Consider the following 227,612-nt stretch of genomic DNA (forward strand, 5'->3'; position numbering starts at 1 on the left):
CGGCGAACCCGGTTGCCGGCGGGCAGACGGTGTCCCGTAGACCGATCCCGAAATGGGCCGGCGCCGTCGCACGCCGCGCGAAGCTCACCGCGTCGACGTAGGACAGGGTGCGCCGCACCGCGTCCTCGGCCTCCCGGTGCACGGCCAGGTAGCGGGCGATCTCCCCGTACGGAGCGGCGTCGCTGAGCTGGACGGCCCGTTGCATGTCGCAGAGGAACGGGGCGGTGGTCAGCACCGCGCTGAGGTCGTCGACGAGGCCGGCCACGGCCAGGGCGAGACCGCCGCCCTGGCTGTTGCCGACCACGGTGACCCGGTCTCCGTCGACCCCCGGCAGCGCGCGGACCGCCTCGACCGCCCTGACCGCGTCGGTGATCAGACGGCGGTAGTGGTAGTCGCGCGGGTCGAGAATCCCCCAGGTGGCCGGCCAGGGGCCGCCGGGCGCGCCGTGCGGGTCGGCGGTGTCCCCGGCGCCGTACTGCCCCGCCTGGCCCCGGTTGTCCATCAGCAGGTGCGCGTACCCGGCCACCGGCCAGGTCAGCCGCTCATGTGGCAGACCACGGCCACGGCCGTAGCCGGCGTACTCGACCACGGCGGGCAGCGGCTCTCGAACACCCGTCGGGCGCGTGTACCAGGCTCGGACGGGGTCACCGCCGAATCCCGCGAACGTGACGTCCCAGGAGTCGAGTAGCCGCAGGTCGGTGGGCTCCGGACGAACGTCGACGAGCACCGGCCGGGCGGCCGCCTCGGCGAGGGTGTCGCGCCAGAACTGGTCGAAGTCGTCGGGCTCGACGATCTCGGGCGTGTACCGCTGGAGTTCGTCGAGAGTGGAGTCGGAGTGGGGCAAGGGTCCTCGCAGCAGCCGGGGTCAGTGCGGATGGGCGGGGGGTGCGGTGCTCTCCCGGACGACCAGCTCGGTCACCAGGTCGATCCGGCTGGTCGCCGGCTCGTTGCCCCGGGTCAGGTCGAGCAGCATCTGGGTCGCGATGCCAGCCATGTCGCGCAACGGCTGGTTGATCGTGGTGAGGGCGGGGTCGGTCCACGCGGAGACCGGCAGATTGTCGTACCCGATCACCGAAAGGTCCTCGGGCACACGGAGGCCGCACTGGCGGGCGGCCCGGAGCACCCCCATGGCCTGGATGTCGGAACCGGCGAAGATCGCCGTGGGCCGGTCCGGTCGGCGTAGCAGTTGCAGCCCGTGGGCGTGCCCGGCGGTCGCGGAGAAGCTGCCGTAGCGGATCAGCTCGCGGTCGACCGCGAGCCCGACCTCCTCGTGGGCCGACTGGAAACCGGCGGCCCGGGCCCGGCTGCAGAGCACGTCGGGCGGCCCGGAGATGACGGCGATCCGCTGGTGCCCCAACTCCAGGAGGTGCCGGGCGGCGAGCAGGCCGCCGTTCCAGTTGTTCGATCCGACGGTGGGCACGGAGGCGGAGGTCGCGCTGTCGGTGTCGACGACGACGAACGGGATGCCCTGACGCCGCAGGTGCTGTTGCTGGGCCTCGGCCAGGTGGGAGAGAACGAACACCACGCCCAGCGGGCGGTCGGCGAGTGTCGCGTCCAGCCATCGTGGCGGCGGGTGGTGCGCGCCGCCGAGCTGGGCGACGGACAGCCCGACGCCGGCGGCGCTGGTGACCGCCTCGACGCCCCGCAGGATCTCCATCGCCCAGCCGGTGTCGAACTCGTGGAACACGAGATCGATCCGCCCTCCGCTGGTCGAGGTCCGCCGGGTGCGGCGCTGGTACTGGTGGCGGTCGAGGCTCGCCTCCACTCGGGCTCTGGTGTCGGGGGCGACGTCGCCACGCCCGTTGAGGACCTTGGACACGGTCGCGACCGAAACACCGACATCGTTCGCGATGGTCGCGATGGTGGTGGAGGCGGGTGGGCCGAGCGGGCGGAGCTCTGTCATCGCAGCCTCACACAGCATCCGAAAGTTTCGGAAGACCCTAACACGGTTGGCCGGTCACGCCAGTCGATGCGCCGGCCCGCCTGATCCTGGGCCATTTCGAGCCCCGTGAGCACCGGTATGCCAGTGCGGAGTCACCGACCGCAGAGGTCGGTCGCCGGAGGTCGAGATGAGACTCTTGACACACATCGATGGGGGGCTCTAGGTTGCCGAAAAGGTTGCGCCGGTTTCCGGAAAGTTTCGGATCGTGAACATCCGCCACGGAACTGGTTCCACGAGGGCGCGGGATGTGGCCGGAGCTAAGGGGTCTTGGCATGAGCAGTCAGTTACCCGTGGACAGTGGCGGCGCGCCGTGGCGTGATCCGCGGCTGTCGCCGACCGAGCGGGCCGAGGCGCTCCTGCCGTTGATGTCGCTGGAGGAGAAGGTCGCTCAGCTCGTCGGAGTCTGGGTCGGTGCCGAGACCTCCGGCGAGGGCGTCGCGCCGCACCAGAGCGACATGATCGACAATGTCGCCCCGTGGAGCAGCCTCATCCAGCACGGGCTGGGCCAGCTCACCCGCCCGTTCGGCACCGCGCCGGTCGACCCGGTGCTCGGCGCCCGGTCACTGGCCGCCTCGCAGGCGCAGATCGTGGCCGCGAACCGGTTCGGCATTCCGGCACAGGTGCACGAGGAATGCCTGACCGGGTTCGCGGCGTGGCGGGCCACCGTCTACCCGACCCCGCTGAGCTGGGGCGCCTCGTTCGACCCCGAACTGGTCGAGGCGATGGCGGGCCGGATCGGGCGCTCGATGCGGGCCGCCGGTGTGCACCAGGGGCTCGCCCCGGTCCTGGATGTCACCCGCGACTACCGCTGGGGTCGCACCGAGGAGACGATCGGCGAGGACCCCTACCTGGTGGGGACGACCGGTGCCGCGTACGTGCGGGGCCTGGAGAGGGCCGGCGTGGTGGCCACCCTGAAACACCTCGCCGGTTACTCCGCCTCCCGCGGCGGACGCAACCTCGCGCCGGTGCCGATGGGTCGTCGGGAGCTGGCCGACATCATCCTGCCGCCCTTCGAGATGGCCCTGCGCCACGGTGGCGCCCGCTCGGTGATGAACTCATACGCCGAGATCGACGGCCTGCCCGTCGCCGCCGACCAGGAGCTGTTGACCGGGCTGCTGCGCGACGAGTGGGGTTTCACCGGCACCGTGGTGGCGGACTACTTCTCCGTACGCTTCCTGCAGACCCTGCACGGCGTCGCCGATCGCCCCGGCGACGCCGCCCGGCTCGCCCTGCGGGCCGGGATCGACGTCGAGCTGCCCACCGTGGACGCCTTTGGCGCTCCGCTGGTGGAGGCGGTTCGCCGCGGCGAGATCGACGAGGCCCTGATCGACCGTGCGCTGCGTCGGGTGCTGATCCAGAAGGTAGAGCTGGGCCTGCTCGACGAGGACTGGCAGGAACTGTCCGACGATGGGGCCGACCTGCGCTTCGACGACGAGATCAGCCGGGACGTCGCCGTACGCCTGGCCCGGGAATCCGTCGTCCTGTTGCGCAACACCGGCGTCCTGCCGCTGCCGGTCGGCGGTCGGGTCGCCCTGGTCGGCCCGGTCGCCGACGACCCGATGGCCATGCTCGGTTGCTACTCGTTCCCCAACCACGTCGGCGTCCACCACAGCGAGTTCGGGCTCGGCGTGGACATCCCCTCGCTGCGCGACGAGCTGGCCCGGCGTGTTCCCCTGCTCAGCCACGAGGTCGGCTGCGGCATCACCGGCGAGGACACCTCGGGTATCCCGGCCGCGGTCGCCGCGGTCGCCGCCGCCGACGTGTGCGTGCTCGCCGTCGGCGACCGCGCGGGGATGTTCGGCCGGGGCACCTCCGGCGAGGGCTGCGACGCCGCCGACCTGCAACTGCCCGGCGTGCAGGCCGAACTCGTCCGGGCTGTCCTCGCCACCGGCACCCCGGTCGTCCTGGTGCTGATGACCGGTCGCCCCTACGCGCTCGGCCCGGAGTTCGACGCCGCGGCAGCGGTGGTGCAGGCGTTCTTCCTCGGCCAACTCGGTGGGCAGGCGCTCGCCGAGGTGCTCACCGGCGCGGTGAACCCGTCCGGGCGGTTGCCGGTCAGCGTCCCTCGTGACGCCGGCGGAATGCCGAGTACCTACCTGTCACCGCCGCTCGGTCACCGCAACAGGGTCTCCTCGGTCGACCCGACCCCGGCGTACCCGTTCGGCCACGGGCTGAGCTACACCACCTTCGAGTGGTCCGACGCCACGGTTGTCGAGCCGGCGGACGAGGCGCAGGATGCGCCGGCGGCCTGGCCCGTCGACGGCGAGGTGCGGGTGCGCATCACCGTCGCCAACACCGGTGACCGGGCCGGCACCGAGGTGGTGCAGCTCTACCTGCACGACCCGGTCGCGCAGATCACCCGTCCGGTGGTCCGGCTGGTCGGCTACACCCGGCTGCCGTTGGAGCCCGGTGAGGTGGCGCACGTGACGTTCGACGTGCCGGCCGACGTCGCGTCGTTCACCGGGCTGTCCGGCCGGCGCATCGTCGAGCCCGGCGACGTCGAGCTGCGGTTCGGCCGGTCGAGCGGCGACACGGCGGCATCCCTCCCGCTGCGGTTGACCGGCGCCGAGCGCCAGGTCGGCCACCAGCGGGATCTGCTCACGTCGGTGCGGATCGAGCCCCTCGTGGCCGTTCCACACTCCGCATAGGAGGCCGAGGATGACATCCGAGCTGTTGCGGCCACCGCCGCCGGCACCACCCCGTCCTCCGGCGGAGGAACCCGGCCCCGAACCGCGAGCACCACGCGGCCGCCGAAGCTGGCGGCAGGCGCTGCGCCGGGACTGGCAGCTCTACTCCCTCGCCGTCCTGCCACTGCTGTTCTTCCTGATCTTCCGGTACCTGCCGATGATCGGGAACGTCATCGCGTTCCGACGGTTCAAGCCGGGCGGCAGCATCTTCGGCGAGTACTGGGTCGGGCTGCGGTACTTCCGGATGTTCTTCACCGACCCGACGTTCTGGGAGGTCTTCACCAACACGCTGGTGCTCGGGGCGTTGACCCTGCTGTTCTGCTTCCCATTGCCGATCGTGCTGGCGCTGCTCCTCAACGAGGTGCGTGCCCGCCGGTTCAAGCGGTTCGTCCAGTCGGTGTCGTACCTGCCGCACTTCCTGTCGATCGTGATCGTCGCGGCGATGGTCATGCAGTTCACCTCGGTCGACGGCACCGCCAACCAACTCGTGCGGCTGTTCGGCGGCGACCCGGTGGCGTTCCTGCAACAACCGGAGTGGTTCCGCACCATCTACGTCTCGTCCGAGGTGTGGCAGACCGTCGGCTGGGGCACGATCCTCTACCTCGCCGCCCTCACCACCATCGACGAAGACCTGTACGAGGCGGCCCGGATCGACGGCGCCAGCCGGCTGCGGCAGACCTGGCACGTGACGTTGCCCGGGATCCGGCCGACGATGGTGACCCTGCTGATCCTCAACATCGGCAGCTTCATGGCGGTCGGGTTCGAGAAGATCCTGCTGCTCTACAACCCGCTGACGTACCCGACCGCGGACGTGATCTCCACCTACCTGTTCCGGATGGGCTTCCAGTCCAGCAACTTCAGCTACGCCGCTGCCATCGGTCTCTTCGAGGCGGTGATCGGGCTGATCCTGGTCCTGTCGGCGAACCTCATCTCCCGTCGCACGGTAGGGACGAGCCTGTGGTGACCCTCGGCACGAAGAGAGACGCCCCGAAGACGCGCGGGCCGGTGGACAGCCGGGGCTACCGGATCTTCCGGATCGTCAACACGGTCGTCCTGATCGGCGTCGTGATCGTGACGCTGTACCCGTTCCTCAACATCGTGGCCCGCTCGCTCAGCGACGAGGCGTACATCATCGCGGGGAAGGTGAGCCTCGTCCCGCGCGGGTTCGACGTGACCGCGTACAAGCTGGTGATGTCCGACGCGATGTTCTGGACGAACTACCGCAACACGGTGGTGTACACGGTGGTGGCCACGCTCATCTCGATCGTGCTGACCACGTGTTACGCGTACGTGCTGTCGAAGCCGCAGCTCAAGGGGCGGGGCGTCCTCGTCGGGGTCGCGCTGTTCACCATGTTCTTCTCCGGCGGTCTGATTCCCAACTACGTGCTGGTCACCAGCCTGGGGATGAAGAACACCATCTGGGCCGTGGTGATCCCCAACGCCATCAGCGTGTTCAACCTGCTGGTCATGAAGGCCTTCTTCGAGAGCCTGCCGACCGAGTTGGAGGAGGCGGCAGCGGTCGACGGGCTGAACACGTACGGCATTCTGCTGCGCATCGTGCTGCCGTTGTCGAAGGCGATCATCGCCACGATGGTGCTCTTCTACGCGGTCTCCTTCTGGAACTCGTGGTTCACCGCGTTCCTCTACTTCGACCGGCAGGACCTGCTCCCGGTCACCGTGTACCTGCGCAACCTCATCGCGGGCGCCACCAGCGCCGAGTCGGCCGCCGCCGACGCCGACAAGGTCCAGGCAGCGGCCACCCTCCAGGCCGTGACGATCGTGCTCACCACCCTGCCCATCCTGGCGGTCTACCCCTTCGTCCAGCGGTACTTCGTCTCCGGCGTGCTGCTCGGAGCGGTCAAGGGGTGAACGCCCGCCGACCCGCACCGTCCCCCACCCCACCCCACCCACCACCGAAAGGACGAGCCATGCTCCACAAGACGTGGCGCCGCGTGGCGACAGCCACCGCGGGTCTGCTCGCGCTCACCCTTACCGCAGCCTGTTCCGAGGACCCCGGCGAGTCGACGGACCTCTCGGAGAACCGGGCCGGCGCGATGGCCGACTACGGCGTCGGCGACCAGTTCAAGGCCACCGAGGCGCTGTCCTTCTCCACCCTCTACAACAACCACACGTTCTACCCGCTCAAGGAGGACTGGCTGTTCTGGTCGGAACTCACCAAGCGGACGAACGTCACCATCGAGCCGGTCGCCGTTCCGCTGAGCGACTACGAGCAGAAGCGCAGCCTGCTGATCGGCGCCGGGGACGCCCCACTGATCATTCCGAAGACGTACCACCCGCAGGAGAACGCGTTCGTCTCCTCCGGGGCGATCCTCCCGGTGAGCGACTACCTGGATCTGATGCCCAACTTCAAGGACAAGATCACCAAGTGGAACCTCAAGCCGGAGATCGACAACCTGCGGCAGTCCGACGGTAAGTTCTACCTGCTGCCCGGCGTCCACGAGAAGCCCACGCAGGAGTACACGGTGCTGGTGCGCACCGACATCCTCCAGGAGCTGAACCTGTCGGTCCCGAAGACCTGGGACGAGCTGTACACCGTGCTCAAGGCGATGAAGGCGAAGTACCCGAACGTCTACCCGTACTCCGACCTGTTCAGTAAGCCCACGCCGACCGGCGCCCTGCTGAACATCCTCGGTGCGTCGTTCGGCACTCAGGCGGGGTGGGACTACCAGCACGCCACCTGGGACCCGGCGGCGAAGAAGTTCACCTACACCGGCGCGTCCGAGCAGTACAAGCAGATGCTCACGTACCTGCACAAGCTCGTCGCCGAGGGCCTGCTCGACCCGGAGAGCCTCACCCAGACCGACGACCAGGCGCGCCAGAAGCTCGCCAACGGCAAGTCCTTCGTGGTCACTGGCAACGCGCAGACCCTGGTCAACAACCACCGCCCCGACCTGGCGAAAACCCTGCCGAACGCGAAGATGGCCAAGATTCCGCTGCCGATCGGCCCGGCCGGTGAGATCAATCCCTTTCCCCGGCTGGAGAACGGCATCATGATCTCCACGAAGGCCCGGGAGAGCAAGAACTTCGTGGCCATGATGCAGTTCATCGACTGGTTGTGGTATTCCGACGCCGGCATGGAGTTCGCCCGCTGGGGCGTCGAGGGCACCACCTTCACCAAGGACGCGTCCGGCAAGCGCTCGGTCACCGCCGACGTCGACTTCCTGGGGATCAACCCGAAGGGCACCAAGCACCTGCAGAAGGACTTCGGCTTCCACAACGGCGTCTTCGCCTACGGCGGCACCCCCGACCTGGTCCGAGGGTTCTTCTCCCCGGAGGAACTGGAGTTCCAGAAGGTGATGGACGCCCGCCCGCCGAGGCTGGTGTCTCCGCCCTACCCGTTCACCGATGAGGAGCGCGAGCAGGTGTCGCTCTGGGAGACCCCGCTGAAGGACTTCGTCTCCCAGAACACGCTGAAGTTCGCCCTCGGTCAGCGGCCCCTCACCGAGTGGGACGCGTACGTGGCCGAGCTGAAGGCCAAGAACTCCGAGCAGTACATCGACATGGTCAACAAGGCGTACGAACGGTTCCAGAAGAACAACGGCTGATCAGCGGGAAGTCCGGTCGGGCCGCCAGCGCGGCCCGGCCGGGCCTCCCGGCGACCTCCGGCCGCCCCTCCCGGTCGCCGCCGGCCGGGTCGAGGTGGACATCACTCTCGTCCGGCACGAGGTCACCCTCCTCGAGCTGAGCCCGGTGGTGGACGAGACGCCGCCGTGGTGGGACGCCGACCGCCTGCTCGGCCTGCCGGCCGAGAACGACCGGAAGGAGCAACCGTGAGCGCCGCACACGCCTGGCGACAGTTCGGCGACGGGCCACTGTCGCGGGCCGCCTCCCGGGTCTACATCCTGCTCGTGGTCGAGCTGCTGCTCCTGCTGACCACCCTGCCGGGCCTGCTCCCGATGCTGCTGCTGGGCCGCGACCCCAGCAACCTGCCGCTGGTCGCCGTCCTGCTGGTGCCGGTCGGCCCGGCGATCTCCGCCGCCCTGTACGCGCTGCGCCACCAGCGTCCCGACCTGACCGACCTGCGGCCCGCCGCCACGTTCTGGCGCGGGTACCGGGCCAACCTGTCCGGCGTGCTGCGCGTCTGGGTGCCGACGCTGCTGTGGCTGACCGTGCTCGCCGTGAATCTCGCCTACCTGGGGGCGGTTGGCCTTTCGGGTTGGTGGGCGGTGCCGCTGGTCCTGATCGGACTGGGGGTGACAATCTGCGCGGCCAATGCGCTGGTGATCACCTCGCTCTTCGACTTCCGTACCCGGGACGTGCTCCGGCTGGCCGTGCACTTCCTCGTGCGTACCCCCGGTGTCACCGTCGGCAACGCTCTGCTGCTGGCCGCGGCGGCCGGGATCACCGCGGTCTTCTCCGAGGCGGTGCTGGCGATGCTCGGCTCGGTCGCGGTCCTGGCGTTCCTCCGCATCAGTGACCCGATGGTCCACCTGGTCGAAAAGGAGTTCACCGGATGAGCCTGCCCGTCAGCGCCAAGGTGCCCTTCGGGGGCGACTACAACCCGGAACAGTGGCCCGAGGACGTGTGGAAGCAGGATCACCGTCTCTTCGACACCACCCGCAACTCCTTCGGCGGCGGGTACGGCTGGTACGTCGCCGCTGGTCTGGACCAGGCCGGGGTTTCCTGGGTGGTCCGGCAGCTGTTCCTGCTCAACCACCGCGCCGAGCCGGTCGAGGTGACCGCCCGCACCCCGGGCGTCGACCTGCTCACCGGTGACCGGACGGAGACCGGTACTTCGCTGCGCCTGCCGGCGTACGGCGTCGTCGTGCTGCGGGAGGACGGATGAACGCCGAGGATTCGGTGGACCTGGAGCAACTGGTGTTCGTCGAGGAGCCGGTGGACACCGACGAGACGCGCGTGCACGCGGCCTGGCTGCCACCGGAGGCGTTCCGGGCGCTCGGCGCGCGTCGCGTCCTCGTGCACGGTGACGGGTTGCTCGTCGACACCGTCCTCGACGAGGTCACGCGTGCCTGCGTGCGCTACGGCGGGCGGGTGTGGCATTCCCCCTCCTGGGACGTGGACGCCGACCTGGTGTTCGCCCTGCGCCGGGCGGCGAAGCTGTCCAGCCCGAGCGTGGAGGCGGCACGGGCCGCGGGGGAGGCGGCGCTGACCCAGGTCGGGGACGGCGAGACGCTCGGCGACGAGGGGTTCCTGCTGACCCGCGCGGACGACGTGACCGTGGTGTTGGCCGAGGAGCCCGCCGGCCTGTTGTACGGGCTCTTCCACCTGGTCCGGCTCGGTGCGGCGGCCTTCGACCCGGCTCGTCCACCGGACCGGCAGCGGCCCGTGGTGCGCCGGCGGATGCTGGACCACTGGGACAACGTGGCCGTGCACCCGGTGATGGGCCAGGTCGAACGGGGGTACGCGGGCGGCTCGATCTTCTGGCGAGACGGCCGGCCGCGTGGCGACCTGGCCCGGATCCGGGAGTACGGGCGGCTGTTGGCCGCGAGCGGCGTGAACGCGATCTCGGTGAATAACGTCAATGTGGCGCGGACGGAGGCGCTGCTGCTCACCGACCGGCTCGGCGACGTGGCCGAGATCGCGGACGTGCTGCGCCCGTACGGCATCCGGGTGCACCTGTCGGTCACGTTCGCCGCGCCGGTGGTCCTCGGTGGCCTGCCCACCGCGGACCCGGCGGACGAGGCGGTGCGGGCCTGGTGGGCAGCGACCACCCGGGACGTGTACGAGCGCATCCCGGACTTCGGTGGCTATGTGGTGAAGGCCGACTCGGAGGGGCAGCCCGGCCCGTTCACCTACGGGCGTGACCACGCCGACGGGGCGAACGTACTGGCGGAGGCACTCGCCCCGTACGGGGGAGTGGTGCACTGGCGGGCGTTCGTCTACAACCATCACCAGGACTGGCGGGACCGCTCCACCGACCGGGCGCGCGCCGCGTACGACCACTTCGCCCCGCTGGACGGGCGGTTCCGCAGCAACGTGGTCGTGCAGGTGAAGTTCGGTCCGGTGGACTTCCAGGTGCGTGAGCCGATCTCCCCGGTGCTCGCCGCGATGCCGGCCACCCGGTTGGCGGTGGAGGTGCAGGTCACCCAGGAGTACACCGGCCAGCAGCGACACGTCTGCCACCTCGGCCCGTGGTGGAGTGAGGTGCTGCGGTTCGCACCCTGGGGGCCGGACGGGCGGTCGGTGGCCGACGTGGCGGCGGGGGAGGCGGGCGCGGGCGGTGGCCTGGTCGGGGTCGCCAACGTGGGCGACGACCTCTTCTGGACCGGGCACCCGTTGGCGCAGGCCAACCTGTACACGTTCGGGCGGCTCGCCTGGGATCCCCGGCTGGACCCGCGGACGATCCTCGACGAGTGGGTCGGGCTGACCTTCCCGCCATCGGCGATCGCCGACGCGGAGCTGGTGGGCCGGACGCTGCACGAGATCATGGACGACTCCTGGCGTACCTACGAGCGGTACACCGCCCCGCTGGGCGTCGGCTTCATGGTTCATCCCGGCGACCACTACGGGCCCGACGTCGACGGGTACGAGTACACGCGGTGGGGCACCTACCACTTCGCCGACCGCGACGGGGTGGGCGTGGACCGCAGCCGCGCGTCGGGCACCGGCTTCGCCGGCCAGTACCCGCCGTACTGGGCCGAGGTGTACGAATCGCCCGAGACCTGCCCCGACGAGCTGCTGCTCTTCTTCCACCATGTGCCGTACGGGCACGTGTTGCGGAGCGGGTCGACCGTCATCCAGCACATCTACGACACCCACTTCGCGGGCGTCGAGGAGGTGACAGCGATGCGGCGGCGCTGGCAGACGCTGAACGGAATGATCGACCCAGCCGTGTACGAACGGGTGGCCGAACGCCTCGACGAGCAGGTGCGGTGTGCCACCGAGTGGCGGGACCAGATCAACACGTACTTCTTCCGCAAGTCCGGGGTGCCGGACGCGCGGGGGCGGCGCATCTACTGATCGGGAACGTGGGGATGCCCGGCCAACTGGCCGGGCCTCGCCACGTTCCGAGAACGTCCCGGTAATAACCCAAGACCCGTCGCCGGGAACCATGTCCGCCGATGCCGGCTAGTGCGCTGGTGACCGCCGAATCCGTTGCGGCGAAAGGTTTCCGGAAGTATTGACAATCGAGTTTGCTCGATTGAAGCTGACATGGTCACGCGAGCCGCGGTCAAGGTCGGGCGAAGGGCAGTCCTCGACTAAGTCCCCTTCCACGCGCCTTTTTCCGAGGGATCGCGAATGATGACACCGAAGACAAGAATGCTTGGCGTCGTGATGGCGGTCGTGACGCTGGCCGCCGCCGCGCTGACGTTCGCCACCCCCGCGTCGGCGGCGACGCTCACGCAGGTGACCAACTTCGGCACCAACCCCACCAATCTCCAGATGCACCTGTACGTCCCGGACCGGGTGGCGTCCCGACCGGCGATCCTGCTGGCGATGCACTACTGCACCGGCTCGGGCCCGGCGTTCCACTCGGGCACGCAGTACGCGTCCCTCGCCGATCGGCACGGCTTCATCGTGATCTACCCGTCGGCAACCCGCAGCAGCCGGTGCTGGGACGTGTACTCGCCGCAGGCACTGCGCCGAGGCGGTGGTAGTGACCCGGTCGGGCTCATGTCGATGGTCGACCACGTGCGGCAGCGGTACGCCGCCGACCCGGCGCGGATCTTCGCCACCGGGACCTCCTCCGGGGCGATGATGACCAACGTCATGCTGGGCGTCTACCCGGACGTGTTCGCGGCGGGTGCGTCCTTCGCCGGGGTGCCGTTCGCGTGCTTCGCCACCGGCGGCACCTCGGAGTGGAACAGCGAGTGCGCGAACGGGCAACTCATCAGGACTCCGCAGCAGTGGGGGGACCTGGTCCGTGAGGCGTACCCGGGCTACGCCGGACAGCGGCCACGGATGCAGATCTGGCACGGCACCAACGACGAGACGCTGCGCTACCCGAACTTCGGCGAGCAGGTCAAGCAGTGGACCAACGTGCACGGGCTGGGCCAGACCCCGACATACACCGACTCTCCGCAGTCGGGTTACACCCGCACCCGGTACGGCAGCGGCGGCTCGATGGCACCGGTCGAGGCGATCAGCATGCAGGGTGTCTCGCACAACCTGCCGGTCGACGCCGCGCAGGTGATCCGCTTCTTCGGGCTGGACGGCACCACACCGCCCCCGACGACTCCACCCCCGACTACCCCGCCCCCGACCGAGGGTGGGTGCCGCGTCGGGTACACGGTCAACGCCTGGAGCACCGGACTCACCGCGAGCGTGACCATCACCAACACCGGTTCCGCCGCCGTGAACGGATGGGCGTTGACCTTCACGCTGCCCTCCGGACAGCGCATCACCAACGGCTGGAACGCCCAGTACGCCCCGGCGAGCGGTGCGGTGACCGCCCGCAACGTCTCCTACAACGCCGCCATCGCGCCGAACGCGTCGGTCGGCATCGGTTTCCAGGCCACCCATGAGGGCGGCACCGGCAAACCCTCGTCGTTCGCCCTGAACGGTTCCGCCTGCTCGGTGTCCTGACGTCCGCTCCCACCACCACAGAAGGAGTAGCACGATGAGAAACACGAAATGGAAGGCGGCAACGAGAGCCGCCATCGCGCTCACCGGCGCGGGCGCTCTCGCCGCCGGAATGGCGCTGTTCCTGACGGCACCCGCCGCCGCCGGCACGACACTGGGCGCGTCGGCCGCTGAGAAGGGCCGGTATTTCGGTACGGCGGTGGCGGCGAACAAGTTGAGCGACAGCGCGTACACCACGATCCTCAACCGTGAGTTCAACTCGGTGACGCCCGAGAACGAGATGAAGATCGACGCCACCGAGCCGCAGCAGGGCCAGTTCAGTTACGGCGCGGCGGATCAGATCGTCAACCACGCGCGCAGCCGCGGCATGAGCGTCCGCGGCCACACTCTGGCATGGCACTCGCAGCAGCCCGGCTGGATGCAGAACATGAGCGGCAGCGCGTTGCGGCAGGCGATGCTCAACCATGTCACGCAGGTGGCCACGCATTTCCGTGGTCAGGTGGTGGCGTGGGATGTGGTGAACGAGGCGTTCGCGGATGGCAGTACGGGTGCGCGTCGTGACTCGAACCTGCAGCGGACGGGTAACGACTGGATCGAGGCGGCGTTCCGGGCCGCGGATGCCGCCGACCCGGGCGCGAAGCTCTGCTACAACGACTACAACACCGACGACTGGACGCACGCGAAGACCCAGGCCGTGTACAACATGGTCCGCGACTTCAAGGCTCGTGGCGTGCCGATCGACTGCGTCGGGCTGCAGTCGCACTTCAACAACAATTCGCCGTACCCGAGCAACTACCGCACGACGCTGTCCAGCTTCGCGGCACTCGGCGTGGACGTGCAGATCACCGAGCTGGACATCGAGGGCGCCTCGGCGGCCACCTACCGCAGTGTGGTGGAGGACTGTCTGGCGGTGGCCCGGTGCAACGGGATCACGGTGTGGGGCATCCGGGACAGTGACTCGTGGCGGGCCTCGCAGACGCCGTTGCTGTTCACCAGCGGTGGCGCCAAGAAGCCGGCCTACGACGCCGTGCTCGCCGCACTGAACAACGGCACCACCCCGCCGACGACGCCCCCGCCCACCACCCCTCCGCCGACGACTCCGCCGCCCACGACCCCTCCGCCCACGACTCCGCCTCCGGGGCCGGGCGGTTGCACCGCGACGGTGTCGGTGAACCAGTGGACGGGTGGCTTCGTGGCCACGGTGCGAGTGACGGCCGGCTCGTCGGCCATCAACGGCTGGACGGTGACGATCGCGTTGCCGTCGGGCGCGACGGTCACCAACGCCTGGAGCGCCAACCGCAGTGGTAACACCGGCACGACGAACTGGACGAACGTCGCCTACAACGGCCAGGTCGGTGCCGGACAGTCCACCGAGTACGGCTTCCAGGCCAATGGCACCGCCGGCAGCCTGAGCCCGACCTGCGCGGCAGGCTGACGAAAGATCGGCCGGTGCGGAGGGAAACCCGAACCCCTCCGCACCGGCCACCCCACCCCCACCCCTGCCCCCACCTCCCGGCCCACCCCCGAGCGGGTGATCAAGAGGTTTGCGTCACGACACGCCGTGCGCGATGACGCGAACCTCTTGATCACCGGGGCCGACGCGGCCGACGCGGCCGACGGGGTCGACGGGGTCGACGGGGGACCGGTGGGGGTGGGGAGGCATCAGGTTTTGCAGATCTTCTTGTCTGGCTGGATGTCCAGCTTGTTGAACACGTTGTCGACGTTGCCGATGCCGGCCTTCGCCTCAATCGAACCGGCGTTGACCAGATCCAGGAAGGCGTTGATCGCCTTCACCAGGCCGGCGGGAATGGTGTAGCCGACGCCGTAGTCCAGGTACAGACCGAGCTGGGTGCTGCGGCACAGCGCGATCGGTGCTCCCAGGGCGGAGCCGAGGAGCAACAGTGCCACGGCGAGCAGCGCGGTCACCGGCCGGCGACGTCGCGACCCGGGTGCCATCACGTCGCCTCCCTCGCCGCTCAGAGGTGGCCGGCGGCCGTACGGGCCGCGGCTTCCAGGCTTCCCACAAGCCTGGTCAGTCGCCGGAGAAGCCCCAGAAGTAGACCTCCTCTGGCTCGCCCTGCGCGTCGTGCAGGACGGCGCAGCGGCCGAACCAGCTGCGCACGGCGAGCCCTCGGAGCGCGCCGAGGTGCTCCCGGGTGAGCCGTTCGGTGCCGGTCAGGCTCAGCGCTTCGGCGGCGCTCACCGGGTCGACGGTGCCGAAGTCGGGCGTCTCGCCGTCGTTAAGGACGCGGTAGACGTCGAGGATGGAGTGGGTGCCGCACTCCTGCACCGCCTCGTCGTCGAAGAGCTGAGCCATCGTGGCGGGGCGGTCGGGGTAGTCGCTGGCCGAGTTGGGCACCGCGTCGCTGCGAGCCCACCAGTAGTCACCCTCGGCGAAGACTCTGTCCCGTAGGGCGTCCAACGCCTCGTCCAGGTCTGGCTGGTACGCGACGAAGTAGCTCCATCCGGATGCGCCCACGACTGCCTCTTCCTCCCACATGTCACCAGTGCCGGCACCGTAGCGGCGACCACCGACAGTCGGGGGAACGGCTGCTAGCCGTCGATGCGGGTGATGTTGCGGATCTTGTTGGACGCGTCCAGAGCCGCCACCTTGTATGCCTCGGCGAGCGTCGGATAGTTGAACACCGCGTCGACCAGGTAGTCGATCGTGCCGCCACAACCGATCACGGCCTGCCCGATGTGGACGATCTCGGTGGCGGCGGTGCCGAATACGTGCACGCCGAGCAGGCGGCCGTCATCGGGGGAGACGAGCAGTTTCAGCATGCCGTACGAGTCGCCCACGATCTGGCCGCGGGCCAACTCCCGGTAGCGGGCGATGCCCACCTCGAACGGTGTCGAGGTGTCGGTGAGCTGCGCCTCGGTCTGCCCGACGAAACTGATCTCCGGGATCGTGTAGATGCCGATGGGCTGCAGCCCGTGCATCTCGCGGATCGGTTCGCCGCAGGCGTGTTGCGCGGCCAGGCGGCCCTGCTCCATCGAGGTGGACGCGAGCGCGGGGAAGCCGATCACGTCACCGACCGCGTAGATGTTGTCCACCGTGGTGCGATAGTGGCCGTCCACCTTGATCCGACCGCGCCGGTCCGCCTCCAGCCCCGCCGCATCGAGTGCCAGGTCGTCGGTCTGGCCCTGCCGACCGGCCGAGTACATCACCGTGTCCGCGACGATCTTCTTGCCGCTCTTGAGGATGCACAGCGCCGCCGTCTGGTGCTTTTCCACGGCGGCGACCTCCTCTCCGAAGCGGAACGCCACGGACAGATCGCGCAGGTGGTACTTGAGCGACTCGACGACCTCCTCGTCGCAGAAGTCGAGCATCCGGTCGCGGCGCTCCACCACGGTGACCTTGGTGCCGAGCGCGGCGAACATGGAGGCGTACTCCATGCCGATCACGCCGGCGCCGACCACCACCATGCTGCGGGGTACGGCCTGGAGGTTGATGACGCCGTCGGAGTCCACGATCGTCCGGTCGTCGAAGTCGACGCTGTCCGGGCGGGCCGGACGGGTGCCCGCCGCGATGATGACCTTGTCGAAGGTCACTCTGGACTCGCGGCCCGAGCCACCGTCGACCCAGATCGAGTGCGCGTCCGCGAAACGCCCGGTGCCGGTGATCATCGCGACCCGGTTGCGGGCCAGTTGATTGCGGATGACGTCGGTCTGGCGGGTGATCACGTGCTGGGTCCGGGCGGCCAGGTCGCTGACCGTGATCTCTTCCTTCACCCGGTAGCTGCTGCCGTAGAGGTCCCGCTGGCTCAGCCCGGTCAGATAGAGAACGGCCTCGCGCAGCGTCTTGGAGGGGACGGTGCCGGTGTTGATGCAGACCCCACCGATCATGTCGCGGCGATCCACGATGCCGACCCGCCTGCCGAGCTTGGCGGCGGCGATCGCGGCCTTCTGACCACTGGGTCCGGAACCCAGCACCACCAGGTCGTAGTCATACACAACCGTTAGCGTCGCAAGATGTCGTGGCGCGCGCCAGACCCCCGACGCGAGCGTTACTCGTCTGCCACCACACACGTGCCGCCGTTGAGCGTGACCTCCTCGGGCAGTTGCGTGCCGGTGGCGACGAATCCCAGCGACACGGTGCCGCCGGGTGCGATCAGCGCGTTGTAGCTGGCGTCGCGTACCCGCAGGAAGCTGTTGCTGGGGCGGTCGACGACCTTCGCGCCCCAGAGGCCGTGCAGCTGCTGGCTGGCCCAGAACCTCCACGTCATCGTCCAGCCGTCAACCGCCGCCGAGCCGGTGTTTTCGACGACGAGGTGCGCCACGAAGCCGTCCGACCACTGCCGTACGACGGACCGGACCGCGCAGGTCGGTGGCGGCGGCAGGGTGGTCACGGTGACCGGTTCGGACAGCGGCGACAGGTGGCCGGCCTCGTCCCGGGCCTGCACCACGAGGGTGTACGTCGTGTCGGGTGTCAACCCGCTGATCTGGGTGGTGTTTCGCCCAGGCGGGTACTGGTAGACCTCGCTGACCCGGGTGAGGGTGGCGTCGGCGTTGACCCGGAACACCTCGTACCGGTCGAGCGCGACGTTCTCGGTCGAGTGGGCCCACCGCAGCCACACCAGCGTGGCGGCGACGTCGTACGCCACCGGTCGGCCCGGCGCGCTCGGCGGTTGGTCGTCTCCCGGCGGCATGGTCAGCCGCAGGGTCGGGTTCGACACTGAGCTGTTGCCGGCCGCGTCCAGAGCCCACACCGAGAAGGTGTACGTGCGCGAGGGCCGCAGGTCGGTGATCCGGATGCTGTTGGTGTCGGTCGAGTACTGGGCGCCGAAATCCTCGAATTGCGCGCCGACCGGGTAGCGGACCACGCCCACGTTGTCGGTCGAGGCCGCCCAGGTCAGCTCGACCCAGGTGGTGTCGACGGCGACGACCGTGATCGGGCCGGGTGTGGTGGGGCGCTCGGTGTCCTCTGCGGCGTACGCCGGGGTCGCGCCCGCCGCGACCAGGGCCACCGCCAGCGCAGAGGCGGCCAGCGCGGCGGCCTTCGACCGGAATCCTCGACTTCGACGATCACGCACGATGATCCCTCGCCTCCGGTGGCCTGTCGCATCCAGTACATCCATATCCGTCAATTTTAGGTCAGTGCGGTTCAGCCCGTTGCCCCCCACGGATCCGGACGCCGACATCGGCACAGGAAATTCGCCCACGCCAGGTGGATGGTGTGCCGGTCGCCGCCTTTGGAGCTGAATCGTTTACGACATCACCGGCCGGGCGGCGACGGCGTGGCCCCGGTGAGCGAGCGCCAGTCGTGCGGCTGATTCGTCTACGACATCAGCTCCAGAGGCACCACGCCCAAGCCCATCCGACGGCCGGGCCATCGCCCGCGTCAGCCCGACCTAGCCGATGAGGCGGCGTTCCCAGGCCCAGGCCGCGATCTCGACCCGGTTGCGGGCCTTGAGCTTCATCTGCACGCTGGCGAGGTGGGTCTTGACCGTGCCGACGGCGATGAAGAGTTGGGCGGCGATCTCGGCGTTGGTCAGGCCCCGGGCGACGAGCTTCACGACGTCGAGTTCACGCGGCGACAGCCCGGCGTCGTCCCGCGCCGGAGCGGGTGGGCTGAGGTGCTCCAACAGCCGTACCGTGATGGACGGGCTGATCAGCGCGTCACCGGAGACGGCCGCGCGGACCGCCTCCACCAGCAGCGCCGGGCCGGAGTCCTTGAGCAGGAAACCGCAGGCGCCGTTGGCGAGGGCGGTGTGCACGTACTCGTCGAGGTCGAAGGTCGTCACCACGACCACCCGGATCGGGTCGGCGACGCCCGGCCCGGCGAGCAGCCGCAGCGCTTCGAGGCCGTCGAGGCGGGGCATCCGGATGTCCAGCAGCACCACGTCCGGGTGCAGTCGCCGGGCCAACTCGACGGCGACGACCCCGTCGGCGGCCTCGCCGACCACCTCCATGTCCGACTGCGCCTCAATGATCATGCCGAAGCCGGTCCGGACCATCGCCTGGTCGTCGGCGATCAGCACCCGGATCATCGGCCCACCGCCGTGCGCAGCGGGAACGCCGCGTCGAGCACCCAGCCACCGGCGACGCCGGGCCCGGCGGTGATCGTGCCGCCGAGGGCGCGTACCCGCTCGTTGAGGCCGATCAGGCCGAAGCCGTGCCCCCGGGCCGGCGCGGTGCGCGGAGACGCGCCGTCGTCGGCCACCCGGACCAGTAACCAGTCCGGGGTACGGCGCACCGCCACGTTCACGGACCGGGCGTCCGGTGCGTGCTGACGGGTGTTGGTCAGCCCTTCCATCACCACCCGGTACGCCGAGGTCGAGACCTCCACCGGCAGCCCTTCCAGGTCGCCGTCGACGTGCAGCCGCGCCGGCGCGCTCGCCGCGCCGTTGAACCCCGTGAGCAGCGGCGCCAGGTCGGTCACACCGGCCAGCGGGGCCAGCGGCGCGTCCGGCGGGGCGTCCGGGTTGCGCAGGACCCCCACCATCCGTCGCATCGAGGCCATCGTTTCCGCACCGGCCCGCTCGATCTGTTCCAGGGCGGCAATCACCCGTTGCGGGTCCTGCTCGGCGACGAACCGGGCACCCTGCGCCTGCACCACGATGCCGGTGACATGGTGGGCGATGAAGTCGTGCAGGTCACGGGCGAACTCGGTGCGCTGCTCGGCCCGGACCAGCGCGATCGCCCGTTCCCGGCCGGCGGCGATGATCCGCAGGTAGAGGCCCACCCCGGCGGCGCCGGCCGCGGCGAGCGCCTGGAGCAGACCGAAGATCACGAGCAGGCTGTCGGTGCCGGTGCGCAGCGGCAACGCGGCGACGGCGAGCCCGAGGGCCACCGCCGCCCACGGGGCGAGCCGGGGCGCGCCCCAGCGGGTCACCACGAAGACCACCCCGAGCAGTCCGGCCGACTCGGCGAGGCCCCAACTGCCGCCGAGCAGGTAGCTGCCGTTGGTGGCGACCCGGATCGCCGCGGTCACGGCAAGCGAGGTGGTGGCGAGCACCAACGCGGCCGCCGGCAGCCAACGGGAACCCAGCCGGTGCACCGGCAGCCAGAGCGGCACCGTCGCCACCGCCAGCCCCATCCGCACCAGCACGAGCAGGAGGGCAGCCGGGCTCATCCCCACGGACGTGCTGAACCGCAGGTCGAACAGAGCGAGCAGACCAATGGCCATCAGGCCGGCGGCCTGGGCCAGGCGTACCCACCAGCGTCGAAGATCCGGCGTGCTCATGGTGACCCAGCGTAGCCAGCGGGGCGGAGGTGGCGGATCGGCCGAAAGACAGACCCGGCACCGGCGATACCGGGCTCCGGGCCGATGCGTCCACCCGTCGGTGGCGGCGAGGCTTTCCGGGTCAGCACGCAGCCACTGGAGGAACGATGACAACCCACGCCCCGCCGGAGACCAGCCATGCCGCGGTCGCCGCGGTCGACCTGGTGAAGGTGTACGGCAGCGGGGACACCGCGGTCCGTGCCCTGGACGGGGTCTCGGTCGGCTTCGGCCGGGCCGAGTTCACCGCGATCATGGGCTCGTCCGGGTCCGGCAAGTCGACCCTGATGCACTGCCTCGCCGGCCTCGACACGGCCACCTCCGGCCGGGTCCTGCTCGGCGGGACGGAGCTGACCGGCCAGTCGGACCGGACGCTGACCCGGGTACGCCGGGACCGGATCGGGTTCGTCTTCCAGTCCTTCAACCTGCTGCCCCAGCTCACCGCCGCGCAGAACATCACCCTGCCGCTGGACCTCGCCGGCCGCCAGCCCGACGCCGCTCTCCTCGCGCACCTGGTCGACGTGCTGGGGCTCGGCCAGCGGCTGGGTCACCGGCCCAGCGAACTCTCCGGCGGTCAGCAGCAGCGGGTCGCGCTGGCCCGGGCACTGGTGGCGCAGCCCGAGGTGGTCTTCGCTGACGAGCCGACCGGCAACCTCGACTCCCGTTCCGGCGCGGAGGTGCTCACCATCCTGCGCGACTCGGTACGCGACCTCGGCCAGACCGTCGTCATGGTCACCCACGACCCGATCGCCGCCGCGTACGCCGACCGGGTGGTGCTGCTCGCCGACGGCCGGGTCGCCGGTGAGATCGACAAGCCGGACCAGGTGTCGGTCACCGACGCGCTGCGCGATCTGGCGGCGCGCGCATGAGGGCGACCGTGCTGCGTACCCAGACGACCGCCGCGGCCCGGCGGCCCGGCCGGCTGATCCTCACCGGTCTGGCGATCCTGGTCGCGTCCTTCGTCGTCTTCGGCACCGTGCTGGTGCAGCAGATCACCGAACGGACCGTGCGCGACACCCTCAGTGGCACCCCGGCCGCCACCGACCTGGTGATCGGCAGCCCCGAGCAGCCGCCACCCACCATGACGGAGGTGCAGCGCGTCCGCGCCGTGCCCGGTGTGGCCGAGGCGGTGGGCCGGATGACGATCGGGGTCTCCCTCGGTGAGGGGTACCTCAACCTGCAGGCCGATCCCGGCACCGGTCCGCTCACCACGGTGCGGGTGATTGAGGGCAGCTACCCGGACGGCCCCGGCGAGATCGCGATCACCCCACGCACCGCCGAGCGGCTCGGGCTCTCGGTCGGCACAACGACCAACGGCACGGGCGGCGAACTCACCACACCCACCCGGCTGACCGTGACCGGCGTGGTCGAGACCACCGCCGACGCCGGCTTCGACGCGTACGCCCCGGACAGCATCGTGATGTCCTGGGCGCACCTGACGGCCGTCGAGCGCGTCGATGTGCGGGCAACCCCCGGCGAGTCGCTGGAGGCCGTCCGCCAACGGGTGACCGCGGCGTTCCCGGCCGGCCAGTCGATCCGCTCCGGCGCCGAGGTGCGCCAGGCGGAGGCCAACGCGGCAGCCGAGCAGGTCGGGAAACTCTTCATCCTGGTGGGCATCTTCGTCTCGATCGCGGTCGTCGCGGCAGCGCTGGTGGTCACCTCGACCTTCCGCATCGTCTTCGCCCAGCGGATGCGGCAGCTCGCGCTGCTGCGGGCGGTCGGCGCGAATCGTGGCACCCTGGTCGGGGCGTTGACCGCCGAGGGAGCCCTGACCGGGCTGGTCGCCGGCGTCGTCGGGGTCGCCGTCGCCCTCGCCCTCGGGTACGCGCTGCCGGCGATCCTGCGCGCCACCGGGCACGCGGTCTCGTCGCCGGGCCTGCCACTGGCGGCAGCGGTCGCGGTGGTGATCGGTGCCGTCGTGATCACCGTGCTGGCCGTTCTGGCGCCGGCACTCTCGGCCGCCCGGGTGTCCCCGCTGGAGGCACTGCGGACGGCGAGCACCACCGCCGGTCGGCGCGGCATCGGGATCCTGCGGCTGGTGTTCGGGCTGTTCCTGGTCGCTGGCGCGGTCCTGGCCGCTGTCGCGACGATCAGCCAGTTGCCGAAGCCGGAGCAACAGTCGTACGACCCGACAGGTCCACTGCTCCTGCTGGTCGGGTCCGGCGCACTGGCGTTCTTCGCGCTGGTGGCCCTCGGGCCGCTGCTGGTGCGTCCCCTACTGGCCGTGGTGGGTTGGCCGCTACGCCAGCTCGGGCCGCTCGGCCGGATGTCGGTCGGCGGGATCGGTGGGTCGCCGCGCCGGGCCGCCGCGGTCTCGGTCGTGGTAGCGCTCGGCGTGACCCTGATTTCCGGGGTGGTCATTGGCGGCGCGTCGCTGCAGATCATGGCCGACCGCGAGTTGGCGCTCTCGGCGCCGACCGACTTCGAGGTCACCAGCAACGGCGGGACGCTTCCCGCCGCCGTGGTGACCCGGGCCGAGGCGGCGCGCGGCGCGCTGGCCCGGGTGGTGCCGTACCGGCGGATCGACGACGTCACGTTGATGCGCGGTGCCGACAAGCTCGGCGACGTCGAGCCCGGTTACCCGACGAACGACCTGGACCTGGCGGCGTTGCCGAGCACCGGCGATCTGGACACGGCACAGGGCTCGCTGGCCGACCGTGGCCCCGGCCGAATCGTGCTGAACAGCTGGGTTGCCCGGGACACCGGTCTGCGGGCCGGCGACACCGTCACGGTCGCCGTCGCTGCGCGCAGGCTCGACGTGCGGGTGGCGGCGGTCCTGCCCGGTGACGGCCCGCTGCACGCGGGCATCCTCATCGACCGGACCGACCTGGACCGGCTCGGCGTGCCGGCGGCGTACACCGGTCTGCTGGCCGACGCGGCCGGTTCCGGCGAGGACGGCCGCACCGCCGGCGTGCGGGCGCTGCGGCAGGCGATCGGCGGCAGCGACGGGGTGGGCCTCGCGGTGCTCGCCGACGAACGGGACCGCAACGACGCGTTGGTGAGCACCCTGGTCTGGGTCGCGGTCGGCCTGGTCAGCCTGACCGTGCTGATCGCGGTCGTCGGCGTGGGCTCCACGACCGCACTCTCGGTGGTGGAGCGGGTACGCGAGTCCGGGTTGCTCCGGGCGATCGGCCTGTCCCGGGCCGGCCTGCGCACCATGCTGACCGCCGAGTCCGGCCTCTACGGGGTGATCGGGGCGACGATCGGCCTGCTGCTCGGCGTGCCGTACGCCTGGTTGGCGGTCCAGAGCCTCGGGATCAACGCACCGCTGACCGTGCCGGTGCTGCCGCTGGTCGGGCTCTTCGTGGCGCTGGTCGTGCTGACCGCGCTGGCCGGGGTGCTGCCGGCCCGGCGGGCGTCGCGGGTCAGCCCGGTGGTGGCCCTGGGAGTCGATGGCTGAGCGTTGCGGCGGGTCGGTGTCGGGGCTTCTCGGCGCCGACCCGCCGGGACGCGCTCAGTTGGGGTTGCTGGCGTGGGTCAGCGTCTCCCAGGCGACGAAGAGGTTGTTGCTTCCGGCCGGACGTTGTTGCAGCGTGAGGGTCTGGGTGTTGGTCATGACGTTGCCCAACCGGGTGCTCATCGCGTTGAAGCCGACCTCGGTGATCGGGCCCAGTCCGCGGGTGACGCTGCCGCCGCAGAGCCAGGAGGGCGGCGCCTCGCCGAGCTGGTAGCGCGAGTGGAGGCCGAGCGCCTGCCGCAACCGCTCACCGACCTGGGGGTACAGGTCCCGTCCCTGGATGCGGGAGGTCTCCGCGACATGTGAGATGGCGGAGATCCCGTACCCGGTGTGCACGAAGTCGCGGCAGGTCTCCTGGGCGAGGCCCGCGACGAAGGTGGACTGGCCGTGCCAGTACCCGATGATCTCCGCACTGGTGTCCAGGCCGCTGCCGGGCATCGTGTACGGCAGGGTGCCGTCGCTGGGCAGGTAGACGAAGGCCCGGGTACGGTTGAGGAAGCGGGCGACCGCCGCGTCGTAGACGGCCCGGTCCTCCAGGAACACCGAGATGCCGACCGTCGCCTCCATCATGGTCAGTTCCCAGTTGCCGTTGCTGTTCGAGCCGTTGCGGACCATCGGCAGGTAGACGGTGCGCAGCATGGTGGCGAACCGGTTGGCGTTGGGCCAGCTCGTGTACGTGTACTTGATGATCTCGGCGGCCCGGGGCCAGACCGAGGCGGCCCAGCCGGTCTGCAGCGGGGCGTTGCTGCCGGTGTGCGTGGTGATCGTGGCCGACCACGCGTCCATGATCTGGATCGACTTCTGCGCGTACCGGGCGTCTCCGGTGAGGTACCAGGCGAGCGCGTCGGTGTACGCGGCGATCGCGTCCTCACGCTCGTCGGTGCAGCCGTTGTTGGGGTTGGAGTAGGAGCCGCACTCCACCACGGCGCGCGGTGCGGGGGTTCGCGAGAGGGAGGCGTACCGGCTGCTCATCATCTGGTTGTAGGCCGACGCCCACGGCTGTGCTCCGGCCTGCACCCGGCCGCGGACGAAGTCGAGCTGACCCCGGCTGACCAACACGCCGGGGTGTGTGAAGCCGCCCGACGGTGGCGGGGTGCCACCGCCGGTGGGCAACGTCCAGGCTTGGTTGGCGGTGCCGGTGCAGCTCCAGATCTGTAGCGGGGTGCCGTCGGCGGAGCTGGGGCCGGTTGCGTCGAGGCACTTGCCGGAGGCCGGGTTGACGAGTTGCCCGGCGCTGGACGACCACTGCTGCGCTCCGGTGCCGTTGCAGTCGTAGATCTGCGCTCGGGCTCCGTTCGCGGTGCTGCCGGCGGCGATGTCGAGGCATTTGCCGAGCGCCCTGATCGTGCCGTCGTCGGCCACCGTCCACTGCTGGGCGGCGGAGCCGTTGCAGGTGTAGAGCTGGACCGGCGTGTTGTTGGCCGGGTTCGCGGCGGCCACGTCGACGCACTTGCCGCCGTACCCCGTGATGGCGCCGGTCGCGGCCGCCGTGGCGGGCGAGGCGCCGACCGCCTGGCTTGTCGGTACGGCGAGCACGGCCGCAGCGAGCGCGGCGGTCAACCGGATGCGGGGCCGGCGGGGGACGGCCCCGGCCAATCGTCGCGCCATTTCTGGTCCTTCCGGGGCAGGTCCGACTGTAAAGTCTGTTAATCATTACAGGGACACGCATCGATATCAATGTCCCGGCCGCCGAGGATCACCTGTGGACCGATCGCCCCCACGGCCGTCGTCGGCTGGCCGACGTCGACCGTGGGGGCCTCGCGTGCCCTGGTCGACCGCCGGCCACCGTTGAGGTCACCGCGGTCGCCCGGGTCCGCCGGCTACGGCTTGACCGGCCGGCGCAGGACCATCTTCGACGTGTCGACCAGCCCGAGCCCGGCGATGCCGACGATCGGCAGGACGGTCAGCTGCCACAGTCCGGCGCCGTCCCAGCCGAGCCCGGCCACCAGCCGCGCGAAGAGCAGCCCGGAGAAGGCCGCGGCCACGTAGTAGGAGAGCATGAAGAGGCCCGCGCCCCGCCCGACGTGTTCGGGTCGGACGGCTCGCTGCATGGCCGTCGTGCAGTTGGTGAAGAGGAAGCCGCTGGCGAAGGTGCCCATCAGGAAGGCGAGCACGTACTGGGCCGGTGCCGAGGTGGCGACCTGATAGGTGACGTACGCGGTGGCGGACGTGGCCACGAATGCGAAGGCGAGCAGGTACCGCTGGTTGACCCGGTCGCCCAGCCAGCCGGCGGGCAGGGCCATCATCGCGCCGAAGCCTGAGATGGACACGGCAAGCGCCGCCTGCTGCGGGCTGAACCCGAGCTGCTCGCGCAGGAACGTGGGGTACAGGCCGAGGAAACCGTAGAACACCAGCCCGGACACCGCGCAGGCGATGCCCAGACCCAGGGTGTTGCGGTTGTACGGACTGTCGGGCACGTGGTCGAAGCTGCCCTGCGGCCCGGCGTTGGCACCCGTGACCGCCTCGGTCAGTCGCTTGTTGACGATGACGGCGATGAGCAGGCACATCACCAGGCCCGCCGCGGCGAAGGCGAAGAACGGCGCCCGCCAGTTGTCCCACGCGGTGGCGAGTCTCGTCCCCACGAGAGGGCCGAGGAAGATGCCAGCGCCGAACGCGACGCCCACCACGCCGGCGGCGACCGCCCGGCGGTGGAAGAAGAACGCGCCGATGACGGCGTACAGCGCGGTGGCCTGTACGCCCTCACCGACGCCGGAGATCAGGCGGTACACGCTCATGTCGACGAAGCCGGAGGCGAGCGGGATCGCCAGCGTCCCGATCGAGTAGACCAGGACGCTGATCAGGATGATGGTCTTGCGGGAGACCCGGTCGACCAGGTACCCCGCGGGCAGCCCGGCCAGGGCGAGGCCGAGCGTGAAGCCGGTCGCGAGCAGTCCACCCTGATCCAGGGAGAAACCGAACTCGCTGCGGATCTCGGGCAGCAGCGGGTAGAAGATCTGCCGGTCCATCGCGTTGAGCATGTACGAGGCGCACAGCACCGCGAAACCGACGGCGATCGACGCCCGCGTCAGCTCCGTGGTCGTTCGGGTGGACGGGGGCTCGGTTGGTTCCTTCAGTGTTTCGGTCATGGTGGTGTCTCCCCTTCAGGTGACGGCGACGGCGCCGTCCCGCAGTGAGGGTCCGGTGGGGGTGGGGCGGCGGAATACCTCGCGCTTCCAACCCGGACGCTTGTCCGTATGGCGATCGGAAGAACGTTGGCGTAACGATGGAGCCTCTCCCTGAGGCTGTCAAGGGGCAGCTTTTGACGTGCCCGTTACGCGGATTTCACAGTTGTCCGGCATGCGGACGAGGGCTCGGCCGGGGCGGTGCTCGACATGCCGGATGGGGTCGTGGACGGATGTCCGGGCTGCCGACAGGACCGGTGGATGGGCGGGACTCCGGCGTGCTCTGCGCCGCGCCGATCCGGTGAGGGCTCGGTCCCGGCGACGTTTCCGGAAGGCGGACCGCCGATCTCGACTAGCTGTCCGTACAGCGGACAGTGCCGGGAACGACGACGGCTCCCGGCGCGGGTGCGCCGGGAGCCGTCGTGCGTCAGCGGGTTACCGCAGGCCGGGCACGTCGATCACGATCAGCTCCGTGTCGTCCGCGCGCCCCGGGATGCGACCGTCGTTGCCCGGGAAGTTGTTGTCGTTGGCGACGAGCACCCGGTCACCGCCCAGCGGCAGCACCGACTCGACCGACTGCAGCGGGAACGAGAAGAGCGGGCCCACGCCGTACTCACCCGGGCGGGCCGGGGTGGAGACGCCCGTCGGGTCGGCGATGTGCATCAGGTCCACCACGGTGCGCCGCGGCAGGTAGCCGTCCGCGCCCACCTCGTCCAGATCGGTCACGACCAAACGCTTGACCAGCGACTGCTGGCCCATGCCGTTGTCGCGCTCGATCAGCAGCAACCGCCGGCCGTCGAGTACCGCCGCGTCTCCGACCAGCAGTGACGGGTCGTCCACCCGGAAGGACCAGGTGCGGTTGGTGTACCGGTTGTGCCGCACGTCGAACTCGTAGACGACCCGGCGCCGCTGGTCCGGGTCGTTGACCTGGGCGCCTTCGAGGATCGGGTAGAGGGTCCAGCCGTCCTCGCTGGCCGCCATCGCCTCGAAGCCGTTGCTGGCGCGCAGGGTCGGGGTCTCGCCCGGGGCGAGATCCGGCGACTGCGGGGACTTGGTCCCGTCCGGCAGCGGAATCGGCGCCTGCAGCACCTTCCCGGTCTTGTCGGTGCGGATCAGGTACGGGCCGAACTCGTCACCGATCCACAGGTTGCCGCGTGCGTCGCGGGCCAGCGACTCGATGTCGAAGTCCGCGCCGGTCAGCAGACGATCCCGGGTGTTGCCGTTGACGATCGGGAACGGCACCTTGTGGTCCGGGTCGCGGAAGCTGATGTGCCCCCGAATGGTGACGTCGTGGCTACGGTAGCTGGGCTCGATCTCGTACGCCCGCAGCAGGAAGTCGGCCGAGTTGGTCTTCGCGCCGAAGCCGTTGTCCGGCATGGCGAGCAGCCGCTTGCCGGAGCGGTCACCCGGCTGGGCCGGGATCACCGCCGAGAAGCCGGGGACGGGCTGGCCGGGGAAGGGCGCGGTGATCCCGTTGACCGGGTTGGTGGAGAGCTGGGTGCCGGAGATCGGGCCCGGCTGGTACGCGGTCGCCGACAGCAGCGCCCGGTCCCGCAGCGTTACCTGGGGCCGCAGCTTCACCGACAGCGAGTACACCCGGGTGGTCTGGGTGGCGCTGCCGTTGTCGTCGGAGATGAGGTACAGCTCGCGGCGACCGCCCGGCAGGCTGCCGCCGAGCGCGGCACCCTCGATGTTGTCCAGCAGCGGGTTGGGCTGCGGCTGCTTGGTGGTCGCGCCGGACGGCGGGCAGTTGACGATGTCGACCAGCAGCTCCTTGCCGAGCCACGACCGCGGGTCGGTCGCCGTCGACAGGGAGGGCACGGCGGAGACGTCCGGCGCGCCGGTCGCGGAGACCCGGTACACCCGGACGGTGTTGCCCACCCCGCTGGTGAAGCCGCGCTCCAGAGCGAGCAGTTGGTCGTCGCCGAGCGCGATCAGCTCGACCAGGCTGAGGTTGGGGTCGGTGCGGTACGCGTACTGGACGGTCGGGGCGTACCCGCCGCCCTCGCGACCGTCGTACCGGATGATCCGGTTCCGACCGCGGCCCTCGGCGTCGCTGCCGTCCGCGGCGAGCGGACCCTCCATGCCGGCGTAGAGCACCCGGTGGTCCGGGGTGGTCGCGAGCGCCTCGAAGGTCTGGTTGACCGCGGCCTCGCCGGCCGGGGTGACCTGGAACCGAGCGGGCACCGGCAGCGAGGCGATCTCGCGGCCGTCGGAGAGCCGGAACCGGCGGATCGACGGCTCCCGCTCCGAGCTGGCCAGGACGGTGGCCCCGCCGCGCTCGGCGACGAGGCCCTCACCGTCGAAGTCCGCCCCGGTGTACGGCGTGCCATCCGGGCGGGTGAGCGTGGTGACGTCGCGGACACCCACGTCCACTCCGCGTCGGTCGGTGTCCAGGCCCAGCTCGTAGACCCGGGCGGGAGTGGTGCCGATGTTGTCCACCAGCGCGAGAGCGCGTCCCGGCCGGGTGAACGCCAGCGCGGACAGTCCGGCGACCGGGCTGCCCCGGAAGGTGGTCTTGTCGAGGGCGTCGGTGAAGCCGAGCAGCGACGCGTCCGGCGCACAGCTCGCCCCCGTGTTCGGGTGCCCCGGGGTCTGGTGCGCCGGCGCGCCGAGTGCCGGCGCCGCCGCGAGCAGCGAGATCGCCGCCGCGGCCGACGCGACAGCCCGGGCCCTTCTGGAAGTGGTACGCACATTGCCTCCAGCATCAAGTCGGCGGTCGGTACCGCCGGGCCGATGCAAGCCCCCGCCGCTCACCACAGTGGAACCCCCACCGGAACGTCGCCTGAACAGCCAGTGCACGATCCTGTTCCCCTGCACCGCTACGGGTGCATGGTGGTTCCCTTGAGCACCTTGTCCACCACGTTGCGTGGGGCGTGCAGCGCCAAGCCCACCAGGTCGAGCTTCTCCCGACCGACCGCCTGAACAGCGGCGCGGTTGTCCCGGTCGTTGCCGGTGGCGAACAGCTCAGACGTGAAGATCGACAGTCGTACCCCACGGTTGAGTGCGCGCGAGTGCGCGCCGACCAGCGCCGCCCGATCACCGGCGAAGACCAGCACCGGCTGGCCGAACATCGGTAGGTACCGGGTGCCGTCCGCGTCGCGGTACTCCTCGCCGAGCAACTCCGGCTCGGCGTTCGCGATGCCGCTGACCAGGAAGGCGGTGACGTTCAGCCGCTGCCAGCTCGCCAGGTCGTCGCGGAGCAGCACGGCGATCTTGGTGGGAAATCGGATGGGTTCGGTCATGGCGTCGAGCCTGCCCGCCCCGGCGCCGGCTGGTCTTGTACGTTCTTAGCGTGGCCACCCGTCCGGCGGGCTCGCACGTCAGCGCGTGGCGACCCGCGGTAGCCGGGGTCGTCGAGGTCTTCCACGCCCATTTCGTGGATCACGCTTATCCGCCGCACATTCACGACGTCTGGACGCTGCTGATCGTCGACGACGGCGCGGTCCGCTTCGACCTCGACCGGCACCGGCACGGCGCGCTGCGCACGTCGGTCACCCTGCTGCCGCCGTACGTGTCGCACGACGGCCGTTCCGCCACACCGGACGGCTTCCGCAAGCGGGTCCTGTACCTCGACACCTCGGCGCTCGGTGTCGAGCTGGTCGGCCGCGCGGTCGACGAGCCGGCCGTGGCCGATCCGCATCTGCGGGACCGGGTCCACCACCTGCACCAGGCGCTCGCCGCACCCGGAGACGAGTTCGAGGCCGAGAGTCGGCTCGCGCTCATCCTGGACCGGCTGCGCCAGCAGCTGCGCCAGCGTGGCCCGGCCACCGTCCAACCGGCCGCACGCGGCCTCGCGGTCCGCCTGCGGGAGCTGCTGGACGCCCGGACCATCGAGGGCGTCACGCTGCGCGAGGCCGCCGAGCTGCTGCACGCCCACCCGACCCACCTGGTCCGGACGTTCACCCACGCGCACGGGCTGCCGCCACACTCGTACCTGACCGGTCGCCGGGTTGAACTGGCGCGTCGCCTGCTCCTCACCGGGCAGCGGCCCGCCGCGGCCGCCGCAGCGGCCGGCTTCTTCGACCAGGCGCACCTGACCCGCCACTTCCGGCGGTACCTGGGCGTCAGCCCGGCCCGCTACCTCGGCGCGTCCAACGCCGGGATCAGACCCGCTGGCCGCCGATGACGGAGAGCAGCCGCAGCTTCTCGTCGCTCTCCGACCCGGCGCGGAACGCGCTCACGTGGAAGTCGTGCTCGCGCGTTCATGTCACGTTCCGGCGGGGGTTCCGGCGGGGCGGGCTGCGGCCGTCAGGCTGGAATGCGCGCCAAGCGCCCAGCGCGACGACGACCGCCCGCTTCCCCCCCCCTCGAAGGAAAACCGTGGACCTGAATCTCATGATCTTTATTGGTGGTGCAGTCGTGTTCGGCGGCGGTGTTGCCTACCTGGTTCTGCTGCGTGAGCGCGGCGCACAACGGGCTGCTCTGGCCGCTGTTGGCGTGGCGGCTGCCCTCGCCGCGAGCTTCCTGCTCATGCTCCTGCTCGCCAGGCTCGCGTTGCCCGCAGCGCTGGTGTTCGTCGCCCTCTTCAGCGGCGCTGTCACCTACTCTGTCTTCCGGCGCGAGCTCGGTGCCCGGTGGGCGGCCCTGCTCGCCACGAGCGCGACGATTGTGATCACCGCGAGTGCCCTGTTCGTGGTCTACCTCGCCGTGATCGCCTTCATCGTCGCCATCGGCGTGTACCTCCTGCTGCGTATCCGACTTCGGCTCGCCCCAGCGCTGGTCCTGATGGGCGGCACGCTCGGCGGTCTGCTGGCGGCCTCCGCCGGAGCCTTCTGGATCAGCCTGACCTACATGTGACGGCGCGTCCGGTCCGGCTCTGCGTCATCTCGGGTCGGTCCGGACCGACCTGCTGGCGTTCCTGCGGAGCTGAACAGGTCAGGCGAGCTGGCCACCGATGACCGAGAGCAGCCGCAGCTTCTCGTCGCTCTCCGACCCGGGCACGGCGGTGAAGACCAGCAGCGTCTGCGACTGGTCGGGATCCACCAGCGTCTGGCAGTGCAGCTCCAGCGCTCCGACCTCCGGGTGGAGGAAGTGCTTCGGCGGGCAGTAGCCGCCCGGCACCGGGTGCTCCCGCCACAGCTCCGCGAACTCCGGGCTGGTGGCCAGCAGGTCGTCGACGATCGCCGCGGCCCGCGATCCCCGGCCGTCTCGGGTGTACGACGCGTGCAGGTGCGCCACGAGCAGGCGGCTCTGCGTCTGGTGGTGCTCCGCCGGGTGCAGCTGCCGTGCCTTCGGGTCGGTGAACCAGCGGTGGTGCGCGCTGCGGGCCAGCCCGGTGTGCCGGGTCTCGTCGCCGAGCAGGGCGATGGCCGGCGCGGTCTGCGCCAGGGTCTCGCCGAGGTGGTTGACCACCTGGGCGGGGGTGTCGTGCATCCGGTCGAGGATCCGCATCATCCCCGGGTTGACGTGGTCGGCCCGGATCGTGCGGTGGGGGACGGCGTGACCGGCGAGTTGGAACAGGTGGTCCCGTTCGGCCAGGGAGAGTCGCAGGCCGCGGGCCAGGGCGGCGAGCATCTGCTCCGAGGGGTGCGGCCCTCGCTGCTGCTCCAACCGGCTGTAGTAGTCGGTGGACATTCCGCTCAACGTGGCAACTTCCTCGCGGCGCAGCCCACCGGTGCGTCGGCGCTGCCCGCGGGGCAACCCCACATCCTCGGGCTGGAGGGCCTCCCGTCGCGTACGCAGGAAGCTGGCGAGTTGGGCGCGGTCCACGCTGACTCCTCGATCGGTGGGGTGCCGGCGGTCAACCGGCACATGCATTGCAACAGGTGGGCATGGGCGCGCTGTTCCACTCGGGCGCCCGCCAGCGGGGGTGGGGCGGGGCGGTACCCCCACCCGATCCTTTGCTCTGCTTCACTCCACGCAACACCTGACGTCCGATAACCGGACATCAGGTGTTGCGTCCGTTGAAGCAGAGCAAAGGGCGCGGTGAGGGACGGGACACGACGCCCCGGCCTGATGGTGACGCCCCCGGCACTGATGGCGGCGGCCCCGGCCCGGCGGCGCGGACCGGGGCCGTGGACCGGGGCCGTCCGGTGCGGTCAGCGCTGGATGGACTTGGTCTCCAGGAACTCCTCCAGGCCGAAGCGGCCGAACTCGCGGCCGTTGCCGGACTGCTTGTAGCCGCCGAACGGGGCGAGCGGGTTCCAGTGGCCGGCGTTCACGTCGACCTGGCCCACGCGCAGCCGCCGGGCGACCGCCAGCGCGTGTTCCGGCTCGCCGAAGACGCCGCTGGTCAGGCCGTACAGCGTGCCGTTGGCGATGGCCACGGCCTCCTCCTCGTCGGCGTACGGGATGATCGTCAGCACCGGGCCGAAGATCTCCTCCTGGGCGATCGGCGAGGTCGGATCCACGTCGGCGAAGATCGTCGGCTGGACGTACGCGCCGGTCGTCAGGCCCTCGGGCCGGTCCGGGCCGCCGAACACGAGCCGGGCGCCATCGGTGATGCCCCGCTGGATGTACCCGACGACCTTCTGCCGGTGGGCCTCGGACGCCATCGGGCCGATCCGGGTGGCCTCGTCGGTCGGGTCGCCGACGGTGTACTGCTTCGCCGCCTCGACGGCCAGCGCGACGACCTCGTCCTGGCGGGAGGCGGGCACCAGCATCCGCGGCCATGCGCCGCAGACCTGGCCGCCGTTGCTGAACGACATCATCAGCCCCCGGTTGACCGCCTCGGGCAGGTCGGCGTCGTCCAGGATGATGTTCGCGCCCTTGCCGCCCAGCTCCAGCGCGACCCGCTTGACGGTCTGCGCGGCCACCTCGCCGATGCGCTTGCCGGCCCGGGTGGAGCCGGTGAAGGAGATCATGTCGATGTCCGGGTGGGCGGAGATGGCCTCGCCGACGACCGCGCCGGTGCCGTACACCACGTTGAGCACGCCCGCCGGCACGCCTGCCTCGGCGGCGACCTCGGCGAGGATGCGCGCGGTCAGCGGGGCGTTCTCGGACGGCTTGAAGACCATCGTGTTGCCGGCGAGCAGCGCCGGCGCCAGCTTGGAGACGATCTGCTGCAACGGGAAGTTCCAGGGGGTGATCGCGCCGACGACGCCGATCGGCTCGCGGACGATCAGGGAGTTGCCGACCTCCTCGGTCCAGGGGAAGTCGTCTGCCAGCCCGGCGACCGACTCGACCACCGCGGCCGGGAAGGCGACCTGGGCGGTGCGGGACATGCCGATCGGAGAGCCCATCTCGGCGGTGATCGCCTGGGCGATCTCCTCCTGCCGGGCGCCGAGGCCGGCACCGAGGCGACGCAGCACGTCGGCCCGGTGCTGGGGCGTGGTCGCTGCCCAGGCGGGAAAGGCCGCCCGGGCGGCGACGACGGCCCGATCGACGTCAGCGGCAGTGCCGGCCGGGGTCTCGGCGACGACCTCGCCGGTGGCCGGGTTCACGACGGAAAGGGTGCCGGCAGTGCCGGCGACGGTCTCGCCACCGATCCAGTGGCCGGTGACGGTGTGCGTGGAAGGTGTCATGGACCGACCGTCGCACCGGCCCGGAACCCCAACCAGGTGCGGTTTATCCAGGGCTTCGCGATCCCTGGCTGGGGGTCCGGCCCGGTCAGAGCGCCAGCACGATACGACCGGCGGCGGTGCCGGCGTCCTGCCGGGCCCAGGCGTCCGCGACCGAGTCGAACGGCACGATCTCGTGGTCGACGGTGAGCCGGCCGGCCGCCGCGTGCTCGGCCACGACGGCGATCGCCGCCGCCCGCTGCGCGGTCGACAGCCCGTTGTTGGTGTAGCCGATCATCCGCAGCGAGCCGCTGCGCAGCACGGCGGACTCGATAGGCGCGGTCGCGCCCGCGGCGCTGCCCAGGTTGACCAGGCGGCCACCCGGGCGCAGCACCCGCAGCGCGGCAGCGGCCGGGACACCGAAGACCGGGTCGAGAACGAGGTCGACCGGCCCGTCGGCCGCGTCGCGCAGCCGGTCGGCCATCGACGCGACATCGTCGTCGGGGAGCAGCGGGATGGCGACCGCGGCGCCGAGCTCCTCGGCGCGGGCCCGCGCCGCGGCCGAGCGGGCCACGGCGACGACCCGGCGCGCGCCGCCGAGCAGGGCCAGCTGGACCGCCGCCTGCCCGACCACACCCCCGGCGCCGAGCACGACGACCTGCTCGCCGGCCGTCAGGCCGCCGCCGTGGGTCAGGGCGGCGTGCGCGGCGACCGCGGAGAGGCCCAGGGCCGCGAGCAGGGTCAGCGGTACGCCGGGCGGCAGCGCCACCACGTCGACGGTGGGCACCGCGACCATGGTCGCCATGCTGCCGTCGAGGCCGGGTTTCATCCCGGCCGACGTGCCGAACCAGACTCCGGTGCCGTCGGCGAGCCGACCGACACCCTGGACGCCCGGAACGTACGGGGTGGTCGGCGTACCGAAGTAGCTGGTACCGCTCGCGCAGAGCACGTCCAGCGGGGTGATCGGCACGGCCTCGACGGTGACCGCCACCTCGCCGTCGGCCGGCACGGGGGCCGGCCGTTCGGCGATCGTCGGTGGGGTGCCGCAGGCGCTGAGCAGGGCAGCGCGGATCACGTCGCGATGTCCGGGTACGGCATCGAGAAGTGGGCCAGCCGCGCGCCGTAGGACTTCTGGTACTCCAGCGGTTCGGTGTTGTCCCGCTCGAAGAGGGCGATGAAGAGGGTCAGGGTGAGGAACGGGTGCGCCCCCAACTCGAACAGCTTCACGTGGTCGTGGGTGGCCAGCGCCTCCCGCTCCACGTCGTCGAGGCGCAGCCAGGTGCTCGCCTCGCCGGTGTGGCAGTTCAGCACCGTGTTGGCGCACTCGGCCTCCCACCAGGCGACCAGCTCGCGTGGCTCGCTGCGGTAGCGCTCGACCAGCTCGGGGTCCCGGTCGACCATGAAGAGGAACTTGTTCAGCAGGTACTTGCTCATGCCGCCGGCGCTCCGTTCGGGTACCAGGTGAAGTAGGCCTCCATGGTGTGGAACAGATCGAGGGTGTCGACGTAGTCAGCCTTGGCGCCGGCCCCGGCCACCCCCATCATGAGCATGAAGTCCATGAAGCCGTGGGTGGCGTTGCCGGGCGAGTGCAGGCTGTCCAACGTGACCTCGCGCAGGCACCCGTCCAGGTCGCCGTTGGCGATCCACTCGACGGCCCGCTGGTCGAACTCCGGGTCCGGGCCGTGCGGGCCGAACTGCCGGGGGCCGCCCAGCTCCAGCGAGAGGTGGCCGGTGCCGATGACAGCCACCCGCAGGTGCGACGGCCACGACTCGACGATCTCCCGGACGGCCTGACCGAGCTGGACGAAGCGCTTCGGCTGTGGCAGCGGCGGCGCGAAGATGTTCGTGTAGATCGGCACGATCGGCAGGTCGGCCTCGGGTCGCAGCGTGATGATCGGGCAGGTGATGCTGTGGTCGATCCGCAGCTCGTTGCTGAACGCCAGGTCGAAACCGGCGTCGAGCCCGGCCCGCAGGATGTGCCCGGACAGGTCCTCCTGGCCCTTGAGCAGCATCCGGGGCAGCCCGAACTCGCGCTCCTCGTTGTACCAGTTGGCGTCGTACGTGGGTGCCTTGCCGACCAGGAACTGCGGCATGTTGTCCAGCCAGAGCTGGTGGAAGTGGTCGGAGCCGACCATCACCAGCACGTCGGGCCTGGCCCGGGTCAACGTCTCCCGGAAGGCCAGGATCTTGCTGGTCCACTCGTCGGCGAACGGTGGCCGATCCTCGCCGGTGGCCGTGCTGGCCCGGTAGTAGAAGGGGTGGTGGGTGGAGGCGATGACCGCGACGACGGTGGCCATTCCGCTCCTTTCGCTGCAGTGGAGGGGTCTCAGGGCTCGTAGACGGCGTTGCGGTCCACGGTGCGGTAGATGTCCATGCCGAGCGGCCGGCGACGCTCCTCGGCGAGGTGCCCGAGCAGCCCCGCCGCGCGGGCCAGCAGGGCGAAGCCGCGCAGCATGTCGACGGGAAGCCCGAGGTCGGCGAGCGCCGCGCCGCAGACCCCGGCGCCGTTGAGGGGCAGGGTTCGGCCGAGCACCTGCGGGTGCACACGTCCGATCGCCTCGAACAGCCGCAGGTGCGGGCCGTGCAGGCCCTCCTCGGTGGCGATGCGGATCAGCACGGGTGTGCGCGGGTCCTGCTCCTTGTGCACCGGGTGCCCGAGCCCGGGGACCAGCCGGCGCTCCTTCTTGGCCCGCGTGACCGCATCGAGCGCCACGGTGTCGTAGTCGGTCACCTCGCCGGCCTGGGCGAGGGTGTCGGCGAGGAAGCGTCCACAGTCCTCGGTGACGCCGAGGAAGCGGGAGCCACCGCCGAGCAGGCCGGCGGCGAGCGCGCCCTGCAACGACTCGGGCGCGGAGAGGTAGGTCAGCCGGGCCGCGATCGCCGTCGGGGTGAAGCCGTGGTCGGCGAGCGCCACCAGCACCGCCTCGAAGACCCGCACCTCGCCCTGGGTGGGACGGCGGCCGGCGACCAGCCAGTACGCCAGCTCGCCGAAGCCGACCTTGCCCATCAGCTCGCCGGCCAGGTCCTGCCCGAGCAGGGAGATGGTCGTGGGGTCGGACGTGCCGATCCCGGTCGGGAAGCTCAGCTCTTCAGCCACGCGCGGATCTCCTCGCCGTGTTCGTCGAGCCCGGGCGGCGGCAGCTCGTACCGGGCCGGGGTGTCGGAGAAGGTGATGGGGTTGCGGACGCCGGGCACGTCACCGACGGCGACGACCGGGTCGAGCCCCAACTCCTCGGCGAGCGCCACGCCGCCGTCGATGGTGTTGATCGGCGCGCACGGGACGCCTGCGGCGAGCAGGTCGCGAAACCACTCGTCCTTGGTCCGCTTGGCGAGTCGTTCGACCAGCAGGGGCCGTAGCTCCTCGCGGTTGGCCGTACGGTCCTGGTTGCGTCCGAAGCGTGGGTCGTCGGGCAGGCCGGGCAGGTCGAGCACCTGACAGAGCTTACGGAACTGCCCGTCGTTACCGGCGATGACGATCAGCTCGCCGTCCGCGGTGGGCAGTGGCTCGTACGGGAAGAGGCTGGGATGCGCGTTGCCCATCCGGAACGGGACGGTGTCACCGGCGACGTAGCCGCTGGAGTGGTTGACCAGCCCGGACAGCGCCGAGCTGAGCAGGTTGACCTCGACGTGCTGACCCTTGCCGGTCGCGCCCCGGTGGTGCAGCGCGGCGAGGATGCCGATGCTCGCGTGCAGCCCGGCCATCACGTCGAAGACGGAGATGCCGGCCCGGTACGGAGGGCCGTCGGGGTCGCCGGTGAGGCTCATGAGGCCCGAGATCGCCTGCACCATCAGGTCGTAGCCGGGGAAGTCCCGGCCGGCGCCGGTGCCGAAACCGCTGATGCTCGCGTACACGATCTTCTCGTTGCTCGCGGCGACGGTGTCGTAGTCGAGGTCGAACCGGGCGAGACCGCCGGGCCGGAAGTTCTCGATCATCACGTCGGCGCGGCGGGCCAGCTCCTGCGCGGCCACCAGGTCGTCCGGCTTCCTGAGGTCCAGGGCGACCGACCGCTTGTTGCGGTTGATGCCGAGGTAGTACGTCGAGACGCCGTCGCGGGTGGGGGGCATCCAGGTGCGGGTGTCGTCGCCACCGGGACTCTCCACTTTGATCACCTGTGCGCCCAGGTCTGCCAGGAGCATCGTCGCGTACGGCCCGGCGAGGATCCGGGAGAAGTCCGCGACGAGCAGGCCAGCCAGCGGCCCTGTCGAATGCTGCACCATGTTTCCGCCCGTTCTACGGACGCCTGTCCGCCGAGACAGCTTGCGTCACCGAACGGTGCCTGTCAACGGCGGTTCATCGAGCGGAAACATGCCCTTGACACGACTCGTGACCGGGACCACACTTGCGCCACTCGGGCTGGCCGCACAGCGGACACCGGTCCGGACCCCTCGTACCCGAAAGGAATGGGTGGCGATGAGCGCAACCGACCGGCCGGTGGTGTTCCGTAACGGCCTGGTTCTCACCATGGACGACGCACGCACGGTGCTGCCCGGCGCCGACGTGCTGGTCATCGGCGACCGGATCGCGGAGGTCGGTGTCGGCCTCACCGCACCGGACGACGCGCTGGAGATCGATGCCACCGACGGCATCCTCATGCCGGGAATGGTCGACACCCACCGACACATGTGGCAGACCGCGATGCGCGGGTACGGCGCCGACTGGACCCTGACGCAGTACTTCGTCTGGTACTACCTCGAATCCGGCAAACTGTTCCGACCCGAGGACGTGTACGCGGGCAACCTGCTCGGCGCCATCGAGGCGATCGACGCGGGAGTCACCACCACCGTCGACTGGTCGCACGGCCTGCAGACGCCCGAGCACGCCGACGCGGCCGTGGACGCCCTCGAAGCGGTCAACGGACGGTTCGTGCTCGCCTACGGCAACATCCAGCAGGGGCCCTGGGAATGGGCCACCTCGCCGGAGTTCCGCGCCTTCCACCGCCGCCGCATCGACGGTGGCAAACTGGCCGGCTTCCAGATGGCGTTCGACGTCACCGGCGATCCCGCCTTCCCGGAGCGGGCCGCGTTCGAGGTGGCCCGGGAGTTGGGCGCCGCGGTGACCACGCACGCCGGCGTGTGGGGCGCCACCAACGACGACGGCATCCGGCTGATGCACGAGAACGGGTTCATGAACCCCTCGACCGTCTACGTGCACGCGGCGACGCTCACCCACGACTCGTACAACCGGATCGCCGCGACCGGCGGCTCCGTCTCCGTCTCGACCGAGAGTGAGCAGAGCGCCGGGCAGGGCTACCCGCCCACCTGGCAGCTGCGCCACCACGACATCCCGGTGTCGCTGTCGATGGACACCAGCGTGTGGTGGAGTGGCGACCTCTTCTCCGCGATGCGGACCACGCTCGGCGCCGACCGCTCCCGAGAGCACCTGGAGGCGCACGCCAAGCAGGAGACCATCACCCACTGTCACCTGCGTGCCGAGCAGGTCGTCGAGTGGGCCACCCGAGGCGGAGCCCGCGCGCTCGGCATGGACGCCACGATCGGCGCCCTCACCCCCGGCCGGCAGGCCGACGTCGTCCTGATCAAGAACGACGCCTCGCCGGTGATGTTCCCGATCCTGAACCCGCACGGTCACGTCGTCTTCCAGGCCCAGCGTGGCGACGTGCACACCGTCCTGGTGGGTGGCCGGGTCGTCAAGCGGGACGGCCGCCTCGTCGGCGTCGACCTCGCCGCCGCGCGGGCCAAGGTGGCGTCGACCATCGCCCACCTCCGCGAGACGATGGGGGAGGAGGCGTGGCAGCGGGGCATGAACCCGGACATCCCCGAGACCGCGATCCTGGAGAACCCGTACCAGTACACCGAGTGGGACGCCGGCTCGGCGCAATGGAAGCATTAGGACATGAGTGACAGCGGAAGGGGCGCCGGGCCCGACTTCATCGAGGCTCTCGCCCGTGGTCTCGACGTCCTGCGCTCCTTCCGTCCGGCCTGCCCGTCGATGACGCTCAGCGAGATCGCCGCCGCCACCGGCCTCGCCCGACCCACGGTCCGGCGCATCCTGATCACGCTCGAGGCGTTGGGCTACGTCCGCGCGGTCGGCCGTGGCCACACCCTCACCCCGCGCGTGCTGGAACTGGGGATGGCGTACGTCAACGCGCTGAACATGTGGGACGTGGCCCGGCCGCACATGGAGAAACTGGTCGCGCAGACCAACGAGTCGACCTCGATGGCCCAGCTCGACGGCAGCGACATCGTCTACGTCGCCCGCGTGGCCGTCCCGAAGATCGTCACGCTCGGGGTCACCATCGGCACCCGCTTCCCGGCTCCCGCGACGTCGATGGGCAAGGTGCTGCTCGCGGCGCTGCCTCAGGAGACCCTCGCCACCGTGCTCGCCGAGCCCACCCGCTCCGGCATCACGCCGCGCTGGCAGCCCTCGCCAGGCGAACTGGACGCCGTGCTGCGCGAGGTCCGGGCGAAGGGCTGGGCGCTCGCCGACCAGGACCTGGCCCCGGGCATCCGGTCCGTCGCCACCGGCGTACGCGACGGCGACGGCCGGGTCGTCGCCGCCATCAACGTGACCGTGCACGCCGCCGAGACCTCGCTGGAGACCCTGCGGGAGGAGCACCTCCCGCGGTTGCTGCGCGCGGCGGCCGACATCGGGCACGACTGGGCGCTGACCGCCGCCGTGCCGGTCGTCACCGGCTGATCGACACCCCGACGTCCGGCTCCAATCGGAGAGCCGATCGGACGCGCTGCCCAGGTGACCGTTAATCCGGCGGCGAACCGTCACATCCGCCCGATAGTCTTCCTCCGCGCGTCGTCGTCCTGGTACGACGCGCCCCGCGCCGGGTCGGCGCGGCGCCGAGGCCAAGGTGTGGGCCCCGATGCTGGTCGGCGGCGCACTGGTGGTGGCGTGCGTGCTCTACTCGTTCAAGCCCCGGCACCCATTGCTCGACCTGCGGCTGTTCCGCAACCGCAGCCTGACCATCGCGTCGGTGACGATGTTCGTGTTCATCATCGCGTTCATGGGCGCCGGTCTGCTGTTCCCGAGCTACTTCCTGCAGGTGCGCGGCGAGACGACGCTGGCCGCCGGTCTGCTGATGGCCCACAGGGCATCGGGGCGATGATCACCATGCCGATCGCCGGCACTGGCCGACCGGGTGCCGATCGGGCGTACCGTCCCGTTCGCGCTGGGGCTCATCGTTGTCGGGTTCTTCGGCTTCACCCAGGTTGACCCGCAGACCTCGTACTGGCTGCTCGGTGGGTCGCTGTTCGTGATGGGCCTGGGCATGGGCGGCACGATGATGCCGATCATGACGTCGGCGCTGCGGACGTTGCAGGCCCAGGAGGTGGCGCGCGGCTCCACGCTGGTCAACATCCTCCAGCAGATCGGCGGCTTGGTCGGCGCCGCCGTGATGTCGGTGATCCTCACCAACGAGCTGAACGGCTCCCGGCCGATCCCCGGCCTGGTGGACGAGAGCGGCAAGCCGGTCACCGAGGCCGGGCTGGCCATCGCCTCCCAGCAGCGGCCGGAGCTGCTTCAGCAGATGCCGGTGGACCCGTCGCTCATCGAGCGCGGGCTCGACTTCGCCGCCAAGTCGTTCGCGACCACGTTCTGGGTCGCGTTCGCGCTGGTCGTGCTCACGTTCATCCCGGCCGCACTGCTGCCGCGCCGACGTCAGCTGGCGCAGCTCGACGACCCGCAGGGCGAGCAGGTCAGGACGCCCGTCGCCATCCACTGACCGACCCCGCCGCGCTCAGCACCCGGTGAGGTGCTGAGCGCGGCGGGCACGGCGTCAGCGCAACGGACCGTCGCCGGGCCCGTCCGGGTCCTCGACCAGGTGGATCGCCGCTTCCTCCGCGCTGGCGGCACCCGCGTCGATGCCGGCGTCCCACGCCACCGACTCGGCCTCGTCGTCCTCGCGGACGCCTTCGTCGTAGGCGACGAGCCGGCCGGCACGGGTCTCCGACTCGTACCCCCGGCGGGTCAGCTCGTCCTCGTCGTCGCCATCCTCGGCGTATGGGTCGACATCCGGCACCTCCTGGGCGAGGTGCTGCTCCAGGGACTCGCCCGCTCGTTCCTCGGCCGGCGTGGTGCCGAACCGGTTGGCGGCCGTCCAGTGGTCCTCGGCGATGATGCCGGTGTCGAGGGGGTCGCCGACGCGATCGTCGTCGAGGGTGTCGGAGGCGTCCAGGACCCCGTCGTCCTCGGCCACGTTCCACTCGTCGACGGAATCCATCCGTTCGGTCTGGCTCACGGTGGTCTCCTCCTCGTCACACATCAGCGATGGACCAAGCCTATGACTGTCCAACGCCACCGCACCCCGAGGGCTGCCCGCTGTGACGAACGGACCTCGGGGCGCGGCGCGACGGGTCAGCGCCGCAGCAGCTCCACCACGGCCTGGGTGAACTCTTCCGGCTGCTCGATGTGCCCGAAGTGCCCGCTGTTCTCCAGCAGCACCAGGCGCGAGTCCTTGAGGCCCGCGTGCAACTGCTCGGCCCAGCGAGGCCCGCAGATGAAGTCGTACGCCCCGACGATCACCACGACGGGCACCACGATCTCACCCAGTTGGTCGCGTACGTCGAAGGGCGTGGGGTCCTGTGCGCCCGCCGGTGCCGACCAGATCCGTACGGCCTCCTGGAACGGGGCGAACTCGTCCTGTCGACCCCAGAAGTCCGCGAAGTACACCGGAAGGGCGGCGCGCAGGGCGGTCCCCAACGACTCGTCGTCCGTCGCGCTGCCGATCTGCCCGAATGCGGCCGGGACCGCGGCTGCCTCCGGCCGGTCCGGGTGCCGCTGCGGGTACGCGGCGAGACCGGCCATCGCCTCGCCCCAGAACTCGGCGCCGGTAACGGGTGAGGTGTCGTACAGGGCGAGACCGGCGACCCGGTCCGGGTGCGTCAGCGCGTACCGCTGGACGACGAAACCGCCGTGCGAGTGACCGAGGAGATGCACCCGGGGCTCCCCGAGGTGCGCGACGACGGCGTCGAGAAACCGGACGTACGTGTCGAGACGGTAGTCGCCGGGGTTGTCGAGCTGCCCCGACGCGCCCGTGCCCACCGGCTCGACGTACACCATCGTGAAGTGCTGCTCAAGGCCCGGCGTCCGCAGGTAGGACCACTCGATGCCGGGGCCGCCGGAGTGCGCCACGCACACCGGGCCGGTGCCGGCGACGTGGTAGGCCTGCCGCACGCCATCGACGGTGAACGTGTGGGTGCCCGGTGCGAGGGCGCTGACGTCGTGGCTGGTGGAACCCATGAACTGTCTCCCGATCCGAGAGCCGCCCGGCGCGTGCCGACACGGCGACTGGTGCATGACGCGAACCAGATGCGCGGGTCGAGGGAAAAGTTCGCTCGATCGGGAGAGTTTTTCTCAGACCGGCGCCGGCTGGCGGATCTCCCGCGCCGGGACGGGGTGGAAGAGGGTGAGTTGGCGCACCCGGCCCTCGCGCAGCACCTGCAACCACAGCGCCGCGGGCGGGCAGTGCTCCGGGTCGTCGGGCGGGCTGATCAGGTCGGTCTCCCAGATCAGCACGTCGCCGCTGGCCACGACGTTGCGCAGCCGCTGGCGTACCCCGGCCGTGAGGTCGCAGGTCATGCCCTCGATCGCCAGGTCACGGCCGCCGCGTCTGCCACCGGGCACGATCATCTCGGCGTCCGGCCACCAGCTCTCGTGGACCACCCGGTCGAAGTCGCCGCCCATGGCCGAGGCGATCATGTCGCGGCCCTCGCGCCACCGGGAGTCGTTCGACGCGGCGACATCGGCGTGCGCCGTGGTCGCCGCCGTTCGCAGGCCGCCGGCGAGCGCCCGGCGGGCGTGGCTGAGGCGGCTGCGGACGGTGCCGACCGGCACGCCGCACACGGCCGCGATCTGCTCGTACGACGAGGCGTCGCTGAAATACCGCAGCAGGGTGACGAGCCGGTCAGGTTCGGACAATTGCCCGATGGCGTGCCACACCCAGTCGCGCATCGCGCCCCGGTCCAGTGCCTCCTCAGGAGTGGGTGTGTCGGCGGAGCGGGCGAACCACTCCGGCTCGGCGACCGGGACCGGCCGGGGTCCGCGCAGCGTCATCCGACTGTTGTTGCGGACGATGGCACGCAGCCACGGGCCGACGGCGGCCGGCTCGCGGACCTCGCCGATGCGACGCAACGCCACCACCATCGCGTCCTGAACCGCGTCCTCGGCGTCCGGTCCGTAACCGAGGACGCTCAACGCGACGGCCCGCATACCGGCCTCGTGGCGGGCCAGCAGCGCCCCGAGCGCAGCCGCGTCGCCCGCCTGCGCGAGCATGACCAGCTCCGCGTCGCTCTGCGTCACGCCCAGTTCCTCCCCGAAACGCCAATTTTGACCGCTTGTGCTCCACCAAGCGTACGGCGGGCCGGCGGGCCGATGCCCCGGGCCGGTCGGTCGTCCTACCCTGCGGATGGGCTGGCGGCGCGGGTGGCCCGGATGCCGAGCTGCCGTAGGTGTGCGATCAACTCCGGCGGCTCGTGCACCTCCACGTCGCAACCGAGGGTCAGCAGGCGCCACGCCAGCCACTCCAGCGTGTCGGCGTTGCTGCGCAGCCGACACGAGGTCGCGTCGATCGGCTCCAGATCGACGCCGGCGCCACCGAGCGGGCCCGCCATCCGCTCGACCGGTGCGTACAGCGTCACCACCGCCCGGTAGACGGGCGTCAGCTCAAGCAGCTTCTCCGTCATGAACGAGGCGGCGTCCGACGCCGGCAGTTGCCGGGCGGCGACCCGGGTCCGGGTGGGCCGCAGGTCGGTGATCCGGTCGACCCGGAAGATTCGCCAGTCGTCGCGGCCGTTGTCGTAGCCCACCAGATACCAGCGCCGGCCCGCCGACACCAGCTTGTACGGCTCAACGCGCCGTTCGGTGTCCACACCGTCGCGACGGCGGTAGGTGAACCGCAGTTGCTCCCGGTTATTGATGGCGGCGGCCAGCGCGCTCAGGTGCGCCGGGTCGACCGTCGGTCGGTCCCAGGTGAGCAGCGCTTCGGTGGCCGCCCCCAACGCGCTGACGCGGTGACGCAGCCGGGACGGCAGCACCTGTTCGAGCTTCGCCAGCGCCCGTACCGAGGCTTCCTCGATGCCGGCCACCGCGTGACCGGCGGCGGTGCGCAGGCCGACCGCGATCGCCACCGCCTCGTCGTCGTCGAGCAACAGCGGCGGCATCGCCGTGCCGGCGACCAGGCGGTATCCGCCGATCGCGCCCATCGTCGCCTGCACCGGGTAGCCGAGGTCGCGCAGTCGCTCCACGTCGCGGCGGATGGTGCGCAGGCTGACGCCGAGTCGGGTGGCCAGTTCGCTGCCGGGCCACTCGCGGGGCGTCTGCAACAGCGACAGCAGGCCCAGCAGGCGGGCGGGGGTGTCGGACACGCCTCCACAATGCCAGCGATGTGTGCCAGAACCTGACCTATATCGGTCGTAGCGTTTCCGGCATGACGCCATTTCGCATCGACATCCCACAGTCGGACCTCGACGACCTGCGTGACCGGCTCACCCGAACCCGGTGGCCCCGCTCGTTGCCCGGTACCGGCTGGAGTCGTGGGGTACCGGTGGACTACCTCCGCGAACTGACCGAGTACTGGGCGGACGGTTACGACTGGCGGGCGCACGAGGCGCGGCTGAACGACCTTCCCCAGTTCGTCACCGAGATCGACGGCTTGGACGTGCACCTGCTGCACGTCCGCTCGCCGGAGCCGGACGCGCTGCCGCTGCTGCTGACGCACGGCTGGCCGAACTCCGTGGTCGAGTTCACCGAGCTGATCGGCCCACTGGCCGACCCACGCGCCCACGGCGCGGATTCCACACAGGCGTTTCACCTGGTGGTGCCGTCGGTGCCCGGCTACGGTTTCTCGCAGGCGCCGCCGGCCGGGTTCACGATCGACCGGCTTGCCCGGATGTGGGCCGACCTGATGGCCCGCCTCGGCTACCACCGCTACGGCACCCAGGGCGGCGACCTCGGTGCGTACGTCGCGCCGCGGGTGGCGGCGGTGGCGCCGGAGCAGGTGGTCGGCGTGCACATCGACGGTGGGTTCGGCTTCCCGACCGCCGCCGACGTGCCGGACATGAGCGAGGCGGAACGCGCCGAGTGGGAGCAGATGCAGCAGTGGATGAGCGGTGGCGTGGACCATCACGCCCTGCTGCGAGTAGCGCCGCAGACCCTCTCGTACGCGTGGAACGACTCGCCGGTCGGGTTGCTGGCCTGGATGATGCAGAAGTTCAAGGAGTTCACCATGACGGTGCCGACGCCGGAGCAGGCCATCGACCGGGACCACCTGCTCACCAACGTGAGCCTCTACTGGTTCACCGGCACGTCGGGATCGTCGTCGTGGCCCATGTACGAGCGACTCACCGTCGCCGACGATGGCGGTTTCGCCTGGCCCACGGGCCAGCGTCGGGTGCCGTCCGGTGTGTACGGCGGCGGGTCCGCGCTGATGCGCCGCCTCGCCGAGCGCGACAACACCATCGTCCACTGGCCGCAGGGCAACCCGGGCAGCCACTTCGTGGCGATGGACGAGCCGCTGGCGCACGCGGCGGACATCCGTACGTTCTTCGCGGGCCTGCGATGACCGAGCTGAGCTGGGCGCAGGTGTCCGCCCGACGGCTTCGGCGGCACCGGCTCTTCCCGTCGGCGCCGGACGCGGCGCCGGACGCCGGACGCGTCGCCGACGTGGTGTCGGCGATCTGCGGCGCGCACGCCCAGATCGCGTCGGCCGCCGAGCTGTCCGTCGGGCTGCGGGTGCCGGGCGCGACCCGTGCCCTGGTGCGCCGGGCACTGTGGACGGACCGCACCCTGGTCAAGACCCGTGGGCCACGTGGGACCGTGCACCTGCTCGCGGCGGCGGACCTGCCGATGTGGACCGGCGCGCTGACCGCGTTGCCGGGGCCGTCGTGGGAGCGGAGTGTGGTGCTGCTGACGCCCCGGCAGACCGAGCAGGTCCTCGCGGCCATCGCCGACGCGGTTGCCGAGGCCGACCTGACCACCGCCGAGCTGACCGAGGAGATCATCGCCCGTACCGGCCCGTGGGCGGGCGACCTGGTCATGGAGGCGTTCCAGGGCAGATGGCCCCGGTGGGTCGCCGCGATGACCGCCGCCACGCGGGGCGGGGTGATCTGCTTCGGCCCGAACCGGGGCCGCGCCACCACCTACACGAGCCCGGCGCGTTGGCTACCGGGGTTCACGCCGATGGCCGGCCGCGTCGCGCTGGCCGAACTCGTCCGGCGTTACCTGTTCGCGTACGGGCCGGCCACCCCGGCGCCGTTCGCCCAGTGGCTCGCGGTGCCGGTGGGATGGGCGACGTGGCTGTTCGACTCGGCGGACCTGGCCGAGGTGACGGTGGAGGGCACGCGGGCGTGGGTGTCCGCCGGCGACACCGACTTCCCGGCCGACCGGCCGTCCGGGTTGCGGTTACTGCCCTACTTCGACGCGTACGCGGTCGGCTGCCACCCGCGTGAGCGCCTCTATCCCGGCATCGCGGCCGAGCGGGCGCTGGCCCATGGGCAGGCCGGTAACTATCCGGTGCTGCTGGTGGACGGGGTGGTCGCCGGGGTGTGGCACCAACGCCGAGCCGGCCCCAGGATCCACGTCACGGTCGAGCCGTTGCGGGCGCTCGGCACCGGTCGTCAGCGGGCGTTGGAGGAGGAGGTCGAGCGGGTCGGCCAGATCCTGGAAGGGACAACCTCGCTGACCATCGGCACGGTGAGTGTCGGTCCGCACGCTTGAGGCCACTGCTGCCGATCGCCTGCGCCAGGATGAGGGCGTGCACATCGAACCGGTCGACCACGCGCCCCGGCAGGCGTTCCCCTGGGCGATCCTGCGGCAGCGCTGGGAGGACCTCACCTTCCTGCACTGGGCCGTCGCTCCGGACCTCGTCGCACCGCTGCTGCCCGCCGGCACTCGTCCGGACACGGTGGACGGCGTCAGCTACGTCGGCCTGATCGGCTTCCGGATGGTCGGGCTCGGCTTCGGCCGGGGCCCGGGAGTGCCGTACTTCGGCACGTTCTGGGAGACCAACGTCCGGCTCTACTCGGTCGACGACACGGGCCGGCGCGCGGTGGTGTTCCGGTCACTCGACGCGTCGCGCCTGGTGCCGGTGCTGGTCGCCCGGGTGACGCTGCGGTTGCCGTACCTCTGGTCGTCGATGCGGTTGGACCGCGACGGTGACCTCCGCACCTACCGGTGCCGGCGCCGCTGGCCCGGCCCGGCGGGTACGACGAGTCGGATGGTGGTGCGGGTGGGGGAGCGGATCGCCGACCCGACCCCCCTTGAGCACTTCGTCACCGCCCGCTGGGGGCTGCACACCCGGGCGTACGGGCGCACGCTGCACCTGCCGAACTGGCACCCACGCTGGCCGCTGCACCGGGCCGAGCTGCTGCACCTGGACGACGAGTTGGTCGCCGCCGCCGGGCTGCCGGCACCGGTCGGGCCGCCGGTCAGCGTGCTCTATTCCCCCGGTGTCGGGGTGCGCTTCGGCCCGCCAGTGCCGGTGCGCCGGCCCGGCTGACCGTGCCGGTGCGCCGGCCCGGCTGACCGGGAACGGCCGGGTGACCGCTCCCGGTCGGTGCGGCGTCAGTAGCGGCTGCCCTCCGGCGCGGGCAGGGCGTCGAGGTCGGCCAGGGCCTCGGCGTCGAGCCGGACGTCGCCGGCCGCGCAGTTGTCCACCAGGTACTTCGGGGTCTTGGTGCCGGGGATCGGAATGACCTGGTCGCCCTGGGCGACCACCCACGCGAGCGCGACCTGCGCGGGGCTGACCCCGGCCCGGTCGGCGATCTCCCGGACCCGGGCGGCGATGGCGAGGTTGGCGCGCAGCGCGTCCTGCTGGAAACGCGGCAGGCCACGGCGGAAATCGTCGGCGGGCAGGTCGTCGAACGAGGCGAACCGACCGGCGAGGAAACCGCGGCCGAGCGGGGAGAACGGCAGGAAGGCGATGCCCCGCGCGACGCAGTACGGCAGCACCTCGGCCAGCGGGTCGCGGGTCCACAGCGACAGCTCGGACTGCACCGACGCCACCGGGTGCACCGCCTGGGCCCGCTCGATCTGGGCCACCGTCACCTCGGACAGGCCGATCTGTCGCGCCTTGCCCGCCGCCACGAGCTCCGCCATCGCACCCCAGGACTCCTCGATGGGGACCTGCGGGTCGACGCGGTGCAGCTGGTAGAGATCGACGTGGTCGGTGCCGAGCCGGCGCAGGCTGTCGTCGATCGCCGCGCGGATGTGCTCCGGGCGCCCGTTGTTGCCGATCTTCGGTGAGTTGCCGGGGCCGCCGGTGGGGGAGGTGACCACCAGGCCGGCCTTCGTCGCCAGGACGGCCCGCTCCCGGTGACCGTTGGCGAGTGCCCGGCCGACCAGTTCCTCGTTGGTGTACGGCCCGTACACGTCCGACGTGTCGATCAGCGTGGCGCCCAGGTCCAGTGCCTGTCGGATGACCGAGATCGAGGTGGCGTCGTCGCGGGGGCCGGTGATGTCGTATCCGTGGCTCATGCCCATGCACCCGAGGCCGATGACGCCGACCTCGGGACCTGTGCTGCCCAGCGTGGTGGTTCGCATGCGTCCTACGCTACGACCGGTTCAGACGTCCCGCGCGGCCGGGCAGGCACACGGCGTCAAGGTCCGGTAGGCCGTCGGGGCGGTCGGACCGACCGCCCCGACGTTCGGCTTCGGCCGCTGGCCCTCAGGCCTTCGGCTGAGTGAAGCGGATGCTGTTGCCGAAGGGGTCGCGCAGGCCGCAGTCGATTCCGTACGGCCGCTCGGTGGGGTCTTCGGTGAACTCGACACCCCGACCCAGCAGCGTCTCGTAGGTCTTGCGGCAGTCGTCCGTGGCGAAGATGAGCGAGCCACCCATCGCACCCTTGGAGACCAGGGCGCGTACCTCCTGTGCGGTCTCCTCGGACATCGCCGGCGGGCCGGGCTTCTCCAGCAGGATCTGGCGATCCGGTTCGCCGGGAACGTTGACGGTCAGCCAACGCATGAAGCCCATGTCGACGTCGGCATTGACTTCGAGGCCGAGCTTGCCGACGTAGAAGTCAAGGGCCTCGTCCTGGTCGAGGACGTAGATCTGCGAGTGCGTGATGGAAGTGAACATGCACGTCACGCTATGGGTGACGCGGGCAGGGACGCTTCTCCAAAACTGCTCGGTGACCACGGTCACCGAGGCGGACTCGTCGGCGCGGGGCGGAAAGATTTCCGGCGGACGTGTCGAGGACGGCGCTGCCGGGTTCGACCATGGGGTGAGGGCCGGACACGCCGGCCCCACCGGCGGGCAGGAAGTGGATCGATGACGAAGGTGACGACCGGGGCGACGATGTCGTTGGATGGCTACATCGCGGACGCGTCCCACGGTGGCTTCGAGTACCTCTTCCGGTGGTACACCAACGGCGACGTGGAGACGCCGACGGCGGATCCCGGAATGACCCTGCGGACCTCTGCCGCGAGTGCCCGGCACCTGCGCGATCTCAACGAGCGGACCGGCGCGCTGGTCGTCGGCCGGCGGCTCTTCGACATGACCAACGGCTGGGGCGGCCGGCATCCGATGGATGTGCCTGTCGTGGTGGTCACGCACCGCGTGCCGGACGGATGGGAGCCGGCGAACGACTCGTTCGTCTTCGTCACCGACGGCATCGAGAGCGCCATCGCCCGGGCGAAGGCGCTCGCTGGCGACAAGGAGGTTGGCGTCAACGGCGGCACGATCGCGGCCCAGGTCATCCAGGCCGGTCTTCTCGACGAGGTGCACGTCGACCTCGTCCCGGTCCTGCTCGGAGACGGCATCCCGCTCTTCGCCGACCTGACGATCGCGCCGATTCAGCTGGACGGGCCGATCAGCGTCGTCGAGGGCGACGGGGTCACCCACCTGGCCTACCGGGTACGCGCGGAGGCCTGACCGCCTCGGGGCCGGCCGAGCCGGGCCGGCCCCGGTCCAGCGGGCCACGCGTAGGCCCCAGCGAACCCGTCGTCCGGTGGTCGACTGTTCGTTGGGGTCCTGCCGATTCCTCCCGACCAGCGGGAATCCGGCTGCCTCGCCTTGTTGGAAACTATCTGATGATCGATATTGTGCGCGCAGGCGCCCCGCCTCAGTCGGCACCCCGACTTGGTCACAGGACGTGGACGTCGCGGCGGCCAGCCCGGTCGCCGGCGCCAACCTGATGTACACGCTGCACTTCTACTCGCGCACGCACGGGGCGTCGCTGCGCGCCAAGGGTGACGCCGCGATCCGCGCCGGTCTGGCGCTGTTCGTCACCGAGTGGGGCGCCAGCAACGCCGACGGCGGCCTCGACGGTCGGGCCTGCCTGCCCGAGGCGCAGTCCTGGATCGACTGGATGAAGTCCAACGGCATCTCCTGGACGGCGTGGAAGCTCGACGTCGGCACCGACACCACCAACCTGCTCAGCCCCGGAGCGCCGGTGACCGGCGGCTGGACCAACTACCTGCACGGCCACGCGCCGTTCGTGGTGGCGAACATGAGATGACCGAGAGCGACCGCGCTGACCCGTGATCGACTCGAGGTCGGCGATGTCGGGGTGTCCAGGCCGGTGGGACACCCCGACATCGCCGGCAGAACGGCGCGTCACCTTAACGCACCCGAAACGCGCCCGGTACCAACCCTGGGAACGCTCGTCGGACAGTCGAGACCACCGACACGCGAAGCGGGGTGACCATGGCCGACAACACCCCGAACGCGCCGACGTTCGACGGGCCGATGGGCCGGTCCGGCAATGGCCGGACGCTGCCCACGCCCCGCCCCAACCCGCTCGCGTCGTTGGACGACGGCGACCCGGCGGACCTGGCCACGATCGGGGTGGAGGAGGAGTTCCACGTCGTCGACCTGCACACCCGGGAGCTGGTGCCCCGGGCCGGGGAGCTGCTCGATCGGCTGCCGGCCGACTCGTTCACCGCCGAGCTGCACCGCAGCGTGGTGGAGACCAACACCGCCGTCTGCCGAACCCTCGACGAGATCCGCACCGAGCTGACCCGGCTGCGCCAGGCGGCCGTGCAGGTCGCCGACCGGGCCGGGCTGGGCATCGTGGCGGCCGGTACGGTGCCCCTGCGCGCCGACGGCGACCCGAGCGTCACCCCGACCTCCCGTTATCGGCGGATGCTCGACGAGTATCAGATGCTCGCCCGGGAGCAGTTGATCTGCGGTGCCCAGGTGCACGTCGGAGTGTCCGACCGGGACCTGGCAGTGGCCGTCACCCGCCGGGTCCAGCCCTGGCTGCCGGTACTGCTCGCCCTCTCCACCAGCTCGCCGTACTGGATGGGTCAGGACAGCGGTTATGCCAGCGTCCGCTCGTTGGTCTGGCAGCGCTGGCCCACCGCGGGTGACCCGGGCGAGGTGACCAGCGCGGCGGACCACCAGGCGCTGGTCGCCGAGCTGATCTCCTCCGGCACGATCACCGACCCCGCCATGATCTACTTCGATGTCCGACCATCGGCCCACGTGCCCACGGTGGAGCTGCGGATCACCGACGCCAACGCCGACGTCGAGACCATCGTCCTGCTCACCGGCCTGTTCCGGGCGCTCGTGCGGCGGGAGGTCGCCGCCCTGCGCGCCGGCGTGGAGCGCACGGCCGTACGGCCACCGGTGCTGCGCGCCGCCGTGTGGCGGGCGGCCCGCTCGGGGCTGGAAGGGGACCTGCTCGACCTGCCCCGGTCGGCTCGGCCGGTGCCGGCCGCCGAGGCGGTCCGCCGCCTGGTGACCGACCTGCGCCCGCAGTTGGAGGCGACCGGCGACGGGGAGCAGGTCCGCGAGCTGACGCGGTACGTGCTGGAGCGCGGCAGCTCCGCGGCGCGGCAGCGGCGGGCGTACGAGCGTCGTGGCCGGCTTGCCGACGTGGTCGATCTGCTGCTCGACGAGACCCGGGGCCGGGTGCGGGGGCCGCTGCCCGGTGCGCCGACACCGCCGGCGCTGCCCACCTACGCCGACGCGGGCGACGAGGTCTTCGGCCCGGCCGGGCCGGAGCCGGCGTACGGCCCCGTGCTGGCGGCCCTGCGTCAACTCGGCGCCGGCGCCCTCCGTCAGCGCGAGCACGACCGGGACGAGGAGCAGCGCGCCCGAGGGGTGACCTTCAGCGTGGCCGGTGAGGCGAGCACCCGACTCTTCCCGGTCGACCTGGTGCCCCGCGTGGTGCCCGCCGCCGACTGGCGGACCCTGCGCGCCGGTCTGGTGCAACGCGCCCGCGCCCTCGACGCGTTCCTGCGGGACGTCTACGGCGACCGAACCGTGGTGGCCGACGGCGTGGTGCCGGCGTGGGTGGTGGAGTCGTCACCCGGGCTGCGCCCGACCGGGGCGCTGATGGGCCGGCGGGGCACCCGCGTCCAGGTGTCCGGAACCGACCTCGTCCGGGACCCGGACGGCGGCTGGTACGTCCTGGAGGACAACCTGCGGGTGCCCTCGGGAATCGGCTACGCGGTGCAGAACCGGCGGCTGACCCAGGCGGTGCTGCCGGAGTTGCCGGTGCCGGAGGATCTGCTCCCCGCCGACGAGACCCCGGCGATGCTGTACCGGACGTTGGTCGCCGCCGCGCCCGCCGCCGCCGACGACCCGGCCGTGGTGGTACTCAGCGGCGGCCCGGGTGATCCCGCGTGGTTCGAGCACCGGCTGCTCGCCGACGAGATGGGTGTGCCGCTGACCGAGACCAGCGACCTGCTGGTGGAGGAGGGTCGGGTCCGGCTGGTGCGCGAGGGCTGTCGCAGCGAGATCGACGTGATCTACCTGCGGATGGACGAGGAGGCGCTGCTGCACGCGCCGGGTGCCGACGGGGTGCCGCTGGGCTGGCCGCTGCTCGCCGCGGTGCACGCCGGGCGGCTCACGCTCGCCAACGCGTTGGGCAACGGCGTCGGCGACGACAAGGCGCTGTACGCGTACGTGCCCCGACTGATCCAGTACTACCTGGGCGAGAAGTCGCTGCTGGGGGACGTGCCGACGTACCTGTGTGGGCTGCCCGAGCAGCGGGCCGAGGTGCTGGGCCGGCTCGACGAGTTGGTGCTCAAGCCGGTCGACGGGTACGGCGGCGACCGGGTGGTGATCGGCCCCCGGGCCGAGGCGGAGGAGCTGGACGCCGTCCGGGAGCAGATCCTCGCCGCGCCGCACCGGTGGATCGCCCAGGAGATGATCTCGCTGACCACCCACCCCGTCTTCGACGGGACGGCGCTCGCCCCCCGCCACGTCGACCTGCGCGCCTTCGTCTTCCTCGGCGAGACCGCCGAGGTGGCACCGGTGGCGCTGACCCGGGTGGCCCCGGCCGGCAGCATGATCGTCAACTCGTCGCGAGGCGGTGGGTCGAAGGACACCTGGCTGCTCGGCGGAGCCGAGCCGCCGAGCGGCGCGACCGCGACCACCGTCAGCTGAGGCGTTATCCTGCGCCGGTGGAGGTCACGGCGCAGGGCGAGCGGCTGGCCGCCGACCTGGGTCGCTGGGTGGGCGACCTGACCTTCGTCGACCTAGACACCGACGAGGTCACCGCGCGGGTCATCGACTCGGTGGTGCGGTGGGCCGAGGCCCAGGGCTGGCGGGTCTACCGGCGCGCACCCAGCGTGCTGCCGTTGCCACCGCCGCTGGAGCAGCGGCACTCGGTCCTCGACGTGGCGTGTGCCCGCCCGGACGGCCCGCCGGTGGTGGTGGAGGTCGACCACACCGACCGGGCCCGTACGGTGCAGAAGCTCCGCGCGGAGGCGGACGCCGGCCGGATCCCGATCTGGGTGCGATGGGGCGTCGGGCGTTTCACCGCGCCGCCACCGCCGGTGCGGATGGTGACCGTCGAGGTGACCCGGCGTCCCGGGCCGGCGGGGCGCGGGCGCCTGCACAGCCGTACCGGTGAACGCCCCGCGCCGGCCCATTCGTCCGGTGGCGGCACGGTGGCCACGCAGGCGCTGCCCATCCCGCTGACCGACCCGCTTTCGGGCCCGGGCAAGGGCACCTGAAGCGAATCGTAAGCGGGGGCCGGCAGAGTTCTGGGTGTCACCGGAGAACACGACCGACACCCAGGAGATTCCGATGCGCAAGCTCATCAACTCGACCTACATCACCCTCGACGGCGTCATCGAGAACCCCATGTGGACCTCGCCGTACTTCGACGACGAGGCCGCCAGCCTCGCCGGGGCGCAGACCGAGGAGGCCGACGCGATGCTGATGGGCCGGGCCACCTACGACGGCATGTCCGCCGCCTGGCCGAACATGGACGAGAGCGACCCGACCACGGGCGCCGCCTACTTCAACAACGTCAAGAAGTACGTCGCCTCGACCACCCTGACCGACCCCACCTGGAACAACACGGAGGTGCTCCAGGGTGATCTGGTCGAGGCGGTCACCGCGCTCAAGGCCCAGGAGGGCAAGAACATCATCCAGTACGGCTTCGGCTCGGTGACCGCGCAGCTCATCCGGGCCGGGCTGGTGGACGAGGTCCGCTTCTGGATCCACCCGGTACTGGAGGGCGGTCCCAGCCTCACCGCGCCGTTGACGGACGTCAAGGCGTCGTTCGACCTGGTCGACACCCGGGTGCACAAGAGCGGCGTGATCGTCGCCTCGTACCGGCCGAAGACGACGGCCTGACCAGCAGGTCAGAGCTGAGCCCGGGCCTCGCTCGGGCTCAGCTTCGCGCCCTCGGCGACCAGCGCGTCGAACCGCTCCGGCCCGAGTTGGGCCCGCAGGCGTTCGGTCACCCGGTCGATGTCGTCGCGTTCGGCCGGCGCGGCGGGGGCCCGCGCGGCGAGCCGGGCGGCGGCCGCGGCGCCCAGCAGCCGGGCGGCGACCTCGGGGGAGCGCGTCGCCGCCGCCATCCCCTCCAGGGGGCCGACCGCGTCTCGCATCGTCGTCATCGCCTCGGCGACCTCGAACGCCTCGATGTGCAGGGCCAGCGCGGCGTCCGGGTCGCCGCCCTGCTCGACCGCGTAGCCCAGCTCCACCAGGATCATCGGCAGGTAGAGCGCGGGCTGGCTCTCGCCCCGGCCCAGATCGGCGAGACGGGTGAGGTGGGTGACGGCCAGATCGAGCTTGCCGTCGCGGCGGGCGGCCAGCCCGAGGCTCATCTCCGCGAAGACCAGCGCACCGGGCGAGCCCTGCTCCACCGCCAGGCCGTACGCGCGTTCGGCCAGTTCCCGACCCTGGGCGTAGTCGCGGGTCTGCACGGCGAGCCAGGCCAGCCAGGACAACTCGGCGCAGACCTGCGGCCACAGCGCCAGTTCCTCGGCCCAGCGCAGCCCCTCCCGGTGCAGCGCGGCGGCGCGCTCGTGCTCGCCGCGCATGTCGGCCAGGCCACCCACCCACTCGGTCGCCCGGAGCCGGCCCCACCGGTCGCCGATGTCGGCGAACAGCGCGGCGCTGCGGGTCGCGGTGCGCTCCAGGACGGTCTGGTCACCGCCGGCGTGTGCGATGTGGGCCAGGGAGGTGAGCACCGCGGCCTCGGTCCACGTGTCGACGGGGGCGGTGGTCAGCAGCTCCGACGCCAGGGCCAGGTCGCCGTGCTCGATCACCGCGTTGGCCGCGAACCAGGCGGCGTGGCCGTTCGGGTCGGCGGCCACCGCGGCGCGTACGTCGTCCGGTGCGATCGCCTCGCCCTGCGACAGGGCGAAGCCGACCCGCCAGGGGGCCGCGCGGGTCTCCTGCTCCGGGGCACCGGGCACGGCCAGGGCTCGCCGTGCCTCGGTGAGCCGGCCGCGCAGGTGCCAGTACCAGCTCAGGGCGACCGCCAAGCGCAGCCCGCCACCGTGCACCAGCGCCGATCGCAGGTTCGCCGTCTCGGCGTCCAGCAGCGCCAGCCACCGCTGCTGGTCGGCCCCGCGCAGCCCGGGGTCGGCGCGTTCGGCCAGCTCGGTGTAGTAGGCGGCGTGCCGCACGCGCACCTCGTCGCCGTCGGTCAGGCGGTCCAGGCAGAACGCCACGACCGATTCGAACAGCCGGTAGCGCGGGCCGGCACCGGAGTCGTCGAGCACCACCAGCGACCTGTCCACCAGCCGCGCGAGGGTGTCCAGATCGGTCTGACAGACCTGCTCGGCGGCCTCCGGGGTGCAGCCGTCCCGGAACACCGCCAGTCGGGCCAGCACTGTCCGGTCAGCCTCGTCCAGGAGATCCCAACTCCAGCCGATCACCGCGGTCAGTGTCCGCTGCCGCGGCGGCACGTCCCGCTGCGCGGTGCTGAGCAGCTGGAACCGGTCGTCGAGGCGGTCCACCACCCCCCGCAGGCCCAGCGCGCGCACCCGGGTCGCGGCCAGCTCCAACGCCAGCGGCAGGCCGTCGAGGCGGCGGCAGAGCTGGGCCACCGCGGGTGCGGTCCGCCCGTCGAGCCGGAAACCGCGCTGCTGCGCGGCGGCGCGGGCGGCGAACAACCGGGCCGCCGCCGAGCGCTGGACCGTGTCCAGGTCACCGTCGTCCGGCACGGGCAGTGGGGGTACCTCCCAGAGCAGTTCACCGGTCAACCCGAGCGGCTCCCTGCTGGTGGCCAGCACGCTCACCCCCGGCACGTCGCGCAGCAGCCGGGCGACCAGCTCGGCGACCGGCTCGACCAGGTGTTCGCAGTTGTCCAGCACGAGCAGCAGACGCCGGTGGCGCAGGGCCGTGACCACCCGGTCGGCGGGGGACAGGCTCGTGCCGGCGGCCTCGTGGGCGCCCAGCGCTGCGAGGACCTGCTCGGCGACGCGTGTGTCGCCGACCGGCAGCGAGGCCAGCTCGACCAGCTGGACGCCGTCCGGAAAGGACTGGGCGCGGGCCGTCTCGGTGGCCAACCGGGTCTTGCCGACGCCACCGGGCCCAACCAGCGTGACCAGCCGCTGCCGGGGCAGCAGAGCCCGCAGCTCGGCCAGCGCCTCGGCCCGCCCGACCAGCTCGTCGAGCTGGGCCGGCAGACTGTTGCGGATGATCGCGGCCGTGGGCGGCGCGCTCAGGCCGGCGTCCTGTTCGAGGATCCTGCGGTGCAGCGCGACCAGCTCCGGGCCCGGGTCGAGGCCCAACTCCTCGGCGAGTCGGTCACGCAGCTCGGCGTAGCTGTCCAACGCCTCGGACTGGCGGCCGGCCGCGTACAGCGCGCGTAGCTGCACCGCCCGCAGGCCCTCGCGCAGCGGATGCCGGGCAACCAGTTCAGCCAGGTCGGCGGCGACCAGGTCGTGCTCACCCCGGGCCAGCCGGGCCTCGGCCAGCCGCTCGTGTACGGCGAGGCGCTGCTCGCCGAGGCGGGTCGCCTCCGCGCGGACGAACTCGGCGTCAGCCACGTCGGCGTACGCCTCGCCGCGCCACAACGCGAGGGCCTCGGTCAGCCGCTCGACGTCGGTGCTCCGGGCCAGTTCGTCGAACCGGTCGGCGTCGACCGCGTCGGCCCGCAGCAGGTAGCCGGGTGGCCGGGACTCGACCAGGTCGCGGGCACCGGGCTCGGCGTCGTTGAGTGCCTTGCGCAACTGGGACACCCGCACCTGGAGGGCTCCGGCGGGGTTGGCGGGGGCGTCCTCGCCCCACAGGTCGTCGATGAGGCGGTCCGCCGAGACCACCTGGTTGCGGTTGGTCAGCAGGTCGGCCAGCAACGCCCGCACCTTTGTGCCGGGCACCACCACCGGCTCGCCGGCGTCCGTGGTGACGGCGAGCGGCCCGAGCACCCCGAACTGCACGGCGGTCATCCTAACCGCGGAGAGGCGACCCCACCTCCGCGGCAGATGCGGGTGCCCGTGGTGTTTCAGGTGGCCGCCGAGGTGTCGTTGTCGTAGTGATCTCGGCGTGGTGGTCGACCGCCCAGGCGGCCAGCGCGGAGAGCGGCTCCAGAAGGCTGACGCCGAGAGGCGTCAGCCGGTACTCGACACTCGGCGGCACCGTCGGAAACACTTCGCGTTCGACCAGGCGGTCGCTCTCCAACGTGCGCAGCGTCCGGGTGAGCATGCGCGGGCTGATGCCCTCCACTGCCCGATGCAACTCGTTGAACCGGTACGGGCGCCGGCCGAGCAGGGTGATCAGCAGCAGCGTCCACTTGTCGCCCACCCGCCGCAGCACGTCGGTCACCGGGCAGCGCTCGTACTCGCCGATCGGAACGGGATGTGGCAACCGGTGGTTGTTCAGCGAGGCACGCACACCGGTGTTCCCTGTGGTCACGAATGTGCCTTCTTTCGCTCTGCTGGTCGTCTGGCCAGGATGAGCACGTCAGTAGAGAACGGTAACGGAGGGCGCCATGGGTGTCGTGGTGGTCAGCGGCGGCACGAATGGGATGGGACGTGCGGTGGCCCTCGGGCAGGCTGAACGCGGCAAGCGGGTCCTCGTGCTCGGTCGCAACCGCGAACGCGGTGAGGCGCTGGCCGACGGCGCAGTCGCATTCCTTCCCGCCGATCTGTCCAGCATCGCCGAAACTCGTCAGGTCATTGAGCACATCCTCAGCGAGTACCAGGTCGTGGACGCCCTGGCGCTGTTCGCGAATGCCGTGGCGCCGCGCCGCATCGTGACCGACGAGGGGTTGGAGCGCACGTTCGCGCTGTACTACCTCAGTCGGTATCTGCTCAGCTTCGGCCTGCGTCCGGCCCTGGAACGAGCTACCGCGCCGGTGATCGTGAACGTCGCCGGCGTCGGAGTCACCAAGGGCGGTGTGCGGTGGGCCGACCCTCAACTGGCCTCGGGCTACTCGATGGTCACCGCACAGTTGCAGGCCGGTCGAGCCAACGACCTGCTCGGCGTGGGCTTCGCCCAGCAGGCCGAAGGCCGTACCCGATACGTGCTCTACCATCCCGGTTTCACCAGGAGCGGCGACCGTAGCCCGCTTCCGTTGGTGCTGCGCGGGCTGCTGGCGGCCGTGTCGGTGGCGGCCCGACCCGTCGCGGACGCGGTGGCACCCATCCACCAGTTCCTGGACACGCCGCCAGCCGAGCCGCTGACCGCCGTTGACCGGAACAAGCGCCTTCCGCTCAGTCTCCCCACCCTCGACCAGCGGAACGCCGAGCGGTTGATGGCCCTCACCGAAGAGCTGCTGACCTGAAGCTCGCCCCCTGCCCGCCCAGCGCGAAGTTCGCCCTCCGCGGTCATGGCGTGCGGCTGATTTACCGGGTAGAAACATGTCGACCCCTTCATTCCGGCCAACCCCGGCCGCAGGGGTCAGAGAGCGCTCTCACCGCCCCAGCTGCGCCGGGAGCACGTCCGGGCAGCGGAGAGGACGAAACGCATGACAAGCCCATCCCGACGGGTACGCCGAAGGTCCCGTCGTACCCTCCTCCTTGCCCTTCTGGTGGCCACCTCCGTCACGATGACCAGCACCGCGGCCACCGCCGGCCGCCCGAGCTCCGGCGCACCCGACTTCGGTCCCAACGTGACGATCTTCGACCCGGGCACGCCGGTCAGCGAGATCCAGCAGACCCTCGACGCGGCGCACGCCCGGCAGGTCGACAACGAGATGGGCACCGAGCGGCACGCCTACCTGTTCAAGCCGGGCACGTACGGCACGACCGAGCGGCCGTTGCAGGCCAAGGTCGGCTACTACACCGAGGTGTCCGGTCTGGGCGCCTCGCCCACCGACGTCACCGTCAACGGCAAGCTCGAGGTCTACAACCGCTGCCTGGCCGACGGCGGCACCGGCAACTGCCTCGCGCTGGTCAACTTCTGGCGCACCCTGTCCAACCTGTCGCTCACCATCAACGCGGCAGGCCAGGACGGCTGCCGGTCCTCGGCGAACTTCTGGGCGGTGTCCCAGGCCGTGTCGATGCGCCGGCTGAACATCGGCGGCGGCGGTCTGTCGCTGATGGACTACTGCACCGCCGGCCCGCAGTACGCCAGCGGAGGCTTCATCGCCGACTCGCGGCTGCCGGCCACCACCAACGGCTCCCAGCAGCAGTGGCTGACCCGCAACAGCGAGATCGGAGGCTGGTCCAACGCGGTGTGGAACCAGGTCTTCGCGGGGGTCGAGGGCGCGCCGGACGACGCCGCATTCCCCGACCCGCCGTACACCACCCTGGAGACCACTCCGCTCAGCCGGGAGAAGCCGTACCTCTTCGTCGACGGTAAGGGCGGCTACCACGTGCGCGTGCCCGCCGCGCAGCGCGAGAGCCGGGGTGTCACCTGGGCCGACGGCATGACGCCGGGGCGGACCATTCCGATCCGCGACTTCTTCATCGCCAAGCCGTCGGACCCGGTGCACGTCATCAACGGTCAGCTCGCGCGCGGCAAGCACCTGCTGCTCACCCCCGGCACGTACGACATCGCACGCAGCATCGAGGTCCGGCGTCCGGGCACTGTCGTGCTCGGCATCGGGCACGCCACGCTCACCGCGGTGAACGGCGCCATCCCGTTGGACGTCGCCGGCGTCCCCGGGGTGATCGTCGCCGGCGTCACGATCGACGCCGGCAGCGTCGAGTCGCCGGTGCTGCTGCGGGTGGGGCGACAGCACGGCCACAACGCCAGCAGCCCGACCAACCCGACCACACTGTCCGACGTGTACTTCCGGGTCGGTGGCCCGCACATCGGCCGGACGAACACCGCGCTGGAGGTCAACAGCGACAACGTGCTCATCGACCACACGTGGGTGTGGCGCGGTGACCACGGTGTCGAGGGCTTCACCGAGGGCGTCAACGGTGACACCGACCGCTGGCGCACCAACACGGGTCGCTACGGCGCGGTCATCAACGGCGACCACGTGACCGCGACCGGCCTGTTCGTCGAGCACTTCCAGCGCTACAACACGGTCTGGAACGGCGAGCACGGCACCACGATCCTGTACCAGAACGAACTGCCGTACGACCCGCCGACGCAGGCCGACTGGATGAACGGCGCGGTCGAGGGATGGGCCGGGTATAAAGTCGGCGACCGGGTGCGTCACCACACCCTGTACGGCGGCGGGGTGTACGTCTTCAACCAGAACAACCCGTCGATCCACACCGAGAACGGCTTCGAGGTCCCGAACAGGCCGGGCGTGACGCTGCACCACGTCATGACCGTCAACCTCAGCGCGGGCACGATCGACCACGTGGTCAACGGCGTCGGCGACGCGGCCGACATGACCAGGGTCGGCGCTCCGGTCTATCTCACGCAGTACCCGACTCCCTAGCGATCTCGGGCGTACCGACGGGGCCGGAGCCGGCGTGGCTCCGGCCCCGTCGGCACGCCAGGGCGACCGGAGAATCCGCGTCAGTGGTCTTGAACTCCTATCGTGCCGGTAGGAAAATAGGCGAATGCCGGTTGGTCCGTTCCTCACCTCCCGTCGGGTCGTGGACCTGATGCGGGTCGCCTCCGAACTCTGTCCGGGCTAACCGCGACCGACCTGGGCGTCGTTACCACCCGCGTCCTCATTCGGCCAGCTGCCGGATCACCCGCCGCCTCGTGGCCATCTGGCCCCGGCGGCTTCCCCCGCGTTCCTCGAGGCCCTCGCCTGTGCGCGCCCCACCCCTCAACCGATCCGGCGCGGCCGGATCGGTTGCATCCCTGGGAGGTATGTCATGACCACCGATTCGTCACCGTCCACTCCACCGACAGCCGGGGAGTCGCGGCTCGCCTTCAACGAGGACTGGGTGGCGACCATCCTCGGTCTGGCCCTCCTCGCTCTGGTCCTGCTCGGTGCCATCCCCGCCGGGCTGGTGCCCTGATGACCACCGACGCCACCCGTACCGGCGATGAGCCCCGCACGGCCGACGTCCCCGGCGCTGCGCCCGGAGACGTCGTCGAGCCCGCCGATGGTGGGCCGCCGACCACCGTCGACCCCGCCGAGCCGACCGGCACGGCACGTGGCGCGTTCTGGGCCTGGACCGCACTCGGCCTGGTGATCGTGGTCGGTCTCGCCGCGCTCACCCGCTACCTGGAGCAGAACGTCCCCGAGTGGGCGGAGGGCACCGCCGCCGAGGACTTCGGGGCGGCGATCGAGTACCCGGTCTACGCCATCCTGCTCGGCCTGTTGGGCAACGTCGCCGTCACGCTGCTCGGGTGGCGGGACCGGATCGCCGCGGCCTTCCGGACCGAGTTCTTCATCAAGACCGGCCTGGTGCTGCTTGGCGCGTCGATCAACCTTGCCGTCATCGCCAGTGCCGCCGGGCCGGCGATCGCCCAGGCGGTCCTGCTGATCAGCGGGGTCTTCCTGTTCACCTGGTGGTTGGCCGGCAGGTTCGGCCTCGACGACAAGCTGCGGGCGCTGCTGGCCTCGGCGGTGTCGATCTGCGGGGTCAGCGCGGCGATCGCCGCCGCGGGCGCGGTGCGGGCGCGCCGCGAGCAGTTGGCCTACACGGCGAGCCTGGTCATCATCTTCGCCCTGCCGTCCATCTTCATCCTGCCCTGGCTCGCCGACGTGTTCGGGCTCTCCGACGCGGTCGCTGGCGCCTGGATCGGCGGCAACATCGACACCACCGCCGCGGTCACCGCCGCGGGGGCGCTCGCCGGTGAGGAGGCGCTCCAGATCGCCAGCATCGTCAAGGTCACCCAGAATGCCCTGATGGGTGTGGTCGCGGTCGCCCTCACCGCGTACTTCACGCTGCGTGTGGAGCGACAGCCCGGCGCGGCGCGGCCGGGCCTCGGGGAGTTGTGGCGGCGGTTCCCCAAGTTCGTCCTGGGGTTCATCGCCGCATCCGTCATCGCGACCTGGTACCTGGACGCGGCGGGCGCGGACGGCAAGGCCACCATCGCCATCGTCAACGACCTGCGCGTCTGGTTCCTGATCCTGGCCTTCGTCAGCATCGGCCTGGAGGTCCGGGTCGCGTCGCTGCGGGAGGCCGGTTGGCGACCGGTGGCGGTGTTCGCCAGCGCCACCGTGTTCAACCTGGCGCTGGCGCTGGGCCTGGCGTCGCTGCTGTTCCGCGATTTCGCGGCCTGACCGGCGGGCTGGGGACCGTACTTCAATGATGTGCCACACCGTGTGGAGAGGGTCAGGGCCGAGGGTCCGGACCCTCTCCACACTGGTTCAGCTCAAAGGGCGCGTGTCACGCGTCGAGCGCCGCGCGGGACCGGCGGAAGATCAGCCGTGCCGTTGTACCGGCGATGACCAGGGCGAGGCCGGTTCCGAGGAACCACCACAGGTCGCCAGCGCTGCCACCGGTGACGGGCAGGGTCGGGCTGTCCGTGGGGGCCGGCTGGGTCGGGTCGTCGGTGGGGGCCACTGTGGGCTGGGTCGGTGCCGGTGTGGGCTGCGTCGGTGTGGCGGTCGGCGTCGCCTGCAGCGGGCGTTCGCAGCGGGCCTCGGCCAGGATGACGGAGCCGACGGGGATGTCGAGCAGCGGTCCGCCCACGATGGTGCCGGTGAGCCTCAGGGTGGCCTGGACAGCGATGGCCGTGGCGCCGTCGGCGGTGGTCGTCTCCACGTTGGTGAGCGTGACGTTCAAGCTGGCGCCCGTCAGGCCGGCGACCGTGACGGCGGCGCTGGCGGTGACGCCCGGGGTGTTCGGCAGCAGCTCGACCGGCTCGCCGAACAATTCCAGCCCGACAAAGGTGGTGTCCGCGCTTTGGGCGCCGACCTGGGGGCAGGCCACCGCCGCGGTGATCACCTCGGCGTCGATCACCGACGTGCCGAGTACGCCGAGTGCGAGGTCGGCGATTTCGGCGCTGGCGGAGGACGCCGTGGCACCGCGAGTGGCACTGACCTCGACCACGGTGCCGGAGGCGGTGACGCCCACAGCACCGGGGATGGTGATCGCCAGGGCGGTGTCGCTGTCCGTGCCACCGCCCGCCGGGGCCGTGGCGGTGCCAATGACGGCACCAGCGGTGATGACCGGAACGCCAAGCACTGACGCGGACAGGTCCACCACAACTCCCCGGGCGCTCGCGTCGCCAGGTGCTGCGTGAGCGGGAGCTGTTCCGGACAGGACCATCACTCCCACGGCCGCCACCGCGATTGCTCCGGTAGCCGAAAGTCGCTGGGAAACTCTCACGTTGTCGCCTCTGATCAGTCAGTCCTTCCCGACCGTCGAGAAGGCGGTTCCGAGGCTATGTCCGATAAGGCGGCATTGTGCAGTATTGGGGGAATTCGACTGCTTGAATGGCGCTCGCGAATCGTCTTTCACTTCCTCGTCTCCTTCCGACATGTTGACGAAAAATTTCATCGATCAGTCTCACTATTGCGGCGTGGTGTTCACTGCTGCCACGATGACCGTCAATGCCTTCCGTCCCGAAGGAGTGGTCGTCATGGCGGTGTCCCGCCGCAGGTTCGTCACGTCGGTGATGGCGGGGTCCGCCCTCGCCGCCGCCTCCACCACCGAGTTGCTCACCACCCTGGCCAGCCCCGCGCACGCCGCCAGTCCCCCCGGGGACGTGGTCGGCAAGGTGACGGTCGGCTACCAGGGCTGGTTCAGCGCCCCCGGCGACGGGGCGCCGATCGGCGGGTGGTGGCACTGGAGCCGTGACCGGTTCCAGCCGCCGTCGCCCGCCAACACCACGATCGTGTCCTGGCCGGACATGCGCGAGTACACGCGCAGCTATCCGACCGCCTACCCCAACCTCGGCAACGGCACGCCCGCCACCCTCTTCTCCTCGTACGACCAGCAGACGGTGGACACCCACTTCCGGTGGATGCAGGAGTACGGCTGCGACACCGCCGCCCTGCAGCGGTTCAACCCGATGGGCGACGAGGGCCCGACCCGCGACGCGATGGCACAGAAGGTCCGCTCCGCCGCCGAGCGCTACGGCCGCAAGTTCTACATCATGTACGACGTCACCGACTGGTTGACCTTCCAGTCGGAGATCAAGACCGACTGGACGACGAAGATGTCGGCGCACGTCGCGTCCTCCGCGTACGCCCGGCAGAACGGCAAGCCGGTCGTCTGCATCTGGGGCTTCGGCTTCAGCGAACCCAGCCGGCCCTTCACCCCGGGGCCCTGCCTGGAGGTCATCAACTGGTTCAAGGCACAGGGCTGCTACGTCATCGGTGGTGTGCCCACCTGGTGGCGGCAGGGCATCGAGGACTCCCGCCCCGGCTTCCTCGACGTCTACCACGCGTTCAACATGATCTCGCCGTGGATGGTCTACCGGACCACCACCCTGGAGGGGCTCGACTCGTACTACAACAACGTCAACATCGGGGACATGGCCGACTGCGTGGCGCACGGCATCGACTACCAGCCCTGCGTGATGCCCGGTGACCTCGCCGGGGGTCACCGCCGGCACGGCGACTTCTACTGGCGGCACATCTACAACATGGTCCGGCTCGGCTCCCAGGGCCTGTACGTGTCCATGTTCGACGAGTACAACGAGGGCAACCAGATCGCCAAGACCTCCGAGACCCAGGCGACAACCCCGGCCGGCGCCAACATCCGGGCACTGGACGAGGACGGCGTGGCCTGCTCCTCCGACTACTACCTGCGGATCACCGCCGACGGCGGCCGGATGCTCAAGGGGCAGCTCGCGCTCACGCCGGTCCGTCCCACGCCCCCGATGGTCGGCGAGCCTCCGCCGACCGGCGGCGACCTCGCGGCGGGCAAGCCGACCTCGGCGAGCAGCCAGGGCACCGGGTTCCCGGCCGGGAACGCGGTGGACACGAACGTCGGCAGCTACTGGGAGAGCGCGAACGGCGCGTTCCCGCAGTGGTGGCAGGTCGACCTCGGCTCCAGCCACCCGGTCAACCGACTCGTGCTGCGGCTACCTGCCGGCTGGGGGGCCCGCACCCAGACCATCACCGTGCAGGGCAGCGTCGACGGCGCCTCCTTCACCACCATCACCCCGGCCGCCGGGTTCGCCTTCGACCCGGCGACCGGCAACACCGTCACCCGCACGCTGCCGACCACCACGGCCCGCCACATCCGTCTGAGCATCGGCGGCAACACCGGCTGGCCGGCCGCCCAACTCGCCCAGGTCCAGGTGTACGCCGGGACCACCGTCCCGGACAACCCGCCGACCGCGCCGAGCGGGCTCACGGTGACCGGCCGAACGGCGACCAGTGTGTCGCTGGCGTGGACGGCCTCCACCGACGACATCGGGGTGACCGGTTACCAGGTGCGCCAGGGCGGCACGGTCGTCGCCACCGTCGCGGGCACCACGACGACCGTCAGTGGGCTCAGCCCGTCCACCGCGTACAGCTTCACGGTCACCGCGCGAGACGCCGCGGGCAACACCTCCGCCGCGTCCAACACGGTCACGGTGACCACGGACGCCCCGGCCAACGCGGATCTCGCCCGGGGCCGACCCACCACGGCGAGCAGCCACACGCAGAGCTACGCGTCGGGCAACGTGGTCGACGGTGACCCCAACAGCTACTGGGAGAGCGCCAACAACGCGTTCCCGCAGTGGGTCCAGGTCGACCTCGGCGCGTCCCGCACCGTCGGGCGGGTGGTGCTCAGACTGCCCCCGGCCACGGCCTGGGCCACCCGGACGCAGACCCTCGCGGTGCAGGGCAGCGCCGACGGGGGCAGCTTCGGCACGCTGGTCACGTCGGCGGGGCGCACCTTCGACCCGGCCACCGGTAACCAGGTGGCGATCACCTTCACCGCCGCGCAGACCCGCTACCTGCGGATCTCCGTCACCGGCAACACCGGCTGGCCGGCTGGGCAACTGTCGGCGCTGGAGGTCTACCAGAGCTGACCCGCGACCGGGCGGCCGCCGGGGGACCGGTGGCCGCCCCGCCCGCGGCTCGCCGCCGCCGGGAAGGGCTGCGAGATCTCCAGAAGGAGCATGACGACCGTACGAAGGTGTTGCTCACGGCCTGGCCGAGCGACCATTCCAGCATTCGGTCATCGCCTCCCGATTGTTGGGAAAAGGGCGATGATCGACTCCGTTTTGGCGACATCGGGGTGTCCAAGCCGATGGAACACCCCGATATCGCCAAACCCGTGTTGATCTCGGTGGACACCGTGATCACCGAGGTCGCCCGGGGTCACCCGCCGCCGGCCCGTGTGGCGCGACTGGCGACGTCGGTCGGCCTCATCCGCTGACCGTCGGCGGCTAACCGGAGAGCCGGCTGTCAGCCATCCGGCGTACGTCATCGGCGGGGTGGACGGTGCGGATCGGGCGGGGCACCGGCCCACGCCGCTGCCACTCGCGCGGGTAGCCGAGGGAGACCTCCTCGAAACGCACCCCGTCGTGGAACGTGGTGCGGGGGATGTGCAGGTGCCCGTACACCACGGTGGCCGCCCCGAAGCGCAGGTGCCAGTCGCGGGTGCGGACGGTGCCGCACCACTGGGCGAACAGCGGGTACCGCAGGATGTCGGTGGGCGCCCGCACCAGCGGGTAGTGGTTGACCAGCACGGTCGGCAGCGAAGGGTCGCGCTCGTCCAGCCGGCGTTCGGTCTCAGCGACCCGGGCGGCGCACCACGCCTCCCGGCTCGGATGCGGGTCGGGGTGCAGCAGCATCTCGTCCGTGCACACCACACCGGCCTCGTACGCCAGGTCCAACGACTCCTGCCGGGTGCGCGCCTCGGGCACCCGGAACGTGTAGTCGTAGAGCACGAAGAGCGGGGCGATCGTCGCCGGCCCGCCGTCCCCGTCCCACACCGGGTACGGATCCTCCGGGGTGACGACCCCCAACCGCCGGCACAGCCGGACCAACTCGCGGTAACGCTCCTCGCCGCGCAGCCGCACCGGGTCGCCGGGCGGCGTCCACAGCTCGTGGTTGCCCGGCGCCCAGACAACCCGCGCGAACCGACTGCTCAGCAGCCGGAGCGCCCACTCGATGTCGGCGTACCGGTCGGCCACGTCGCCGGCGACGAGCAGCCAGTCGCCGTCGTTCTCCGGACGCAGTCCTTCGACGAACGAGCGGTTCTCCGGGTGACCGACGTGCAGGTCGCTGACGGCCCGCAACCGAGGTGGGGAATTCACGCCCCGAGGTTAGGCCGGCACGGGCAGGTCGGGGAACCCCTGTTCCTGCCGTTTCCGGACGATCTGACGGCCGGCATATCCGTCGACTGGGTGGGAAAGCGCTGGCGTCCGACAGCCCGATACCGGAGCAGGAGACGAACATGCCTTTCATCACCGTGGGGACGGAAAACTCCGCGCCCATCGACCTGTACTACGAGGATCACGGATCCGGTAAGCCGGTGGTGCTGATCCACGGATTCCCGTTCAACGGGGCGACCTGGGAGAAGTCGACCACCGCGCTGCTGAACGCCGGATACCGGACGATCACCTACGACCGGCGCGGTTTCGGTAACTCGGCCCAACCGGCTTTCGGATACGACTACAACACGTTCGCCGCGGACCTCGACGTGCTGATGACCGAGCTGGACCTGAACGACGTGACTCTGATCGGTCACTCGATGGGCACCGGCGAGGTGATCCGCTACCTGGGCAACTACGGCTCGCGGCGGGTGAGCCGGGCCGTGGTGGTCAGCCCGCTGCAACCCATGCTGGCCAAGGCCAAGGACAACCCGGAGGGCGTCGACACGAGCCTCTTCAAGGGTTTCCAGCAGGCGATCATCAAGGACCGCTTCGCCTACCTGACCCAGTTCTGCGACGCGTTCTTCAACTACAGCGAGAACAAGGGCAAGCTGGTCAGCGAGGAGGCGTACCGGGCGCACTGGCAGATCGGTGCGATGGCCTCCGCCAAGGGCACCCATGACAGCGTGGACGCCTGGCAGGAGGACTTCCGTCCCGACCTGCCGAAGATCGACGTGCCGTTGCTGATCGTGCAGGGCGACAAGGACAACGTGTTGCCCTACCCGGTGACCGGCCAGCGGCTCGCGCCGATGATGCCGACCGCCCAACTCGTCACGCTCAAGGGCGCGCCGCACGGTCTCCCGTGGACCAACGCCGACGACATCAACAAGGCGATAATGGACTTCATGAAGCAGCCGGCGAAGGCTCGCGCCTGACCCGTACCGGTAGCCGATCGGACACCAGTGCCGCGAGGACGCTACGACACCCGGCCCCTGCGGGGCCGGGTGTCGTGGGTGGTCAGGGCCGGCGGGCCACCACCGCGCCGTTGGCACCGGGAGCGTCGAACGGCACGGTGCGGACGTCCACGAACCCGACGTCGGTGAGCCAGGCGGCGTACTCGGCGCCCGAGTAGTTCCGGCCTCCCTCGGTCTCGACCAGCATGTTCATGCCCATTAGCGCCGCCTCCGGCGGCCCGGTGCGCTCATCGTTGAGCAGCAGCTCGCAGACGACGATCGCCCCACCCGGCGGCAGCGCCGCGTGGCAGCGGGCCAGTAGGGCCCGGTTCGTGGGCTCGTCCCAGTCGTGCAGGATCATGCTGAGCAGGATGACGTCGTGCCCGTCCGGCAGCGCCGGGTCGACGAGGAAGTCACCCCCGACCGTGCCGATCCGCCCGGTCATCCCGGCCTCCGCGATCCGCTCCTCGGCCCGTACACAGACATGCGGGAGGTCCAGGACGGTCGCCCGCAGGTCGGGCAGGCGACGGCAGAACTCGATCGGGAACGCGCCCGCCCCGCCGCCCACGTCGAGCAGGCGCCGATGTGCGGAGAAGTCGTACGCGTCGGCCAACGCGCTGGCCGTGAAGCTGGACGTGGAGTACATGGCGTCCCAGAACTGGGCAAGCATCTCCGGATCGGTGGTGTCGAACATCGACTGTTGGGCCTGCGGGTCCCAGGTCAGTGGCCGGTCGGTGCGCAGAGCCTCGCCGATGCGGTGCCACGGCAGGTAGGTGCGCAGGTCGGAGTAGCGGACCTGGGCCCCGAAGTAGTACGGGCCTCCCTCGACCAGGAAATGCTCGGCCAGCTCGGAGTTGCGGTACCCGTCACCGGCCTTCTCCAGCAGGCCGAGCGAGGCGCTCGCGGACAGCAGCAGGTCCGCCGGGCGATCGGCCAGGCCGAACTCGACGGCGGCCTGCTCGACCGTGAGCGTTCGGCCTCCGGCGAGGCGGGTGAACAGGCCGAGCTCGACGCCGACCGCGAGGGTCTTGAACCCCCACACGCCGGCCACCAGGCGCATGAGGGGAGTCGGGGTGATCATGGCGACATGAGATCACAGATACCGTCCCTCCACTATGGTCGCGACCGGTGATCACGCCCGGATCAGCGTCACCAGCCCGGCCGCGACCAGCACGCCGGCCCAGAGGGGCAAGCGGGTCATCGGGTCTCCGCTCGTCAGGTGGTGGGAACGCCGAGTCGGTCGAGGAGGTGCCGGCGCAGCGCGCCGAAGGCCGGGTCGTCCGGTGTGCGGGTGGGGGCCAGGTCGACCGGCAGGTCCGCGGCGATGCGGCCCGCGTCGAGGAGCAGGATCCGATCGGCGAGCAGCAGCGCCTCCTCCACGTCGTGGGTGACCAGCAACGCGGCGAAGCCGTGCTCGGCGCGTAGCCGACGCAGCAGGACCTGCATTCGCAGTCGGGTCAGCGCGTCCAGGGCGCCGAACGGCTCGTCGAGCAGCAGCAGGTCCGGCTCGCGGACCAGGGCTCGCGCGACGGCCACCCGTTGCGCCTGACCGCCGGACAGCTCGGCCGGCCAGGCGCGGTGGCGGTCGGCGAGCCCGACCTCGGCCAGTGCGCGCTGGATCCGCCGGTCGGTGTCCGCTCCGGACAGCCCGAGCCCGACGTTGGGCGCCACCCGCTTCCAGGGCAGCAACCGGTGCTCCTGAAAAACCACGGCGGCGGTGCCGTGCACGACGATCTCACCGCTGGCCTCGCCGTCCAGCCCGGCGAGAATCCGCAGGAGGGTGCTCTTGCCGGAACCGCTGCCGCCCAGCAGGGCGACCACCTCGCCCCGCGCGATGGTCAGGTCGACCCCGGCCAGCACGACCGTCGGCCCGAACGCCCGGTGCACCGCGTGGGCGGTCAGCACCGGCGTCGTGCCGGTCACGTGGCCCGCAGTCCGCGACGCCATGTCAACATCCTCCTCTCCAGGACGCGCAGTGCAAGGTCGGACAGCAGCCCGAGCAGCGCGTAGACGAGCAGGCCGAGCACCACCACGTCGGTCTGGCTGAACTCCCGTGCCTCCATCATCAGAAAGCCGATCCCGGTCTGGGCGTTGACCTGCTCGCCGACGACCAGGCTGAGCCAGGCCGCGCCGATCGCCAGTCGGAGGCCGAGGAAGAGTGCGGGCAGCGCGCCGGGCAGCACCACGTGACGCAGTCGGGCTGCCTGCCCCAACCCGCAGGTGCGGGCCGCTTCCACGAGCCGTTCGTCGATGTCCCGGATGCCGGCGTAGGTGTTGAAGTAGATCGGAAAGAACGCACCCAGAGCCACCAGGCTGATCTTGAGCGATTCGCCGATGCCGACCCAGATGATCAGCAACGGGACCAGGCCCAGGTGCGGCAGCATCCGGGCCATCTGCACCGGGGGGTCGACCAGGTCGTCGCCGAGCCGCAGCAGCCCCGCGACTGTGCCCAGGATCAGCGCCAGGAGACCACCGATCAGCAGTCCGGCTGCGGCGCGGGTGAGGGAGTCCAGCAGATGGATGGCGAGCGTCCCGTCACGGGCCAGCCGCCAGCCCGCGGCGAGCACGTCGCTGGGTGCGGGCAGCTTCTCCGGCGGCAGCAGCCCGGTGCGGGCGGCCAGTTCCCAACCCAGCACCAGGGCGACCGGGCTGGCCAGCCGTCGCCACCGCCTCGCCGGCCGCCGGGATCGGGGTGCGACCGGCGTGGGCGCCGAGACCTCGGCGGGCGCCTCGGTGAGCGTCGTACGGCTCACTGGAAGACCTCACTGAACCGGTCGTCGATGCGGGAGCGGATGTCGACCGGGCCCGGAATGAGGTCCAGGGCGATGAAGCTGTCGGTGATCGCCTGGAGTTCGTCGCCGACGGCGGGGGTGACCGGGGCGAGTGGCTTGGCGCTGCGGGCCAGGGCGCGACCGGTGACGTCCTGCGGGATCTTCAGCTCCGGCGCGAGCGTGCTGGCCCGCTCCTCCGGGTGGGCGATGCCCCAGTCGGTCACCTCGCGGTACCGCTGGAGGAACGCCCGGATCTCGTCCGGTCGCTGGGCAACGGCGTCGGGAGCGGCCAGGACGTACTCGCGGTTGCTGGCCAGGCCCGTGGCGTCGGCGAGCACCTGGACCCCCGGCTGCTCGGCCAGGGCGAAGTACGGGTCCCAGATCACCCAGGCGTCCACCTGCCCGCTGTCGAACGCGGGCCGCCCCTCGGCGGGCTTGAGGTACTTGACCTGGATGTCCCTCAGGGTCATCTGGTTCGCTTCGAGCAGCCGGACCAGCAGCCAGTGCACGTTGGAGCCCTTGTTGAGGGCGATCGTCCTGCCCTTCAGGTCGGCGAAGCTGCGATAGCCGCGGTCGGCCCGGACCAGCACGGCCTCACCCTGCGGGATCGGCGCCGAGGTCCCGATGATGGAGAACGGGATCTTCCCGGCCGCGGCGAAGACGGGTGGCGCTTCGCCGACCTGTCCGATGTCGATGGACCCCGCCTTGAGCGCCTCGGTGAGCGCCGGACCGCTCTCGAACAGCGACCACTCGATGCCCGGCGTCGCACCGCGTGCCTTGACCAGGCTCAGGCCACCGAAGCGCTGGTAGCCGACCCGGAGCGTCTTCGCGTCGCCACCGGCGTCGGCGGGCCCGCCGCACGCGCTCAACCCGGCCGTGGCGAGCAGTGCCACGGTGGTGAGCGCGGCCGTCAGCAGGCGGCGATGCGGGGGACGGCTCGTCGGCGGGATACGCATGGCGGCTCCTCGGGTTGGGCATGCGGGTCGGGGCGCATCGACGGATGTCGGCACCGCAGACGGTAGCCTACTAACCCGATAGGTTTTATGGGTAGGCTGTCGGCGGGATCGTCCCACCCCTCAGGAGGTGCCCGCTCGCCGCGCGCACCGCTGCCGCACCCCGCCCCCGCACTCGAGGAAAGAGCCGAGATGAGCCTCACCTTCCACTGGTTCCTGCCCACCAACGGCGACAGCCGCGACGTCGTCGGCGGCGGACACGGCGTACCGACCGGGGCTGCCGGAGGCGCCCGCCCGGCCAGCGTGGCCTACCTGGGGCAGATCGCCCGCACGGCGGAGCAACTCGGGTTCGTCGGCGCGCTCACCCCGACGGGCGCCTGGTGCGAGGACGCCTGGCTGAGCACGGCGATGCTCACCGAGGTGACCGAGCGCCTCAAGTTCCTGGTCGCCTTCCGGCCGGGACTGCTGGCACCCACGCTGGCCGCCCAGATGGCCTCGACCTTCCAGCGGCTGTCCCGGGGCCGACTGCTGCTGAACGTGGTCACCGGCGGCGAGTCGCAGGAGCAGCGGGCCTACGGCGACTTTCTGGACAAGGACGCCCGGTACGCCCGGTGCGACGAGTTCCTGCACGTGGTGCGTGCGCTGTGGCGGGGAGAGACGGTCGACCACGCCGGCACCCACGTACGCGTCGAGCAGGCGCGGCTGCACCGCCTGCCCGACCCGGTTCCGCCGGTCTACTTCGGCGGCTCCTCCTCTGCCGCCCTGCCGGTGGCGGTGCGGCACAGCGACGTCTACCTCACCTGGGGGGAGCCACCGGCCCTGGTCGCCGCCAAACTGGAGCGAGTCCGGGCGCTGGCTGCCGCCGCCGGGCGCGAGTTGCGCTTCGGCATCCGGTTGCACGTGATCGTCCGGGACACCGCCGAGCAGGCCTGGGCGCAGGCCCAGCGTCTGCTCGACGGGATCTCCGAGGCCGACATCCGGTCGGTGCAGGAAGGTCTACGCCGCAGCGAGTCCGAGGGGCAGCGCCGGATGCTCGACCTGCACGGCGGATCCCGTGACGGCCTGGAGGTCGCACCCAACCTGTGGGCCGGGGTCGGACTGGTCCGCGGCGGTGCCGGCACCGCGCTCGTGGGCAGCCACACCGAGGTCGCCGACCGGATCGCCGAGTATCACGCGCTCGGCATCGACGAGTTCATCCTCTCCGGCTATCCGCACCTGGAGGAGGCGTACTGGTTCGGAGAGGGCGTGCTGCCGATCCTGCGTGACCGAGGGCTGTGGCGGCACCCCGACAGCGAGGGGCGGCCGACGGCACACGTCGACATCCCCTTCGCCGGGCGGCCGGCACCGGTTCCCGCCGTCCGCTGACCGGGGCGCCCCCGACGATCGGGTACCGCGACTAGCTGGGGCGGTCGGCCGGGCGACGGCTGAGCCGCCGCGCCGAGAGGCTCACCACCGTGCTGCCGACCGCCACCCCGAGCAGCACCAGGAAGGCTCCGACCAGCCACAACCCGCTGTCGTCGGTGGACGCCGCCTGCCAGGTCCAGGCCGCCGTGAAGGCCACCGTCATCACCGGCGCCACCAGCCACGGGCTGAGTCGCGTACCGGCGAGCGCGGCCAGCAGTACGAGCGTCAGCACGCAGCCGACCACCTGCCACGGCTCGTACGGCCCGCTGGTCGCGCCGGTCTCCGGGTCGACCTGGTGCTCGGTGTCCCGGCCCAGCCAGAGCAACCACACCCCGACCGTTGCCGCCGCCAGGAACAGAGCACCGAGCAGTGCGCGCCTACCCCTCGTCGCCGTCATGCGGCGATCATGCCCCGCGCGGAACGGAAGCGGAATGAGCACCGGTACCCAGATGCGGGCCGGGGCGGCATGCTCACCCGTGGCCAGGGTGTCTTTTCGGCCTCGGCGGCTACGCGATGGCCATGCACCTCAAGCTCGCCGACGCGGCCCGGGTGGGATGCCCGACGTCGAGCAGCACCTGGTCTGAGCGGCCCTGGCCGTGTGAGGTGCCGGCTTCGGCTCAGGGTTGTACGCGGGTGAGGAAGTCGCGGACCAGCCGTACCACCTCGTCGAGGTGCGTCTCGAGCAGCCAGTGCCCGCCGTCGAGCAGGTGCAGGTCGGCGTCGGGGAGGTCGCGCAGATAGGCGCGGGCGGCGCCCTCCGGCATGTACCCGTCGTGCGGTCCCCACACGATCAGGGTGGGCGGCCGGTGGGTCCGCAGGTACTCCTGCTGCCGGGGGAACCAGGCGACGGTGCTGCCCTGGTCGCTGAGGAGCCGTAGCCAGGCGTCGCGCCGCCGTGGATCCGCGACCAGCGCGCCGGAGAGTCGCCACAGGTCGGGGCTCACCCGGTCGGTCAGCCGGTCCGGCAGCTCACCCAGGAACTCGCGCCGGAAGCCCTCCTCGCTGATCGCGGCGGCCAACCGCGCCCGCCCCTCGTCGGTCGGGTCGCGCCAGTACTCCTTCAGCGGTTCGTACTTGGGTCCGTGCTGGTCGGGGTAGATGTCGCCGTTCTGGATGACGAGACCGGCGACCCGCTGCGGCGCGGCCATCGCCAGGCGCAAGCCGAACTGGCTGCCGTAGTCCTGGAGGTAGATCACGTAGCGGGTCAGCCCCAGCGTCTCCACGAAGCGCTGGAGCAGGCCCGTGTGGGCGTCGAAGGTGTACGCGTACCGGCCGGGATCGGGCAGGTCGCTGTAGCCGAAGCCGGGGTAGTCGGGCGCGATGGCACGCCAGCGGTCGGCCAGCGCGGGCAGCAGGTGACGGAACTGGAACGACGACGACGGGTAGCCGTGTGGCAGCAGCACCACCGGGGCGTCGGCGGGGCCGGCCTCCCGGTAGAAGATCGTGATGCCGTCGACCTCGACCGTCCGGTGCCGTACAGCGATGTCCGCCATAGCCTCTCCTGACCGGTCACGGGGTGGCGTGGACCCCTCGACGGTGCCAGAACCCGAGCCGTCGCGGTGCGGCATTGCCGCTGCCGGTCAGGTTTGCGGCGCGGGTCCGGTCGAGTCGCGGACGACCAGCAGGTGCCCGGTGGCGCGACGGCGCGGACGCGTCGAGCGTGGCTTGAGCGCGAGGGTGAGCGCGGTGCGGCCCATCTCGGTCATCGGCAGCCGGATGGTGGTGAGGCTGGGTGCGAGGTCGGCCGCCACCGAGACGTCGTCGAAGCCGACGACGGACATCCGCGCGGGCACCGGCACGTGGCGGGACCGCAGCGTCGACAGCACGCCCATCGCCATCGCGTCGTTGAGCGCGACGATCGCGGTCGTGTCCGGATGCTCGTTGAGAATCTGCTCGGTGGCCGCCCGCCCACCGCCGCGCGTGAAGTCGCTGTGCACGACGGTGAGGTCGGTGGCGGACAGCCCGCGGTGCCGCAGTGCCGACGACACACCCGCCAGCCGGTCGGCGACCGTGGTGAGACCTGCGCTGCCCGCGGCGACCGCGATCCGCCGGTGGCCGAGATCCATCAGGTGCTGGGCGAGCGCGTGGCCGCCGGCCTCGTTGTCGGGCAGGACGGCGTCGATGCCGAGCGCGTGCCGTCCGATGGCCGCGGCCCGCCCGCCGTGGTCCTGGAATGTGGCCAGCTCGGCACGGGCTGCCGCCTCCACCTGTGGGTCGTCGTAGCCCGAACCGCTGATCAGGACGATGCCGACCCGCTGGGCGATCAGATGCCGCAGCTGTTGCAGCTCGTAGCCCGGGTCGCGGCCGGACTGGCAGATCTGCACCAGCAGCCCCTGTTCGGCGGCGAGCTGGATGACTCCGGCGGCGATCTCGGAGAAGTAGGGGTCGTCGACCTGATGGACGATCAGCCCCACCGTGGAGCTGGCCCCGCTGGCCAGGGTGCGGGCGTACGGGTTGGCGACGTATCCCAGCTCGCGGGCGATCTGCCGGATCCGGTCGGCGACCTCGGCGCTGACCCCCTCACGTCCGGCGAGGGCTCGGGAGGCGGTCGCCAGCGAGACGGCGGCCTGTTCGGCCACGTCCACGAGGCGCGGCCGCTGGCTGGCCCTGGGCATCCGCAACTCCCCGGAAACATCTATGTCACCTGATCTATTGCCAGTGACGTTCATCGAAGCCTAGGGTACGTAAGCGCTTACGTAAGCGCTTACGTGACCGGCACCGACGTGCCGCGAAACGAGGTGAACGCCATGTCCAGGGCCCGACGAGCCGCCGTCTCCCTCGTGGTGGTCGGCGCGCTGATCGGCGCCGGGTCGCCAGCGGCGCAGGCGGATCGGAACCGTGGGCACGATGTCCACCCCGCCCTGCGCGCGCACCTGGTCGCCGCGTACGACTTCGACCATCCGGTGCCGGGCGACCCCGCGCTCGAACGCGATCAGGGCCGCTCCGGCACCGAGATCGAGCTGGTCAACGGCGGTGCGGCCATGCGCGTGCCGGACCACGCGTACCGGGGCAGCGGCAACGCGGTGCAGACCCGGCAGGTCGATCCGACGGTCGCCGGCAACGACGACTGGAAGGCCGGCACCTGGTCGGCCAGCGGGGTCCGGACGCTGCGCGCCTTCAGCGCCACCGGGGGCGCCACCGTGATGGGCTGGTTCAAGCTGAACATGGACAGCCCGCTGCCCAACTCCACCACCGCCGACCCCGACGACCGGTACAACGCGATCGGTCTGGCCGGGGTGCTGACCGGCGACTCCGACGGCCACGGCGTCCGGGCACTGCTCGAGCTGATCGACGTCAACGGGGAGCTGCGCCTTGTCGCGCTCGGCCGGCGGCTCGACGGCGGCGACTCGCAGACCTTCGCCGCCCAGCGGGACTGGCGGGAGCTGCTGCCGGCGGGGGAGTGGGTGCACCTGACCGCCACCTTCGACTTCGGCACCGGCGCCCTCGCCCTCTACCGCAACGGTGTGCCGGTGGACGGCTTCTACACCCGCACCGACGACCCGTGGCTGGTGTCGGGGCCCGGCCCGCACCTGACCACGGCCTCCGACCCCCGGGGCATCAAGATCGGCGGGAGCTTCCCCCAGGACACGCTGGAGCGCAACCCGTGTGACTGCCGCATGGACGGCCTGATGTTCCTCGACAGCGTGGTCTCCGCGAGCGACGTACGGAGGCAGTACCGCCACCTGGCCCGCTGACCACCCTCGGCACCGTCCCACCGAGAAGGAGACAAGCGTGCTCACCCTCCACCGCCGCGCCCGCGGGATCCGCGGACCCGCGCTGACGGCCGGCCTCACCGCCCTCGTGCTGGTCCTGTCCACCCTGCTCGCGACGCCCGCCCGGGCCGCCGACGCGGTCGACGACCCGATCCCCGAGATGCCCGTCCAGTCCCGACTCGGGCTGGTCCTCAGCGAGTACGCCAGCTTCCCGCAGTCGTACCCCACCCCGGCCCCGACCGATGCGCGGCTCATGCGTACCGCGCGGATCAACACCATCATGGAGCTGCCCGACGGCTCCGGCCGACGCGCGGTGCCGGACCTGAACGGCAACCTCTACCTGGTCGAGGGCGGCATGCCGCACGTCTACCTCGACGTGGCGGCGACGTTCGCGCCACAGTTCTTCTCCGGCCGAGGTCTCGGGCAGGGCTTCGGGTACGTCGCCTTCCACCCGGAGTTCGGCGCGAACGGCCGGTTCTACACCATCCACACCGAGTTGGCGTCGACGACGACCAGCACACCGGACTACACCCAGCCCAACGCGCTCTTCCACGGTGTCATCACCGAGTGGACGGCGACCGACCCGGCCGCCGACACGTTCGCCGGTACGCGGCGCGAGGTCCTGCGCATCGGTTTCGGCGGCCAGGTGCACGGCATCCAGGAGATCAACTTCAACCCCACGGCCAAGCGCCACGACCGCGACTACGGCCTGCTGTACCTCGCGGTCGGCGACGGCGGCCAGGGCGCGCGCAACACCGACCCGCAGAACCTGGCCCTGCCACACGGCAAGCTGCTGCGCATCGACCCCCGGGGCACCAACTCGGCCAACGGGCGCTACGGCATCCCACCCAGCAACCCGTTCGTCGGTCAGACCGGCGCGCTCGGCGAGATCTACGCCGTCGGCTTCCGTGACCCGCACCGGTTCAGCTGGGACCGGGCAACCGGCCGGATGTACCTGGGGCACATCGGCGAGCACGCCGTCGAGGCGATCTACGAGGTCCGCGCCGGTGACAACTTCGGCTGGAGCGAACGCGAGGGATCCTTCGTCTTCGACAAGGCGGCGACGGACCCCTGCGACCGGCTGCGTCCGCTGCCCGCCGACGACGACCGGTACGGCTACACGTACCCCGTCGCCGCGTACGACCACGATCCCGCCGCGGACTGGAACTGCACCGCCGACGTCGGCGTCGCGGTGGCCGGCGGGTTCGTCTACCGCGGACGCGCCCTGCCCGCGCTGCGCGGCATGTACGTCTTCGGCGACCTGGTCGACGGCCGGGTGCTCTACACCGAGGCGAACGAGATGCGTCGTGGCCACGGCCTGGCCCCGATCCACCAGCTCGCGCTCTTCGACGCCGCAGGCGCTTCGGTGCGGATGCGGGACCTCTCCGGGCCTGGCGCTCCCGGCGACCCCAACCGGGTGGATCTGCGCTTCGGCACCGACGCCGCCGGTGAGCTCTACCTGGTCGCCAAGGCCAACGGGAAGGTCTGGAAGGTCACCGGCACGAGGGAGTTCGCCAGCGGCGACGTCGGGGACACCACCCTGCGCCGCACCGCCGGGGCGTCGAACTGGGCGCCGGTGATTCCGGCGAAGTGGCAGTTCACCCACGACCAGGTCATCCTCGCCGAGGCCGGAAGCAGCCGACCGGGTCCCCGCCGTCCGTTCGAGTACGCCGTGCTGACCGCCGGTCCGACGTGGTCGTCGGCCGAGATCGAGGCGCGGGTACGGCTCGACACCCCCGTCGAGGTGACCAACCGTGACGTGATCATCGTCTTCGGCTGGCGTTCGGACACGGAGTTCTACTACGCCCACCTCTCCACCGACAACACGATCTATCCGCACAACGGGATCTTCAAGGTCGACAACGCCGATCGGGAGCGCATCGACCACCAGTGGAACGGCCGGTCCCGCGGTGCCAACCCGGCGATCACCGATGCCAACTGGCATCGGGTCCGGGTGGTGCACCTGCCGGCCACCGGCGAGATCGCGGTCTACGTCGACGGGCACCGGGACCCGCTGATGACCGCGAAGGACACCACGTTCGGATCCGGGCGGGTGGGCTTCGGCTCGTTCGACAATGTGGGCCGCCTGCGGAACCTGACCGTGACCGGCACGCCGGCCTGAGCGCCGTCACGGTGGGGACGGCGGCACGACGGTCGCCGTCCCCACCGTGACCCGCGCCGCGACCCGGCGGCCCGGTCGGCCGACCGGGCCCGGAGGGGCCCGTCCGGTTCGTAGAATTCCTGCCATGCCGGAGATCGTCGAGTTGCTGGCCTCGCCCGTGCACCGCTTCCTGGGCCGGCCTGCCGACGGCCCGGCGCCGGCCCCGCCCGGTGAGCTGGTCGACGTGATCCGGATCCGGGCCGGCCTCGGCATCGTCGGCGACCGGTACTTCGGCCAGCAGGCGCACCGTGACGCCAGCGTCACCGTCATCGCCCAGGAGTCGTTGCCGGTCGGCATCGGCCTGGCGGAGGTCCGGCGCAACATCCTCACCACCGGGATCGCCGTGGACGACCTCATCGGCAGAGTGCTGGTCCTGGACTCCGGAGACGGCCCGGTCAGCCTGCGGGTCAACCGGGCGGCCCGGCCCTGCGCCTGGATGGACGTCACCGTCGGCCCCGGGGCGTGGAAGGCGTTGCGCACCACGGGTGGCATCCGCTGCACGCCACTCAACGACGGCACCCTGCGCGTCGGCCCGATCGACGCCGTCGTGAGCTGAGGAAACGACTCGACGGTAACGTCCCGAGGCAGGCATGGTGTGCACCGGACACCGCCCGGTTCGGCGGCCAACAGCGCGCGGGGGAGGCGGCGATGGAGCATGCGCTGACGGATCAGCTGGTCGACGACCGGACGATCCTGCAGGTGGTCGTGGGCTCCCGCGCGTTCGGGTTGTCCAGTGCGGCCTCGGACACCGACCGCCGCGGGGTGTACGCCCTGCCGGCCTCGGCGTTCTGGGGCCTGCGGAAACCCGCGTGGCATCACGACGGGCCGCTGCCCGAGCAGGTGCGGTGGGAGGTGGAACGGGTCTGCGTGCTCGGTTTGGCGGCGAACCCCACGGTCCTGGAGGTGCTGCACTCTCCGCTGGTCGAGACGTGCACTCCGCTGGGCGCGGAACTCCGGGCGCTGACGCCGGCCTTCCTGTCCCGGCGGGTCGCCGACACCTACCTGCGGTACGCCACCGCCCAGTTCGGCAAGGCCGAGCGCGGGATCGCCCGCTCCGGCGTTCCGGTGTGGCGGCACGTGATGCACCTGGTTCGGCTACTGACCGCCGGGGGTGACCTGGTCCGCACCGGCCGCCTGGTGCTGGACGTGGGTGCCGATCGGGACCGTCTGCTGGCGGTCAAGGCGGGTGAGGTGCCCTGGGACGAGGTCGTCGCCTGGCGCGACCGGCTGGTGAGCCGGATGACGGCGGACCTCGCCACCAGCCCGTTGCCCGACCGGCCCGACGAGGCGAGAGTCGAGCAGTGGCTGATCTCGGTTCGGGACCGCTCCGTGCGGTGCTCGGCGTGACCGCCTGGGAGGCGGCGGGCCTGCCGGCCCGTGTCGACCTGACGGGAATCGTCGCCGAGCAGCCGTACCCGCTGGTGTTCGCCACGGTCTCCGGTGCCCACCTGTACGGTTTCCCGTCCACCGACTCGGACGTGGACCTGCGCGGCACGCATCTGCTCCCGATGGAGGACGTGATCGGGTTGGGGCAGCCGGCCGAGACCCACACGGTCACGACCGACCGCGACGGTGTGGAGCTGGACCTGGTCACGCACGACCTGCGCAAGTTCGTGCGGCTGATGCTGCGGCGGAACGGCTACGTGCTCGAACAGCTGCTGTCACCGCTGGTGGTGCACACCACCGCGGTGCACGCGGCGCTGGTCGAGACGGCGCCGCTGGTGCTGACCCGGCACCATGCTCACCACTACCGCGGCTTCGCCGCCACCCAGCGCCGGCTGTTCGGCTCGACCGGCGAACTCAAACCGTTGCTGTACACCTTCCGGGCGCTGCTCACCGGCGTCCACCTGATGCGTACCGGTCGGATGCTGGCGCACCTGCCGAGCCTGCTGAACGCCGAACCGGCGCCGGCGTACCTGCCCGACCTGATCGCCGCGAAGCGGGCCGCCGAACACGGCGGGCTGGGCGATCTCGTCGCCGGCTCGGTTCTCGACCGTGACCTCGCCGAGTTGGCGTCACGACTCGACCAGGCGCAGCACGACACCCGGCTGCCCGAGCAACCCGCCGGATTGGCGCAGCTCAACGACCTGGTGGTGGCGGCCCGGCTGGCGGATTCGGTGAGGTGACGCCCACGTACGCCGGTGCGTGGTAGAACCTACACGCGCGTGCGCAGGTCACCGGCCAGTCCCAGGCCTCGCCGGACGGGACCTTCCGAACAGAGGTGGTGGATTGATCCCCGAGCTGCGGCAGCTCATTCAGGAGCTGAGGGCTGAGCTGGCCGATCAGCCGGCGAGCCTGGCGTACGCCGAGTTCGGCGATGGCGCGGCCATCGACGCCGTACCGGCGGGTCTTCCGGCCGACCTGCGGGACCTCCTGCTGGTTGCCGACGGGCTGCGCGCCGGCCGGGTCGAGCTGGCGTCCACGTCGACTCTCGCCGGGATCCAGTACCACCTCGACTACGCGCCGGACTTCTCGTCCATCCCGGAGGACCGGGCCGGCTGGCTGGTGGTCGGCACCCGCAGCGACGAGCCGCTCTTCATGGACCGTGGCACGGGTGCCGTCTGGTACTTCCCACCGAACGGCACGGAGTGGTTCATGTCCGACGCGTTCGAGGAGCTCGCCCCCGACATCGGATCCTTCGTGGACTACTACCTGCTCGGCCCGGGCTATGCCGAGCTGACCCCCGCGGACGACCGGTGGTTCGCGTTCCTCGATGAGCAGGGCCTGCTCGACGAGGACGACGAGCGCTGACCTGAGCCGGCCGCGACGGCGATCGCCCGGTGGGCCGGTCAGACCGGGCTGATGTGTGCGGCGAGGACCCGCCAGCCGTGCAGGTCGTCGTGGACCCAGGTACGGGTGTAGCGCAGGCGCGCCGCGAACGGTGCCCCCTCCAACACGCCGGCCACCCGGCCCAGGAAGAACGTCACTCCGGTCGCCCCGACGACGAGCAGGTCCAGCTCCTCCTCGACCAGCTCCTCCAGCACCGAGCGGCGGTCCCGGTGTGCGGCCAGATCATCCTGCTTGGTGTGCGGACGGCCGTCCGGGCCGATGGCGACCAACTGGTCGACGAGCAACTGGTCGAGGGCGGCGACGTCGCCGGCCCGCTGGGCGGCCTGCAGGGTGCGCTCGGCATCGAGCAGCTCTGCCTCGCGTTCGCTGTCCGGCATCGTGCCGTCCTCCCGATCGGCTCCGGCCCGGTGTCATCGTCCGCCCGGGCTGTCCGCATTGTGGCAGCCAACGCGGCCCGAGCGGGTGTGGATCGCCGCCTGGTTCACAGGCTCAGGCGGATCCGCACGGCGGTCCCCTCGGGGCCGGTGAGCACACCGACCTCGTCGCAGACTCGTTCCACGATCGCCAGCCCTCGACCCCGCACCGCGTCGGCGGGCGGCATGTCCCGGCCGAACGCCCGCGTCGGCCCCTGGTCGATGACGTCACAGAACAGCTGGCCCGGCTCCGCCCAGAGCCGGACCCGGCCGCCGCCGGTGGTGTGCTGCAACGTGTTGGTGGCCAACTCGCTGACCGCCAGCATCAGCAGCTCCACCCGCCGGGGCGGCAGGCCCCGGGCCAGCGCCGCTGCGCTGACGAACGCGCGTAGCGCTCGCACGTCGGTCGCCACCTGGTACGCCATGGTGTCCGCGCCGTAGGCGGGGACACTCCGCTCGGCCACGGTCTCCCGTCGCTCGGCCGCCACCAGTCCGCCGGTTGCGGGTCGCCGGTCAGCGTCACCACGATCCGCCCGGGTGCCGTGGACGTGTGCCTCGGAGTGCGCCATCGGGCAGCAGCAACCCTTCTCGTAGCGACGGCTGGTGTTGCCACATCATGTCACCCGCTGGCCCCGTGACCGTCTCGTCCGTTCGGCGGTCCATCGGTGCGGGCCGGCCCGACCGCCCGTCGGCGTCGTTCAGCACCGGAGCCGGTCAGAGGGCCTCGTCGAAGGCGATGGACTCGCTCAACTCCCGCCACCGCGCGTCGGACGCGGCGAGGGCCTCGGCGGCTGCCTGGGCGGCGGCCACGGCGTCGGCCCCGAGCAGCAACCGCGCGGGCGGGTCGTCGACCCTGGTGATCCGGATGATCGCCTGGGCGGCCCGGACCGGGTCGCCCGGCTGGCTGCCACTGGCCTCGCGCAGGCGCTGCACGGCCGGGTCGATGACCGGCCGGTACGGCTCGCTGATCGGCAGCATGCTCATCGACGCGCCGGCCCAGTCGGTGCGCAGCCCGCCCGGCTCGATCGAGGTGATCCGGATTCCGAACGCCGCGACCTCCCGGGCGAGCACCCCGGAGAAGCCGCTGACCGCCCACTTGGCGGCCTGGTACGCGCCCAGACCGGTGCTGGCGACCCGGCTGCCGACGCTGGAGATCTGGACGATGTGCCCGCGCCCCTGCTTGCGCATCACCGGCAGAGCGGCGCGGGACAGGTGGACCACCCCGTAGAAGTTCGCCTCGATCTGAGCCCGGAAGTCGTCCTCCGGCATGTCCTCGATCGCCGCGACATCGGCGTACCCGGCGTTGTTGACCAGGATGTCCAGACTTCCGAAGGTGTCCACCGCGGTGCGCACGGCGGCACGGGCGGCAGCGGGGTCGGTGACGTCGAGGGCCACCGCCCGGACCTGCTCACCGTGCCGGCCGACGAGGTCGTCGAGCTGGGCCGGGTCGCGGGCGGTGGCGATCAGGCGGTCGCCGTCGGCAAGCACGGCCTCGGCGAGGGCTCGGCCGAGACCGCGGGAACAGCCGGTGATGAGCCAGGCCCGCGGCACGTGGTCTCCTCCGTGTCGATGCGTCAGCCCGGTGCTAGGGGCGGATGTCCAGAGCACCGATCAGATCGTCGCGCAGCGTGAACCGGTACCGCAGCTCGATGGGGCTGCCGGGAAAATCGCCGGACACCCGGGTGAGGGCCAGGTACGAGTCGCCCGCCTGCGGTGTGACACGTACCGGCTCGGCGGTGTACGAGTAGGCGTCCATCGTCTTCTGTCGCCAGGCGCGGATCGCGGCCCGCCCGTCGTACATCCGGTCCTCGTCGGCGACGCTCGCGGTGTCCGCGAAGCAGGCGACGAAGGCATCGAGGTCGCGGTCGTTGACGGCCCGGAAGTACCGGTCGATCACGTCGGGTAGGTCGACCGCCATCTGCTCCTCCTGCGGCACGGGCCGCCGTCGGGCGGCCGCCGGGTTCCCGGTCCGACCTCACCGTACGAGAAGGGGGCGGCACCGCGCGGAGCAACCAACAGAACCAGCCCGCTCCGGCTCCCGGGTTTGCCGCCGGTGGACCCGGGTAGCCACGCGTCTCCGGGACGAAGGGCGGGGGCATGGCCGAGCTGACGTTCGTCGACAAGGTTGCGGCGCGGGCGGGCGTCCCGCCCGAGCAGGCGCGCCCACTGACCGAGGCCGTTCTGCGGACTCTCACCGAGCGGCTCAGCGGCGGTGAGGCGGGCGCGTTGGCCCCCCACCTGGCCGACGAGCTGAGTCCACTGCTGGTGAAGGCCGCCGAGCCGCCGGAAGCGTTCGGCTACGACGAGTTCCTGCGCCGGGTGGCGGACCGCGCCGGGATCGATCGGCCCGCCGCCGAGCGGGGCACCCGGGCCGTACTCCAGACGATGCACCGGGTGGTGGGGCACCGTGAGTTCGAGGACGCCCTGTCCCAGCTCCCGATGGACCTGCGGGCGCTGGCCCTGCCACTGCCGCAGGGCCCCTGACCGGCCGTGGGGCGGGGCCGGACCGGCTGACCGGTCCGGCCCCGCCCGTCGTCAGACGGCGTTGACCACCCACTTCTGGTGGGCGCCACCGGAGTTGGTGCCGATCTGGATCTGGGTGCCGTTGGCGGTGCCGCCGGCCGCCGCTTCCAGGACCTTGCCCGACTGCGGGTTGCGCAGCGACCCGTCGGACTGCGGCTGCCACACCTGCGAGCCGGTGCCGTTGCAGGTCCAGAGCTGCACCTTCGTGCCGTCGGCGGTGCCCGCGTTGTCCACGTCCAGGCACTTGCCCAGAGCGCGGTAGGTGTCGCCGACCCGGCTCCACGACTGCGCGGCGGTGCTGTTGCAGGTCCAGAGTTGCACCTTCGTGCCGTCGGCGGTGCCCGCGTTGTCGACGTCCAGGCACTTGCCGCCGACGCCGGTGATGCTGCCCGGGGTGCCGCCGGCGCTCGCGTACGCCTCCAGTTCGTAGATGCGGGCGGCCGCGTCGCTCGTGCTGGTTGGCGCGGTGATCGCCAACCGCACGTGGCGGGTGCCCGGAGCGACGACGTCGTGTGTGGTGGTGCTCGCCGTGTTGCCGGTCACCGTGGCGCGGGTGGTCCAGGTCGTGCCGTCGGCGCTGGACGCGATCGTGAAGTCCCGGGTGTTCCAGGCGGTGTCCTCACCGCCAGCGCCGGCGTGCTTGACCACCACCCGGTTCACCGTGTGGCTGGCCCCCAGGTCCACCTGGAGGTACTTGGTGGTGCCCTTCGAGCACCACTTGTCGCTGTTGCCGCCGGCCACGCTGCCGTTGACGGCCTTCGCCGGGCCCTCGGTCGCCGAGCAGAAGCTGTCCGCGACGGCCTGCTTGTTGAGCGCCAGGTTGGTCCCGCCGCTCGGCGGTGGGGTGACGCCCGGAATGGCGTTGAGCGTGTACCACGCCTCGGTGCTCCAGAGCGACTGGCCGCTGGTGGACGTGAACGGGCGAGGCGAGCGTAGGTGGACCACCCGCCCGGCCTTGCGACCGTCGACGGCGAGGGTGACCTTCTTTCCGTCCGCCGAGAGGGTGGCCGAGCTGACGGTCAGTGTCTCCTCGTCAATCTTCGGGCCACCGTAGTTGGGGGTCGCCTCGTACCGCCACTGCTTGACCTTGTAGTGCGCGGCCAGGTCGGTGGCGGTCTCCGTCGAGACGGGCTGGGTGTACTCCACCTCGAAACCGGCCGTGGTCGCCCGCATGGCGAGCATCTCGAACGCGGTCGTGCTGTTCGGGGTGAGCTTCTGCAGGCCGTACGACAGTTTGCCGGTCTGGCCCCAGTTGCCGCCCGCGCCGAGCCCGCCGACGTAGATCGCGCCGTCCGGGCCGACGTTGACCTCGGAGACGCCCGCCTCCAGGCCCTGGGTGAGCCGGAACAGAGCACCCTGGTACTCGCCGTTGACCTTCTCCACCGAGGCCCGTTGCAGGCCACCGTACGTGACGTCGCCGATGACGAACTGGCCGGCGTATCGACCGCTGGTGAGGTACAGCGGTGTGCTGGGCGAGTTGGCGATCTCGTTCTGCGGCATCCAGAGCACCGGGGGAGTGACCGGGTTCGCGTCGAACGGGCCGGCCGGGTTCGTGAAGTGGTTGAAGAACCGGCCCTGCTTGACGTGCAGCAGCTTCGACGAGGGCAGCCAGCCGCCCTGGTTGTCGGTGACGAAGATGCCGCCCTCCGGGCCCCAGCCGATGCCGTGCGGGGTGCGCAGGCCGCCGGCGACGTAACTGACCGCGCCGGTGTCCTTGTTGATCTTCAGGGTGGTACCCCGGTTGTCGGCGGGCTGCGGGTTGGTGGTCGCGCCGCCGGAGTTGATCGACACTGACAGGTTCAGGTAGAAGAACCCGTCCTGGTAGAGCAGACCGAACGCGAACTCGTGGAAGTTCCCGCCGTACGGCCAGGTCGCGACCGTCTGGAGCTGGTCGGCCACCTCGTCGCCGGTGCTGTCCACCAGCCGGGTCAGCCGCTGCTTCTCCGAGACGTAGACCACTCCGTCGACGACCTTGAGTCCCATTGGCTCCTTGAGCCCTCCAGCGATCTTCTTGGTGGTGACGTTGCCCGGCGCGGTCGCGCCGCCGGTGTTGTTCATGATCCACACCTCGCCGTCCTGGGAGGTGCCGGACTGGTCGCTGCCGCCCCAGGTCGAGATGACCAGCCGGCCGTCGGGCAGCCAGTCCATCCCGGTGACCTTCGGCTGGAAGCCGGTGGGCCGCAGGTTGGTCAGCGTGTAGCCGGGGTGCACGCTGGTCAGCGGTAGGCCGTCGCCGGGGGAGTCGGTGATCCCCTCGCACTCCTTGCGGCCCGGCGCGGTCACCCGGACCACACCGGCGTCGGTGCTCAGCGCCGAGTTCGGTACGACCACGAAGGACGACGAGCCGGGCGTCTTCCACTCCAGGGTGATCTGCTGCCCACCGTCGCGCTCGAAGTGGTCGATGCGCAGCGGGTGCAGCCCGGCGGTGAGGGTGACGGTGCCCTCCTTGGGCGGGGTCGCGCCGTGCAGACCGTCGTGGTTGATCACCACCGCGTTGTCGATCGACAGCTTGGAGCCGTCGTCGCTGCTGAGTCGGAACGTGTAGCTGCCGGCCTGGGTGGTGGTGATGTTGCCGAGCACCTGCGAGACGAAGTAGTTGTCGAACCCGAAGTCGGCGGGCGACGTCCAGTTGATCGTGGACATCAGCCTGTCCACGTTCGGGGTCTGCGCGGGCTTGAGCGTGCAGATCTCGGAGAGCGGCACCTGCACGTCGAAGACGCGCAGCGTCACGCCCGGTTCCTGCGCGGGCGCGGCGGTGGCCGGGTCGGCCCAGAAGCCGGCGGCGAGGACGAGTGCCAGCGCACCCAGGACAGGTTTGTGGAGTCGGCGTTGCAGGCGTGTGCCCATCGTTCCTCCAGGAGGGAGCGGAAGGTCCGACGGCCGGCGCGGATCAGTGGTGGGGGTGGCCGTCGGCCCGGTTCCGAAACGCCCTCGACGCCGACGAGTGACGATGCGGAAACACCGGGTTGATGGGTCGAGACATTAAGGTGTTTCGATTTGACTGTCCATGGCTTCGCGTCGATACATCAGAAGTTCCCGATGTTCGTGCGAAAGTTCGTCGCGGTACGCGAAGAATGCCGGGTGCGGCGGGCCTACCGCCGTCCGCGCCGCGCCGGACCGCCCGCCCGGTTGCCGTTCTTACGGGCGGGGCTGGCGGACGAGCGGGCCGGGGCGCCGGCCTTGCGTGGCGAGCCGGCGGGCCGGCGGCCCGGGGTGGAGGCTCCGCGCGCGGCGGGTCGACGGCGGGCCGCCACCAGCACGATCGCGGCGACCACGACGACGATCAGGGCCGGCACCAACCAGGCCGGGAACCCGCCGTCCTGCTTCTTCGCCGCACTGCCCGGATCGGTTGCCGGGGCGCCGGTAGCGCCCGTCGGGTTGCCGGCCGCAGCCGGGCTCGCCGATGCCGTGCCCTCGATCTGGGCCAGCAGTGCCGGCTCCGGCCCGGCCGTGGGCGCCGTCCAACCGGCCGGCGCCGCCGTGCTCGACCCCTGGTAGTCGAAGGTGACGGTGCCTCGTACCGCCTCACCATCGGAGGCGACGGAGAGATAACTGGCCGTGTAGCGCCCCTTCGCCGGCCAGTGCGCGACGGTCACCATGGCCGGGAAGCCGGTGTGGTAAAGCCGCGGCTCGAACACGCCGTTGACCATGAAGTACTCCTGGACCGGCTTGTCCAGTCGCTTCGGCTCGCCGTACGACCAGCCGTTGTCCACCCGCGACCCATTCGGCCCGGTGATGGCGAAGTGGGCGTTGGCGGCCGGCTTCTCGGTGAAGTACAACCCCACCTGCGTCAGTGGCTCGCGCACGACGGTGCCGGTCAGCGGGGTGGAGGTCGCCAGTTGCCCGTGCGCGGCCGCTGGAGCGGCGGGCAACACCAGCGTCACCACCAGCGTCGCGGCCAGGGCCGCCGCGGTGCGGCTCAGGAGGTGACGCACAGTGACGAGTCTCGATCGCATTCGTTCATCATGGTCATTTCCCTGCTGCCGAACAAGACGTAGAGTTCTCATCCCCGACGATCAACTCGACACCCCGCCCCCTCGCATCGTTCGGAGTCCGCCGTGTTCGTCCGTACCCCCGCCACCCGCACCCGCGCCGCGCTCGCCGCCAGCGTCCTCACCGCTCTGCTTCTCACCGGGTGCGGGCAGGGCGACGACCCCGCCGTGGCCACCCCATCGCCACCACCGGCGTCCGCCGCGCCGCCGAGCGCCGCCACCACCGCGCCGACCCCGGTGGTCAGCCCCACACCCAGTGCCACCACTCCGGCCGTGGACCGGGAGATCACCGTGACGATCGCGAAGCGGCGGGTGGACCCGCCGACCGGGCGGGTGGCCGTGAACAAGGGCGAGCTGGTCCGGATCACGGTCACCTCGGACGTGTCGGACGAGCTGCACGTGCACGGGTACGACCTGGGCGCCCGACTGCCGGCCGGCACGCCCGGCTCGGTGGAGTTCCGGGCCGACAAGACCGGGCTGTTCGAGGTGGAGACGCACGAGACCGAGCTGGTGCTGTTCCAGCTCGTCGTCCGCTGAGCGACATGACGGCCGCTCCCACGCTGCTGGCGCACGGCGTCGGTGGCCGCCAGGACCTGCCGATCACGCTGCCGCAGCTCGTCGTCGCCGCCGCGCTGACCCTCGTCGTCACGTTCCTCGCGCTGGGCCTGCTGTGGCGCGAACCCCGACTCGACCGGGACGCGACCGGCGGCCGTCCGGTGCCGCAGTGGCTCGCCCGGCTCGTCGACGCGCCCACGTTCCGGTGGCTGCTGCGTGCGCTCGGCCTGCTCGCCGCCGCCTGGTTCTGCCTGGGTCTGCTGGGGCCGGACACTCCGGACAACCCGACGGCCGGCGCGCTCTACGTGCTGCTCTGGGTCGGGCTGGCGCCGCTGTCGCTGCTGCTCGGTCCGGTCTGGCGGGCGGTCAACCCGCTGCGTACCGTGCATCTGCTCGCCGCGCTGGCAACCCGGCGCGACCCGAGCCGTGGGATCCGTGAGCTGCCCGCCGGCGTGGGGATCTGGCCGGCCGCCGCCACCCTGTTCGGCTTCGTCTGGCTGGAGCTGGTCGCACCCGAACGAGCCACCCTGCCCGTCATCACCGCCTGGTTCGCCGCGTACGCGGTGGTCCTGCTGGCGGGCGCGGCGTTGTTCGGCGCCGGCTGGTTCGACCGCGCCGACCCGTTCGAGGTGTACAGCGCCCTGATCGGTCAGCTCGCCCTGATCGGCCGGGCCGCGGACGGCGTGCTGGTGTGGCGCAACCCGCTCGACGGCATCGCCGGGCTGCGGCCCCGCCCCGGGCTGGTCGCCGTGGTGATCGTGCTGCTCGGCTCGACCATGTACGACAGCCTCTCCAACGCACCGGGCTGGCTGCGATTCAGCCAGGAGAACGGCCTGCACCCGGCGGTCACCGGCAGCGTCGGGCTGATCCTGGTCGTCGCCGCCGTCGCGGTGGCGTACCTCGCCGCCACCGGAGCCGCGGCCCGCATCGGCCGCACCGACCCGACCGACGCCCGAGGGGTGCCGGGCGAGATCGCCCACTCGATCGTGCCGATCGCGGTGGGCTACGTGGTGGCGCACTACTACTCGCTGCTGATCCTGGAGGGGCAGCGCACCGTCGCGCTGCTCTCCGACCCCCTGGGCACCGGAGCCAACTGGCTCGGCACCGCCGGCTGGGAGCCGTACACCGGGCTGGTCACGCCCTCCGGGGTGGCCACCCTCCAGATCACCGTCATCATTCTCGGGCACCTGCTCGGCACGCTGCTCGCCCACGACCGCGCCCTGTACCTGTTCCCCCGGGCCCGGGCCGTGGCCGGCCAACTCCCGCTGCTGGCGCTGATGGTCGCGTACACCGTCGCCGGTCTGCTGCTGCTCTACGCGGGATAGCCCCGGCGTCGAGCCGCTGCCGATCGCACGCCACCATGGGTGCGTGGACTCCGATCTTCAGCGCTACCTCGATGACCTGGTCACCGCTGCCCGGGACGTGCTCGGCGACGATCTGGTCGGCGCGTACGCGGCCGGCTCGGTGGGGCTCGGCGCGTACCAGGCCGGACGCAGCGACGTGGACGTGGCGCTGGTCAGCGCCGGGCCGCTCACCGAGGCCACCAAACGGGCGCTGGTGGCTCGGTTGCGGCACGAGGCGCTGCCCTGCCCGGCGCGCGGGCTGGAACTGGTCACCTACCGACGCGCGGTGGCCGCTTCCGGGACCCCGGAGCCGGGCTTCGAGGTCGAGCTGAACACCGGGTCCGGCATGGCGTTCCGGTGCACCCTCGACCCCGCCGACCGGCCGGCCGCCGACGGTCGGTTCTGGTACGGGCTGGATCGCAGCATCCTGCACCAGAGTGGGCTGCCACTGCTCGGGCCGCCGGCGGAGGAGGTGTTCGCCGACCTCGCCCCGGCCGACCTGCGTCGCCTGCTGATCGAGGCGCTGTCCTGGTGGCTGGCCCTGCCGACACCGCCGGACGACCGGCCCGCACCCGGCACGGAGGACGCGGTGCTCGGCGCCTGCCGATCGCTGGTGCGGCACCGCGACGGCGTCTGGCTCGCCAAGGTGGCGGCCGGTCAGCGTCTGATCGACGCCGGTGACCCGGCTGAGGTGATCCGCCGTGCGGTCGCCGCCCGGCACGGCGGTCCGCCGCCGACCGGGGCGCAGGCGCGCGCCTTCCAGCAGCGGGTACGCGACGAGATCGCCGCGTAGGCCTCCGCTCAACCCGCCCGCCGTCGTCCTCGCGGCCGGTTCCGTGCACAGTGACCAGCGCGAACTGATCGACTCGGGTTCCGGGAAACCGCGCTGTCCGGCGGCTTCGGACACCCCGCCTTTCCGGAACCCGAGTCGATCACCGTCGCGGCCGGACCGCCGGGCGCAAGGGCTGAGGTCAGTGCCGGGCGGTGCCGTTCTCGCTGACCGGCTGCCCGAAGGCCAGGAACGGCACGGGCGTCGGTGCGTCGGTGTCGGCGTGCCGAGGAAAGATCGGCTCGCTGCGGACCTCCTGGGCCGGCGTACGGTCCGACGAGGGCTCGTCTGCCAGCGTCGGCGCAGCCGAATGCTCGCCGTTGGCCCGCTCGGCGGGCGCGGGGTCGGCCAGGGCCGGATCGGCGGGGTCGGCCAGGTACCGATCCGCGGACGGGTCGGCACTCGCGTCGTCCATGGTGGGCCGCTCCGCGTGCGGGCGGTCGATACCGGCGCGGTCGACAGTGAGTCGCTCGACACCCACACGCTCCGGCGCGGGTCGATCGGCGCTGGAACGGCTGCCCAGCATCGGGTACTCGGCGGTCTCCGTACCGCCTGCTGCCGCGGCCATGACCGCGGCGGCGGCGAGGTCCGCCACCCGCTTCGCCTCCCGCTGCACCCGGGCGCGGACCTCCTTGGCGTGCCGCTCGGCGGAGTCCCCGGCCCGTCGGGCCTCGTCCAGCCGGGCGCTCTCGGCGGTGAGATCCCGGCGTACCTCGCTCAGCCGGTGCTGCATCCGCGACAACTCGTTCTCGAGCGTCTCGCCCTCCTGGCGGACCTCGGCGAGCTGCTGGCGGGCGGTGTCCAGCTCGGCGTGCAGTTCGGTGGCCTCCTGCTGGCGCTCCTCGATCTCCTGCTGCAGGGCGGTGAGCTGCTCCCGATGGCTGGCTGCCTGCTCGTCGGCGCGGTTGCGCAGCTCGGTCACGTGCTGCTGCGCCTCGGCCAGCAGTGCGGCGATCTGCTGCTCGGTCGCGCTGCGCTGCTCGGCGATCTCCTGCTCGGCGGCGGCCTGCTGCTCGGCGATCTCCTGCTCGGCGGCGGTCCGCCGCTCGTTGACCTCCCGCTCCACCCCGGCCTGCCACTGGGCCATCTCCTGCTGGTTCTTGGCACGGGCCGACTGGAGCTCCTGCTGGATCTGGGTGCGGGCCGACTTCATCAGCGCGTCGGCGGCGACCCGGGTCTGGTTGAGCTGCTGCGCGCTCTGCTCGGTGATCCGCTTCGCCTCGTGCTGGGCGCGCTCGTGCGCGGCCTCACCATCGGCGCGCAGCTGCTCGGCGTGCTCGCGGATCGCGGTCAACTCGGCCTCGGCCAGGGTGCGCCGCTCCTCGTGCGCCTGCTCCTGCTCGGCACGTCGGGTTGCCAGCTCTTCCGCCAGGTCCTGGCGTGCCTGCGCGGCCCGTTCACGCGTATCGGCGAGGATCCGCTCCGACTCGCTGCGCAACTCGTTCGCCCGGTCGGTGGCCGACTCGGTGATCATTGAGGCCTGCTTCTCGGCAAGCGCCATGATCTCGCCGACCATCGGGCCCAGATCGTGAAACGAGGCTCGGTCCACCTGCACCGGTTGCTCCTGAAGTTCGGCCAGTTCGGCACGCAGCCGCTGCACTTCGGCGGTCAGCTCACGGACCCGGACGGCGGAGCGCCCGTGCTCCCCGCTCAGCATCGCGATCTGACCGTCGAGCTGCTCCAGGTGCCGGTCTACCTGGCGTTTGTCGTAGCCGCGCAGGGCGAGCTCGAAGCTCGGCCGCGAGGCCGCATCGTCGCGTACTGCGTGCGGCTCAGCGCCGATGGACATGCACCATCCTCCGTACGATCGGGGTGTCAGGGTCGGCGGTCGCCTGCCCCGCGGGCCGTCAGTGTGGCGCAACGCTACCGCCGAGCCGACCCCATGCGAAGTCCCGCCCCACCACCTCCCGTCCCGCCGCGCCCCGCCGCCCCCTCCCCGCGTCGATCATGGACTTCTGGTGCCGGGAAGGTGGTGATCCACGACCTTTGTCGCCCAGCGCAACTCCATGATCGACGCGGGTCGACGACTAACGGCGGCGAGCCAGGAGGACGGCGTCGTGGTGGGTGATGTCCTGGCCGCTCGCGTCGGTGGTCGTGCGGGGGCGGGCCTCCGCCGTCAGCACCTCCCACTGGGCCGGGTCCAGCTCGGCGGCCACGTCCTCCGCGGCGTACATCATGTCCGGCATGTGCATCCGGTGCCCCGACGTCCACAGATCCGACGGGTGGTGCCCGACGATCAGCAGGACGCCGCCCGGCGCCACCGCCGCGGCCAACCGGGCGAACAGCTCCCGCCGCTGCACCGGAGGCAGGTGCATGAACTGCGCGGACACCAGGTCGTACGCCTCCTCGGCGGGCGGCTTGTCGCGCAGGTCGGCGTGTACGAACTCGATGCGGTCGCCGACGCCGGCGGTGTCGGCGTGCGCGGCGGCCCGGCCCAGCGCGGTGGTGGAGATGTCCACCGCCGTCACCCGCCAGCCGCGCTCGGCCAGCCACACCGCGTCGCCGCCCTCGCCGCTGCCCACGTCCAGCACGCGCCCCGGGGCCAGGTCGGCGACCTCGGCGACCAACTGCGGGTTCGGCCGGCCGCTCCACACCGCGGGCCGGGACTGGTAGCGCTCCTCCCACGCCGGCTCCTCGAACGCCGTGGCCACCAACTGCCGGTACGCGGTCACCGCGCCGCGGGTCTCCTCGGCGATGAGGTCGGCGTTGATCGCCGCCCCGGCGGTCAGGCCGGCAGCGGCGGACGAGATGACCTGGCCGCGGATGTCGGCCAGGTTGCCCGCCACCCAGACACCGGGGACGGTCGTCGCCCCGGTGGGGTCGGCCGGGATCTGGGCACCGATGACGTGCTCACCCATCATCACCTCCTCCGGGGCCAGGCCCAGCCCCACCAGCAGGCCGGCGCGGGGAGTCAGCCGCGTCGCGACCACGATCGCGTCGAGCGCCACCACCCGGCCATCGGCCAGCCGTACACCGGTGAGCGTGTCCCCGGTCACCTCCACCGCGGCGACCGGACCCGGCACCACCGCGATGCTCCGGGCGGCGAGCCGCTCGGCGGCCTCCTCGTCCGGCGCGGGGGCGTCGTGCAGCAGGAGCAGCACGTCGGAGCTCCACTGTCGCCACATCTCGGCCTGGTGCACGGCCAGCGGCCCGGTGGCCAGCACGCCGATCCGCCGGTCCTGGACCTCCCAGCCGTGGCAGTACGGGCAGTGCAGCACGTCGCGGCCCCACCGTTGTGCCAGCCCGGGCACGTCCGGCAGTTCGTCGGTCAGCCCGGTGGCCACCAGCAGCCGACGGGCGCGCACCGAACGCCCGTCATCGAGGCCGATTCGGAACCCGTCGTCGTCGCGGGTCGCGGTCTCCACCCGTCCGGTGCGGAACTGCCCGCCGTACCCGGCGACCTCCGCCCGCCCGGCCGCGACCAGCTCGCCCGGCGGCGTCCCCTCCCGTCCCAGGTAGTTGTGCACCTGGTCGGCCGGCGCGTTGCGCGGCTCACCGGCGTCGATCACCAGCACCGACCGTCGGGCCCGGGTCAGCGCCAGGGCTCCGCTGAGCCCGGCCGCGCCGCCGCCCACCACCACCACGTCGTATGTCTCGTCCACCGGTATCTCCCTCGTGCTTGTCGGCTGAGCCCACCATCCGTCGCCACCGGCCACGCAGCAACTATCCTTGCCGTTATGGCAAACGAGGACACTGCCGCACTGGCGGCCGTCGGCCCCCGGCTGCGCTCCCTGCGCCGCCAGCGAGGGACCACGCTCGCCCAACTCGCCGACCTGACCGGCATCTCGGTGAGCACCCTGTCCCGGCTGGAATCCGGCAGTCGCCGGCCCACCCTGGAGCTGCTGCTCCCGCTGGCGAGGGCCTACCAGGTGGCGCTGGACGAACTGGTGGACGCCCCGGCCACCGGCGACCCTCGGGTACGCCCCAGACCGATCGTGATCCACGGCGTCACGTTCCTGCCGCTGACCAGGCGTCCGGGTGGTGTTCAGGCGTTCAAACAGATCTTCCCGCCGGACCCGTCCGCCGGGGAGCGAACCCCGCAGACCCATGAGGGCTACGAGTGGCTCTACGTGCTCTCCGGCCGGTTGCGCCTGCTGCTCGGCGACCGTGACCTGACGCTCAACCCGGGCGAGGTGGCCGAGTTCGACACCCGGATCCCGCACCTCGTCTCCAACCCCGGCCCCGGCACCGCCGAGGCCCTCAGTCTGTTCGGGCCGCAGGGGGAGCGGCTGCACGTCCGGGCCCGCCCCGCCACTCCCGACAAGGGGTAGTCGGAGACCTTGCGGGGCACCCGCACCGGGCGCGATTCTTTGTGCTCGTTCGTACCCTGCAGCCATGGCCACGGGGCGGGCAAGCAAACTGAGCACGAGACAGGGCTACTACTGGCACGCCCTGCTGCTCGGAGATCATTCCTTGGCGCGTCGGCTGCGATCGGGGGCGCTCCTCGACAAGAAGGCTCTGGCAGCGGTGCTGGAGGGCATGTTCGTCGTGATGGTCGGCTGGCTACGCCCGGACCCGTTGTGCCCGATGGAGATTCACCGGTTCGCCGAGCGGGTGACCGAGCGGATTCACGCAGAGCATGGCGTCACTGCCGACGAGGTGTCGCGGCTCATCCATCGGGAGCTGGGAGACGCGACCGGCGACGCGGACATCACTCCGGCGCACCGCGTCGTCGCGCAACTGGCGGTGATCACTACCGCCCTGGGTGGACTCGGTCTTATGCCCGGCAACATCGATCGCATGATCAGCGAAGCGGAAGGGCTCGTGCGGCAGTGGGGCCTCGATCTCCCGGCCTATCGACCCGGCTTTCTCCTGCGGTGGCGCTTCGAACTCGCGGAAGCCCGTTGGTACGGGTCGTCCGCCCGGAACCGCTGGAAGGTCGAGCGGGCGGGAGCCTTTGTCAGCTGGCTGGACCCGGGCAGCAGCACGCCCTGAAACGCTCTTGCGGCGATGAGCAGCGTGCGGTCGCTGCCAGCCGGGCGAACGCAAAGGAGTCGGTTCACGGGTCGGGCCCGGCGACGCCACCGCGTAACCCGCGCCTCAGACCGATCATCGGCCACTTCGAACTGTGGACACCGTAGCTCCGTGTTTATGATCGACGACCCTGACAGGGAACACGGCAACGTGGCCGCACGGTTCGGCCGGGAGCAGAGGCGAGGTGCGCGACGGTGATCCGCGAGGCGTACGCCTGCTGGGTTCGCGAGCCCGGCACGGCGGAGATCCGGCCGGTGTCGCTGCCCGCCCCGGGACCGGACGAGGTGCTGGTCCGGGCCCGCTACTCGGGGGTCAGCCGGGGCACCGAGACGCTGGTCTTCGCCGGTCGGGTGCCCGCAGACCAGTACGCCGCGATGCGCGCGCCGTTCCAGGAGGGCGACTTCCCCGGCCCGGTGAAGTACGGCTACCTCAGCGTTGGCGTGGTCGAGCAGGGCCCGCCGGAGCTGGCGGGGCGGACGGTCTTCTGTCTGCACCCGCACCAGAGCGCGTACGTCGTGCCGGCCAGCGCCGTGGTGCCCGTGCCGGACGGGGTGCCGCCCGCCCGGGCGGTGCTCGCCGGCACGGTGGAAACCGCGGTGAACGCGCTGTGGGACGCCGCGCCGCTGGTCGGTGACCGGGTCAGCGTGGTCGGCGCGGGCATGGTCGGCTGCTGCGTCGCCGCGCTGCTCGCCCGGTTCCCCGGCGTGGACGTCGAGCTGATCGACACCGATGTCCGCCGGGCCGGGGTGGCCGGCGCGCTCGGTGTCCAGTTCGCCCACCCGGACGACGCGACCGGTGACCGGGACCTGGTCGTGCACGTCAGCGCCACCGGCGCCGGCCTGCAACGCTCGCTGGACCTGCTCGCGCCGGAGGGCACCGTCATCGAGCTGAGCTGGTACGGCGACCGCCCGGTGCAGGTGTCGCTGGGTGGCGCCTTCCACTCGGGACGCCTGACCGTCCGCAGCAGTCAGGTCGGCGCGGTCGCGCCCGCCCGGCGGGGACGGCGCAGCTTCTCCGACCGGCTGGCGCTCGCCCTGGACCTGCTCGACGACCCGGCGTTCGACGCGTTGATCACCGGCGCGTCCCGGTTCGCGGAACTGCCCGACGTGCTCGCCCGACTGAGCACAGGTGACCTGCCCGCGCTCTGCCACCTCATCACCTACGACGACGGGGAGTGACCGTGTTCAGCGTGACCGTTCGGGATCACATGATGATCGCCCACAGTTTCCGGGGCGACGTGTTCGGCCCCGCCCAGCGCCTGCACGGCGCGACCTTCGTGGTGGACGCGACGTTCCGCCGTGCCGACCTGGACGCCGACGGCATCGTGGTCGACATCGGCCTGGCCACCGAGCAACTGCGGGGCGTGCTGGCCGAGCTGACCTACCGCAACCTCGACGACGAGCCCGCGTTCGCCGGCGTGAACACCACCACCGAGGTGCTGGCCCGTACGGTCGCGGACCGGCTGGCCGAGCGGGTGCACGCCGGCGAGTTGGGCCCCGGTGCGCGTGAGCTCGCCGGCATCGCCGTCACCCTGCACGAGTCACACGTCGCGTGGGCCAGCTACGAACGGTCGCTGTGATCGACGCAGGCGGGGCGGTGCGCGCCGACGGGCCGGACCTGACCGGCCGTGCGGTGCACGTCGTCCTGCCCGGTGGTATCGACGACCCGGCCACGCCCAGCGGCGGCAACACCTACGACCGGCGGATCTGCGCGGGGCTCGGCGAGTGGGGCTGGTCGGTGCGCGAGCACCCGGTGCCCGGCACCTGGCCGCACCCCGACCCGGCCGACCGGGCCGAACTCGCCGGCGTGCTCGCCGCCGCGCCGGACGACGCCGTGGTGCTGCTCGACGGCCTGATCGCCTCGACCGTGCCGGACCTGCTCGCCCCGCACGCCGGTCGGCTGCGCCTGGTCGTCCTGGTGCACCTGCCGCTGGACGACGAGGCGGAGGCCCGGACGCTGGCCGCCGCGCGGGCCGTCGTCACCACCAGCGAGTGGACCCGCCGCCACCTGGTGGCCCGCCACCCGACGCTCGCCGACCGGGTCCGGGCCGCACCCCCCGGGGTACGGCCGGCCCCGCCGGCACCCGGCTCCGCCGCCGGCACCCGGCTGCTCTGCGTCGCGGCGGTCACCCGGCACAAGGGGCACGACGTACTGGTCGACGCGCTGTCCACGCTGGCCGGGCGGTCGTGGACGCTGGTCTGCGCGGGCACGCTGACCCGGGAGCCGGATCTCGTCCACCGGTTGCGGGAGCGGCTCGCTGGCGCGGGCCTCAGTGACCGGGTGCGCCTCGCCGGCCCGTTGACCGGTGAGGCGTTGGACGCCGCGTACGCCGCCGCCGACCTACTCGTGCTGCCGTCGCGGGGCGAGACGTACGGCATGGTCGTCACCGAGGCGCTGGCGCGCGGCCTGCCGGTGCTGGGCACCGAGGTGGGCGGCCTTCCGGAGGCGCTCGGCCGTACCCCCGACGGTGACCGGCCGGGGCTGCTGGTCCCGCCGGACGAGCCGGTCGCGCTGGCCGGCGCACTGAGCCGGTGGCTGGACGACGGCGCGCTGCGGGCCCGGCTGCGGCGTGCGGCCCTGGCCCGGCGCGACACCCTGACCGACTGGCCGGTGACCACCGCACTGCTGGCCGCCGTGCTCGAGGAGGTGGCGGCATGACCGTCGAGGAGACCCTGCCGTTCGCCGACTGGCTGCGGCTGCGCGAGCCAGCCGACGGGGCAGCCCGTGACGAGGAGCTGTTGAACGTCGTCCGTTCCCGGCTCACCGGCGAACACCCGACGGTGATCCACGACCTGGGCAGCGGCACCGGCTCGATGTGCCGCTGGCTGGCCCCCCGGCTACCCGGCCCGCAGCACTGGGTGCTGTACGACCGCGACGCGGACCTGCTGGCCAGAGCCGCCGAGGGCATGGCCGGGGTGACCGCCGCCGACGGTGCCCCGGTCACGGTGAGCACCCGGTGCGGCGACCTCACCCGGCTGAGCGCCGCCGACCTGGCCGACGGGTCGCTGGTCACCGCGTCCGCGCTGCTGGACATGCTCACCGGGGAGGAGATCGAGCGGGTGGTGGCCGCCTGCGTCGGGCGGCCCACCCTGTTCTCCCTCTCGGTGACCGGGCGGGTCCGGGTCACCCCGACGGACCCGCTGGACGCGGAGGTCGAGGCCGCGTTCAACGACCACCAGCGGCGTACCGTCGACGGCCGGCGGCTGCTCGGCCCGGACGCCGTCGCCGCCACCGCCGCCGCGTTCGCCCGGCGGGGCGTCGGCGTACGGGAGCGGTCCAGCCCGTGGCGCCTCGGCCCGGAGCAGGCCGACCTGGCCGCCGAGTGGTTCCGGGGCTGGCTCGGCGCGGCCTGCGAGCAGCGCCCCGATCTGGCCGGCCCCGCCCAGGCGTACGCCCGGCGCCGTCTCGCCGACGCGGCGGCCGGCCGGCTCACCGTGCTGGTCGAGCACCGCGACCTCCTCGCGGGCGGATGAACCGTTCACGCCCTGGCTACGTGCACTAGGGCAAGTGGACGATCTTCAAGAGGAGGGCCGGCGCCGATGTTCTGGGCCTGGGCACGAGTGGTCGGCGGGGTGGGTCTACTCGCCGCCCTGCTGTGGCAGGTGGGCGGCGGCCCGTTCCTCGCCGGCGTACGACTGATCGACGCTCCGGCGCTGACCGCGGCGCTGCTCATCGGCGTGCTCACCACGGTCTGCGCGGCGTGGCGGTGGAGCCTGGTCGCCGGTGGCCTGGGTGTGCGGCTGCCCCTGGCGACCGCGGTCGCGCACTGCTACCGGGCCGTGTTCCTCAACGCCACACTGCCCGGCGGCGTGCTCGGCGACGTGCACCGGGCGGTACGCCACGGCCGTGACGCCGGTGACGTCAGCCGGGGCATCCGCGCGGTGATCTGGGAGCGTACCGCCGGGCAGGTGGTCCTCGTGGGTGTCGCGCTGGTCGTGCTCGCGGCCCTCCCGTCCCCGGTGCGGGCGTATGTGCCGGTCGCCGCCGCGCTGCTCGTCTCGGGTGGGTTGCTCGCCGTCCTGCTGGCACGGGCCGTGCCGAACGCCGGTCGCTCGCGGTGGGCGGAGGGGCTGCGGACCGCTGTGGCGGACGTGCGGTCCGGGCTGCTGGCCCGGCGCACCTGGTTCGGAGTGCTGGTCGCCTCCGCCCTGATGGTCGCCGGTCACCTGGCCACCTTCCTGGTGGCGGCGCGCACCGCCGGATCGGACGCCCCACTGTCGCGGCTGCTGCCGTTGACACTGCTCGCCCTGCTCGCCATGGGCCTGCCGCTGAACGTCGCCGGCTTCGGACCGCGCGAGGGAGTGGCCGCGTGGGTGTTCGGCGCGGCCGGCCTCAGCGCGGCGCAGGGCGTCGCCACCGCCACCGTCTACGGTGCACTGGTGCTGGTGGCCAGCCTGCCCGGCGCCGCGGTGCTGCTGGCCCGGCGGAACCGGGTTCCGGCCGTCGCCCGGGAAGCTGCCTCCGGCGGCGACTGTTGAGCCGGTTGTGAGACGGTACGCGCCGCCGCGCGACGGTGGCGCCGGACAGAGGAGTCCCATGCCCGAAGCATTGCCGATCGCCACGATCCGTACGCAGGTCACGGTGCCGATGGCGTTTCCCGACGGTTACGCCACGACGGTCCGGGTGTTCTCGTTCAAGGGCCTGGTGGACGGTCGGGAGCATCTCGCCCTCGGCCTCGGCGACTGGGCGGGCGCACTGGACCGGCTCGCCGCCGGGGGCGAACCCCCACTGGTTCGCCCGCACAGCGAGTGCCTGACCGGTGACGTGTTCGGCAGCCAACGCTGCGACTGCGGGCCGCAGTTGCGCGAGGGGGTGCAGCGGATCGCCGAGACCGGTGGTTTCCTGCTCTACCTTCGGCAGGAGGGCCGCGGCATCGGCCTGTACGCCAAGCTCGACGCGTACGCGCTCCAGGACGCCGGGCTGGACACCTACCAGGCCAACGTCGCGCTGGGCCGGGGTGAGGACGAGCGGGACTACACCGTCGCCGCGCAGATGCTGGCCACGCTGGGCGTGCCGCGGATCCGACTGTTGAGCAGCAACCCGGACAAGGCCGAGCAGTTGACCCGGCTGGGCGTGGACGTCGCCGAACGGGTGCCCACCAGCGTCTTCCTCTCTCCGGCCAACGCCGACTACCTGGCGGCCAAGGCGGCCAAGGCGGCGGAGATCGAGGCGGCGGAGGCGCTCGCGGGCCGTACCCCCGACCGGCACGCCGCCCGGTGAGCCGCTGGCCGGCGCCGACGCGGCCGTACGTGCTGCTCAGTTGCGCCACCTCGATCGACGGGTACATCGACGACGCCTCCGAGCAGCGGTTGCTGCTGTCCAACGAGGACGACCTGGACCGGGTCGACGCGGTCCGGGCCAGCTGCGACGCGATCCTGGTCGGCGCCGGCACGGTCCGCCGTGACGATCCCCGGCTGCTGGTGCGCTCCCCGAGCCGTCGGGCCGAGCGGGCGGCGTGTGGTCGGCCCGCCTCGCCCACCAAGGTCACGCTGACCGCGCGGGGTGACCTCGACCCGACCGCCCGGTTCTTCACCTCCGGTGATCCGGCCCGGCTCGTCTACTGCGCCACCGGAGTGCTGGAGAAGACCGAGGAACGGCTCGGCCGGTTGGCGACCGTCGTCGACGCGGGCGAGCCGATCGACCTCGGCCGGCTACTGGCCGACCTGGCCGCGCGGGGCGTACGACGGCTGATGGTGGAGGGCGGTGGGACGGTGCACGCCCAGTTCCTCACCGCCGGCCTCGCCGACGAGTTGCACCTGGTGGTGGCACCGTTCTTCGTCGGTGACGGCCGGGCGCCCCGGTTCGTCGGCGAGGGCCGTTTTCCCTGGCACCCGGGGCGCCGCGCCCGCCTGGCCGAGGCCCGGCAGATCGGCGACGTGGTCCTGCTCCGCTACGCCCTCTCCGACCGCTTTTGCGAAACCTGACGCCGACCTCGACAGCCGGGCGACGGTGCGGCGCGGGTCAGCGGCCGGGTGGTCGTACCGACAGGTCGTGCCGAAAGACGTTTCGGGGGTCCCATCGGGCCTTGATCTCCTGTAGCCGTCGGTAGTTCGGGCCGTAGTAGAGGTCGTGCCAGGGCCGGGTCTCGGTGCCGAGGTCGATGTCGGGGTAGTTGACGTAGGCCCCGTCCGGGGGTACGTGGTCGGTGTCGGCATACATGTCGCGGTAGAACTCGCGGATCCAGGCCAGGCAGCGGGGGTCGGCGGCCGGGTCGGTCCAGCCCGCGAGGTAGAACAGCAGCATCGACGCGTTGCGGTGCGCGGCGGCAGTGGCGGCCGGCGGTACGGCGTTGATGGCTCCGCCGTAGGTGTTCAGGCTCAGCGAGCCGGTGAGCGGGCCGTTGTCAGCGCCGGTGAGATGGCGGTAGGCGACGCGCAGTTGCCGGTCGGTCAGGGGCGCGCGGTGGAACGCCGACTTGACCTTCAGCCGCCAACCCTTGCCGTCGTCGCTGTCACCGCCGAGTGTCGCCGTCAGCCAGGGGAGCGTCTCCGATGAGACCGTCGGGGTGACGCCGACGCCTTCGCTTAGCGCCGACACAAGCTCGTCGAGCAGGTGTCCGCTACCGTGCGGGACCTGACCGGCGAGGGTGTGACCGCCGGCCTGAGGACGGGACAGGATCAGCTCCCCGTACAGGTGCCTTCCCCGGGAGTCGGGTGCGCGGTGGCGGGCGCACCAGCGGCCGAAGTTGCCGGCGAGTCGGTGGAATCCCTGTTCGTCCATACCGGCCCAGGGCCAGGTGACCCTGAAGTCGAGCAGCCGCGCGGGTGGCGTGGGCAGTGAGCGGAACCAGTAGCGCGTCACGACGCCGAAGTTGCCTCCGCCGGCACCGGTGTGTGCCCACCACAGGTCTCGGTGCGGATCCGTTGGTTCCCGCGTGGCGACCACCGCCCGGGCGGTGCCGCTGCGATCGACAACGACCACCTCGACCGCGTGCAGGTGGTCGACGACAAGCCCGTGCAGGCGGGAGAGGCGACCGTAGCCGCCACCCGCGATGTGGCCACCGACGCCCACGCCCGGGCACGATCCACCCGGGATGGTCACCCCCCAGCCGAGGAAGAGCCGGCGGTAGGCCTCGCCGAGCGTGGCACCCGCCTCGACTGCGAAGCCGTACCGTCGCGGGTCGTGATAGACATCGGTCAGGCCGGACATGTCGATCACCATCCGGACCGCCGGGTCGTCCACGAAGCCCTCGAAGCAGTGTCCGCCACTGCGTACCGCGACCCGCCGGCCGGTGCGGACCGCGTCCTGCACGGCCGAGACGACCTGGTCGGTCGAGCCGACCACGCGCACCTCGTCCGGTGTGCCCACGAACCTTCGGTTGCCGCGGCGGACAAGGTCCGCGTACCGGGGATCGTCCGGCAGCACCCGGACCGGGCCGAGCGGGGGCGCACAGCCCGCCGGTGGTGGAGAGGCGGAGACCGGGGACGGACAGAGAACGGCGGCAGACGCGGCTGCGCCGGCGCGGAGCAGATCTCTACGACTGGGCGGATTCATGACCTCGATCCTGTCGTCGCCGGCAGACGGTGTGCAGTAGTTTCGTCACACGGTGTGCCGTGACGAAAACGGAGGTGCCTGTGCTCACCGGCCGGTGTGTCGAGTGCGAGGCCGAACTGCCCGCCAGCTCCGGCCGGGGACGCCCACGCCGCTACTGCTCTCGACGCTGCCAGGCTCGCGCGTACCGCAGGCGCCGCGACCACGGCCCCGCGACGACACCGCGTCGCGTCCCGCACCTGCCCGTGCCCACCGGCGGCGATCCCCGCGACCGGCTGGTCGGCCTCGCGGTCGAGCTCGCGGACTCCGGGGGCCTCGACGCCGTATCCATGCGGGTGCTCAGCCAACGCGCCGTCATGCCCGTCCACGCCGTGTACAGGCACGTACGCAACCGGGCGGAACTCCTCGGCGCGATGGCCGAGCGCATCACCGCCGCCCGCGTGCCCGGCAACGCACCACTGCCACCCGATTCGCGCCAACAGCTCGAACGGCTGGCCTGGGACGAGTGGACGATGTACCGCCGCCACCCTTGGTTGCTGGCCGTCCTCGCCACCGACCGGCCACCGACCGGACCGGCCGTACTCGCCATGGTCGACCGTGTGGTGGCAGCGTTCACCAGCGCCGGGTACGACCCAGCCGAGGCATTCCGCGCCCACCTGGTGCTCAGCGGCTACATCCAGGGCATGGCCCTGCTCATCCGGAGCGATCCGGCTGACACCACCTACCACAGCTGGTGGTCGGCAACCCGCAGCCGGCTGGAGCGGACCGGCCGTACCCGCAGACGACCCTGGCTGGCGGCGGCCGGCCAGACCCGACCCGACACGGACCTCGACACCTGGTTCCAGTTCGGCCTGCGACGGCTGCTCGACGGCCTCCTGTCCGGAGCGCGACCGGGATGAGCACCATGGGCAGCACGACCGGCAGCGCCGATCGGTAGCGCTGCCCGGGGTGTCAGAGGACGCCCGGCAGCGGCGTGCCGCGTCGCGATCCTGCCCGCCGGGGTCGTACCCGGATTCAGTGTGATGACTCTGCGGCATAAATATGCCGCAGAGTCATCACGCTCAACTTCCCGGAGCGGCCTCCGCGGAGCGCGTTCGGCATCAGTGGCCGGCACTCCGCGCAGAACTGATTGAGTAAACGGTCGCGGGGCCCGTTGCGGTTGATTTCAGGAAACGTCAAAGTAACTGCGAAAACACAATGGGTTGCTCGCTCGCATTGGTGTTTCGTCGCGCCTTCAATTGTGATCTTATCGCGATGTTTGCCGCTTTCTGGTGCGGGTCTGTCCACTTAGGATGATCATGCATTCGCGCGGGTTGCGATTCGCTTCTCCCTTTCCTGAGGCCCACCTTGGAGGCTCCACGTGGTCTGGTTTATCAACCAGTCGCTTCTCATTGTCCTGGCGGCTTTCCTTCTGGGATTGCTCGTGGGTTGGCTCGTCTGGGGCAACCGGAAAACCTTGCCACCCTCGTCTGGTGAGACGTCCGCGCCTCCGGCCGCCGAAGGGGCGGAAATGAGCGCCGCGACGACGCCGATCCCGCACGCCGAACCGCGCCGGCCGTACCGGTTGTCGGATGAGCCCGGCAGCCAACGGGTCACCGACGGCCACAGTGCCGAGACCGCAGAACCCCCGTACGACGAGCTGGAGCGCATCGAAGGCATTGGCCCGAAGATGGCGAGCGCGCTGCGCGCCGCGGGTATCCACACCTTCCGTCAGCTCGCCGAGGCCGACGACACCACCCGGCGCGCGGCCATCGAGAGGGCCGGTCTGACCTTCGCCCCCAGCCTGGTCACCTGGGGTCGTCAGGCGCAGTTGCTCGCCGACGGCGACGAAGAGGGCTTCGCCGAACTCACCGAGCTGCTCGTGGCCGGCCGCGACACCGGGCGGGCCTGATGACCAAGAGCCTGACGTCGCAGCAGAAGTCCAACAAGCGCCGACTCCTGGTCGGGCTGATCGTCTCCGTTCTCGGTCTGGGCGTCCTGATGACGGGGCAGCAGTTGCCGAACCGGCACCGGATGGAGGCCGACCTGACCCAGCGCTCGACGCAGGCGCTGCACTCGGCCGGCCTCTCCGACGTGCGGGTCACCTTCACCGGACGTGACGGACGGCTGACCGTGGGCTCGTCCGCCCAAGCCGAACAGGCCCTCGACATCGTCCGGCCGCTGGAAGGCGTACGGGTCGCCGAGGCCGAGCTGACCGCCGTGTCGGAAAAGCGGGTGCCCGTACCGCCGTCCGTGCTGGTGGTCAAGGGCCACGGCACGGTATCGGTCAGTGGCACGGTGCCCAGCGACAGCACCCGAGCCGCGCTGGTCGGCGCGGCGGCAGCCACCCTCGGTGCCGAGAGCGTCGAGGACCGCCTCATGGTCGACGCCTCCGTGACCGACACCGCACTGGCTGGCTTGGCGGAGGTGCTGCGCGCACTCGGCCACGACACCGCCGCCACGACGGTGACGTTCGACGGCGGCACGTTGACCGTGAGCGGCACGGTCTCCTCCGAGGCGCACAGGAACACGGTGCTGACGGCGGCCCGGGCCACCGGCGCACCGGTCGTCGACCAGATCGAGGTTCCGGACGTGCAGCAGCAACTGCGCGACCTCCCGCAGCTCACCTTCGCCTCCGGCGGCGACGCGCTCACCACCACCTCCGAGGCGAGCCTCGTCACGGTGAGTCAACTCCTCAAGGCCAATCCGAGCACCCGGCTGCGCGTCGAGGGCCACACCGACGCCACCGGTCCGGCCGAGTCGAACCTCGTCCTCAGCCGCGCCCGGGCCGAGGCGGTGCGTGACTTCCTGACCGCGCACGGCGTCGCGGCTGACCGGTTGAGCGCCAAGGGGTACGGGGAGACGCGCCTCAAGGTCCCCGACACCAACGCGGCCAACCGCGCCGAGAACCGACGGGTGGAGCTGATCGCCGGCGCCACCACGCCGAGCGGCTGACGGCGTGGAGTCACGGACCGTCCCTGACCGAGTGATCAACGGGGCAGCGGGGTCTGCGTACGATGCGGGGCTGAGTTTCCCTCGTCGCGGCGGAGGTATCGGGTAGATGGCAGGCCAGCACGAGGGTTTCGCCCTCGGCGTCGACCTCGGTACATCCAACACGGTGGCGGTGCTGCGCTGGCCCGACGGGCGGACCCGCCCGCTGCTGATGGACGGTCAGCCGGTCAGTCCGTCCGCCGTGTACGCCGACCCCAACGGCACCCTGCACACCGGTTGGGACGCCCGACGCTTGGCCCAGTCGGACCCGGCCCGGCTCGAGGCCAACCCGAAGCGCCGGGTGGACGAGCCGACCGTGCTGCTCGGTGACCGCTCGTACCCGCCGGCCGACCTTCTCGCCGCGGTGCTCGCGGCGGTCGCGCGGGCCGCGGTCGGCACCGTCGGCTTCCTGCCCCCAGCCGTGCTGACGTGCCCGGCGGCCTGGGATGCGACGCGGCGGCAGGTCCTCGCCGACGCGCTGCTGCGGGCGGGCTGGCCGCAGGCGGCCGAGCACACCCTCGCCGGGCCGACGCCGCCGGGCACCCGGCTGTTGCGGGAGCCGGTCGCCGCCGCCCGCTACTACACGCAGGTGCTGCACCGGCCGGTGTCGGTCGGCGGCGCGATCGCGGTGTTCGACTTCGGTGGCGGGACACTCGACGTCGCGGTGCTGCGCAACGAGGGCGCGGACCCGTGGGGTGACTCCGGGTTCAGCGTGGTCGCCGACGGCGGCCTGCCCGACCTGGGCGGCCTGGATCTCGACGCCGCGTTGGTGCAGCGGGTCGGCGAGTTGGTCGGTGAGCGGCACGCCGCGCAGTGGGCCCGACTGATCCGACCGGCGGATGCGGCGCAGCGCCGCGACCAGGTCCGGCTCTGGGACGAGGTACGGGGTGCGAAGGAGACGCTGTCCCGGTCCACCGTGGCGCCGGTCGCGGTGCCCGGGGTGGCCGAGACGGTCCAGCTGACCCGGGCGGACGTCGAGCGGGTGGCCACGCCGTTGCTGCGCCGCGCGGTGGACCGGGCCCGGGAGGTGATCGCCGCCGCCGGGCTCAGCCCCGACCAGCTCGCCGGGCTGTTCCTCGTCGGCGGCTCGTCGCGGATCCCGCTGGTGGCCCGGATGCTGCACGCCGAGTTGGGTATCGCGCCGACCGTGCTGGACCAGCCCGAGTTGCCGGTGGCCGAGGGCGCGCTGACCGACCTCCCGCTGCGCCGGCCGACGCCCGCCCCGGCGTACGCGGCGCCCCAGGCCGCCCCGCCCGCACCACCCGCGCCGACCCCTGTGAGCCCGTCCGGGTCGGGCTGGGCCGCGCCGCGCTGGCGACGGGCCCGTTGGCTGGTGCTCGGCACGGTGCTGGCCCTGGTCGGGGTGGGCACCGCGGCGACGCTCTACCTCACCCGGGACCGCTACCCCGATCTGGAGTTCACATCGTTGCGTGAGCCGGTCCGGCTGTCCGCCGGAGCCGAGCGACCGGCGAGCATGTGGACAGCCGTGCTCGGCGACCGGGCCTACCTCGGGTACCCGCTGCCCGACGACCGGCTGGAGGTGGTGGCCGTCGACGCCGGAACCGGCGACGAGCTGTGGCGCGAGCCGACCGACGTGCGAGCCGACGACTGGGAGGGCCTTGTCGCCGTCCCCGGGGCGGTCGCGGTTCGCGCCGACGCCCCGGGCGACAGCACCCTCCGTCCACTGGTCGTCCTCGACGGTCGCTCGGGCGCTCAGCGCTGGCGGCACGACATTCGCGGCGACGACGACGTCTACTTCGCCGCCGACACGGCGGTGCTGGTGGACCGGGCGGGATCCCGGCTGGTCGGCCTGCGCCTGAGCGACGGCGAGGAGAGGTGGGCCGAGCCCAACCCCCGCGACCAGTACGCCGGCACCCGTACCCTGGTCCGGCCGGTGGGCGGCGATGAGGCGGCGGGTGGACCGGCTTTCCTCGACGGCACACCGCGCAACCCGTGGGCGACCAAGGGGCGGCGACTCGTCCAGGTGGGCGCGGACCGGTCGGTGCGGCTGCTCGACATGGCGTCCGGCACGGTGCTGCGCAAGTGGGGCAGCGTCGCCGACCTCGACGACCTGGTGGTCGCACACGAGGACCGGCTGTACGTGGCCGCCAACGAGGGCGGGTACCAGTTGCTGGCGTACGACCTGGGTTCCGACGCGGAGCCGGTGGTTCTCTACCGGTCCGACAACGACGAGTACCGCCCGAAGGAACTGGTGGCCTGCGGTGAGCGACGGGCATGCCTGTTGCAGGTGCCGAACAGTCAGGTCGAGCGTACGGAGCTGGTGGCCGCGACCGAGGGCGAGGCCGCGAGCCACTGGGCGGCGCCGGGGGTGACCAGCCTGGTCCCGCTGGGTGAGCAGGTGCTCGCCCAGCGGGAGCACCCGGAACCGACGGTCACCCTCTTCGACGCCGCGGGCAAGCCGGTGCTGCGGGACCGCGGCGGTGTGGCGGTCCGGTTGGACGAGGGCAACCTGTTGGTGTTCGCCAAGGCACCCAGCACGGTCGCGGACAACCGCGTGCTGGCCGGCGTGTGGGCCGAGTCCGGTGAGGTCGACGAGTTGGGCGAGCTTCAGGACGTCCGCAGCGCGTCCTGCTCATGGAACACCCACGTGATCGCGTGCGGCGCCGACAGGGACTTCGTGTTGTACCGCTTCGCCGACGACTGACAGGGATGCCTCCGAGCTGAATAGGGGCTGGGTGCGGTCGCTGGCCGAGGAGCCGGCTCGTACGATGCTGCGGTGAATCTTCGGGGCACGGTCCGATCCGATCGTCCGCTGGTGGTGCTCGCCGTCGGGGCGGAGGCCCGCTACCTGCCGCCTGAGCTGCCGGTCCTGCTCACCGGCATGGGCAAGGTGAACGCCGCCAGCGCGGTGGGCGCGGTGCTGGCCGCCGGACCGCGCCCCGCCCTGCTGCTCAACCTGGGTACGGCCGGCGCGTTGCGCCCCGGCTGGGCCGGCATCCACGAGGTCGCCACGGTGCTTCAGCACGACCTGGACACCGACCTGCTGCGTACGCTCACCGGCGAGACCTACGGGGCGCCGCTGTCGCTGGCCGGGGAGGGCGCGGTGCTGGCCACCGGCGACACGTTCGTGGCGGATGACGCGGCGCGGGACCGGTTGGCGCAGCGTGCCGACCTGGTCGACATGGAGGGGTACGCGGTGGCGTGGGCCGCCGCGCAGGCCGGCGTGCCGTGCCGGCTGGTCAAGCAGGTCAGCGACGAGGCGGGGGACGGTGCGGCCCGGACCTGGCGGGAGTCGGTGGACGCGTGCGCCCGGGATCTCGCCGAATGGGCCGGACGACACCTCGCCTGAGGGTCAGTAGGTTCGCCGCACGTCCAGCCCCGGCGTGGTCTCCCGTTCGGTGCCGGGGGGGACCAGGACGTGACCGGCCAGCCCGAGCGCCACGACGGCGGTGACCAGCAGTGGTGGCCAGCCGCCGGCCCACGGCAGCACCAGCAGTGGCATGAGCTGCCAGGCCACTCGCCGCCACGGCACGGCCCAGGACACCAGCAGGGCGAACAGGACGCGGCCGAGCACGAACAGCGCCGGGCCGCCGATGATCAGCACGAGCCACCGCACCGGCGTCGTTCCGGTCGGATGTTCGACGACCAGCTCGAACGAGGCCGCCGTGGCGACCACAGCGGCCAGCAGCACCAGATGGGTGTACGGAGCCAGCCGCGCCGGCCGGCCCCTGTTGGACCCGGCAGCCTGCACCAACTCGCCGGCGCGGAAGGCGTAGATCTGCCAGAGCAGCAGCATGGTGGCGAACCCGCAGAGCAGGGCGGCGACCCGGAAAGAGTCGAGCCCGCTCCGGCTGACCTGCAGGGTCGGTAACAGGATGATGTCGCCGAGGGCCAGGATGACGAACTGCTGGTACCTCTCGCCCAGGTGCCCGGTGATCCGTGTGTACTGGGCGATGGGCACCTGGCCCAGCCGGGGCGTGGGGTAGCGGGCCGCCGAGGCGACCAGGTCGATCGTGAGGGCGATGGTCCAGAGCCCCCAGTTCGGAGAGTCTGACAGCGCGCCGGTGACCCAGAAGACGCCGGACACCGTGAACCAGAAGAGGAACCGGGTGGCCCGCTCCCTGGCCGTCTGGTGCCCCTGCCGGTGCAGGGCGGCGACCAGGATGATGCAGCGAATCAGGTGCGTGCCGACGTACGAGATCACGAAGAGCAGCAGGTGCGAGATGGTGACCATTGGCAGCGCCACCGCCATCCCCACCGAACCGACCATGGCGATCATCAGGATGGCCTGAATCGGGCGCCGCTGCGGGTCGTAGAACTCGGTCGTGGTCGCGGTGAGCGACCAGGTCCACCAGATGGCTGTCAGCATCAGCAGCACCTTGGCGTCGCCGGACCAGGAGTGCTCTTCGGTCAACAGTGTCGATGTCAGCGCGAGGGCGGCCACGAAGACCACGTCGAAGAGCAACTCCAGCAGCGTGGCCCGGGTCGACCCCTCCATCCGGCGTACCAGCGCCGCATTCCCTCCGGTGGTCATGCCCGGCCTCCCGCGGTGTCTCCCGAGGATTATCGGCGGCGTCGGCGGGAGCCGTCCCCGGATTGGCGATTCCGGCCGACCGGGAGGAGGGCGGCCGGAGGTTGCCACGGCATCGGGTGCCGGGGATGCTTAGGAATATCCATTGGATTCGATCTCTGCGGAGGCTCGGATGCGCCGCTCCCCGCTCGTCGCCCTCGTCCTGACCGTCCTCCTGCTCGTCGCGCCCGGCGCGGCGCGGGCCGCCGCCCCCGACCGGGCTGCCCCGCCCGCCACCGACCCGGCGGCCGTCCTGGCCGGCGTACGCACAGCGGGCACCGCCTGGGGTCTCGACCCGGCCACCGGCCGGATGACCCTCACCGTCGACGACACCGTGGCCCCCGCCGAGATGACGGCACTGCGGGCGGTGGCCAACCGGGCCGGCGCGCTCCTGCGTCGCGAACCCGGAACGCTGCGCACCCTGATCGCCGGCGGGCAGGGCATCTACGGCGGCGGCGGTCGCTGCTCACTCGGTGCGAACGTGCGCAGCGGCAGCACCTACTACGTGATCACCGCCGGGCACTGCACCACCGCCGCCAGCACCTGGTACGCCGACAGCGCCCAGACCACCGTGCTCGGCACCCGCACCGCCACCAGCTTTCCCACCAACGACTACGGACTGATCCGCTACACCGGCCAGATCGCCCATCCCAGCGCGGTCTACACCTACCCCGGGCTGCTGCCCATCTACGGCCCCGGCAACGCGTACGTCGGTCAGGCGGTGTGTCGCAGCGGCGTCACCACCGGCGTGCGCTGCGGCACCGTCACCGCTCTCAACCAGACCGTCAACTACGCCACCGGCGTGGTCTACGGCCTGATCCGCACCAACATCTGCGCCGAGCCCGGGGACAGCGGCGGGCCGCTCTACGTCGCGTCCACCGGCACCATCATCGGCATCCTCTCCGGTGGCAGCGGCAACTGCACCTCCGGCGGCACCACCTACTACCAGCCGATCGGAGAGGTGCTGGCCGCGTACGGGCTGACGGTGCCCTGACCGTCAGGGCACCGAGCGCACCGGCTTGCTCGTCTCGCGCGAGGCACCTAGGCTCGGCGGCGCCCCGGACCCCCGCCGCGAGGACGTGTGCCCCATGCCGACGGACCCTCGACATGACCGAGCGCCCCTCGCGTCCGGCTCCCCGCCGGTCGAGGTGGCGGCGGTGGGGGAGACGATGGTGGTGCTCTGCCCGGCGCCGGGCGAGCCGCTGGAGCACGCCGAACGGGTCGCCGTCTCGGTCGGCGGCGCGGAGTCCAACGTGGCCGGCTACCTGGCCCGACTGGGGCACCGGGTGGCCTGGGTGAGCCGGGTCGGCGACGACCCCTTCGGCCGGGCTGTCGTCCGGCACGTCGCGGCCGCCGGCGTCCGCGTGGAGCAGGTGAGCGTGGACCCGGTCGCCCCCACCGGCCTGTACGTCAAGGACCCGGGCCCGGAGGGGACCGCCGTGCACTACTACCGGGCCGGGTCGGCGGCCTCCCGGATGGACCCCGCCACGCTGGCGGACCCGGGGCTGGCCGGCGCCCGTGTGCTGCACCTGTCCGGGATCACGCCGGTGCTCTCCGCCTCCTGCCGGGCGCTGGTCGAGCACGCGGTGGTCGACCGGCCGCTGGCGGGCGCGCTGGTCAGCTTCGACGTCAACCACCGGGCCCGGCTGTGGCCCGCCGAGCAGGCCGCGCCGGTGCTGCGCGACCTCGCCGACCGCTGCGACCTGGTCTTCGTCGGTCAGGACGAGGCGGACGTTCTGTGGGGCACCGCCGACCCGATGGCCGTACGCCGGCTGCTGCCCGGGCCGGAGACGGTGGTGGTCAAGGACGGCGCCGTGGGTGCCACCGCACTGTGCCGCGACGCGGAGCCGGTCTTCGTCCCGGCCCCGCGGGTGACGGTGGTGGAGGCGGTCGGCGCCGGAGACGCCTTCGCGGCCGGCTACCTGGCCGGGCTGCTGCGCGGCCTCGACCCCGTGCGGCGGTTGCGGCTCGGTCACCTGGTCGCGGCGCAGGCGTTGGGCAGCAGCGGCGACAACGCCCCGGTCCCGCCGTGGGCCTGGTTCGAGAGGCTGCTCGCCGCCCCCGACGACGCCTGGTCCCCGCTCGACCTGACCGGCGCGCGGGCGGAAGCCTGAGTCCCGTCGTCGGGTCTCGACCGGGCCATCAGCACACAGATTCACCGCGACCTCGGATGGAGTGCACCATGACCACAGCGGACTTCGACCACATCTTCGGCGGCGCCCGGGTGATGGCGATCCTGCGCGGCCTGCCGGTCGCCGAGACCGTTCGGCTCGCCGAGCGCGCCTGGGACCTCGGCATCGACGTGGTGGAGGTCCCGGTGGCCACCGCCGACGCGGTGCCGGCGCTGCGCGCCGCCGTCGAGGCGGGCGCCGCGCGTGGCCGGATCGTCGGTGCGGGCACGGTGCTCGACGTCGAACAGGTGGTGGCGGCGGCCGACGCGGGTGCCGCGTTCACCGTCGCGCCCGGCCTGGACCTCGCGGTCGCCGACGCCGCCGCCGCGCGTGGCCTGCCGCACCTGCCCGGCGTGGCCACCCCCACCGAGGCCCAGCAGGCACTGCGGCACGGCCTCACCTGGCTCAAGGCGTTCCCCGCGATCGCTCTCGGGCCGGCCTGGTTCAAGGCCGTGGCCGGTCCGCTGCCGCAGCTGCGTTTCGTCGCGACCGGTGGCCTGGACGCCGGTAACGCCGCCGCGTTCCTGCAAGCAGGCGTACGGGTGGTGGCCGTCGGGTCGGCCCTGTCCGACCCGAACCAGCTGGACCGACTCGCTGAGCTGGTCACCCTCGGCGCCCCCACGACATGAGCCGGCGGTGGCGGGTTTGCGCCATGGCGTAAACGCGTCGGGGTGAGGCAGGGGACGAGGGGTGGTCGTTGCACTGATGCTGTGCTGCGTACCACTTCTCGACACAAAGAGGTCATCTTGGCTCTGTCTCACCGGCGCCGCCGATCCGGGCTGATCGCCCTCGGCGCCGCCCTCACCCTGGCGGCCGGGTTCACCCCACCCGCCGCGGGGGCGTCCGCCGCCCCGCCGAACACCCCCGACCGCCCCGCCGGCCAACCCCCGGCCGCCGCCGGACGCGCGTCCACCGTCACCCTGATCACCGGTGACACGGTCACGGTCACCACGGCGGCGGACGGCAGCACCGTGTCGACCGTGCGCCGGCCGGACGGCAGCACGCCGAGCTTCCACCGCACCGTGCTCGACGGCGACACCTACGTCTACCCGGAAGCGGCGCTGTCCTACGTGACCAGCGGGGTGCTGGACCGGCAACTGTTCAACGTCACCGAGCTCATCGCCGACGGCTACGACGACGCGCACACCGACACGCTGCCGCTGATCGTCACCATGACCGACGCCGCGGCCCGCAACCGCACCCGTCCCGCCGTGGACGGCGCCGAGCTGGTCCGGCCGTTGGACAGCGTGCAGGGCGCGGCGCTGACCCGTGAGCGGGCCGCCGCCAGCCGATTCTGGACCGCCCTCACCGCCGGTTCGGCCCGCCGTACGGGCGACGCCCCGGCGCTGGCCAACGGCATCGCGAAGGTCTGGCTGGACGGCCGGGTGCACGCCGACCTGGCCGAGTCCACCGCGCAGATCGGCGCACCGACGCTCTGGGCCGAGGGCAACACGGCTGCCGGTGTCGACGTCGCCGTGCTGGACTCGGGTGCGGACGCCGAGCACCCGGACCTCGCCGGTCAGATCGCCGAGTCCAGCAGCTTCGTGCCCGATGAGCCCGACATCCTCGACTACAAGGGACACGGCACCCACGTCGCCTCGACGATCGCCGGCACCGGCGCCGCGTCCGGCGGTGTCGAGCGGGGCGTCGCCCCTGGAGCCCGGCTGCACATCGGCAAGGTGCTCAACAGCGAGGGCAGCGGGCAGAACTCATGGATCATCGCCGGCATGGAGTGGGCGGCCCGCGACCAGAAGGCCCGGATCGTCAGCATGAGCCTGGGCGGTGAGTCCACCGACGGCAGTGATCCGATGAGCCAGGCGGTCGAGCGGCTCAGTGCCGAGACCGGCACGCTCTTCGTGATCGCCGCCGGCAACAGCGGCCCAGCCACCATCGGCAGCCCGGGTGCCGCCGACTCCGCCCTCACCGTGGGCGCCGTCGACTCCACCGACCACCTCGCCGACTTCTCCAGCCAGGGCCCGCGCGCCGGTGACGGTGGGCTCAAGCCCGAGATCACCGCACCCGGCGTGGACATCCTCGCCGCCCGCTCGCACCTCGTACGCGGCGGATCCGGGGACTACACCCTGATGAGTGGCACGTCGATGGCCACCCCGCACGTGGCCGGCACGGCCGCACTGGTCGCCGCCGCGCACCCGGACTGGACCGGTCAGCGGATCAAGGAGGCGCTGGTCAGCACGGTCAAGGCGACCCCCGAGTACACCCCGTACCAGGCGGGTGCCGGCCGGGTGGACGCGGTCGCCGCCGCCCGCGCCACCGTCTTCGCCACGCCGAGCGCCTACTCCGGCTTCCAGGCCTGGCCGTCGCAGCCGGGTTCGATCGTCGACCGGACGGTCACCTACACCAACGTCGGCAGCGCGCCGGTCAGCCTGAAGCTGACCCTCGACGCGGCCACCGCTCCGGCCGGCCTCTTCGCGCTCTCCGCCGACACGGTCAGCGTGCCCGCCAACGGCACCGCCACGGTGACGGTGACCGCGGCGTTCGACAAGCTGCCGGTCGAGAAGCAGGTCAGCGGCATGATCATTGCTACTGACGACGCCGGTACGGTCCGTGGGCGCACCCTGATCGGCGCGGGCAAGGAGGGCCAGCGGCAGAACCTGACGCTGGTGGCCAAGGATCGGGACGGCAAGCCGCTTGTCGGCAAGGTCATCCTCACCACCGATGGCCTGTTCACCGCCGTGGACCTGCCCGAGAGCGGCACCGCCACGCTGCGGCTGCCGGTGGCGAGTTGGACCGGTTGGATCTCCGCCGATGTGCGCGGTGCCAACGGGCCGCACTCCAAGGGCATGGCGATGCTCAGCTTCACCGACGTCAACCTGGACCGGGACCGCACCGTCACCCTGGACGCGCGCGCCGCCCGGCAGGTGCAGGCCAGGGTGCCGCAGGAGGCCACCGCCACCGCGCTGCGGATGGACATCCACCGGTCCACGAAGACCAGCCTCACCGAGAGTCAGGTGCTGCCGGACGACTCGTACGACAGCATGTGGGCGTTGCCGACGAGTCGTGCGGTCACCGACGGCGAGTTCGAGTTCGGTGCCCGATGGCGGCTGGAGGAGCCGGCGCTGACCGTCTCGGCCGACGGTCGCTCGTACGACGATCTGCTGGTGAAGCGGGCGACCCCGGCGCTGCCGGCCGGTCGTCGTCAGCTGGACGCGGTCTACGTCGCCGACGCGTCGGCGGCCGGGCTGGCGAAGCGTCCGGTCCGCGACCGGGCGGTGGTGGTACGGCGCAGCGACACCGTGGACATCGTCACCCAGGCGAAGGCCGCCGCGGCGGCCGGGGCAAAACTGCTGCTGGTGGTCAACGACGGCGTCGGTCGCCTCCAGCCCTGGGACGAGGTGCCGTGGAGCCCGGAGAGCCCGGCCCCGGTGACCGTGGCCACGCTCACCGCCGACGAGGGTGGGCAGCTCATCGCCGCACTGGAGCGCGGCTCGGTGCGGCTGACCGTCGAGTCGCACCCGGAGACCACCTACCTGTACGACGTGGCTCACCACTGGACCGGCACGGTGCCGGCCGACCCCACCTACCGTCCGACGAAGCGGGAGCTGGCCCGGGTCGACGTGGAGTTCCGCAACTACCGGCAGGGCAAGGCGCTGGAGTTCCGCACCGACATCTGGAAGGGCCTGGCGTCGAGCAACCTGGAGCCCGCCCCGGCGCAGGGTCGGCGGACCGACTGGGTCACCGCCGACGAGCGGTGGATCGACGACGCGCTCATCGTCGGCGAGACCGGTCAGCACCTGATGGGGGTGACCACCTACCCGGCCGCCAAGCCGAGCAGCGTCACCTGGTTCGGGCCGATCCAGCGACCCCGGATGGGTGGGAACTACGTGCCCGTCCGGTACCTGGACACCCTCTACCTGCCCGCGCCGGGCTGGGGCGACGGGGGTGGCCACATCGGTGAGGCGTACGCCAACTTCGACATGGTCAACCGGACCACCCTCTACCAGGGTGACAAGGAGCTGGACTGGGGCAACGCCGAGTACCTCCAGGTGTCCGGCCTGGCTGAGCAGCGACTGCCGTACCGGCTGGTGGTGGAGAACGACCGGGCGGCCTGGACCAACCCGTACTCCCGGCAGACCCGCACCGAGTGGGGCTTCAGCTCGGCGGCCACGGGGGAGGAGTCGGCGGCGGTGCTGCCGATGATCCAGTTGGACTACCAGGTGGCCATCGACTCCGACGGCAAGGCGTCGCGGCGGGCACCACTGACCGTGGTCGCCTCGCACCTGCCGGATGTCACCGGCACGGTCGGCGCGGTGACCGTCGAGGTGTCCTACGACGACGGTACGACCTGGACGAAGCAGCGACTGACCCGGCACGGCGACGGTTGGCGTACCTCGCTGGCCGCACCGGCGAAGGCCGGCTTCGTGAGCCTGCGTACCACCGCGCGGGACGCCGCCGGCAACACCGTGAGCCAGAGCATCACCCGGGCGTTCGGCCTGCGCTGACGCCACTGGCGGGCCGCCGGTCGGGGTGCCTTGCGCATCCCGGCCGGCGGCCGTCGCGTTCCCGGCGTCAGCCGGTGGTCGCCGGTCGGTCGAGGAAGAGAAGGCGGGCGCGCTTCTCCGGCAGGTCGATCAGCGGCCCGGGCCGGAACCCGGTGCGCAGGAACCGGTTGATGGCCCGTTCGTTGCGGGCGTCGGGCTCCATTACGACTCGCAGTCGGCTCGGATCGGCGAGGACGAAGTCGAGGATCGCGCCGAACAACGCGCCGGTGTAGCCGGGCTCGACCGCCACCGGTGGCCCGATGAGCAGGTGGACGCCGATGTCGCCGGGGCGCACGTCGTAGCACTCGCCGACCGGGTCGGCCTCGGGCTGGTAGGTCTGGGCCAGCGCCGCCGGCACGCCGTCGCGGTGCACCAGGTACGCGTGGTGGGTGTCCAGCGAGTCCAGGTACGCGTAGATCTCGTGCACCCGCTCGCGGCTCGCCTCCCGCATCCCCCAGAAGCGGGCCCGGTCCTGTGTGACCCACCCGTGCAGCAGGTCGACGTCCTCGTCCGGCCGGACGGCGCGGATGGTGACCACCCCGAACCCGGTGACGTCCCGCCGGTAGTGGTGCTGGTCGAACGTCGTCGCGTCAGCGCTCATCTCGCTCCTCGGTAAGCTGGTCCCAGTCGGTGGTCACCGGCAGCAGCGTCCCCGCCAGCCAGGCAGTGCTCTGGTCGTCGTGGTGCGGGTCGCCGGGCACCCCGCAGGCACCCAGGGGGACGACCCAGCGGCTGTCCTCGCGCCGGGCCAGGTCCCAGACGAACCGCGCGGCCGGCCCCCGGAAGCACCGGTGGGTGACCCCGGGCACGCTCGACGTCGACAGCACACAGTCGTGGTCACCGTCGAGTCGAGGCCCGGGCCCGTCGTCCGGGTCGGGCAGCGCCCGCCACGGCGCCAACCGGTGCAGGTCCCCCCAGCGCACCTGCCCACCCGCCACGTCGGCGACCTCTTCGGTCGCCGCGCGCACCAGCGCGGCCATGTCCACGCCGGGCAGCGGAGCCCCGCCGAGCAGGTGCTCCAGCGCGAAGCCGACGCGCGGCGTCAGCGCCAGCCAGGGCGCGAACACCTCCGGGTACGCGGGCGGCTCGGCCAGCGCGGCCAGCGCCGGGTGCGCGGCGACCCGGCGTACGACAGCCGCCCGCAGGGTGGCGAAGTCGGCCGCGTCGGTGCTGTCGGCGGCCATCCGACGGTCCCAGCGCAGCAGCCGTTCGCGCAGCGCGGCGGCGGCCGGGCCGAGCCCGGTCGACTCGGCCAGCACCGCCAGCAGCGGCCCGGCCGAGCCCAGGTACGTGTCGGTGTGCACCACGGCCATCTCGTCGGCCGACCAGGCGTCGCCGGAATCGAGCAACTCGGCGATGCGGCGTGCCCGGTGCGGCGGGGCGAACTCGACCCCGAGTGGCGTCGCCAGCCCCCGCTCGTTGGCCATCACCGCCCGGCCGGCCACCTCGGCCCGGGGCATCGGCGCGTACCAGCCCTGCCAGGCGTGCGCGACATCCCAGGCGGGGACCACCCGCCGGCCGTTGTCCGGATGCCGCACCGGCACCGCCCCGGCGACCCGGTGCAGCAGCCCACCGGCGGTGTCCGCCGCCTGCACCACGTTGACCGGCTCCACCCAGTGCCGCAACGCGTGGTCCACATCCGCCACGGAGCCGGCGCGCAGCAGCTCCGGCAGTGTCGCGAAGCCGAGCTCGCCACGGACCCGTGGCGGGTAGCGCAGGCTGATGGCCGCCTCGTCGTCCGGCCCACCGGCGATCACCGGACCTCGGTCGGTCTCCAGCACCTCCACCTCGACCGGGTCCGCCCCGGCCACCTCGATCGTCTCGACGTGGCGGTGCACCGGCCGCCAGCCGTCCGGGCCGAACGCCCGCACCCGATGGCCGTCGCGGCGCAGCCGCTCGGCGTACAGGTCCTGATAGTCGGCCATCGCGTTGGTGATCGCCCAGGCCACCGCGCCGGTGTGGCCGAAGTGCGCGATGCCCGGTACGCCCGGCACCGCGAGCCCGACCACGTCGTACTCCGGGCAGGCCAGCCGGATCTGCTGGTAGACGCCCGGATCCTCGATGAACCGGTGCGGGTCACCGGCGAGCAGCGCGGCTCCGGTGCCGGTGCGCTCGGCGGCGAGCAGCCACCCGTTGCTGCCCGCGACGGACGGCCCGTCGGTGGCGAACAAATCGACCGCGTCGGCACCGAGCTGCCGCGTCACATGCTCACGCCAGAGCTTGCCGGGGAACCCGGCGAACAGGATGTGATGGCCCAACCAGACCGCGAGCGGCGTCCACGGCTCCCACCGGCCCGGGTTCAGCCCGGTGGCGGCGAACTCCGCCGCGCGGGCCGCCCCGGCGGCGAGACCCGCGTTGACGCCGGCCACGTACGCGCCCACCCACTCGGCGGTCGCCGGGTCCAGTGCGGCGTGGCAGCGGCGTGCGGTGTCGTCGAGCCGGACCTGCCGGGCGAACCGATCCCAGCCCAGCGCGTCGGCGCCGAGGAATGCGGCGCTGGTGCCCTGGGCGCGATGCCGTTCCACCTCGATCTGCCAGGCCCGGTCGTACGCGGTCACCCGGCCCTGCGCCGCCGCCAGTGCGAGCGGGTCGTCGGCGCGCAGGTGCGGTACGCCCCACGGGTCGCGGAAACGGCGGCTGCTCACGCGGGCTCGACCGCGCGGCGGCGGGCGGCGGGGACGACCAGCGGGGTGCCGGTCTCCGGGTCGTCGATGACCCGGCAGGGCAGCCCGAACACCTCCGCCACCAGGTCGGCGGTGACCACCGAGCGCGGCTCCCCGGCCGCCACCACGCGTCCGTCGCGCATGGCGATGAGGTGGGTGGCGTAGCGGGCCGCGTGGTTCAGGTCGTGCAGCACCGCGACCAGTGTGCGCCCCTGCTCCTCGTGCAGGCGGGCGCAGAGATCCAGGATTTCGATCTGGTGGGCGATGTCGAGGTACGTGGTCGGCTCGTCGAGCAGCAGGAGCGGGGTCTGCTGGGCCAGCGCCATGGCGATCCAGACCCGCTGCCGCTGGCCGCCGGAGAGTTCGTCCACCGGCCGGTCGGCGAGGTCGTCGACACCGGTCGCGGCCATCGACTCCTCGACCACCCGCTCATCCTCACGCGACCACTGTCGCAGCAGCCCCTGGTGGGGGTAACGGCCCCGAGCTACCAACTCGGCGACGCTGATCCCGTCGGGCGCGATCGACGACTGCGGCAGCAGGCCGAGCGTGCGGGCCACCTTCCGGGCTGGCAGATCGTGAATGTCCTGCCCGTCCAGCAGCACCGCGCCGGTGCTCGGGCGCAGCATCCGCGACAGCGCGCGCAGCAGGGTCGACTTGCCGCAGGCGTTCGGGCCGATGATCACGGTGAACGATCTGTCGGGCACCGCCACGGTCAGGTCCTCGGCGATGGTGCGTCGGTCGTAGGCGAGGGTCAGCGCGGTGCCGCCGAGCCGGGAACTGCCGGGGTGCATGGGTGCTCCTTCGAGGGCGTCGCGGGTGTTCACAGCCGACCCGCCCGGCGTTCGACGGCCAGCAGCCAGACCAGGTAGCCGCCGCCGATGACTCCGGTCACCACGCCGACCGGAAGCTGGTGCCCGGAAAACGCGCGCTGGGCCAGCAGGTCGCCGCCGACCAGCAGCACCGCGCCGACTGCCATCGAGGGCAGCAGGTTCGGGCCGGGCGCCCGGGTCAGCCGTTTCGCCACGTGTGGTGCGACGAGCGCCACGAAGGACACCGGCCCGGCGGCGGCCGCCGCGAACGAGACCAGCAGCACCGCCGCGGCGAGCAGCACCAGGCGCAGCCGGCGCACCGGCACGCCGAGAGCGCTGGCCGCGTCATCGCCCAACTCCATCATCCGCAGCGCCGGAGCACAGCCGATGAGCAGCAGCGGCGCCAGCACGACCAGGACGGCGAGCAACGGCCCGGCGTTCGCCCACCCCCGCCCGTCCAGGCTGCCGGTGAGCCAGAGCACCGCGCGGGCGGCGTCCATCAGTGGCGCCCGGGTCAGGAGATAGCCGTTGACGCCGGTCAGGATCGCGGCGACGCCGATACCGACCAGGATGAGCCGGAAGCCGTGCACTCCGCGCCTCCAGGCGAGCGCGTAGATCACCAGGCCGGTGCCGAGCCCACCGACGACCGCCGCGCCGGCCAGCGCCAGGCTGCCGCCGCCGAGGACGACCACCACCAGCGCGCCGGTCGACGCGCCCTGGGTGAAGCCGAGCATGTCCGGGCTGCCCAGCGGGTTGCGCACCAGCGACTGGAACACCGTGCCGGCCAGCGCCAGCGCCGCCCCGACCAGCAGGGCGGTGACCAGCCGGGGCAGTCGCAGCTCGGTCACGATGAACTGCTCCGCCGCGGTGCCGCCGCCGGTCAGCGTGCGCAACACGTCGGCCGGTCCCATCGGGTAGTCACCACTGCCCAGCGCGACCAGGCCGAGCCCGGCCGCGAGCAACGCGGCGCCGGCGCCGACGGCCAGCGCGCGGGGGCGGAACCGCAGCGACAGCCCGCCCGGAGTACGAATGACGCTCACACCAACGCTCCGCTTCGCTCCGCGAGGACGCGACGCGCCACGCTGCTGAGCCTGCTGTTTCGCTCGCTCACGGGTGGGCCACCCGGGACCGGGTGACGAGCCACAGGAAGAGCGGGCCACCCAACACGGCGGTCACCATGCCGACCTGGAGTTCACCGGGCCGCCCCAGCACCCGGCCGAGCACGTCGGCGCCGAGCAGCAGCACGGGCGCGAGCACCGCGCAGTACGGCAGCAGCCAGCGCAGGTCGGGGCCGGTCAGGGTGCGAACCAGGTGCGGCACCAGCAGCCCGACGAAGACGATCGGGCCGCACGCGGCGGTCGCCGCGCCACAGAGCAGGGTGACCGCGACGATCACGGCGGCGCGGATCAGCGCGGGCCGCGCACCCAGTGCCCGTGCCGCGTCGTCGCCGAGCGCGAGCGCGTTCAGGGGGCGGGCGGCGCCGAGCGCGACCACCAGGCCGACCAGGATGAACGGCAGCACCCGGCGCACGGTCGCGGAGTCCGCGCTGGCCAGTGAGCCGACCGTCCAGAACCGCAGCCGCTCCAGCGAGGCCGTGTCCAGCAGCATCACGGCGCTGACATACGAGTAGAGGGTGGCGTTGAGCGCCGCGCCGGCCAGCGCGAGGCGGGCCGGGGTGGCGCCACGCCCGCCGCCCACGGCGTAGACGAGCGCGGTCACCACCGCCGCGCCGAGCAGCGCGAACCAGACGTACCCGCCGACGGCGGTGACGCCCAGGAACGCGGCTGCGGTGGCGACGGCCGCGGATGCTCCGGCGTTGATGCCGAGCAGCCCGGGGTCAGCGAGGGGGTTGCGGGTGAGGGCCTGCATGACCGCGCCGGCCACGCCGAGCGCGGCGCCGGCGAGCAGCCCGAGCAGGGTGCGCGGCAGGCGCATCCGGTGCACCACGACGTACTCGGTGGCGTCGCGGTGCAGCAACCCGGACCAGACGTCGGTGAGCGGCATGGCCTTCGCCCCGACCGCGATGCTGAGCACCACGATCACGCCGAGCAGTGCCACGGCGGCGACCAGGCCGATGGCGCGGGCCGCCTGACGACCGCGTCGAACCGGGAGTGCTGCCGGGCCCGTGTCCGGCACTGGTGGTGCCGGTCTGGTGACGGTGGGTGTGGCGTCCAGTGTGGGCTCCGGAGGTGTGGCGACACGGCGTACCGCTGTTGACAATGACCGAGGTTAGGCTAACCTAACCCCGCTGCCCCGGTCGACCCCGGCCAACCCTTGATCGAAAGACGACACCATGCCCGATGCCCTGTCCGCCCGTCGCCTCTCCCGCCGTGGCCTCCTGGCCGCCGGCGGCGCCGCGACGCTGGCCACCCTGCTCGCCGGCTGCGGCAAGGACGACGCCGCAAAGCCCGCCACCAGCAACGGAAGCGGCCCCTGGACGTTCACCGACGACCGCAACAAGAAGGTCGACGCGACGGCCCGTCCCGCCCGGGTGGTGGCCTTCACCGGGGTGGCGGCGGCGCTGGTCGATTTCGGCCTCGACAAGCAGATCGTTGGCGTGTTCGGCGAGACCAAGCGCACGGACGGCACGGCCGACCCGCAGGCCGGCGACCTGAACATCGAGTCCGTCGAGATCCTCGGCAACGTGTGGGGCGAGTTCAGCCTGGAGAAGTACGCGGCGCTGCGCCCCGAGCTGCTGGTCACCCACATGTACGACCCGGACGCGCTCTGGTACGTGCCGGACGAGAGCAAGGACAAGATTCTTCCGCTCGCGCCCAGTGTGGCGATCACCACTGCCCGGGTGCCGATGACCAAGCCCATCGAGCGGTACGCCGCGCTGGCCGAGTCGCTCGGCGCGGATCTGTCCGCGAAGAAGGTCACCGACGCGAAGGCCCGCTTCGACGCCGCCGCCGAGGCGGTCCGGCAGGCGGTCAAGGCCAACCCCGGGATCAAGGTGATGGCCTGCTCCGGCAGCCCCGACCTGTTCTACGTCTCGAACCCGAAGGTCAGCACCGACCTGATGTACTTCGCGGAGTTGGGCGTCGACATCGTGGTCCCCACCAAGCTCGAAGCCGGCGACTACTTCGAGGCGCTGAGCTGGGAGAACACCGGCAAGTTCCCGGCCGACCTGCTCCTGCTGGACAACCGCAGCACCGCGCTTCAGCCCAAGGACCTCGCCGCCAAGCCGACCTGGCAGCAACTGCCGGCGGTCAAGGCCAACCAGGTGACCCCGTGGGACGCGGTGCCCCGCTTCTCGTACGCCGGCTCCGCGCCGCTGCTGGAGAACCTCGCCACCGCCATCCGGAACGCGAAGAAGGTGAGCTGACGCCATGACGACGACCACCGTCGAACCGATCGCCCTGCAGTACCGCTTCTTCGCCGCGCACGTCGTACAGGCCCGCCGGGTCGGCGCCTCGCTGATCCGGGTCACCTTCGGCGGTGCGGAGCTGGTCGACTTCGCCGGCGGTGGTCGGGACCAGAGCGTCTCGCTGTTCCTGCCGCACCCGGGGCAGGTGGCCCCGGTGGTCCCGGTCGAGCAGGGCGAGGACTGGTTCGGCGCCTGGCGGGCACTTCCGCCGGACGTCCGTGCGGTGATGCGCTCGTACACCATCCGGGAACACCGCCCGGCCGACACCGAGGTCGACATCGACTTCGTCAGCCACGGCGACACCGGCCCCGCCACCCGCTGGGCCGCCCTCGCCGGGCCCGGCGACCGGGTGCTGCTGCTCGGCCCCGGCGTGCACGACAACCGCAGCGTCTGCTTCCGCCCGCCGGACGGCACGGATCTCGTGATCCTGGCCGCCGACGAGACCGCGCTGCCGGCCACCGCGGGCATCCTGGCCTGGCTTCCCGCCGGCACCCGGGTCCGCGCCTGGATCGAGGTGCCCGACGCCGCCGACATCACCGAGCTGCCCACCGACGCCGACGCCGAGATCAGGTGGATCGTGCGCGGCAGCACCCCAGCCGGCAGCGACCTGCTGGTCAGCGCGTTCCGTGCGGCCCGGCTGCCCGCCGGCACCCCGTACGCCTGGATCGCCGGCGAATCCGGCGTGGTGCGGGCGTTGCGCCGGCACCTGGTCGGCGAGCGCGGCTTCGACCGTCGGCGGGTGACCTTCGCCGGCTACTGGCGGCGCGGGCTCTCCGAAGAGGACCTACGCGCGGCGGCTCTGGCCGACGCCACCGCCTGAGCGGCGGCCCATCCGAACGGCAGCACTGCCCCCGGCGCGCGACCGCGCCGGGGGAGGGTTCCGGCTGCCCTCGTCGAGAACGTGGAAGGACATCCCGTGACCGTGCCGACGTACCCCGTCGAGACCACCGCGCCGCCGCCGGTGCCAACCGCCGCGCGGGCCCACCTGCTGCATGACGGCTCGGTCGAGCAGTACCGGCGGACGATCGCCGACGGCGTCGACCGGGTCGCCCGCCGGGTGGCCACCGTGGACCGCCCGGTCACCGGGATCACCCCGGCCGAGCTGGCCCCCCTGGTCGACCGCGTGAACCTGGACCGGCCGCTGGGCGATGCCCGCGCCGCACTGGACGAGCTGGAGGACGTCTACCTGCGCGACGCCGTCTGGTTCCACCACCCCCGCTACCTCGCCCACCTCAACTGCCCGGTGGCCATCCCGGCGCTGCTCGGCGAGGCGGTGCTCACCGCCGTCAACTCGTCGCTGGACACCTGGGACCAGAGCGCCGGGGCCACCCTCATCGAGCGGCGGCTGATCGACTGGACCGCCGACCGGATCGGCCTCGGCCCCAGCGCGGACGGCGTCTTCACCAGCGGCGGCAGCCAGTCCAACCTCCAGGCGCTGCTGCTGGCCCGGGAGGAGGCGTGCGCCGAGGCGACCGGCCCGGCGGCGCGCGCGGAGCTGCTGCCCCGGCTGCGCGTCATCACCTCGGCAGCCGGTCACTTCAGCGTGCAGAAGTCGGCCAAGCTGCTCGGCCTCGCCCCGGACGCGGTGATCGCGGTGCCCACCGACGCCCAGCGGCGGATCCGGCCGGCCGCCGTGCGCGACGAGATCGCCCGGTGCCGGCAGGCCGGGCTGGTCGTGATGGCCGTCGTCGGCACCGCCGGCACCACCGACTTCGGCTCCATCGACCCGCTCGGGGAGCTGGCCGGGATCTGCGTGGCGGCCGGGGTGTGGCTGCACGTGGACGCCGCGTACGGCTGCGGTCTGCTCGTCTCGCCGACGCGGCGGCACCTGCTCGACGGCATCGAGCGGGCCGACTCGGTGACCGTCGACTTCCACAAGTCGTTCTTCCAGCCGGTCAGCTCCAGCGCGCTGCTGGTCCGCGACCGGCGGGCGCTGCGGCACGCCACCTACCACGCCGACTACCTCAACCCGGCGCGGATGGTGGAGCAGCGCATCCCCAACCAGGTCGACAAGAGCCTGCAGACCACCCGCCGCTTCGACGCGCTGAAGCTCTGGCTGACCCTGCGGGTGATGGGCCCGGACGCGCTCGGTGCCCTCTTCGACGAGGTGGTCGACCGGGCAGCCGAGGCCTGGCGGCTGGTCAGTGAGGACCCCCGTTTCGAGGTGGTGACCCGCTCCGAGCTGAGCACCGTGGTCTTCCGCTACCTGCCCACCGGCTCCGGCCGCGAGTTGGCCGACGCCGCCAACCTGCACGCCCGGGAGGCGTTGGCCGCGTCCGGCCTCGCCGTGGTCGCCGGAACCCGGGTGGACGGCCGGCACTTCCTGAAGTTCACCCTGCTCAACCCAGCCACCACCGTCGACGACATCGACCATGTGCTCGAACTGATCGCCCACCACGCCGGCCGGTACGTGCACGACCGCAGCACCGCCGACCTGACCTGCCACGTCGGCTGACGCCGGTAAACCCGAACCCGCGCCTGGAGACTCCGATGTCCACCCACGATTTCATCGCCATCGGGCTGGGCCCGTACAACCTGGGTCTGGCCTGCCTCACCGCGCCGATCGACGAACTGGACGGGGTCTTCCTGGAGGCCCGCCCGAGTCTCGCCTGGCATCCCGGCATGCTGCTGGAGTCGGCCCGGTTGCAGACCCCGTTCATCGCCGACCTGGTCAGCCTCGCCGACCCGACGTCGCCGTACTCCTTCCTCAACTACCTGAAGGAGATCGGCCGCCTCTACCCGTTCTACATCCGGGAGAGCTTCTACCCGCTGCGCAGCGAGTACGACGCGTACTGCCGGTGGGCGGCGGCGAAGCTGCCGAACCTGCGCTTCGGCCAGACCGTGACCACTGTGGAGTACGACCCCACCGACGAGCGGTACGTGGTGCGGGCCAGCACCGGCACGGGGGAGACCGTCGAGTACCGGGCCCGGCATCTGGTGCTTGGCACCGGCACCCCGCCGCACCTGCCCGACGCTGTCGCCGACCTGCCTGGCGACGCCGTGCACAACTCCCGCTACCTGGAGCACCGGACGGCACTGCGCACCAAGCGCAGCATCACCGTGGTGGGCAGCGGGCAGAGCGCCGCCGAGATCTACCACGACCTGCTCGGTGACATCGACCGGTACGGCTACCAGCTCAACTGGGTCACCCGATCGCCGCGGTTCTTCCCGCTCGAATACACGAAGCTGACGCTGGAGATGACCTCACCGGACTACGTGGACTACTTCCACGCGCTGCCCGAGGCGACCCGCTACCGGTTGGAGTCCGAGCAGAAGGGCCTGTTCAAGGGGATCAACGCCGACCTGATCAACGACATCTTCGACCAGCTCTACGCGCACAGCGTCGACGGCCCGGTGAACACCCGGCTCCTCACCAACACCGAGCTGGTCAGCGCCGGCTATCAGGACGGGGCGTACACGCTGGGTCTGCGTCAGGTGGAGCAGGAGCGGGACTTCGCCCTGCGTACCGAGGGGCTGGTGCTGGCCACCGGCTACCGCTACCAGGTGCCCGCGTTCCTCACGCCGCTGCGCGAGCGGATCCGCTGGGACGCGCACGGCCGCTTCGACGTGGCCCGCAACTACAGCATCGACCACACCGGCCGGGGCATCTTCCTGCAGAACGCGGGCACCCACACGCACAGCATCACCTCACCGGACCTCGGCATGGGCGCCTACCGCAACTCCTGGATCATTCGCGAGCTGCTCGGCCGGGAGTACTACCCGATCGAGAAGAGCATCACCTTCCAGGAGTTCGGCGCCTCGGGCGGGGCCGCGTCGTGAGTGTCGTCCACACCCGCGCCGACGACCGGCTCGGTGAGTTTGCGCTGCGGACCCTCGACCCGGACGCCGACGCCGCGCTGCTGCACACCTGGGTCACCCACCCGAAGGCGGCGTTCTGGCTGATGCAGGACGCCAACCCGGCCCAGGTGGCCGAGGAGTACCGGCGGATCGCCGACCACCCGCACCACGACGCGTACCTCGGCCTGTGGCGGGGTCGGCCCGCCTTCCTCGCCGAACGCTACGACCCGGCCCACGTCGAGCTGGTCGGCCTCTACGACAACCAGCCCGGTGACGTGGGCATGCACTTCCTCTGCGCGCCCGTCGGCACTCCCGTGCGCGGCTTCACCCGGGCGGTGATTCGTACCGTCATGGCCTGGCTCTTCGACGACCCGACGACCCGGCGGGTGGTGGTCGAGCCGGACGTCCGCAACACCGCCGTGCACGCCCTGAACGCCGCCGTCGGCTTCGAGGTCCTCGGCACGATCACCAAGCCCGAGAAGGACGCGTTGCTCAGCGTCTGCACCCGAGCCCAGTTCCAGGCCGCCGTCACCGACTCTGAAGGAGCCCAGGCGTGACCGCCACCGCCGTACCCGCCCCGATCTCACCACCCGCCGCCACCGCCGACCCGGTCGGGCATCTCACCCCGCAGCGCTGGGCCCGGGCCAACCGGCTGCTGGTCCGCAAGGCGCTCGCCGAGTTCGCCCACGAACGGCTGTTCGCCCCGGAACCGGTGTCGGGCCCGGACGGCCGGCAGTGGTACGAGGTCCGCAGCGACGACGGCGCGGTCATCTACCGGTTCGCGGCGCGGGTGCTCGCTCTGGAGCACTGGCAGATCGACGTGGAGAGCATCACCCGGCACCGCGAGGGCACGCCGCTGCCGCCCGACGCGGTGGACCTCATCGTCGAGCTGCACGGCACCCTCGGGCTCTCCGCGCGAGTACTCCCGGTCTACCTGGAGGAGATCACCTCGACGTTGGCCGGTACCGCGTACAAGCTGGCCCAGTCGGCGCCGAGCGCCGCCGAACTGGCCGGGGCGGACTTCCAGACCATCGAGACCTCGATGACCGAGGGGCATCCCTGCTTCGTGGCCAACAACGGCCGGCTCGGTTTCGGCGTCGACGAGTACCACCGGTACGCCCCGGAGGCCGCCGCGCCGGTTCGACTGGAGTGGCTGGCCGCGCACCGGGACCACTCGACGTTCAGCAGCGCCGCCGACCTCGACTACGACACGCTGATCGATGGCGAGTTGGACGCGGAGACCCGCGCCCGGTTCGCGGCCACGATGGCCGACCTCGGCCTGGACCTCGCCGACTACCACCTGATCCCGGCACACCCGTGGCAGTGGTGGAACAAGCTGGCGGTCACCTTCGCCGGGGAGTTGGCCGAGCGTCGGCTGGTGCACCTCGGCCCCGGTCCGGACGCCTACCTGGCCCAGCAGTCCATCCGCACCTTCTTCAACGTCACCGAGCCGGGTCGGCACTACGTCAAGACCGCGCTGTCGGTGCTGAACATGGGCTTCATGCGGGGGCTGTCGGCCGCGTACATGGCGGCCACCCCGGCCATCAACGACTGGTTGGCCGACCTGATCGCGGGCGACGAGGTGCTGACCGGCACCGGCCTGACCGTCATCCGGGAGCGGGCCGCGGTGGGTTACCGGCACCGGCAGTACGAGGCGGCGACCGACCGCACCTCCCCGTACCGGAAGATGTTGGCCGCCCTGTGGCGGGAGAGCCCGGTGCCCGACCTGGCGCCGGGACGCCGACTGTCCACCATGGCCGCGCTGCTGCACGTGGACAGCGACGGCGGTTCGCTGGCGGCGGCGCTGATCGCCCGCTCCGGGCTGGCGCCCGAGGTGTGGCTGCGTCGCTACCTGGACGCCTACCTGACCCCGCTGCTGCACAGCTTCTACGCCCACGACCTGGCCTTCATGCCGCACGGCGAGAACGTCATCCTGGTCCTCGACGAGCGGGACACCGTGGAGCGGGTGATCTTCAAGGACATCGCGGAGGAGATCGCGGTGCTGAGCAGCGAGGTCGAGCTGCCGGAGGCGGTGGAACGGATCCGGGTCGACGTGCCCGACGACACCAAACTGCTGACCATCTTCACCGACGTGGTGGACTGCTTCCTGCGTCACCTCAACGCGGTGCTGGTCGAGGCCGGTGTGCTCGCCGAGGGTGCTTTCTGGCGTACGGTCGCGACCTGTGCCGCCGACTACTTCGACCGGGTACCGCACCTGGCCGAGCGGGTCCGCCACTACGACCTGTTCGCACCGGAGTTCACGCTGTCCTGCCTCAACCGCCTCCAGTTGCGCGACAACCAGCAGATGATCGACCTGGCCGACCCGTCGTCGGCTCTCCAGTTCGTCGGCACCCTCACCAACCCCCTCGCTGCCCACGCCCCGGCCCGGTGACGGGGTCGCCTCTGGTCATGGTGGGCGCCAGCGGATGCAATGGTGCGCAGGGAATTCCTGTGGGTTGCTGGCCTGGGCCCTGGTCACGGCGGGCCGGTTGCCCGGCTGAGCCGGTGGAACGACCGACCGGGCCGGGCAGCCGGCTCAGTCGGTCGTCTCGGCCGTGCCGGCCCGGCGGAACGCGCGGGCCAGCTGGGCGAGGTCGAAGCTCTCGAAGTGCTGGAGGAACCGCCGCCGCACGGCGGTCAGGTGACTCGGCCAGGACTCTTCCAGGCGGGCGAAGCCCGCGTCGGTGAGGATGGCGTTCCAGCCGCGCGCGTCCTCCTCGCACCGTTCGCGCTTGACCAGGCCCTGCTTCTCCAGCCGGATGACGGTGCGGGTCATGCCGCTGAGCGAGAGGTGGCAGGCCGCGGCGAGCTCGTTCATCCGCATCCGCCGGCCCGGCGTCTCGGATAGGTTCATCAGAGCGGTGTATTCGGTGAGCGGTAGCTGACGGTCACCGACCATGTCGGCGTCGATCGTGCGCGGCAGCACGTACATCACCTGGCCCAGGGCGCGGACCAGGGCCTCCTCATCAGGGGTGAGGGGTTGCAGGGTCTCTGCGGGTGGGTCTGACATCCTCCTAGCATACTTGCTTGACTGATCAAATGCTTACCCTCGGTGTGACCACGGCCATAGGCAGTGTATTTGCTTGACCAAGCAAGCATTGGTTAGCGTTCTCGTCGCCAGGCAAAAACCTCTGAAAGGCGCCACACAATGACCAGGATCGGGATCATCCTTGGAAGCACCCGCCCGGGGCGTAACGGGGAAGCCGTCGCCCGCTGGGTGCTCGAGATCGCCAAGCAGCGTTCCGACGCGGAGTACGAGCTGATCGACCTGCTCGATTACAAGCTGCCCCACCTCGACGAGGCGTACCCGCCGGCGATGGGCCAGTACTCCCAGCCGCACACGCTGCGGTGGGCCCAGACGATCGCCTCGTTCGACGGCTTCATCATCGTCACCCCGGAGTACAACCACTCCACCTCGGGTGCCCTGAAGAACGCGATCGACTTCCTCTACGCCGAGTGGAACAACAAGGCCGTCGGCTTCGTCAGCTACGGCTCGGTCGGCGGCGCGCGCGCCGTGGAGCACCTGCGTCTGATCTCCGGTGAGCTTCAGATGGCCGACGTGCGCTCGCAGGTCGCGCTGTCGCTCTTCACCGACTTCGAGAACTTCAGCGTCTTCAAGCCCAACCAGTTCCAGCAGGACGCGCTGACCACCACCATCGACCAGGTCGTCGCCTGGAGCACCGCGCTCGCTCCGCTGCGCCAGGGCTGACCGTCTCGAGCTTTCCGGAAACGGCCGCGGGATCCTTCCCGCGGCCGTTTCGCGTGACGCGCGGAACGTGTCGTTACGCGCGGCACTGCCTCCCGGAACGATCCTGGTCTGCGAGACACGCGCTTCCGGGCATGGCTACAGTCTGTTCCTGTGGCCACCCCTGAGCTGCGGCAACTGCGATACTTCCTGGTTCTCGCGGAGGAGTTGAGCTTCACGCGGGCCTCCGCCCGCCTGATGATCGCCCAGCAGTCGCTGTCCCAGCAGATCACCGCACTGGAACGCATCCTCGGGGTGAAGCTGTTCGAGCGCGGCACCCGCGGCACCACCCTGACCGACATCGGCGCGTTGTTCGTGCCCGAGGCACGCGCCGTGACGGACCGCGCCGAGGAGGCCGTCGCCGTCGTGGGACGGGCATCGCGGGGCGAGGTCGGCACCCTCAGGCTCGCCTTCCTGACCACCGTCGCCAACCACCTCCTGCCCCCGGTGGTCCGGGCCGTACGCCACCAACTTCCCGACCTTCACCTGGCCACGGAGTCCACCAGCATCGCGCCCCTGGTCCAGGGCATCCTCGGCGGACACTATGACGTCGCCTTCACCCGGACCCCGCTCGTTGCCGGCCTGGAGTCCAGGAGACTGGCGACCGAACCGGTGTGCGCTGTGCTGCCCGAGGGCCACCCGCTCGCCGGGCGGGCCGAACTGACGCTCGCCGACCTGGCGGACGAACCGTGGGTCATGACGCCGCGCAGTTCCTGGGAACCCTGGCATCGCGCCTACGAGGACCAGTTCCGGGAAGCGGGCTTCGTGCCCAACATCGTCCAGGAGGAAGCCGGCGTGCAGAGCCTCCTCGGCCTGGTCGCCGCTGGGCTCGGCGTCACCCGGCTCGCCTGCTCGGCAGCCAGCCTTCGCCGCACCGGCGTGGTGTTCGTCCCACTGACCGGCGCCTACGCGCATACCGAGATGGTGTGGCTGCCGGGCAACACCTCACCCGCCCTGCACCGGCTCCTGGACGTGGTCACGGAACTCGCGGCAACCACCGACCTCACGGAGACCGGCTGATGTGACCGCCCCCGAACATCGTCGTAAAGTCATGTCAGCATCCACTGCAATCAACACGCGGACCGCTGGGAGGCAATGTGCGGGCGCCGTTGTGGCGGGACCGCATCTTCGGTACGTACTGGGTCGCGCAGGCGCTCTCCGCGGCCGGCGACTCGTTCGCGTACCTCGCGGTGCCGCTGCTGGTGCTCCAGGCGACCGGTTCGGTGGCGCAGATGGGCCTGCTCACCGCCGTCGCGGGTGCGGCGTCCGTCACCGCCGGGATCTTCGGCGGAGTACTGGTCGACCGGTACGACCGCCGCACGCTGATGATCGTGGCGGACCTGGCCCGGCTGGTGCTCTACGGCCTGGTGCCACTGGCCTGGCTCGCCGGGCCGCAGGTCTGGCTGCTCTTCGTCGTCCTGCCGATCTGCGAGGCGGCCGGCATGGTGTTCCAGGTCGCCGCGGTGACCGCGGTGCGCAACCTCGTCGACCGGGATCGGATCACCGAGGCCAACGGCCGGTTGCAGGCGACGTACGCGGCGACGGCCGTCCTCGGGCCGCTGCTCGCCGGCGTGGTGTCGGCCCGGCTCGGCCCGGCGGCGGCGATCGCCGTCAACGCGGCCAGCTTCGCGTTGTCGGCGACCGGCCTGTGGCTGATCCGGCTCCGACCCGCGCGGGCCGAGGACGCCACCCCGGTGCCCCGGGAACGGCCGCTGGTCGAGTTCCTGGCCGGGGTGAGGTTCCTGTGGCGACAGCCCGTGCTCCGCGCGCTGACCGTGCTGTTGTCGGTCTTCATCTTCCTGACCTACGGCTTCACCGACGTTCTGATCTTCCACGTCACGCACGATCTCGGCGGCACCGAGGGCACCGTCGGCACGGTGCTCGGCCTGGCGGCGCTGGGCACGGTCGCCGGCGCGCTGCTGGTGGCCCCGCTACGCCGTCGGCGCGGTTTCGGCGCGACCTGGATCGGCGCGCACGCGATCTGTGGTTTCGCGGTGGCGGGCGTCGGCATCGCGACGACCGTGCCGGCGGTCACCGCGCTGACCGCGGTGTATCTCTGCTGTCTCAGTGTGGGCGGGATCTGTTCGATGTCACTGCGCCAGGAGATCACCCCCGATCACCTGCTGGGCCGGGTCACGTCGGCGTTCTGGAGCACGCACTACGCCCTCGGTCCGGCTGGCGCAGTCGCGCTGACCTGGGCCGCCGCCCGTTACGGCGTCGCGCCGGTCGCCATCGTGGCGGGCGCGGGATGTCTGCTGGTCGCGGTCGGCGGGCTGTTCACCCCGATCCGCCGGGCCGGCGCGGAGCCGGCCCTCGGGCCGCCGGGACTCCAGCCGGCCTCGGCCGGCGGCACCGTCAGTGGTTGAGACGCTATCGAGCTGATGTCGTCAACGATTCAGGCCTGTGGCGCCGGCCTGTGGCGCCGGCCTGTGGCGCCGGCCTGTGGCGCCGGGCTGCGTCGCCGGGCCGACTCGTTTGCGACACCAGCTCCAAAGGTGTTGAGTGCCACCACGTCCGCCGGGCACGTCGGCCGGTCGGCCGCCCGGGAAGGGCGGGCCTGATCAGAACTCCTGGTACATGACGTGGAGGCCGACCCGGCCGAGGGTGGGGTGGCGGAACGCGCCCGGCACCGTGCCCACCACGTCGAAGCCCTCCCGGCGGTACAGCTCCACCGCCGACCGGTTGCTCTCCACGACGGCGTTGAACTGCATGCCCGCGTACCCCTGGTGGCGGGCCCAGGCCAGGGCGTCGCGGCACAGCGCGGTGCCGACGCCCCGACCACGGGCGTCGGCGGCGACCATGAAACTCGCGGTGGCCACGTGCGCTCCCGGCCCGGGCCGGTTGGTGCCCATCTTCGCGGTGCCGAGCACCCGCTCGCCGTCGACCGCCACGACGGTCCGCCCCGGCGCGGCCTCCGCCCACATGCCGTACGACTGTTCGGCGGTCATCGCCGGGTCGTAGGGGAAGGTCTCCTGTGCCCGGATCACCTCCTCGATGATCGGCCACACCTGCGACCAGTCCTCCGTCACGAACTCCCGAATCCGCACGCCGGGCAGGTTACGAGCGGTGACACGCCCGGGCAAGGGGATTTCGTTCAGCCTGCGGCGAGCGCGGCGAGCTCCGCGGCCAGCAGCGCCGCCAACCGGGCGTGCCGCTGTGGATGGCTGTGCGGGGTCATGCCGCGGCTGGGCATCTCGACGGTCATCGGCAGGTACAGGTGCAGCCGGTAGAGACCGAGCCGACGACGCGCGGGGGCGTCCAGCACCAGCGGCGCGACGGCCCGGTAACCGCGCAGCAGGGGATGCTCCGGCTCGTCCTCGACGCGCCGGAAGAGCAGCGGCGAGACCAGGTCCAGCAGCGGGTCACCGTAGAGGAACCGTTCCCCGTCCCCGGCGGTCGTCGTCCAGCAGCGCCCACCAGACCGTCGCGAACCCGCCGCCGCTCAACGGGCCGGCGTCCCGGAGCTGGGCCCGGGGCCCGAACGACGCGCGGACCAGGTGAGCCACATCGTCCCTCGTGAGGGGACGCTGCGTCGGGCTGGCACCGGTCACGACGTGGTGTCACCCCGCCGCGCCCGGGGCGCCGAGCCGGCGGTGGCGCGGGTGGAACGCGGGACGGGACCGGCGGTGTCGCGGCGGATCAGCTCGGCGGGGAGCACCTCGACTCGGGGCGCCGGCGCCCCGGCGCCGAGCACCAGGGACATCGCCCGCACTCCCATGTCGACGAGCGGTAGTCGCACGGTGGTCAGCGCCGGTGTCACGTCCCGGGCGATCGGCATGTCGTCGAAGCCCACCACGGAGACCCGCTGCGGCACGGCCAGCGCACGCGCCCGCAGGGTGGCGAGCGCGCCGATGGCCATCGAGTCGTTGAGCGCCACGATCGCGGTCAGCTCCGGGTCGGCGTCGAGCAGTCGGGCGGTCGCCTCGGCACCGCCGTCGCGGTCGAACTCCGCGTACCGGATCCGCCGTTCCGGCAGCTCGCGGCCCTGCTCGGTGAGGGCCTGCCGGAGGCCGGCCAGCCGGTCGGTCGTGGTGGTGAGGATCCGCGGGCCGGCGACCACCCCGATCGCCCGGTGCCCCAACCCGCACAGCTCCCGACCGGCGAGGTAGCCGCCGGCCCGGTTGTCCGGCATCACCGCGTCGCCGGAGTGCTCGTGTCGGCCGATGACCGCGACCCGCCCGCCGCTCGCCTCGTAGGCGGCGAGCTTCTCGTTGAGCTGCCGGGTGAACGCCTCGTCGTGGTAGCCGGAGCCGGCCAGGATCAGCGCCGCCACCTGGTGGCCGCGCAGCAGCTCCACGTACTCCAGCTCGCGGTCCGGGTCCCGGTAGCTGTTGCAGATCATCAGCAGCCGGCCCTGGTCGGTGGCGACGCGTTGCAGCCCTCGGGTGATCTCGGCGAAGTACGGGTCGGAGACGTCGTGCACGATCACGCCCACCGCGCTGCGGTGCGAGCGGGCCAGCAGTTGGGCGTGCGCGTTCGGCACGTACTGCAACTCGGCGACCGCGGCGAGCACCCGCTCGCGTAGCTCGTCGGTGACCGGTTTGCTGCTGCCGTTGATCACGCGGGAGGCGGTGGCGGGTGAGACGCCCGCGCGCCGCGCCACATCGGACAGGGTCGCCATGGCCCGCCCCCTCGTCTGTTGACGGCGTTTCGCCGTGCCGGCTAGCGTCACGGTACCGCAGAGAAAGCCCTTTCCCGCAGGGAGGCCCGGCCGTGTCCGATCGCTTCGCGGTACTTCAACTCGACGACCTTCCGACCAGGCGTTGCTCGTGTGGGACCACCCGCCGGGGTTTCATCGCCGAGAGCGACGGCCAGGCCAGCGTGCATCTGCTCCAGGTGCAGGACGCCGTCACCCACCACCACCGGATCGCCACCGAGTACTACATCGTGCTCGCCGGTGAGGGCGAGATCGAGCTGGACGGCGTACGTCACCCGGCGCGGCCGATGTCCGCGTTCCTGATCAAACCGGGTTGCCGGCACCGGGCCATCGGCGACCTCACCGTGCTGCTGGTGTCGCTGCCGGCGGCGGACGACACCGACGAGTACTTCGATGCCTGACCAGCCGGCTCCGCTGCCCGGCGGGATCGGGGTCTCCCGGCTGCGCGTCTACGACACCGTCGCACCGGACGGCCTGGTCGGCGGCACCCCGCACGTGCACCTGTGCTGCACCGAGGGTTACGTGGTGACCGATGGCGAGGGCGTGGTGCAGACACTGACCACCGCCGGTTTCCGGGAGACTTCACTGCGGCCCGGGGCGGTGGTCTGGTTCGAGCCGGGCACCGTGCACCGACTGGTCAACGGCGGCGGGCTGACCATTGTGGTGCTCATGCAGAACAGTGGCCTGCCCGAGGCCGGCGACGCGGTGCTGACCTTTCCGCCTGAGGTCCTGGCCGATCCGGCCGCGTACGCCGCCGCGGCGGCACTGCCCGACGGGGGAGCGCCGGGCGCCGACGTGGGTGCCGCGTACCGCCGGCGGGATCTGGCGGTGACCGGCTTTCAGGCGCTGCGGTCCGGCGGTCCGGCGGCGCTGGCCGCGTTCCACGCCGCCGCTGTCGCGCTGCGACAGCCGCTGGTGACGCGGTGGCGGCAGCGGTGGGAGACCGGCGCCGGCCGCGCCGCAGCCGACACCGCTGTGCAGCTCGACGCCCTGGGTCGAGGCGATCCCGGGCATCTGAGCGAGGCCTCGGTGTACGCGGTCGACGCGCCGGTCGAGCAGGGCCGCCTGGGCATGTGCGGCCTGCTCGACACCTATCCGGCGGTCTTCTGACGGTGGGCATGGGTCTCCGTCCACGCGGGATGTCGATCGACTCGGTTCTCGGAAAGTCGGAGTGTCCAACGGGCGTGGACAGCCCGCTTTCCAGGAAGTCGAGTCGATCACGGGGCCACCGTCCCGGGTGGAGCCGGGGCGGCGGCGAACAGATCGAGGAAAGGCCTTGCCTGCCGTCGGGGCGCCGCCTACGCTCCAGGAAAGCGTTTGCCTGATACGCCGACCGGCCCGGTCCGTGACTGTCATGCCGGGCTCCGAGGAGGTTCCGCGTGACCGAGAACGCTCTGGACACGGCGGGCGGGCAGGCCGCCAACCAGGCGGCGAGCGGCGGACGGCAGGCCGCCTCCCCGCTCCCGCCCGGGTCCGCCGACGCCTCGGCATCCGACGGCTCGACCCCGTCCGCCATGGCCGGTCGGCCGCCCGGCACCGGTGGCCGCCCACCACGACCGACGCTCGGTCGCCGGGCGGTGGCCTTCGCCGACTCGCTCTGGCGCCCGGCGCTGGTGCTGGCGGCCTTCTTCGCCGCCTGGTGGTTCGTGGCCGCTGAGGAATACGTCCCGAACTACCTGGTGCCCACACCCGTCCAGGTCTGGGAGACGATGACCGGTCAGTGGTCCGAGCTGGCCCGGCACACCCTGGTCACCCTCTACGAGACGGTGTTGGGCTTCGTGCTGGCGGCCGCGCTGGGTCTGGCCACCGCGGTCGCCATCGCCTACTCCCGCACCCTGGACAAGGCGCTCTACCCGATCGTCCTGTTCGCACAGGTCATCCCGAAGATCGCCATCGCACCGCTGCTGGTGGTCTGGTTCGGTCTCGGCCTCACCCCGAAGATCATCCTGGCGGTGCTCATCGCGTTCTTCCCGGTGGTCATCTCCGGCGTGGCCGGGCTGCGCTCGACCGACCCGGAGCTGCTCGACCTCGCCGCCACCATGGGCGCCGGTCCGTGGCGCACCTTCCGCAAGATTCGCTTCCCGAACGCGTTGCCGCACCTGATGGCCGGCCTCAAGGTGGCCGTCACCCTCGCGGTGGTCGGTGCCGTGGTCGGCGAGTTCGTCGGCGCCAGCGAAGGGCTCGGCTACGTCCTGTTGCTGGCCAACGGCAACCTCGACGCCCCGCTGCTGTTCGCCGACCTGATCCTGATGTCCGCCATCGGCATCGTCCTGTTCGTCCTGGTCGAGATCGCCGAGGCACTGCTCATCCCCTGGCACGCCAGCCGCCGGGCCGGCGTGTCACTCACCACCTCCTGACCGACCCCATCACGGAGGCACCGATGAAACGCACCGCCACCACCATCCTGGCCACCGCACTGCTCCTCGCCGCCGCCGGCTGCGGTGGGGACGACCCCGCCGGCAAGACCGGCGCCGACGGCAACAAGCAGGTCACCCTCACCCTCAACTGGGTGCCCTACGGCGAGCACGCCCCGTTCTACTACGGCCTGCAGAAGGGCTACTACTCCGCCGAGGGCATCGACCTGAAGATTCTGCCCGGCAACGGCTCGGGCAACACGGTCAAGCAGGTCGCCCAGAAGCAGACCGACTTCGGCTGGGCGGACAGCCCGGTGCTGCTCAAGTCGGTGGCCAGCGGGATGCCGGTGCGCAGCCTCGGCGCGTACCTGGAGAAGGGCCCCTCCTCGGTGGAGTTCTTCACGGAGGAGAACATCAAGACACCGGCGGACCTCAAGGGCAAGACCGTCGGCGGCACCCCCGGCGACGCCCTCTACGCGACCTTCCCGGCGTGGCTGGAGAAGAACGGCCTCAAGAAGGACGACGTCAAGGTGGTCAACGTGGACGCCGCCGGCAAGATCGCGGCCCTGGCCGAGGGCAAGGTCGACGCCATCATGGGCTTCTTCCACGACCAGGCGCCCACCATCGAGAGCAAGACCGGCAAGAAGGTCGACGTGCTGCTCTTCGCCGACTTCGGGATGAACCTGCTCGGCACCGGCCTGATCGCCAACACCCAGACCCTGCAGAAGGACCCGGAGTTGGCCCGCAAGTTCGTCCGGGCCACCCAGAAGTCCTGGGCCGACGCCGCACGGGACCCGTCCGGCGCGGTGAGCGCGATGGCCGCCCTGGCCGAGAACGAACCGGCGCCCGAGGTGCTGACCAAGCAGCTCACCCTGGTCCTGCCGCTGATCGGCGCCGAGGGCCCGCCCGGGGTGAACACCGACGCCCAGTGGACCGAGACGATCGACCTGATGTCCCGCTACGCGGAGCTGAAGGACCCGGGCACGCCCAACGCGTACTGGGACTCCTCGTACGCGGCACAGGGGTGACCCGGTGACCGCCGCGCCGGCACGCGCCGGCACCGCGATCGGGATGTCCGGAGTCACCGTACGGTTCACCTCCCGACGGTCGCAGACCACCGCGCTGGACGACGTGTCGCTGGACATCGAGCCGGGCGAGTTCGTGACGATCGTCGGCCCGTCGGGCTGCGGCAAGTCCACCCTGCTGAAGATCGTCGCGGGGTTGGTCCGGCCGACCAGCGGCGAGGTGTCGCTGCTGGAGCGTCCGGTACGCGGCCCGCAGAAGGAGATCGGCTTCGTCTTCCAGAAGGCCGCGCTGCTGGAATGGCGCGGCGCGCGGGCCAACATCCTGCTCCAGGCCGAGATGCGCGGCATGGACCGGGCGCGGGCGGCCCGTCGGGCGGACGAGCTGATCGAGATGACCGGCCTCACCGGCTTCGAGAAGGCGCTGCCACACGAGTTGTCCGGCGGCATGCAGCAGCGGGTCGCGCTCTGCCGCGCGCTGCTGCACTCCCCGCCGGTGCTGCTCATGGACGAGCCGTTCGGCGCCCTGGACGCGCTGACCCGGGAGCAGATGAACGCCGAACTGCACCGGATCTGGCGGGAGACCGGCACCACCGTGGTGCTGGTCACCCACTCCATCGCCGAGGCGGTCTTCCTCGGCACCCGGGTCGTGGTGATGAGCGCCCGGCCCGGCCGAATCATCCGCACCTTCCCGGTCGAGCTGCCGGCGCACCGCGACTACGCGCAGGTGATGTCGGATTCCCGCTTCGACCGGCTCGCCACCGAACTACGCGGGTTGCTCGGCAGCGCGGCCGCCAACCACTGAGCGCGGATCGGCACGACCAGCACGACGGAAGGAACACCATGACCCGCAGGTCGATCGGCATCATCGTCAACGGCGTGACCGGAAGGATGGGCTACCGGCAGCACCTCGTCCGCTCGCTGCTGGCCATCCGTGAGTCCGGCGGCGTGGCGTTGGCCGACGGCACGACCATCTGGCCCGAACCGGTCCTGGTCGGGCGCAACGAGACGAAGCTCCGGGAGCTCGCCGAGCGGCACGGGTTGACCCACTGGACCACCGACCTGACCTCGGCGCTCGCCCGCGACGACGTCGAGATCTACTTCGACGCCCAGGTCACCCAGCAGCGGGAGAAGGCGATCCGGCAGGCCATCGAGGCTGGCAAGCACATCTACACGGAGAAGCCCCTCGCCGAGGACACCGCCGCCGCGCTCGACCTGGCCCGGGCCGCCGACGCGGCGGGCGTACGCACCGGCGTGGTGCAGGACAAGCTCTTCCTGCCCGGTCTGCGCAAGCTCAAGCGGCTCATCGACGGGGGCTTCTTCGGCCGGATCCTCTCGGTACGCGGCGAGTTCGGCTACTGGGTCTTCGAGGGCGACTGGCAGCCCGCCCAACGTCCGTCCTGGAACTACCGGGCCGAGGACGGCGGCGGCATCGTGGTCGACATGTTCCCGCACTGGCACTACGTGCTGGAGGAGCTGTTCGGCCGGGTCAACGCGGTCTCCTGTGTCACCGCCACCCACGTGCCCGAGCGGGTCGACGAGGCCGGCCGGAGCTACCCGGCGACCGCCGACGACGCCGCGTACGGCATCTTCGAACTCGACGGTGGGGTGATCGCGCAGCTCAACTCGTCCTGGTGCGTGCGGGTGTTCCGTGACGAGTTGGTGGAGTTCCAGGTCGACGGCACGGAGGGCAGCGCGGTGGCGGGTCTGCGTCGCTGCCGGGTGCAGCACCGGGCGGTCACCCCGAAGCCGGTGTGGAACCCGGACCTGCCGGTCACCGAAGACTTTCGGGCACAGTGGACCGAAGTGCCCGACAACGACGATTTCGACAACGGCTTCAAGGTGCAGTGGGAGGCGTTCCTGCGGCACATCGTGGCCGGTGAGCCGTTCCGCTGGGACTTCCTGGCCGGCGCCCGCGGCGTCCAGCTCGCCGAGCTGGGGCTGCGGTCGGCCCGGGAGGGTGGTCGTGTCGAGGTGCCGGAGCTGCACTCATGACCGCGGAGGTGGTGCTGCCGGGCGGGCGGCGGCACCGGCTGGCCGGGGGAAGCGGCTTCGCCCGCCCGGCCGCGCCCGCGACCAGCCGCATCGCGTACGCCGCCGCGCACGTGGTCGCCGACCCGAGCGCGGAGAACGTGCCCGGTGCCCCGGCGGCGGTGGACTGGGACACCACGCTCGCCTTCCGGCGGCACCTCTGGTCGTACGGGCTGGGCGTGGCCGAGGCGATGGACACCGCCCAGCGGGGGATGGGTCTGGACTACCCGGCCACCCGGGAGCTGATCGGCCGCAGTGCCGCCGAGGCCCGGGCGGTGGGCGGGCGGATCGTCGCCGGGGTGGGCACGGATCAGCTGCCGGCCGGCCCGGCGAGCCTGGCGGCGGTCACGGCCGCGTACCGGGAACAGCTCGACGACGTACGCGCGGCCGGCGCCCGGCCGGTGCTGATGTGCAGCCGACACCTGGCCGCCGCGGCCCGTGGCCCCGAGGACTACCTGTTGGTGTACGACGAGCTGCTCAACGCCGCCGCGGAGCCGGTCGTGCTGCACTGGCTGGGCCCGATGTTCGACCCCGCGCTGACCGGCTACTGGGGTGCGGTCGACCTGGACCTGGCCGCCGACACGGTCGTCGAACTGATCAAGGCGCACCAATCCAAGGTGGACGGCATCAAGGTGTCGCTCCTGGACGCCGGCCGGGAGGTCGCGCTGCGCCGCCGGCTGCCGGCCGGGGTACGCCTCTACACCGGTGACGACTTCCACTACCCGGAGCTGATCCGGGGCGACGAGATGGGTCACTCCGACGCGCTGCTCGGGGTGTTCGCGGCCATCGCGCCGGCCGCCGCCGCCGCGCTGGCCGCCCTGGACCGGGGGGACCTGCCGGCGTACGACGAGATCTTCGCGCCCACCGTGCCGCTGGCCCGGCACCTGTTCGCGGCCCCGACCTGGCACTACAAGACCGGGATCGTGTTCCTGGCCTGGTTGGCCGGGCACCAGGACCACTTCACCATGGTCGGCGGTGCGCAGTCCGGTCGATCCCCGGCGCACCTGGCCACGCTGCTCACCCTGGCCGACGCGGCCGGGCTGCTTCCCGACGCGGACCTGGCCGCCGCGCGCGCCCGGGCCCTGTTCACCGTGGCGGGAGTGGCCCAGTGAGCGCGAGGAGTGAGCCGGTTTCGCGAGCCCCGCAGTCGGGAACGGAAGCCAGCGCACTGAGCCTCGCGCGGTTCTCGTTCAACCAGGCGACCGCTCAGCGCTGGCCGCTGCCCGAGGTGGTGGCCGGGTGCGTGGCGGCCGGCGTGCCGGGCATCGGCCTGTGGCGCGAGCCCGTCGCGGAGTACGGTCTGGCCCGCTCGGCGAAACTGGTTCGCGACGCCGGCCTCACCGTCACCTCGCTGTGCCGGGGTGGCTTCTTCTCCGCCGACGACTGGCGGTCGGAGAATCTGCGGGCCATCGACGAGGCGGCCACCCTGGGCGCACCGGAGCTGGTCCTGGTCTCCGGCGGTCTGTCGCAGGGCAGCCGGGACGTCGACGGCGCCCGACGGCGGGTCGGCGACGCGATCGGCGAGCTGGCCCCGCACGCGGCGGCGGCCGGCGTACGCCTGGCGATCGAGCCGCTGCACCCGATGTTCGCCGCCGACCGCTGCGTGATCGCCACCCTGGGCCAGGCACTGGACATCGCCGAGCGGTTCGATCCAACCGTGGTCGGGGTGGTCGTGGATGCGTACCACGTGTGGTGGGACGACACGGTGTACGCGCAGATCGAGCGGGCCGGCGCGCGGATCGCCGCGTTCCAGGTCTGCGACTGGGTGACACCGCTGCCGGAGGGCGTGCTGCTCGGTCGCGCGCTGCCCGGCGACGGCTGCATCGAGCTGCGCCGGCTACGCGAGGCGGTGGACGCCGCCGGTTACGTCGGCCCGATCGAGGTGGAGGTCTTCTCCGCCGAGGTGTGGGCGCGTCCGGGCGCGGAGGTGTTGGACGCGGCGATAGCCGGCTACCTGCGCCACGTTGTCTGAGGCTCCCGGACGGCGGTGGCCGGCGGCGGTCGGCGCGTGGCTGGGTATCGGCACCGCGCCGGCCACCCTGGTGCTCGGCGCGGCGATGGCCGCCCGGCACGGCGGCGCGGTGCCGGTGGCCGGGCTGCTGGTCGGCGGGGTGCTGATGGCGGCGCTGCTGTGGGGGCAGGGCCGGATCGGTCTGCGCCGGCCGCTGGGCGACGGCGGGACGCTGACCGCGGTGCTGCCCGCGTATCTGGGCGACACCTCGCGGCTGCTGCTGGCGGCGGTGCTGACCGTGTCGATGGTCGGCTGGAACGGGTTCAACGTCGGGCTCGGCGGGGCCTCCCTGGCCGCGCTGACGCACCTGCCCGGCTGGGCCGGTCCGGTCCTGCTGGAGGTGGCGGTCCTCGTCGTCTCCTGGGCGCCGGCCCGGATTGGCAACCGGGTCGCGGTGGTCACGACACTCAGCGCGGTGGTGCTGGTCGGCTGGTGCCTGACCGTGCTGCCACCACCCGGCCCGCCCGTCCGGCTCGCCCCCGGTGGGCTCGCCGACGCCGCCGCGCTGATCGGCTACGCGGCGGTGTTCGCGTTGCGCGCACCGGACTTCAGCGTCGGCCTCGCCCGGCGGCGGGACCTGGCCTGGTGTGTGGGGCTGCTGATCGGGCCGGCGGTGCTCGGGGTACTCGCCGGTGCTGGCCTCTGGCTGCGGACCGGTTCGGCGGACGTGGTCGCGCTGCTCGCCACCGGGCCGGGGCTGGCCGCGTACGCGAATCTGTTCGTCGCGGTGGCGGTCTTCGCGGCCGCGCTGACCACCACGTACTCCGGTGCGCTGGCGGTACGCGGCCTGGCGCCGCGGGTGCCGGCCCGCGCGGCGATGCTCGCCGTCGCGGTGCTCGGAGGCATGCTGGCGGTGGCGCGCTTCGATCGCCTGGTGCTGCCCTGGCTGACCCTGCTGGCCGCCGCGCTGCCGGTGCTGGTGGTGCCGATGGCCGTGGAGGCGGCGGCACGTCGACGCGGTCGTGCGCCGCGTACCGTGCCGGCCTGGTGCTGGGTGCCGCCGGCGCTGCTCGCGGTGGCCTGCACGCTCGCCGGGGTGGGCGTCGCCCCGCTGCTCGGGCTGGCCCTGGCCGGGGCGTGCACCCTGCTCTGGCGGCGGCGAGGCAACGCGACCCGGGTGGCGAGTCTCCGGGTCTGACCGGTGGCGTGCTGGCCGTGGATCGAGCAGGGCGGTGAGCCGGTCCCGGGACTGGGCAACCATCACGGTCTGTGCGCGGCCCCGGGCGGGACCACGCAGACGGCCAAGGCCATCTCGGCCACGAAGTGCGGTGCCTCTGTCGCGTCGAGCCGTCCGGTCGCGACGTCGGTCGCCGCGCCGTGCAGGACGTGGTGCAGGACGCTGGCCAACCGGTCGGCCGGAATGTCGGCCCGGAAGACATCCTCGGCCTGACCTCGCCGGATCAGGTCATGAATCCGTTCCTCGGGTTGCGCGTGCAGTTCCTGTACGCGGCCTGGAGGCAGAGCTGCCTGCGCCGCCTGCAGGACCGAGGCTGCCTGGGCGATCAACAGCCAGCCGACCTCCATGAGCGCCCGCAGTCCGTCGCGGGGATCGCTGGTGAGGTCGACGGCCTCCAGCACCTCGTCGCCCTGGGCCAACAGTCGGACCAGCGCCGCTTCTACCAGGGCCTCCCGCGACGGAAAGTGCGCGTACAGGGTCACCCTGCCGACTCCGGCCTCCCGCGCGATGTCGTTCATGCTCGCCTCGGAGCTGCGCCCGAGGCAGGAGACAGCCGCCTGCACGATCTTCTCGGCGTTCTGCCGCGCATCCGCCCGGCGGGTCGTACTGGCGGCGGTGCGAGGCATCCGGTCTCCCTCTATACAAGACAGTGGGTGTACGAGTTACAGTACCCGACACAAGCCGAACAGCACCTGTACGACTTAGCGTCGGAGGCGACTCGTGTCCCAGTCCACGACAGTCACTACCAACCCGAGCCAGACCCCCGATCCACGCCGCTGGCGAATCCTGGGCCTGGTCGGCGTCGCGCAACTCATGCTCATCCTCGACGTCACCGTCGTGGCGGTCGCCCTGCCACACATCGGCGCGGATCTCGATCTGCGACGGGAAGCCCTCACCTGGGTGGTCAGCGGTTACACGCTCGCGTTCGGCGGCTTGTTGCTGCTCGGCGGCCGCGCCGCCGACCTGTTCGGGGCCCGTCGACTCCTCCTCGGCGGTCTACTGCTCTTCGCCGTGGCCTCCTCAACCGCGGGCCTGGCCACCTCCGCACCGATGCTCCTCACCGGTCGGGCCGCGCAGGGCATCGCCGCCGCGATGCTGTCGCCGGCGGCACTGTCGCTCATCGTCACCATCTTCGACGGCAAGGAACGCAACCGAGCCCTGGGCATCTGGTCCGCGCTCGGGGGCAGCGGCGCCGCGCTCGGCGTCCTGCTCGGCGGGCTCCTCACCGCAGGGCCGGGCTGGGCATGGATCTTCTACATCAACGTCCCGGTCGGGCTCGTGTTGTTCTTCACGCTCCGCTCGTACCTGCCGGCCCAACCAGCTTCCGCCACCGGGGCCCGCCTCGACATCCCCGGCGCGGCTCTGGTGACCGCGGCGACCGCAACCCTGATCTACGCGCTGATCAGGGCGGGAGACCACGGCTGGGTCACCCCCGCCACCGTCGCACTGCTGCTGCTCTCGGCGGCCCTCTACGTCGGCTTCGCGGCACGTCAGCGCCTCGCCGCCAGCCCGCTGATGAACATGGGGCTGCTGACCCGCAGGCCCGTGGCAGCCGGCACCCTGCTGATCCTCGTCGCGACCGCACTCATGATCATGATGTTCTTCCTTGGCACCTTCGCCCTGCAGGGACACTACGGCTACGGCCCACTGACCACCGGCCTGCTCTTCCTGCCTGTGGCACTGGCCACCATGCTCGGCGCCAACCTGGCAGGCCGCGTCATCGGCCGCACCGGCGCCCGATCCCTGGCGGTCACCGCGCTCGTCGTCGCCGCCACCGGCCTGGCCATCCCCGCACTCTGGAACGGGGTCGCGGCCCTGGTCGTCGGCCTGGCAGTCGCGGCGGGCGGCACCGGAGCCCTGTTCGTCGTGGCGTCCGCCACCGCCCTGGGTCAGGTGGCGGCGCACGAAGCCGGCTTGGCCTCCGGGATCGTCAGCACCTTCCACGAGTTCGGTGCCTCACTCGGCGCAGCCGTCGCGTCCAGCATCGCCGCTGTCAGCATCGCCGGCGCCGGTGTCGGAGGGTTCACTCGCGGCTTCACCACCGGCGCGGTCGTCGCGATCGTGACTGCCCTCGTCGTGCTCGCCCTCACGCCGAGTTCCCGATCCAGGTCTACCTCCCGGCAGGCGACCGGCTCGAAGGTGCCACCAGGGAACAAGGCATGACAACCCAGAACGACCGGTACGTGATCCGGCCGGGCCGAGCCCACGACGCCATCGACCTCGCTCGTCTGCACGCGTCGGTTCAGCTTCAGGCGGTGACCGGCGGACAACCGCACCCCGGCATCGCCGCCTGGGTGGAAGACCTGCTGGACGGTCATCCCTCCGTCGTACCCGACGACTTCCTGGTCGCCGAGGACACGGCCACCGGCTGCCCGGTGGCGAGCCTGGTGGGGCTGCGGCAGCAGTGGAGCCTCGCCGGGGTGCAGCTACCGGTAGCCCAGGTCGAGCTGGTCGGTACGGCGCCGGAGCACCGCGGCAACCGGCTCACCGAACGGTTGTTCGCCGCGCTGCACAAGCGGTATGCCGCCGATGGTGTGCCGGTTCAGGTGATCGAGGGGATCCCGTACTTCTACCGGCGGCTCGGCTACGAATACGCCCTGGCGAACGACGGCGCCCCGACCGTGCCCGCCGCCGCGCTGCTGGCCATCGAGCACGACCGGCCGGACCGCTCCGCCGGCCTGACGGTCCGCCCGGCCACCGTCGCCGACGCGGACGCGCTTGCCGGTATCGACCGACGGCTCGCCGAAGGCAACGCCCTGGTCTGCCCGAGAGAGGCGGCGGTGTGGCGGTACGAGATCGGCGGTCGCCGTTCGGCGGATCTCGCCCGGCGCGTGGTCGCCGTCCTGGTCCACGGCGTCGACGTACGGGGCTACCTGGTGCACGGTTCCCGGCTCTCCGCCGCCGGTGAGCTGATCGTGGTCGCGGCCGCATACGACCGGCCGACCGACTGGCCGGCTGCCGCCGCCGCCATGCACACGCACCTCACCCACGTCGGCCGGCAGTACGAGGCGACGGCGGACAAGTCGTTCACCGCGGTCCGTCCCATCCTCGGCCCGGACCATCCACTGGTCCGGCGCAGCCCGGCCGGCGTACCGAGGCGGCCCAGAGGCTGGTATGTCCGCACCGGTGACCCCGCCAACCTCCTTGCCCGGCTGCAACCGCTGCTACGGGCTCGCTGGCAGACAGCCGACCTGCGATGGCACGAGCCGACGATGACCATCGACATGTACGGCCGCGCCGCCCGCCTCGAGTTCACCGACGGCGAACTGACTGACGTGACAGGCATGCGCGGCGCCGTCAGCCCGTCCACCGACCCTGAAACCCACGCCGCCATTCCACCCGGTGCCCTGCTCCAGCTGGCCCTCGGCCACCGAACTCTGCCCGAGGTGCTGGAGACCTGGCCGGACTGCCTCCTGCGCGACCGCCGCACGGAAGACTTCCTGACAACGGCCTTTCCCCAGGTGCCGGTCCAGGTCTGGCCTCGCAACTGACCAGCAGAACAGCTCAGGAGCCCTGACCACGCCGCAGCACGCTGGCGGCTGCGGCTGCGCGGCTGCCAATTCCCTCTTGTGCGGGAGAAGGATCATCTCCTACGGGGAGGTGACGCGATTCGGTGGCGTGGATGGTGGGCCCTATGAGGACTGAGCCATGACCCATGTGCCGACTGGTTCGAGCCCGGCGCCAGCCGTCGGGAAAACAACAACAAGACGATGCCGGAGGCCAAGGCGCCCACTGTCATGAGCGCCGATGTCTCGGGCTTGTCCGCAGGTGTCACCGGCGAACCGGCGAGCAGGTTCGGGCTCTTCGCAGTGGCGTGGCAGACTGCTTACGCGCTGGTCCACCTCTGGTGGGCCATCGGCGGTGCGCCGCGTTTCCTGATGGGGAGAGAATCCTACTTCCCCGGCGGATGGGTTCCCGTTGTCATTGCCGCGGTCGCCTTGCTCGGCTGCGCGGCCGTCGTAGCGGGCGCCCGCCGAGGGCTCAGCGACACCTGTCACGTCGTGCTCGCCGCTGTCAACGCCGTTGCGGGTGTTGCCCTGTGCGTGTACTCGTTTCTCTTTCCGGTCATCATCGTATCGATTCTTTTCGAGGGCAGTGGCACCGACAAGGTGGTCAGTCTGCTGGCCACCAGCGGCGGCGCGGCTGGTGGCGTCTTCTGCCTGGTCATCGCCGCGAGCGCACGACGCCTGGCCGCGCATCCCTGCGAGTCCTGCGGGCGGGTCCACGGCAGGTCGCCGGAACGTCGGGACGAGAAGTCTCCCGGTTGGGCCTATGCCGGCGCCTACCTTGCCGTCGCTGGGTTCCTGGCGCGGATGAGCGTGTGGTTGGACGACACGGTCGCGGGCGAGTGGCCGTCGGCGGCGAGTAGGGCGAACGGATTCTCGTGGACCGCGGCGGTGGTCTTCCTCGCGCTGATGAGCCTGGCCGGCACGATGCTGCCGCTGGCTCTGGTGCACCGCTGGGGCCGGCTCTGGCCGGCGTGGCTGGGTCCGCTGCGCGGGCGGGCGGTGCCCCGGTGGCTGGTACTCGGCGTCGGCCTGTTCATCGGAGCGAGCCTGACTGCGTACTTCGGCATCGCCGGTACGACCGCCTGGATCCGCGGTGATGTCAGTGGCCCGTTCCTGCCCTTGCTGCTGGAAATGGGGGGCTACACACTCTGGGGCGTCGGGCTGCTGGTCGCTTCCGGGTCGTATTTCACGCTGACCAGGGCCCCGTGTTCGCGAAGCGCCGTCAGACGACGGCTGGCCGGAATGGTTGAGCTGAACGGGGAGGGCCGATGACGAAGCATGCCGTACGGGCGGCACGGATGTTCGACGGCGAGCGGCTCATGGACGGCGGCGTGCTGGTCCTGCTGGACGACGGGCTCATCGTCGACGTGCACCGGGGTCGGGCCGAGGCGCCGGAGGGCTGGCCGGTGCGCGAGGAGCCGGACGGCACCGTAATGCCCGGCCTGGTCGACTCGCATGTGCACCTGTGCGCCGACGCTGGGCTCGACGCGCTCGGTCGGCTCGCCGAGCGTCCCGAGACGGACCTCGACGCGGTCATCGAGGCGTCGCTGCGCGCGCACCTGGCGGCCGGCGTCACGACGGTTCGGGACCTGGGCGACCGGCGCGGCGCCGTGCTCCGGTGGCGGGACCGGGAGGTGCGCGACGACCTGCCAACGGTGGTGGGGTCGGGCGCGCCGGTCACCAGCGTCGGCGGGCACTGCTGGTCGATGGGGGGCGAGGCGAGCGGCGTCGACGGGATCCGCGAGGCCGTGCGGCTGCGGGCGGAGGCCGGCGCCGACCTGGTGAAGGTCATGGCCAGCGGTGGGGTGTTCACCCCCGGCACCGACACCACCCGGCCTCAGTTCACCGACCAGGAGCTGACCGCCGCGCTGACCCAGGCGCACGATCTGGGCCTGCCGGTGACCGCGCACGCGCACGCGCTCAGCGCGGTCGAGCAGGCGCTGCGTATCGGTGTCGACGGCATCGAACACTGCACGTGCGTGACCGCGACCGGCGCCCACGTCCCCGACGAGATCGCGGACCGCCTGGCCACGTCCGGGGTGGCGGTCTGTGCCACGCTCGGCACCGACCCGGCCGTGGTCACGCCGCCGGAGGTGGTAGCGATGGCGGCGCGGGCCGGGCTCAGCGAAGCCGCGCTGCAAGACGGCGTCACCACCCTGCACCGGGCCGGGGTCCGCCTCGTGGCCGGCTCGGACGCGGGCCTCGGCCCCGCGAAGCCGCACGGGATCCTGCCAGAGACGCTCGTCGAGTACGTCGCGTGCGGCATCCCCGCCACCGCCGCCCTCGCCGCGGCCACCTCGGTCGGCGCCGAGGTGTGTGGCCTGGCGCGGCGCAAGGGCCGCGTCCGCCCCGGATTCGACGCCGACCTGCTGGTCGTGAACGGCGACCCGACGAGCGACATCACGGTACTGCGCCGCCCACTCGCCGTGTACCGCGCCGGCGACCCGGTATGCAGATGACCGGCTCCATGGGGTCGATGGTCGACATCGCCGAGCGGCTCGCCCGGCGATGGTCGGCCTCTGCGACTGCGGTGCCACGTAGCTGACGCGTCGTGATCTTATGTGCACCAGCGATCCGTAACACTGCGCAAACCGCCGATTAACCGTCGGGGACTTAGGTGGGGGAGCGCTCCCATCGGCGGGTCGCGATCGAAGAACTGCTCCACAAGGGAGCCTTTGAAAGGAGCCTCGTGGCTACCAGCACGAGCGGAACCAGGCTGCGAAGATTAGCGATACCGACGCTGGTCTTCGCCCTGATCACCGGCACAACCGGTCTCGCCGGATCGGCGTCGGCGGCCCCCGTGGGGTCGGGTGACGGTGGCAGTGCCGCCGGATACTTCACCACCGGGTCCGACAAGAGAGTCACCCTGACCGACGGGGCCGACCGCCGACCCGGCGGCGACAACTCGGCCAGCCAGCGAGCCACCGTGGACGAGTCCGGCTCGGGCATGTACATCGTCGAACTGGCCGAGGAGCCCTTGACCGCGTACGCCGGCGGTGTGTCCGGGCTCACGCGAACCCGTCCGGAGGCGGGCAGTCGGCTGGACGTGACGTCGGCGCCGTCGAAGGCATACCGCGGCCACCTCGACGCGCAGCGGAACGCCGTCGCTGCCGCCGCCGGGGTCCAGGTCAAGTCGGTCTACACGACCGCCTTCAACGGGTTCTCGGCACAGCTGACCGCCCAACAGGCGGCGGCGCTGAAGGCGGACAAGCGCGTCCGCGCCGTCACCGCCTCCCGGGCGCTCGGAACCCGACCGACGCCTCCCCTCGCAAGCACCCCCGCCACCTCGACCTCCACCACCGCGGCCGAGGCGAACCCGTCGACGGCAGACCGCACCCCCAAGCCGGGCAAGCCCGGCCCCGGTACGGGCGCGGGCATGGTGATCGGCGTCCTGGACACCGGCATCTGGCCGGAGAGCGCGTCGTTCGCCAAGAAGATGCCCGCTCCCGCGACCTGGCACGGCACCTGCCAGACCGGGGTCGCCTTCGTGGCCGAGCACTGCAACGGCAAGATCGTCGGCGCCCGGTACTTCGCCGACTCGTGGCTGGCGTTTGGCGGCTCGATACCCGAGGGCGAGGTTCTGTCCCCGCGCGACATGGCCGGGCACGGGACGCACACCGCGTCCACGGCGGCCGGTCTGCCGATGTCGAACGTCACGATCGACGGGCGCAACTTCGGTCCCATCTCCGGGGTGGCACCGGACGCCCAGATCGCCGTCTACAAGGTGCTCTGGGGCGGCATGGGCTACGACGCCGACATCATCGCCGGCATCGACGCCGCCGTCGCCGACGGCGTGCAGGTCCTGAACTTCTCGATCGGCAGCGATCTCGGCGACTGGGAAGCCAACACTCCCATCGGCGTCGCCTTCCTCAACGCCTCGCTGGCCGGAGTCTTCGTGGCGGCGTCGGCGGGCAACACCGGCATTGTGAGCGGTGCGATCAGCAACGCGGCGCCCTGGGTGACCACGGTCGGCGCGGCGGTGACGAAGCTCGACGAGGCGACGGTCAAGCTGGGCGACGGCACGAAGCTGGTCGGCGGCTCGCTGGACGCGCTGCCCGGTGGCACCTCGCGGCCGCTGGTCTTCGGCGAACAGGCCGGCTCGCCAGATCTGGGGGCGGTCTACTGCGAACCCGGCAGCCTGGACCCTGCCAAGATCAAGGGCAAGGTGGTCGCCTGCGCGCTGTCCGACCTGTTCGGTTCCGCCGCCGAGATCAAGGCCAAGGGCGGAACGGCGATGGTGGTGTTCGACCCGGTCGGCAACTACCGGATCAACTCCATCTTCAACTTCCCCGTGGTCTACCTGCCGACCGAGAAGCAGGCCGGCACGTTGTTCAACTATCTGATGCGCCACCCCACCGACGCGACGGTGTCGTTGCGCACCGGTGGTGACGGCTCCAGCGTCCCGGGCATACCCAGCGTCGCGGACTTCTCCTCCACCGGCCCGGACAAGGTGGCCCCCGGCGTCCTCAAGCCGGACCTGGTCGCGCCGGGGTCGAACATCATCGCCGCGGTCTCACCCGCGGGCAACTTCGGGCGACAGTACGACGCCTACTCGGGCACCTCGATGGCCTCGCCGTACGTGGCCGGAGCGGCGGCGGTCCTGCGTGCCACGCACCCGACGTGGTCGCCCGGCGCGGTCGCCTCGGCGCTGCGGACCACCGCCACCGACACCGTCGGTACCAGCAGCGCCCTGGACCAGGGCAGCGGATTCATCAACCTGACCGGGGCCAAGGACCCGGGACTGGTCATCGAGCCGACGGCGGCGGACCTGATCGAGTTCAGCGAGACGGCCGAACCCGACGGCAAGGCACTCAACCTGCCGGCCATCTCGCTGCGCGAGTACGACGGGACCCACCCGGTGACCCTCACCCGCACCCTGACCAACGTGGGTACGGCGCGGGAAACCTACCGCTCGTCGGTGTCCGGCCTGGCCGGCATGAAGGTCACCGTGACGCCGGCGTCGGTGACGCTGGCGCCGGGGAAGTCCGCGACGGTGACCATCACGCTGCGTCGGGGCAGCGCGCCCTGGGACCGGTACGTGACCGGGTCGATCACCTGGCGCGGCAAGGCCCACAGCGCCCGGATCCCGGTCGCCGCCCGTCCGTGGGGCATCACGCCCCGACCGTACGGTGACGACGGCGAGGAATTCGGCCGGATGACCAACGGCGCGTTCGGCTCGGTCCAGCCGGGCTTCACCGGACCACTCGCCGGTCGCAGCACCGGTTACACGCCGATGCGGCGGGAGTCGTACTCGATGCCGGCCGGCGTCTACGGCGGCGTGTTCGACCCGAGCGCCTCCGGAGTGAAGAAGGTCGACTTCACCGTGCCGGCGAACACCGCCGGCATCGTGGTCGAAGCCAACACCGACGACCCGAACACGAACCTCGATCTCTACCTGTACAAGGGCGACACCCTGATCTACAGCAGTGACAGGTTCTGGACCAGCGCGGAGCAGGCGTACAAGTTCCTGCCCGAGCCGGGGCGCTACACCGCGTACGTGTTCGCGCAGCTTCCCGGTGGCCCGGTCGTCGACTTCGAACTGCGCCACGCCATCATCGGTCGTAACGCCACGTATCCGGGTGCCACGCTGACACTGCCGTCCACGGCCCAGCGCGGTCAAAGCTTCAACTTCACCCTGAAGCCGAACAAGCCGCTGGCCGAGGGCGACTTCTGGGCGTACACCGAGTGGAGCACCAACGGCACGGTTGTCCCTGGCAACCTCGTCTACACCCAACAGAGTTCCTGGCAGTAACCCGTAGCCGGCCGACCGTGGGGCGGTGCCGAGCGCACCGCCCCACGGTCCGTGCCAACGGTCAGCTGACCGTGATGGTCAGGTTGGCCGAGCGGGTTTCCCCGCTGGTGTAGGTGACCGTCACCCGGGCGGTGAAGGTCCCCTTGCGGGAGTAACCGTGGGCAGCCGACCGGAGGGTGGCCCCATGCGTGGTGGCGCTGTTGTCGCCGAAGTCCCACGCGTAGTCGGTGATGCTCATACCTGACGGCGCCGTCGCGGTGGCGGTCAGGGTGGTGGTCAGCGGCGCGGTGCCGCTGCCCGGGCTGGCCGCGAGGGACAGCGTCCCGCCGGGCTCCTGCTTGACGCCGGCCCCGTTGAACCGCAGCCAGTCCAGCGACATCAGGTCCGGAGTGCCGCCGACCTGGGCGGGGTTGACGAACTTCGCGTACAGGATGGTGGTGCCGGCGGGCTTGTTGGTCAGGGTGACGGTGGGCGAGACGAGGTTGTCCCACCCGCCGGTCGACCCGATGGTGGCCCTGCCGATCAGGGTGCCGGTGGGTGAGCCGGTCCGCAGCTCGATGTCGCCGCCGAGCCCACCGTTGGTCACCCCGAGCGTCACCGAGCCGACGTTACGCAGGTCCACCGGCCCGTACGCCGCCCAGTCGTTGTGGTCGACGTCGCCGAGCCGCTTGCCGGCGCGGGCGGTGGCCCGGTCGTTCACCGTGATGCCGGACTGGGCGCTGAAGTGCTCGGCCTCCTTGCTCTTGGGCTGCAACTGGGCTCGGGTCGAGCCGGTCAGCGCCGGTACGCCGCCGGCCGCGCCGCCGTCGGTGTACTGCGCGGTGACGACGGTGTAGAGGTTCTGCCCCGGCCCGTGCCCGTCACCGGCGTCCGCCTCGGTGGCGAGCAGCCCGGAGCAGCCGGTGTACACGTCCAGCGGATGGGCGTGCGAGTCGTGGCCGAGCTGCGTCTGCACGGTGACCTTGGAGCAGTCGATGGTGGTCTCTTCCGGGTCGGTGACCGTCACCGTGTACGGGATCTTGTCGCCGAAGTCGAAAAACCCGCCGTCGGGCACGGTGATGGTCACCGTGGGTCGGGTGTTGCCGACCACCACGTCGGTGACCGCGGTGGCGGTCAGCCCGTTGCCGCTGTTGCGGACGGTCAGCCGGGCGGTGTGCTTCCCGGCGGTCGAGTAGGTGTGGCTCGGGTTGGCGGCGGTGGAGTCGGTGGTGCCGTCGTTGGTGAAGTCCCAGGCGTAGCTGAGCGCCGACCCGTCACCGGCGGTGGACCCGGCCGAGGAGAAGGTCACCGCGAGCGGCGTACGTCCGCTGTCCGGGGTGGCGGCGATCTTCGCGGTCGGTGGCCGCCCGTTGGCGACGTAGTCGATGCGGTAGATGCCCGCGCCGGCGTTGCTGCCGCCGCGACCGCTGCCCGTGCCCTCGCCGAAGTCGATGACGTAGAGCGAGCCGTCCGGGCCGAACTCCGCCTCGAAGGGCTGGATCCAGCTCATGTCGCCGAAGATCCCGTTGATCGACTGGAGGTCACCCACGGCGGTGGGGCCGAAGCGCGCGTTGCTGAACGTCTGCGCCGTCTTGTGGATCGAGAGCGTCTTGAACCACCTACGGGTGAGCTCGTAGGTGATCCACTTGCCCTCGAAGTACTCGGGGAACTTCGTCGTGCGGGTGTTGGCCGGGTCGTAGTCGTAGACCGGCCCGCTCATCGGCCCGCCGCCGCCGGTGCCCACCTCCGGGAACTGGGTGGAGGCGGAGTACGCGTACCAGACCAGCGCCGACCTGGCCGCCGGCAGGGTCGTCAGCCCGGTGTTGTTGGGGGAGTTGTTCACCGGCGCGGCACAGTTGAACTTCGACCCGGAGGTGCTGGTGGCGAAGTTGTAGTCGTTGAACGGGATGTTGTTGCCCACACAGTACGGCCAGCCGTAGTTGCCGGCGGTGGTGATCCGGTTGAACTCGACCGTCCCCTCCGGACCTCGGTTCGGGTCGGCGGCGCGGGCGTCCGGTCCGTAGTCGGCGACCAGCAGCGCGTTGGTCTGCGGCTCAACGGTGATCCGGAACGGGTTGCGCATGCCCATCGCGTAGATCTCCGGCCGGGTCCTCGCGGTGCCGGCCGCGAAGAGGTTGCCGCTCGGCACGGTGTACGTACCGTCGGCCTGCGGGGTGATGCGCAGGATCTTGCCGCGCAGGTCGTTGGTGTTGCCGGCGGTGCCCTGGGCGTCCCAGGCGGCCCGGCCGGCGCGCTCGTCGATCGGCGTGTATCCGCTGGAGGCGAACGGGTCGGTGTTGTCACCGATCGCGGCGTAGAGCCGCCCGGCGGCGTCCATGGCCAGCGAGCCGCCCATGTGCGAGTTGGCTCGCCCCTCACCGCGGAAGGTGGGGATGGTCAGCAGACGTTTCTCCGAGGAGAGCGCCACGCTGTTGTTGGCGACCGTGAACCGGGACAGGTTGAGCTGTTTGAGGGTCTTGTCCGACCAGAGCAGGTAGACCCAGCCGTTGCTGGCGAAGTTGCGGTCCAGGGTCATCCCGAGCAGCCCGTCGGACTGGTCGGTCATCGCCGAGGTGTACGCGAAGTCCAGCAGTGTGGTGACCTGGAGGGTGTCGGAGTTGACCACCTTCAACGCGCCGGTCCGCTGGATGTAGTAGACCTTGCGGTCGGGAGCGACGGCCAACTCGAACGGGTCGGCCAGGTTCTCGGTGACCAGCCCCACCCGGTCGAAGTTGCCGGTCTCGGTGGCCGAGCAGTCGCCAGCGACCGCGCCGGCCGCCCACTCGATGCCGTAGCGCAGGTGCTCCAGGAAGGTCGGTGTGCTGAACTGGGAGCTGGCGTGCCCACCGGCGGTGAACCAGGACCGGCCGCCGTCGTAGCGCTGACACCAGGAGTACGCGTGGTCGACGCCCTCGTCCAGCCCGTTGATGCCGTCGCGCACCTTGATCTGCGCGAGGGTGTGCACGTTGCCGGTCGGGTTGGTTCGCCAGTTGTACCACTCCTCGCTCTGCTCCCAGAGCTCCGGCAGGTTGCGGGTTGAGGGGTGCGCGCGGTCGAGCACCTTGACCCGGCCGGGGAAGGTGCCGCCGGTGGACGAGAAGTCGGGGTGATAGTCGAAGATCGTGCCGACCAGGCCCTCGTACCACGGCCAGTCGCGTTCGCTGGCCGAGGCGGCGTGCAGGCCGGCCCAGCCGCCGCCGTTGCGGATGAACGTCTGCAACGCCGCCCGTTGGCTGGCGTTGAGCAGGTCACCGGAGGCGGGGGTGGAGTTGGTGTTGTTGAAGACCAGGGCGTCGAAGGTGGCGAGGTTGGCATCGGTGAAGGCGGCCGCGTCGGTGGTGGCGACGACCTCGAAGTTGTGGGCGGTACCCAACTGCTGGATCGCGGCGATGCCGGCCGGGATCGAGTCGTGGTAGAAGTTTGTGATCTTGGAGAAGACCAGCACCCGGAAGCGTGGGGCGGCCTCGGCAGGCAGGGCGGTGGTGGTGCTCACCACGGTGGCGATGCCGAGCAGGATCAGGCAGAACGCGCGGAGGTGTCGGGGCATGGGGGCGCTCCCTGTCGGACGGAGAGGGTCGGAAAGCGCTTTCTCGCTGCCCGCATCACGGTACTGACAGCCAGTGACGACCGTCAATAGCGACAGGGTAAGCGGTTTCCTGCTCAGGTGGCCGGCCGGAGACGTTCGGTCGCACCGATCCGTACGGTGCCCGCGTCCCCACGTTCAGCACCTACGATGGTCCGGCACACGTCGTGCCACGCGGCGGGCGTAGCTGGTCGACCTGGGGAGGTCACGTGACGACACCATCGGCCTCGGAGGCGTACGAGGGGCGGGGCGCCGACCGGATCGACACCACAGTGGTGCATCCGGCCCGCCGCTACAACTACTGGCTGGGTGGCAAGGACAACTTCGCCGTCGACCGGGAGTCCGGCGACCAGATCGCCGCCGTCTACCCGGGGGTGCGCACCCTCGCCCGGGAAAACCGGGCCTTTCTCGGCCGGGCGGTGCGGTTCCTCGCCCAGGAGGCCAGCGTCCGGCAGTTCCTCGACATCGGCACCGGCATTCCGAGCGCCGACAACACCCACGAGGTGGCCCAGGCCGTCGCACCCGAGTCCCGGGTCGTCTACGTCGACAACGACCCGATGGTGCTGGTCCACGCCCGGGCGTTGCTGACCAGCGACCCGGCCGGCGCTACCGCCTACCTCGACGCCGACCTGCGCGACCCGGAGAAGATCCTCGCCGACCCCCAGTTGCACGCCACACTGGACCTGTCCCGTCCGGTGGCCCTGGTGCTGGTCGCCGTGACGCACTTCCTCACCGACGACGACCGCCCACACGAGCAGGTCGCCCGGCTGCTCGACGCGCTGCCCTCCGGGAGCTGGCTGGCGCTGACGCACTTCACCACCGACCACATCCCCGCCGAGATCGTCGAGCGGATGGAAGCCGAGTTCGCCGCCGGCCGGATGAAGCAGGACGCCGTATCCCGCGATCGTGCCGAGTTCACCCGCTTCTTCACCGGCCTGGAGCTTGCCGAGCCGGGCGTCGTCCCGGTCACCGAGTGGCGTCCGCAGGTGCCGCCGGAGCAGCGGCCGGCCCTGGCCGACGCCTCCATCTACGGCGCGGTGGCCCGCAAGCCCTGACCGACTGGTTGTGCGGGCCGGGGCTCGTCCAGTGCCGCTTGGCTGGTAGAGGGCTTCGTCGGCGCTGGTACGGCCTGGCCGACTGGCCCTGATGCTGCAGGTCGCTCATGGCCGGACATCGATCCTGGAGCCTAGTCTCTGAGTAGCCGCGAAGCAGACGCTGTATCCGCTGCCTCCGCCCACAAAGGACCCGCACAACGTGTACGTCAGCCTGGCGACGAGCGCCGGTGGAGCGGGTCGGCCGAACGAGGACTTCGTCGGCGCGGTTCCCGGCGCTGTCGTCCTCCTCGACGGTGCCGGCATCCCGGGCGCCGAATCGCTCTGCTCCCACGGTGTCGCCTGGTACACCCACCGCCTCGGCGGCACGCTGCTCGGCCACCTCTCGCGTGATGACGGGCGGGACCTGCCGGCGATCCTCGCCACCGCCATCGGCGAACTGGCCGCCGAGCACGGCGACACCTGCGACATCGCGGACCCCGCGAGCCCGCAGGCCGCCGTCGGGATGGTCCGCGTCCACCGGGGCCGCCTGGACTATCTCCTGCTCGCGGACTCCTTCCTCGTCCTCGACCAGGCCCACGCCGGACCGCAGGTGATCACCGACGAGCGGGAGGTGATCGCCAGGCGCGACTGCTCGACGCCCCTGGAGGGCATCGCCCCCGGAACACCGGAGTACGAGCGCGTCCTCGACTCCTGCGTCAAGGCCCTGCGTGCCCGCCGGAACCAGCCGGGCGGCTACTGGATCGCCAAGGACGACCCGCGCGCCGCGCAGGAGGCCGTCACCGGCAGCCGGTCCCTCGCTGACCTGACCAGCGTCGCGCTGCTCAGCAACGGCGCCAGCCGCATCGTCGGCCCGTACGGCCTGACCGACTGGCCCGGCGTCCTGGAACTGCTCGCCGCCAACGGACCAGTCGGCCTCATCCGTCGCGTCCGGCAGGCCGAATCCCAGGCCGGCGACGGCCCCGGTGCTCAGGTCCCGGACGACGCCACGGTGGCCCACTGCACGCACCTGCCGCGCTAAGCGTCAACCTGGGCGGGTCATGGTCGAGGGGTCGCTGTGGCGTTCCATTTCCGCGAGCGCTGCCGCCGCCTGTTCCAACTCATGATGAGCGAACACCGGGATGCCGTGGCGGCGCAGCGCCTCGGCGGCCACGCCACGCCCGGGTACGGTGACTCCGCTGAAGGTCCCGTCGTGGACATAGCTGCTCCCGCATGTGGGGCTGCCGTCGACCAGGACGGCGAGGGCCACGTCGGCGTCGATCGCCCGGTGCAGCGCCCGGCGCGAGGCCGCGCGGAACAGGTGCGTGACGTCGCGGCCGGAGACTTCCCGCACCCACGCACCGCTGTCGAGGACGTCGGCCGCGCTGCCGCCCACGATCTCGGCCGGCGGCCGAGGAACCGGAAACCCCACAGCCAGTTCGGGACAGAACGATACGAGGCGTCCCTCGGCTGCCCACTTCCGCCAGATCGGTGAACTCACCGGCACGCTGGTTTCGTTGAAGCGGATCGCGGCGCTGCCCAGGCAGCCGCTGACCAGCACTTTCAACATGGGATGTCCGCAACGACCACTTCACCGGGGGAACTGCCGGCCTGGGCGATCACCGTGCCGTCCGACCTCCAGAATCCGGAGCCGCCGCCGCAGAGCAAGGGTCCGTCCGGTCCCGCTCCGCAGGACAGCACCACAGGGATCCGATGCGTGGTAGCCCGCGCGTACATCCGCGCATCGCGTGGGTCGGCCGGCGAGTTGAGCGTGCTCGCCACGTAGACCTCCGCGCCCGCACCGACCGTGGCGGCGGCGTGTTCGGCAAGCGACGCGTCCCGGCAGATGGCCAGACCAAGACGTAGTCCATCGAGTTCGAGTACGACGTGCTCGGTTCCCGGGGTGAACCGTTCGTCCTCTGGTGGATGAAGGTGAATCTTGCGGTAGGCCACGGTCACGCCTGCGCCGTCGACGAGCAGCGTCGCGATGTATGAGCGGCCATCGGCCCCGACTATCGGTGCGCCGACCAGTGCGACGGCACCGGTGTCGGCGCACACCGCACGGATCGGCGCCAGCCGCGGATCATCACAGGAAACCGCTGGGGCATCGAGGTTGTACCCGGTCAGCGAAAGCTCCGGGAAGACGACCAGCCTCGCCCCGGCGTCGCGAATGACCCTCGCGTGCGTTGCCGCGTTCGCGGCGACGTCGTAGGCCACAACTGCGGGCTGAGCCGTAGCGATACGCACAACCCGCATCCTATCGCCAGCACCACCGTCAGCCGCAGCCCGTGATCATGGGCGTGGCCTGAAGGGGATACGTCGACGTTCAGCCGCGGTACGTCAGACCAGCGGCACCTGTGCCGACCGGCCGCCGTCACCGGCCGCGCGGGCGCCCTCGGGCGCGGTGATCGGGGCGGTGATGATCCGGCTAGGCAGCACCGGAGCGTCCCGACCGGTACCGCGTCGGCTGTCGCCACCGGACGTCTGCTCGTGGTAGTCCTGCTCGACGTTGACCGACCAGACGTCGTGCGTACTGCCGGTGGCGATGTTCTCGGCGGTGAGCATCGCGGTGAGCATCGAGTGGTCCTGGTTGTTGTAGCGGTGCATGCCGTTGCGGCCCACCGGGTGCACGTTCGGCACCGCCTCGGCCAGCCAGGCCCGGATCGTGTCCACGTTGTGCTGGTAGCGCTCGTCGTACACCGGGTAGGCCTTCGGCATCCGCACCACGTAGCCGGCCTCCACCACGCCGGGCCGGGCCAGTCCCAACCGCTCCAGCTCCGCGGTGGCCAGCGCCACGAGGTCGGCATCCGGGGTACGCCACATCTCGTCGTCCTCGAACACGAAGTACTCCAGCCCCAGGCAGGTCCGGCCGTCCTTGACCAGGTACGGCGACCAGGAGCCGAAGTTCTGGATCCGGCCGACCCGTACCGCCGGATCGTGCACGTAGATCCAGTTGTCCGGGAACGAGAACTCCGCCGGCACCACCAGGGCGACCGTCAGGAAGTCGCGGTAGCGCAGGTCGGCGGCGCAGGCCAGAACCTCTGGCGGCGCCGGCGGGCGCAGCGCGGTCACCAGCTCCGAGATCGGCATGGATGAGATCACGTGGTCGGCCGGTTCGGTACGCTGCCCGCCCGCGCCGTTGACCGTCACGCTGAGCGCCCGCCGTTGCGCCGGGTCGCGGTGCACGGCGGTGACCCAGCTGCCGGTCGACACCTGCCCGCCGCGCTGGCGCACCTGCTCGGCACAGCGCTCCCACATCATCCCCGGCCCGTACTTCGGGTACTGGAACTGCTCGATCAGGCTGGTCACGTCCGTACGCCGACGCCGGGGCAACAGCGCGTTGCGGATCGCCTTGGCCAGCGACAGGTTCTTGATCCGCTGCGCGGCCCAGTCCGCCTGTAACCGGTCCGCCGGCATCCCCCAGACCTTCTCCGTGTACGTCTTGAAGAAGATCGAGTACAACCGCCAGCCGAACCGGGCCGACACCCAGCCCTCGAAGTGCGACTGGTCCCTGGGTGGGCGAAGTCGGGCCCGGGCGTACGAGCCGAGGCAACGAGCGGCCTCCGGCAGCCCCAGGTTCCGCAGCGCGTTCACCGCGCTCAGCGGGTAGTTGAACAGCGCGCCCCGGTAGAAGATCCGGCTCATCCGAGGCCGGGTCAGGAAGTCCTCGTCCGGCAGGATCTCGTGCCAGAACGCCTCCACTCGCGGCACCTTCGTGAAGAACCGGTGCCCGCCGATGTCGAAACGCCACCCGTCGCGCTCCACGGTCCGGCTGATCCCGCCGACCACCTCGTCGGCCTCGAACACCCGGACCGACCGATCGTGCCGCAGCAGCTCGTAGGCGGCGGTAAGCCCCGCCGGTCCTGCGCCGATGATCACCGTGCCGTGCTGCTCACTCATGCTGCCGCGCTCCCTGCTCACGTTCATGGCTGAGGCGCGGCGCGTACCCGTTCTGCGCCGAATGTCACCATTGGTCATGGGTAGTTTCCGCTTCGGCGGGTCGCGCTGCGGCGTACAACGGGAAGAGCCACACCCGCGACGCGGCGGGTGGGCCGCGGACCGGGGGAGCGGACGGATGCACCGGTGGCGGATCGGCCTGCGGCCCGCGCCGGCGCTGGTCGCCCGGCTGACCGGGACGGCCCGGGCCGGCGCGCGGCTGGTCCGCCGGGTGCCGGCGCCCTGGCGGTACGTGATCGGCCTGTTCCTCGGCGCGAAGGTGCTGCTGACCCTGCTCGGGCTGCTGGTCCTGCACGCCTGGGACGGCGTCCCCGGGGCGCCTCCGCCGGACGAGACGCTGATGTGGGCGCAGCAGCGGGAGATCTCCGGGCACCGGTGGATCTCCTTCTGGTTCGCCTGGGACGCGCTGCTCTACCTCCGGCTGAGCGAGCTGCCCCTGACCGGCCCGTGGAGGGACTTCGGTTTCCCCCTGCTCTACCCGTTCCTGGCCCGGCCGGTCGGCGCGCTGCTCGGCGGCGACAACGCGCTGGCCCTGCTGTTGATCAGCAACGTCGCGTTCCTGCTGACCCTCTGGTACGGCTACCGGTTGGCCGAGCTGCTGCTCGGCGGCGTGGACGCGGCCCGCCGGTTCACCCGCTACCTGGTGCTGCTGCCGACCGCGTTCCTCTTCCAGGCCGCGCTGACCGAGTCACTCTTCGTCTGCCTCGCGCTGGCCGCGTTCTATCACGCCGAGCAGCGCCGGTGGCTGCTGGTCGGCGTGCTCGGCTACTTCCTGGCGATGAGCCGGTCGGTCGGCCTGCTCGTCGCGCTGCCGCTGGCCCTGGTGCTGCTGCGCCAGCACGACTGGCGGCTCGGCCCGCGCGCCCTGCTCGGTTACCTGCGGATCGGCTGGCCGTTGCTGCTGCTGCCCGCCGGGTGGTTCACCTTCATGGCGTTCTGCCGGTGGAAGGGCGGGGACTGGTTCGCCTACCAGCACGCCCAGGAGACCGGGTGGGGGATCGAGGTGCAGAACCCGGTGCCGGTGCTGCTGAACGGGCTGGCCGGAGAGCCACGCGACGCGGCCCGGGTCTGGTTCGCCGTGGCCGTGCTGGCCGTGCTCGTCGCCGGGTTCCGCCGCCGGGAACTGGCCTACCTGGTGTACGGCGTGCTCATGGTGCTCGTGCCGCTGTCGATGGGCCCGCCGGTGTACAAGAGCCTGCTGCGCTACCTGCTCGCCGCCTTCCCGGTGGCCCTGGTGCTCGCTCGCTGGGCCCGTCACGCCAGTGTCGACGTGTGGCTGACCGCGGCGCTCGCCGTGGTGCAGGGCGCGCTGTTCGTGCTCTGGCTCAGCTACTGGACCCACATGATCATCTGATGGGGGCTGTGGTGGCGCGGCACGCTGGTTGGCGGGGTCATGTTCGTGTCGTTCGACGTGACCCGGGGCGTCTGCGAGGCAGGTTGCTGGGTGGAGCCGGCCGCGCAGGGAAGGGGCATGGTCGCGCCGGCGGTCCGCCGGATCGTGGACTGGGCGGTCCGCGAGCGCGGCATCCAGCGGGTGGAGTGGCGTACCACCGCCGACAACACCCGCAGCAAGGCCCTCGCACGCCGGCTCGGCCTGCGCCTCGACGGCACACTCCGCCAGGTCAGCCCCGGCCCGCACGGGCGGATCGACCTTGAGGTCTGGTCGGTGCTGGCCGACGAATGGCTGGCCGTGCCGAGCGGTGCGCAGCCCACCGTCCACTGACGACGGCGCAATCTGTCGTACCCGGGCGGCAGCATGCATCCATGGCCGTCCCCGCGCTCACCCCTCCTCCCGACCCGCCGCGTTCCGTGCCGCTGCGTGAGGCGCGCACCCGGTTCAGCCAGCTCGTCGCGCTGGCCGAGCTGACCGACGCGGTTACCGTCGTCACCCGCGACGGCGATCCCCGCCCGGTCGCCGCGATCGTTCCCGCCGCAGCCGCCCGCAGCGGCGCGCAGGCCCGCGCCGACGCCGACCGGCTCGCCACGGTCACCGCAGGTTGGGCCCGGCGCCTCGACGAGCAGCACCGGCGCAGCAGTCAGCGGCACGCCGCCGAGTTGGGTGCGGTCCGCGCGGCGCTGGCCGAGGCGTGGGCCGAGCTGGATCGCCGGGTCGTCCCGGGCAGCGACCCGGCGCTGGCCCGGCTGCGTGCCGCCCACAACGACCTGCTGGCCGGCTGAGCCGGCCAGCTCGCCGAGCGAGCCGGCGCTGACCGGCCGCCCGAAGGGCCGGCTGGCCGACGGTATCCGCGCCGAGCCCGGTTAGCCGGTGGCCGGGTAGGCGTGTGTCTCGGCCGCCTTGACCGCCACCCAGACCCGCTGGCCGGGGATCAGCCGCAGCTGGGCGGCGGCGGCCGGCGTGACGTCGGCGGCCACCCCGATCGGCCCGTCCAGTTGCACCCGTACGTTGTCACCGTGCCGCTGGACACCGGCCACCGTGCCTGCCCAGGTGTTGCGCGGGCTGCCCTCCGGTCGGGTCGGGTGCAGGGCCACCGCGGCCGGACGGAACGCCACGAAGGCCTCGCCAGTCAACCGATCGGCGACGGTGAGGGTCAGCTCCGGTGCGACCCGCACCCCGTGCCCGTCGGCCCGGCCCCGGTAGAGGTTCAGCCCGACCAGCTGGGCGACGTAGTCGGTGCGCGGGCGGGCGGTGACGCTCGGCCCGTCACCCTCCTGGACCACCCGACCACCCTCCACGATCACCAGCCGGTCGGCCAGGGCGAGGGCGTCCAGCGGGTCGTGGGTGACCAGCACCGCCGCGCCCGAATGCGCGGTCAGGTGCCGGTGCAACTCCGCGCGGGTGTCCAGCCGGGTGCGGGCGTCCAGCGCGGCGAGCGGCTCGTCCAGCAGCAGCAGCGCTGGCTCGACAGCCAGCGCGCGGGCCAGCGCCACCCGCTGCGCCTGACCGCCGGAGAGCTGCCGGGGGCGCCGGTGCGCCTGCGCCTCAAGCCCCACCCGGCCGAGCCAGTCCCGCGCTGTGGCGCGCGCGGCCCGACGGTCCACGCCGTGCCGACGCGGCCCGAAGGCCACGTTGTCCACCGCGCTGAGGTGCGGAAAGAGCAGGTAGTCCTGGAAGACCACGCCGATCGGCCGACGCTCGGTGGGCACCCAGCCGCGCGTCGCCGGGCGGTCCAGGTCGATGCCGTCGAGGGTGACGTGCCCGTCGGTGAGTGGATGCAGCCCGGCCAGGGCGCGCAGCGCGGTGGTCTTGCCGGCGCCGTTCGGGCCGAGCAGCGCGACCACCTCGCCGGGTGCGACCCGCAGTGGTACGTCGAGCCGGAAGGCGCCCCGGTCGACGACGAGTCGGGCGTCGAGCAGTGGACCGCTCATGCGCTGGTCATCCAGCGGTCCCGCAACGCGACCAGGATGCCCACCGACACGGTGAGCAGTACCAGGCTGAGCACGATCGCGGACTCCAGGTCGGTCTCCAACGCCAGGTAGACGGCGAGCGGCATGGTCTGCGTCCGGCCGGGATAGTTGCCGGCGAAGGTGATGGTGGCACCGAACTCGCCGAGCGCCCGCGCCCAGCAGAGGACCGCACCGGCGGCCAACCCGGGCGCCACCAGCGGCAGCGTGACATGGGTGAAGGTGGTCCACCGACTGGCGCCCAGCGTCGCGGCGGCCTCCTCGTAGCGGTGGTCGGCGGCGCGTAGCGCACCCTCCACGGCGATGACCAGGAACGGCATGGCGACGAACGACTCGGCCAGCACGACACCCGCGGTGGTGAAGGGCAGGGTGACGCCGAACGTGGCGTCGAGCCAGCCGCCGAGCAGCCCGCGCCGGCCGAAGACCAGCAACAGCGCCACCCCGCCGACCACCGGCGGCAGCACCAATGGCACGGTGACCAGCGCGCGTACCAGCCGGCGACCGGGAAACTCGACCCGGGCCAGCAGCCAGGCGAGCGGCACCCCGAGCAGCAGGCAGAGCACGGTGGCCAGGGTGGCGGTCTGGACCGACAGCCGCAACGCGGTCAACGCGCCCGGCTCGGTGAGTCGCTGCGGCAGGGTCGTCCACGGGGCCTGGATCACCAGCCCGGCCAGCGGCAGGACAAGGAAGAGCAGGCCCAGCCCGGCGGGAATCAGCAGCGCCGCCGGCACCCGCCCCCGCCGTCGGGGAGTGACGTGGTCGCGGACCTGGCTCACGGGGCCTGGAAGCCGGCCTCGGCGAGGACCGCCCGCGCCGGCGGCGAGTGGACGTACTCGACGAAGGCCCTCGCGCCGGCCGGATTCGGCGCGTCCCTCAGCGCGATGATCGGGTAGTCGTTGACCGCCCGCGCCGACTCGGGAAACTCCACGCCGGTCACGTCCGCGCTGGCCGCCCGCGCATCCGTGCGGTAGACCAGGGCCGCGTCGACCTCACCGAGCTTCACCTTCGCGAGTGCGCCCCTGACGTCCTGCTCCAGGGTGACCGGTGTGAGGGCGACGCCGGCCGCGTCCAGTGCGGTGCGGGCCGCCGCGCCGCAGGGCACCTGGCTGGCGCACAGCGCCACCTTCACGCCCGGCCCGGTAAGCTCGGCCAGCCTGGTGATCCCCTTCGGGTTGCCCCGGGGCACCGCGATCACCAACTGGTTGCGGGCGAAGGTGCTCGGGTCGCCGTCGGCATTACCGGCCTCGGTGACCGTGGTCATGTTCGCCGGGGCGGCCGAGGCGAACACGTCGGCCGGCGCGCCCTGGTTGATCTGGTTGGCGAGGGCGGAGCTGCCGGCGAAGTTGAGGGTCACGGTGCTGCCCGGATTGGCGGCCTCGAAGTCCTTCCCGATCCGGGTGAACGACTCGGTCAGCGAGGCGGCCGCGAACACCGTCACCGCGCCGGTGACCCGGCCGTCCGCGGCAACACCGCCGGATGCCCGGTCGTCGCCCGCGCCGCAGCCCGCGACCGTCAGCCCGGCCACCGCCACCGCGGCCGCCAGGGTCGTACGCATGCCCCGCGCCTTCATCCGCCCGGCCTTCCCCTGGCCGGGGCGGGTGCGGCCCGCTCCACCACCACCGTGGTCGACTTGATCACCGCGACGGCCACCGAGCCGACCCGCAGGTCAAGCTCGTCGACGGCCTCCCGGCTCATCAGCGACACCACCCGGAACGGGCCCGCCTGGATGTCGACCTGGGCCATCACGGTGTCCTTGCGGACGTCGACGACGATGCCGCGCAGCCGGTTGCGGGCGGAGGAGAACTCGGCGCCCGCGGCCGGATAGGCGGCCTGGGCGCGGGCGAACGCGGCCAGATCGGCGCCATCGATGACCCGATGGCCGTGCTCGTCGCGCCCGGCGGCCAGCCGCCCGGCGTCCACCCAGCGGCGAATCGTGTCGGCGCTGACACCGAGCAGGTCCGCCGCCGCACCGATCCGGAACATCGTCACCGGCTCACCCTAGCCTCCGCATCTGCGAGCAGGAAAGACCGGAACGGAGTGCTTCTGCGTACTGCTAAGGGTTCTTTTGGCCGTAGTTGCGCGACTGAGTGCGGGACGTCAACGATGTCTGGGCGTGCCGCGTCGCGACTCGTGCGAAAGACGCGCGACCCGGACGAACCCAACGGAGGTCAGGGTCGGCGGGGGTGACCCTTGAGGTGTCGGCCCAGTTCGCGGGCGATCTCCCGGTTGGCGTCCCGCTCGGCCAGCGTCTGCCGCTTGTCGTAGGAGCGCTTGCCCTTCGCCAGGGCCAGCTCGACCTTGGCCCAGCCGTTCTCGAAGTACATCGACAGCGGGACCAGGGTCACCCCGCCCTCGCGGACCTTGTCCAGGATCCGGTCGATCTCGGCCCGGTGCAGCAGCAGTTTGCGGTTGCGGCGGGGCGCGTGGTTGGTCCACGTGCCGTAGGCGTACTCGGCGATGTGCAGGCCGTACAGCATGATCTCGCCGTCACGCTCGTGCGCGAACGCGTCCACCAGCGAGGCCCGCCCCTCGCGTAGCGACTTCACCTCGGTGCCGACCAGCACGATGCCCGCCTCATAGGTGCGGAGCACGGCGTACTCGTGCCGGGCCTTCTTGTTCGAGGCGATCAGCCGACGCTCGGGCTGCTTGGAGGCGCTCACCCGACGACGATATCCGGCCGCCGGCTCAGCCGGCCCGCCGCCGGTCGGCGCGCAGCCGCTCGGTCAACTCCCGTTCCGCGACCGCGAACGTCTCGTCCGACTCACACGGCAAGTGCCGGAGGATCGGCGGCGGCACGCTGTCGTACGGCGGCGGCACCACGTCGCGCGGGTCGATCAACCGGCGGTCCACCGTCGCCGCCGGCCCGGTCACCGTCCCGCGCTCCCCCCGACGGTGCGGAGCGAAGATCCAGCCGCCGATGGGATCGGTGTCCCGCCACAGGTTCACCCAGCGCCAGCCGATCCGCTCGCCGATCTCGTGCAGCACCTCGTCGTCGACGTACGCGGGGAACAGCGGCGCGTACATCCGTTGCAGCGGCGACTCGTAGGTCAGCAGGGCGATCCGCTCGGTGATCCGGGGCGGCAGTTGCAGGACCGTGGCGGCGAGCAGCACCGATCCGTGGCTGTGGCCGGCCAGCAGCACGCTCTCGCCCCGCTCGACCAGGTAGGTGATCCGCCGTGTCAGCTCCGGTACGGCCCGCTCCGCGTAGCAGGGTGGGGCGAAGGGGTGCGCGGCCCGGGGCCAGAAGGTGCCCAGGTCCCACAGCACGCCGACGTACCGCCGGAACTGCGCCGTCCGGTACGCGAAGATGCCACCGATCACCAGTCCGAGGATGATCAGCGCGATCAGGTAGCTGCCCATCCCGATCAGGAAGTTGACCATGCCGGCGGGCACCCCGACGTAGCGCTGGATTATGTCGCCGGGATAGAGCTTCAGCAGGCCGAGCACGCTGGTGGCCAGGCCGAGGGCGGCGAGCCCGGCGTAGACCACGGTGAGCGGCTCCAACCGTTCGGTGAAGCGGGCCCGGGCAATCGCCCGCTCGACCTGGTGTAGCCGGTCCGCTGCCTCCGGCGGTGCGTGCGGGAAGTCGGCGGCCACGATCGCCTTCGCCGCCCGCCACCGCTCGCGTCGGGTCAGCACCGTGATCATGCCAGCGACCAGCGCCGCGCTCAGGATCGCGATGAAGAATCCGAAGATCGCCCACTTGTACGGCAGCGGCGGACTCGTGACCAGCCGGTCCGCGGTGTTCCCGTCGCGGTCCAGCACATCCGCCACCCGGTAGTCCAGCTCGGCGGAGAACGCCACGGCGAGCCCGGCTGCCACCGTGACGAAGACCGGCGCACCCAGTGCGCGCAGCGGCGAGCTCCCCGGTGGCCCGCCCCGCCGCCAGATCACCAGCGCAGCCAGCACGACCAGCAGCGCGGTCTGGCTGGCGAACAACCAGGCCACGGTCGCCCCGTACCCGGGCAGCTCCCCGCCCTGCGGCCAGGGGTGCGGACTGATGATCGTGTGCACGATCACCAGGATGGTCAGGCCGCAGGCGATCGTGCGCAGCCCGCGCGTGAGCCCGTCGACCCGGGCCGACGGGCCGGGCCGGTCGATGTTACGCACCGTGGCGAGCAGGATCAGGCAGGCGAGCAGCACCGCCCCGGTGGCCGCCAGCAGCACCACCATCACCCACGAGGCGCCCTGGCTGGCCCGGGCGGCCAGCAGGCTGCCGTCCAGGGTGGCGAACGCGGCGGCGACGTGCACCGAGCGCAGCCGGCTCACCAGCGGAGCGCCATCCCACTGGCCGACCGCGCTCAACCGGGGGTGCCCCGTCGCTGCCGCTTCCCCGCTCCGAAACGCATCGAACAGGTGACCGGGACGCGTGCCCAGCCGCCAGACGAGTCCGATGGCGGCGACCGGTACCAGCGCCAGCACGCCGAGGCGCAACCCGGGCGGGCGCCCGCCGAGCCAGGACAGCCAGTTCCGCCCGTCGGTGCAGGACGGGATGCCCATGCAGCGCCAGGCGATCAGGTCCAGCGCCACCCCGACGATGGAGAGCACATAGAGCATGGTGAGGGTGAGTGCGAGAACCCGGCACAGCGCGACGACGCCGTGCTTCGAGGCGTGGCTCGCCGGGCGCATCCAGAGCGCCACGTTGCAGAGCATGAACGGCAGCAGGAACACCAGCGACAGCGTCCGCACGGCCGTTCCGGACGGCAGGTCGCTCCAGCGGTACGCCTCCAGCGTCACCCCCTCCGTACCGGTGGCGCCCGGATAGCCGGGACGGGTGCGGTAGAACCCGCCGCTGCGGTCCCCGGCGACCTGATGGACGTGCGGCCGGTCCAGCACCTGGTCGGCTCCCGCGCCGGAGACGCCGTGCACCCGCAGCTCCACGACCCGCTCCGAGGTCGTCGGTCCGGTCGGCGACACGTCCGCCATGGGCCCCCCGAGGTGTGCGCGGCAGTCGGGCGGGTCGTCGATGTACAGCCCGCGCGGCTCCCCGGCTTACCCATCCCGAAGGCGGTCAACCGTGCGTCGGCGCTCACGCGGTGGTGCGGTCGAGCCTCAAGAGGTGATTTCATGGCGCCATGGCGAACCCGGTGATCCTGACCGTCGACGACGACCCGGTGGTGTCCCGGGCGGTGGCCCGGGACATCCGGCGCCGCTACGGCGACCGCTACCGGGTGCTGCGCGCCGCCTCCGGGCCGGAGGCGCTGGAAGCGTTGCGGGAGGTCAAGCTGCGCGGCGAACAGGTGGCGTTGCTGTTGGCCGACCACCGGATGCCGGAGATGACCGGCGTCGAGTTCCTCGAGGCGGCGATGGACATCTTCCCGGCCGCCCGGCGGGTGCTGCTCACCGCGTACGCGGACACCGACGCCGCGATCGAGGCGATCAACGTGGTCGACCTGGACCACTACCTGCTCAAGCCGTGGCATCCGCCCGAGGAGAAGCTGTACCCGGTGGTGGACGGCCTGCTGGAGGCATGGTCTGCCACCCCGGACGCGGCGAGCGCCGAGATCCGGGTCGTCGGGCACCGCTGGTCGGCGCCGTCATTCAAGGTCCGTGACTTCCTGGCCCGCAACCTGGTGCCGTACCGCTGGTTGCTGTCCGACGACCCGGAAGGCGTACGGCTGCTCGACGCGGCCGGCGCCACCGAGGCGGACGTACCGTTGGTCGTGACCCCGGAGGGCAAGGCGCTGGTCGCCCCGAGCGAGGCCGAGTTGGCCGCGCTGGCCGGGTTGACGGTGGTGCCGGCGTCGGACTTCTACGACCTGGTGGTGATCGGCGGTGGGCCGGCCGGCCTCGGCTCGGCGGTGTACGGCGCGTCGGAAGGACTGCGCACCGTGCTCGTCGAGCGGCGGGCGACCGGCGGGCAGGCCGGGCAGAGCAGCCGGATCGAGAACTACCTGGGTTTTCCGGACGGCGTCTCCGGCGCCCAGCTGACCGACCGGGCCCGGCGGCAGGCGGTGAAGTTCGGCGCCGAGTTGCTCAGCGCCCGGGAGGTGGTCGGTCTGAGCGAGGCCGGCGGCGCACGGCTGCTGCGTTTCGGCGACGGCACCGAGATCGCCGCGCACACCGTGGTGCTGGCCACCGGGGTCTCCTACCGGGTGCTCGACGCCCCCGGGCTGGCCGACTTCACCGGGCGGGGAGTGTTCTACGGCGCCGCCGCCACCGAGGCGCCGAGCTGCGTCGACCAGGACGTCTACATCGTCGGCGGGGCCAACTCCGCCGGCCAGGCGGCCGTGCACTTCTCCCGGTACGCGGCGCGGGTGCACCTGCTGATCCGGGGCGCGGACCTGACCGCCTCGATGTCGCGTTACCTGATCGACCAGTTGGAACGGATCGACCGGATCACCGTGCACCCGCACACCGCCGTGGTCGGCGGGACGGGGGAGGACCATCTGGAACGGCTCACCCTCTGCGACACCCGCACCGGTGAGGCCCGCTCGGTCGACGCCTCCTGGCTGTTCATCTTCATCGGCGCGGAGCCCCGCACCGACTGGCTGGACGGGGTGCTGGTCCGCGACGGGCGCGGCTTCATCGTCACCGGTCCGGACCTGCTCACCGGAGGGCGGCGGCCGGCCGGCTGGTCGCTGTCGCGCGACCCGTACCACCTGGAGACCAGCGTGCCGGGAGTGTTCGCCGCCGGGGACGTGCGGGCCGAATCGGTCAAGCGGGTCGCCTCGGCCGTCGGCGAGGGCGCGATGGCCGTCTCGCTCGTGCACCGTTATCTGGAGGCCCAGTGAGCGCGAGGAGTGAGCCGGGTTTGCGAGCCCCGCAGTCGCGAACGAAGGGGGTTCAGTGAGCGCGAGGAGTGAGCCGGGTTTGCGAGCCCCGCAGTCGCGAACGAAGGGGGTTCAGTGAGCGCGAGGAGTGAGCCGGGTTTGCGAGCCCCGCAGTCGCGAACGAAGGAGGGCCAATGACCAGCCAGTCTGAGCGGCTGACACCCGCGCAGCTACGCACCCTGTTCCTGTTCGAGTCCCTCGACGACGGGCAGCTCGACTGGCTGGCCGAGCGCGGTCGGGTCGAGCAGCGCGCCGGGGGCACCCTCGTGTACGCCGAGGGCGAGGCCGCGACCTGCTTCTTCGTCCTGGTGCGCGGCGCGGTGGCGCTGAGCCGGCAGGTGCGCGGCGACGACGTCGAGGTCAGCCGAACCGACCAGCGCGGGGTGTACGGCGGGGCCGTCCAGGCGTACCTGGGCGACCAGGTCGAGCAGGTCTACCGCAACAGCCTGCGGGCGGTGACCGACTCGGACTTCTTCGTGCTGCCGGCGGAGGATTTCGCGCACGCCCTGCGGTCCTGGTTCCCGATGCCCATGCATCTGCTGGAGGGGCTGTTCTTCGGCATGCGGGACTCCCAGACCATCGTGGGTGAACGGGAGCGGCTGCTGGCTCTCGGTTCGCTCTCGGCGGGGCTGACCCACGAGCTGAACAATCCGGCTGCGGCGGCGGTGCGGGCCACCTCGGTGCTGCGCGACCGGGTCGCCGGCATGCGGCACAAGCTCGCCATGATCGCCGACGGCCGGCTCGACGGCAGCGCCCTGCACGGCCTCGTCGCGTTGCAGGAGGAGGCGGTCGCCCGGGTCGCCACCGCGCCGAAGCTGACCCCGATGGCCACCGCCGACGCTGAGGACGCCCTCACCGACTGGCTGGAGGAGCAGGGGGTCGGTGGCGCCTGGGACCTGGCGCCGATCCTGGTGGGCGGCGGGCTCGACACGGCCTGGCTGGCGCAGGTGAAGGCGGCGGTCGGCCCCGCCGACCTGGAGGCCGCGGTGCGCTGGCTCACCTACACCGTCGACACCGAGTTGCTGATGCGCGAGATCGGCGACGCGGTCACCCGGATCTCCGGTCTGGTGGGCGCCGCCAAGCAGTACTCGCAGCTGGACCGCGCGCCGCACCGGGTGGTGGACGTGCACGACCTGCTCGACGCCACGCTGGTGATGTTCAAGGGGAAGATCCCCGCCGAGGTCAAGCTGGTCCGCGAGTACGACCGCAGCCTGCCACCCGTACCGGCCTACGCGGCCGAGCTGAACCAGGTGTGGACCAACCTCATCGACAACGCGTTGGGCGCGATGGGGGAGAAGGGTGTGCTGACCGTCCGCACCGGACGAGTCGGTGACCTGCTGGCGGTGGAGATCACCGACACCGGCCCCGGTATCCCGCCGGAGGTGCGTCCACGCATCTTCGAGCCGTTCTTCACCACGAAGCCGGTCGGTGCGGGCACCGGGTTGGGGTTGGACATCTCGTACCGGATCGTCGTCAACAAGCACCACGGTGACATCCGGGTGGAGACCGAGCCCGGCCGGACCACGTTCCGGGTGTTGCTGCCGGTCGTCGAGGCGCCGCCGGCGACCGCCTGACCCGCGCCGCGCGGTTGTGCCGTTACCCGGGGCGAACGGCGGAGGGTGGGGTCAGGTGGGGCGGTTGCGGGTGAGGAAGTCGGCGAGGACTCGGGTGTGGGTGGAGAATGCCAGCTCGGTCGGGTCGGTGAGCACCAACCACTCCGTCGCCTCCTCGGTCGGCGCCGACGGCGGCAGGTCCTCGGCCGCCCGCTCGGGCAGCACCCCGAAGATCATCATCGTGGCGCCCGCTGGCGCGCCGTGCACCGCGAAGAGCTGGGCGTCCTCGGCCGCCGCGACCAGCCCGGTCTCCTCCCGCAACTCACGGACCAGCGCGTCGGACCACTCCTCGCCGTACTCGATGAAGCCGCCCGGCAGCGCGAGCAGCCCTCGGGCCGGCTCGATGTCCCGGCGGACCACCACCACGCCCAGGCTCCCGGCGGTGCGGACCGGTAGCACCGCCACCGCGACGGGCAGCGGATTGCGCCAGACGGTCTCGCCGCAGGCCGCGCAGACCCGGGGCCAGTCGGCCGCCGCCGGGTAGGTGGCCCCGCAGTAGGAGCAGTGTGAGTACGGCGTACCGGTCATGCCGCAGCACGTTACCCGCACCGCCGCGGCGGTTCTCCGGCCTGCGGCGGCGGTGCGGGCCCCGGTGCTCAGGCGGCCGGTGCGCCGGTATAGAAGGCGGTGGTGCGCTCGGCGGCAGCCTGTGCCTCGTCGGCGTCGGTGCCGGCGGCGATGCTCGCCTCACCCCACAGCCGGCTGCTCAGCTCCATGGCCCGCCGTCCCTCGTCGGAGGCGCTCCACTCGGCGCTCTGCTCCGGGGTGACCCCGCCGCCGTCGCCGGACAGGTACGTGGCGAGGCCGAGCAGCCCGAGGTCCCAGCCGACGCCGACGGCGCCCGGCCCGAACTGGGCCCACCGGTCCTGGTCGACGTGGGCGATGTGGTCCAGATCGAGGCGGGTCCGCTCGTCGTCGACGGGGGTGAGTCGCACCTCGATCCAGCTCACCTCGTCGCCGTACTCCCAGGTGGCGGTGAAGCGGTGCGGCGGCTCGCAGCTCTCGATGGTGCCGTGTGCGTTGCCCTGGAGCTCGTACGTGCCGTGCAGCCGCAGATCGCCGGAGATCGGCAGGAACCAGCGCGGGATGCGCTCGGCGTTGGTGCAGGCGTCCCACAGATCCTCGACGGTCGCGTGGTAGGTCTGACTGATCGTGGTCACCCGTGCCTCGCCGGCCTCCAGGGTGCGGCTGCCGACCTGCCGCTGGACGGCGTTGATCTGCTCGGTCGCGTCGAACATCAGGTGTTCCTCTCGTCGGGTGGGTCGGCGGGCCCGCGCAGCCGACGCTCGCGTCGGCCCCGGGCCAGCTCGGTGGCGAGTGCCGCCAGGGGCGGCGTCCAGAATCGGCGGAAGTGCTCCAGCCAGCCGTCGACCTCGCGCAGCGGGCGCGGGTCGACCGCGTACAGCCGCCGGGTGCCCTCCGGCCGTACGGTGGCGAAGCCGTTGTCCCGCAACACCTTCAGGTGCTGGGACACGGCGGGCTGGGTGATGCCGAACTCGTCGCGGATGACCGCGCTGACCGCGCCAGCGGTCTGCTCGCCGCTGGCGAGCAGCTCCAGGATGCGGCGCCGGACCGGATCGCCCAGCACGTCGAAGGCGTGCACGACGACAGTTATATCACCAGCAACTTATTTAAGCCAAGGCTGATGATCCGATGAGCTTGTCCAACCGGATCGGCAGGTCCCGGATCCGTACACCGGTGGCGTGGTGCACCGCGTTGGCGACGGCCGCCGCCGTCCCCACGATGCCGATCTCGCCGATGCCCTTCACCCCGGCCGGGTTCAGCTCGTCGTCCCGCTCGTCCAGCCAGTACGCCTCGATGGACTCCACGTCCGCGCAGCCGGTGATGTGATAGGTGGCCAGGTCGTGGTTGACCCAGTCGCCGTACCGCTCGTCGAGCAGGCCCTCCTCGTGCAGCGCCATCGACAGCCCCATCGTCATGCCGCCGATGAGCTGGCTGCGCGCCGTCGTCGGGTTCACCACCCGGCCCGCCGCGAACACCCCGAGCATCCGGTTCAGCCGCACCTCACCGGTGTCCGCGTCCACCCGCACCTCGGCGAACTGCGCCCCGTACGCGTACCGGGGCAGCGCGGACTGCCCGCCCACCTCGTCGGCGGTGTCCGCCGCGGCGGTCACCGCGCCGTCCGGCGGCACCCCACCGGGGAGGTCCCGCAGCTTGTCGCGCAGTGCCTGACAGGCCCGGATCACCGCCCAGCTCCAGCTGGCGGTGCCCATCGAGCCGCCGGCCAACGGGGCGGTCGGCAGGTCGCTGTCACCAATGCGGATCTCCACCCGTTCGGGCGGTACCCCGAGCGCGTCGGCGGCAACCTGCCACATCGCCGTCCGGGCACCGGTGCCGATGTCGGTGGCGTTGATCTGGACCAGGAGGCCCCCGTCGGGCCGGGCGGTGGCCGTGGCCGACGACGGCCTGGCCCGGGCCGGGTAGCTCGACCCGGCCACACCCGTGCCGATCAGCCAGCGCCCGTCGCGTCGGGCACGGGGTGTCGGGTCCCGGTCCGCCCAGCCGAACCGTCGGGCGCCCTCACGCAGACAGGCCACCAGGTTGCGGCTGGTGAACGGTCGTCCCTGGTCGGGGTCGACCTCCGCGTCGTTGCGGATGCGCAGCTCCACCGGGTCGATCCCCACGGTGGTCGCCAGTTCGTCCATCGCCGACTCCAGGGCGTACGCGCCGGGGCACTCGCCGGGAGCGCGCATCCAGAACGGCGTGGGCACGTCGAGGCGGACCAGCCGGTGCGTGGTGCGTCGGTGGGGTGCGGCGTACATGCTGCGGGTGTAGACGGCGGTCTGCTCGGCGAACTCCCGAATCGTCGAGGTCTGGCTGATCGCGTCGTGGCAGACGGCGGTGAGTCGCCCGTCGGCGTCGGCGGCGAGGCGGACCCGCTGGATGGTGGGGGTGCGGTAGCCGACCGGCCCGAACAGCTGCTGGCGGGTCAGCGCCAGCTTGACCGGCCGGTCGACGTGCCGGGCCGCGAGGGCGGCCAGCACCACCGCGGCCTTGGCGTACCCCTTACTGCCGAAACCTCCACCGACGTGCTCGGCGACGACCCGGATCGACTCCGGGGGCAGCTCGAACAGCTCGGCCAGCGTGGCCCGCACCGGAGACGCGCCCTGGTTGGAGTCGTGCACCAGCAGCCGCCCGTCGCGCCACTGCGCCGTCGTGGCGTGTGGCTCCATCGGGTTGTTGTGGTACGCCGGCGTTCGATAGGTGGCGTCCATCCGCACCGGGGCGGCCGCGTAACCGGCGTCGAAGTCGCCCTCGGCGGTGTCCGTCGGGTAGCTGGGGTTGACGTGGTCCGGCCGGTACAGCCCGGGATGGTCGGCGGTGAGCACGGTGCTGTGCGGCCCGGCGTCGTAGTCGATCCGGACCAGCCGGGCGCCCTCCCGGGCCGCCTCCAGGCTGGTGGCCACCACCACCGCGATCAGTTGCCCCCGGTAGTGCACCGTCGGCTCCTGCAACAGCCACAGCTCCATCTCGGGGCCGCGCGCCAGGCGGGGCGCGTTGCCGTGATGCACGACGGCCAGCACACCGGGTGACGCGAGTGCTTCCGCCGTGTCGACCCGGGTGATCCGGCCCCGGACCACCGCCGACGGCACCGCCCACCCGTAGGTGACCCCGTCCACCGGGTACTCCACCGCGTACCGGGCCGCGCCGGTGACCTTCTCGCGGCCCTCCAGCCGGGGGTACGCCCGACCGACCGCGTCGGTGGTCACGACGTCGCCTGCCCGGCCAGCTCGCTGAGCGCCCGTATCGTGATGGCCCGGGTCAGCGGCAGCTTGAAGCCGTTGTGCCGCAACGGCCGCGCCTCGGCCAGCTCGGCGTCGGCGGCCCTCGCCACCAGCTCGGGGCTGAACGGTCGACCCCGCAGCTCCTCCTCGGCCCGGTACGCCCGCCACGGCCGGTGCGCCACCGCCCCGTACGCCAGACGCACGTCGCGGATCACGTCGCCGTCGAGGTCCAGCACCGCGGCCACCGAGCCGGCGGCGAAGGCGAACGAGGCCCGGTCGCGCACCTTGAGGTACGTCGAGCGGCGCGCGGCCGGCAGCGACGGCAACCGGACGGCGGTGATCAGCGCGCCCCGGGCCAGGGTGGTCTCTCGCTCCGGGTGGGTGCCGGGGGAGCGGTGCAGGGCGGTGATCGGGATGTCGCGGGCGCCGTCGGCCTCGTGCACCTCGACCACCGTGTCGAGTGCGGCCAGCGCGACGGCCAGGTCGGACGGGTGGGTGGCCACGCACTGCTCGGACCAGTTCAGCACCGCCAGGTCGCGGTTCTGGCCGTGCAATGCCGCGCAACCGCTTCCCGGGTCGCGCTTGTTGCACGCCTTGCCGGTGTCCTGGAAGTAGACGCAGCGGGTGCGCTGCAACAGGTTGCCGGCGGTGGTGGCCATGTTGCGCAGCTGCCCGGAGGCGGCGGCGAGCAGGGCGCGGGCCAGCACCGGGTAGTCCCGACGGACCATGGGGTGGGCCGCCAGGTCGCTGTTCCGTACCGTCGCGCCGATCCGCAGCCCGCCGCCGGGCAACTCCTCGACGGTGTCCAGCGGGAGCCGGGTCACGTCCACCAGCACCTCAGGGCGCTGCACCCCGAGTTTCATCAGGTCCACCAGGTTGGTCCCGCCGCCCAGGTACACCGCCTGCGGTTCGGCGGCGAGCACGGCGACCGCGTCGGCCACGTCGGTCGGCCGGTGGTAGCGGAACGCCCTCATCGCGCCGTCGCCGTCTCGCGCACGGCCGCCACGATGTGTGGGTACGCGGCACAGCGGCACAGGTTGCCGGCCATCCGTTCGCGAATCTCCGCGTCGGTCAGTTCGACCGGTGCGTCAAGGTCGTCGGTGACCGCACTGGGCCAGCCCCGGGCGATCTCGTCGAGCATGCCGCGGGCGGAGCAGAGCTGCCCGGGGGTGCAGTAGCCGCACTGGAACGCGTCGTGCGCGATGAACGCGGCCTGCAACGGGGACAGCTCGTCCGGCCCGGCCAGCCCTTCGACGGTCACCACCGACCGGGCGTCCAGCGTGACGGCGAAGACCAGGCAGCTCTTCACCCGGCGGCCGTCCAGCAGCACGGTGCAGGAGCCGCACTGGCCGTGGTCACAGCCCTTCTTCGCCCCGGTCAGGCCCAGGTGCTCGCGCAGCGTGTCCAGCAGCGTGGTGCGGTTGTCCAGCCGCACCTCGCGGGATGCGCCGTTGACCTCGAACGACACCCGGGACGAGTGCCGCTCGTCGGTGCTCGTCTCGTCCTCCGGTCCGCTCTGCACCGGCCCAGACTAGCCTTACCGGTACAGACGAGGGCGAATAACGCAAAGCCCTCCGTACGGGAGGTGAGCCGGGTGCCGGACCTGCCGGTGACCGCCGGGCTGCTGCTGGCCGCCGGTGCGGGGCGACGGTACGGCCGGCCGAAGGCGCTGGTCGAGCTGGATGGCGAGTCGCTGGTGCGGCGCGGGGTCCGACTGCTGAGCGACGGCGGCTGCGCGATCGTGCACGTGGTGCTCGGTGCGGGCGCCGACGAGGTGCCCGACCTGCCCGGCGCGGTGTCGGTGCGCCACGACCGCTGGTTCGAGGGGATGGGCTCGTCGCTGCGCCGGGGCCTGGCCTCGCTGCCGGCCGACGTACCGGCTGCTGTCGTGGCCCTCGTCGACCAGCCGCTGCTCAGCCCGGTCGCGGTCCGCCGGGTGCGCGGGGCCTACGCCGGGGGCGCGGCCGTCGCGGTCGCCACCTACGCCGGCCGGCCGGGACACCCGGTGCTGCTGCCCCGGGAGACCTGGCCGCTGCTGGACGGGTACGCCATCGGTGACCGGGGTGCCCGCGACCTGCTGCGCGACCGGCCGGACCTGGTGGTCGAGGTGCCCTGCGACGACGTCGGCTCGTCGGTCGACGTGGATACCCCGGCCGACCTGCATCGCCTGCGAACGGTCAGCGACGCGTGAGCCACCGGGGCAGCCCCTCGCTGGTCACCGCGTGATAGGTGATCATGACGATGACGCCGATCAGGCCCAGCAGCGGACTGACGAACCAGCCGAGCACACCGCTGAGCCCGTAGAGGACCAGGCCGGTGACCGGTCGCAGCCGCTGCGTCCGCACGTACTGCGGGGTGACCCCGCGTCGGAGCAGCGCCGGGTGGCGGCGCAGATAGCCGAAGAACACCAACCAGGGGGCCGACATCAGGGCGGCGGCCAGCGCGTACAGGGCGACGGCGGCGCGTTGGTCGTCGGTGTCGCCGTGGGTGAACGCGGACGCCAGCACGGCGGTGGGGAACGGGATGATCACCGCGCCGAAGAGGATGCCGAGGTTGATCCAGCTCAGCGTGAGGGTGGTGCCGCGGATCAGTCGGACCAGGGCGTGGTGGTTGAGCCAGAGCACCCCGATGTAGACGAAGGACACCACGAAGGCCAGGTAGGACGCTCCCTCGTCGAGCAGCCCGGCCAGCAACTCACCCTCGTGGTATTCCGGCACCCGCAGCTCGATGACGAGCAGCGTGATGACGATGGCGAAGACGCCGTCGCTGAACGCCGTCATCCGGTCGGTGTCGGACACTCGGCGCCCGCTGTCGGGCTGCTCGACCTCGTCGGGTGCTGCGGCCATTGGCGCAGGTTACCCGCCGGGGTGGGCGCATGTGGCGCTTTGCCTGAACAGGCACATACCTGGCGCTGACCGCAGCTCTGCACCGCGACCTCGACCCGCTCGGCGCGGTGCCCGTCGCGCACCTCGCCGCGCTCGTCAGCGGGCTGCTGGTGATCGCCGCCGGCGCCGGATGGCTGCTCGCCGGCCGGCTGCCGCCGTCGCTGTCCCGCCGGGTCCTGGACTGAGCGGCGGGCGCCGACGCCCTGGGTGTCGCCTGACGCGGCACCCAGGGCGCGGAGCCCGCCAGCCCCCGTTCAGGCCACCGGCGTGGCGGTGCCGGTCGCCCTGGCGAGACGCTGGTGGGCGCGGATCAGGTCGGCGTAGCGCAGGCCGCTCGCCTTCACCGTCCGGCGCTGGGTGGCGTAGTCCACATGCACCAGCCCGAAGCGCTTGTCGTAGCCGTACGCCCACTCGAAGTTGTCCAGCAGCGACCACACGAAGTAGCCGTCCAGCGGCACGCCCCGGGCCACCGCCGACGCGCACGCGGCCAGGTGCTGCTCCAGGTGGTCGGTGCGCTCCTTGTCCTCCACCGTCCCGTCCGCGGTGACCTCGTCCGGCCAGGCCGAGCCGCTCTCGGTGACGATGATCCGGCCCGGCCGGTACTCCTCGTGCACGTCGACCAGCAGCCGCTCCAGGCCCGCGGGGTACATCTCCCACCCCATCGCGGTCTCCACCGAGCCGGGCACCGGCACCTGCCGGGCGTACGGCGGCGGCCCGGCCGGATCGTCGACCACCAGCTGACGGAAGTAGTAGTTCACCCCGAGGAAGTCGGTGGGCGTGGCGATCACCGCAAGGTCGTCGCCGCGTACCGGCGGCTCGACCCCGTAGGTGGCGATCATGTCGGCGGGGTAGCCGCGCCCGTGGATCGGGTCCAGCCACCACCGGTTGACGTGCCCGTCCGCCCGACGGGCCGCCGCGACGTCCTCGGGTCGGTCGGTTGCCGCCTCGATCGGGCTGAGGTTGACCACCAGACCCACCGAGGCCGGCCGGGCGGCGTTGGCGCGGATCGCCTGGGTGGCCAGGCCGTGCCCGAGCAGCACGTGGTGCGAGGCGTGCACCGCCCGGGTGAGGTTCCGCTCGCCTGGGGCCATGTTGCCCTCCAGGTACCCGATCCAGCACACGCAGAGCGGCTCGTTGACAGTGCACCAGTCGGCGACCCGGTCACCGAGGCGGGCGGCCACCACCGCCGCGTAGTCGGCGAACGCCTCGGCGGTGCTGCGCTCCGGCCAACCACCCCGGTCCTGAAGGACCTGCGGCAGATCCCAGTGGTAGAGCGTGACGAACGGTCGGATCCCGTCGGTGAGCAACGTGTCGACGAGCCGATCGTAGAAGTCCAGCCCGGCGGCGTTGACCCGCCCGATGCCGTCGGGCATGACCCGGGGCCAGGCCACCGAGAAACGGTACGCGTCCACGCCGAGTCGGCGCGCCAGCGCCAGGTCCTCCGGCCACCGGTGGTAGTGGTCGCACGCCACCGCGCCGGTGTCGCCGTTGTCGACCTTGCCGGGGGTCGCCGAGAAGGTGTCCCAGATGGACGGCGCCCGGCCGTCGACGTCGACGGCCCCCTCGATCTGGTACGCCGCCGTGGCGACACCCCAGAGGAAGTCGGGTGGCAGCTTGGACAGGTCGGGCACGGGTCGGTTCTCCTCTGGGGTTGGATGACTCACTTGACAGCGCCGGCGGTGAGGCCGGCGACGAAGTAGCGCTGCAGGGCCAGGAACCCGACGACGACCGGGATGCTGACCACCAGCGAGGCGGCCATGATCTGGTTCCAGTAGACGTTGAACTGGGTGGAGTAGCCCTGCAGGCCGACGGCCAGGGTGCGGCTGCCCTCGTCGGTCATCACCGACGCGAAGAGCACCTCTCCCCACGCGGTCATGAACGCGTACACGGTGACCGCGACGACGCCGGGCACGGCGGCCGGCAGGATGACCTGGAACAGGGTGCGCAGCGGACCGGCGCCGTCGACCTGCGCCGCCTCGTCCAGACCCCGGGGGATCGAGTCGAAGTAGCCGACCAGCATCCAGATCGAGAACGGCAGCGAGAAGGTCAGGTACGTGATGACCAGGCCGGTACGGCTGGCGTACAGCTCGATGCCGGTGGCGTTGCCCAGGTTGACGTAGATGAGGAACAGCGGCAGCAGGAACAGGATGCCGGGGAACATCTGCGTGGACAGCACCGTCACCGAGAAGACACCCCGACCGCGGAACCGGTACCGGCTGACCGCGAACGCGGCGAAGATGGCCACCGCCACCGAGCAGACCGCCGCGATGCTCGACACCACCAGGCTGTTCACCAGGTACCGGGCCAGCGGCACGGTGCTCCACATGTCGACGAACGGTTGCAGGGTGGGCCGACTGGGCCACCAGGTGAACCCGTTCTGCACGTCCTGCAACGGCTTCGCCGCGGAGGTGACCATCACGTAGAGCGGGATGACGACGAAGAGGGTGAGCAGGGTCAGCACGATGCGCCGGCCCCAGCGCTCACCGGCGGTCTCACGCATGGTCGTCCCTCCGACGGTTGGTGATCAGCAGGTAGGCGGCCGAGACGACCAGCAGGAACAGCAGCAGCGCCACCGACATCGCCGATCCCGAGCCGAAGTCCCAGGTCTTGAAGGAGCTGCGGTAGATGTGGATGGAGATGAGGTCGGCCTGCTCCGGCGCGGAGCCGCCGAACAGCACGAACGGGGTGTTGAAGTCGTTGAACGTCCACAGGAACAGCACCAGCAGCAGCACCAGGTTCACCGGCCGCAGCATCGGCAGGGTGACCGAGCGCAGCCGGCGCCAGAACCCGGCGCCGTCGATGGCGGCGGCCTCGTACAGCTCGCCGGGCACGTTCTGCAGGCCGGCCATCAGGCACAGGAACGCGAACGGCCAGTTGCGCCAGACCGACACCACCAGCAGCGACCAGAAGCTGTTGTCGCCGATCAACCAGAACGGCCGTTCGTTCATCAGCCCGAGCTGGTCCACGAGCACGTGGTTGACCAGGCCGGTGTCGCGTTGCAGCAGGAAGCTCCAGGTGATCACGGCGGCGTAGACCGGCAGCGCGTACGGGGTGAGGAAGAGCGCTCGCAGGATCGCCCGGCCACGGAACGGCCGTTGCAGGACGACCGCCGCCGCGATGCCGAGCAGCCAGGCGAACCCGACCGAGAGCAGGCTGTAGGCCAGGGTGACCCAGAACGAGTGCAGCAGTTCCTTGCCGGCGGCGCTGTTCAGGTCGAGCGTCGCCCGGTAGTTCTCCAGCCCGATGAAGGGCGCGGTGGACCAGTCGCGGATGTGGAACTGGGTCAGCTCCAGCAGGCTCATCCAGACCCCGACCACCATCGGGACCACGTGGATGGCGAGTTCCAGCACGATGGCCGGTGCGAGCAGCAGGTACGGCAGAAGCGAGCGGCGGGGGCCGCGGGGCCGGCGGGCCGGCCCCCGGGCCGGTGACCCGGTCCGGGGTTCGCGCCGGCCGGCGTCCGGCGCGGTGGTGCTGGTTGCCATCGGGGTCCTCTCGAAGGCGGTGGCCGTGGCCGGGCTCAGCACCCGACCACGGCCACCGGTGCCGCCTGGGTCAGCGCATCTTCTGCTGCGCGTCGGTCAGCTTCGCCTTCACCGACTCCTCGGTGACCGGCTTGCCGCTGGCCGCGTCGGCGAACAGCTCCTTCATCGCGGTGCCGACCAGGGTCTCGAAGGTGCTCTCCTCGGGCACCTGCGGCAGCGGGGCCGCGGTGGTGACCAGGGTCTCCTGGATCGTCTTCTGCTCCGGGGCGGTGAACGCCGGGTCGGAGGCCGCGGTCTTCACCGCCGGCAGCGAGCCGTAGGTGCGGTTGAGGATCGTCTGCTCCTCGTCGCTGGTCATGAACTTCACGAAGCTCAGCGCACCGTCACGGTTCTTGGTGTGCTTGAACACCGCCATGTTGATCCCGGCGACCATGCTGTTGACCTTCTTGCCGCCGGCCGGCGGGTTGGCCAGGAACGGCACCGGGGCCACCCCGTACGCGTCGGCGGGCATGTTCTGCGTCTTCAGGTTCGACCCGGCGGACTGCCACAGCAGCATGGCGGCCTTGCCGTTGGCGAAGTCGGAGACCGACTGGTTCTGCGCGTACTCGGCGTTGCTCGGGTTGGTGATCTTGTCGGCGGCCATGAAGTCGACGTAGCGCTTGATCGCCGAGACGTTCTGCGGGGTGTCGAAGGTCGGCTTGCCGGCCGAGTCGAACCACTCACCGCCGTACTGCTGGCTGAAGGTGAACGCGTGGTGGGCGTTCTCCGACGGGTTGGCACCCTCGATCGCCAGGCCCCACTTGCCGCCGGTGCTCAGCTTCTTGCCGTACTCGGCGAGCTGCTCCCAGGTGGTCGGCGGTGCGGTGATGCCGGCGTCGGCGAACGCCTTCTTGTTGTAGTACAGGCTGTACGCCATGCTGTAGAGCGGCACGGCGGCCGGCGGCTTGCCGGGGGCACCGGCGGCGGCGAGCGCGGCGGGCACGATCCGGTCCTTGCCGCCGACGGCCTGCAGGGTGGCGTCGTCGAACTCGACAAGCGCCCCGGTGGCCTGCAACGACGCCGACCAGGTGTTGCCGATGTTGACCACGTCCGGGCCCTTGCCGGAGGCGGCCGCGGCGAGCAGTCGGTTGAGCAGGTCCGACCAGGGGACCACCTCGACGGTGACCTTGATCCCGGTCTGCTTCTCGAACTTGTCCAGCTCGGGCTGGAGGATCGTCTTGTCGGCCTCCAGGCTGGCGCCCTGGTTGCTGGCCCAGTAGGTGAGCGTCTTGGGCGCTGCGGCGGAGTCGTCGCCAGAGCCGCCGCAGGCGGTCAGCGAGGCGACCGCCAGTACGGCGGCGGTGAATATCCCGAGGTGTCGTCTCGACACGGTCTGCCCTTCCGGTGCGTGGTGGGGGTCCGCCGGCCTCCGTCGTCGATAGGGGTCGGGGCGACGGGCGACCGGCCGCGGACAGGGTTCGGGGGTGCGCCGTCGGAGTCCGTCGGCGTTTCCCGGGAGTTACATCACGGCTTAAATTATGTCGTCATTAAAGTTGTTGGCCGGTGGGTCGTCAAGCACGAGGCGGTTACAGTCGCCTCGAACGGCCGACGGGAACGAGGTGACGAGTGGAGCTGGCGCGTGCCACCAACCGCAGCGTGCGGCTGCGCAACCGGTCCGCCCTGCTGACCAGGCTCTTCCTCGACGGCCCGCTCACCCGGCAGGACCTGGTGCGCAGCACCGGGCTGAGCCAGCCGGCGGTGAGCAACGTGGTCGCCGACCTGATCGACGAGGGGCTGGTCGCCGAGGCCGGCGCCGCCGAGTCCGACGGTGGCCGACCCAGCATGCTGCTGCGGATCGCGCCCCGCTTCGCCTTCGTGATCGGCGTGGACGTCGGCGAGACCCGGGTCCGGGTGGAGCTGTTCGATTTCGCGATGACCCTGCTGGCCAGCATCGAGTACCCCCTCGATCCGGCGCGGACCGAGCCCGACCTGGTGGCCGGGCACGTGCTGGCCGGTATCGACGCGGTGACCGGGCAGGCCGGGGTGGCGACCGGCGAGGTGCTCGGCGTCGGCATCGGCGTCTCCGGGGTGGTCGAGCAGGGCGCCGAGGCCGTCGTGCACGCCCAGGCGCTCGGCTGGGACCGGGTGCCGCTGGAGCGGCTGATCGGTGCTGGCACCGACCTGCCGCTGCACATCGACAACGGCGCGAAGACCCTCGGCCAGGCCGAGATGTGGTTCGGCGCCGGCCGGGGCGCCCGACATGCTGTCTTCGCGCTGGTCGGCTCCGGCGTGGGCGCGTCCGTGGTGACCAACGGCGCCACCTACCGGGGCGTGTCCAGCAGCGCGGGGGAGTGGGGCCACACCACCCTGGTGTACGGCGGCCGGGCCTGCCGGTGCGGGGCACGCGGCTGCCTGGAGGCGTACGTGGGCGCGGAGGCGATCATCGACCGCTACCGGGAGGCGCGCCGGGGCCGAGCCGTGCCGGGCGAGGACGAGGAGTCCCAGATCGCCGCCCTGGTGGCTGCCGCCGAAACGTCGACCACCGCCCGCCGGGTGCTGGACGACACCGCCGGCTACCTCGGCGCCGGGGTGGCCAACCTGATCAACCTGTTCAACCCCGAGCGGGTGGTGCTCGGCGGCTGGGCGGCGATGGCACTGGGTGACCTGCTGCCGGCCGTCCGCGAGGCCGCCGGCCGGCAGGCACTGCGCCAGCCGTACGAGCAGGCGTCGATCGAGCTGTGCCGGCTGGGGGTGGACGCGGTGGCGTTGGGCGCCGCCACGCTGCCGATCGCCCGCTTCCTCACCGAGGGTGGCGTCCGCCGCTGAGGGCAAACCGCCCAGAACTGACCTTCGGGATAAATAACAGTGTTATAGATCGATGTCTTGACGCCGCCGCAATCTCGCCGCAACACTCCTACGAGAGCGCTCTCCGACCCTCGGTGCCGCATCGGCGACACCACCACCCGGCACGAGCCCGATCCCCACCCACGCGGCATCCGTAATCCCCTAGCGACAGGCGATGTCATGACATCTCGCGGAACATCCGTACGCCCGCGCCCCCGACGGGCCGTCCGGCACCTGCTCGTCGGGCTCACCGTGGCCCTGGTCGCGGCGCTCACCCCGACCGGCGCCTCGACACCGGCGCAGGCCGCGCCCACCCTGCTCTCCCAGGGTCGCCCCGCCACCGCCTCGTCCACCGAGAACGCCGGCACCCCCGCCGCCGCCGCGGTGGACGGCAACGCCGGCACCCGCTGGGCCAGCGCCTTCAGTGACCCCCAGTGGCTCCAGGTCGACCTGGGGGCCCGGGCCACCATCACTCAGGTGAACCTGCTCTGGGAGGGTGCCTACGGCCGGGCCTTCCAGCTCCAGACCTCCGACGACGGGGCCACCTGGACCACCATCTACTCGACCACCACCGGCACCGGCGGCACGCAGAACCTCACCGTCACCGGCGCCGGCCGCTACGTACGCATGAACGGCACCGCCCGGGGCACCGGCTACGGCTACTCGCTCTGGGAGTTCCAGGTCTACGGCGAGACCGGCGGCACCACGCCGACCTGCGGCAGCACCAACGCCGCCCAGGGCAGCCCGACGACCGCCTCGTCCACCGAGGACGCCGGCCTCGCGGCGTCCGCCGCGGTCGACGGCAATCCCGGCACCCGCTGGGCCAGCGTCGCCAGCGACCCGCAGTGGTTACGCGTCGACCTGGGCAGCACCCGGACGATCTGCCGGGTGGTGCTCACCTGGGAGGCCGCGTACGCCCGAGCATTCCAGCTCCAGACCTCGGCCGACGGGGCCACCTGGACCACCATCTACTCGACCACCACCGGCGCCGGTGGCACGCAGAGCCTCGACATCAGCGGCAGTGGCCGCTACCTGCGGATGTACGGCACCGTCCGGGGCACCGCCTACGGCTACTCGCTCTGGGAGCTGGCGGTGAACACGACCGGCGGCACCAGCGAGCCCCCGGTGACGCCCACCGACCCGCGCAACCCCAACCTCGGGCCGAACACGTTCGTCTTCGACCCGAGCACCCCCACCGCCACCATCCAGAGCCGACTGAACACCCTCTTCACCCAGCAGGAGACCAACCAGTTCGGCCCGCAGCGCTACGCGGTGCTGTTCAAGCCCGGCACCTACACCGCGGACGTCAACCTGGGCTTCTTCACCCAGGTGGCCGGGCTCGGCATGAGCCCGGACGACGTGAACCTCAACGGCCACGTCCGTGCCGAGGCGTTCTGGTTCGGCGGCAACGCCACCCAGAACTTCTGGCGGGCCGCGGAGAACCTCTCGGTCACCCTGCCCGCCGGGCAGACCGTGGAGCGCTGGGCGGTGTCCCAGGCCGCGCCGTACCGGCGGATGCACCTGCGTGGGGCGCAGAACCAGATCCAGCTCTGGAACGGTGGCGACGGCTGGTCCAGCGGCGGCCTGATGGCCGACACCCGCATCGACGGGCTGGTCGTTTCCGGCTCGCAGCAGCAGTGGTACTCCCGCAACAGCGAGTTCGGCAACGGCTGGACCGGCTCGGTGTGGAACATGGTCTTCCAGGGCGTCGTCGGCGCGCCGCCGCCGAGCTTCCCCAACCCGTCGCACACCGTCATCGGCCAGACCCCGCAGGTGCGGGAGAAGCCGTTCCTCTACGTCGACGGCACCGGTGAGTACCGGGTCTTCGTGCCGGCGCTGCGCAGCAACTCCGCCGGCACCAGCTGGTACAACAAGACCCCGGCCGGCTCGTCCATCTCGCTGTCGCAGTTCTTCGTCGTCCAGCCGGGCACCAGCGCGGCCACCATCAACGCGGCCCTCGCCCAGGGCCGGCACCTGCTCTTCACCCCGGGCGTGCACCGGGTCACCGAGCCGATCCAGGTCAACCGGGCCGACACGGTGATCCTCGGTCTCGGTCTCGCCACCATCCAGGCCGACAACGGCACCGTGGCGATGCGGGTGGCCGACGTGGACGGCGTCAAGGTGGCCGGCATCATGTTCGAGGCCGGCACGACGAACTCGCCGGTGTTGATGGAGGTCGGGCCGACCGGCTCGTCCGCGAGTCACGCCGCGAACCCGACCTCGCTGCACGACGTGTTCTTCCGCATCGGCGGGCCACACGTCGGCCGGGCCACCAACACGCTGACCGTCAACAGCGACAACGTGATCGGCGACCACATGTGGCTGTGGCGGGCCGACCACGCCGCCACCGGTATACCCACCGGGTGGACGCTGAACACCGCCGACACCGGGCTCACGGTCAACGGCGACAACGTCACCATGTACGGCCTCTTCGTCGAGCACTACCAGAAGTACCAGACCGTCTGGAACGGCAACGGGGGGCGGACGTACTTCTACCAGAACGAACTGCCGTACGACCCGCCCAACCAGGCGGCCTGGATGAACGGGTCGACCCGGGGTTACGCCGCGTACAAGGTCGCGGATTCGGTGACCAGCCACCAGGCGTGGGGGCTGGGCAGCTACAGCTACTTCAACGTCGACCCCTCGGTGGTCGCGGAGCGGGCCTTCGAGGTGCCCACCAACCCGAACGTGCGTTTCACCAACATGGTCACCGTGTCCCTCGGTGGCGTCGGGACCATCAACCGGGTGATCAACAACGCCGGTGGCACCGCGAACGCGGCCAACCAGCAGGTGTACCTGACCACCTACCCCTGACCGGGGCGCCCGCACCGGCCCGGTCGTCCCACGGACCGGGCCGGTCGGGTCGCACCGTGGGCCAGGCCGGCCCGGTCCCGCCGAGACCGGGCCGGCCCTGGTCGCGTCGTCACCCGTTCCCTGCTGGCGGTCGGGACGGGACGGGCAGTCTTTTCGGGCGGCCTGTCGATTCGGGCCAACGCCGTTCGTGTGGAGGATGAGAGGCCAGCGACGCGCCGGCCGTCCCCGCGAGGAGGAACGATGACGTTGTACCTGCTCAGCATCCAGCAGCCGCAGGGTGAGCTGCCGCCGGACCCGGAGTTCCTGGCCGGGGTGATGCGCCAGCTCGGTGAGTTTCGTGACGAGCTGACGTCCAGCGGGTCGTGGGTCTTCGGGCAGGGTCTGCACGGCCCGGAGACCGCCACCGTGCTGCGCCCCCGCGACGGCGAGGTGCTCGTCACCGACGGGCCGTTCGTCGAGGGCAAGGAGTACCTCGGCGGCATCACCATCATCGACGTGGCGGACCTGGACGCCGCCCTGGCCTGGGGCCGCCGGTACGCGGTGGCCACCACGCTGCCGATCGAGGTCCGCCCCTTCCACGGTGGGGCCGAAGACTGACCGTGCCGGACGTGGAGACGGTGTTCCGCGCGGAGTACGGGCGCGCGGTCGCCGTCCTGGTTCGCCTCCTCGGCGACATCGACCTCGCCGAGGAGGCCGTCCAGGAGGCTTTCGCCATCGCGGTGGAGCGCTGGCCGACGACCGGGCCGCCACCGAGTCCGGCCGGTTGGATCATCACCACCGCCCGGAACCGGGCGATCGACCGGTTGCGCCGCGAGACGTCCCGGCTTGATCGGTACGCCCAGGCGGCCCTGCTGTTCGCCGCCGACGGACCCGTCGAGGAGGGGCCTGTGCGCGACGACCGACTACGGCTGATCTTCACCTGCTGTCATCCGGCACTCGCCCCGACCGCCCGGGTCGCCCTCACCCTGCGCCTGCTCGGCGGACTGAGCACCGCCGAGATCGCCCGGGCCTTCCTGGTGCCGGAGCCGACGATGGCGCAGCGGCTGGTCCGCGCCAAGTCGAAGATCCGTCACGCCCGGATCCCGTACCGGGTACCGCGCGACGCCGACCTGCCTGACCGGCTGCACGCCGTGCTCGCGGTGCTCTACCTGATCTTCAACGAGGGGTACACGGCCAGCGCCGGGCGGCATCTGGTCCGCGCTGAGCTGTGCGTCGAGGCCATCCGGCTGACCCGGCTGGTGGTCGAGCTGATGCCGGACGAGCCGGAGGCGCTCGGCCTGCTCGCACTGATGCTGCTCACCGAGTCCCGCCGCGCCGCGCGGACCACCACCGACGGCGACCTCGTTCCGCTGCCCCGGCAGGACCGGGGCCGCTGGGACGCCGAGTTGATCATCGAGGGGCAGGCGCTGGTCCGCCGCTGCCTGCGCCGCGACCGGCCCGGGCCGTACCAGATCCAGGCCGCGATCGCCGCCGTGCACAGCGCCGCACCGCGTGTCGCCGACACCGACTGGAGCCAGATCCTCCAGCTGTACGACCATCTGACGGTGGTCGCCCCCAGCCCGGTGGTCGCGCTGAACCGGGCGGTCGCGCTCGCCGAGGTGGCCGGGCCGGCGGTCGCGCTCGCCGAGGTGGATCGTCTCCACCTGGACGGCTACCACCCGCACCACGCGGTCCGCGCTGACCTGCTGGCCCGGCTCGGCCGGAACGCCGAGGCCGTCGAGGCGTACCGGTCAGCCGTCGCACTGACGGACAACGTGGCCGAACGGGCCTTCCTCACCGCCCGCGCGGCGGCCCTGGCGCCGCGCTGACCCGCCGTGGGCGGGCTACTGGTCCGCGACCGTCGACCGACGCGTCGGCTGCCCGGGAACGGTCGGTGGCTCGGCGAGGATGCCGCGCATCACGTCTTCGACGTTGGGCACCTGGGCGAGCTCGCCCAGGCCTTCGACGTAGCGCAGCAACCGGAGCTGCATCGCCGCCAGCTCCGCGCGGCATTCCGCGTCGTCGGGCCAGGCCGACTCGGGCCCGTCCGGATTGGCCTGCTCCCACGCCTTCAGACGCGGATGCCACGTCGAGAGGAATGGCCGAAGCTCGTTGTTGAGCATGGCGATCCCGAGATGTTCCACGGTCGGCCGTCCGGTGGTACGAACCGACGGTGCCGCCTGGCTCAGCACCTCCCTGGTGATCGCGAACAGCTGGTAGAGCGACGTCAGCGCCTCCCGGACGAGACCCGTGCCGGTCGCCAGCGGCTGGCCGGACACCCGGGTGACCGCCTCGACGAACAGCCGCCACGCGGTCTGCTTGTTGTCCCGCGTGACGGCGAACCTCAGCTCGCTGAACTGCGGGACCGAGACGGTCACCTCCGCCAACTGGAAGAACCGTGAATAGGCGGACGCCACCACCGCCGCGACGCCGCCCGCCGTCGTGCCGCAGAGCGTGAAGAGGGCGGGACCGGTCAATCGACTGGCCATATACACCGCCAACCCCACGGCGGCACCGACCACCAGACCCAAGGCGATGTGGAGCCACCGGGAACCGCGCCAGCGCATCAGCATCCCTGCATCGTCCCAGACATTTTCCACCTCGTTGGGCGGGGGCGTCCCGTTCCGAGTGCGCGTTTGCCGACCGGGTGTGCCGGGAAACCGAACCGCCCCGGGCGCGGGGTCCACCCGCGGCCGCAGCAGCGGATGGAGACGGCCCATGGCGTACCGTCCGACGACGGTCACGGACACCGTGCCCGACCTGTCCATCCTCACGCTCGGCGTGGAGGAGGAGTTTCTGCTGCTCGACCCGGACAGCGGACGTAACCTGCCGGTGGCCGACCAGGTGTTGGCCGCGCTGCGCGGCACCGCCCGGGACCAGAGCCGCCAGGAGTTCCGGCACAGCATGGTGGAGATGGTCACGCCGGTCTGCGCCGACCTCACCGAGCTGCGCGCGCACCTGGTGGCGCTGCGCCGCTCCGCAGCCGAGGCCGCCACGGCGGCCGGGGCCCGGCTGGTGGCGGTCGGTGCCACCCCCGTGGCCGAACCGCACCTGACGGTGCCCGACAAGCCCCGCTACCACGCGATGTCGCGCCGGTACGGGCCGGTGGCGCACGATCCGGCGGTGTGCGGCTGCCACGTGCACGTCGGGCTGCCCGACCGGGAACTGGTTGTGCAGGTCTGCAACCACCTTCGGGTGTGGCTGCCGGTGGTGCAGGCGCTCACCACCAACTCGCCGCTGCACGACGGGCAGGACACCGGCCACGCCAGCTGGCGGTCGATGCAACTGGAACGCTGGCCCAGCATCGGCCCGACCCCGTACTTCGACTCCGCCGCCGACTACGACCGGACCGTCGGCGAGCTGATCGCCGCCGGCATCATGCTCGACGCCGCGATGGTCTACTGGTACGCCCGGCCGTCGTCGGCCTACCCGACGGTGGAGGTGCGGGTGGGGGACGTCTGCCCCGACGTGGACGACGCGGTGCTGGTCGCCGCGCTGGTCCGGTCACTCGTCGCCACCCTCGCCGACGACGTACGCGCCGGGGTGACCGCCCCGCGCACCCGCGGTTGTCTGGTCGCCGCGGCGCACTGGCGTGCCGCTCACGACGGCCTCGACGGTGAGCTGATCGACCTGCGCGCCGGCGGCACCCGACCGGCCTGGGAGCTCGTCGACGAGATGATGGCGGTCATCGCCCCGGCACTGCTGCGCCACGGCGACCTGGGGTACGTCTTGGCACAACTGGCCCGGCTGCGCCGCGACGGCACCGGCGCGACGCGGCAGCGTCGGGTGCTGGAGCGTACCGGTGACCTGCACGCCGTCATCGACGACCTGGTCAGGCGCACCGCCGCCGGTTGACCGGCGACCCTCAGCGGATGTCGTGCGTCTGCAGCCACAGCTCCAGGAGCCCGAGCTGCCACAACTTGTTGCTGCCGGCCGCCGCCTCGGCCCGGTCCGGCTCGGCGAGCAGGCGTGCCACGTACTCCGGGCGGAACAGCCCCCGCTCGCGCGCGGCCGGCGCCTGCAACGCCTCGGCGACCAGCTCGCGCACCGGGCCGTCCACGTTGCGCAGCGCCGGCACCGGGAAGTACCCCTTGGGACGGTCGACCACCTCGGCGGGCAGCACCTCCCGGGCGACCTCCTTGAGGACGCCCTTGCCGCCCTGGGCGACCTTGTGCTCAGGCGGGCAGTGCGCGGCCAGGGTCACCAGGTCCTGGTCGAGGAAGGGCGTGCGGACCTCCAGGCCCCACGCCATGCTCATGCTGTCCACCCGCTTGACCGGGTCGTCGGGGAGCATCACATGCGTGTCCAGGCGCAGCACGGCGTCCAGGGCGGTCTGCGCCCCGGGCGCGGCGAGGTGCCCGACGAGGAGGTCCCGGCTGGCGTCGTCGTCCAGCGCGTACGCCGGGCCGACGATGCTGCGCAGCTCGTCGTGGTCGCGGTCGAAGAACGCCGCGGCGAACGTCTCGGCGGCGCCGTGCCGGGGTGCCTCGGTCAGCGGCTGGTGGTAGCCGTAGCCGGCGAACACCTCGTCGGCGCCCTGCCCGGACTGTGCCACCTTCACGTGCCGCGCCACCTGCTCGGAGAGCAGATGGAAGGCGACCACGTCGTGGCTGCCCATCGGCTCGGTCATCGCGAGCACGGCACGCCGTACGGCGGGCACGAGGTCGTCGTCGGCCAGCCGGACCCGGTGGTGGTCGGTGTCGTACGCGCGGGCCACCAGGTCGGAGTAGTGGAACTCGTCGCCGGACTCGCCGTCGCGGCTGTCGAAGCCGATGCTGAACGTCCGCAGGTGCTGCTGGCCGGCCTCGGCGAGCAGCGCCACGATGAGGCTGGAGTCCAGCCCACCGGAGAGCAGCACGCCGACCGGTACGTCGGCGACCAGCCGTCGGCGTACCGCCGCGCGCAGGGCGTCCCCGATGGCGGCCTGCCAGTCGGCGGCGTCCATGCCCGCGTCGGACGGCTCCCGCACGTAGTCGGGTCGCCAGTACACCTCCTCGCGGCTGCGCCCGTCCGCCTCGATCACCCGCAGGGTGGCCGGCGGTAGCTTGCGCACGCCGCGTAGCACGGTCCGCGGCGCGGGCACGATCGAGTGCCAGGACAGGTAGTGGTGCAGCGCCACCGGGTCTATGCCGGTGTCCACGTCGCCGGCCCGCAACAGCGCGGGCAGGGTGGAGGCGAACCGGAGCCGCCCGGGCGTCTCGGCGAGGTAGAGCGGTTTGATGCCGAGTCGGTCGCGGGCCAGCACCAGCCGCCGCCGGGCCCGGTCGACCAGCCCGATCGCGAACATGCCGACCAGGTGGTCGACGAAACGTTCACCCCAGTGCGCGTACGCCACCAGGATCACCTCGGTGTCGCTGGTGGATCCGAAGGTGTACCCGGCGTTCCGTAGCTCCTCGCGCAGCTCCGGGTAGTTGTAGATGCAGCCGTTGAAGACGAGCGCGAGGCCCAGGTCGTCGCGGACCATCGGCTGGCCGCCCGCGTCGGACAGGTCGATGATGGTCAGCCTGCGGTGCCCGAGGGTCACCCAGTCGTCGGTGAAGAGTCCCTCGTCGTCCGGGCCGCGCGACCGCATCGCCTCGGTCATCCGGGTGACCGCCGACGCGTCGGGCGGCCGGCCGTCGAAGCGCGCCTCCCCGCTGATCCCGCACATCAGGCGGGGCGGTGGGTCAGGCGGGGCATCAGCGGCATGAGCGGTCCTCCTGTCACCTGGCCCCACGGGCGGGTGCGGTGGCTACCCGTGCGCGGGTCGGACAAACCCGCGTCCGACGTCAGGAAGGGTTCCTTTCTCTACACCAGGTTTCCGTTCAGGCACGAAGGGTGCGCAGGATGCGGGCCAGCTCGGCCCGGTCGGCGTCGTCCAGGTGACCGAAGAAGCGGTCGGCCTCGGCCCGGCGAGCGGTCCGGATGGCGGCACTGACGCGGTCGCCCTCCGCGGTGAGCGCCACCAGGGTCGCCCGCCGGTCGGCCGGGTCGGGTCGGCGTTCGACGAGCCCACGGGCCTGGAGGTCGTCGACGACCTCGGTGGCGGAGCGGGGCGCGATGCGCAGGTGCTCGGCGAGCGTGCTGGGGCGTACCTCGCCGTGGCGGCCCAGCACACCGAGCGCCCGGGACTGGCTGGGGGTGATGTCCCACGGTGCCAACGACTCCCGGGTCTGCCGGCGCAAACGGGACGCGACGGCCCAGAACGTCTCCGCCAGGCTCTCGTCGTCGGCGCTGCCGGTGGTGTCCTCGGTCACCGGAATACCGTAGCAGTCAATGCGGTTGTTCCCTCATGATGAGGTAACCTCAGCATGTCTCGACGAAAGGTAGTGCCCCTTGGAATCCACCCCCATGGGCCGCGACCGCGGCCGCCGCACCGTCAGCGCCGAAGAGAAGACACAGGCCCGCCAGGTGTCGCTGCGCCGCATCGGCCGCCTGTTCACCCCCCACCGGCCCGCGTTGGCCGCGGTCACCGCGATCATCGTGATCTCCTCGATCATCGCGATGGCCACCCCGTTCCTGCTGCGTGCCGTCATCGACCGGGCCCTGCCGCAGAGCGACGTGACCCTGCTGGTCTGGCTGGTCCTCGGCATGGTCGCCGTGGCCGCGGTGACCTCCGCCCTCGGCGTCGTACAGACCTGGATCTCCACCCAGGTCGGCCAGCAGGTCATGCACCGGCTGCGCACCGACGTCTTCAGCCACCTCCAGCGCCAGTCGCTGGGCTTCTTCACGCGCACCCGCACCGGTGAGGTGCAGTCCCGGATCACCAACGACATCGGCGGCATGCAGTCGGTCGTCACCTCCACCGCCACCGCCGTCGCGTCCAACCTCACCACCGTCGTCGCCACCGCGGTCGCCATGGTCGCGCTCTCCTGGCAGCTCTCCCTGGTCTCGCTCGTGGTGCTGCCGCCGGCGATCTGGCTGACCCGCCGGGTCGCTCGGATGCGCCGTGAGATCACCGCCCAGCGGCAGCGCGAACTCGCCGACCTCAACGTCACCGTCGAGGAGGGGCTCTCGATCAGCGGCGTCCAACTGGCCAAGACCCTCGGCACCGGCCCGGCGCTGATCGACCGGTTCACCGCCTCCTCGGCCCGCCTGGTCGACCTGGAACTGCGCAGCGAGTTGGCCGGCCGCTGGCGAATGGCCTCGATGAGCATCATCTTCGCCGCCGTACCGGCGGTCATCTACCTCGCCGCCGGCCTGCCCGGCACCGCCGGCACCCTGAGCATCGGCACCCTGGTCGCCTTCACCGCCCTGCAGGGCGGGCTGTTCCGGCCGCTGATGGGCCTGCTCAACGTGGGCGTCTCGCTCACCGCGTCGCTGGCGCTGTTCGCCCGGATCTTCGAATACCTGGACCTGCCGATCGACGTGGCCGACCCCGCCGAGCCGGTCCGCCTCGACCCCGCCCGGGTGGGCGGCCACCTGCGCCTGGAGAACGTGACCTTCGGCTACCCGGGCAGCGACACCGCCGCGCTCGCCGGAATCACCCTCGACGTGCCCGCCGGCACCAGCCTCGCCCTGGTCGGGGAGACCGGCTCCGGCAAGAGCACCCTCGCCGGGCTGGTCAGCCGGCTGCACGACCCGACCGGCGGCCGGGTGACCGTGGACGGCGTCGACCTGCGTGACCTGCGCCTGGCCGACCTGGCCGCGATCGTCGGCGTGGTCAGCCAGGAGACGTACCTGCTGCACACCACCGTCCGGGAGAACCTGCGCTACGCCCGGCCGGACGCCACCGACGCGGAGATCGAGGACGCCGCCCGCGCGGCCCAGATCCACGACCTGATCGCCGGGTTGCCCGACGGGTACGACACGATGGTCGGCTCACGTGGTCACCGGTTCTCCGGCGGCGAGAAGCAACGGCTGGCGATCGCCCGTACGCTCCTGCGCGACCCGCGCATCCTGGTCCTCGACGAGGCCACCAGCGCGCTGGACACCGAGACCGAACGAGCCGTGCAGCGGGCGTTCGACGTGCTCGCCGAGGGGCGGACGACGATCACCATCGCGCACCGGCTCTCCACGGTCCGCGACGCCGACCAGATCGCGGTGCTCGACCACGGCCGGATCGTCGAGGCCGGCACCCACGACAGCCTGCTGGACCGCAACGGCCGCTACGCCACGCTGGCGGCCTGAGCGTCGGCTCACAACCGTCTCGAAACCGTCGCTAAAACTGTCTCATTATTGCCCCTCCAGGTGGCGGTAGACGGTCGCCCGCGAGACGCCCAGCGTGGCGGCGATGGCCTCCACCGAGTGGGTGCCCGCCGCGTGCATCCGCCGGGCCACCTCGACCTGCTCCCGGCCCAGCGCCCGCGGCCGTCCCGGCCGTCGCCGGCCGACCGGGGTCCCGTGCGGCGGACTCCCAGGCCCCAGGCCCGCGCCCGCCGCAGCCGCGGCGTCCGAGGCCGGCGCGGCCAGCAGGCGACGTACGCCGTCGAGCATGTCGGCGCGCAGCACCTCGTCGGACACGTCGGCGAAGAAGACGACCGGATCGCTGCAGGCGGCGACCGCCTGTACCGCCCGGACCCGTTCCCGACTGCCGGCATCGGGACCCGCGATGAGGTCGTTGGCCCGCATCGCGATTTCCACCAGGCGGTGGTACGTGTCCCCGCGACCGATCAGCGCGATGTCGTGGAAGAGCATGCCGAGCGGTCGGCGATGGGCGAGCATGGTGTCCACCCAGCCCTCCAGCACGGTCCACCGGGCCAGCTCGGTCGGCTGCGTCTGAGCCGAGTCGAGTAGCGCCTCCAGGTCGGCCACGAACGGCTCGACCAGGGCGGCGAGCAGGTTCTCCTTGGCCGGGAAGTGGTACAGGATCGCGGCCTTGGTGAGCCGCAGCCGCTCGCCTATCTGGCGCAGCGAGGTGCGCTGGTAGCCGTGTTCGGCGAAGAGGTCGAGCGCGGCGCGCAGGATCCGGGTGCGGGTGTCGTCCGCGGGATCGGCGGTCATGCCGGCCAGCCTAGCGACGTCCTGACCGGTGGCCACCATCACCGTTGAAGTCACTGACCGGCGGTCAGTACAGTGGGGACGATCGACGCAGCCAACGGCAGGAGGGGCGATGCCCGTCATCTCGATCAGCAACCTGGTCAAGACGTTCGGCGCCATCCGGGCACTCGACGGGCTGGATCTGCGGGTCGAGCAGGGAGAGGTGCACGGTTTCCTCGGGCCCAACGGGTCCGGGAAGTCCACCACCATCCGCATCCTGCTCGGGCTGCTCCGCCGCGACTCGGGCGACGCCCAGGTGCTCGGCGCAGACCCGTGGCGCGACGCGGTCCGCCTGCACCGCCGGCTGGCGTACGTGCCGGGCGACGTCAACCTCTGGCCCAACCTCACCGGCGGCGAAGCCATCGACCTGCTCGGCCAGCTGCGCGGCGGGCTCGACCGGCGTCGCCGCGACGAGCTGCTGCAACGCTTCGACCTGGACCCGACCCGCCGATGCCGCACGTACTCCAAGGGCAACCGGCAGAAGGTCGCCATCGTCGCCGCCTTCTCCTCGGCCGTGGAGCTGTATGTGCTCGACGAGCCGACCTCCGGCCTCGACCCCCTGATGGAGGCGGTGTTCCAGAACGAGGTCCGGCGGGTCAAGCAGGCCGGCGCCACCGTGCTGCTCTCCAGCCACGTGCTCGCCGAGGTGGAGGCGCTCTGTGACCGGGTCAGCATCATCCGCGAGGGCCGTACCGTCGAGTCCGGCACCCTCGCCGAGCTGCGCCACCTCACCCGCACGGCGGTGACCGTCGAGACGGCCCGCCCGGCCACCGGCCTGGACGCGCTGCCCGGTGTGCACGACGTGCACGAGGTCGACGGGCGTACCCACCTGGAGGTCGACCCGGCCCACCTCGACGAGCTGCTCGGTCACCTCATCCGCTTCGGCGTCCGCGCGTTGACCAGCACCCCACCCACCCTGGAGCAGCTCTTCCTGCGCCACTACGGCGACGAACCCGCCGCCGGTGCTGCGCCGCCCGGTGCCCCTGATGTCGCGGCCCCGCAGGCCGGTGCCCGGTGAGCGCCCTCACCGGCACGGCTCGGCTGGCCCGGCTCGTGCTGCGCCGCGACCGGATCCGCCTCGCGATCTGGATCCTCGGCACGCCCCTGCTCGTCTACGCCCTCGCCGGCAGTGTCACCGGCATCTACCCGGACCAGGCCACCCGCCTCGGCTACGCCACCACCTCGGCGTCCAGCCTGGTCGCCCGCGCCTTCAACGGCCCCATCCACGGCGCCGACCTCGGGGCCGTGGTGGTCGCCGAGACGTACGTGACGCTGGCCCTGATCGTCGCGCTGCTGAGCACGTTCGCGGTGACCCGGCACACCCGGCAGAACGAGGAGACGGGCCGGGCGGAACTGCTCGGCTCGTCCGTGGTCGGCCGGTACGCGCCACTCACCGCCGCGCTGTTCGTCGTCGTCACGGCGAACCTGCTGGCCGCTGTGCTGCTCGCGTTCGCGCTGGCCGGCGCCGGCCTCCCGCTCGCCGGCTCCATCGCGGCCGCCGCCGCGATCGGTGGCGTCGGCGTCGCCTTCACGGCGATCGCGGCGGTCACCGCACAGCTCTCCGTGACCTCCCGGGGTGCCAACGCGCTCGCCGCCGCCACCGTCGGGCTCTCCTTCGTGCTGCGTGCCGCCGGTGACGTGTTCGGCGAACAGAGCGCCGACGGCACCCGGGTGCAGAGCGCCTGGCCGTCGTGGATCTCCCCGCTGGGCTGGGGCAACCAGGTGCGGGCCTTCGGCGGCGAACGCTGGTGGGTGCTCGCCCTGCCCGTGGCACTGCTGCTCGCCGGGGTGGCACTGGCGTACGCCCTCGCCGAGCGCCGCGACCAGGGCGCCGGGCTGATCGCCCCGCGACGTGGGCCGGCGACCGGTGCGCCACGGCTGCTCAGCCCCGCCGGGCTGGCCTGGCGGATGCAGCGCGGCACGCTGCTCGGCTGGGCGGTCGGCGTGGCCGTGCTCGGGCTCTCCCTGGGCGTCGCCGCCGACGAGTTCAACGCCATGATCGACCAGAATCCGGCCGCCGCCGAGGCGATCAACGCGATGGGTGGCGGAGCCAACCTGATCGACGCGTACCTGGCCGCGATGCTCGGGCTCTTCGCCCTGACCATCGGGGCGTACGTGGTGCAGGCCCTGCTGCGGATACGCGGCGACGAAGCCGACGGCGTACTGGAGGCGGCCCTCGCCACGGCGGTCAGCCGCACCCGCTGGCTCGGCACGCAGGTGCTCGCCGCTGCGCTCGGTGTGCTCGCCCTGCTGCTACTCGCCGGCGTGACCACCGGGCTCGGCTACGGCCTGGTCACCGGAGACCCGCTCGGTCAGGCCGTCGAGTTGGGGGGTGCCGCGCTGCTGCGACTACCCGCGCTGCTCGTGGTGGCCGGGGTGGTGACCGCACTCTTCGGGCTGCTGCCCCGCTGGTCGGTCGTGCTGTCCTGGACGGCGCTGCTCATCTTCCTGCTCCTCGGGCAGCTCGGCGCGGTGCTGGAGCTGCCGCAGGCCGTGCTCAACGTCTCGCCGTACACCCATGTGCCGTCCGTGCCCGCAGCCGACCCGGCGGCGCTGCCGCTCGTCGTGCTGACCACGGTGGCCGCGCTGCTCCTCGTGGCGGGCGCGGCGGCCTTCCGGCACCGCGACGTTCCGAGCTGAGGGAGCCGTCACCATCCTCGCGTCCCGACGGGACTGACGCGAGCGGGGTGTCCTGGCGGGCCCGGGTCGACCACAATCGTGCGGTGCGGCGTCGGGGGTGGAAGTGGGGATCGCTGGCCGTCGTTGCGGTGCTGGCGGCGGGCGGCACGGCGTGGGTGTGGCTGCGCTACGACTTTGAGAAGGTCAACTGGACCTGGGGCGTCGTCGCCGGGGTCATCGCCGTCTACGTCCTGCTGGATCAGGTCTTCCGCACCGAGGCGAACGGCCTCGCCGAGGCTGCCGCTCATCGGCGCGCCGCCGCCGACGAACTGGTGGAACTGATCCGCCGCGATCCGACCGACGAGGCACTGCTGCGCACCGTCGACGAGCCGTACCCGCTGCCAGTGCGGTGGCGCTCCGCTCCCGACCGGTTCCTCCCCTCGTGGCGGGCGATCGGCCGATCCAGCGACGCCGTTCCGCTGGATCTCGCCGGCGGCAACGGGACACCGTGGAGCTGCTACCGGGGCGTACCCTCCGGGCGGCTGCTGTTGCTGGGCCCGGCCGGCTCCGGCAAGTCGATCATCGCGTTGCGGATGGCCCGGGAGCTGCCCCTGCACCGCGAGCCGGACGCACCCGTACCGGCCCTGGTACCGGCAGACTCCTGGGATCCCGACCGGGAGACCTTCCACGACTGGCTGGTCGACCGGATTGCGCGACGCTACCCGCAGCTCGCGGCCGGCCACCCACGCCGCGACGCCGTGCTGCGCGACCTCGTCGAGACCGACCTGCTCGTGCCCGTCCTCGACGGGCTGGACGAGGTGCCCGAGGATCGGCTGATCGCCTGCCTCGACGAGCTCAATGCGCTGCCGACCCAACGTTTCGTCCTCACCTGCCGGACCTCGGTCTACGAGCGCTATCTGACGCAGGGGGAGAAGCTCCGGGGCGCCGCCGTGGTGATGCTCGAACCACCGTCGCCCACCGAAGTGGCCGACTACCTGGTCGACGCAGCCCCGCTGCATCAGCTCGACAACTGGTCCGCCGTTGCCGACGCACTCGATGCCACCCCGCAGCTGACCGCCGCACTCTCCACACCGCTGATGGTGTCGATGGCCCGCAGCGCCTTCGACCAGCCAGGCACCGATCCCCGGGATCTCGTGCCGCTGGCCCGGGAGCGGGGCCGGCGCTCCGTCGAGGACGACCTGCTGACCAGGGCCGTGGACGCCGCGCTGCGGTCCCGCCGCGGGATCCAGGGCCTACGGCGCTGGGAACCCGAGAATGCCCGGCGCTACCTGGCCTTTGTCGCCGCGCATCTGGAGTCGCTTGACGTCCGGGAGTTCCGCTGGTGGCAGCTCGCGACCGCGCAGCCTGGCCCGTTCTGGGCGCTCGCCGCCGGTGTGCGGACCGCGGCGGCGCTGTGGCTGACGCTGACGCTCAGCGGGGATGCCCTCACGGCGACGACGGAGCTGGTGACCCACCCACCGACCCGGCATCTCCTCGACGTTCTGGTCCGCGAGACGGACGCCATGACGGTTACGGCCTTTCTGCTGGCCGCCGTTGTGGCGCTGGTCCGCGGCTCGGGTCGGGCCGGTGGGGAGCGACCCCGCCGGGTGGCGTTCGTCGGCGGGCTCCGGGCGCTTCGCACCGGGCTGCTCAGCGGGTTGATCGGCGGGGCGTTCTGGGCTCTGGTCACGTTCACTGTCCTGTCGACTGTCACCCCGACCCCGCAACTGGTTGCGCTGTTGAACCGTGTGCCGGCGCTGCCGCTGTGGCCCGACCCGATCCGGGCCGCCGTCGTGGTCGGTCTGTTGACGTGGGCGTATCGGGCGGCGTACGCCGGACTCCGGGTGGACGTCGCCGCGCCCGCCGCCGAACTCGGGGCGACGAGCGTGGTCGAGACCGTCGAAGCGGACCGCGCCGCCAGCGTCGCTTCCGCGCTGGCCAGCGCCGCCACCGGCGTGCTCCGGCTGCTCGTCGGTGTCGCGGCGCTGCGCCTCACCGGGGTCTTGTCCGCCGTACCGCCGCTGCCGGCGCTGGTCTACGCCGGGGTGGGGCTCGGGTTGGGCTGGTGGCTGCACCGGCGTGGAGGCGGGGCGTGGATGCGCTTCGCCCTCACCCGTGCTGCCCTCGCCGTCCGTGGCCGTACGCCACACCGGCTGCTCGCCTTCTTGGCGTACGCCGAGACCGTCGGCCTGTTGCGCGACGGTGCCGGCGCCTACCGGTTTCGGCACAGCCGTCTGCAGAGCCGACTCGCCGGAGGATCGGTGAGCGCGCGGCGCGGCAGCCGGCTGCGCGAGGAGTTCGGCGTCGAACTCGCCCGGGCCGGCTACTGGCCTGAGGCACTCGGCGTCTTCGCCGACGTCACGCAGGCGCGGGCCGCGAGCATCGGGCACGCCGACGATCTGACCGTGGCGGCGCTGCGTCGGGCGCTGCTGGCCGGTGCGGCCGCGGGGGAGTGGACCCGGCTGGCGAGCCTACTGGCGCTCATCCCGCCCCCCGCCGAGCCGGCGCCGTTGGCAGAGCAGCGGCAGCGGGTCGCCCGGCTGATCGCGGACGGTGCTCCGGTCACACAGGTACTCGTCGCCGTCGAGGCCCTGAGCCGTGGGGCAACCGGCGTCGACCCGGCCGGACACCGTCCGCAGGACGGCACGGCGGGGCCCGGTTCCCGGGGCGGCCGGGCCGCACCCGGCGTGGAGGAGCTCCTGGCCGTCCTGCAACACGTCAGTGGCGACACCGACGCGGCGCGCGCCCGGTTGGACCGGCTGCTCACGGCCGCGAGGCAGGACGTCGGGGAACCCGCACCCATCGGCGCCGGCCTGCTCGCCAGATTGCTCACCGACGACAGCGAGCCGGTCATGGGCCTGGTCGTCTGCCATCAGGAACTGCTCCTTGCCGATCAACCGCCCGACCGGGTCGACCTGCTGCTGCTCGCGGAGACCTGGCGCTGGTCGGTCGAGGTGATGCGGCGCAACACCGACGAACGGGCCGAGCTTCGCCGCCGCATCCGGGCTGGGCTGGCCGGGCGGGGGGACCACCCGCGGCGGATCGAGCTGGGACGACGCGAACTGGCCGAGGTGGGACTCCAGCTATGCCACGCACTGATCGAGCATCAGACGTTGGGCCCGCTCGCGGTGGCGGCATCCCGGCGGCTGGTCGCCGTCCTCGCCGAGCCGGCAATCGTGGCACGGACCGTCAGCCGCGGTGCTCCCATGTGGCACGGCGGCTGACGCCACTTGCCGTAAGCAGCACTGGCGGCGTGCCCGCGAGCGGGCCGACCAGGCCCAGCGGGACCGGCTGATCGCAGTGACCGATGCGATGAGCGGACCGGAGTTCGAGCAGTGGTTCGCGCGGATCCTCGTCGCGTCCGGGTTTCGAGACGTGACGGTGTGCGGCGGCTCCGATGATCGAGGAGCGGATGTCTTGGCGATCGCCCCCGATGGCCGACGCGTCGTGGTGCGGCGCAAGCGGCAGAGCATCAGCAACCGGGTGGGCAGTGCCGCGATCCAGCGGTTCGCCGGCACCTGCCGGGACATCCACGGTGGCGAGATCTGCATGCTCGTGACGAACAGCTTCTTCACCGCGGGTGACGGCATCCAGGTGGCCCGGAAACTCAACATCACGCTCGTCGACCGGAACGCACTGGAAATGTGGGCCTGGACGGGGAGACCAGCGCCGGGGTCCATCGCGGGAGGCGGAACGCCCTGATGCAGAACGCCGGGGGCAGGGGCTGGCGGGGCTTGCCCCGTGCTGGCAGCCTCAGCCGCGTGAGCACGCTTCTGACGCAGCTTCCGGCGCTCCTCGGCGTACTGGTCGGCACGCTGGGCACGATCCTGGCCACCTCACTGGCCGACCGCGCCCGGTGGCGGCGCAGCCAGAGCGTCCGTTGGGACGAGCGACGACTCGACGCGTACGTGGAATACGCGCACGCCCTCAAGGAGAGTCACGCGGTGGCGCTGCGGATGACGGCAGACCTCCGGCCGGGGTCGTACAGCCACCCGATCGACCGCGATGAGGGCCTCGTCCGGCTGGCCGATTCGGACGCCCGGCGCACCATCGTCTGGGAGAACCTGTTGCTGCTCGGCGACGAGCCAACGGTCGTGGCCGCCGCGAACTGGCGCGACGCGATCTGGCAGGTAGAACGGCTCGCTCGGGGGATCGTCGAGGCGACGCCGGACATCGCCGAGATGCTGACCCGGGTCAACGAGGCCCGCGACGGCTACTACCGGGCGGCCCGGCGGAGCCTCGGTGTCCGAGGTGGGTCGGTGGAGCAGTCCGCGGCGCTGCGGCAGGCGCTGCTCGACCGATCCGCCGCCTGACCCGCGCAGCCCCAAGGGGACCTCATCGCGCTCACATTGCCGGTCGCGGTCAGTCTGGTCGAACGGTGGCAGATGCCGTCAATCGGATCTGCCTGCCCGATGTCACCGACAAGGCGCTTGCCGGCCTCACGTTCAGTGCCGCCCTGCCGGACCCACCAGCCGTTGCCACCCTGGCCTCCCGGCTGGCGGACGTTGCCGCCGCCCAGGCAGTTCTCGCCGAGCCCATGCGGATGACCTACCTATCGGCTCCGAGGTGACATGAGACGGGCAGGAGGGAGGTGTGCGTCTCGGCCCTGTTCGCCAGACACCACCCTCCTGACCGTGCACGCCGGCAGTGATGCTGTTGACGATCGTTTGACCAGCCGTGACACCTACATCATGGAGCGGATGAGCAGATGGTTGGCGTCAGCGGGGTTCCAGGTGTAGGGGCGGCCCACCACTCCGGCCGCGGCCAGCCGCTCGCGGCTCTGACGGGCGATGACGGGAAGGTTCTCGACGACCACCTGCATCACCCCCGGCACGTCGTACAGGACGGTGGCGAGCGCTCGGTGCTGCACCAGGACCGACCAGCCCGCCTCCGCGTCGTGCAGGAAATGCGGGAAGATCGGATTGTCGCGAGTGATCTTGTTGCAGACATCGAGGACGGGAAGGGGTTCCCGAGGAAGGTCCTGGAGGACGCCCGAGGTCAGGTTCAAGACGGACTCGCTGCCGCCGCCAGAGACCGAGATGACGACGTAGTCCGCCGGCCCATAAGGGACCGCGACGCCGACTCCCATGACAAAGGGGTCGAGCTCGACGTACTCCAGGCCGATCTTGGTGAGGGCATTCTTGGTCTGCTCGAGTTGCTGGCGGGCCAACTGCAGGTGATCCATCAGGGTCCCTTCGGCGGTGATTGTCGCCTGGCGGCATCATGGACGGTCGAGGAGCCGTTGTGCCGCCGCTCTGACCTCGGGAGCGATCGCGTCTCCCGCATCGAGAACGTCAATTGCGCACTTCATCTGCACCGCACGGATCGCTACCGACCCGGTCGCATTGCTGACCACCGCCTGGTTGGGAAAGGGCCCGGGCAGGGCCAGCACCGCAAGGGAATAGACCTCCCTGGTGACATCCGTCGGAGGGGCGGCCAGCATCATGTCGCTCGTATCAGCCATGCGGATTTTGTGGCGTAGTTGGGTGTCCCAGATATTGACGAAGAGGGCGACGGCGGCGATGAGCGCGACGTCTCCTGCCGCCCGAGCCTCGCGACAGACGGCGGCGAGCCAGTGCCATGGTCGGTCGATGCCGGTGTCGCCGGTCTCGTAGCCGTTCTGTAAGGCGGTCTTAAGGTCTCGTGGACCACCGCCGGCGCGCGAGACCTCCAGAGCCGTGATACGCATCTTCGCGTCGATGCCGACGACCGAGAGAAAATCCTGGACGACCCGACGGGCGACGTCCAGGTCATCCTGAGTAGCGGTGGGAGGCGGCGGCGGTAGTTTCCGGCGCTGCTTCTCCTTCTTGCTGAACAGGCCCATGCATTCCTCCCAGGCTGGTGAAGATCGAGCGAAGTCCGCAGGCGGTGGCCATTACATCGAGACGTTCACATTTGCTCATTCTCGTTGCTCGGCGGGCGACGCCTATCCCCGGAACGGGCGAGGTGAGCCAACCTATGGGCAGCCGCAGATTGGAATTCATGGCCGGATCGCATGTTCTGCTGTCAATGACAAGAATCGGACAGCACTGTTACTTGTCGCCTGGTGGACAGAGTGAATGAGTGGGCTCTTCTCCTGACCGGCGCCTACCACAATCGGAAGGGGCGCGGGTCGCCACCCACAGGTGCTCTCGCTGTCCACAGCAGCCCTCGCGCGGGCAGTGCTCGACGGTAGGTCGGGTCAGGGTGGGCCCTGTGGACCCGAGGCTGCGCGACCTGCTCGTCCGCGGTGATGGGCTGGTCACCCGACGGGACGTGATGCGGGTGGCGCCGTGGTGGACGGTCCAGACCGCACGGCGGGCTGATCGGTTGGTACGGCTGCTGCCCGGGGTCTACGGCGACGCCGCGCTGATCCGTGACACCGACGCCGACCTGCCGCCGCTGGCCCGAGTCGAGCCGGAGGTGGCCCGACGCGCCGCGCTGGCGTACGCCGACGGGCGTGCCGCGCTGAGTCGCCTGACCGCTCTCGACGTGTGGGGCCTCCGCCGCCAGCCACCGGGGGAGCCGGTGTATCTCGACCTGCCCCGAGGGTCAGGCCTGCGTGATCGGCCGCATCTCCTGGTACGCCGGCGTTCCGGCTTCGCCATTGCGCCACCGCAGGTGGTGACACGGGGCGGGTTGCCCGTTACCCGGCTCGATCGAGCCCTGGTGGACTGTTGGCCGCTGCTGCCGATGGTCGACCGACCGGGCTTGCTCATCCGCGCGGTCAACGACCGGCTGACCACCCCGCAGCGACTCGTCACCGCTCTGGCCGAGGTGCCGAGGATGTCCGACCGTGCGGCACTGCGTGCTCTGCTGGACCGGCTGGCCGCTGGTTGCCGCAGCCCGTTGGAGATCTGGGGCCACGACCACGTCTTCACCGGCCCGGGTATGCCGACGTTCACTCGGCAGGCACGGGTGCGGGTCGGTGCTCGCACCATCTACCTCGACATGTTCGCAGAGGCCGAGCGGGTCGACATCGAGTTGGACGGCGCCACCAGCCACGGCGACCCGACCGAACGCGAGATCGACCTGCACCGCCACGCCCTGCTGGCCACCGTCGGCATCCTCGTCGTCCGTTTCACCCACCGACGTCTCCTCGCCAAACCCGCCCAGGTCCGCCAGGAGACCCTCGCGATCCTCGCCACCCGTCCCCGATATCCCATGATCAAGTGATGAAAAGTAGGTACCAGAGGCCACCCAGACCTACTTTTCATCACTTGATCATGGACGAGAGGCGGCGAAGGGGCGGGAGGGGGCGGGAGGGGCGGGGATTAGTCGGGGGTTGGCTGTGCGGGGCGGGTTTGTTGGGGTGGGATCGGGGGTGTGGTCTGCGGGTCTGCGGGGGGTTCGTTGTGGCGGCGGAGAAGTTCGCTGATCCAGCGGGCGGCTTTTCTCTGGGCGGTGAGCATGTGCTGGCGGGCGTCGGCGACGTCCTGGTCTTCGGGATGGGCGCTCAGGATCGTCGCCCACTGGCGGCTCAACTCCTCGGCGTACCGGGCTTTGCGAAGCTGCTCGTCGAACTGGTACTCAAGCTTCACCAGCCGATCGACGTGCGGCTGGAGCGCCGGCATGATCCGCTCGTCGAGTCGGACGGCGGCGTCGGGGCGGCAGGTGACGACGATGTCCCCCCGCTGGTAGTGCCACACGGGGTCGTCGGCGAGCGCCCGCTGCAACGCCACCTCCAGGTCCCCGGCTCGGTGCGGGGGTAGGTCCCGGGCGGCGTCGGCGGCGAGCCGGGTCAGCCGTTGGATCGCGTTGGGCTGGTAGTACTGCACGTACCAGCTCAGCACCTCGGCCCGCAGGCTCGACGGTGACGACCAGGCGAAGGTGGCGCGGACGTAGAACGAGTACACGTACCCCCGGGCGGGGACCGCGATCAGCCGGGGCGCGTCGCGCTGTTCGATGAGCGGGTCGGACGGCGACGGTGCGGCGCCGGACCCGACGGGCGCCTCGTCCTGGAGCGCGGCGACCAGTCGATCCCAGCTCCGCGCCCACCACCGCCAACCGCGGACACTCGCGTCGCGGGCGATGGTCAGGCCGCGCATGCCCCGATGCCGCCACCGGTCCGCAGGCCTCGGCCTCCCGTCGGGGGCGTCCGTCATGGGCACCCCTCCACGGTCACGGATCCGCGTTTCACGCTAACAACCAGTGACCGATATGCCCGTCGCCACGCCGGTCCGACACCGCGCCGTCGCTTGGTGATCGTCGGCGCGTCGTGTCCCGGTCAGCCGGGGACGACATCCTGCCCGGGTGCGCACACTGCCGACCGTCGTCGCGTACCGGCTGCTCGGGGGCGTCGGTGCCGCCCTGCTGGCCACCGCAGGCCTGGCCGCCGGTGCGCTGCCGGTCGGGGCGCACGCCGCCTGGTGGAGCGCGCTGCGGCAGCTCGCGGGGCCGGCACTGCTCTGCGGGTACGCCGGTCTGACCCTGCTCGTCGTCGCCTGGTGGTGGGCGGGCCGGCACCTGCGCGCACCCTCGGCGGGCCGGCACCCGCACGCACCCGAGGAGGTCGTCGACCGACGCTCCGCCGCGCTCACCCTGGCCTGCTGGGCGGGGCCGTTGCTGGTGGCGCCGCCGCTGTTCAGCCGGGACGCGTACAGCTACCTGGCGCAGGGTGCGATGGTCCTCGCCGACATCGACGTGTACCGGCACGGGGTGGCCCAGTTGGGTGGTGCGTTGGCCGTCGAGGTGCCGCAGATGTGGCAGCAGACGCCCGCGCCGTACGGGCCGGTGTTCCTCGCGGTGGCGGCCGTGGTCAGTGGCGTGACCGGCGGCAAGCTGGTGCTGGGCGTGCTCGGTCTGCGGCTGGTGGCGCTGGCCGGGGTGGCGCTGCTGGTGGCGTACCTGCCGAGGCTGGCCCGGCACTGCGGCGTCGAGCCGGCCGCCGCGCTCTGGCTGGGCGTGCTCAACCCTCTCGTACCGCTGCACCTCATCGCCGGCGCGCACAACGAGGCGGTGATGCTGGGGCTGCTGGTCGCCGGGCTCAGCCTCGCCTTCGAGCACCGCTACGGCGCGGCCACCGTGCTGGTGACCCTCGCTGCGCTGGTCAAGGTGCCGGCGGTGGTCGGGCTGCTGGTGGTCGTCTCACTCGCCGCGCGGCACCGAGGGCTGCCGGCCTCGGTGGCCCGCACCGCCGGGGTCGCGGTGGGCACCGCCGCCGTGGTCACCTGGGCCACCGGCATCGGGTACGGGTGGATCGGCGCGCTCGGCACCCCGATGTACCGACACAGTTGGTCGATCTCCAGCGCGCTCGGTCGGGTGGCGCTGCGCGCGGCCGGGCGTTCCGGTCTGCACCTGGGCGACGCCCCGATGCGGCTCTGCCTGGGGCTGGGCGTGGCCGCCGCGTTGGCGGTCGCGATCGCCGCGTGGTGGCACCGGCGGCGGCTCGGTCCGGCGTACGCGCTGGGGTTGGTGCTGGTGGCGGTGGCGCTGCTCGGCCCGGCGACCCGGCCCTGGTACGCGCTCTGGGGTCTGGTGCTGATCGCGGCGGCGGCGCCGCACGGACGGGCCCGGCCGGCGGCGGCGCTGGGTGCGGTCGTGCTCGCGTTCGTGGCGCTGCCCAGCGGCTTCGGACCGGACGCGGCGCAGGCGGTGCTCGCCGCCGCCGGGGTGCTGGTGGGGCTGCTCGCGGTCGGCTCGCTGCGCCTGCTGTTGCCGCCCGTCCCCGTCGAGGTGGCCCGGTGAACGCGACCCGGCGGCGGGTGGTGACGGTGGTCGGGCTGGCCACCGTACTCGCGGTGGTGATCGCGCTGCTGCCCGGACACCGGGGGTGGTTCGACGTCGGGGTCTACCACGGAGCGGTCGGGCACTGGGTACGCGGCGGCGACCTGTACGAGTGGACCACCGGGAACGGATACGGCTTCACCTATCCGCCGTTCGCCGCGGTCAGCATGCTGCCGATGGCCGCCCTGGCCTGGTACCCGACGATCGTGGCGAACCTGCTGCTCACCGCACTCGCCGTCGCGTTCCTGCTGCACCTGCTCGTGGACCCGTTGGCGCGGCGCCACGGGTGGAGCCGCTGGTACGCGCTCGCGCTGGCCTGCTGTCTGCTGGCCGGGCTCAACCCGGTGCGGGACACGGTCAGCTTCGGGCAGGTCAACCTGCTGCTGGTGGCGCTGGTCTACCTGGACCTGTGGTTGCTGGAGCGGGGGAGCCGGTGGGCCGGCGTCGGGTCCGGGCTCGCGGCGGCGGTCAAGCTCACCCCGGCGATCTTCATCGGGTATCTGCTGGTCACCGGGCGCTGGCGGGCCGCGGCCACGGCGATCGGCACCGCCGTCGGCGCCACGGTGGTCGCGGCGGCGCTCGCGCCGGAGGCGACCCGTACGTTCTTCACCGAGGCGCTGTGGGACACCGACCGGGTCGGCCAGCTGGCGTACGTGTCGAACCAGTCGCTGCTCGGCCTCGTCGCCCGGCTCGACCCGGTCCACCCGGACCGGCGGTGGTGGCTGATGCTGGTCGTCGCCGTGCTGGCCGTGTGGGCGGTGCGGGCACGCCGGGCCGTGCGGGCGGGCGACGAACGGGCCGGTTTCGCGCTGACCGGCGTCGCCGCGTGCCTGGTCAGCCCGGTCACCTGGGTGCACCACCTGGTGTGGCTGGTGCCGGGGCTGGTGGTGCTCGCCGCGTCGACGCTGCCGTGGCCGCCGGTCGACACGCCGGCCCGCCGTCGGGCGCGTGCCGGCGTCGCCGGGTACGTCGTGCTGTGCAGCGGGCTGGTCTGGGTCTTCGCCAACGGGTCGGCCGGGCCGCTGGGGTTCGTCGGCGCCAACGCGTACGTCTGGGTCGCCGTCGGGATGCTCGTGTTGCTCCCGGTCGGGCGTGCCGAGGCAGATGATCATCCGAGGTTCACCGAGCATTGTGAAGCAGTTGGGGCGCCGAGGGGTGTTGCCGCCAGCCGGCAGCGGTGAGACTGGGTCCGGTCCGACAATCACGCGGATCAATGGATCGGATGGTCTGGAGGCAGTCTGTGTCCACCCTCGTGTCCCCGCTGGCCACGCTCGGCGCGATCCGCCGGCGCACCGCCACCCTCGCTCTGCTCCTCGCCATGGTCGGTGCCGCACTGGTCGGCCCGACCGTGCTTTCCCCCCGGTTGACCGACTCCGCCTCGGCGGCGGTCTACAGCTCCTGCACCATGAGCCGCTGCGCGGACGCTCGTACCGCCCGCTCGGGGTGGTCCGCCAAGGGCTTCCCGACCAGCCGCGGCTGGTATTCCTGGAGCGGTGGACTGTCCAACTTCGCCGGCGGCCGGTTCTACAACTACGAGGGTCAACTGCCGACCAACGCGACCTACTACGAGTACGACGTCTACCCGCGCACCCAGGGCGCCGCCCGGGACGCGTACCGGATCGTGGTGAACCGCAGCACCGGGGTGACCTGGTTCTCGCCCAACCACTACACCGACTTCTACCGGCTCTGACCGACCCGGGGCCGGTCGGCCGCGGCCGACCGGCTCCGCCGGCGCCATTGCCATTGCCCGACCCGATCAGGAGGCACGTGATGGTCGACCAGGATGGTGGTCCGACGCCCGACTGGCTGACCGTGTGCCGGGACGGCGCCGCAGAGCTGCCCGGCGCGTCGGTGCTGCCCGGCGCGGCGACCCGGACCCGCCCCGCGCTCTTCGCCGCGCTGGCCGACACGCTGGCGCTGCCGGCCCACCTGGGAAGCACCTGGGACGCCCTCGCCGACGTGCTGCGCGACCGGTTGGACGCCGGCCCACTCACCCTGCTGATCGACGACGCCGGCCAGTTGCTCGCCGACGAGCCGCCCGGCGAGCACGCCCTGTTCCGCACGGTGCTCGGAGACCTCGCCACCGCGGCCCCGCATCCTCTGCGCGTCGTCCTGCGGGAAGCCCCGCCCTCCTGAGCGTTGCCCGGACCCGGGTGGCGGCGCCGCTCGTGTGGCCGAACGTGCCTTCCGGAACGTAACAGCGCCGGGGCGTACATGTCCTGACGAGCGTGATGACTCTGAGGTATGAAAATGCCTCTGCGGTATCGCGCTCGTCGGCAGGCGGTGCGGGTGGGGTGCCCCGCACCGCCTGCCATCCAGGTCAGTGTGTCGCGGGCGGGATGCTCTGCTCGTACTGGAAGACGTTGTGCGGGTCGTACTTTGCCTTGATCTTGCGCAGTCGTGGGAAGTTGCGTTCCCAGTAGGCGGTCTCCCACTCCGCCATGCCGATGTTCGGCACGTTGACGTAGGCCCCGTCCACGTAGGGCCGCAGCGCCTGGCTGAACTCGGCAATCCACGTCTGGGCGATCGGGGTGACGGCGTCGCCGCTGTCGGGCTCGCCGCGGGTGCCCCAGCCGGCGCCCGGCTCGGAGTAGAAGAGCGCGTCGCGGTGCGGGAACGCCGCGCCGCCGAAGGGCTCCTGTCGTTGGGCTCCCGTGCCGAAGGCCTGGGTGAAGAAGTTGCTGTCCGGCGACGGGGAGTTCTCCATGAACTCGCGGATGGCACTGATCGCCTTCGCCGGGAACAGTTCCCTGGTGAACTGCGAGAAGAACTTCCACTTCGCCGGCTCGTCCTCGGTCGGGATCTGGAAGCCGGCGTACGTCTCGCTCCAGCCCCCGATCTGCACGGTGACCTCCGGGTTGCCGACCGAGAGGATCGGCGCCAGCAGCCTCCGCACCTCGGCCTCTGATCCCTCCGCGAGTACCGCGAACATCAGGATCTCGGTCGGGTGGACCTCGAGTTGGCTGCCGAGGCGAGGGTCGCTGAACGGTGCCGTGCGCTGCCAGTTCTCGAAGACGCCGTGCAGGTCGTCGAGGCCCTGCCAGGTCGCCTGGAGGTAGGCGACGCTCTTCAACGGAGCCACCTTGTACGTCAGGGACGTGACGATTCCGAAGTTGCCGTTACCGGCTCCGCGCAGCGCCCAGAGCAGGTCCGGGTGGTTCCACGGGTCCACCTGGAGCACCTTCGCGCCGTTGGTGCCCGACGCCACGACGATCTCCGCCCCGATCAGGTTGTCGCAGGCCATGCCGAGGTAGCGGGTGAGGAACCCGAAGCCGCCGCCGAGGGTCGCCCCGGACAGGCCGACGCTTCCCTCCGTCCCGGTCGTCGCCGCGAAGTCGTACTCCCCGAGCGCGGTGATCGCCTCCGACTGGTTGAGCCCCGCGCCGACCTTCGCCGTGCGAGTGGCGGTGTCGACGTGGACGTCCTTCAGCTCGCTGACGTCGATCACGATGCCGTTGTCGACGTTCGACCAGCCCTCGAGGCTGTGGCGACCGCTGCGCACCCGCAGCGCGACGTCGTTCTGCCGCGCCCAGGTGAGGGCGTTGACCACGTCCTGAGTCTCCTGGGCGAAGACGATGACCAGCGGATAGCGCACGAACAGCTCGTCCCAGCCGATGCTCGCTTCCGCGTAGTCGGGGCTCTGGGGGCGGACGATGCGGCCGGTCAACTTCGCGGGCGGGTATGTCGCGTCGGCCGGGCCGGGGCCGTCCGCCGCGAACGCCGAGCTGCCGCCGACCATCATGCCCGGCAGAGCGACCGCCCCGGCGCCGACCGCGGTCGCCTTGAGCAGATCGCGACGAGAAAGGTCGCGCATGGCCAAATCCTCTCGATCGGGTCACACCAGGCATTTCGGCCAAGAGGTCTCTTGGCTCGCATCTGGCGCAAACCAACCGTAATGCCCGGGGATGTCCCCGAGATCTGAGAACTTGTCGCGGAACCCGGTCGGGTGATGCGAGCGGCTCTTCAGTTCGGGTGGGCGGGCTGGTCCAGGATGGCGCTGAACCGCTCCTCGGCCAGGTCGAGCTGACCGAAGATGTGCCGCTTCACGGCCAGCGACAGCGGGGTGTCCGGCCGGCCGATCAGGTCGCGGAAGAGCGGCACCAGCGGCCGGTACTTCCGGGCCGACGAGACGACCTTCGGCCCGACCGTGTGGATCACCCCCACGCCGTTGTCGGTGAAGTCCGAAACCTTGATCACCCGGGCCCAGGGCTCCCGGTCCAGGCTCACCGCCAGGTGCTCGCGGTACTGCGCGTTGCGGTCCCGCTCGGGGTCGTACGCCGGGTTGGTGACGGCGGCGACCAGGGTGGCCACCCGCGGCCCGAACCGCGCGGCGAGCGCGGTCAGCGCGGCCTCGGTCGGATCGGCACCCGGGCCCCCGTCGGCCAGCTCGACCGGGTGGTCCTCGACCGCGTCGTGCAGCAGGCCGGCGACGATCACGTCCACGTCCCGCACCTGGTAGTGGTGCATCAACCGGATCGCCACCCGCAGCAGGTGGTTGAGGTACGGCTCGCGGACGCGCCGGTCGTCGCGGTGCAGTTCGGCGGCGAGGTCGAGCGCGGCGGTCAACCGCGCTCGGGCGGCGTCGTCGAACTGCTGGACCTCCAGCCGGAAGCGCTCCAGCAGGCCTGGTTCGCCATGGATCTCGGTGATCGCGTGCATCGGCATACTGCCCAGGTGCGGAGGGAAGTCCATGCGTCACTTATAGCGGATCTTCACCACATCGATGAGCCCCTACGTCGCAGACCCGACCCGGCCGAGACCGGGCCGACGCCGCCGGCGTCGGGGCGTCAGACGCCCTGGACCGCTTCGTCAAGCAGGTCGAGGACGAGCAGGTCCATGACGGGGCCGCCCTCCCACGGCATCCGTGACGTGCCGGCCTGCCACCACCCGTTGCGCGCGTACACCTTCCGGGCGTGCGATCGGGGGTCGGAAGCGAGGGTGGCGTACCGCGCCGGCTGCCTGGCCAGCAGTCGGCGCATCAGCTCCGCGCCGATGCCCTTCCCGCGCCGGCCCGGGTGGACGATCCATTCCATGACCGCAAACTTCGACGCCTCCCGCACCTCGGCGGGCGGCTCCCCGTCCGCCCGCGACCACCAATCGAAGGGGAGCATCGTCCAGCCGTACGCGCCGCCAACCAGAGAAGAGTCCTCGGTGGCGGTGACGAGCCTGAAGCCGAGCCGGCCAGCCTCGCCAGGCAGGCTGTCCCGGAAGCGGGCCACCTGGGCGGGCCCTTCCTCGTACGGCGGCTCCGAGTAGACATGCTCGTACAGCTCGACCAGCGGCCTGAAGAAGCGGGCGGCGTCGTCGCCGTGGCTAGTGGTGTAGATCAGGGCCATGCCCGGATGCTAAACGCGCGTCCGCTCCAGCAGTTCCCCGTACACCGGCCGACGCCGTTCACCGTCAGGGACGGCGGCAGCCACCTGGCGGGCCACCGCCCTCAACAGCTCGTTGTGCTGGCTGGCGGGGAGAGCGTCGATCAGGTCGGCGGCCATTCGCAGCCCATCGGGGATGTGGCCACCCCGGATCAGCGCCGCCGCCTGGTGCAGTTGCACCTGCGTGCGTAGCCGCTGCTGCGAAGGCGGATACAGTGCCAGCGCACGCTCTTGCGCCGCCGCGGCGTCGGCGAGCCGGCCGGCGTGGGTGTACACCCACGACTGGGTGTGCGCCAGTCGATGCTCCGGCCATCCCCACAACGACTCGACGTCGGCCACCACGTCTGCGGGTAGCGCCTCCACCTGGTCGGACAGGTGCCGCACCACGGCCACCGCGTCGTCGTGGCGGCCAGCCAGGGACAGCGCCTGCGCCCGCCCGGCCAGCAGACCGCACACGGCCGCCGACGGAACTGCCCCGTTGAGCAGCGGTAGTACCTGATCGGACAGTGCGACAACCTGCGCGGCCGGGCGCCCGTCGCAGCAGCCGTTGGTGATGTCCCAAGCCCGGGTGAGCACGCGCGTGTCCGCGTCCCCGGATTCGTCGGCGACTCGCTGTGCGGTGGCCCACCATCGGCGGGCGACGCCGACCTGCCCGGCCGCCACCAACCCGAGCGCGATGATCACGGAGAGGCGGCCAGCGGCGCGCAACAGCACCGGCCGGCGTTGCCCATCGTCGGCGGCGATCTGGTGCTGCAAGACGGTCAGGTCCCGGCCGAGCTGGGCCATCAGACGATCGTGCGACTGAAGGTAGTACCCGCGCCCGTAGTCGTCGACGATCTCGGTCCACTCGTCGAAGTCGAGGTCGACAGCAGCGCCGAGCCCTTGCCGCAGCGCCTCCCACCCGACCAACCGGTCCACGGCGGGAACCGCCGCGAGCGCGCCCATCGCCTGGAGGAGCGCGCGTCTGTGCATGTCCTGGTCGCCAACCTCACCGCTCGCGTACGCCGTGTTCAGTGCACCGCCGGCAGACAACATGCGGTCGTAGGCGGCCACCACCTTGGCGTTGGCCGAACGGTCCCCGCGCTCAATCTGCCCTAGATAGCCGAAGTCGTATGCCGTCAGCTCGGCGAACTTTCGCAGCGACCAGCCGGCGGCTTTGCGGTGCTGCCTGAGTATGTCCCCGAACCCGTCCATATCGCCCCCAGCGTGTGGGCTGCCGTGTGGGCCCACTGCTCACGGCTCCCGCAACGCCCAGCGTAGCGGGCACGCTACCCATGTCGGTCAATCTTCTGGCTGGCTGGCCACCGAGTTGCAAACCCGAAGGCAGGACGCGATATGAAGCTGAGCACTCAGGCCCAGCCGCCGCTCGCCGGTCCGAAGATCAACCACCCCCGGTCACACGGCGAGCAGCCCTCGCACACTCCGCTGCGCCCGATGTGGTTCTGCCGGGCAGACGGGCAGCAGTGGCCCTGCGCTGAGGCCAGGCTACTGCTGAGGGCCGAGTTCGCGGACAACATGCCCGGCCTGTCGATCTATCTGGCAGGCATGTTCTACGAGGCGACCAAGGACCTGTACCGCTTGAATCCGCACGACGGTCAGACCCCCATCGAGCTGTTCCAACGCTTCGTTGCGTGGGGCCCGCTCCGGAAGCCAATCGCCGAGGACCGGTGATGGTGGGCCGCGGCTGGCCGACCGTGATGGGCCCGCCGTCTCGCCCTTGCCGCGAGTCATTCGCACCTCATGATCGCTTCACCGCAGGACGAACACGGACGCGGAGGCCGGTCGCCTCCGCACACAGTGCGGGCCAGCGCGCCCTTGCCCCGCACCAGGCCAAAGGAGCAGTTGTGTCCATTACCGCAGACAGAACGATCACGATTGCCGCAGACCCCCGCGCCCTGGTTTCGACCGAGGTGTTCGACAAGATTGCCCACTACTTCGCCGCGAGGCAGGAGGTCACCCAGCCCTACGCCGAGCGTGCGACCGAGCAGTTCCTCGTCTTCCTCAAGGCGTACGCCGACCGCTTGGACAAGCCCGTCCGCGGGTTGCTGCTCCCGTCCGGCGAGTCCTACCGGGTCGTCCCGACCCGTCCGGTCGACGCCGTATGGCACGCCGCCTCCAGGTCAGCGAGCCCTACGCTGAGGCCTGTATGCAGATCGTGGGCCACTACGTGCACCACCGGCCGATCCTGACCGAGGCCATGCAGAACGGCACTGCCATGACGTACACGCTCGCGGCGTTGCAGGACACCGGGTACCGGATCGACATGGAATTCTGGAGCGACGAGGCCGAGTCATGCTGTCCGCCGAACCCGCCTCAGCCCGGTATTGGCACCTAGCAAGTGGAGGAGTGAACCGGTGCGCAGTGACTGGACCGCCCTGCCCGCGACCGTCACGACAGCAATCGCCGAACGGGTTGGCGGAGCGTTCGAGGCGACGCCGGCGTCGAGCGGCGACCACGCCGAGATCGCCTCGACCGTCGTCGGACCCGACGCGACGGTCTTCGTCAAGGCGGCCTCTGCATCTGCCGGCTTGAGCTACCAGTCACTGCGCTATGAGCTGGCGGCATCCCGAGCTATTGACGGGTGGGGGCCTGCGGTCCTGTGGCAGATAGAGTCCGACGGCTGGTTGGTGGTGGGGACCGAGCATCTTGACGGTCCCCACCCCGACCTGTTCCCTGGCAGTCCGGCTCTCGACATGCTCGCCGCGACCCTGAAGGAACTTCAGGAAACTCCCGCGCCGGACGGCACATGGTACGACCCGGTGACCCGGTGCGGGTTCGGCCTTCCGGCGATGGGCGGGGAAATGCTCGTCCACTCGGACCTCAACCCCACCAACCTGATCGTCACGCAGCGGGGTTTGCGGATCGTCGACTGGGCGTACGCCACCAAGGCCGCGGCGTGGGTCGAGCTTGCGTTGCTCGTCCAGTGGCTGATCGGCAGCGGTCACACTCCCGAGCAGGCCGAAGAATGGGTGGCGCAGTTCCCGTCATGGGGTGCAACTGACCGCGAGGTCTTGGACGATTTCGCGTCTCGGACTGCCTCGAAGTGGTCGGGCAGGTCTCGGCGCAACGGCGAGGGATGGGTGCACGACCTTGTGGTCTGGAACGCCGAGTGGGCGGCGCACCGGAACGTGTAGCGGGGCCTGCGCGGCTATGGCCGGCCCCATCGGGGCCCGCCGCGACGGCGGTCAGATCGGCAGCCGGTCGGCGCCGGCGAGCGGGTCCACCAGCAGGGGGACCAGCGGGGCCGGCAGGATCGGGTCGCGGCGCAGGGTGGGCGTCCAGCCCGCGTCGGCCCCGAGGTCGGGGTCGTGGGTCGCGTTGTACGCCGCCAGCAGGTCGACCGGCCGCGCCGGGCGGCCAGCCTGGCGCACCCAGGAGCCCCGCTCGGTCAGGGCGGTGCCGCCCCAGTCGTAGAGCAGGTCGGCCGGGTCGACCGTCGCGTCCAGGGTGAAGAAGTTGTTCTGCGCGTAGATCGCCGACTGGACACCGACGCCGAGCGCGTACTGGAAGTCGTCCCCACCGAGCCGGTAGTGGTTGTTGTAGACGTCGACCTGACCGAAGCGCACCCGGGGCAGCCGTTGCAGGACGCCGTCGAGAAGATTGTGGTGCAGGGTCACCCTCAGCCGGCCGACGTCCGGGCCGACGGTGTTGGATGAGCCGATCAGCATCAGCTTGTCCCGCCCGGTGAACCGGTTCCAGGGATCTGTCCGATGAGGCCCGTACGAGTCCGGGCGGTGTTTGCAGGTCGGTTTGCCGTCGCCCCCTATCCCGCCAGCTCGGCGCGGTACGCGGCGGCTGCCCACGGCACCGCCAGTTCGCTCGGGAGCGCTCCCCGCTCCGCCGCCCGCCGCAGCACGTCGACCACGCCCCGCAGGTGGCGGACCCGTTCCCCGCCGTCGCCGACCGCGGTCACCAGGTCGCCGTCGAGCAGTCGGGGTTCCGGCGCGGCCCGCAACGCGTCCAGCAGCGCGGTGAACGGCGCGGTACGGGCCAGCGGTGCGATCAACGGCACCCCCGTCGGGTCGGCCCGGTGCGCGAGCAGGTTCTCCAGCAGCCCCTGCCGTCCCGGGACGCGGCGGGTCACCACGTCCCCGGGCAGGCGCAGCCGGTCCGTCGGGTACTCCAGCAGCGCCTGACCCGCCGTACCGGTCACCACCACCTCACCCGCCACGAACTCCTCGGCGGCCAGGGTGACCGCCGCCAGCACGGGCGGGCCCGCGCGGAACAGGACCCGCAGCACCGCGGTGTCCTCCACCTCGATCGGGCGGACCCGGTAGCGCTCCACCTCGATCGCGACCGGCCAGGGTGTCGCCCCGGCGAGCGCCTCGGCGATCGCCAGGCACTGCATCACCGCGTGTGCGAGCGGGTTGGCCAGCGCGCCATCGAGCACCGGCCGGCCGTTCAGGCTCCGTCGACCGGCCCAGGGGGAGCGGGCGTAGTAGGCGTCCGGCCGTTGCCACGCGGCGACGGTGGAGATGCCGGTGACCGTGCCCAGCCGGCCGGCGGCCAGCGCGTCGGTCAGCGCGGTCAGGGCCGCCGAGCCGAGCGCCTGGAAGCCCACCTGGGCCACCCGGCCGGCGGCGGTCAGCGCCCAGGTCAGCTCCTCGTGCTCGGCCAGCGACAGCACCGGCGGCTTCTCCAGCAGCAGGTCCGCACCGGTGGCGAGTGCGTCGCGGGCGATCCCCAGGTGGGTGTGCGGCGGAGTGCAGATCACCACGACCTCCGGCCGGGTGGCGGCGAGCATCGCCCGGTGGTCGGTGAACACCTCCACCCCGGGCGGCACCGGCGCCGCCGGGTCGTCCTCCACCGGTCGGACGTCGACCAGGGCGACCAGCCGCAGGCGACCGGCGGCGTGCAGTGGCGCGATCACCCGCCGGTGCCACCGGCCGTGCCCGTTCGCCCCGATCACCGCCACCCGGGGCGGCGGCGCGTCCATCACGCACCGTCCAGCGGTGGCGGGTTCACCGCGCACCGGCCAGGGTGGCCTCGACGCCGTGCCGCTCCAGCGCGGTCAGCCAGGCGATCACGTCGGCGCGCACCTCGTCGTCCTCGGCCACCTCCACCGGAATGACGTCGCGGAGAGCGAAAACGGCGTCGACGGCACCGGCCGGGGTCCGCGCGCCGGCGTCCAACGCGGCGTGGATCGGCCCGGCCAGTGGGTCCTGGAACGGCAACGGATGCCCGTCGTCGGAGTAACCCAGTGCGAAACGCAACCAGGCGGCCACCACCAGCGCTCCCCACCGCGCGGACCGGCCGGCGGCGCGCAGGTCGGCGATGGTGTGCAGGACGCGCTGCGGCAGCTTCTGCGAGCCGTCCATCGCCACCTGGAGGGTGCGGTGGTGGATCGCCGGGTTACCGAACCGGGCGAGGACCTGCTCGCCGTAGTCGACCACCCGGACCCCGTCCGGCGGGGTGAAGCTGGCCGCGACGTCCTCGGCGATCAGCCGGCGCAGTACGTCGCCCAGGTGCGGGATCTCCAGCGCGTCGGCGATCGTCTCCCGACCGGCCAGCGCGCCCAGGTACGCGACGGCCGAGTGCACGCCGTTGAGGCTGCGCAGCTTCAACCGCTCCCACGGGCCGGCGTCGTCGGTGAGCACCGCCCCGGCGTGCTCCCAGCCCGGCCGGCCGCCGGGGAAGTCGTCCTCGATCACCCACTGCGCGTACGGCTCGGCGGCCACCGCCGCCAGGTCGGTCACGCCGAGTGCCCGGCGTGCCGCCTCGATCGTCTCCGGGGTGCTGGCCGGCACGATCCGGTCCACCATGGTCCCCGGGCACGTGACGTTGCCGGCCACCCACTCGACCAGCCCGGCGGGCACCCCGGCGGCCCGGCCGACCGCCTGGTCGACCATGCCGCGCAGTCGTCGGCCGTTGGCCGGCAGGTTGTCGCAGCTGACCAGGGCCACCGGCCCGGCGTCCGCGGCGGCCCGGGCGGCCAGTCCGCGCAGCAGCAGCCCCGGCACGGTGGTCGGCGGGTGCCCGCCGGCCAGGTCCGCGGCGAGTGCCGCATCCGGGGACAGCTGGCCGGTCACCGGGTCGAGTTGGTACGCCTTCTCGGTGACGGTCAGCGTCACGACGCGGACCGCCGGGTCGGCGAGCAGCGCCACCACGGCGTCCGGGTCGCTGGCCGCGTGTCGTACGCCGCTCAGGGCGCCCACCACCCGGGTGGTGCTGCCGGCGCCGGAGAGGGTGCTGACGCTGAACAGGTTGTCCTGCGCGGCGAGCGCCTCGACCAGGGTGGTGCTGCGCGGGGCGACGCCCACGATGCCCCAGTCACCGCCGGCCGCGCCGACCGCCGCCTCGGTGTAGACGGCCTGGTGCGCCCGGTGGAACGCGCCCAACCCCAGGTGCACGAGACCCGTCGGCACGGTGCCCGGCCGGATCAGGGGACGGGCCTCGGCGGGCAGCCGGCGCAGCATGCCGATGCCGAGCCGGGAGCCGACGGTCACCGCCATGCCGGACCGTCCGGGAAACGGAACTCGGCGATCGACGCCGGTTTCATGGTGGCGCTGTAACCGGGCCGCTCGGGCAGGAGGTAACGGCCACCGCGGGTGCGTACCGGATCGACGAAGTGCTCGTGCAGGTGGTCGACGTACTCGATCATCCGACCGTCCAGGCCGGTGCCCACCCGCAGGTAGTCGAAGATCGCCAGGTGCTGGACGTACTCGCAGAGGCCGACACCACCGGCGTGCGGGCAGACCGGCACCCCGAACTTCGCCGCCAGCAGCAGCTCGGCCAGGACCTCGTTGACCCCGCCGACCCGGCACGCGTCGATCTGCATCACGCCGATCGCGTCGGCCTGGAGCAGCTGCTTGAAGATCACCCGGTTGGCGGCCACCTCACCGGTCGCCACCCGGCACCGGCCGCCGGTCAGCTCGGTCACCGCGCGGGCGATCCGGGCGTGGCCGAGGATGTCGTCGGCGTGCGTCGGCTCCTCGATCCAGTACGGATCCACCTCGGCCAGCGTGGCCATCGCGGTGATCGCCTCGTCGACGTCCCACACCTGGTTGGCGTCCATCATCAACAGCGCGTCCGAGCCGATCTCCGCCCGGATGATCCGGGCCCGGCGCAGGTCGTCGGCGAGTGGGCCGCCGACCTTCATCTTCATCGCACGCCAGCCGTCGTCGTACGCCTGCCGGGTCAGCGCCCGTACCTTGTCGTCGGGGTAGCCGAGCCAGCCGACCGAGGTGGTGTACGACGGGAAACCGTCCCGCTCCAGCGTGGCCAGCCGGTCGACCAGCCCGTCGCGCCCCTTGTCGAGGATCGCGGCGGCCTCGTCCGGGGTGAGCGCGTCGGTGATGTGTCGGAAGTCGACGCTGGCGACGAGGTCGTCGGTGGGCAGCTCGGCGAGGAACCGCCACATCGGCTTGCCGGCCAGGGTGGCCCGCAGGTCCCACACCGCGTTGACCAGCGCACCGGTCGCCATGTGGATGACGCCCTTCTCCGGGCCCAGCCAGCGCAGTTGCACGTCGGCGCTGAGCGAGCGCCAGAACGCCACCGGCTCGGCCGCGATCTCCTCGATCGTGCGCCCCCGTACGTGGTGGGCCAGCGCGCGGACCGCCGCGCAGGTGATCTCGTTGCCCCGGCCGTTGGTGAAGGTGAACCCCGCGCCGACCGGCCCGGCGTCGGTGCCCAGCTCCACGTACGTCGCCGAGTAGTCGCCGCGGTTGATCGCGTCGGAGCCGTCGCCCCGGGCGGCGGTCGGGAACCGCACGTCGTGCACCTCGACGGAGGTGATGGTGACGCTCACTTGTCGCCTCCGAAGTTGAAGACCCGCTTGGGCAGCCGGTACGCCAGGTCGACGATGGTCTCGGCCGCCTCGTCCATCGGCAGCCGGTGCTCGGCGACCAGTCGGGCCAGGAAGCCGGCGTCCACCCGGCGGGCCACGTCGTGGCGCACCGGGATGGAGCAGAAGGCCCGGGTGTCGTCGACGAACCCGGTGG

203 protein-coding genes and 2 pseudogenes (2 of these 205 cut by a window edge) are annotated in these 227,612 nt (G+C 71.7%); 112 read left to right on the plus strand and 93 right to left on the minus strand.

The genetic code is table 11. The annotated features are described in order from the left end of the window. Both ACQEUX_RS05605 and ACQEUX_RS05610 read right to left on the minus strand, forming a co-directional pair. Positions 1–844, minus strand: partial view of an acetylxylan esterase gene (locus tag ACQEUX_RS05605; RefSeq protein WP_433042156.1) — the 5' portion only. 161 nt of this gene lie to the left of the window's left edge; 844 of the gene's 1,005 nt are visible here — the first part of the coding sequence; it begins with the start codon at positions 842–844; its stop codon lies off the left edge, out of view. Between the two features lie 21 nt (positions 845–865). Further along, positions 866–1,903, minus strand: a complete 1,038-nt coding sequence (locus ACQEUX_RS05610; protein WP_433042159.1) for a LacI family DNA-binding transcriptional regulator — start codon at positions 1,901–1,903, stop codon at positions 866–868. Between the two features lie 311 nt (positions 1,904–2,214). On the opposite strand from ACQEUX_RS05610, the gene ACQEUX_RS05615 reads away from it, so the two are divergent. The 10 genes from ACQEUX_RS05615 (at position 2,215) to ACQEUX_RS05660 (ending at position 14,569) form a co-directional block, all read left to right on the plus strand. Continuing rightward, the gene (locus tag ACQEUX_RS05615; protein ID WP_433042162.1) at positions 2,215–4,590 is read left to right on the plus strand and encodes a glycoside hydrolase family 3 N-terminal domain-containing protein; all 2,376 of its coding nucleotides are present in this window, start codon (positions 2,215–2,217) and stop codon (positions 4,588–4,590) included. Between the two features lie 10 nt (positions 4,591–4,600). After that, a complete protein-coding gene (locus tag ACQEUX_RS05620; protein WP_433042165.1) occupies positions 4,601–5,593 on the plus strand; it encodes an ABC transporter permease in 993 nt (330 codons plus the stop codon). After that, complete coding sequence (locus ACQEUX_RS05625; protein WP_433042168.1) at positions 5,590–6,498, plus strand: carbohydrate ABC transporter permease; 909 nt, start codon at positions 5,590–5,592, stop codon at positions 6,496–6,498. Before ACQEUX_RS05620 ends, ACQEUX_RS05625 begins: the two co-directional genes overlap by 4 nt. 59 nt (positions 6,499–6,557) lie before the next feature. After that, positions 6,558–8,195: an ABC transporter substrate-binding protein gene (locus ACQEUX_RS05630; RefSeq protein WP_433042171.1), complete on the plus strand. Its 1,638-nt coding sequence runs from the start codon at positions 6,558–6,560 to the stop codon at positions 8,193–8,195. 94 nt (positions 8,196–8,289) lie between these two features. Beyond that, positions 8,290–8,424: a hypothetical protein gene (locus tag ACQEUX_RS05635; protein WP_433042174.1), complete on the plus strand. Its 135-nt coding sequence runs from the start codon at positions 8,290–8,292 to the stop codon at positions 8,422–8,424. Next, complete coding sequence (locus ACQEUX_RS05640) at positions 8,421–9,107, plus strand: DUF624 domain-containing protein (RefSeq protein ID WP_433042177.1); 687 nt, start codon at positions 8,421–8,423, stop codon at positions 9,105–9,107. Before ACQEUX_RS05635 ends, ACQEUX_RS05640 begins: the two co-directional genes overlap by 4 nt. Then, positions 9,104–9,436, plus strand: a complete 333-nt coding sequence (locus ACQEUX_RS05645; protein ID WP_433042180.1) for a Beta-galactosidase C-terminal domain — start codon at positions 9,104–9,106, stop codon at positions 9,434–9,436. The genes ACQEUX_RS05640 and ACQEUX_RS05645 overlap by 4 nt, the downstream gene beginning before the upstream one ends. Further along, on the plus strand, positions 9,433–11,571 hold the full coding sequence (locus ACQEUX_RS05650) for an alpha-glucuronidase (RefSeq protein ID WP_433042183.1): 2,139 nt from the start codon (positions 9,433–9,435) through the stop codon (positions 11,569–11,571). Before ACQEUX_RS05645 ends, ACQEUX_RS05650 begins: the two co-directional genes overlap by 4 nt. Before the next feature lie 282 nt (positions 11,572–11,853). Next, positions 11,854–13,137 carry an extracellular catalytic domain type 1 short-chain-length polyhydroxyalkanoate depolymerase gene (locus tag ACQEUX_RS05655; RefSeq protein ID WP_433049611.1) on the plus strand — a complete coding sequence of 428 codons (1,284 nt, stop codon included), beginning with the start codon at positions 11,854–11,856 and terminating at the stop codon, positions 13,135–13,137. A gap of 34 nt (positions 13,138–13,171) precedes the next feature. After that, a complete protein-coding gene (locus ACQEUX_RS05660; RefSeq protein ID WP_433042186.1) occupies positions 13,172–14,569 on the plus strand; it encodes an endo-1,4-beta-xylanase in 1,398 nt (465 codons plus the stop codon). A 227-nt stretch (positions 14,570–14,796) separates the two neighbouring features. Here the strand turns inward: ACQEUX_RS05660 and ACQEUX_RS05665 are convergent, their stop codons facing one another. The 6 genes from ACQEUX_RS05665 to ACQEUX_RS05690 all read right to left on the minus strand — a co-directional run bounded on the left by ACQEUX_RS05665 (position 14,797) and on the right by ACQEUX_RS05690 (position 20,323). Continuing rightward, a complete protein-coding gene (locus tag ACQEUX_RS05665) occupies positions 14,797–15,090 on the minus strand; it encodes a hypothetical protein (protein WP_433042189.1) in 294 nt (97 codons plus the stop codon). 76 nt (positions 15,091–15,166) lie between these two features. Next, positions 15,167–15,613: a hypothetical protein gene (locus tag ACQEUX_RS05670; protein WP_433042192.1), complete on the minus strand. Its 447-nt coding sequence runs from the start codon at positions 15,611–15,613 to the stop codon at positions 15,167–15,169. A gap of 74 nt (positions 15,614–15,687) precedes the next feature. Then, on the minus strand, positions 15,688–17,091 hold the full coding sequence (gene sthA / locus ACQEUX_RS05675) for a Si-specific NAD(P)(+) transhydrogenase (protein ID WP_433042195.1): 1,404 nt from the start codon (positions 17,089–17,091) through the stop codon (positions 15,688–15,690). A 53-nt stretch (positions 17,092–17,144) separates the two neighbouring features. Then, positions 17,145–18,170, minus strand: coding sequence for a cellulose binding domain-containing protein (locus ACQEUX_RS05680; RefSeq protein ID WP_433042198.1), 1,026 nt, complete (start codon positions 18,168–18,170; stop codon positions 17,145–17,147). Positions 18,171–18,488: 318 nt separating this feature from the next. Beyond that, entirely contained in the window at positions 18,489–19,127 is a 639-nt protein-coding gene (locus tag ACQEUX_RS05685) for a response regulator (RefSeq protein WP_433042206.1), read from the minus strand. After that, complete coding sequence (locus ACQEUX_RS05690; protein WP_433042217.1) at positions 19,124–20,323, minus strand: sensor histidine kinase; 1,200 nt, start codon at positions 20,321–20,323, stop codon at positions 19,124–19,126. Before ACQEUX_RS05690 ends, ACQEUX_RS05685 begins: the two co-directional genes overlap by 4 nt. A gap of 146 nt (positions 20,324–20,469) precedes the next feature. Here ACQEUX_RS05690 and ACQEUX_RS05695 point away from each other — a divergent pair, with 146 nt between their 5' ends. Together ACQEUX_RS05695 and ACQEUX_RS05700 are read left to right on the plus strand one after the other, a co-directional pair. Beyond that, complete coding sequence (locus tag ACQEUX_RS05695; RefSeq protein WP_433042220.1) at positions 20,470–21,228, plus strand: ABC transporter ATP-binding protein; 759 nt, start codon at positions 20,470–20,472, stop codon at positions 21,226–21,228. Then, the gene (locus ACQEUX_RS05700; RefSeq protein WP_433042223.1) at positions 21,225–23,759 is read left to right on the plus strand and encodes an FtsX-like permease family protein; all 2,535 of its coding nucleotides are present in this window, start codon (positions 21,225–21,227) and stop codon (positions 23,757–23,759) included. Before ACQEUX_RS05695 ends, ACQEUX_RS05700 begins: the two co-directional genes overlap by 4 nt. A 54-nt stretch (positions 23,760–23,813) precedes the next feature. Here the strand turns inward: ACQEUX_RS05700 and ACQEUX_RS05705 are convergent, their stop codons facing one another. From ACQEUX_RS05705 to ACQEUX_RS05720, 4 genes are all read right to left on the minus strand, one after another. Further along, positions 23,814–25,424, minus strand: coding sequence for a ricin-type beta-trefoil lectin domain protein (locus tag ACQEUX_RS05705; RefSeq protein WP_433042226.1), 1,611 nt, complete (start codon positions 25,422–25,424; stop codon positions 23,814–23,816). A 212-nt stretch (positions 25,425–25,636) separates the two neighbouring features. Next, on the minus strand, positions 25,637–26,902 hold the full coding sequence (locus ACQEUX_RS05710; protein WP_433042229.1) for an MFS transporter: 1,266 nt from the start codon (positions 26,900–26,902) through the stop codon (positions 25,637–25,639). A 471-nt stretch (positions 26,903–27,373) separates the two neighbouring features. Beyond that, positions 27,374–29,632: an esterase-like activity of phytase family protein gene (locus ACQEUX_RS05715; protein WP_433042232.1), complete on the minus strand. Its 2,259-nt coding sequence runs from the start codon at positions 29,630–29,632 to the stop codon at positions 27,374–27,376. A 128-nt stretch (positions 29,633–29,760) separates the two neighbouring features. Then, entirely contained in the window at positions 29,761–30,183 is a 423-nt protein-coding gene (locus tag ACQEUX_RS05720) for a DUF2000 family protein (protein ID WP_433042235.1), read from the minus strand. A gap of 50 nt (positions 30,184–30,233) precedes the next feature. On the opposite strand from ACQEUX_RS05720, the gene ACQEUX_RS05725 reads away from it, so the two are divergent. Then, complete coding sequence (locus ACQEUX_RS05725; protein ID WP_433042238.1) at positions 30,234–31,067, plus strand: AraC family transcriptional regulator; 834 nt, start codon at positions 30,234–30,236, stop codon at positions 31,065–31,067. Between the two features lie 194 nt (positions 31,068–31,261). Next, the gene (locus ACQEUX_RS05730; RefSeq protein ID WP_433042241.1) at positions 31,262–31,738 is read left to right on the plus strand and encodes a hypothetical protein; all 477 of its coding nucleotides are present in this window, start codon (positions 31,262–31,264) and stop codon (positions 31,736–31,738) included. A 78-nt stretch (positions 31,739–31,816) separates the two neighbouring features. On the opposite strand, the gene ACQEUX_RS05735 is transcribed toward ACQEUX_RS05730, so the two are convergent. From ACQEUX_RS05735 to ACQEUX_RS05765, 7 genes are all read right to left on the minus strand, one after another. Beyond that, a complete protein-coding gene (locus tag ACQEUX_RS05735; RefSeq protein ID WP_433042244.1) occupies positions 31,817–32,650 on the minus strand; it encodes a helix-turn-helix transcriptional regulator in 834 nt (277 codons plus the stop codon). Between the two features lie 329 nt (positions 32,651–32,979). Then, positions 32,980–34,404: an aldehyde dehydrogenase family protein gene (locus ACQEUX_RS05740; protein WP_433042247.1), complete on the minus strand. Its 1,425-nt coding sequence runs from the start codon at positions 34,402–34,404 to the stop codon at positions 32,980–32,982. Between the two features lie 85 nt (positions 34,405–34,489). Beyond that, on the minus strand, positions 34,490–35,455 hold the full coding sequence (locus tag ACQEUX_RS05745) for a quinone oxidoreductase family protein (RefSeq protein WP_433042250.1): 966 nt from the start codon (positions 35,453–35,455) through the stop codon (positions 34,490–34,492). After that, positions 35,452–35,814, minus strand: a complete 363-nt coding sequence (locus tag ACQEUX_RS05750) for a hypothetical protein (RefSeq protein ID WP_433042253.1) — start codon at positions 35,812–35,814, stop codon at positions 35,452–35,454. Before ACQEUX_RS05750 ends, ACQEUX_RS05745 begins: the two co-directional genes overlap by 4 nt. After that, a complete protein-coding gene (locus ACQEUX_RS05755) occupies positions 35,811–36,677 on the minus strand; it encodes an extradiol ring-cleavage dioxygenase (protein ID WP_433042256.1) in 867 nt (288 codons plus the stop codon). Before ACQEUX_RS05755 ends, ACQEUX_RS05750 begins: the two co-directional genes overlap by 4 nt. Before the next feature lie 29 nt (positions 36,678–36,706). Then, positions 36,707–37,477, minus strand: coding sequence for a citryl-CoA lyase (locus ACQEUX_RS05760; protein WP_433042259.1), 771 nt, complete (start codon positions 37,475–37,477; stop codon positions 36,707–36,709). After that, positions 37,462–38,598, minus strand: coding sequence for a CaiB/BaiF CoA transferase family protein (locus tag ACQEUX_RS05765; protein ID WP_433042262.1), 1,137 nt, complete (start codon positions 38,596–38,598; stop codon positions 37,462–37,464). Before ACQEUX_RS05765 ends, ACQEUX_RS05760 begins: the two co-directional genes overlap by 16 nt. Before the next feature lie 193 nt (positions 38,599–38,791). Between ACQEUX_RS05765 and ACQEUX_RS05770 the strand changes: the two genes are divergently transcribed. The 3 genes and pseudogenes from ACQEUX_RS05770 to ACQEUX_RS05780 form a co-directional block, all read left to right on the plus strand. After that, positions 38,792–40,228: an amidohydrolase family protein gene (locus ACQEUX_RS05770; protein ID WP_433042265.1), complete on the plus strand. Its 1,437-nt coding sequence runs from the start codon at positions 38,792–38,794 to the stop codon at positions 40,226–40,228. 3 nt (positions 40,229–40,231) lie between these two features. Beyond that, on the plus strand, positions 40,232–41,035 hold the full coding sequence (locus ACQEUX_RS05775) for an IclR family transcriptional regulator domain-containing protein (protein ID WP_433042268.1): 804 nt from the start codon (positions 40,232–40,234) through the stop codon (positions 41,033–41,035). A 157-nt stretch (positions 41,036–41,192) separates the two neighbouring features. Next, positions 41,193–42,071 (plus strand): annotated as a pseudogene (locus ACQEUX_RS05780) (MFS transporter); the annotation flags it as partial. A 54-nt stretch (positions 42,072–42,125) separates the two neighbouring features. Here the strand turns inward: ACQEUX_RS05780 and ACQEUX_RS05785 are convergent. The 4 genes from ACQEUX_RS05785 to ACQEUX_RS05800 form a co-directional block, all read right to left on the minus strand. Then, entirely contained in the window at positions 42,126–42,587 is a 462-nt protein-coding gene (locus ACQEUX_RS05785; protein WP_433042271.1) for a DUF5709 domain-containing protein, read from the minus strand. A 116-nt stretch (positions 42,588–42,703) separates the two neighbouring features. After that, positions 42,704–43,588, minus strand: coding sequence for an alpha/beta fold hydrolase (locus ACQEUX_RS05790; protein WP_433042274.1), 885 nt, complete (start codon positions 43,586–43,588; stop codon positions 42,704–42,706). Positions 43,589–43,702: 114 nt separating this feature from the next. Continuing rightward, entirely contained in the window at positions 43,703–44,647 is a 945-nt protein-coding gene (locus ACQEUX_RS05795) for an RNA polymerase sigma factor (protein ID WP_433042277.1), read from the minus strand. A gap of 95 nt (positions 44,648–44,742) precedes the next feature. Continuing rightward, on the minus strand, positions 44,743–45,711 hold the full coding sequence (locus ACQEUX_RS05800) for a helix-turn-helix transcriptional regulator (protein ID WP_433042280.1): 969 nt from the start codon (positions 45,709–45,711) through the stop codon (positions 44,743–44,745). Between the two features lie 62 nt (positions 45,712–45,773). Between ACQEUX_RS05800 and ACQEUX_RS05805 the strand changes: the two genes are divergently transcribed. Genes ACQEUX_RS05805 through ACQEUX_RS05815 form a run of 3 tightly spaced genes read left to right on the plus strand, consistent with a single transcriptional unit; the run spans position 45,774 to position 48,842 of the window. Then, positions 45,774–46,907, plus strand: a complete 1,134-nt coding sequence (locus ACQEUX_RS05805) for an epoxide hydrolase family protein (RefSeq protein ID WP_433042283.1) — start codon at positions 45,774–45,776, stop codon at positions 46,905–46,907. Beyond that, positions 46,904–48,061 (plus strand): winged helix DNA-binding domain-containing protein, encoded by a 1,158-nt coding sequence (locus ACQEUX_RS05810; RefSeq protein WP_433042286.1) that lies wholly within the window; start codon positions 46,904–46,906, stop codon positions 48,059–48,061. Before ACQEUX_RS05805 ends, ACQEUX_RS05810 begins: the two co-directional genes overlap by 4 nt. 37 nt (positions 48,062–48,098) lie before the next feature. Further along, entirely contained in the window at positions 48,099–48,842 is a 744-nt protein-coding gene (locus ACQEUX_RS05815) for a YqjF family protein (protein ID WP_433042289.1), read from the plus strand. 65 nt (positions 48,843–48,907) lie between these two features. On the opposite strand, the gene ACQEUX_RS05820 is transcribed toward ACQEUX_RS05815, so the two are convergent. Together ACQEUX_RS05820 and ACQEUX_RS05825 are read right to left on the minus strand one after the other, a co-directional pair. Further along, positions 48,908–49,885, minus strand: a complete 978-nt coding sequence (locus ACQEUX_RS05820) for an aldo/keto reductase (RefSeq protein ID WP_433042292.1) — start codon at positions 49,883–49,885, stop codon at positions 48,908–48,910. 124 nt (positions 49,886–50,009) lie between these two features. Next, positions 50,010–50,420 carry a VOC family protein gene (locus tag ACQEUX_RS05825; protein ID WP_433042295.1) on the minus strand — a complete coding sequence of 137 codons (411 nt, stop codon included), beginning with the start codon at positions 50,418–50,420 and terminating at the stop codon, positions 50,010–50,012. 192 nt (positions 50,421–50,612) lie between these two features. Here ACQEUX_RS05825 and ACQEUX_RS05830 point away from each other — a divergent pair, with 192 nt between their 5' ends. The 5 genes from ACQEUX_RS05830 to ACQEUX_RS05850 all read left to right on the plus strand — a co-directional run bounded on the left by ACQEUX_RS05830 (position 50,613) and on the right by ACQEUX_RS05850 (position 55,880). Next, positions 50,613–51,215: a dihydrofolate reductase family protein gene (locus ACQEUX_RS05830; RefSeq protein ID WP_433042298.1), complete on the plus strand. Its 603-nt coding sequence runs from the start codon at positions 50,613–50,615 to the stop codon at positions 51,213–51,215. Between the two features lie 76 nt (positions 51,216–51,291). After that, positions 51,292–51,801: a cellulase family glycosylhydrolase gene (locus ACQEUX_RS05835; protein ID WP_433042301.1), complete on the plus strand. Its 510-nt coding sequence runs from the start codon at positions 51,292–51,294 to the stop codon at positions 51,799–51,801. Positions 51,802–51,989: 188 nt separating this feature from the next. Further along, positions 51,990–54,680 (plus strand): glutamate--cysteine ligase, encoded by a 2,691-nt coding sequence (locus ACQEUX_RS05840; RefSeq protein WP_433042304.1) that lies wholly within the window; start codon positions 51,990–51,992, stop codon positions 54,678–54,680. Positions 54,681–54,697: 17 nt separating this feature from the next. Beyond that, a complete protein-coding gene (locus tag ACQEUX_RS05845) occupies positions 54,698–55,252 on the plus strand; it encodes a hypothetical protein (RefSeq protein WP_433042307.1) in 555 nt (184 codons plus the stop codon). Between the two features lie 73 nt (positions 55,253–55,325). After that, positions 55,326–55,880 (plus strand): dihydrofolate reductase family protein, encoded by a 555-nt coding sequence (locus tag ACQEUX_RS05850; RefSeq protein ID WP_433042310.1) that lies wholly within the window; start codon positions 55,326–55,328, stop codon positions 55,878–55,880. 8 nt (positions 55,881–55,888) lie between these two features. Here the strand turns inward: ACQEUX_RS05850 and ACQEUX_RS05855 are convergent, their stop codons facing one another. Together ACQEUX_RS05855 and ACQEUX_RS05860 are read right to left on the minus strand one after the other, a co-directional pair. Next, positions 55,889–58,921 (minus strand): BTAD domain-containing putative transcriptional regulator, encoded by a 3,033-nt coding sequence (locus tag ACQEUX_RS05855; RefSeq protein ID WP_433042313.1) that lies wholly within the window; start codon positions 58,919–58,921, stop codon positions 55,889–55,891. Positions 58,922–58,931: 10 nt separating this feature from the next. Next, positions 58,932–59,396: a winged helix-turn-helix transcriptional regulator gene (locus ACQEUX_RS05860; RefSeq protein ID WP_433042316.1), complete on the minus strand. Its 465-nt coding sequence runs from the start codon at positions 59,394–59,396 to the stop codon at positions 58,932–58,934. Between the two features lie 76 nt (positions 59,397–59,472). Here ACQEUX_RS05860 and ACQEUX_RS05865 point away from each other — a divergent pair, with 76 nt between their 5' ends. From ACQEUX_RS05865 to ACQEUX_RS05880, 4 genes are all read left to right on the plus strand, one after another. Continuing rightward, positions 59,473–60,267 carry an SDR family NAD(P)-dependent oxidoreductase gene (locus tag ACQEUX_RS05865; protein WP_433042319.1) on the plus strand — a complete coding sequence of 265 codons (795 nt, stop codon included), beginning with the start codon at positions 59,473–59,475 and terminating at the stop codon, positions 60,265–60,267. A 183-nt stretch (positions 60,268–60,450) separates the two neighbouring features. Continuing rightward, on the plus strand, positions 60,451–62,325 hold the full coding sequence (locus tag ACQEUX_RS05870; RefSeq protein WP_433042322.1) for an adenylyl cyclase: 1,875 nt from the start codon (positions 60,451–60,453) through the stop codon (positions 62,323–62,325). A 388-nt stretch (positions 62,326–62,713) separates the two neighbouring features. Beyond that, on the plus strand, positions 62,714–62,860 hold the full coding sequence (locus ACQEUX_RS05875) for a hypothetical protein (protein WP_433042325.1): 147 nt from the start codon (positions 62,714–62,716) through the stop codon (positions 62,858–62,860). Then, complete coding sequence (locus ACQEUX_RS05880; RefSeq protein WP_433042328.1) at positions 62,860–64,074, plus strand: YeiH family protein; 1,215 nt, start codon at positions 62,860–62,862, stop codon at positions 64,072–64,074. The genes ACQEUX_RS05875 and ACQEUX_RS05880 overlap by 1 nt, the downstream gene beginning before the upstream one ends. A 106-nt stretch (positions 64,075–64,180) precedes the next feature. Here the strand turns inward: ACQEUX_RS05880 and ACQEUX_RS05885 are convergent, their stop codons facing one another. Continuing rightward, positions 64,181–64,999, minus strand: a complete 819-nt coding sequence (locus ACQEUX_RS05885) for a hypothetical protein (protein ID WP_433042331.1) — start codon at positions 64,997–64,999, stop codon at positions 64,181–64,183. A 379-nt stretch (positions 65,000–65,378) separates the two neighbouring features. Here ACQEUX_RS05885 and ACQEUX_RS05890 point away from each other — a divergent pair, with 379 nt between their 5' ends. Continuing rightward, positions 65,379–67,766, plus strand: a complete 2,388-nt coding sequence (locus ACQEUX_RS05890; protein ID WP_433042334.1) for a galactose-binding domain-containing protein — start codon at positions 65,379–65,381, stop codon at positions 67,764–67,766. A 107-nt stretch (positions 67,767–67,873) separates the two neighbouring features. Next, positions 67,874–68,116, plus strand: a complete 243-nt coding sequence (locus ACQEUX_RS05895) for a hypothetical protein (RefSeq protein ID WP_433042337.1) — start codon at positions 67,874–67,876, stop codon at positions 68,114–68,116. A gap of 10 nt (positions 68,117–68,126) precedes the next feature. Here the strand turns inward: ACQEUX_RS05895 and ACQEUX_RS05900 are convergent, their stop codons facing one another. Beyond that, a complete protein-coding gene (locus ACQEUX_RS05900) occupies positions 68,127–68,999 on the minus strand; it encodes a metallophosphoesterase family protein (protein WP_433042340.1) in 873 nt (290 codons plus the stop codon). A gap of 140 nt (positions 69,000–69,139) precedes the next feature. On the opposite strand from ACQEUX_RS05900, the gene ACQEUX_RS05905 reads away from it, so the two are divergent. Then, a complete protein-coding gene (locus ACQEUX_RS05905; protein WP_433042343.1) occupies positions 69,140–69,991 on the plus strand; it encodes an alpha/beta fold hydrolase in 852 nt (283 codons plus the stop codon). An 82-nt stretch (positions 69,992–70,073) separates the two neighbouring features. Here ACQEUX_RS05905 and ACQEUX_RS05910 read toward each other — a convergent pair whose 3' ends face one another. The 4 genes from ACQEUX_RS05910 to ACQEUX_RS05925 form a co-directional block, all read right to left on the minus strand. Further along, positions 70,074–71,090, minus strand: coding sequence for a methyltransferase (locus ACQEUX_RS05910; RefSeq protein ID WP_433042346.1), 1,017 nt, complete (start codon positions 71,088–71,090; stop codon positions 70,074–70,076). 134 nt (positions 71,091–71,224) lie between these two features. Continuing rightward, positions 71,225–71,956: an ABC transporter ATP-binding protein gene (locus ACQEUX_RS05915; protein ID WP_433042349.1), complete on the minus strand. Its 732-nt coding sequence runs from the start codon at positions 71,954–71,956 to the stop codon at positions 71,225–71,227. Next, positions 71,929–72,762: an ABC transporter permease gene (locus ACQEUX_RS05920; protein WP_433042352.1), complete on the minus strand. Its 834-nt coding sequence runs from the start codon at positions 72,760–72,762 to the stop codon at positions 71,929–71,931. The genes ACQEUX_RS05915 and ACQEUX_RS05920 overlap by 28 nt, the downstream gene beginning before the upstream one ends. Further along, positions 72,759–73,736: an aliphatic sulfonate ABC transporter substrate-binding protein gene (locus ACQEUX_RS05925; protein WP_433042354.1), complete on the minus strand. Its 978-nt coding sequence runs from the start codon at positions 73,734–73,736 to the stop codon at positions 72,759–72,761. Before ACQEUX_RS05925 ends, ACQEUX_RS05920 begins: the two co-directional genes overlap by 4 nt. A 189-nt stretch (positions 73,737–73,925) precedes the next feature. Here ACQEUX_RS05925 and ACQEUX_RS05930 point away from each other — a divergent pair, with 189 nt between their 5' ends. Continuing rightward, positions 73,926–75,098: an LLM class flavin-dependent oxidoreductase gene (locus ACQEUX_RS05930; protein WP_433042357.1), complete on the plus strand. Its 1,173-nt coding sequence runs from the start codon at positions 73,926–73,928 to the stop codon at positions 75,096–75,098. A gap of 31 nt (positions 75,099–75,129) precedes the next feature. On the opposite strand, the gene ACQEUX_RS05935 is transcribed toward ACQEUX_RS05930, so the two are convergent. The 3 genes from ACQEUX_RS05935 to ACQEUX_RS05945 form a co-directional block, all read right to left on the minus strand. Further along, positions 75,130–75,534, minus strand: a complete 405-nt coding sequence (locus ACQEUX_RS05935; RefSeq protein ID WP_433042360.1) for a hypothetical protein — start codon at positions 75,532–75,534, stop codon at positions 75,130–75,132. A gap of 220 nt (positions 75,535–75,754) precedes the next feature. Further along, positions 75,755–76,630, minus strand: coding sequence for an alpha/beta fold hydrolase (locus ACQEUX_RS05940; RefSeq protein WP_433042363.1), 876 nt, complete (start codon positions 76,628–76,630; stop codon positions 75,755–75,757). Positions 76,631–76,717: 87 nt separating this feature from the next. Then, the gene (locus ACQEUX_RS05945; protein ID WP_433042366.1) at positions 76,718–77,752 is read right to left on the minus strand and encodes a LacI family DNA-binding transcriptional regulator; all 1,035 of its coding nucleotides are present in this window, start codon (positions 77,750–77,752) and stop codon (positions 76,718–76,720) included. Positions 77,753–77,884: 132 nt separating this feature from the next. Between ACQEUX_RS05945 and ACQEUX_RS05950 the strand changes: the two genes are divergently transcribed. The 6 genes from ACQEUX_RS05950 (at position 77,885) to ACQEUX_RS05975 (ending at position 83,762) form a co-directional block, all read left to right on the plus strand. Next, a complete protein-coding gene (locus tag ACQEUX_RS05950; RefSeq protein WP_433042369.1) occupies positions 77,885–78,832 on the plus strand; it encodes a LamG-like jellyroll fold domain-containing protein in 948 nt (315 codons plus the stop codon). A 37-nt stretch (positions 78,833–78,869) separates the two neighbouring features. Continuing rightward, entirely contained in the window at positions 78,870–80,972 is a 2,103-nt protein-coding gene (locus ACQEUX_RS05955) for a PQQ-dependent sugar dehydrogenase (RefSeq protein WP_433042372.1), read from the plus strand. A 124-nt stretch (positions 80,973–81,096) separates the two neighbouring features. Then, positions 81,097–81,567, plus strand: coding sequence for a molybdenum cofactor biosysynthesis protein (locus ACQEUX_RS05960; RefSeq protein WP_433042375.1), 471 nt, complete (start codon positions 81,097–81,099; stop codon positions 81,565–81,567). Positions 81,568–81,659: 92 nt separating this feature from the next. Then, positions 81,660–82,358: a nucleotidyltransferase domain-containing protein gene (locus tag ACQEUX_RS05965; RefSeq protein ID WP_433042378.1), complete on the plus strand. Its 699-nt coding sequence runs from the start codon at positions 81,660–81,662 to the stop codon at positions 82,356–82,358. 20 nt (positions 82,359–82,378) lie between these two features. After that, positions 82,379–83,137, plus strand: coding sequence for a nucleotidyltransferase domain-containing protein (locus ACQEUX_RS05970; RefSeq protein ID WP_433049614.1), 759 nt, complete (start codon positions 82,379–82,381; stop codon positions 83,135–83,137). Between the two features lie 103 nt (positions 83,138–83,240). After that, complete coding sequence (locus ACQEUX_RS05975) at positions 83,241–83,762, plus strand: SUKH-4 family immunity protein (protein ID WP_433042381.1); 522 nt, start codon at positions 83,241–83,243, stop codon at positions 83,760–83,762. A 38-nt stretch (positions 83,763–83,800) separates the two neighbouring features. Here the strand turns inward: ACQEUX_RS05975 and ACQEUX_RS05980 are convergent, their stop codons facing one another. The 4 genes from ACQEUX_RS05980 to ACQEUX_RS05995 form a co-directional block, all read right to left on the minus strand. Beyond that, positions 83,801–84,178 (minus strand): nuclear transport factor 2 family protein, encoded by a 378-nt coding sequence (locus ACQEUX_RS05980; RefSeq protein ID WP_433042384.1) that lies wholly within the window; start codon positions 84,176–84,178, stop codon positions 83,801–83,803. A gap of 104 nt (positions 84,179–84,282) precedes the next feature. Beyond that, positions 84,283–84,783, minus strand: coding sequence for an ATP-binding protein (locus ACQEUX_RS05985; RefSeq protein WP_433042387.1), 501 nt, complete (start codon positions 84,781–84,783; stop codon positions 84,283–84,285). Between the two features lie 145 nt (positions 84,784–84,928). Beyond that, on the minus strand, positions 84,929–85,765 hold the full coding sequence (locus tag ACQEUX_RS05990) for an oxidoreductase (RefSeq protein WP_433042390.1): 837 nt from the start codon (positions 85,763–85,765) through the stop codon (positions 84,929–84,931). A 34-nt stretch (positions 85,766–85,799) separates the two neighbouring features. Further along, positions 85,800–86,132, minus strand: coding sequence for a nuclear transport factor 2 family protein (locus ACQEUX_RS05995; protein ID WP_433042393.1), 333 nt, complete (start codon positions 86,130–86,132; stop codon positions 85,800–85,802). Positions 86,133–86,311: 179 nt separating this feature from the next. Between ACQEUX_RS05995 and ACQEUX_RS06000 the strand changes: the two genes are divergently transcribed. Then, complete coding sequence (locus ACQEUX_RS06000; protein ID WP_433042396.1) at positions 86,312–86,698, plus strand: DUF2267 domain-containing protein; 387 nt, start codon at positions 86,312–86,314, stop codon at positions 86,696–86,698. 51 nt (positions 86,699–86,749) lie between these two features. On the opposite strand, the gene ACQEUX_RS06005 is transcribed toward ACQEUX_RS06000, so the two are convergent. Both ACQEUX_RS06005 and ACQEUX_RS06010 read right to left on the minus strand, forming a co-directional pair. After that, complete coding sequence (locus tag ACQEUX_RS06005) at positions 86,750–89,584, minus strand: ricin-type beta-trefoil lectin domain protein (protein WP_433042399.1); 2,835 nt, start codon at positions 89,582–89,584, stop codon at positions 86,750–86,752. Between the two features lie 245 nt (positions 89,585–89,829). Beyond that, complete coding sequence (locus tag ACQEUX_RS06010) at positions 89,830–90,693, minus strand: copper resistance protein CopC (RefSeq protein ID WP_433042402.1); 864 nt, start codon at positions 90,691–90,693, stop codon at positions 89,830–89,832. Between the two features lie 102 nt (positions 90,694–90,795). Here ACQEUX_RS06010 and ACQEUX_RS06015 point away from each other — a divergent pair, with 102 nt between their 5' ends. The 3 genes from ACQEUX_RS06015 to ACQEUX_RS06025 are packed head-to-tail and all read left to right on the plus strand — an operon-like array spanning position 90,796 to position 93,420. Further along, a complete protein-coding gene (locus tag ACQEUX_RS06015) occupies positions 90,796–91,266 on the plus strand; it encodes a hypothetical protein (protein WP_433042405.1) in 471 nt (156 codons plus the stop codon). Between the two features lie 5 nt (positions 91,267–91,271). Further along, complete coding sequence (locus ACQEUX_RS06020) at positions 91,272–92,609, plus strand: hypothetical protein (RefSeq protein ID WP_433042408.1); 1,338 nt, start codon at positions 91,272–91,274, stop codon at positions 92,607–92,609. A gap of 43 nt (positions 92,610–92,652) precedes the next feature. Further along, complete coding sequence (locus ACQEUX_RS06025; protein WP_433042411.1) at positions 92,653–93,420, plus strand: nucleotidyltransferase domain-containing protein; 768 nt, start codon at positions 92,653–92,655, stop codon at positions 93,418–93,420. 178 nt (positions 93,421–93,598) lie between these two features. Here the strand turns inward: ACQEUX_RS06025 and ACQEUX_RS06030 are convergent, their stop codons facing one another. Together ACQEUX_RS06030 and ACQEUX_RS06035 are read right to left on the minus strand one after the other, a co-directional pair. Next, on the minus strand, positions 93,599–95,245 hold the full coding sequence (locus tag ACQEUX_RS06030) for a hypothetical protein (RefSeq protein ID WP_433042414.1): 1,647 nt from the start codon (positions 95,243–95,245) through the stop codon (positions 93,599–93,601). A gap of 238 nt (positions 95,246–95,483) precedes the next feature. Next, positions 95,484–97,058, minus strand: a complete 1,575-nt coding sequence (locus ACQEUX_RS06035) for an FAD-dependent oxidoreductase (protein WP_433042417.1) — start codon at positions 97,056–97,058, stop codon at positions 95,484–95,486. Positions 97,059–97,133: 75 nt separating this feature from the next. Here ACQEUX_RS06035 and ACQEUX_RS06040 point away from each other — a divergent pair, with 75 nt between their 5' ends. The 9 genes from ACQEUX_RS06040 (at position 97,134) to ACQEUX_RS06080 (ending at position 104,354) form a co-directional block, all read left to right on the plus strand. Further along, positions 97,134–97,727 (plus strand): helix-turn-helix domain-containing protein, encoded by a 594-nt coding sequence (locus ACQEUX_RS06040; protein WP_433042420.1) that lies wholly within the window; start codon positions 97,134–97,136, stop codon positions 97,725–97,727. 64 nt (positions 97,728–97,791) lie between these two features. Beyond that, complete coding sequence (locus ACQEUX_RS06045; protein WP_433042423.1) at positions 97,792–98,391, plus strand: hypothetical protein; 600 nt, start codon at positions 97,792–97,794, stop codon at positions 98,389–98,391. A 233-nt stretch (positions 98,392–98,624) separates the two neighbouring features. Then, on the plus strand, positions 98,625–99,608 hold the full coding sequence (locus tag ACQEUX_RS06050) for a dehydrogenase (RefSeq protein WP_433042426.1): 984 nt from the start codon (positions 98,625–98,627) through the stop codon (positions 99,606–99,608). A 2-nt stretch (positions 99,609–99,610) separates the two neighbouring features. Continuing rightward, positions 99,611–100,009, plus strand: coding sequence for a 6-pyruvoyl trahydropterin synthase family protein (locus ACQEUX_RS06055; RefSeq protein ID WP_433042429.1), 399 nt, complete (start codon positions 99,611–99,613; stop codon positions 100,007–100,009). Next, positions 100,009–101,088, plus strand: a complete 1,080-nt coding sequence (locus tag ACQEUX_RS06060) for a glycosyltransferase family 4 protein (RefSeq protein ID WP_433049617.1) — start codon at positions 100,009–100,011, stop codon at positions 101,086–101,088. The genes ACQEUX_RS06055 and ACQEUX_RS06060 overlap by 1 nt, the downstream gene beginning before the upstream one ends. Next, complete coding sequence (locus ACQEUX_RS06065) at positions 101,085–101,903, plus strand: class I SAM-dependent methyltransferase (protein ID WP_433042432.1); 819 nt, start codon at positions 101,085–101,087, stop codon at positions 101,901–101,903. The genes ACQEUX_RS06060 and ACQEUX_RS06065 overlap by 4 nt, the downstream gene beginning before the upstream one ends. Before the next feature lie 66 nt (positions 101,904–101,969). After that, positions 101,970–102,908, plus strand: a complete 939-nt coding sequence (locus tag ACQEUX_RS06070; RefSeq protein ID WP_433042435.1) for a lysylphosphatidylglycerol synthase transmembrane domain-containing protein — start codon at positions 101,970–101,972, stop codon at positions 102,906–102,908. A 58-nt stretch (positions 102,909–102,966) separates the two neighbouring features. Continuing rightward, positions 102,967–103,650 (plus strand): GTP cyclohydrolase II, encoded by a 684-nt coding sequence (locus ACQEUX_RS06075; protein WP_433042438.1) that lies wholly within the window; start codon positions 102,967–102,969, stop codon positions 103,648–103,650. Continuing rightward, positions 103,647–104,354 carry a RibD family protein gene (locus ACQEUX_RS06080; RefSeq protein ID WP_433042441.1) on the plus strand — a complete coding sequence of 236 codons (708 nt, stop codon included), beginning with the start codon at positions 103,647–103,649 and terminating at the stop codon, positions 104,352–104,354. Before ACQEUX_RS06075 ends, ACQEUX_RS06080 begins: the two co-directional genes overlap by 4 nt. Before the next feature lie 37 nt (positions 104,355–104,391). Here the strand turns inward: ACQEUX_RS06080 and ACQEUX_RS06085 are convergent, their stop codons facing one another. Continuing rightward, entirely contained in the window at positions 104,392–105,924 is a 1,533-nt protein-coding gene (locus tag ACQEUX_RS06085) for an FAD-binding oxidoreductase (protein ID WP_433042444.1), read from the minus strand. A 59-nt stretch (positions 105,925–105,983) separates the two neighbouring features. Here ACQEUX_RS06085 and ACQEUX_RS06090 point away from each other — a divergent pair, with 59 nt between their 5' ends. The 5 genes from ACQEUX_RS06090 to ACQEUX_RS06110 all read left to right on the plus strand — a co-directional run bounded on the left by ACQEUX_RS06090 (position 105,984) and on the right by ACQEUX_RS06110 (position 112,201). Continuing rightward, on the plus strand, positions 105,984–106,820 hold the full coding sequence (locus ACQEUX_RS06090; RefSeq protein WP_433042447.1) for a TetR/AcrR family transcriptional regulator C-terminal domain-containing protein: 837 nt from the start codon (positions 105,984–105,986) through the stop codon (positions 106,818–106,820). A 461-nt stretch (positions 106,821–107,281) separates the two neighbouring features. Beyond that, positions 107,282–107,812, plus strand: coding sequence for a helix-hairpin-helix domain-containing protein (locus ACQEUX_RS06095; RefSeq protein WP_433042450.1), 531 nt, complete (start codon positions 107,282–107,284; stop codon positions 107,810–107,812). Continuing rightward, a complete protein-coding gene (locus ACQEUX_RS06100; protein ID WP_433042453.1) occupies positions 107,812–108,855 on the plus strand; it encodes an OmpA family protein in 1,044 nt (347 codons plus the stop codon). The genes ACQEUX_RS06095 and ACQEUX_RS06100 overlap by 1 nt, the downstream gene beginning before the upstream one ends. 106 nt (positions 108,856–108,961) lie before the next feature. Further along, a complete protein-coding gene (locus tag ACQEUX_RS06105) occupies positions 108,962–111,556 on the plus strand; it encodes an Hsp70 family protein (protein ID WP_433042456.1) in 2,595 nt (864 codons plus the stop codon). 72 nt (positions 111,557–111,628) lie between these two features. After that, positions 111,629–112,201, plus strand: a complete 573-nt coding sequence (locus tag ACQEUX_RS06110; RefSeq protein ID WP_433042459.1) for a nucleosidase — start codon at positions 111,629–111,631, stop codon at positions 112,199–112,201. Positions 112,202–112,204: 3 nt separating this feature from the next. Here the strand turns inward: ACQEUX_RS06110 and ACQEUX_RS06115 are convergent, their stop codons facing one another. Beyond that, a complete protein-coding gene (locus ACQEUX_RS06115; RefSeq protein ID WP_433042462.1) occupies positions 112,205–113,386 on the minus strand; it encodes a low temperature requirement protein A in 1,182 nt (393 codons plus the stop codon). A gap of 169 nt (positions 113,387–113,555) precedes the next feature. Here ACQEUX_RS06115 and ACQEUX_RS06120 point away from each other — a divergent pair, with 169 nt between their 5' ends. The 4 genes from ACQEUX_RS06120 to ACQEUX_RS06135 all read left to right on the plus strand — a co-directional run bounded on the left by ACQEUX_RS06120 (position 113,556) and on the right by ACQEUX_RS06135 (position 120,053). Beyond that, positions 113,556–114,416 carry a S1 family peptidase gene (locus ACQEUX_RS06120; protein ID WP_433042465.1) on the plus strand — a complete coding sequence of 287 codons (861 nt, stop codon included), beginning with the start codon at positions 113,556–113,558 and terminating at the stop codon, positions 114,414–114,416. Positions 114,417–114,579: 163 nt separating this feature from the next. Further along, complete coding sequence (locus ACQEUX_RS06125) at positions 114,580–115,536, plus strand: sugar kinase (protein WP_433042468.1); 957 nt, start codon at positions 114,580–114,582, stop codon at positions 115,534–115,536. Positions 115,537–115,604: 68 nt separating this feature from the next. Next, complete coding sequence (locus ACQEUX_RS06130; RefSeq protein ID WP_433042471.1) at positions 115,605–116,222, plus strand: bifunctional 4-hydroxy-2-oxoglutarate aldolase/2-dehydro-3-deoxy-phosphogluconate aldolase; 618 nt, start codon at positions 115,605–115,607, stop codon at positions 116,220–116,222. Positions 116,223–116,339: 117 nt separating this feature from the next. Continuing rightward, positions 116,340–120,053 carry a S8 family serine peptidase gene (locus ACQEUX_RS06135; protein WP_433042474.1) on the plus strand — a complete coding sequence of 1,238 codons (3,714 nt, stop codon included), beginning with the start codon at positions 116,340–116,342 and terminating at the stop codon, positions 120,051–120,053. A 67-nt stretch (positions 120,054–120,120) separates the two neighbouring features. Here ACQEUX_RS06135 and ACQEUX_RS06140 read toward each other — a convergent pair whose 3' ends face one another. The 5 genes from ACQEUX_RS06140 to ACQEUX_RS06160 all read right to left on the minus strand — a co-directional run bounded on the left by ACQEUX_RS06140 (position 120,121) and on the right by ACQEUX_RS06160 (position 125,622). Continuing rightward, on the minus strand, positions 120,121–120,693 hold the full coding sequence (locus ACQEUX_RS06140; RefSeq protein WP_433042477.1) for a GNAT family N-acetyltransferase: 573 nt from the start codon (positions 120,691–120,693) through the stop codon (positions 120,121–120,123). Further along, complete coding sequence (locus ACQEUX_RS06145) at positions 120,683–122,737, minus strand: penicillin acylase family protein (protein ID WP_433042480.1); 2,055 nt, start codon at positions 122,735–122,737, stop codon at positions 120,683–120,685. The genes ACQEUX_RS06140 and ACQEUX_RS06145 overlap by 11 nt, the downstream gene beginning before the upstream one ends. Then, on the minus strand, positions 122,734–123,546 hold the full coding sequence (locus ACQEUX_RS06150) for an ABC transporter ATP-binding protein (RefSeq protein ID WP_433042483.1): 813 nt from the start codon (positions 123,544–123,546) through the stop codon (positions 122,734–122,736). Before ACQEUX_RS06150 ends, ACQEUX_RS06145 begins: the two co-directional genes overlap by 4 nt. Before the next feature lie 29 nt (positions 123,547–123,575). Further along, positions 123,576–124,604 (minus strand): FecCD family ABC transporter permease, encoded by a 1,029-nt coding sequence (locus ACQEUX_RS06155; RefSeq protein WP_433042486.1) that lies wholly within the window; start codon positions 124,602–124,604, stop codon positions 123,576–123,578. A 67-nt stretch (positions 124,605–124,671) separates the two neighbouring features. Beyond that, positions 124,672–125,622 (minus strand): FecCD family ABC transporter permease, encoded by a 951-nt coding sequence (locus ACQEUX_RS06160; RefSeq protein ID WP_433049620.1) that lies wholly within the window; start codon positions 125,620–125,622, stop codon positions 124,672–124,674. 235 nt (positions 125,623–125,857) lie between these two features. On the opposite strand from ACQEUX_RS06160, the gene ACQEUX_RS06165 reads away from it, so the two are divergent. The 6 genes from ACQEUX_RS06165 (at position 125,858) to ACQEUX_RS06190 (ending at position 133,121) form a co-directional block, all read left to right on the plus strand. After that, positions 125,858–126,889, plus strand: coding sequence for an ABC transporter substrate-binding protein (locus ACQEUX_RS06165; protein ID WP_433042489.1), 1,032 nt, complete (start codon positions 125,858–125,860; stop codon positions 126,887–126,889). 4 nt (positions 126,890–126,893) lie between these two features. Next, positions 126,894–127,751, plus strand: a complete 858-nt coding sequence (locus ACQEUX_RS06170) for a siderophore-interacting protein (RefSeq protein WP_433042491.1) — start codon at positions 126,894–126,896, stop codon at positions 127,749–127,751. 96 nt (positions 127,752–127,847) lie between these two features. Continuing rightward, the gene (locus ACQEUX_RS06175; RefSeq protein WP_433042494.1) at positions 127,848–129,386 is read left to right on the plus strand and encodes a pyridoxal phosphate-dependent decarboxylase family protein; all 1,539 of its coding nucleotides are present in this window, start codon (positions 127,848–127,850) and stop codon (positions 129,384–129,386) included. Positions 129,387–129,421: 35 nt separating this feature from the next. Next, positions 129,422–130,711 (plus strand): lysine N(6)-hydroxylase/L-ornithine N(5)-oxygenase family protein, encoded by a 1,290-nt coding sequence (locus ACQEUX_RS06180; protein WP_433042497.1) that lies wholly within the window; start codon positions 129,422–129,424, stop codon positions 130,709–130,711. Further along, positions 130,708–131,286 (plus strand): GNAT family N-acetyltransferase, encoded by a 579-nt coding sequence (locus ACQEUX_RS06185; protein ID WP_433042500.1) that lies wholly within the window; start codon positions 130,708–130,710, stop codon positions 131,284–131,286. The genes ACQEUX_RS06180 and ACQEUX_RS06185 overlap by 4 nt, the downstream gene beginning before the upstream one ends. Next, positions 131,283–133,121, plus strand: coding sequence for an IucA/IucC family protein (locus tag ACQEUX_RS06190; protein ID WP_433042503.1), 1,839 nt, complete (start codon positions 131,283–131,285; stop codon positions 133,119–133,121). The genes ACQEUX_RS06185 and ACQEUX_RS06190 overlap by 4 nt, the downstream gene beginning before the upstream one ends. 144 nt (positions 133,122–133,265) lie before the next feature. Here the strand turns inward: ACQEUX_RS06190 and ACQEUX_RS06195 are convergent, their stop codons facing one another. Further along, complete coding sequence (locus ACQEUX_RS06195; RefSeq protein WP_433042506.1) at positions 133,266–133,739, minus strand: MarR family winged helix-turn-helix transcriptional regulator; 474 nt, start codon at positions 133,737–133,739, stop codon at positions 133,266–133,268. A 138-nt stretch (positions 133,740–133,877) separates the two neighbouring features. Here ACQEUX_RS06195 and ACQEUX_RS06200 point away from each other — a divergent pair, with 138 nt between their 5' ends. From ACQEUX_RS06200 to ACQEUX_RS06210, 3 genes are all read left to right on the plus strand, one after another. Further along, positions 133,878–134,438 (plus strand): NADPH-dependent FMN reductase, encoded by a 561-nt coding sequence (locus ACQEUX_RS06200; RefSeq protein WP_433042509.1) that lies wholly within the window; start codon positions 133,878–133,880, stop codon positions 134,436–134,438. Positions 134,439–134,588: 150 nt separating this feature from the next. Beyond that, positions 134,589–135,494, plus strand: coding sequence for a LysR family transcriptional regulator (locus ACQEUX_RS06205; RefSeq protein ID WP_433042512.1), 906 nt, complete (start codon positions 134,589–134,591; stop codon positions 135,492–135,494). 77 nt (positions 135,495–135,571) lie between these two features. After that, positions 135,572–136,840, plus strand: a complete 1,269-nt coding sequence (locus tag ACQEUX_RS06210) for an MFS transporter (protein WP_433042515.1) — start codon at positions 135,572–135,574, stop codon at positions 136,838–136,840. A gap of 195 nt (positions 136,841–137,035) precedes the next feature. Here the strand turns inward: ACQEUX_RS06210 and ACQEUX_RS06215 are convergent, their stop codons facing one another. The 3 genes from ACQEUX_RS06215 to ACQEUX_RS06225 form a co-directional block, all read right to left on the minus strand. Next, the gene (locus ACQEUX_RS06215) at positions 137,036–137,521 is read right to left on the minus strand and encodes an N-acetyltransferase family protein (RefSeq protein WP_433042518.1); all 486 of its coding nucleotides are present in this window, start codon (positions 137,519–137,521) and stop codon (positions 137,036–137,038) included. Between the two features lie 47 nt (positions 137,522–137,568). Further along, positions 137,569–137,739 (minus strand): hypothetical protein, encoded by a 171-nt coding sequence (locus ACQEUX_RS06220; protein WP_433042521.1) that lies wholly within the window; start codon positions 137,737–137,739, stop codon positions 137,569–137,571. A gap of 282 nt (positions 137,740–138,021) precedes the next feature. Beyond that, positions 138,022–139,095 carry a LacI family DNA-binding transcriptional regulator gene (locus ACQEUX_RS06225; protein ID WP_433042524.1) on the minus strand — a complete coding sequence of 358 codons (1,074 nt, stop codon included), beginning with the start codon at positions 139,093–139,095 and terminating at the stop codon, positions 138,022–138,024. A 92-nt stretch (positions 139,096–139,187) separates the two neighbouring features. Between ACQEUX_RS06225 and ACQEUX_RS06230 the strand changes: the two genes are divergently transcribed. The 9 genes from ACQEUX_RS06230 to ACQEUX_RS06270 all read left to right on the plus strand — a co-directional run bounded on the left by ACQEUX_RS06230 (position 139,188) and on the right by ACQEUX_RS06270 (position 147,687). Beyond that, positions 139,188–139,532 carry a cupin domain-containing protein gene (locus ACQEUX_RS06230; RefSeq protein WP_203174523.1) on the plus strand — a complete coding sequence of 115 codons (345 nt, stop codon included), beginning with the start codon at positions 139,188–139,190 and terminating at the stop codon, positions 139,530–139,532. Further along, positions 139,525–140,241, plus strand: a complete 717-nt coding sequence (locus ACQEUX_RS06235) for a cupin domain-containing protein (RefSeq protein WP_433042528.1) — start codon at positions 139,525–139,527, stop codon at positions 140,239–140,241. The genes ACQEUX_RS06230 and ACQEUX_RS06235 overlap by 8 nt, the downstream gene beginning before the upstream one ends. Before the next feature lie 269 nt (positions 140,242–140,510). After that, complete coding sequence (locus ACQEUX_RS06240; protein WP_433042531.1) at positions 140,511–141,488, plus strand: ABC transporter permease; 978 nt, start codon at positions 140,511–140,513, stop codon at positions 141,486–141,488. A 23-nt stretch (positions 141,489–141,511) separates the two neighbouring features. Next, positions 141,512–142,513: an ABC transporter substrate-binding protein gene (locus ACQEUX_RS06245; RefSeq protein ID WP_433042534.1), complete on the plus strand. Its 1,002-nt coding sequence runs from the start codon at positions 141,512–141,514 to the stop codon at positions 142,511–142,513. Between the two features lie 43 nt (positions 142,514–142,556). Next, positions 142,557–143,312, plus strand: a complete 756-nt coding sequence (locus ACQEUX_RS06250; protein WP_433049623.1) for an ABC transporter ATP-binding protein — start codon at positions 142,557–142,559, stop codon at positions 143,310–143,312. A gap of 38 nt (positions 143,313–143,350) precedes the next feature. Then, the gene (locus ACQEUX_RS06255) at positions 143,351–144,502 is read left to right on the plus strand and encodes a Gfo/Idh/MocA family protein (RefSeq protein WP_433042537.1); all 1,152 of its coding nucleotides are present in this window, start codon (positions 143,351–143,353) and stop codon (positions 144,500–144,502) included. Further along, positions 144,499–145,650 carry a dihydrodipicolinate synthase family protein gene (locus ACQEUX_RS06260; protein ID WP_433042540.1) on the plus strand — a complete coding sequence of 384 codons (1,152 nt, stop codon included), beginning with the start codon at positions 144,499–144,501 and terminating at the stop codon, positions 145,648–145,650. The genes ACQEUX_RS06255 and ACQEUX_RS06260 overlap by 4 nt, the downstream gene beginning before the upstream one ends. A gap of 56 nt (positions 145,651–145,706) precedes the next feature. Beyond that, positions 145,707–146,510 (plus strand): sugar phosphate isomerase/epimerase family protein, encoded by an 804-nt coding sequence (locus ACQEUX_RS06265; RefSeq protein WP_433049626.1) that lies wholly within the window; start codon positions 145,707–145,709, stop codon positions 146,508–146,510. Further along, positions 146,503–147,687, plus strand: coding sequence for a hypothetical protein (locus tag ACQEUX_RS06270; protein ID WP_433042543.1), 1,185 nt, complete (start codon positions 146,503–146,505; stop codon positions 147,685–147,687). The genes ACQEUX_RS06265 and ACQEUX_RS06270 overlap by 8 nt, the downstream gene beginning before the upstream one ends. A gap of 62 nt (positions 147,688–147,749) precedes the next feature. Here ACQEUX_RS06270 and ACQEUX_RS06275 read toward each other — a convergent pair whose 3' ends face one another. Then, the gene (locus tag ACQEUX_RS06275) at positions 147,750–148,352 is read right to left on the minus strand and encodes a TetR/AcrR family transcriptional regulator (protein ID WP_433042546.1); all 603 of its coding nucleotides are present in this window, start codon (positions 148,350–148,352) and stop codon (positions 147,750–147,752) included. A gap of 94 nt (positions 148,353–148,446) precedes the next feature. On the opposite strand from ACQEUX_RS06275, the gene ACQEUX_RS06280 reads away from it, so the two are divergent. From ACQEUX_RS06280 to ACQEUX_RS06300, 5 genes are all read left to right on the plus strand, one after another. After that, positions 148,447–149,889 (plus strand): MFS transporter, encoded by a 1,443-nt coding sequence (locus tag ACQEUX_RS06280; RefSeq protein WP_433042549.1) that lies wholly within the window; start codon positions 148,447–148,449, stop codon positions 149,887–149,889. Then, positions 149,886–151,217 (plus strand): GNAT family N-acetyltransferase, encoded by a 1,332-nt coding sequence (locus tag ACQEUX_RS06285; protein ID WP_433042552.1) that lies wholly within the window; start codon positions 149,886–149,888, stop codon positions 151,215–151,217. Before ACQEUX_RS06280 ends, ACQEUX_RS06285 begins: the two co-directional genes overlap by 4 nt. 246 nt (positions 151,218–151,463) lie before the next feature. Next, positions 151,464–152,507: a hypothetical protein gene (locus ACQEUX_RS06290; protein ID WP_433042555.1), complete on the plus strand. Its 1,044-nt coding sequence runs from the start codon at positions 151,464–151,466 to the stop codon at positions 152,505–152,507. Then, positions 152,504–153,694 carry an amidohydrolase family protein gene (locus tag ACQEUX_RS06295; RefSeq protein ID WP_433042557.1) on the plus strand — a complete coding sequence of 397 codons (1,191 nt, stop codon included), beginning with the start codon at positions 152,504–152,506 and terminating at the stop codon, positions 153,692–153,694. Before ACQEUX_RS06290 ends, ACQEUX_RS06295 begins: the two co-directional genes overlap by 4 nt. Before the next feature lie 230 nt (positions 153,695–153,924). Then, a complete protein-coding gene (locus tag ACQEUX_RS06300) occupies positions 153,925–156,987 on the plus strand; it encodes a S8 family serine peptidase (protein ID WP_433042560.1) in 3,063 nt (1,020 codons plus the stop codon). Between the two features lie 61 nt (positions 156,988–157,048). Here ACQEUX_RS06300 and ACQEUX_RS06305 read toward each other — a convergent pair whose 3' ends face one another. Next, positions 157,049–160,513, minus strand: a complete 3,465-nt coding sequence (locus ACQEUX_RS06305; protein ID WP_433042563.1) for a ThuA domain-containing protein — start codon at positions 160,511–160,513, stop codon at positions 157,049–157,051. A gap of 245 nt (positions 160,514–160,758) precedes the next feature. Here ACQEUX_RS06305 and ACQEUX_RS06310 point away from each other — a divergent pair, with 245 nt between their 5' ends. Together ACQEUX_RS06310 and ACQEUX_RS06315 are read left to right on the plus strand one after the other, a co-directional pair. Next, positions 160,759–161,604: an SAM-dependent methyltransferase gene (locus tag ACQEUX_RS06310; RefSeq protein WP_433042566.1), complete on the plus strand. Its 846-nt coding sequence runs from the start codon at positions 160,759–160,761 to the stop codon at positions 161,602–161,604. A 199-nt stretch (positions 161,605–161,803) separates the two neighbouring features. Further along, on the plus strand, positions 161,804–162,622 hold the full coding sequence (locus ACQEUX_RS06315; protein WP_433042569.1) for a hypothetical protein: 819 nt from the start codon (positions 161,804–161,806) through the stop codon (positions 162,620–162,622). 3 nt (positions 162,623–162,625) lie between these two features. Here ACQEUX_RS06315 and ACQEUX_RS06320 read toward each other — a convergent pair whose 3' ends face one another. The 3 genes from ACQEUX_RS06320 to ACQEUX_RS06330 all read right to left on the minus strand — a co-directional run bounded on the left by ACQEUX_RS06320 (position 162,626) and on the right by ACQEUX_RS06330 (position 165,480). After that, positions 162,626–163,150, minus strand: coding sequence for a DUF523 domain-containing protein (locus tag ACQEUX_RS06320; RefSeq protein WP_433042572.1), 525 nt, complete (start codon positions 163,148–163,150; stop codon positions 162,626–162,628). Next, positions 163,144–163,836 (minus strand): carbon-nitrogen hydrolase family protein, encoded by a 693-nt coding sequence (locus ACQEUX_RS06325; protein WP_433042575.1) that lies wholly within the window; start codon positions 163,834–163,836, stop codon positions 163,144–163,146. Before ACQEUX_RS06325 ends, ACQEUX_RS06320 begins: the two co-directional genes overlap by 7 nt. A gap of 84 nt (positions 163,837–163,920) precedes the next feature. Then, complete coding sequence (locus ACQEUX_RS06330) at positions 163,921–165,480, minus strand: NAD(P)/FAD-dependent oxidoreductase (protein ID WP_433042578.1); 1,560 nt, start codon at positions 165,478–165,480, stop codon at positions 163,921–163,923. A 175-nt stretch (positions 165,481–165,655) separates the two neighbouring features. Between ACQEUX_RS06330 and ACQEUX_RS06335 the strand changes: the two genes are divergently transcribed. The 3 genes and pseudogenes from ACQEUX_RS06335 to ACQEUX_RS06345 all read left to right on the plus strand — a co-directional run bounded on the left by ACQEUX_RS06335 (position 165,656) and on the right by ACQEUX_RS06345 (position 167,715). Then, entirely contained in the window at positions 165,656–166,891 is a 1,236-nt protein-coding gene (locus tag ACQEUX_RS06335) for a hypothetical protein (RefSeq protein WP_433042581.1), read from the plus strand. Then, a pseudogene (locus tag ACQEUX_RS06340) lies at positions 166,892–167,260 on the plus strand (GNAT family N-acetyltransferase); the annotation flags it as partial. A 41-nt stretch (positions 167,261–167,301) separates the two neighbouring features. After that, positions 167,302–167,715: a type II toxin-antitoxin system Phd/YefM family antitoxin gene (locus ACQEUX_RS06345; RefSeq protein WP_433042584.1), complete on the plus strand. Its 414-nt coding sequence runs from the start codon at positions 167,302–167,304 to the stop codon at positions 167,713–167,715. An 81-nt stretch (positions 167,716–167,796) separates the two neighbouring features. On the opposite strand, the gene ACQEUX_RS06350 is transcribed toward ACQEUX_RS06345, so the two are convergent. The 6 genes from ACQEUX_RS06350 to ACQEUX_RS06375 form a co-directional block, all read right to left on the minus strand. Next, the gene (locus tag ACQEUX_RS06350) at positions 167,797–168,864 is read right to left on the minus strand and encodes an ABC transporter ATP-binding protein (protein ID WP_433042587.1); all 1,068 of its coding nucleotides are present in this window, start codon (positions 168,862–168,864) and stop codon (positions 167,797–167,799) included. Beyond that, positions 168,861–169,676: an ABC transporter permease gene (locus tag ACQEUX_RS06355; protein WP_433042590.1), complete on the minus strand. Its 816-nt coding sequence runs from the start codon at positions 169,674–169,676 to the stop codon at positions 168,861–168,863. Before ACQEUX_RS06355 ends, ACQEUX_RS06350 begins: the two co-directional genes overlap by 4 nt. Continuing rightward, on the minus strand, positions 169,673–170,455 hold the full coding sequence (modA, locus tag ACQEUX_RS06360; protein WP_433042593.1) for a molybdate ABC transporter substrate-binding protein: 783 nt from the start codon (positions 170,453–170,455) through the stop codon (positions 169,673–169,675). The genes ACQEUX_RS06355 and modA overlap by 4 nt, the downstream gene beginning before the upstream one ends. 11 nt (positions 170,456–170,466) lie before the next feature. Beyond that, the gene (locus tag ACQEUX_RS06365) at positions 170,467–170,889 is read right to left on the minus strand and encodes a TOBE domain-containing protein (protein ID WP_433042596.1); all 423 of its coding nucleotides are present in this window, start codon (positions 170,887–170,889) and stop codon (positions 170,467–170,469) included. A gap of 179 nt (positions 170,890–171,068) precedes the next feature. Next, positions 171,069–171,560, minus strand: coding sequence for an SsrA-binding protein SmpB (gene smpB / locus ACQEUX_RS06370; protein WP_433042599.1), 492 nt, complete (start codon positions 171,558–171,560; stop codon positions 171,069–171,071). A 25-nt stretch (positions 171,561–171,585) separates the two neighbouring features. Next, positions 171,586–173,826: a hypothetical protein gene (locus tag ACQEUX_RS06375; RefSeq protein ID WP_433042602.1), complete on the minus strand. Its 2,241-nt coding sequence runs from the start codon at positions 173,824–173,826 to the stop codon at positions 171,586–171,588. A gap of 149 nt (positions 173,827–173,975) precedes the next feature. Between ACQEUX_RS06375 and ACQEUX_RS06380 the strand changes: the two genes are divergently transcribed. Both ACQEUX_RS06380 and ACQEUX_RS06385 read left to right on the plus strand, forming a co-directional pair. Next, a complete protein-coding gene (locus ACQEUX_RS06380; protein WP_433042605.1) occupies positions 173,976–175,634 on the plus strand; it encodes an FAD-dependent oxidoreductase in 1,659 nt (552 codons plus the stop codon). 173 nt (positions 175,635–175,807) lie between these two features. Further along, positions 175,808–177,247, plus strand: coding sequence for an ATP-binding protein (locus ACQEUX_RS06385; protein ID WP_433042608.1), 1,440 nt, complete (start codon positions 175,808–175,810; stop codon positions 177,245–177,247). 51 nt (positions 177,248–177,298) lie between these two features. On the opposite strand, the gene ACQEUX_RS06390 is transcribed toward ACQEUX_RS06385, so the two are convergent. The 6 genes from ACQEUX_RS06390 to ACQEUX_RS06415 form a co-directional block, all read right to left on the minus strand. After that, a complete protein-coding gene (locus tag ACQEUX_RS06390; protein WP_433042611.1) occupies positions 177,299–177,814 on the minus strand; it encodes an NUDIX domain-containing protein in 516 nt (171 codons plus the stop codon). A gap of 68 nt (positions 177,815–177,882) precedes the next feature. Beyond that, positions 177,883–178,524, minus strand: coding sequence for an SRPBCC family protein (locus ACQEUX_RS06395; protein ID WP_433042614.1), 642 nt, complete (start codon positions 178,522–178,524; stop codon positions 177,883–177,885). After that, the gene (locus tag ACQEUX_RS06400) at positions 178,524–178,889 is read right to left on the minus strand and encodes an ArsR/SmtB family transcription factor (RefSeq protein ID WP_433042617.1); all 366 of its coding nucleotides are present in this window, start codon (positions 178,887–178,889) and stop codon (positions 178,524–178,526) included. Before ACQEUX_RS06400 ends, ACQEUX_RS06395 begins: the two co-directional genes overlap by 1 nt. Before the next feature lie 28 nt (positions 178,890–178,917). Next, complete coding sequence (locus ACQEUX_RS06405; RefSeq protein ID WP_433042620.1) at positions 178,918–181,017, minus strand: xanthine dehydrogenase family protein molybdopterin-binding subunit; 2,100 nt, start codon at positions 181,015–181,017, stop codon at positions 178,918–178,920. Then, positions 181,014–182,006 (minus strand): FAD binding domain-containing protein, encoded by a 993-nt coding sequence (locus ACQEUX_RS06410; protein WP_433042623.1) that lies wholly within the window; start codon positions 182,004–182,006, stop codon positions 181,014–181,016. The genes ACQEUX_RS06405 and ACQEUX_RS06410 overlap by 4 nt, the downstream gene beginning before the upstream one ends. Continuing rightward, a complete protein-coding gene (locus ACQEUX_RS06415; protein ID WP_433049629.1) occupies positions 182,003–182,500 on the minus strand; it encodes a 2Fe-2S iron-sulfur cluster-binding protein in 498 nt (165 codons plus the stop codon). The genes ACQEUX_RS06410 and ACQEUX_RS06415 overlap by 4 nt, the downstream gene beginning before the upstream one ends. A 126-nt stretch (positions 182,501–182,626) precedes the next feature. Between ACQEUX_RS06415 and ACQEUX_RS06420 the strand changes: the two genes are divergently transcribed. After that, the gene (locus tag ACQEUX_RS06420; RefSeq protein WP_433042626.1) at positions 182,627–183,223 is read left to right on the plus strand and encodes a nucleotidyltransferase family protein; all 597 of its coding nucleotides are present in this window, start codon (positions 182,627–182,629) and stop codon (positions 183,221–183,223) included. Here the strand turns inward: ACQEUX_RS06420 and ACQEUX_RS06425 are convergent. The 5 genes from ACQEUX_RS06425 to ACQEUX_RS06445 form a co-directional block, all read right to left on the minus strand. Further along, positions 183,210–183,878 (minus strand): TMEM175 family protein, encoded by a 669-nt coding sequence (locus ACQEUX_RS06425; protein ID WP_433042629.1) that lies wholly within the window; start codon positions 183,876–183,878, stop codon positions 183,210–183,212. The two genes, ACQEUX_RS06420 and ACQEUX_RS06425, sit on opposite strands and share 14 nt — an antisense overlap. 293 nt (positions 183,879–184,171) lie before the next feature. After that, a complete protein-coding gene (locus ACQEUX_RS06430) occupies positions 184,172–185,548 on the minus strand; it encodes a GH1 family beta-glucosidase (RefSeq protein ID WP_433042632.1) in 1,377 nt (458 codons plus the stop codon). Positions 185,549–185,577: 29 nt separating this feature from the next. After that, a complete protein-coding gene (locus ACQEUX_RS06435) occupies positions 185,578–186,417 on the minus strand; it encodes a carbohydrate ABC transporter permease (protein ID WP_088989328.1) in 840 nt (279 codons plus the stop codon). Beyond that, positions 186,410–187,402 carry a carbohydrate ABC transporter permease gene (locus ACQEUX_RS06440; protein ID WP_433042636.1) on the minus strand — a complete coding sequence of 331 codons (993 nt, stop codon included), beginning with the start codon at positions 187,400–187,402 and terminating at the stop codon, positions 186,410–186,412. The genes ACQEUX_RS06435 and ACQEUX_RS06440 overlap by 8 nt, the downstream gene beginning before the upstream one ends. Positions 187,403–187,472: 70 nt before the next feature. After that, positions 187,473–188,771: an ABC transporter substrate-binding protein gene (locus ACQEUX_RS06445; RefSeq protein ID WP_433042639.1), complete on the minus strand. Its 1,299-nt coding sequence runs from the start codon at positions 188,769–188,771 to the stop codon at positions 187,473–187,475. 236 nt (positions 188,772–189,007) lie between these two features. Here ACQEUX_RS06445 and ACQEUX_RS06450 point away from each other — a divergent pair, with 236 nt between their 5' ends. The 4 genes from ACQEUX_RS06450 (at position 189,008) to ACQEUX_RS06465 (ending at position 194,847) form a co-directional block, all read left to right on the plus strand. Further along, positions 189,008–190,207 (plus strand): ROK family protein, encoded by a 1,200-nt coding sequence (locus ACQEUX_RS06450; RefSeq protein ID WP_433042642.1) that lies wholly within the window; start codon positions 189,008–189,010, stop codon positions 190,205–190,207. A 198-nt stretch (positions 190,208–190,405) separates the two neighbouring features. After that, the gene (locus tag ACQEUX_RS06455; protein WP_433042645.1) at positions 190,406–193,039 is read left to right on the plus strand and encodes a discoidin domain-containing protein; all 2,634 of its coding nucleotides are present in this window, start codon (positions 190,406–190,408) and stop codon (positions 193,037–193,039) included. A gap of 240 nt (positions 193,040–193,279) precedes the next feature. Then, complete coding sequence (locus tag ACQEUX_RS06460) at positions 193,280–193,636, plus strand: YciI family protein (RefSeq protein ID WP_433042648.1); 357 nt, start codon at positions 193,280–193,282, stop codon at positions 193,634–193,636. Between the two features lie 2 nt (positions 193,637–193,638). Further along, positions 193,639–194,847: an RNA polymerase sigma factor gene (locus tag ACQEUX_RS06465; protein WP_433042651.1), complete on the plus strand. Its 1,209-nt coding sequence runs from the start codon at positions 193,639–193,641 to the stop codon at positions 194,845–194,847. A 15-nt stretch (positions 194,848–194,862) separates the two neighbouring features. On the opposite strand, the gene ACQEUX_RS06470 is transcribed toward ACQEUX_RS06465, so the two are convergent. Beyond that, entirely contained in the window at positions 194,863–195,591 is a 729-nt protein-coding gene (locus ACQEUX_RS06470; protein ID WP_433042654.1) for a hypothetical protein, read from the minus strand. Between the two features lie 145 nt (positions 195,592–195,736). Between ACQEUX_RS06470 and ACQEUX_RS06475 the strand changes: the two genes are divergently transcribed. Next, positions 195,737–196,873 carry a carboxylate-amine ligase gene (locus tag ACQEUX_RS06475; RefSeq protein WP_433042657.1) on the plus strand — a complete coding sequence of 379 codons (1,137 nt, stop codon included), beginning with the start codon at positions 195,737–195,739 and terminating at the stop codon, positions 196,871–196,873. A gap of 10 nt (positions 196,874–196,883) precedes the next feature. Here ACQEUX_RS06475 and ACQEUX_RS06480 read toward each other — a convergent pair whose 3' ends face one another. Together ACQEUX_RS06480 and ACQEUX_RS06485 are read right to left on the minus strand one after the other, a co-directional pair. Next, on the minus strand, positions 196,884–198,668 hold the full coding sequence (locus ACQEUX_RS06480; RefSeq protein ID WP_433042660.1) for an N-acetylglutaminylglutamine amidotransferase: 1,785 nt from the start codon (positions 198,666–198,668) through the stop codon (positions 196,884–196,886). A 154-nt stretch (positions 198,669–198,822) separates the two neighbouring features. Next, positions 198,823–199,254, minus strand: coding sequence for a MarR family winged helix-turn-helix transcriptional regulator (locus tag ACQEUX_RS06485; protein WP_433042663.1), 432 nt, complete (start codon positions 199,252–199,254; stop codon positions 198,823–198,825). A 94-nt stretch (positions 199,255–199,348) separates the two neighbouring features. Between ACQEUX_RS06485 and ACQEUX_RS06490 the strand changes: the two genes are divergently transcribed. Then, entirely contained in the window at positions 199,349–201,127 is a 1,779-nt protein-coding gene (locus ACQEUX_RS06490; protein ID WP_433042666.1) for an ABC transporter ATP-binding protein, read from the plus strand. 45 nt (positions 201,128–201,172) lie between these two features. Here ACQEUX_RS06490 and ACQEUX_RS06495 read toward each other — a convergent pair whose 3' ends face one another. Further along, a complete protein-coding gene (locus ACQEUX_RS06495) occupies positions 201,173–201,940 on the minus strand; it encodes a TetR family transcriptional regulator (protein WP_433042669.1) in 768 nt (255 codons plus the stop codon). Positions 201,941–202,049: 109 nt separating this feature from the next. On the opposite strand from ACQEUX_RS06495, the gene ACQEUX_RS06500 reads away from it, so the two are divergent. From ACQEUX_RS06500 to ACQEUX_RS06525, 6 genes are all read left to right on the plus strand, one after another. After that, positions 202,050–202,994, plus strand: coding sequence for an ABC transporter ATP-binding protein (locus ACQEUX_RS06500; protein ID WP_433042672.1), 945 nt, complete (start codon positions 202,050–202,052; stop codon positions 202,992–202,994). Then, entirely contained in the window at positions 202,991–204,616 is a 1,626-nt protein-coding gene (locus ACQEUX_RS06505) for an ABC transporter permease (RefSeq protein WP_433042675.1), read from the plus strand. Before ACQEUX_RS06500 ends, ACQEUX_RS06505 begins: the two co-directional genes overlap by 4 nt. Positions 204,617–204,699: 83 nt before the next feature. Continuing rightward, on the plus strand, positions 204,700–207,819 hold the full coding sequence (locus ACQEUX_RS06510) for an NACHT domain-containing protein (RefSeq protein ID WP_433042678.1): 3,120 nt from the start codon (positions 204,700–204,702) through the stop codon (positions 207,817–207,819). Positions 207,820–207,895: 76 nt separating this feature from the next. After that, on the plus strand, positions 207,896–208,297 hold the full coding sequence (locus tag ACQEUX_RS06515; RefSeq protein WP_433042681.1) for a restriction endonuclease: 402 nt from the start codon (positions 207,896–207,898) through the stop codon (positions 208,295–208,297). A gap of 59 nt (positions 208,298–208,356) precedes the next feature. Continuing rightward, positions 208,357–208,908, plus strand: a complete 552-nt coding sequence (locus ACQEUX_RS06520) for a hypothetical protein (protein WP_433042684.1) — start codon at positions 208,357–208,359, stop codon at positions 208,906–208,908. A 65-nt stretch (positions 208,909–208,973) separates the two neighbouring features. Further along, a complete protein-coding gene (locus ACQEUX_RS06525; protein ID WP_433042686.1) occupies positions 208,974–209,165 on the plus strand; it encodes a hypothetical protein in 192 nt (63 codons plus the stop codon). A 114-nt stretch (positions 209,166–209,279) separates the two neighbouring features. Here ACQEUX_RS06525 and ACQEUX_RS06530 read toward each other — a convergent pair whose 3' ends face one another. After that, positions 209,280–209,780: a hypothetical protein gene (locus ACQEUX_RS06530; protein WP_433042689.1), complete on the minus strand. Its 501-nt coding sequence runs from the start codon at positions 209,778–209,780 to the stop codon at positions 209,280–209,282. A gap of 36 nt (positions 209,781–209,816) precedes the next feature. Beyond that, entirely contained in the window at positions 209,817–210,419 is a 603-nt protein-coding gene (locus tag ACQEUX_RS06535) for a hypothetical protein (RefSeq protein WP_433042692.1), read from the minus strand. Between the two features lie 371 nt (positions 210,420–210,790). Here ACQEUX_RS06535 and ACQEUX_RS06540 point away from each other — a divergent pair, with 371 nt between their 5' ends. Next, complete coding sequence (locus ACQEUX_RS06540) at positions 210,791–211,750, plus strand: DUF559 domain-containing protein (RefSeq protein ID WP_433042695.1); 960 nt, start codon at positions 210,791–210,793, stop codon at positions 211,748–211,750. Positions 211,751–211,848: 98 nt separating this feature from the next. On the opposite strand, the gene ACQEUX_RS06545 is transcribed toward ACQEUX_RS06540, so the two are convergent. Further along, a complete protein-coding gene (locus ACQEUX_RS06545) occupies positions 211,849–212,622 on the minus strand; it encodes a hypothetical protein (protein ID WP_433042698.1) in 774 nt (257 codons plus the stop codon). A gap of 205 nt (positions 212,623–212,827) precedes the next feature. Between ACQEUX_RS06545 and mptB the strand changes: the two genes are divergently transcribed. The 4 genes from mptB to ACQEUX_RS06565 all read left to right on the plus strand — a co-directional run bounded on the left by mptB (position 212,828) and on the right by ACQEUX_RS06565 (position 216,436). Then, on the plus strand, positions 212,828–214,261 hold the full coding sequence (gene mptB, locus ACQEUX_RS06550) for a polyprenol phosphomannose-dependent alpha 1,6 mannosyltransferase MptB (protein ID WP_433042701.1): 1,434 nt from the start codon (positions 212,828–212,830) through the stop codon (positions 214,259–214,261). Further along, entirely contained in the window at positions 214,258–215,481 is a 1,224-nt protein-coding gene (locus ACQEUX_RS06555; protein ID WP_433042704.1) for a glycosyltransferase 87 family protein, read from the plus strand. Before mptB ends, ACQEUX_RS06555 begins: the two co-directional genes overlap by 4 nt. 41 nt (positions 215,482–215,522) lie before the next feature. Further along, complete coding sequence (locus tag ACQEUX_RS06560; protein ID WP_433042707.1) at positions 215,523–215,990, plus strand: ribonuclease domain-containing protein; 468 nt, start codon at positions 215,523–215,525, stop codon at positions 215,988–215,990. An 80-nt stretch (positions 215,991–216,070) separates the two neighbouring features. Continuing rightward, positions 216,071–216,436: a barstar family protein gene (locus ACQEUX_RS06565; protein WP_433042710.1), complete on the plus strand. Its 366-nt coding sequence runs from the start codon at positions 216,071–216,073 to the stop codon at positions 216,434–216,436. A 184-nt stretch (positions 216,437–216,620) separates the two neighbouring features. Here ACQEUX_RS06565 and ACQEUX_RS06570 read toward each other — a convergent pair whose 3' ends face one another. From ACQEUX_RS06570 to ACQEUX_RS06585, 4 genes are all read right to left on the minus strand, one after another. Continuing rightward, entirely contained in the window at positions 216,621–218,114 is a 1,494-nt protein-coding gene (locus ACQEUX_RS06570) for an FAD-binding oxidoreductase (RefSeq protein ID WP_433042713.1), read from the minus strand. Between the two features lie 149 nt (positions 218,115–218,263). Beyond that, complete coding sequence (locus ACQEUX_RS06575) at positions 218,264–218,992, minus strand: HD domain-containing protein (protein WP_433042716.1); 729 nt, start codon at positions 218,990–218,992, stop codon at positions 218,264–218,266. A gap of 95 nt (positions 218,993–219,087) precedes the next feature. After that, on the minus strand, positions 219,088–219,636 hold the full coding sequence (locus ACQEUX_RS06580) for a GNAT family N-acetyltransferase (RefSeq protein WP_433042719.1): 549 nt from the start codon (positions 219,634–219,636) through the stop codon (positions 219,088–219,090). A 9-nt stretch (positions 219,637–219,645) separates the two neighbouring features. Continuing rightward, entirely contained in the window at positions 219,646–220,866 is a 1,221-nt protein-coding gene (locus tag ACQEUX_RS06585) for a helix-turn-helix domain-containing protein (RefSeq protein WP_433042722.1), read from the minus strand. A 141-nt stretch (positions 220,867–221,007) separates the two neighbouring features. Between ACQEUX_RS06585 and ACQEUX_RS06590 the strand changes: the two genes are divergently transcribed. The 3 genes from ACQEUX_RS06590 to ACQEUX_RS06600 all read left to right on the plus strand — a co-directional run bounded on the left by ACQEUX_RS06590 (position 221,008) and on the right by ACQEUX_RS06600 (position 222,806). Continuing rightward, a complete protein-coding gene (locus ACQEUX_RS06590; protein WP_433042725.1) occupies positions 221,008–221,343 on the plus strand; it encodes a hypothetical protein in 336 nt (111 codons plus the stop codon). A 475-nt stretch (positions 221,344–221,818) separates the two neighbouring features. After that, on the plus strand, positions 221,819–222,007 hold the full coding sequence (locus ACQEUX_RS06595) for a hypothetical protein (protein WP_433042728.1): 189 nt from the start codon (positions 221,819–221,821) through the stop codon (positions 222,005–222,007). A 19-nt stretch (positions 222,008–222,026) separates the two neighbouring features. Continuing rightward, positions 222,027–222,806, plus strand: coding sequence for a phosphotransferase (locus tag ACQEUX_RS06600; protein WP_433042731.1), 780 nt, complete (start codon positions 222,027–222,029; stop codon positions 222,804–222,806). A 51-nt stretch (positions 222,807–222,857) separates the two neighbouring features. Here the strand turns inward: ACQEUX_RS06600 and ACQEUX_RS06605 are convergent, their stop codons facing one another. The 5 genes in view from ACQEUX_RS06605 to uxaC are tightly spaced (at most 25 nt apart) and all read right to left on the minus strand, a layout consistent with a single transcriptional unit that may run on beyond the window. Beyond that, a complete protein-coding gene (locus tag ACQEUX_RS06605; protein WP_433042734.1) occupies positions 222,858–223,475 on the minus strand; it encodes a hypothetical protein in 618 nt (205 codons plus the stop codon). Then, the gene (locus ACQEUX_RS06610) at positions 223,436–224,608 is read right to left on the minus strand and encodes a Gfo/Idh/MocA family protein (RefSeq protein WP_433049632.1); all 1,173 of its coding nucleotides are present in this window, start codon (positions 224,606–224,608) and stop codon (positions 223,436–223,438) included. Before ACQEUX_RS06610 ends, ACQEUX_RS06605 begins: the two co-directional genes overlap by 40 nt. A gap of 25 nt (positions 224,609–224,633) precedes the next feature. Beyond that, positions 224,634–226,124, minus strand: a complete 1,491-nt coding sequence (locus tag ACQEUX_RS06615) for a mannitol dehydrogenase family protein (RefSeq protein WP_433042737.1) — start codon at positions 226,122–226,124, stop codon at positions 224,634–224,636. Beyond that, positions 226,115–227,419: an enolase C-terminal domain-like protein gene (locus ACQEUX_RS06620; protein WP_433042740.1), complete on the minus strand. Its 1,305-nt coding sequence runs from the start codon at positions 227,417–227,419 to the stop codon at positions 226,115–226,117. Before ACQEUX_RS06620 ends, ACQEUX_RS06615 begins: the two co-directional genes overlap by 10 nt. After that, positions 227,416–227,612: the 3' end of a glucuronate isomerase gene (uxaC, locus tag ACQEUX_RS06625; RefSeq protein ID WP_433042743.1), read on the minus strand. It continues 1,234 nt past the right edge of the window; only the last 197 of its 1,431 coding nucleotides appear in the window; its start codon lies off the right edge, out of view; it ends in the stop codon at positions 227,416–227,418. Before uxaC ends, ACQEUX_RS06620 begins: the two co-directional genes overlap by 4 nt.

Origin of the sequence: Micromonospora sp. CA-259024, assembly GCF_050936255.1 — a bacterium.
GTDB lineage: Bacteria > Actinomycetota > Actinomycetes > Mycobacteriales > Micromonosporaceae > Micromonospora.

Excerpts from the sequence above, each read along its gene's own strand:
- ACQEUX_RS06180 (WP_433042497.1), top strand. The coding sequence starts at position 129,422 with ATGTCCACCCACGATTTCATCGCCATCGGGCTGGGCCCGTACAACCTG.
- ACQEUX_RS05630 (WP_433042171.1), top strand. The coding sequence starts at position 6,558 with ATGCTCCACAAGACGTGGCGCCGCGTGGCGACAGCCACCGCGGGTCTG.
- ACQEUX_RS05690 (WP_433042217.1), bottom strand. The coding sequence starts at position 20,323 with ATGAGCACGCCGGATCTTCGACGCTGGTGGGTACGCCTGGCCCAGGCC.
- ACQEUX_RS06075 (WP_433042438.1), top strand. The coding sequence starts at position 102,967 with ATGCCCGAAGCATTGCCGATCGCCACGATCCGTACGCAGGTCACGGTG.
- ACQEUX_RS06590 (WP_433042725.1), top strand. The coding sequence starts at position 221,008 with ATGAAGCTGAGCACTCAGGCCCAGCCGCCGCTCGCCGGTCCGAAGATC.
- ACQEUX_RS06535 (WP_433042692.1), bottom strand. The coding sequence starts at position 210,419 with ATGGGCCTGTTCAGCAAGAAGGAGAAGCAGCGCCGGAAACTACCGCCG.
- ACQEUX_RS06000 (WP_433042396.1), top strand. The coding sequence starts at position 86,312 with ATGGCCGAGCTGACGTTCGTCGACAAGGTTGCGGCGCGGGCGGGCGTC.
- ACQEUX_RS06320 (WP_433042572.1), bottom strand. The coding sequence starts at position 163,150 with ATGTTGAAAGTGCTGGTCAGCGGCTGCCTGGGCAGCGCCGCGATCCGC.
- ACQEUX_RS06435 (WP_088989328.1), bottom strand. The coding sequence starts at position 186,417 with ATGCGTGAGACCGCCGGTGAGCGCTGGGGCCGGCGCATCGTGCTGACC.
- ACQEUX_RS05775 (WP_433042268.1), top strand. The coding sequence starts at position 40,232 with ATGAGTGACAGCGGAAGGGGCGCCGGGCCCGACTTCATCGAGGCTCTC.
- ACQEUX_RS06395 (WP_433042614.1), bottom strand. The coding sequence starts at position 178,524 with ATGTTCGACGCGACCGAGCAGATCAACGCCGTCCAGCGGCAGGTCGGC.
- ACQEUX_RS06235 (WP_433042528.1), top strand. The coding sequence starts at position 139,525 with ATGCCTGACCAGCCGGCTCCGCTGCCCGGCGGGATCGGGGTCTCCCGG.
- ACQEUX_RS05980 (WP_433042384.1), bottom strand. The coding sequence starts at position 84,178 with ATGCCGGACAGCGAACGCGAGGCAGAGCTGCTCGATGCCGAGCGCACC.
- ACQEUX_RS05695 (WP_433042220.1), top strand. The coding sequence starts at position 20,470 with ATGACAACCCACGCCCCGCCGGAGACCAGCCATGCCGCGGTCGCCGCG.
- ACQEUX_RS05940 (WP_433042363.1), bottom strand. The coding sequence starts at position 76,630 with ATGGCGGACATCGCTGTACGGCACCGGACGGTCGAGGTCGACGGCATC.
- ACQEUX_RS06065 (WP_433042432.1), top strand. The coding sequence starts at position 101,085 with ATGACCGTCGAGGAGACCCTGCCGTTCGCCGACTGGCTGCGGCTGCGC.
- ACQEUX_RS06380 (WP_433042605.1), top strand. The coding sequence starts at position 173,976 with ATGGCGAACCCGGTGATCCTGACCGTCGACGACGACCCGGTGGTGTCC.
- ACQEUX_RS05960 (WP_433042375.1), top strand. The coding sequence starts at position 81,097 with ATGCCGGAGATCGTCGAGTTGCTGGCCTCGCCCGTGCACCGCTTCCTG.
- ACQEUX_RS05850 (WP_433042310.1), top strand. The coding sequence starts at position 55,326 with ATGCGCAAGCTCATCAACTCGACCTACATCACCCTCGACGGCGTCATC.
- ACQEUX_RS06580 (WP_433042719.1), bottom strand. The coding sequence starts at position 219,636 with ATGGCCCTGATCTACACCACTAGCCACGGCGACGACGCCGCCCGCTTC.
- ACQEUX_RS06290 (WP_433042555.1), top strand. The coding sequence starts at position 151,464 with ATGAGCGCCGATGTCTCGGGCTTGTCCGCAGGTGTCACCGGCGAACCG.
- ACQEUX_RS05665 (WP_433042189.1), bottom strand. The coding sequence starts at position 15,090 with ATGGCACCCGGGTCGCGACGTCGCCGGCCGGTGACCGCGCTGCTCGCC.
- ACQEUX_RS06345 (WP_433042584.1), top strand. The coding sequence starts at position 167,302 with ATGGCCGTCCCCGCGCTCACCCCTCCTCCCGACCCGCCGCGTTCCGTG.
- ACQEUX_RS06285 (WP_433042552.1), top strand. The coding sequence starts at position 149,886 with ATGACAACCCAGAACGACCGGTACGTGATCCGGCCGGGCCGAGCCCAC.
- ACQEUX_RS05650 (WP_433042183.1), top strand. The coding sequence starts at position 9,433 with ATGAACGCCGAGGATTCGGTGGACCTGGAGCAACTGGTGTTCGTCGAG.
- ACQEUX_RS06130 (WP_433042471.1), top strand. The coding sequence starts at position 115,605 with ATGACCACAGCGGACTTCGACCACATCTTCGGCGGCGCCCGGGTGATG.
- ACQEUX_RS06460 (WP_433042648.1), top strand. The coding sequence starts at position 193,280 with ATGACGTTGTACCTGCTCAGCATCCAGCAGCCGCAGGGTGAGCTGCCG.
- ACQEUX_RS06100 (WP_433042453.1), top strand. The coding sequence starts at position 107,812 with ATGACCAAGAGCCTGACGTCGCAGCAGAAGTCCAACAAGCGCCGACTC.
- ACQEUX_RS05865 (WP_433042319.1), top strand. The coding sequence starts at position 59,473 with ATGGGTGTCGTGGTGGTCAGCGGCGGCACGAATGGGATGGGACGTGCG.
- ACQEUX_RS05750 (WP_433042253.1), bottom strand. The coding sequence starts at position 35,814 with ATGAGCAAGTACCTGCTGAACAAGTTCCTCTTCATGGTCGACCGGGAC.
- ACQEUX_RS05705 (WP_433042226.1), bottom strand. The coding sequence starts at position 25,424 with ATGGCGCGACGATTGGCCGGGGCCGTCCCCCGCCGGCCCCGCATCCGG.
- ACQEUX_RS06480 (WP_433042660.1), bottom strand. The coding sequence starts at position 198,668 with ATGTGCGGGATCAGCGGGGAGGCGCGCTTCGACGGCCGGCCGCCCGAC.
- modA (WP_433042593.1), bottom strand. The coding sequence starts at position 170,455 with ATGCGTACGACCCTGGCGGCCGCGGTGGCGGTGGCCGGGCTGACGGTC.
- ACQEUX_RS05710 (WP_433042229.1), bottom strand. The coding sequence starts at position 26,902 with ATGACCGAAACACTGAAGGAACCAACCGAGCCCCCGTCCACCCGAACG.
- ACQEUX_RS06295 (WP_433042557.1), top strand. The coding sequence starts at position 152,504 with ATGACGAAGCATGCCGTACGGGCGGCACGGATGTTCGACGGCGAGCGG.
- ACQEUX_RS06260 (WP_433042540.1), top strand. The coding sequence starts at position 144,499 with ATGACCGCGGAGGTGGTGCTGCCGGGCGGGCGGCGGCACCGGCTGGCC.
- ACQEUX_RS06120 (WP_433042465.1), top strand. The coding sequence starts at position 113,556 with ATGCGCCGCTCCCCGCTCGTCGCCCTCGTCCTGACCGTCCTCCTGCTC.
- ACQEUX_RS06565 (WP_433042710.1), top strand. The coding sequence starts at position 216,071 with ATGGTCGACCAGGATGGTGGTCCGACGCCCGACTGGCTGACCGTGTGC.
- ACQEUX_RS06170 (WP_433042491.1), top strand. The coding sequence starts at position 126,894 with ATGACGACGACCACCGTCGAACCGATCGCCCTGCAGTACCGCTTCTTC.
- ACQEUX_RS06595 (WP_433042728.1), top strand. The coding sequence starts at position 221,819 with ATGCAGATCGTGGGCCACTACGTGCACCACCGGCCGATCCTGACCGAG.
- ACQEUX_RS06615 (WP_433042737.1), bottom strand. The coding sequence starts at position 226,124 with ATGGCGGTGACCGTCGGCTCCCGGCTCGGCATCGGCATGCTGCGCCGG.
- ACQEUX_RS05700 (WP_433042223.1), top strand. The coding sequence starts at position 21,225 with ATGAGGGCGACCGTGCTGCGTACCCAGACGACCGCCGCGGCCCGGCGG.
- ACQEUX_RS06545 (WP_433042698.1), bottom strand. The coding sequence starts at position 212,622 with ATGCGCGGCCTGACCATCGCCCGCGACGCGAGTGTCCGCGGTTGGCGG.
- ACQEUX_RS05935 (WP_433042360.1), bottom strand. The coding sequence starts at position 75,534 with ATGACGGCGACGAGGGGTAGGCGCGCACTGCTCGGTGCTCTGTTCCTG.
- ACQEUX_RS06530 (WP_433042689.1), bottom strand. The coding sequence starts at position 209,780 with ATGGATCACCTGCAGTTGGCCCGCCAGCAACTCGAGCAGACCAAGAAT.
- ACQEUX_RS05820 (WP_433042292.1), bottom strand. The coding sequence starts at position 49,885 with ATGCGAACCACCACGCTGGGCAGCACAGGTCCCGAGGTCGGCGTCATC.
- ACQEUX_RS05925 (WP_433042354.1), bottom strand. The coding sequence starts at position 73,736 with ATGCGTATCCCGCCGACGAGCCGTCCCCCGCATCGCCGCCTGCTGACG.
- ACQEUX_RS05685 (WP_433042206.1), bottom strand. The coding sequence starts at position 19,127 with ATGATCCGGGTGCTGATCGCCGACGACCAGGCGATGGTCCGGACCGGC.
- ACQEUX_RS06350 (WP_433042587.1), bottom strand. The coding sequence starts at position 168,864 with ATGAGCGGTCCACTGCTCGACGCCCGACTCGTCGTCGACCGGGGCGCC.
- ACQEUX_RS06195 (WP_433042506.1), bottom strand. The coding sequence starts at position 133,739 with ATGTCAGACCCACCCGCAGAGACCCTGCAACCCCTCACCCCTGATGAG.
- ACQEUX_RS05830 (WP_433042298.1), top strand. The coding sequence starts at position 50,613 with ATGACGAAGGTGACGACCGGGGCGACGATGTCGTTGGATGGCTACATC.
- ACQEUX_RS05910 (WP_433042346.1), bottom strand. The coding sequence starts at position 71,090 with ATGATCACCCCGACTCCCCTCATGCGCCTGGTGGCCGGCGTGTGGGGG.
- ACQEUX_RS06385 (WP_433042608.1), top strand. The coding sequence starts at position 175,808 with ATGACCAGCCAGTCTGAGCGGCTGACACCCGCGCAGCTACGCACCCTG.
- ACQEUX_RS06455 (WP_433042645.1), top strand. The coding sequence starts at position 190,406 with ATGACATCTCGCGGAACATCCGTACGCCCGCGCCCCCGACGGGCCGTC.
- ACQEUX_RS06225 (WP_433042524.1), bottom strand. The coding sequence starts at position 139,095 with ATGGCGACCCTGTCCGATGTGGCGCGGCGCGCGGGCGTCTCACCCGCC.
- ACQEUX_RS06495 (WP_433042669.1), bottom strand. The coding sequence starts at position 201,940 with ATGACCGCCGATCCCGCGGACGACACCCGCACCCGGATCCTGCGCGCC.
- ACQEUX_RS05985 (WP_433042387.1), bottom strand. The coding sequence starts at position 84,783 with ATGGCGCACTCCGAGGCACACGTCCACGGCACCCGGGCGGATCGTGGT.
- ACQEUX_RS06255 (WP_433042537.1), top strand. The coding sequence starts at position 143,351 with ATGACCCGCAGGTCGATCGGCATCATCGTCAACGGCGTGACCGGAAGG.
- ACQEUX_RS05945 (WP_433042366.1), bottom strand. The coding sequence starts at position 77,752 with ATGCCCAGGGCCAGCCAGCGGCCGCGCCTCGTGGACGTGGCCGAACAG.
- ACQEUX_RS06490 (WP_433042666.1), top strand. The coding sequence starts at position 199,349 with ATGGGCCGCGACCGCGGCCGCCGCACCGTCAGCGCCGAAGAGAAGACA.
- ACQEUX_RS05915 (WP_433042349.1), bottom strand. The coding sequence starts at position 71,956 with ATGGCGTCGCGGACTGCGGGCCACGTGACCGGCACGACGCCGGTGCTG.
- ACQEUX_RS06570 (WP_433042713.1), bottom strand. The coding sequence starts at position 218,114 with ATGCGCGACCTTTCTCGTCGCGATCTGCTCAAGGCGACCGCGGTCGGC.
- ACQEUX_RS06500 (WP_433042672.1), top strand. The coding sequence starts at position 202,050 with ATGCCCGTCATCTCGATCAGCAACCTGGTCAAGACGTTCGGCGCCATC.
- ACQEUX_RS06040 (WP_433042420.1), top strand. The coding sequence starts at position 97,134 with ATGGCAAACGAGGACACTGCCGCACTGGCGGCCGTCGGCCCCCGGCTG.
- ACQEUX_RS05965 (WP_433042378.1), top strand. The coding sequence starts at position 81,660 with ATGGAGCATGCGCTGACGGATCAGCTGGTCGACGACCGGACGATCCTG.
- ACQEUX_RS06030 (WP_433042414.1), bottom strand. The coding sequence starts at position 95,245 with ATGTCCATCGGCGCTGAGCCGCACGCAGTACGCGACGATGCGGCCTCG.
- ACQEUX_RS05890 (WP_433042334.1), top strand. The coding sequence starts at position 65,379 with ATGGCGGTGTCCCGCCGCAGGTTCGTCACGTCGGTGATGGCGGGGTCC.
- ACQEUX_RS05740 (WP_433042247.1), bottom strand. The coding sequence starts at position 34,404 with ATGACACCTTCCACGCACACCGTCACCGGCCACTGGATCGGTGGCGAG.
- ACQEUX_RS06390 (WP_433042611.1), bottom strand. The coding sequence starts at position 177,814 with ATGACCGGTACGCCGTACTCACACTGCTCCTACTGCGGGGCCACCTAC.
- ACQEUX_RS06245 (WP_433042534.1), top strand. The coding sequence starts at position 141,512 with ATGAAACGCACCGCCACCACCATCCTGGCCACCGCACTGCTCCTCGCC.
- ACQEUX_RS05950 (WP_433042369.1), top strand. The coding sequence starts at position 77,885 with ATGTCCAGGGCCCGACGAGCCGCCGTCTCCCTCGTGGTGGTCGGCGCG.
- ACQEUX_RS06475 (WP_433042657.1), top strand. The coding sequence starts at position 195,737 with ATGGCGTACCGTCCGACGACGGTCACGGACACCGTGCCCGACCTGTCC.
- ACQEUX_RS06020 (WP_433042408.1), top strand. The coding sequence starts at position 91,272 with ATGACGGCCGCTCCCACGCTGCTGGCGCACGGCGTCGGTGGCCGCCAG.
- ACQEUX_RS05995 (WP_433042393.1), bottom strand. The coding sequence starts at position 86,132 with ATGGCGGTCGACCTACCCGACGTGATCGACCGGTACTTCCGGGCCGTC.
- ACQEUX_RS06560 (WP_433042707.1), top strand. The coding sequence starts at position 215,523 with ATGGTCTGGAGGCAGTCTGTGTCCACCCTCGTGTCCCCGCTGGCCACG.
- ACQEUX_RS05880 (WP_433042328.1), top strand. The coding sequence starts at position 62,860 with ATGACCACCGACGCCACCCGTACCGGCGATGAGCCCCGCACGGCCGAC.
- ACQEUX_RS05790 (WP_433042274.1), bottom strand. The coding sequence starts at position 43,588 with ATGGGTTCCACCAGCCACGACGTCAGCGCCCTCGCACCGGGCACCCAC.
- ACQEUX_RS05615 (WP_433042162.1), top strand. The coding sequence starts at position 2,215 with ATGAGCAGTCAGTTACCCGTGGACAGTGGCGGCGCGCCGTGGCGTGAT.
- ACQEUX_RS06070 (WP_433042435.1), top strand. The coding sequence starts at position 101,970 with ATGTTCTGGGCCTGGGCACGAGTGGTCGGCGGGGTGGGTCTACTCGCC.
- ACQEUX_RS05870 (WP_433042322.1), top strand. The coding sequence starts at position 60,451 with ATGACAAGCCCATCCCGACGGGTACGCCGAAGGTCCCGTCGTACCCTC.
- ACQEUX_RS06045 (WP_433042423.1), top strand. The coding sequence starts at position 97,792 with ATGGCCACGGGGCGGGCAAGCAAACTGAGCACGAGACAGGGCTACTAC.
- ACQEUX_RS05875 (WP_433042325.1), top strand. The coding sequence starts at position 62,714 with ATGACCACCGATTCGTCACCGTCCACTCCACCGACAGCCGGGGAGTCG.
- ACQEUX_RS05810 (WP_433042286.1), top strand. The coding sequence starts at position 46,904 with ATGACCGAGCTGAGCTGGGCGCAGGTGTCCGCCCGACGGCTTCGGCGG.
- ACQEUX_RS06005 (WP_433042399.1), bottom strand. The coding sequence starts at position 89,584 with ATGGGCACACGCCTGCAACGCCGACTCCACAAACCTGTCCTGGGTGCG.
- ACQEUX_RS05825 (WP_433042295.1), bottom strand. The coding sequence starts at position 50,420 with ATGTTCACTTCCATCACGCACTCGCAGATCTACGTCCTCGACCAGGAC.
- ACQEUX_RS06010 (WP_433042402.1), bottom strand. The coding sequence starts at position 90,693 with ATGCGATCGAGACTCGTCACTGTGCGTCACCTCCTGAGCCGCACCGCG.
- ACQEUX_RS06470 (WP_433042654.1), bottom strand. The coding sequence starts at position 195,591 with ATGCTGATGCGCTGGCGCGGTTCCCGGTGGCTCCACATCGCCTTGGGT.
- ACQEUX_RS06275 (WP_433042546.1), bottom strand. The coding sequence starts at position 148,352 with ATGCCTCGCACCGCCGCCAGTACGACCCGCCGGGCGGATGCGCGGCAG.
- ACQEUX_RS06200 (WP_433042509.1), top strand. The coding sequence starts at position 133,878 with ATGACCAGGATCGGGATCATCCTTGGAAGCACCCGCCCGGGGCGTAAC.
- ACQEUX_RS05905 (WP_433042343.1), top strand. The coding sequence starts at position 69,140 with ATGCCTTTCATCACCGTGGGGACGGAAAACTCCGCGCCCATCGACCTG.
- ACQEUX_RS05840 (WP_433042304.1), top strand. The coding sequence starts at position 51,990 with ATGGCCGACAACACCCCGAACGCGCCGACGTTCGACGGGCCGATGGGC.
- ACQEUX_RS05805 (WP_433042283.1), top strand. The coding sequence starts at position 45,774 with ATGACGCCATTTCGCATCGACATCCCACAGTCGGACCTCGACGACCTG.
- ACQEUX_RS05770 (WP_433042265.1), top strand. The coding sequence starts at position 38,792 with ATGAGCGCAACCGACCGGCCGGTGGTGTTCCGTAACGGCCTGGTTCTC.
- ACQEUX_RS06410 (WP_433042623.1), bottom strand. The coding sequence starts at position 182,006 with ATGAGGGCGTTCCGCTACCACCGGCCGACCGACGTGGCCGACGCGGTC.
- ACQEUX_RS06575 (WP_433042716.1), bottom strand. The coding sequence starts at position 218,992 with ATGGACTTCCCTCCGCACCTGGGCAGTATGCCGATGCACGCGATCACC.
- ACQEUX_RS05720 (WP_433042235.1), bottom strand. The coding sequence starts at position 30,183 with ATGACCGAACCCATCCGATTTCCCACCAAGATCGCCGTGCTGCTCCGC.
- ACQEUX_RS06375 (WP_433042602.1), bottom strand. The coding sequence starts at position 173,826 with ATGGCGGACGTGTCGCCGACCGGACCGACGACCTCGGAGCGGGTCGTG.
- ACQEUX_RS05765 (WP_433042262.1), bottom strand. The coding sequence starts at position 38,598 with ATGGTGCAGCATTCGACAGGGCCGCTGGCTGGCCTGCTCGTCGCGGAC.
- ACQEUX_RS06305 (WP_433042563.1), bottom strand. The coding sequence starts at position 160,513 with ATGCCCCGACACCTCCGCGCGTTCTGCCTGATCCTGCTCGGCATCGCC.
- ACQEUX_RS06440 (WP_433042636.1), bottom strand. The coding sequence starts at position 187,402 with ATGGCAACCAGCACCACCGCGCCGGACGCCGGCCGGCGCGAACCCCGG.
- ACQEUX_RS05930 (WP_433042357.1), top strand. The coding sequence starts at position 73,926 with ATGAGCCTCACCTTCCACTGGTTCCTGCCCACCAACGGCGACAGCCGC.
- ACQEUX_RS06330 (WP_433042578.1), bottom strand. The coding sequence starts at position 165,480 with ATGAGTGAGCAGCACGGCACGGTGATCATCGGCGCAGGACCGGCGGGG.
- ACQEUX_RS06105 (WP_433042456.1), top strand. The coding sequence starts at position 108,962 with ATGGCAGGCCAGCACGAGGGTTTCGCCCTCGGCGTCGACCTCGGTACA.
- ACQEUX_RS05655 (WP_433049611.1), top strand. The coding sequence starts at position 11,854 with ATGACACCGAAGACAAGAATGCTTGGCGTCGTGATGGCGGTCGTGACG.
- ACQEUX_RS06250 (WP_433049623.1), top strand. The coding sequence starts at position 142,557 with ATGTCCGGAGTCACCGTACGGTTCACCTCCCGACGGTCGCAGACCACC.
- ACQEUX_RS05755 (WP_433042256.1), bottom strand. The coding sequence starts at position 36,677 with ATGGCCACCGTCGTCGCGGTCATCGCCTCCACCCACCACCCCTTCTAC.
- ACQEUX_RS06335 (WP_433042581.1), top strand. The coding sequence starts at position 165,656 with ATGCACCGGTGGCGGATCGGCCTGCGGCCCGCGCCGGCGCTGGTCGCC.
- ACQEUX_RS06115 (WP_433042462.1), bottom strand. The coding sequence starts at position 113,386 with ATGACCACCGGAGGGAATGCGGCGCTGGTACGCCGGATGGAGGGGTCG.
- ACQEUX_RS06425 (WP_433042629.1), bottom strand. The coding sequence starts at position 183,878 with ATGGCCGCAGCACCCGACGAGGTCGAGCAGCCCGACAGCGGGCGCCGA.
- ACQEUX_RS06140 (WP_433042477.1), bottom strand. The coding sequence starts at position 120,693 with ATGAGCGCTGACGCGACGACGTTCGACCAGCACCACTACCGGCGGGAC.
- ACQEUX_RS06150 (WP_433042483.1), bottom strand. The coding sequence starts at position 123,546 with ATGCACCCCGGCAGTTCCCGGCTCGGCGGCACCGCGCTGACCCTCGCC.
- ACQEUX_RS05660 (WP_433042186.1), top strand. The coding sequence starts at position 13,172 with ATGAGAAACACGAAATGGAAGGCGGCAACGAGAGCCGCCATCGCGCTC.
- ACQEUX_RS05620 (WP_433042165.1), top strand. The coding sequence starts at position 4,601 with ATGACATCCGAGCTGTTGCGGCCACCGCCGCCGGCACCACCCCGTCCT.
- ACQEUX_RS06085 (WP_433042444.1), bottom strand. The coding sequence starts at position 105,924 with ATGAATCCGCCCAGTCGTAGAGATCTGCTCCGCGCCGGCGCAGCCGCG.
- ACQEUX_RS06585 (WP_433042722.1), bottom strand. The coding sequence starts at position 220,866 with ATGGACGGGTTCGGGGACATACTCAGGCAGCACCGCAAAGCCGCCGGC.
- ACQEUX_RS06165 (WP_433042489.1), top strand. The coding sequence starts at position 125,858 with ATGCCCGATGCCCTGTCCGCCCGTCGCCTCTCCCGCCGTGGCCTCCTG.
- ACQEUX_RS05645 (WP_433042180.1), top strand. The coding sequence starts at position 9,104 with ATGAGCCTGCCCGTCAGCGCCAAGGTGCCCTTCGGGGGCGACTACAAC.
- ACQEUX_RS05610 (WP_433042159.1), bottom strand. The coding sequence starts at position 1,903 with ATGACAGAGCTCCGCCCGCTCGGCCCACCCGCCTCCACCACCATCGCG.
- ACQEUX_RS06610 (WP_433049632.1), bottom strand. The coding sequence starts at position 224,608 with ATGGACGCGCCGCCGCCCCGGGTGGCGGTGATCGGGGCGAACGGGCAC.
- ACQEUX_RS06325 (WP_433042575.1), bottom strand. The coding sequence starts at position 163,836 with ATGCGGGTTGTGCGTATCGCTACGGCTCAGCCCGCAGTTGTGGCCTAC.